Below are 230686 nucleotides of genomic sequence, written 5' to 3' on the forward strand. Positions count from 1 at the left end.
ACCAACTGAGTCCCGATTATTTCGGGAGCCCAAATATTATTACTTTCTAGTTTCAGCGACCTCCTGTCCCGATACTTCGGGAGAGTCAGAAGCTCTAACCAACTGAGTCCCGATTATTTCGGGAGCCCAAATATTAGTACTTTCTAGTTTTAGCGCCCTTCTGACCAGAGGCTTCGGGAGAGTCTTAAGCTCCAACCAACTGATTACCAGTTATTTGGGAGTCCAATTATTCTTATTTTCTAGTTTTAGCGACCTCCTAACCAGTGGCTTTGAGAGAGTCAGAAACTTTAACTAATTGAATTACGAAATTAATAGGCTACTCAAGTTTTCCATGAGCAGTAAAAAACATTCGTTAATGTTTAACTTGCCTTTGGGACTGCAATGTTACATATTTGAACTCAATATTACAAAAGAGCAAATCATGAAAAATTTAGAAAATATTGATTTTTTAATCTTTGACTTAGGAAATGTAATTATAGATATCGACTATGATTTCAGTATCAATGAGTTGAAAAAAATATTACCTGAGCAAAAGTTTGAGCTTACATCTCTATTTTTTCCTTCAGAGTTCCATAAAAATTATGAAAAGGGTCTTATCAATACTCAGGAGTTTAGAGATGAAATAAGAAAGCACTTTGATTTGGATATATCTGACCAGGATATCGACCATGTATGGAACTCTTTGTTGCGAGTTATTCCACAAACTAGGATCGATTTATTAAAAAATCTTAAAGAATATTTTGGCACAGCTATTTTAAGTAATACAAATAGCCTTCATATTGATGCCTTTGAAACAATGATTAAGGAACAAACCAATGAATCTTCCATTTTCAATTTATGCGACCACATTTTTTTGAGTCATGAAATGGGATTGGCCAAACCTAATCCCGCCATCTATCAAGTGGTAATTGAAAAAATAGCTATTAATCCTGAGCGAGTTTTATTCTTCGATGATTTAGAAGCAAATTTAAAAGGGGCTGAATCAATTGGTATTAAAACCCAATTGATATCTAAATCCTTTACTATTGAAGACTTTTTTAAAAATAAGATTTCCTAAAATATTCCCCACCCTCAATCGTTATATATCCGATTGATTGGTTCTTATAAAACAAAAATCCCTGCTTGATAGGAGCAGGGATTTTTTTTCTTACCAATACTTAGCTGGTTTATCTGGCGCCACCATGGTATCTAGGATAAACTGGCGTACATCCTCATTGGAGTTAGCCAGGTCTTCTGCTCTCAGGTACATCATGTGACCACTTCTATAGCCTTTGAAAGACATTCTATCTTGGATTTTCCCCGCAGGATCCATTTGCCACATATTATATTTAGCGTTGAAATAGTCTGTCCCACCATCGTAATAACCCGATTGGGTCATTACATGTAAGTATGGGTTTTGCAACATGGCCTGTGCGAGTTGATTTCCTGTATTGTCATTACTTCTATCCCAAGGGTTGACAGGACCAAATAAGTTGTAAGTCAAGTCCGTGTTGTACTTCAAGATATTCTTTGCATAATAATTCATCGCTGGAGAAAATGCATGATTCCAAGCTGTCAAGGCAGGATCATAATCATAACGATCACCTGCGTCAGTCTGATCGATTCCTCTGTAGCGGCTATCCAATCGGCCTACTGTCAACCCTTTGTCCCGCATCAATTCTTTCCAGAAGAAACTGGTAGGCACAGCCAATGCGTGCTGTAAAAAGACTTCCTCTTTGATTCCAGAGTAATATGCCATCTTTTTGGCAATGGACTTGCGCTCGGCAGGATCCAAAGCCCCTCCTCTTGCGATGGCAGGAAGTACCACATCCAGGGTATATTTTTCCACTTCAGGAAGAATTTCATATAAATCCTTGGCTTGCAAATCAGCTGGTAACACTTTGTGATACCATGCAGTAGCTGCATAATAAGGTAAGTAATTTGCTTTTGCTACAGGTCCAGATCGATCCAAACCCAAGCCTGTTGGAGATACTAAAATCACACCATTCAAGTACATCCAATGCGCATTTTGTAACTCGTATGCCATCCCAGATACTCTAGTAGTACCATAACTCTCCCCTATCAGATACTTAGGTGAGGCCCATCTATTTTGTCTGGTAACAAAGGTTTTCACCCAATCAGATAAGTATTTTACATCAGAGTTGATTCCAAAGAAGGTACTTCTAGGTACATCTTTATTGACAATTCGGGAATACCCTGTATTCACCGGGTCAACATATACAATGTCTGCCACATCTAGGATTGTATGAGGGTTCTGCTTCACCCCGTAAGGTTGCAAAGGATATCCCTCGTCATCAATGTTTAGTACATATGGCCCTGTATAGGCTAAGTGCATCCATAAAGACCCAGAACCTGGGCCTCCATTGAAAGAAAATACCAGGGGTCTTTTATTTTTGTCACTTACATCGGTACGTTCATAATAAGTATAGAAAAGGGTGGCAATAGGTTCACCATCTTCTCCCCACACCGGCATAGTTCCGGCAGTAGCTTTGTAAGGCACACGCTTGCCTTTGACAGTGACTTCTCCATTGGTCACAGAAGAAGATTCAATTTTTACTTCTCTTTTTTCCTGTGCGAAAGTCCAAGCCAAGCAAAGAAAAAGCATGGCGAATGACAGTAATGATTTTTTCATAGGGTTTGCTGTTTACGATTTCTAAAATACATCAAATTCCAATAGTGCATACGATTATTTATGTGAATCATTTTTATGGTGGATGAGTGGAGCTAGATGCCAAACAATGGAATGCCAACACTTTCATACCAAAGATTGACCACTAATGGAGAAAGCTCCGTCATTAGATGAATTCAACTAGGTACAGCCAATGAATTACACTAGTTTTCAAAATAGAATAAACAATCCTATGAAAAAAGTTTACGTACTCCTCCTCTTGTTATGCTGGGCTGGTTTTATACATGCCCAAGACATGCATACCAAAGGCAACTATGAACTCGCCTCTAAATTTTCTCCCGAAAAGTTGAGAAAGATGATTTTTACCACCGATGTGGATGCACACTGGTTGAAGAAATCGGATCGCTTTTGGTATATGTATGAGACCTCCAATGGTAAGAAATGGTACATCGTCAATCCAGCGAACCGTACCAAAAGCCCATTATTTGACAATGACCGATTAGCAGCCGAAATTACCAAGGTGGTCAAAGATCCTTTTGATGGGCAAAACTTGGGAATTACAAACCTGAAATTTTTGGAAGATGAAAATACCATTGAGTTTAAAATTAAAAGTACCCAAGATGTGGTGAAAAAAGATTGGGAAGAAATCAAGGCCAAAAACAGGAATGCCCGTGACTCCATAGAAAAGAAAACCTTTGTCTTTCGTTACAACATCAACAATCAGACATTGACTGAGATTGCAGATCCAGAAGAAGAAGCAAAGCGTTTAGCTTGGGCAAATATTTCTCCTGACTCTTCAAAAGTGGTATTCAGCAAGCATGAAAACCTATTTTGGATGGATAAGGAAAACTTCCTAAAAGCCGTCAAAGATGAAAAAGATAGCACCATCGTAGAACATCAATTGACTACTGATGGAGAAAAAGATTACAGCTATGGTGGCTGGGGTCGTGGTGAGGATAATGTGGAAGAAGAAAAAAACAAAGATAACCGCAAAAGAGCTGGTGTATTGTGGTCAGCAGACTCCAAGCAATTTGTATTAACCCGAAGTGATGCCCGTCATGTGAAAGATTTATGGGTGCTCCATAATACCCGTAATCCAAGACCTACCTTGGAGACCTATAAGTATGCCATGCCAGGAGAAAAAGAGCAACCCACTGCTGAACTGTATCACTACTCTTTTGATACCAAAGAAATGAGCAAATTGGATGTAGCTACCTTCAAGGATCAAACGATTGGCCTTTGGTCTGAAAGTTTGCCAGCATCTTCCAGAGACGACGATTTCAAACCTGTAAAATGGTTAGGCGATCCCAACTTTTTCTATTTTTCCATCACCTCCAGAGATCTTAAAAGAATTGATATCGCTCGTTGGAACATCAAGGAAGGTAAAAAAGAAGTCATCATCGAAGAGCGTAGCAATACCTACATTGACATCAATAAGCCTGAGATCATCAACAATGGTAGAGAAATCATCCATTGGTCTGAAAGAGATGGCTGGGCTCATTTTTACTTATATGGCACAGATGGTACATTCAAAAGACAGTTGACCTCAGGTCCATTCCATAGTGAATCGATTGTACGTGTAGACGAACGTAGCCGCATCTTGTACTTTACGGCAAATGGCAAAGAAGCCGGCGAGGATCCTTATTATGAGCATTTGTATAAAGTAAGCCTAAATGGAGGACCAATCACCTTATTAAATCCAGGCGATTTCAACCATTCCGTTTCTATGAATGATCGGGCGACGTTCTTTGTCAACAATTATTCAAGAGTCAATACCATCCCTGCTTCTGCATTGTACGATGCCAATGGCAGAAAAGTGATGGATTTGGAAGAGGCTGATCTTAGCAACTTATTTGCTGCTGGCTACCAATTCCCTGAGCCATTTAAGGTAAAAGCCGACGATGGAATCACCGATTTATATGGTGTCATGTACAAGCCTTTTGACTTTGACTCAACTAAAAAATACCCTATAATCGAATACGTATATCCGGGACCACAAACTGAAGCGGTGAATAAGTCTTTTGGCAGAGGAATGGATAGAGTGGACCGTTTGGCTCAATTTGGGTTTATTGTTGTTACCATAGGCAATAGAGGTGGACACCCCGCCCGATCGAAATGGTATCATAATTATGGTTATGGCAATTTGAGAGATTATGGCTTGGCCGACAAAAAAGTGACTGTGGAGCAATTAGCTGATCGTCATAGCTTCATTGACAAATCCCGTGTAGGTATTCATGGACACTCTGGAGGAGGCTTTATGTCTACTGCTGCCATGTTGGTTTACCCTGACTTCTTCAAAGTGGCGGTTTCCTCAGCAGGTAACCATGAAAACAACATTTATAACCGTTGGTGGTCTGAGAAGCATCATGGTGTCAAAGAAGTCATTACACCAAAAGGTGATACGACCTTTATCTACCAAATTGAGAAAAACCCTGATTTGGCGAAAAATCTTAAAGGTCGTTTATTATTGGTGACAGGTGATGTAGATAATAATGTGCATCCCGCACATACGATCCGTATGGCAGATGCTTTAATTAAGGCAAACAAACGATTTGATTTCATCATTCTCCCAGGGCAAAGACATGGGTTTGGAAATATGACCGAATACTTCTTCTGGAGAATGGGTGATTATTTTGTACAGCATTTATTGGGTGACAATACCCCTCCTCCCGTGGATATGATGGAAGTCCAACGGGAGAAAGCACAAACGAAATAAACGTTTTAAACACTCATACCAACCCTCACTGACACCCGTTAGTGAGGGTTATTTATATTAAAATCACTTGGGCTTAATTTCATGGGTGTAACTTTTCCAAAAATATCATAGGGTTCTCCGACAACTCTGGCTCCCAATCCAAGGAATAAATTAACCGTCACATCCCTCGCCTCGATCATCAATTCTTCAGAAACTTCCTGAAAAAAGCTTTGTAAAGAAAAATAAGCCAACTTTTTCCCCCATCCCATTCCCCTAAGTTGTGGGTGGACTGCAAATCTTCCCCAATGCCATATGGCACCATCAAACCAAATAATGGCAACTCCAACAAGCTGAGGCCCTATCCACAATCCATACCCTTTTTGAACAGGAAATGGAACTGGCAAATATTCTACTGGAATCGCTTGCTCTTTTTCGAATACTTCCGCAAGTAAGGAAAGAACTTTTTCACTGTCTTGAGGGTTCAAAGGAATAAGTTGATGATCGTTGGAATCCATCTTTCAAGATAATCATCTATTGTTCCATATTAAAATTATTTTCCATAAACTAACTACTAAAACCAAATGAAAAGAAAAGCAACCGCTGTGTGGAACGGCACAGGTAAAGAAGGTAAAGGGCACTTAACCACTCAAACTGGCGTACTAAGCCAAACACAATATTCATTCAGTTCACGTTTTGAAGACGGTATAGGAACCAATCCAGAGGAATTGATAGCTGCGGCACATGCTGGCTGTTTTGCAATGAAATTGAGCTTCAATCTATCTGGAGCAGGATTTACACCAGAAGAGTTGCATGCTGAGTGCACCATCACTTTTGAAGATGGAACTGTGAAATCCTCTGCAATTGCTTTAAAAGCACAGGTACCATCCATTTCAGATGATAAGTTTGCCGAATTGGTAAAAGATGCCGAGTTGAATTGCCCTATTTCCAAGGCATTGAATACAGAAATCTCTGTAAGCTATGAATTGAACTAAATGAACGAGAGGCTGTCACTTAGAAAGACTGCTTTTGAGACAGCCTCATTTTTTTAACCCGAATAGCTTGCGAATACATATTTTTTATCGAATTTAGGTGGGGATTACAGTTAAATTCCTCCTTTATGCTGCGTACGTTTTTAAGAGTTCTAGTTTATTTTTCAATCATCTGCTGTTGTTTATTTTTAATCAATATATCCAATGCCCAAGCGAAGCAATCTGACTTACCTGACTCGCTTAAATCACGTTTTTACGCCGAAAAAGATGTAGAAAAACGATTTGATCAGGTATTAGAAGCAGCTTCGCAGGAATTGAGTGCTACTGTTAGTAATGCTATTTCAGCTTATGGCGTTTTTTTAGCGGATTCTTTGCAGGACAGAAAAAAGCTTGCGAAAGCCTATGAAGACTATGGAGTCAGCTTCCATAAAAAAGGAGACTATATCAGCGGAATCGAAAACCTTGGGCAGGCCTTGCAGTTGTTTGAGCTTCTGAATTCTCCGGAAGATGTGGCCAAAATAAAGTGAACCATGGGAGAGACTTTCCGAGCAAGCAAAAACTACGAGCTCGCTATGGAATACCTTCAACAATCCCTGGGTTATTTCAAGAAACATCCGGACCCTGTCATGTTGGCAAGGATTCACAATAGAATTGCCGCCACTTTACTTGAAATGTGGTACATCGCGGAAGGAAGCCTTTTCGGAAATCTCATCACTTCTAACCCCGAACTTTCTTACCTTGCTAAATTGGAATTGTCACCTGATTTAAAAATCAAAGATGATTCGCTGCTCAGTTCCATTCAGGAAAGTAAGCTGCAAGCACTCCAATCGAATCGATTTGACCTGATTACCTCTACCAATATCATCGAAGGGAGTTATTTGGTGACAACCAAACAATATGAAAAAGCAGTCATTTTATTTGAAGAAACCGAGCAAATCATTGAGCGGGAAAAGGTCTATGAGGATTTACCCCTCATTTACCTCAATTGGTCCCGACTCTATTCCATTGGCTACTTGGATAAGCCTGAACAGGCCATAGAATTAGCCAAAAAAGCTTTAGAAATTGCTCAGGCACAAGATATACCCGTGTACGAATTCATGGCTAACAATACGATTCAAGGCAATTATGCTTATTTGGGAGATTTTGAAAATGCCTATACCTATCTATTGAAGCAGGTTCCATTGATACAGGAATATGGGGAAAAAGACTTACTCACCCAATTGAAAACCTTGAAGTTCCAGTATGAATTCCAGGAAAGTGAACGAGAACTTCAGGTGAAGCAGGAGCAATTACGATTAATTTTAATGAGTATAGGCATAGTAGTTCTTTTTACATCCATATTCATCTATTCCCTTTCCAGAAATAACAATAAACAGCGGGAACTTTTATCTGCATTAAGCAAAAAAAACCAAATTATTTCTCAACAAAACCAAGAACTCGAGCAGACGAATGCTGAAAAAGATCGTTTTTTTGCCATACTTGCCCATGACCTGAAGGGACCTATCAAGGCAGTGGCCACATCCCTGAATTTGATCAATGAAAACTTAAAAAATGGTCAGGTTGAAAATACAATAATCATGACTTCTGCTGTCACCACTGCCGCTCAGCGTGCATCTGATTTATTGATGAATCTCGTGGAATGGGCCAAGTCACAGCAGGGAAAACTTCATGTGAAGCTTCAGAAAGTAAATCTTGCGGCAATCATTCAGGAAAACCTCAACCTTTTTGAAGAAAATCTTATCCTAAAAGAGTTAAAAGTCCACAACGATTTGCCCGAATCACTGGAGCTTATCAGTGATAAAGATATTCTCAACACGGTCATCCGAAATGTCTTATCGAATGCCATTAAATTTTCGAATAAAAGCGGTGCTATTCAAATTCATGTGGAAAAAGAAGAGGAAGAGGTGACGCTTTCAATTATGGATGAGGGAATAGGAATGGATGAAGAAATGGTACGGACTATTTTTAAAATTGATTCCTATAACAGCAGGCCTGGAACTGCCGGAGAAGTCAGTAGTGGATTAGGTTTGATCCTGTGTAAGGACTTTTTATCCCATGTGAATGGTGAAATTCATCTGATATCCGAGGAAAACAAAGGAACCAAAGTTTCTATTACCCTCCCATTTCATACTTAATCTCTCTTCGTGCTGATGCTGACCAATTTTGCTATAACTATGGCAGGGTACAATATTCCAAAAACAGACACAAAAGAAGAAATCATTTTTGCCTGTATATTATCTGGATGCACGTCTCCGAAGCCTACAGTACTGATACTCACTAAGCTGAAATACATAAACTCTGCAAAATCAGAGTCATCCCCTCTCAATTCCAAATTACCAGCTATGGAGGTCCCGAAGTGCAAATGAACCAATTCGAAAGCAAAAGTAGCCATCAAGGCAACGGATAAGTACACATTTACAGCACCCACAATTCGATACACATTGGCTTCCTGATCTCTAAAAAGCAATTTGAAATTGATCAAAATAAAAATACCTAAATTGAGTATAATGACTGCACGTTCCAATTCTAAAAATTGAAAAGGATTATCTGTAAACCTGATAATTCTTAAAAATACATGAATACTGACCAATACGATAGAAAGCCAAAAATGAACTTTTTCTTTAGCGGAAAATACACCAACAATAAACAGTACCACTAAAAATATATTTTGCAGCATATCCGTATCACTCTCACGGGACACAATGATCGGCAAAATAAACACGATGAATAACAGCATCAGCATGAGTGAAATGAAGCTGTTATCGGAAGTCCAATATTGTTTTACTTTCTTTAAATAAGCTGGAACAGGACTCATGATAGTTGGATTACAGATGACATGAAATGTATGCGATTGCTCTAAGGTATCAAATAATTGAATAATCGACAATTCGGCGAGACTAACTCAAAAAAGTCCTCATACACTTTAAATCTTTTCAACGATGAACAAAAATCTTGAGCAGAATAAAAGCCGGGATAAATCATAAGATTTAAATTCAAATTCTATATTTTTGAATCATCACCATGTATTTTCCAAATCTCTATTTTGAATTGGCCTAAAATTATCCGGTATATTTTCTTAAAGTTTTACTCGGCTTTGATTGACCTCTTGCCAATCATTGTGGTTATCTTGTTTTTTCAATTTATAATTCTTCAAAAACCTTTACCAAATTATCAGGATTTAATTTTTGGAAGTTTACTGGTATGGATTGGATTGATACTCTTTATGGAGGGTTTGGAATGGGCTTTATTTCCCTTGGGCAATTCCATGGCATTTGCACTAACCAATAAAGGAAATGTGTTCCTGATTATTTTGTTTGCCTTTACCTTGGGGTTTTCTACAACTATTGCGGAACCAGCTTTAATTGCCGTTTCAAAAGAAGCCGCAAGAGTGTCATCCGTGGCAGGATTCATTGGTACAGAAGATGCTGCGCTTGATTCCTTTGCCAGAGGGTTACGTTTTTCTGTGGCTGCATCTGTTGGTTTTGCTATCTTGATTGGAGTACTTAGGATTTTCAAAGGATGGCCATTGCAATACATTATCATCAGTGGCTATGCGGCAGTTGTTGGCTTAACCTTTATCGCCCCTGAAGAAATTATTGGAATTGCCTATGATACCGGAGGAGTCGCAACTTCTACGATTACAGTACCCTTGGTCACTGCTCTAGGAGTTGGATTGGCATCCAGTATCAAAGGGAGAAATCCATTGACTGATGGGTTTGGATTGATCGCAATCGCTGTAATGATGCCGATGATTTTTGTGATGATTTATGGACTAATTATTTTGTAGCATGGGTGTTTTCGATTTTTCCGTTAACTTTTTTCAAGTTTTGTGGACCACCCTGTTGGATGTTACTCCCGTGGTTTCTCTATTTGCAATTTTTCAATACCTAATTCTTCGTAGACCTTTAGAAGATTTTAGGAAAGTGGTGGCAGGACTATTCATGGTAATCATAGGTCTTACGTTCTTTTTGTTAGGATTGGAAAAAGCCTTATTCCCTCTAGGCGAGATGATGGCCATACAACTTTCTGATAAAGAATTTATTACTCGATTTGGAGTCAATTTGGATAGTTGGACAGCTTTTTATTGGGTGTATATCTTTGCGGCTTGCATCGGCTTCGCTACCACCATAGCCGAACCTTCACTTATTGCTGTTGCGATCAAAGCTAACTCCGCATCTGGTGGTACTATCAGTACTTGGGGGCTCAGAATTGTGGTGGCCATTGGAGTTGCCTTAGCCTTGACATTGGGCACTATTCGTATTGTGGTTGGGATTCCCCTTTATATTTTCATCATCATTGGTTATGTTATCGTTATGATACAAACCATCTTCGCACCTAAATCTATTATTGCACTCGCGTATGATTCAGGTGGTGTGACTACCTCTACTGTCACTGTTCCCATAGTAGCCGCCTTGGGTATTGGCCTAGCGAGTGTAGTTCCTGGAAGAAACCCTGCTATCGACGGGTTTGGTTTGATAGCATTTGCAAGTCTTTTTCCAATCATTGCCGTATTGGCTTATGCACAATTATTACAGTTTGTTCAATTGTTAAAAACTAAAAAACATGAAGTTTAAAGTCATTATGGCTTTGATCAAGCCTGAATTTTCTCAAAAAGTAGCAGAAGCGGCGAGAAAAGCCGGAGCTACGGGTGATGTCTCCCTAACTGGCCGAGGCAGCGGATCTAAAGAATCCAAGTCCTTTTTTGGTTTAGCTATCATGGACCAAACAGAGGTTTTGATGTTTTTGGTAGAAGAACATGCCACAGATGGTATTCTGAAAGCTATAAAAAAGGAAGGTAAATTAGATGAACCGGGGCACGGAATAGCCTTTGCTCTAAATGTAGAAAAAGTAGTAGGATTAGAAAGTCAAATGGAACAATTCAAAGAAAACCTAAAAAATAGTTACCTCTAGCATATGGGACATACTAACCAAACAGCCAAAGACATCATGAATGCCTCAATTGTATTCATCGACGGACTTGCGACAGTTTATGAAGCAGTCGAATTACTAAAGAAAAACCAAATCGAGGTTTTGATCATATCTAAAAGAAATGAGCAAGATGCATTTGGAATACTTACAAGTAAAGATGTGGTAACAAAAGTACTTATGAAAGAATTGGATCTGAAAGAAACAAATGTTTATGAAATCATGAGTAAACCCGTCATTAGCATTTCCTCGACTATGAATGTGCGTTATATTCCAAGGTTTTTCAAGCGAGCAGGTATCCAAACCGCTCCAGTTGAAGAAAATGGAAAACTTATAGGTTTAGTGAACTATCAGTCATTACTTTAATCAAACTTTACAATAAAAAACAGTCTTTTGAAGGAATCAATTATTTATTATCCCTCAAAAGACGGTTTATCTATTTATGCAGCATTCCTCGCAGCATTGATAATTCCGAACATGGTCCTTAATATCAATTTTTGAAGAGAAGGATCATCCTCTCCCCTTTCCAGCATGCTTTGGATGGCATATTGCTGAATGGTAATCAAAGGCAGGACAATTTTTTCACGGATGGCAATGGATTGCTTGGAAGTTGGATTATCCTGCAGTAAAGAATCCATGCCTGAAATTTCCAACAAGAGCTCCACTGTACGCTGATATTCTTCAAACATCAGATTCCACAGGTCAGCATAAGATGGATTGTCTTTTAGATATGCGGTACCTTGAAAGAAAGACTTGGCCAAAGACTGCATGGAATTACCCAATAAGGATCTGAAAAATAAAGAATCATTGTACAATTGCTTAGCCGCTTCAAATTTCCCCTCCTTTTTCAACTGCCCCAAAGCAGCCCCTACTCCAAAGAATCCGGGGATATTTTGCTTCATCTGGGCCCAAGAGCCCACAAAAGGAATGGCACGCAAATCCTCAAACTTCAAGCCTGAATCTTTGCCTCTTTTCAGCGGTCTTGAGCCTATATTAACTTTACCAAAATATTTTAATGGGGTAACATGCTCCAGGTAAGATAAAAAGGCAGGATGGGCCTTAAAATCCTTGTAAAACTGATAAGACACTGTAGCCATTTGATCGATCAAGGCACGCTGATAAGGATTAAGATTTTTATCAGAGGATGGATACAATTCATTTTCTATTCCCGCACAAAGCAATTGTTCGAAATTGTAGCTACAAGAAACAGGTTTACCATAATTGGCGGATATGGTTTGTCCCTGAATCGTGACCTGTATTTCTGCATTTTCCACCTGCTGTCCATGGGATGCATAAAAGTTGTGCATATTGCCACCACCTCTAGCCGGAGGTCCTCCCCTCCCATCGAAAAAGACTACTTTAATACCATAGTTCTTAGAAACTTTACTCAACTCTTCTTTGGCCCTCAAAATGGACCAATTGGCGCGTATATAACCTCCATCTTTGGTTCCATCGGAGAAACCCAACATGATGGTCTGCTTTTGATTACGAACATTTAAATGAGCTTGATAAATCGGGTTTTGATACAATTGCTCCATAATCTGAGGAGCTTGGGCCAAATCATCAATGGTTTCAAACAAAGGTACAATATCCAATGGAAGTGCCTTTGTGTCTCCTCCCCAAGACAAGCGAGCCAGCTGAAAGACTTCCAATACATGCAGCGCAGATTGACAATTCGAAATGATGTAGCGATGTAAACCATCTTCTCCATTGGATTGCTGCACATATTGAATGGCATCAAAGCTCTTCAACATTTCTTTATGGAAAGGCTCTTTAAATCCTACCGTAGAAAGCTCCGGCTCAAAATTTAGAATATAAGCGATTTTCTCCGCTTCTGTTTTCGCCAAAAATTCAGCCAAAGCCTCTGCTCCTGCCGTTTCTTCTATAATCTCTTCCCATAGGGCATCATGCTTCCGACTGTCCTGACGCACATCCATGTTGGCAAAGTGGAATCCAAAAATCCTTATTTTTAGAATAAACTCATCCAACTGATCTAAAAACAACCCATCATGCTGACTCAGCAAAGCCTCTCTAGCTTCCAATAGATCCGTTAACAGTTCATCTTTACTCTGGTAGTAGTTTTGATTATCAAATAAAGAATTGAAAAGCCCATTTTCTACCTTCAGCATGATAGGCTCTACATTTTTGAAGGTCAAGCGCTTTCTTATTTTCCTTACATCTCGATAGTAGCATCTTAAAATCCACTTCTGAAGCTTTTCTGCCACTTGAATAGTCGTATCATGTGTGACAAATGGATTGCCATCTCGGTCACCTCCCGGCCAAAATCCTACTTTTAGCAAGCCTGGGTTTTCCCATTCATGCAAAGGAATATCCAACATGCGTAGTAAGCGAACCAAGATGTCAGGAATAGAAATATAAAACACGTTCACCAAAAACCAGATTAAGCTGACGGCTTCATCCAAAGGAGTTGGCTTTTCTTTGTTGATAAAGGGAGTCTTTCCTAATTGTTGCAATAGAAGATTAATATTTCCCAAATCATTGGTTTTAATTGCCTCTTCCAAGTCAGTAATAATCCCCAGTACATTTCCTGGATAAAACTGCGTAGGATGGGCAGTAAGCGTCAATCTAACGGAGAAGTTTTTCAATTTTTCGATCAAAGCTTCACGCTTACGGTCATTATCTACCCGTGCTACGAGAGCCTGAACACTCCCCTTGCCCTTCAAGTCATGGATTTTATCAAAAGCAGCATCCTCTATCGAGTCAAATAAAACTACCTGTCGCTCCACATACTGCACCATTTTAAATAAAAATGCATTTCTTTCTTCCGTAGAATCATTTGCCATTAGTTCATCAAAAAAACCGTTGATGATCTCTTTGGGTGTTTTATTCGCTTGAAATCCTTCCTGGCATTTATTAGCTAATATTGGCAATAAAGTCCCTGTATGGTGGATACCTTGAAAAGGTAAATCCAAAAATAAACTGTTGTAGATAGTGAATCGCTTAGATACTTCTGTTTGATAGTTGTTTTTAAGCATGGTTAGGTTTGAGTGTTGTTTTTATCATGTCAAATATACAGATTTTAACCAACCTAAGCGAAAAAAATATATTTGGCAATAAACCATATATTAATTTACAATTTTTGCAACCGATACTTGTCTGATTACAAATACAATCACAAACTTAACAAGTATTGTATTTACCATCTCCCTCTAATTTGGGAAATAAGAAATCATAGGCTGTTTGGCTACCCTTGTACCAAATAAATAAAGATATTTTGTATTTTGCCATCTAATTCAATACTCCATGATGCTTTTAATTGTATTGTCAGGCTTTTTATTTGCAGCGCTTACACGGCCCATTGGGTCGATTTCCAAACAGACTTTATTACCATGGGTTTTCACTGCTTTACCGCTGACACTCTTCATCTTCTTTTGTAGCCAAATTGGTGCTGTAAGTGGGGGGAAGTCATTAATATGGACCTACAACTGGGTGCCAAGTTTGGGCTTGAATTTGGTCTTTGAATTGAATGGTTTGTCCTTGCTTTTTGCTTTGTTGATTACGGGTATAGGCACCTTGGTCTTTTTCTACTCAACCTATTACCTCAAAGGTCATGCATACATAGACCGCTTCTATGGGTATTTGTCCATGTTTATGGCTTCCATGCTTGGAGTAGTGCTTTCAGATAACTTATTGGCTTTATTTATTTTCTGGGAACTCACCAGTATCAGTTCTTTCTTTTTGATTGGCTTTAATAACGATGATCCAAAATCCAGAAAATCAGCCCTTACAGCGCTTTCCATCACAGGTTTAGGTGGTTTGGTATTATTGGGAGGGATTATCTTATTGTATAGTATTGGTGGAACCTACAGCTTCACAGAACTCCTTAACCAACGAACAACGATCCTTTCTTCCTCCTCCTATTCTTGGATACTCGTATTTGTATTTATTGGTTCTTTTACTAAGTCGGCGCAGTTCCCATTTCATTTTTGGTTGCCAGGTGCCATGAAGGCTCCCACGCCCGTGAGTACTTACCTGCATTCAGCGACAATGGTAAAAGCCGGAATTTTCTTATTGGCAAAAATGACTCCTTTATTGGGAGGCACACCTGCTTGGAACAATACGCTGATGATTATTGGTGGTATTACTATGATTTATGCTGCGGTTCATTCATTATTTAGAGTGGATTTAAAAGGAATTTTAGCATATTCCACAATTTCAGCCTTGGGGATTTTGGTGTTTTTGCTTGGTGTAGGTACAGAAAAAGCGCTGCTTGCTGTTGGGATCTTTATTTTGACGCATGCTTTGTACAAAGCCGCACTTTTCCTGATTACTGGCATCATAGACCATCAAACAGGCAGTCGGGATGTCAGCCAATTGAAAGGTTTGCAACATGTCATGAAACCAGTTGCCATTGCAGGTTTTATTGCCGCCCTTTCAAGTGCCGGTTTTCCATTGTTTTTGGGTTTTTTGAGCAAGGAAATCATGTATGAGGCTACCTTTAAATACGCAGAAATCGGCATTCTTTTAACAGCAGCCATCGTGTTGACCAAGATTTTCTTGCTAGTAGCAGGTTTTTGGGCCGGTATCAGTCCTTTTACAGGTGAACTACCCACCGCATTGAAAGCGACCAAAAAACCTTCAGCTATTTTATGGGTTCCACCACTCCTTTTAGGTGTTGGTTCCCTTTTGTTTGGGATTTTCCCTAGCCTAATTGAGCAAAGCTTAATTCAGCCTGTCTTTGCCAGTATATCCGGATTGGATACTTCCATTTATTTGGCACTGTGGCATGGCTTCAATGTTGTTTTAATATTGAGTATCTTGACATTGATAATCGGAACGGCTATTTATTTCAAATGGAAACCTTCCGAAGCTAAATTTGAACGCACACTCAAATTTGAAAAGTTATCTCCCCAATACTTATTGGAAGGATTCGCCTCGGCCTTTTATCATTTTGCTGGAGTTTGGACAAGAGCTGTACAAAATGGTTACCTAAGAAACTATGTGCTTAGTATTTTAGCATTCTTAACAGTCATTATGGGTTACCGATTCTATGAAGGTGTCAGCATTTATTTGGATTGGGAGCAATTGACTGTGATTACCCCTTCCGAAGTGATAGTTGTTACCCTGATGGTTATTTCTATCATTTTTGCGATCATATCAACATCCAGAACAGCTTCCATTGTAGCCTTGGGAGTGATTGGATTTGCAAACTGTTTATTTTTCCTTTTCTATTCTGCGCCTGATTTAGCTATGACGCAGTTTTCTATCGATACACTGACAGTCTTATTGTTTATGTTGGTGTTATTTAAACTTCCTAAAAACAAAATCTTTTCCAGCACTAAAATCCGGGTAAGGGATGCCGTACTTTCAGTTTTATTTGGGTTGTTAATCGCAATATTGACATTAGAGGTATTTGAGGAACCGTCAGTTACAGATATATCCAAGTATTACGCAGACAATGCTTATCTCTTAGCCAAAGGTCGAAATGTAGTGAATGTGATCTTGGTGGATTATAGAGGTATGGATACCCTTGTAGAAACTACTGTACTCATCATCGCCGCGATTGGTGTATTCAGCTTAATAAAGTTAAACTTGAACCCTTCTAAAGAGCAATGAAATCACTCATCTTTCGAACGGCATCCATTTATTTACTGCCATTATTATTACTGTTTTCCATCTTTATCCTGCTAAGAGGGCATTACCTCCCTGGAGGTGGATTTGTGGGTGGACTGATGGCAGGAGTTGCTTTTCTGATTCATTCCTTTGCATTTGGATTGAAAGAGACGCGCAACATCATTAGAATCAATCCTGGTTTTTTGATGCCAATAGGACTAAGCATTTGCATTTTGGCAGCACTTTCACCTTGGATAGTTAATTTACCTTTAATGACTGGACTATGGTTTGAGGAACCCTTCAAGTTTGTGGGAATGGTAGGTTCTGCCTTGTTTTTCGATATAGGAGTATATCTCGTGGTCGTAGGTTCCACGCTCATCATTATGTTTACTATAGCCGAAACTGTTTGATATGGAAATACTGTTAGTTTTTATCATTGGATTGTTACATGCCGGAGGTTTATATATGCTCCTTCGCCGTAGTATGTTTAAGATGATCATCGGTTTGATTTTATTGGGAAATGGCGCCAATTTATTGATATTCTTGATCGGCCGCTTGGTCAAAGGGAAGCCGCCAGTAATTGACGAAGGTTTGAAAGTTTTTGTAGATGCTTATGCAGATCCTTTACCGCAGGCATTGGTCTTGACAGCAATTGTCATCGGTTTTGGTTTGCAGTCATTTGCCATTATCCTAATCAAGCGTGTATACAATGTATTGGAAACAGATGATTTGGACGAATTAAATTCTACAGACGAAGAGCTATGAGCAATCCATATATCATCTTACCCATCGTTTTTCACATGGCAGCTGCTGTGATTCTGATGTTCTGTTGGTTTCAGCCACGGCTTCAAAAAGTCCTCAGCATGCTTTTCTCTTTAGTTGGACTTGGAATCAGTATTTGGCTATTTCGCTTGGTTTGGCATGAAGGCTTTCAGGTCACGCAAGCCGGAAACTGGAATGCTCCATTTGGTATCAGTTTTATTGCTGATACGTTAGGAAGCACGCTAGGGCTGTTATCATCAATTTCCTTGTTGGCAGTTTCAATTTTCTCATCTGTGAGTATGCGGGAAGAGCGAATTAAGTTTGGCTACTTTCCTATCCTTCATTTCTTGATCATGGGATTACAAGGTGCATTCCTAACAGCTGATATTTTCAATCTGTATGTATGGTTTGAAGTGGTGATCATTTCTTCTTTTGTGTTGCTGACTCTTGGAGGAAAGAAGTCACAGTTGGAAGGTGCTTTGAAATATGTTTCTCTCAATCTGCTAGCTTCCACCTTTTTCCTCATTGGAATTGCTTTGGTGTATGGATTGACTGGAAGTTTAAACTTAGCAGATATAGCCATAAAAATCGGCGATGTTGAAAACCGTGGATTGGTCAATATGACTGCAGGATTATTTTTGGTAGCTTTTGGTATTAAATCAGCTCTTTTCCCGATGTACTTTTGGCTACCTGCCTCTTATCACACCCCACCGGCTGCTATTTCAGCCATATTTGCTGGCTTATTGACAAAAGTTGGTGTATATGCCATGGTCCGTATGTTTACCATGGTTTTCATTGGTGACACCTTCATGAGCATTACCTTATCCGGTTTGGCAGCCTTGACGATCATATCAGGGGGATTGGGAGCCATCAGACAACAGCATTTAGGGAAGATCTTTGGCTACCTCATTATCTGTCATATCGGTTTTCTATTTGCTGGCTTGGGAATTTTTACCGAATTAGCCTTGGTTGGAACTATTTTCTACTTGATCCATGATATTGTAGTCAAAACCAATCTATTTATCGTAGCTGGCCTGATGAATAAACTTAGTGGAAGTCCATTTATTAAGGATCAGGGCGGCTTATATGCCAAGTACCCTATGCTTTCATTGCTTTTTGCTATACCGCTATTTTCATTGGTAGGTATTCCACCATTATCAGGATTTTGGGCAAAATTATACTTGATACAGGCAAGTTTTGAAACAAGGGAATTTCTGTTGGTAGCTGCCATTATCTTTGGGAGCTTTATGACCTTATGGGTCATTGCTAAAGTTTGGGCTGAGAGTTTTTGGAAAGATAGACCTACTACTTCGTCCTCCGGGAAATCATGGAGTGAATTTTCAAACAAAGAAAAATGGGGAATCTTGGTCCCAATCATCTTCCTTTCCATCGTTTCTCTGTATATTGGTCTTGCAGCGGAAAATATCATTTCCTTGTCAAGTAGAATTGCCGCTGAGCTTATGGATCCTTCAGCATATATCAACAGTATTTTGGGCATAAACTAACGAAACTATGACAAAATCCCTGTTTTTAAGTAATTTGATGTTGACCCTTATTTGGGTGTTAGCAACGGGAGTGTTGACCGAGGAAAACCTGCTTTTCGGATTTTTCCTCGGCTTTGGTGTGCTATGGATTGTGACTACGGGCAAAGCTGATAGGAAGTACTTCTACATTGTTCCAACTTTAATTGGATTCATAGGTACACTTTTGTGGGAAATCATCAAAGCTAACTTTATGACGGTTAAGGAATCCATCTTCCAAGATCAATTGGAACCGGCTATTATCAAATATCCATTAAAAGTCCAAACAGATGGAGAAATCAGTTTGCTGGCAAATATTGTGGCACTGACTCCAGGTACTGTTGTGATTGATGTTTCAGATGATAAAAAAGTAATGTTCATCCATGTGATGCATTTGAAAGACAAGGAAAGTTTTATCCAAGAGATTCAAACCAAGTTTGAAAACAAGCTATTAAAAATCATTCGATGAGTCTGAGCGAGTTTTACTATATGATTATTATCCCCATGTTGGGAATTTCGGTAATTCTGGTATTTATCCGATTTATCAAAGGCCCTAGTTTAGCAGATAGGGTGATTGCACTGGATATGCTGATTTTGATTTCAATCGGAATTATTGCGGTATATAGTGTGGTATTCAACCAAAGTACCTTTTTGGATATTGCCATGCTATTTTCACTCATCGCATTTTTGAGTACGGCTGCATATGCTTATTACATCGAACAAAGACAACGAAAATGAAAGAATACATCATCATGGTATTGAGCTTTTTGGGCGCCCTGTTTATCCTATCTTCCTCTATCGGGATTTTAAGAAAACCGGATGTATACCTTCGCATCAATATAACAGGTAAAGCATCTACGCTTGGAATAGGACTGCTTCTCCTTTCTTCGGGCTTGTTCTTTAATGAAGTTTCTGTGGGAACTCGGATTACAGCCACCATCATTTTTGTCTTTTTGACAATTTCGATCGGTGGACACATGTTGGCTAGAGCAGCATATTTCACCAAAACACCTACCTGGGAGAAAACAAAAATCGATGAATTAGCAGGCCACTATGATTATGAATCTCATGAACTCAGAAGCGAAATCCCATCCAAATCACCTGACAAAAAAGATGAAGCAACAAGTTAAGTGGATTTCTATATTACTAATGATTATGAGCTGTTTATCATCATGCGATGAAACACCACAAGAAGGGACCTTAAAGCCAACCTACTCTTTTTTGGTTGGATCCTATACTGATGGTATTGCCAAAGGAATAAGTTTTTTATCCTTTAATTTTGAAGAAGGGATTTTGGGGCTAAATCCGCTTGAAATAGACTTAGAAAATCCATCTTTTGTAATCGCTAACCGTGCGCAGGATTTAGTCTTTGCTGTAGAAGAAACGAATGAAGGAAAAATCAAATCATACGCATTTGACAGAGCTACCAATACACTGACATTTATAGATGAGCAAGCGACTTTTGGTGCCCATCCATGCTACGCATCTCTTAGTCCTGATGAAAACTTTTTGGTCGTGGGGAATTATTCGGGAGGAAACTTTTCAACATATAAAGTTGATGAAGGCAAATTAACTCATGTGCAAACAGTGCAACATGAAGGCAGTAGCATCAATTCCGCTAGGCAAAATCAAAGCCATGTGCATAGTATGTTTTTCCATCCTAATGGAAAATTTTTATTTGTTGCTGATCTTGGGGCTGATAAGGTATTTGTGTATAACTATAGACCGGATTATGCTATTCCTTTTCAACCATCTACTCAAGCTTATTTTGAAGTTGAGGCTGGTGTTGGCCCTAGGCATCTGATCATGCATCCTAATGGGAAATATATGTACCTCGTACATGAATTGAGTGCAGAAATAGGCGTTTATGAGTTTCAAAATGGCAGATTAAGTCATCTAGAATCCTACCCACTTACAGCTTCTACTTTTGTAGGAGCAATTAGTGCTGCCGAGGTCCGGATGTCTCCTGATGCTCAATATCTCTATGTCTCCAATAGAGGAGATGCAAATGAACTGACGTCTTTTCACATACAAAATGATGGAACATTAACGTTTGTCGAACGGGTTTCTACCGGAGGAATCACTCCTAGAAATTTTACGCTTACTAAAGATGGAAATTACCTTTTAGTAGCACATCAAGATTCAGGTGACATACAAGTTTTTGAACGAAATATAAAAACAGGGAAGCTCACCAAAACAAGTATGGAAATAAAATCAAATAAGCCCGTTTATTTGTTTTCCTTAGATGGATAGTCAGAATAATTTTTTAATTTTTCAACGAGATGAAGTAGAATTTAAAATATTTTTAAGGTGATTCGAACAATTCCCAAAAAATAATTTTAAAAAAGCTTTGAACCTGAGAAACTATGCTTACCTTTGGATCATAATAAAATATAATTACAATTTATCATGAACACAGGAAAAGTAAAATTTTTTAATGAATCTAAAGGATTCGGTTTTATCGTAGACAGCGAATCATCTAAAGAGTATTTCGTTCACGTTACAGGTCTGATTGACGAAATCAGAGAAGATGATGATGTTACTTTCGACCTTAAAGAAGGAAGAAAAGGCCTAAATGCAGTGAATGTAAAAGTAGTTTAATCTACCTCTATATACAACATTGACATCTAGTAAGAAGCCCCATGAAAATGGGGCTTTTTTTTATGATGGCATCTTCCCCCATTTTTTATCCTTTTTATAAGCTATTAAGCCATTTTCCACAAGCAAAGGAGAATCAATGTTATTGATGAATAATTGTCCGGTACCGAGTCCCTGATGCGATAAATCTTTATAGGTCGAGGTAAATTGAGCGATCGCATTTAGACCAACATTACTTTCCAAGGCCGAAGTCATCCACCAAGCGATATTCTGAGCTTCTGCTACCTGTATCCACTCTTGCGTATCTCGTAAACCACCCAATAAGGTTGGTTTTAAAATAATGTATTGCGGCTGAATTCTTTTCAATAATTGTTTTCTGTTTTCAAAACCATAAACACCAATCAACTCTTCATCTAGGGCAATCGGTAGAGGAGTAACTTGACAAAGCTCGGCCATTTCTTTCCACTGCTTGACCGCTATAGGTTGCTCAATGGAATGCAAATCAAATGCTGCAAGTCGTTTTAACTTTTCTAGAGCCTCGGAAGGATGAAAAGCACCATTGGCATCAACTCGGAGGGTTATTGTTGCTGCTGAAAATTTGGATCGAATATACTCCAGTAGCCTACATTCTTGATCAAAATCTATTGCACCAATCTTCATTTTTATACAAGAAAAGCCTTTGGCTAATTTTTCGTTGATCTGATCCAACATAAATTCCTTATCACCCATCCAAATCAAGCCATTGATGGGAATTGCTTGCTCCTTGTGAAAGAAGTCGGTATCAAAAATCATGCGCTGACCTCCATTGAAAAAGTCTAAGATTGCGGATTCAAAGGCAAATCGTATGCTAGGAAAATCATTGGAAATGACATCTGCACACCATTGAAAAATTTCATTGCTATCCAACTTTTCTTTTGAATCATATTCAAAAACTAGCTCTTCACAATAACTTTGAAGATATTGTTCAAAATCAGGTCTATCATCTATACTTAATTTAACCAAGGGAGCAGCTTCACCCCACCCAACAGTCGAGTTCTCAGAGGTACATGCTTGAATGAAATAGGTTGTTTTTTCTCGTAACACCCCACGAGAAGTACCTGCATCAAAATTAAACTTTAGCTGATGAGGAACGTATGAAAATCGAATTGCATGAATTGAAGACATTCGTTTTATATTTGCGTTCTAAATTTAACTGAGGACCTATCCCCTATGTTTCAACAAGCTGAATCCATCAAGTTATCCGATTACGATTACATTTTACCAATTGAGCGCATTGCTAAATTTCCTTTGGAAAAGCGGGATCATTCCAAGCTATTACATTTCAAAGATGGCAAGATAACACATCAAGTCTTTTATGAATTGCCTTCCTTGGTACCTGCCGGAAGCATGATGGTCTTCAACAACACCAAAGTTATACCAGCACGTATGATTTTTCAACGGGCTTCAGGCGCAAAGGTAGAATTGTTTTTGCTCAAACCACTTGGGCCTAGCGCAAATATCAATGAAGTCATGCAAACCAGGCATTCTGTGATTTGGGAATGTATGATTGGTAATTTGAAGAAATGGAAAGATGGAGAAGTTTTAAAAGGTGAAATTCAACTTGGAAATGAAGCATTGATTATATCTGCATTCCTTTTGGATAGGGAATCAAAAACAGTTCAGTTTGAGTGGGACTCTACGCATGCCTTTGTGGATATTGTAGAGGCTACCGGAGAAGTTCCACTTCCTCCCTATTTGAATAGAAAAGCTACAGCTGAAGATAAACCCCGGTATCAAACAGTTTATTCCAAAAAAGAAGGTGCGGTCGCTGCACCTACTGCTGGATTACATTTTACGGATGAGGTCTTGGCTAGTTTGAAGGCCAATGGAGTAAAAGAAGAATTTCTAACCCTGCATGTGTCAGCGGGAACCTTTCAGCCGATCAAAGTGTCCAATGTAATGGAACATGATATGCATAGCGAACAGGTGGTGGTAGATTTACCAACTATTCGAGCCTTGGCAAATCATCAAGAGATCATGATAGCTGTGGGGACTACTTCTATGCGATCGTTGGAATCTCTGTATTGGTATGGGGTAATGCTTATCCAAGATTCAAACGCAAGTTTTGCCATACCCAAATTGTATCCTTATGAATACGTTGGGCCAAAAATTTCACGGAATGATGCATTTGCAGCTATCCAAGCTTTAATGGAAAAACAAGATTTAGAAGAAATCACTGGTACCACGGAAATATTTATATTCCCAAGCTATGAATTTCGAGTATGTGATGCATTGGTGACTAATTTTCATCAGCCATCTTCTACCTTGATACTATTGGTCGCAGCCTTTACCAATCAACAGTGGAGAAAAATTTATGAGGAGGCATTAGCTAAGGATTACAGATTCCTTAGCTATGGAGATAGCAGCTTACTTTGGAGACACGATTTAATCTAGGTTAGATGAACCCAGTTTTTGAATACAATTCAATAGACTTTGATAATATGTTCTTCCTACGGGAACGGTATCTTTTGAGACTACTAGTTCTCGTGGGTTGATGCAGGTAATTTCATCCAATCGTACCACGTAACTTTTATGAATTCTTATAAACTCATCCGCCGGCAGTACTGCTTCCAACTCCTTCAGAATGTTTCTCAAAGAGTACACCTCATGACGGGTAACTAAGGTAGTATAGTTCCCATCTCCCTTCATCCACAAAATATCTTTGAACTTGACTTTGACCAAGTTGCCTTTATGCCTTACAAAAATTGCATCCTTTACTAGGATACTGCTTTCCTCAGTTTCATAATCATTGTAAACCGTTCCATTCCCGTTCAAACTATATTCTTTCATCTCCGCTAAGTTTATTCCTATTTATACGCTTGGAACAGAGTGTCTAAGAAAAATGTTTGATTTGTGGTAAAGAAAAAATTGAGTTCGCTATTGAATACTTGTTCAATTGAAAGTAAAGCATGTTGCAAATTGACCAACACATTAGTCCAAATCACTGGCCCTTTTTGAATTAGTACGGATGATATCATCCAAGTTGGCTGCTAAAGTTTTAAGATAACTCAGGTATTTCAGATTTTCCTTATCCAACAAGCTTTTATCCATCAATTCTAATAATCCCAAAATTGAAGATAATGGAGTACGCATCTGAAAAGTTTGGTCATAAACAACCTCTCTTAATACAGCATTTCTCTGGGTGATTTTCTGCACACTTTTTTTCTCAAAATTGGTACTTTTGTTGACATAAATAAAGCCTACAACATTGCCATGAAAATCCTTGAAAGGGAGAAATTTAAAGTCAAACCAATGCGTATTAGATGTTCGGTTATTAGGGACTTCTAGTTCAAAGGAGACAGTACTTCCTTCAAAAATATTTTCTATTTCACCTAACAATTTGTCATCCACTCCATCCATTAGAAAATTCAAGAACTTGTCTCCTACTTTTAATGATTTGTTGAAATATGTACGGGCGTGTTGACTAGCTTTTTCATTAAAATCTAAAATCCGTAAGTCTCTGCTTACAAAAAAGACCGTCTCTTCCATCCCTTCAATCAAGGTTTTTACAAAAATGTCTTTTTCAATCAACTCTTTAGAAAGTACATTGATTTCAGTTTTATCCTGTATAATAAGGTCGAGATAGGATTTCTGAGGGATTATAAAGAATTTCAAATGCTTTCCTAAACTTGGGAAAACAGCCTCAAAAATCCGCATCATCTTTGTTTCTTTGGCAGATTTGAATTCATGTGCATACTTAAAAATCTGTTGATCGGGAAAGGCATACCAGATTTTTTGACCTTCTACACTTGCTGTATCTATGAAATAGGGCTTGGATAGCTCATTATAGGAGATAATTTCCCAACTCAAATTCAATCGAATTACTGCATCTGACTGTTGATTGACAAGATCTACTGCAGCGGGTATATCTGGTGAATTTTTGGAAGTAGAAACGGGGAAGCCAACGCCTAGAATCCCCACATAATCTTCTCCTTGTTTGATGGCTTTAAACTCCCAGCTAACTATCGCATACTTGTGAGAAAAAGTATATTTAGAGGATATGGTGGGTTTTTCAATCACTTCCATCAACATTTCCTGAAAAGAACCCTGTTCGTCGGGTCCGATCAATTGAGAAAACAGGAATTTTTTAGAAATCGCTAATTGCGCATCTTCAAAAACTTGTTGGAGTAGATGTCCTGATTGGACGATATATCCATCAAAATCTAGAAAAACAGAAAATAATGAATTAGAAGCTTCTAAGAAATCTGGAATATATGTTTCAGAAGTTTTGAATTGGGTCATGCTGGAAATTCTTTGGGTACCAAAAAAGAATACATGCCCTAAAATAAATTTATTATTTTAAAAAAGTATGCCCGAGACCATTTATTTCGGCTACACCCCGATTATAATACTAAGCTCTAGCAAATACGGTAGATTTTTCTAACTTCAATTCACTTACTACTTGATCGAAATCTTCGTAGTCAATTTGTTTAACCAGTTTAATGAGCACACTCGAAAGCTCTTCCTTGCAAATAGTAACACAAAAAGAATATCCTTGATCACAGTCAGCCTTTACTCTTTTCCTGTCAAACAGTCGGCATAGGCTATTTAAGTCATTGGAGCGAATTACTAATTTTTCTTGATTTTCTGGAGCAGTTGAAACAGAAAAAACACCTTGTAGAGATTGAATTACCATAGGAATAAAATTATGAATTGATTAACTAACTACCATTTTTCGAACACTAAATTAAGAAAGAAACCACCATAAAAAAATACCCATTTCGGGGTATTTTTTACCATTGAAACGTCAATCAAATACCTCCAAAGTACAACATTCTTCAAAAGCTCCTATATTCTACATGAAATCTAGTATAAAGCTAAAAGTAAGCCCTTATGATACGCTCTAAATGATTATTTTTTTCAAACTGAAATTCAATTCATTATAGATCAAAATCATGATTTTGATGAAAAATATCTCTAAGGAGGGTTCCAGGCTTTGTTTATTCCAACATTTATGAATTATATTTGCACTGTTCTAAGGAAAATATGCTATTCCTAGATAAAGAGAGTTGGGTGAGTGGCTTAAACCAGCAGTTTGCTAAACTGTCGTACGGGTAATGCCGTACCGGGGGTTCGAATCCCCCACTCTCTGCCAAAAAAGCACCTTCATTCAATTTGATGGTGCTTTTTTTATGCGCAGCTCTTTAACATACGCTAATAAATGAGAGAATCAGCAAATTCAACCAATGCAACTCTCAAACTATCAATTTATTTTTATCTTTAATGAAGCAAGGCATCAGTACTTATCAATTTGACTATACTTGATTTTTTTCATTTAAAATTTTAGGAACGGCAACCTCAAATTATGGTTTAATTTATACCTTTAAGAGCATTTGAAAGTACAACAAAGCAATCTCATATACTTATCCCCTTTCCTCTATCCCCATGCTAATTCTTTTGATTTTCCTACTATTTCAGCAAGCGCCTACGTTGTCAGATAGTTTGAAAAAGGAAATTTATACTACCAAAGATCCAATAGTCAAAGCTGACATCTATTACCAAGTAGCCAAGGCCAACTATGCTATTGATCAGGACTTGTCTATAGCTTATGCTGACTCCGCTATCCGCTTGGCTGAAAAGCATGGGCTAGCTAAGGTAAAAGCAAATTCCTTGAATATAAAAGGTGTCTCATTTTTGATCAAATCTTCCTTTGACTCAGCCATGCAAACGCATATCAATGCGTTGAAAATACGGGAAAGCATACAGGACACCATTGGGCTTATGGAATCCCATCTCAATATCGGCAATATCCTGTACCGGACAGGTAACGGAAAAGATGCGGCACAACGCTATAAAAAATCTTTAGAGTATGCTTTGTTATCCGATAATCAACGAGCACTAGGCCTGCTTTACAATAATTTGGGGAGTTATTTTAAAGATTTATGGGCTGAAACAAATAATATTGAGGATTTAGACTCCGCAAAATATTACCTCGAAAAATCCATTTCTATTAAAACTTCATTACAGGATATTAGAGGGAGTATTAATACCATCAACCTGCTTGCAGAAGTTGCCCGAGAAAATAAAGATTATGTAACTGCTCAAAAACTGTTGACACAAGCACTAGAGTATTCAAATGGATTACAGAATTCCGAAATTCAAATTTCCCTGTTATATGAATTGGCTAGTTTCAATTTAGAAATAAATAATACAACACTAGCTCTGAGATACGCTCAACAAGCCATGGAATTGGCTAATAACATGAACTCACCTTATCAAATAGGTTCAGCTGCCGGAATTCTTTCCAGCGTCTACGAAAGCTTAGGGGATTACAAAAATGCAAATGAATATACCAAATTGAAATTGAATTCAGAGCAGAAACTCAATAATGAACAAACAAAGAAAATACGTGAGGAATTATTGATCAAATATGAGGCTGAGAAGAAAGAAGAACAGAATAAACGATTACTCCAAGAACAGCAACTTCTGGACATTAAAGTTGAGCGAAAAAATGAACTACTTCTGAGTGCAACAATTCTCTTTGTAATTCTGATTTTCGGTTGGGTTTTTCAAAAAAGAAAAAATAATCAACTGGCAGCAGCACATACGCAGACCACTGAGATTCTAAAAAAATTAGAAGCTAAAAACCTAGAAATTGCAGAAAAAACGCGGGAATTGGAACATTCAAATAACGCCTTGGTCCAGTCCAATAGAAGTAGACAATTACTGTTTTCTGTTCTGTCCCATGACCTCAAATCTCCTATTGCTTCCTTACAATCCCTTTTGGAATTGGAGAGTGGCCAACACATTTCACAAGAAGAATTCCATATAATCCTTCCTAAAATATCAGAGCAAATCAAAAGCGTAAGGGGATTAATGGAAAGTATACTCGAATGGGCGCATAGAGAACTGCATGAGTACTCAATGCCATATGTGGATGTGGCAGTACGGCCGTTGGTGCAGGAGATCATTGGTCAGTTTTCCATGAAAGCCCAAGAAAAAAATCTTCACCTAATCAATGATATTCCTGTAGATGTGATAATCTATACTGAAAAGGATAGATTGAATTTTATTATCAGGAATTTAATTTCAAATGCGATAAAATACACTCCTACAGGTGGAAGTATCCGTATACACTACGACAAGGAAGCTGGAGATAAAATCAAGATTACAGACACTGGATTAGGAATGGAAAAAGATAAGCTAGAGTCACTTTTTGCAGGACGGATCGTGTCCAAACTTGGTACGATTGGAGAAAAAGGTTCTGGTATAGGCTTATTACTTTGTAAGGAGTTTGCATACAATCTAGGGGCAATGCTTGAAGTCATCAGTCAGGTCAACAAAGGCACCACTTTCTCTATCCAATGGAAAAAATAAACCCCTCCAATAACTAACAAAATAGCTATATTATACCATATCAGAGAGGCCAAATAAATTCTTCTGTAGGTATTGAGTTCCGAGAGTGTAATGTGTGAATCCTAAGAGAAATCAGGGTAGTCCTTCTTTCTAGACATTTTCCTTCATTCAACTAAAATCGTTTATAGAAATATAAATATCAACTTCCGCATCATTCCAATTCACATTTCTTTCATCATAAATTTCAAAATCAAATCCAAATTTTCTAGGAATGGCTGAATTCCAAATCTGATTCCAAACTTCTGAAATGCAAGTTGGTAGTTGTCCTTTTGCTACTTCTTGATGATACTTTTGATTAGGAATGATTAACTCATCCAATCCCTCAGGTTTATTGGCATGAAATTCTACCGGACAACCGATAAAATAAGAAAATTTTCCTTGCTCGTCGTGTTCATAATCGTAATAAACAGCATAAATAGCCTCAGAAATTTTATCAGGGATTAAAGAGCTTACTTTATTTTCTTCAAAATACTGCCATAAATCACCACAATCCTTTGAAGATTGACCTTGCTCATTGCTTGTTTTTTTGCTGAGTTTGAGCCCAATTAATCGGAAACTTTCCATCACTTATGATTTTTACTTGATAAGAACTGCTTCAATAATCGCTCCTCTTTGACTATTCCATAGATGATCAATACTATAATCCCGCCTATAGAAACAGCTCCTGAAACCTGAATATAGGTATAAAATCCGTGTGAGAAATATTCTTTGAAGTAAGGCAATAGTAAACTGTACCCGATGATATAAGTAATCACACATACAGGAGTGATCAGATAGTTGACAATCCGCCGAGTACCATAATATTTTTTAAGATAGGCATGATAGGATTTGTAGTCCATGGATACAAGTCGACGTTCTTTTCTATAGATAGAAAGTAATTCAATGATCACTCTAAGTACCAAACTCGAAATCATCATAAACAAACCTAAATTAAAGCTGTTCCATTGCTTGAAGGCATATAACCATGCATACATGCTTAATACCAGCACCGTAAACACCAACACTGTAATGCTGATGTATTGTCCTGTTCGCTGTTTTTTAGCTTTTAGCAGGATATCGGTGGGCGTAAATGATAACATTTTCCCACCTTGCTGATTCCACAATTCTTGTAATTTATCGGATTCCATTTGTGATACAGTTTAGTAATGATTTTCGAATTCGGCTTAATCGGGTGCGCAATGTTCCATGCGCTAGCCCCACAGTTGAAGCGATGGTTTCTTGAGGTATATTTTCCAATTCCAATAAAATGAGCGTTTTGTTTTGCTCGCTCAATTGATCTATACAGGCATACATTTTTTCGATGGTTTCTGCTTCATCATTGACTGGCTCATCTATGATGGATTCAGTCATAAGCTCACCTTTGATCCTCACCTGCTTTTTAAACCTTCGGATGTCACCCAAACAAATATTTGTCGCAATCCTATAAATCCATGTGTCCATAGAAGCGTCTCCTCTGAATGAATTGCTGTGATTCCAGACTTTGATGAATGTTTCCTGAAGCCACTCATTGGCAAGCGCTACATCTCCAGAAGAATAACCTAAGCATAATCGGTGGACTTTAGGTGCATAGGTGTAGTAAAGCTGGTTAAAGTCCTGTTCTGTCATTTCCTTGATGCTAAAATCTGCTGGATTTGATCTAAAAACCAATCGGGTTTATCTAACATGACAAAATGTGCACTATCTTCAGCGATCACAAGACTGTATTCTTTTAAGTTTGCATACTGATTGGTGTTTGTTTGTCTGACCATAGCTTCCCCATACGGGTTTGTTGCAGCAATAATAGTGACGGGAATTGATATGTCTTTCAATCCTTCTCTCATATCCATTTTCAAGTAATCAGTGTATCCGTAAACATAGGTTTTGCGGTCTGATTCTAATATCCATTTTTTAATTCTCTTTTGAGCATCTTCCTTAGTACTCATCCCTTTAGCCATAAAACTAGCCATTTGTTCAAAAGAGGCATCATCCATAGACAATTGTTGCTGATTATAAGGACTTTCGTAAGCTAAATTATCTGGATTAAAGTCAGGAAACATCAATGCGCCAGCTGCTGGCAAGGCATCAACCAAAATAAGTTGACCGAGGTTTAATTTTTGTTGAGTTGCAAGCCAAGTAGCTACGGTCCCCCCTAAACTATGCCCAATAATCGTGGCTCCTTGCAGGTCTTTGGATAGGATATATTCCTTAATGGACTCATTTATTTGGGGAAGCCAGGGAAATCCGATAGGCTCCTTACCGCCAAATCCTGCCAAAGTAATTACATGACATTCGTAGCTGCTTTCCAAAGCATTGACAACAGGCTCCCAAACCTCTCCCGGAACGGTAAATCCTGGAATAAATAAAATGGGTTGTCCATTCCCTGAAACCTCCACATGTATAGCTTGGGCATACAAATTGGCATAAGTGGAGAATTGATAAATAATACATGCAATTAAAATTACTGCGATCTTTTTCATGGCTTTTAAAGTTTAATTTGCCTTTTGATGCAGAAAAACAAAAATGTTACATGTAATGGGGATATTTTTTTCTAGGATTGGCGTTTTTAATTTTTAACCTCAAAATTCAACTGCCGGCCTTCCTGCAATGCTTTTTTATCCATATTGTAGCCAACAGCCATCCCAATGACCATACCGAATGGTAACCCTATCCCTAAAAAAGCAAGATTTCCAAGACTTAAGCCAATCGAAACCCCAAATGGTAATCCAAATGTGGTCATCCCTAAAACAAGCCATAAATTCCGGTAATAATTGATGGGAACAACTTTCATTTCTTTTTCAAGTTGCTTAAGGATAAGGCTCTGCTCCTGTTTGATAAGCTTTTTGAGTTGATTGCCTACAACTGTGGAAGCATTAATTTTATCTATACTCAGATTTACTAAACCAATGATGCTGGTAGGCAAATCTCTTGTCTTTAACTCGTTGAGAAGTTCTGAAAATTGGGTATAAACTTTTGCAAGCTTTTCATCCGGCGTACTATTTGAAATACCATTTAATTCTTTAAGATTCATGAATTCTAAGTTTTGTTCTTGGTTAGGTTTTTAAAGATACTAAACTTTGTATTTACTCTGCACCGCCTGCTGACCTCCAAGGTGCTGTTACCTGACGCTTTGTTAAAATCATAAATAGTCTATTAGATGTTTGTGGGAAAGGTACCAATAATTGCATTACTCCGATCAGAGTATTCTCGGAAGTAGAGAGAAAGTTGCTGATTTTAGAAACTGGTTGAATTCTTGACTATACTGCCTTTTTTAAAGAAAATTAAGGATCTAATTAACGTTTTTTAGGATTGCTAATTTCACTTTTTTAAATGAATTAAGGAAATTTATCCTATTAAATATTAACTTAATGATAGCTAAACCAACTTTTACCGAAAAACAAAAAATAAACCAAGTTTTCAGCTGTGGAATTCATCAGAGCTATAAAATTGGTTTTGAACAGAGTTTAAAGGCATTAAACAGTCTTCAGAAAAAAAGAAGACCTCTCCAAAAAAAATAATTTTATTTCAATAGTCTCAATGCTTCTTTTCTTACCTCTTCACTCGAATCATAGATAGCAATATTGGATAGTACAGATTGATTGGTTACTTTTCTGACAGCCTGTCTACGTATATCAGCATTTCTGTCTTGCAATGCTACAGTGGCTAAGGTGGACTGATTAGAAAGTTTTTCTACGGCTAATTTTCTTACCTCTTGATCCTTATCTTGTAGGGCAGCTGTAGCAATAACTGACTCATTGGAAACCTTTCTCAATGCTTTTCTACGGATATCCGCGTCTCGATCTTGTAAAGTCACTTGGGCAAGTACAGATTCATTAGAAATCAACTCTACTGCCAACTTTCTTACATCATCACTACGGTCATTTAAAGCGGCAGAGGCAATGACTGATTCATTGGTAATTCTTCGCAAAGCTAATTTCCTGACATCTGCATCTTTGTCATTCATAGCTACCGTACAAAGTGCATTTTCATTATCCAAACGCTCCACTGCTAATTTTCGAACTTCCTGATTTTTATCATTAAGGGCCACCGCTGCCAATACAGTCTCATTGCTTAATCTCCTCACCGCTGCCATCCGCACATTTGCATCCTTATCATTTAAAGCAACTGCGGCAAGAACAGATTGATTACTTATCTGATCAACTGCCATTAAACGAACCTCAGCATTTTTATCGTCCAATGCAACTTTGGACAACACAGCTTCATTGGCTTCCATGCTAGATTCATCAGCAGGATTATAGGCATAAATCTTCTTAGGTTTGGCGTTCATACACGAACCTAAAACCAACAGACACAAAAGATAAATAGGTAGCTTCTTCATAAAACAGTAGATAATCGTTTGAAAACAAGTTTTGATAAAAATAACGAAAAGACAAATAGGATAGTTGCAGAAAAATGGTGTATACAGGAATATGAAGTAAGAAGCGAGAGAAGAGAGTTCAAAAATAAAAGTGTGAAATATGCTAGCGCATAATAAATTGATATATACCTACACCTACAAGCCTAGCACAAGTATTTGTAAAATATTAGAGAAGTGTTGAATAGAAGATTATTCCATAAAAAAAGAGATGATCTACCTACATTAACAATTTAAGCCACTCGACCTGGTAATTTGAATCATCTCAGACATTATAATTTCTTCATTCCCAATTTCACATTTCCCCGCTGTTCATTGTTCATTGTGACAACTGTTCCCTTTCAACTTCTCCCACATATAGGTAAACTCTCCCAACATCATGGCTGTGGCTCCCCAGACGGTTTCTTGAGCAAGGTCGAAATAAGGGGCTTTCAGCAGGCCGGTAGAACTTCTCACAGTACCTACTTTTCGATTATTTTTATCGAGTAATTGATGGAAAGAACACTCAATAACCCGCTCAACTTCCAATGGATCTGGCTTAAACTCAGGAAGGCTTTCAGTAATCCCTATGTAAGGATAAACCATAAAATTACTCGGGGGTATATAAACTTCAGTTAAACTGCCCAATAATTGCACTTGAGAGCTATCTATACCTATCTCCTCCTCTGTTTCTCTGAGTGCTGTTTTGGCTAAGCTCCCATCACCTTCTTCAAATTTACCACCTGGAAATGCGATCTGCCCTGAATGTACTCCTTCATAAGTTGGTCGCTTGATAAATGGAACATAAGTACCATTGGGATGTGGATAAAAAAGCATTAAAACAGCCCCTTTGCGGTGATCTGAACGAATAGATGCTCTGTACTGCTCCTCATTCATCCTGCTTTGAGGTGCCATAGCCACTTGCCCTTCCCTTCCGGGCAACGGCATCGCCATCATTCGCTCTAATGTTTTTACTAACTCTTTAAATTCCATCATTCAAGATGCCTTAAGCTAAAAGAAGAAACCCGATTAAACGTCTATAGTTCAATCTCCAAAGAATAAAAATTACTACAAATCAATTCCTGGTAACTTCTTTTTCAGATACGCATCTTTTACGTATTGGTTGGTATGAAAGGGATTTGTAAACACTTTATAGCTATTATTCTCAGGTTCAATCATCCATATCACAGGACTAACCCCCTCTTCATCTTCAAACCATCCAGCTACCATCAAAATTTCAGGACTGACCCAAGCCGCATCTTCAAACCCACCAGAAGGACCTATAAACAAAAGTCGCTGACGCATGCCATTGGACTTAAAAAAGATCACTTCTGAATCAGGATTTAAACCAGGCTTGCCCTCTGCGGGGATGGCAACTTTATAGCTGTAAATATCCACGATACCCTCCCCTTCCGGATGCGGAATCAAATATGGATGAAAAGGATTCCCAGGGTTAATAAAATTTTCTTCTGGCCACTCCAACTCTTCAAAGGATTCCTCTCTATCCAATACAAATTGGTTGGCTTTGAAGTTGGAATATCGATTACTCCAAAATTGCTCCCAAGGGGCCATCAATTGCATACCGGTATCAAATAACTGCTGCAATTCTTCCTTCTCTAAAACCTTTCCTGCAATTACTTCTTCGGAAGTATTGGAGTCATTGCTGCATCCCGAGAGAGTGGCTAACAAAAGAAAAACAGGTATAACACTGGATTTCAAGTAAAAACGCATAGGTATGGACTTTCTGAACCACTAATCAAGCTAAAAATTGAGCAAAAAACAAAAAAGGTCGGAACAATGTGCCGACCTTTTTCTATCTCTCAAACCTATTAAACCTATTGTAGATATTCAGTGATTGAATAACATGCACGAAAGGTATAAAATCTTTTTTTTCTGCGCAAGCAATCGATTGCGAAAATTTTATTCGGTTAAAATTGTGCTTCTTCTGTACTGCCTTTCAAGGCAACTGTTGAAGATGTTCCAGACGTAACCACTTCTTGCACAGCATCAAAATAACCTGTTCCAACAAATGCCTGATGCTTGATTGCTTTGAAACCTGCTGACTGCAAGGCAAACTCTCTTTCCTGCAATTCGGAATATCCTGCCATACCCCTCTCTTTGTAGGCTTTGGATAGTTCAAACATAGAAGTATTCAATGCATGGAAACCTGCTAAGGTGATAAACTGGAATCGGTATCCCATCTCTGCCAAACTTTCTCTAAAAGTCAACATTTCAGACTTAGATAGGTGCGCAGCCCAGTTGAAAGAAGGAGAACAATTGTAAGCCAACATTTTACCCGGGTACTTCGCATGAATTGCTTCTGCAAATTCTCTCGCATATCCCAAATCTGGATTGGAAGTTTCCATCCAAATCAAATCACAGTAAGGGGCATACGAAAGTCCTCTATCAATTCCTTGTTCAATTCCATGATTTACTTCATAGAAACCTTCGGAAGTTCGCTTACCCGAGATAAATTTATGATCTCTCTCATCGATATCAGAAGTAATCAAGGTAGCAGCATCTGCATCCGTACGGGCAATCAATACTGTTGGTACCCCCATCACATCAGTTGCCAATCGAGCTGCAATCAATTTGTTGATCGCTTCCTGTGTGGGCACTAATACCTTGCCGCCTAGGTGTCCACATTTTTTGGCAGAAGAAAGCTGATCCTCAAAGTGAACCCCCGAAGCACCTGCCTCTATCATCATCTTCATCAATTCAAATGCATTCAAATTTCCTCCAAATCCAGCTTCTGCATCTGCCACAATTGGAACCAGGTAATGCAAGTCCTCCTTGTCCGTCAAGCCTTGAATCTGATCCGCTCTCAACAAAGCATTGTTGATACGCTTGACTACCGCCGGAACAGAGTCCGCAGGGTATAAACTTTGGTCAGGATACATTTGCCCTGCTAAGTTGGCATCGGCAGCCACTTGCCAACCTGATAGATAGATGGCTTCTAAGCCAGCTTGAACTTCCTGTACAGCCTGATTTCCTGTCAAAGCACCGAGACCAGCAATAAATGGCTGCGTGGTCAACTTATTCCATAACCTTTCAGCTCCCATACGGGCAATGGAATATTCTAACTGATAATTGCCTGCCAGGTTCACCACATCCATACCTGAATATGTTCTTGTAATTCCAGCCCAGCGTGGGTTTTCTGCCCAATCTTTTTCAATGGCAAGTGCGCGTTCGATTTTGTTCGTTTTCATTTGTTTTATGGTTGTATTGTTTGGTTGTTGTTTTAAACTTTTAGATGCGAGAAGCGAGAGTTTAGAAACGAGAAGCGAGAAATGAGATGTGATATTGCCTGCCGGTAGTTAGGAGTTTAAAAACAAGAAACAAGAGACAAAGCTTATCCCAAGAATCAGAGAATCAGGAGAATTCAATCTTTCAATCCTCATTCTTCATTCCTCACTCCTAATTCTTCATTCCTAATTCTTCATTCTTCATTCTTCATTCCCATCTGTTTACTCGAGCAACTGATACGCCGGCAGTGTCAGAAAGTCGATGAAGGTCTTGCCGAGCACTAGTTTGTCCATCAGCATAGCAGCTTTTTGGAGGTTTTCGGAGCTGGCTCTTGGTTCGCCTAGAAGCTCTTTGATCTTTTCGATCTCATGATGCTTCAATTCTTGATATAATTCATCAGTGATGCGCTGTCCATTACTCATTTTTGCACGGTGGCGGATCCATTGCCACAATTGGGCACGACTAATCTCGGCGGTAGCTGCATCTTCCATCAAATTGTACAAGGCTGCTGCGCCTACTCCATTTAGCCAACTTTCTATGTAAAGAATTCCTACATTGATATTGGTGCGCACCCCTTCCTCGGTGATGCTGCTTTCCGGAATCCGAACATCCAACAAATCCTTGTTTTCCAAGCCAGAATCCATCAAAGGCTTGTTTTTTTGATTGCAATGTCCTGGATCGAAGGCCCGGGTAAACACATCCTTAGCAATATCAACCAAGAACGGATGTGCTACCCAGGTACCGTCGTAACCCAAACCTGCTTCTCTTTCTTTATCTATCTTAACTTTTTCTCTTGCAATGGTATTTATAGATTCATCTTTGGCAGGAATAAAGGCTGACATACCACCAATGGCATGTGCACCTCTCTTATGACAGATTTCTACCAACAGGGTGGCATAAGCCTTCATAAAAGGCACTCCCATAGTAATCTGACTTCTATCCGGTAAGACAAAATCTTCGTGATTCCTGAATTTTTTGATCACACTGAAAATGTAATCCCATCTACCGGCATTTAATGCTACAATATGATCCTTCAATTCGAAAAGGATTTGATCCATCTCTAAGGCTCCGAAAATTGTTTCAATTAAAACGGTACTTTTGATAGTTTTTTGAGGAATACCCAAATAATCCTGAGCAGCAACGAACACTTCATTCCACAACCGTGCCTCCAAATGACTTTCCAACTTAGGAAGGTAGAAGTATGGACCTGAACCACGATTAATCAATTCCTCCGCATTGTGGAAAAAGAATAATCCAAAATCCACCAACGACGCACTCAGCGGCTCTCCATTGATTTGTAAATGCTTCTCTTCCAAATGCCATCCTCTTGGTCTTACTTTCAAAACTGCATGATCTTCGTTCAATTGGTAGGTTTTTCCATTATCGGCAGTAAAATCAATTTGACTTCTGACAGCATCATACAAATTCGCCTGACCTTCAATCATATTGATCCATGTTGGAGATGATGCATCTTCAAAATCAGCCATAAACACCTTGGAACCAGAATTCAAGGCATTGATTACCATCTTTCGATCTACCGGACCTGTTATTTCCACCCTTCTATCCTCTAGATCGGCTGGCACAGCGGCTATTTTCCAATCCCCATTCGTAGATGGAATTTCCTCTAGAATCTGGTTTAACTCTCCCCTGTCCAACCGCTCTTGAATACGCTGCCTCTTTACCAAAATAGAGTAGCGTTTTTCCCGAAACTTCAATTCTAAATAGGCTAAAAACTCCAAGGCTTCCGGCGATAGGATGTGCTCGCAACTAGCAGGTATTTCTCCCAATACTTCTAGCTTTAAATTATCGGTTACTGCAATGGTCATGTTGATCTTGGTTAAAATGTTTCGATGATGTAAACCTACAAAAACGAATTTAAATATAAAAGCGAAATTTCGCTTTTTTTATTTTTTATTTTATTCACCTTTTTTCGTCAAAAGAAAAAACACGCTAAAACAGCTGTTATTTCAAGAAATCAACCTATATTCATTTATTGATAGGAAAACCCGATTTAACATCACCCACTAAAACCCATGAAAGAAGAAAATATACGTATCATATTTGGACTCAAGCTCAAACAGTTACGAAAAGAAAAGAATATGTCCCTTCAAGATCTATCTGACAAAAGTGGGATTTCTATTTCTTACCTAAATGAGATTGAAAAATCCAAAAAATATCCAAAAGCAGACAAAGTATTTAAACTTGCAGCCGCCTTAGATGTGGAGTACGACTACCTTGTTTCCCTGCAATTGGAGGACAAAATGAAGCCAATATCGGATCTCTTACACTCCAATATTTTGTCGGAATTACCTTTAGACATCTTTGGGATTGACCCTAGTACCCTGATCGAATTGCTTTCCGATACCCCCACCAAGCTAAACGCATTTATCATTACGATGATGGACATTAGCCGGGCATATGATGTGAGTTTGGAAGAGTTTTTCCTTTCTTCCTTACGAGCCTATCAAGAAATGCATGACAATTATTTCCCAGAGATCGAACAGCAAGTCAAGGCTTGTAAATCCCAATTCAATTTACCCCTTCATCCAAATACTCAGCAGCTCACTGAGATATTGGAAAAAGAATTCGGATATAAAGTTGTCTTCTATGATTTTGAAAAAGAAGTAGGATTGGCCAAGACAAGGAGCTTATTGCTTCCGGGTAAAGCGCCTAAATTTCTATTGAACCCCAACCTGACTGAAAACCAACAGATTTTTGCCTTGGGAAGGGAATTAGGGTATGCATATCTTAATCTTAAAAACCGACCTTACTCATCCTCTTGGATTACGGTCAATTCCTTCGAAGAAGTGTTACAGCACTTTCAAGCAAGCTATTTTAGCTGTGCAATTCTATTGGATGAAAAGGAATTCACCAAGGACTTGGAAAAATTCTTTAGCCACCCAGAGTTGGACCATGAACTGCTCTTGAGTTTGATTGAAAAATATAATGTGACCCCAGAAACACTTGTATATAGAATAACGAATCTACTTCCAAAACACTTCGGTTTGAAAGAACTCTTTTTCCTTCGAATCAGTAAAAACCTGCCAACTGGAAATTTTTCCTTGGATAAAGAGTTGCATCTTTCTGGTATTCACCATCCCCATGCTTCCAAACAGAAAGAGGATTATTGCAGAAGATGGGTTTCTGCCACGATATTCGACGATTTTGCCAAAAGCCGTGCACCAAGAATTGGAAAGGCACAATATTCTTTTTACCCAGATGGACAATCCTACTTTGTTTTTGCTTTGGCCTACCAATCAGGGCTGAAGCGTCAGGAACAAATCAGTATTTCCTTCGGTCTGAAGGTCAACAGTACATTTAAGCGCAAAGCAAAATTCCACAATGATCCCGATATACAACTCAAACATGTGGGAACTACCTGTCAGACTTGTCCGGTAGAAAATTGTGAAGTGCGTGTTTCCCCTCCTATCAAATTGCAGAAAATGCAATCCAAATTGGAGAAAGAACGAAAACTTGCCCGGGTAAAAGAACAATTTCAATGAACCGAGATCAAATCAAACTTGCAGCAGAGCGCATTGCCGAGTGCTATCACACCTACATCACTACCTTCAACGAACTGACTGCACTTGCACGCCAGTTCTTTGTAGATAAGGATTGGTTAAGCATGCAGCAAAACCATAAACGTAGGCTACGCCTTTACAAAGACCAAGTGGAAGCGACCAAACTACTATTGCAAGGTTTTGTCAAAGATGTTGCGCTGGAAAGGGATTTTTGGAAAGAAACTAAATCCTATTATTCCTGGATTATTACCGAACGTAAAGACAAAGAACTTGCCGAAACCTTTTTCAATTCGGTGATCCGGAAAATCTACCCCATGCAAGGCATTGAAAAAGATTTGATGTTTGTTTTTGAAGGTTACGATACCTGTGATTTCCATTCCAGTGAAAAACTCTTTTACACCTATCCACCAGAATGGGGACTACAAAAAATCATCCGAAGCATCATCCAGGATTTTGATTTTGGTGTGCGCTACATGGACAAAGAAGGTGACATTCAATTGCTGGTTAGAGCAGTTCGAGAAGTGATTCTCACCCGATATCAAGCCAACAAAGATACCATCACACAGGTTTGGAAAAATGTATTTTACCGTAATAAAGCTGCTTACTTGATCGGAAGAACCAAGGTTGGTGGTAAGTGGATGCCTTTTATCATTCCATTTTTGAATGGACCCAAAGGCATCTATGTGGACACCTTGATTTTTGATCCGCTGACCATGTCTTCCCTTTTTGGGTTTACACGTTCTTATTTTATGGTAGAGGCAAATATTCCCTCTCAGTTAGTGGCTTTCTTGAATTCTGTTATTTCTCAAAAGAAAATTCACGAACTCTACAATTCCATCGGATTCAATAAACATGGTAAAACAGAGTTTTACCGAGATTTTCTGATCCATTTGGAGCGTAGCAATGATATGTTGGTCGAAGCAGAGGGGATTAAGGGGATGGTTATGGAAGTATTCACGCTCCCATCCTACAACATCGTGTTTAAGATGGTCAAAGACTATTTTGAGCCACCCAAAACTATGACCCGTCAAGAAGTACGTGAAAAATATAAATTGGTCAGTGTACATGACCGGGTGGGACGAATGGCAGATACGCATGAATTTGAATATTTTCATTTTCCACTTAATCGGGTAGATCCAACACTCCTCAAAACCCTAAGAGCAACAGTCAACTCTCTGCTAACGATAACCGATACAGAAATCATTATCAAGCACTTGTATACAGAGCGAAGAATGATTCCTTTAAATATTTACCTTGAAAACTGTAGTTACGAAGAAGCAAAAGTTGCCGTAGAAGAATATGGGTATTCGATCTTACAATTAGCGCAAGCCAATATTTTCCCTGGAGATATGATGACCAAAAACTTTGGCGTCACCCGTCAAAAACGCGTGGTATTTTATGATTATGATGAAATAGAGTTTTTGACGGAGATGAATTTTCGATGGAAACCAAAGCCAGAAACTTACGAGCAAATTTATGCTGCTGCACCATGGTACACCATTGCTCCCAACGATGTTTTTCCCGAAGACTTCAAGCGTTTTATGATAGGCAGAGAGGATGTGAAACAGCATTTTTGGGAATATCATAAAAATCTTTTTAATCCTGATTACTGGAAGGGAATTCAAGAAAAAATAAAAAAAGGGGAGCTGCTACACGCATTCCCCTATCCAAAAGAAATTCGATTCAGGCCTGATGAAGATGCTTAATTCAAATTTGTTAAATTACCCTTGCAGAATAGAAGAAGAACTATCGTGGTAAAAAACTTACTAGAAGCATTCCTCACATGATATTACTGTATATTTATCACTTAGCTACCCAAATATCCTTCATGGACTTCCCATTGATTTGAAGAACGAAGCGGGTAGGATTTGGGACTAGCACTAAACGCACATCCATTTTGTCAAATTGTTCTGATTCCAAAGGGACTCCTTGAGCACCTTTCACCTCATAAGTCACCTGACCTTTCGCATCGGCCTTCATAGGCTCGTAGCTATTAGCCAAATAAGCTGAAGGAAGTAAAACTTCATTATCAGATTTTAATTGCGCGTAGATTTTATCTAAAGCTTCTTCCAATTCATCTCCATAATCATCATTGAAGTCATCCTCCAAATCATGTAATTCCTCTTCAATATCATCATACGCTTCATCTGCATAGGACAATTTGCTCAATTCTATTCTCTTCTCAACGATCGTAGTTAAATCTTGGTCAAGTTTTTTAAAATCCATCTGTATAGGTGCTAATTCTGTCACGAAGGTAAATATTCTGATAAGTCAAACCAAGATTCTTTCAAATATTCCTCAATCGCTATCCTTTTCATAAAAGTAAGTTTTGGATATCGGTTTTCATATGTAATTTGGCATCCGCTATGTTAGCTTCACCAAAATAACTCATTATAGCATGCAGAATTATGCCAATCACACCCGATATTACCCATTCCATCATTTCATTGTGACCCCATTAACCCTACTCTATCTTGGGTGGAGTGTGCATGGCCTAGTGGATGTCTGGGGAACCGATGCTCAATCTCATGCACTATTCCATGTGTTGGGTGCTTTCATTATTCTGCTACTCCCCTTGCTAGCGAGAATCTATGCCTTAAAGAACCAAGACCGCATCATCCGGTTGGAAATGCGTCAACAATATTTCGAATTGACTGGAAAAAGTTTCCAAGAATACGAACGTAAATTACGCATGAGTCAGATTGTGGCGCTGAGATTTGCGGGAAATGGGGAGCTCATTACATTGCTTGAAAAAACTGTAAAAGAAGATCTTCGAAGCAAAGAAATCAAAAAACACATTAAACAATGGAAGGAGGACACCAAACGTGTATAAGATTATTCTATCCATAGGTATATTCATGGTGGCTTTTTCTATGGCATCAGCCCAAAACGATTTAGAAAAACTAGCTGAGCAATTGGCTCAGGCCCAATTGGATGCTTACAACAACAGGGACTTGGATGCTTTTCTTATCCCCTATGCGGATGATGTAAAAGTCTTTGAATTCCCCGACCAATTACAATACATAGGTAAGGAACGCATGGCAGAAATCTACGGACGCATGTTTGTACGGACTCCTGATTTGCACTGCCATCTAGTTCACCGAATGGTCATGGGAAATACCGTAATCGATCAGGAATTAGTCACTATAGATAAAAACCAACCACCTATGCGCGCTATTGCGATTTACAAAATCGCCAATAAAAAGATTGCAGAAGTGTACTTTATTTATGATAGAAATTAAGTCAGCAACTGTTACGGATATCTCTATAATCCAGTCCATTGCGGAGGAAACTTGGCCAATCACATTTGGAGAAATTCTCAGTAGTGAACAAATTCGGTACATGCTGGATTGGATGTATAGCACCGAAATGCTCCAAAGGCAACTGGAACAAGAAGGGCATGTGTTTTTACTTGCTTGGGATAGTGAATTAGGCGAAGCTCTTGGCTTTGCTGGAGTTCAACATGGTCTTAAAAATCAACTAACAAAAATCCATAAATTATATATCCGTCCTAGCCAACAAGGAAGGGGAATTGGTAAAAAACTTATTCAATCCATACAGAAAATGGCTTGTATGGCCTGTGACCGATCTCTTGTTCTAAACGTAAATAAGTACAATTTGCAGGCAATTAAATTTTATGAGTATATTGGTTTTAAAGAAATCGACCAAGAAGTGATCAACATAGGAAATGGCTATGTCATGGATGACTTTGTTTTGGAATTGCCACTCGTTTGCTAAGATGAAATTATTTAATCATGAAAAAACCTAACCCTAACAATATTCCAGGTATCTTTAATTACTGCAACCGCTGGTGTGAGCGTTGCACGTTTTCGGATAGGTGTACACTCTATCAGCAAGAGCAAGAAGAATGGCCCGATGAAAATGCCGATATGAATGAGGATGCATTTTGGGATAAGCTTAAAGGGAATCTGGAAAACTCCATTGAAATGCTTCAAGAATTGGCTGAGGAGCAAGGAATAGATCTAAACGAGGTCACTGAAGAAGAACAAGAAGAAGCCTACCATGATATGCAGGTGAATGAATTAAAGGTCAACATGAATCCATTGACTGAATTGGCAGGATCGTATTTGGATCTTTGTTTAGCATGGGGTAAAAATGAAGAAATTTGGGATTCTTTGCACATGCACATACAGCTTCAAGAATCCAAGAAAATCAATGAGTTAGAAGCCATTCGGGATGAAAGTATGGAAGTTATCCAATGGTATATGACCATGATTTCGGCCAAAACCTATACTGCGCTTAGCTCCAAGGAAGAAGCAGACTTTTGGGATCAGTACCCTGTAGAAGAGCGCCACTATAATGGGGTAGGAAAATTATTATTGGTTTGTATCAAAGACTCTCTGGAAGCATGGGAAAACTTGTCTGGATTATTCCCCCAAAAGCCTGATGCATTAGTGCAAGCCATGGATATTTTACATACTATGGAAAAACAAATCCGAGAACAATTTCCTGATGCAGAGCTTTTTAAAAGACCTGGATTCGATTGGTAAAAAATTAATTTCAAGTCTTTAGAAGACTTGTTTTAGTGTTTCTTGAATCGGTTTAACCGAACCAAATGCTTACTTAGTCCTAATTTTGTATGCTACTGAGCAAACTTGAGATAAAAGGTTTTAAAAGTTTTGGAGACCGCATGGTCATCCATTTTGATAAGGGAATTACTGGTGTGGTTGGGCCAAATGGTTGCGGTAAATCCAATGTGGTAGATGCCATTCGCTGGGTGTTAGGGGAGCAAAAAACCCGAATGCTTCGTTCGGATAAGATGGAAAATGTAATTTTCAATGGTACCAAAAACCGTAAGCCCACCAATATGGCGGAGGTTTCACTGACCTTTGAAAACACCAAAAACCTTCTCCCTACAGAATACACTCATGTTACCATCACAAGAAGGTATTACCGAAGTGGTGAAAGCGAATATCTACTGAACGGTGTGGCATGTCGCTTGAAGGATATCACCAATCTCTTTATGGATACCGGTATCAATTCCAACAGTTATGCCATCATTGAATTAAAAATGATTGATGAGTTGTTGAATGACAAAAATAACTCCAGAAGAGATCTTTTTGAAGAAGCTGCGGGAATCTCTAAATTCAAAACTCGCAAAAAAGAAACCTTGCGAAAATTGGAAGACACCGATGCAGACTTAGACCGGGTTGAAGACATTTTGTATGAAATCGAAAAAAACCTCAAAAGTTTAGAAAAACAGGCTAAACAAACTGCTAAGTACTTCGAAATCAAGGCTGAATACAAAGAAGCAAGCATTAATCTTGCAAAAAAATCGGTACAAAAATATCAAGAGCAGTTGATCGAACTCCACGGAAAAATCGTTGGGGAAAATGACCGGAAATTGGGTATTCAATCTCAAATTGTGTCTTTAGAGGCCAGGTTGGAGCAATTGAAGGCTGATTTAATCCTTAAAGAAAAACTACTTTCCAGCAGACAAAAAACACTCAACGAGCACGTGAATAAAATCCGGCAGTTTGAGAGTGATAAGAAAATCAAAAATGAACGCTTGCGATTCCTCGAAGACCGTGCACAGAAACTTCGGGAACAAATCGATGCAGACCGTAAGTCAAACGATCGGGCAGGATTTAGTATCCGTTCTCTAGAGCAAGAGCGGGAATCTTCTGAAAAACAGCTAGCTGAAAAAACACTTATCATCAAGGAACTTAAGCAAAATTACGAAGAGCAGAAAAGCATACAGCAGCAAATCCAAGAGCAACAACGAGAAAGTTCGAGAGTGCATAGCACCAAAAAAGAGCGCGTGTATCAGCTCTCCAAAGAACAGGAAATCAAACAAATACAGCTATCAACCCTCAAACAGGAATTAGAAAAAACAGCTGTAGATGATAATACCCAAGAAAGTAGCTTATTGGAATTTGAAGATAAAATCCAATACCTTAAAGAGCAATTGGATGCAGGCCTGGAGAAGCTTCAGGGCCTTAAGTCAAAGGAAGAAGAACAACTTCAGAAGATTGAAGAAGGCAATCGGGTGATGGACATGATACGGGAAGAAGTCACACAGATTTCTCGTAAGCTTGATGCCAAACAAAATGAGTTTAACCTCACCAAGTCTTTGGTTGAGAATCTAGAAGGTTTCCCTGAAGCCATCAAATTCCTTAAGAAAAACTCCAATTGGGCCAAGGAAACTCCCCTACTCTCTGATGTATTAACCACAGATGAGCGGTATCGAGTGACTGTTGAAAACTACTTGGAAACCTACATGAATTACTATGTAGTCGACACCGAGGAGCAGGCAATTGCAGCGGTCAACTTGCTCAGTGATGCTGCCAAAGGAAAAGCCAATTTCTTTGTGCTGGAGCATTTCAAAAACTTTCATCCATCTCAAACAAAGCTTTTTGCCAATGCGATTCCAGCCACCGAAATCATCGAATATGATGAGAAATATGCGAAGCTGATCGCCTTTATTTTGGATGATGTGTATATCGTCAAAGGTGATCATAAGGATTTTCCTGTAGGGCAAGAGGCCGTATTCATTTCTGAAAGCGGAAAATACACCAAGCGCAAATTCAGTATCAGTGGCGGATCCGTTGGACTATTCGAGGGGAAACGTATCGGGCGTGTCAAGAATTTGGAAAAACTTGAAAAAGAAATCAAGGAGCTTAACAAAAAGTTGAGTTCTGTACGTGCAAATCTCGACGATAAGGTAAGTGACATGATCAAGATCAAAGAGATTTCCTACAGAGTAAGTATAGAAACGCTCCAAACAGAAATCAACGAGATCAATCAACAATACATCTCCGTCCGAACCAAAAAGGAGCAGTTAGCAGAATTGCTCAATTCCAATGCAAATAAGCGCGAAGACATCTTGGAGAGAATCGAAAACTTGGAAATCAGCTTGGCGACGATTACTCCTGATTTGGTAGATGAACAGGCGGCCTTGGAGGAGTTGACTTATACATTAGAAGAGTTGGAAATTCAATTAACCGAAGAATCAGCAAGATTATCCGAAAAGTCCAACAACTTCAACCAAGAAAATATTCTCTACCATCAGCAACTCAATAAGGTCAACAGCTTAACTCAGGAAATTGAGTTTAAGCAAACTGCTTTTGAATACAGTAAAGAGCGTATAGAAAAGTCACAGATGGAGTTGAGTCAAATAGATTCCGAAATCAAAGGGCTTTTGGATAACAATGAGGTCAAAGATGATGAATTGATCGAATTATATGCTGAAAAAGAAAGCATAGAACAAGGGGTAGTCGAAGCGGAAAAAGATTATTATGCATGTAGAGGCGATATAGACTTAGTGGATAAGCAAATCCGTGAGCTACAAAAAAGTAAAGAAAACTTCGATTCACTCATTCACCAGTTGGAGCAAAGCATGAATGAGGTCAAGCTTAAATTGGCAAGCATGAAAGAACGGTTGGAGGTGGAATTTGAAATTGATCTCGAAAAACTTATGGAAGAAAATCCTGAGGTTTCAGAGGCTTTTCTGGAGATTTCTGAAGGTGATCTTCGCCAATTGGTCAGCAAAAACAGGGAGCGATTGGAAAAAATCGGCCCTATTAACCCAATGGCCATGGAAGCTTACGACGAAATCAAGGAACGGCACACATTTATCACAGCACAACGGGATGATTTATTGGTAGCAAAAGCATCCTTGGTGGAGACTATCGAAGAAATTGAGCAAGTCGCCCAAGAAACCTTTTTAAATGCCTTCGCAGCCATCAAAGAAAACTTTATAAAAGTCTTCAGATCCTTATTCACAGAAGAAGATCAATGCGATTTGATTTTGGTGGATCCCGATAGGCCTTTGGATAGCAGCATAGAGATTATTGCCAAGCCAAAAGGGAAACGTCCTCTGACGATCAATCAATTATCAGGAGGTGAAAAAACTTTGACTGCAACTTCTTTATTATTTGCTATTTACCTTTTAAAACCTGCCCCATTCTGTATTTTCGATGAGGTCGATGCACCTTTGGATGATGCCAATATTGACAAGTTCAATAACATTATTCAAAACTTCTCCAAAGAATCCCAATTCATCATCGTTACTCACAATAAACGGACAATGGCGAGTACGGATATCATTTATGGCATCACGATGATTGAAGCAGGCGTATCTCGGGTAGTCCCTGTTGATTTGAGAGAATTAACTTAAACTAACAATTCATTTACTGAAATCTTTGAAATGTAATAAAAGTTAAGTAGATTAAAAAAATTATAAGATGTTCATCTTAAAGTTATTTTTATGAACTTAACATCTTCAAAGGATTCTGACTACAAGCGCTTACAGTTAGAAAACAAATTATTAAAAGTATGGATGGAGCACAGCCAGAAAGCTCCAGATCAAGGTTTTAATAATTGGTGGGAATCGACAATTCCTGAGGTTTGCAAATATTTAGGCTTAGCGGCCTTTTGCATATTAGATTGTGATCTTGAGGCACACATATGTGAACATTTGATAGGCTGGTTTCCCGATAGAGTATTTGACAGCCAAAAATTTTTAACCAATAGGCCGGCAGAACCATTACTGTTTGATGTAGAGAAAGACACCTTGACTTTCGATCAGTTAATCCAACTAGAAGATAAAAGTTTATTTGTAGCAATGCTTCAAAGCATGGGGATGACCCATGTGATCATAAAAAAAATAGATAACCATAGAATCACGCTTCTTGGACTCGCATTTGAAGCTACTATTCCAAGCGATGAAAACCTTAAATTAATTGAAATACTTAATAGTACCTATCGTAACCTCCATGATAAAATAAGCAAAGAGTTGGTAAAACATGAACAATTAATTGGACTTCAATGTCTCAATAAATTGGCAAGTATTGGCGAAGAAACATCCCTTACAATTGACGGATATCTTGAAAAAATCATTAATCTAATACCGTCTGGATTTACCAACTCTGATAATATACATGTAACTGTAGAGTTTGAAGGAAATAAATACCATACTGATAAAGAACATGATTGTAATTTTTTCATTCAAGAAAAATTCACATCAGTGTTTATTGGAGAATTAACTATTAAGATCAGTCGAAACTTCTCCTTTCAGGAAGATGAACGTTTTTTTCTTGATACCCTTACCAAGAATATTGGGCATAGACTTATTAAGAAAAAAAGTATTCAAGCGCTTCAGCAAAGCGAACTGAGGCTTAAAAATCTTCTAAACTCTCAAACAAATTATTTCCTGCGAACTAATTTAGAGGGAAGACATATTTATTGGAATAAAACCTTTGAAGATGCTTTTGGTTGGATCTACGAAGGTATTCCTTTTGATAAGCATTATGCATTAACATCTATTGCTGAATATCATCATCAGCGAACGATTGATACAGTTGAAAAATGCATCAAACATCCTCAAGAAATTTTCCAAGTCGAATTGGATAAGCCTAAGTATACGGGGGGTACACGCACCACGCTATGGGAATTTGTTTGTCTATTGGATGAGTTTGGAAATCCTTATGAAATCCAATGCATGGGGATTGATATTACCAATAGGAAACAAGCTGAAATTGAGTTAGCAACGAGTGAATTTAAATACCGGTTTCTTTTTGACCACTCGCCTAATGGAGTATTGCTGATAAAAGACGGGAAGTTCATCGAATGTAATTTGGCTACCTTACAAATGCTTGGGGCAGAAAAAGATTATGTCATTGGAAAAACTCCTGCTGAAATTTCTCCAGAATATCAACCTAATGGAAATAGATCCAGTGATTTAGAACAAGTACTGCTGAATCTAACCAATAAAGGAGAAGAGCAATCCTTTGAATGGATTCATTTAAGAAAAGATGGAGATTCTTTAATTGTGAACATTTTCATCTCTAAACTTTCGATTGAAAGTGAGGAGATGATTTTTGTTGTTTGGGATGATATCACAGAAAAGAAAGCTTCTGAAGAGAAGTTAAGAAAGCTTTCCTTGGCCGTTGAGCAGAACCCTTTAAGTATTATCATAACAAATTTGGAAGGTAATATTGAATACGCCAATACGTCCACATTTAGTGTAACTGGCTATTCACCGGAAGAACTAATAGGGAAAAACCCTCGCATCCTAAAATCGGGTTTGACTCCTAATGATCAACATGAACAACTTTGGAGCAATATCACTCAAGGTGACTTATGGCAGGGACTGCTATATAACCGAAAGAAATCTGGAGAGATTTATACAGAAAAAGCTACTATTAGTCCCATCAAAGATGAAAAGGGGAAAATAACACATTACATAGCCATTAAAGAAGATATCACTGAAAAACTCAAAACTGAACATGATCTTGCTTTAAGTGAGGAGCGGTTTCGGCAGATTGCTGAATATAGCCAAACTGTAATCTGGGAAGTGGATTTAAATGGCTTATATACCTACATTTCTCCAGTTGCTAAAACAGTATTTGGTTATGAACCTGAGGAGCTGACCGGTAAAAAGCATTTTTTTGATTTACATCCAGAAAATTTACAAGAAGACTTCAAAGAATTAGCACTACAGTTAGTGGAATCAGGTTCGATTATCAAAGATTTTGAAAATCCAATTCAAAAAAAAGACGGAGAGGTTATTTGGGTTTCTACCAATGCCACTCCAATATTGGGTCAAAATAAAGAAATTATTGGGTACAGGGGTTCTGACAGTAATATTACCGAGAGAAAAATTGCAGAAGAGCAATTGAAGGAGCAAAATGATCGGTTAAATGCAATTATCTCTGCTAATCCGGACTTGATTTTCATTTTGGACCATAATGAAAAGATTATATCCTACTATGCAAATAGTGAAGAAGATCTTTTGATTCCAGCAGATCAAATCATAAATTCTGACCTTTTGACAATTTTCGGTGAAGAGGGAAGATTGATTCATGCTATACCCTTAAAGAAATGCATTCAAAGTCAAAGACGAGTCACATACGAATATGATTTGCAGTTTAATGATAAACCAGAGTTTTACGAATCCAGGATGGTTCCACTATCTAACAATAGGGTTCTTGCATTCATCAGAAATATCTCAGATCGCGTAAAGGCAGAAAAAGGGCTGATCGAATTGAACATGCTGTTGGAAGAACGAGTAATTGAGCGTACGCAGGAACTGGATGAAGCTAGGAAAGAAGCTGAAAATGCCAATTTAGCTAAAAGTGAGTTCCTATCACGAATGAGTCATGAGCTCAGAACTCCCATGAACTCCATATTAGGTTTTGCTCAGCTGATGGAAATGGGAGAACTGTCCGAAAAACAATCTAAAAGCATTTCACAAATCCTAAAAAGTGGCAGGCATCTACTCGATCTAATCAATGAAATATTGGACATTGCAAAAATAGATGCTGGCAAGATTTCTCTCTCTTTAGAGCCGGTTCAGATCCGTCCGGTATTAGTCGAAATGATGGATACCGTATCGCCACTTGCCATGAAAAATCAAATAGATGTTGAGTTTATGGAATGCGGGGAATTTGACTCTTACATCTATGCAGATAAACAGCGATTGAAACAGATCTTACTTAATTTAATCAATAATGCCATTAAATATAACCATCCTAATGGAAAAGTTTGGGTAGGTTGCCAAAAACTCATAGATGAGTTTGGAAAAGAACGGATAAAGATAAGTATAAAAGATAATGGCTTTGGAATCGCCAGAGAAGATTTTGAACGTATTTTTAATCCTTTTGAGCGGGCAAATACAGGAAATGTAGATATTGAAGGTACAGGTCTAGGACTTGCTGTGGTTAAAAAACTTACTGAAGTCATGAATGGTACTATAGGTATTGAGAGTGAATTGGGAAGTGGAAGCGTTTTTACCATAGAGTTTGAGAAAGTCAAATGTCAAGAAATGCATCAACAATTAATCTCCAACCCTGAGGATGTTGAAAAATTTAAGAAAGAAACACCACCTGCAACAGTCTTATACATAGAAGATAACTCAGCTAATCTGGAATTGATAGACACTATCCTTCAATCAACCAGGCCATCCCTTCAACTCATTTCCACCATTTATGGTAAGCATGCGGTACAGTTGGCAAAAGAATATAGACCTCAATTGATTTTATTAGACCTAAATCTTCCCGATATTCATGGTAGGGAAGTCATCAAAGAATTAAAATCCGACATGGCAACTATGGGAGTCCCTGTCATTATCGTCAGTGCAGATGCCACCGATGCGCAAATTCAACAGCTTCTTTCACTTGGCGCTCTTGCTTATTTAACAAAACCAATAGATATTCAACTTTTGTTACTACACATAGATCAAGTTATCAACTTTTAAGCAATGGAAGAGGAAATTAAAAGCTGTAAAATTCTCATTATTGATGATAAAGCATCCAATGTAGATCTTTTACTTCAACTGATGGACAATCTGGGATATCAATCAGTAACATCCATTACAGATTCAAGAATAGCTATGGAAACTATTGATTCCTTCCAACCTGATATTCTGTTATTGGATTTAATGATGCCTGTTGTTTCCGGTTTCGATATTTTGAAATTGATACAAAGTGATCCTGCAAAATATTCCAATTTGAAAGTGTTGGTATTAACAGCAGATATAACGCTGCCTACCAAACAAAAAGCATTAGCATTAGGTGCACATGACTTCCTAACCAAGCCTTTTGACTTGATAGAAGCCTCCTTGCGTATCAAAAATTTATTATGGAGTGCATATCTTTATAAACAACTAGAAAATCAAAACCAACTCCTAGAAATAAAGGTTGCCGAACGGACCAAACAGTTACAAAAAAGCAATGAAGCAATAAAAGTACAAATGGAAGCGCTCAAAGAAATTGCTTGGATGCAATCCCATATCGTAAGGGCGCCTGTGGCCAGAATATTGGGTCTTGTAAGTATCTTGACCGAGCCTGATACTTCTTTGGAATTAATAAAAGAAACGTTAACCAAGCTCGAAATGTCTGCCAAGGAGTTAGACAATGTGGTCAAAGAAATTACAGAAAAAACATACATACGTGGAATGTTTGATTAAGCCCACGAAATCCCTACATTTATTTACAAAATTAAGTAACCTTACACCCTCTTTATGAACTTTTCGCTACTGATTATCGACGATGATGATGTATTTCTGCATCTCCACGAACAATTATTACTTAAACATGGCTTGGTGCGTCCACCAAAAAAATTTGAAACTTGCTATGAAGCACTACAGCACATCGAGCAGAACCGAGGATCTGATATAATTTTTTTTATACTTTTAGATATTTATATGGATGGGATGAATGGATGGGAGTTTATGGATGAATTGTATGCTAAAGACCTTGATAACCAAACCAGAGTAGTGATTGTCAGTTCCTCTATCAATCTTCATGACCATAAAAAAAGTGAGGAGTATCCAAATATATTGGCTTACATAGAAAAACCATTTACCAATGAGCACTTAGTGCAATTGTTAGAGGAAACAGATTTGAAAGACTTTCTGTAATGATTGAGCAACTTGATTCCAGTCTACTCAATTTTAATCAGGACTCTCTATTCCTGTTAAACCTTTCTTTAGCAATCATTATGTTTGGAGTTGCCTTGGATTTGAAAGTACAGGATTTCAGGTATATAGGAAAAAATCCTAAAGCCTTTTTAGCAGGTATCCTTTCACAATTTCTGGTTTTACCGTTTCTAACACTTGTACTTGTTATCATTATACAAGTTCCTCCTTCTGTAGCGTTGGGGATGTTTTTAGTGGCAGCATGCCCTGGGGGTAATGTTTCCAACTTTATGACGCATTTAGCCAAAGGCAATACGGCTCTATCAGTGTCATTAACGGCTTTTTCAACTGCATTCTCCATATTTCTTACACCCTTAAACTTTGCACTTTGGGCGTCCTTCTATAGTCCCTCAGCAGATTTACTTCAAAGTATTTCATTATCATATTTTGAAGTTTTTCAGACGGTTGCCTTAATTTTGGGTATTCCGTTGATGACAGGTATGTATATCAATAGTCATTATCCCATTTGGGCAACAAAGGCCACAAAAATCCTTAAACCTTTGAGTATTCTGATTTTCGCTGGATTTGTGATTATCGCTTTCACAGGTAATTATAATTTGTTTATTCAGTTTATAGGATTGATTTTCTTTTGGGTATTAGGACATAATTTTATTGCATTGCTAGCTGGATTCAGTTTGGCGAAAGTCTTTAGACTACCTCTAGCAGACACCAAAACGCTCACGATTGAAACAGGGATTCAAAATTCAGGCTTAGCTTTAGTCCTAATTTTTACGTATTTTGATGGTTTAGGGGGCATGGCCATCATCGCAGCTTGGTGGGGAATCTGGCACATCATCTCCGGAATGGGCTTGGCTATTGTTTGGAAGGGATATCAAGAAAAAGTCTTACAGACTTCCGAAAATTAAAGAACCATGAAAAACCTTTTTAATTGGCTACTTCGACTGGCAGTTAAATTTGCTTTGTTTCTATTTTACAGGAACATATCACTTTTCGGAAAAGAAAATCTTCCCAAAAACAAAGCTATTATCATCGTTTCGAATCATCAAAATGCTCTGATTGACCCGTTGATTGTAGCAACACAAACACATCTAAAACCTCACTTCCTCACGAGAGCCTCTGCTTTCAAAAACCCTATTGCAAATAAACTCTTGCGATTTATCCGGATGATTCCTGTTTATCGTGTTCGGGATGGAAAGGAAAACATGGAGAAAAACAACCAAACGTTTGATCAGTCAGTATCCATACTTTCCAATCATGGTTCTATTTTGATTTTTGCCGAAGGCGGACATAGTCATGAACGCAGCCAAAGGCCCTTGAAGAAAGGTTTTACCCGAATTGCTTTTCAAACCTTAGAAAGGTTCCCAGAACTGGACTTAGTTATCCTACCATTGGGCATCAATTATACAAATCAGACACAGTCTGGCGGAAAGGTAAAGGTTTTTGTGGGTCCCGAGATAGCTGTTAAGCCATTTTTAAACAAACACGAAGAATTAATGGCAAAAACAAGTCAAGCGTTACAGCCATTGATTACACAGGTTCCATTGTGGAACTATCAAAATTGCCTCAATTATCTGATTCATCAAAAAACTGATCTGAGTGATCCAGCTCTTGTGAAAGAGGTTCTTGGAAATCAAGAAATCACCTATGCCCCTACTCCAACTAGCACTCCTTACCTAAGTAAAAAACTTTTTCGTCTCGTCCATTGGCCTTTGCTCTTGTTATGGAAACAAGTACGACCAACAATAAACGATCCGGTCTTTCAAGCTACTTTTAAATTTATCATTGGACTTGTAGGATATCCTTTAATGTTTGGTATACTCATTTACTTGCTTCCTTCCATAGGCTTTCAAATGCTTGGCTACACTTGGGCTTTGTTAAGTATTCTTACTGTTCTGAGCAATAAAAGTATGTTAGAATGATCTTTAAATGAAGGATGGTAGATGCTAATTCAGAGTCTACCTATGGGGGTCCTAAGAAATTTTACGTATAAAATTATAGGTTAAAGGTAAAAGTCCCATAGGCAGGACTAATATATTAACCTTAGGCTACAAACCAATATAAGGAATTAAGTATGAAGATTAATTACATCCAACAGGGTAAGGAATTATTTTATATCCTATTTTTAACCTTTGCGTAAAGAGATTGGATATGATAGCGGAGTTTCGTTTTTTTTGGGCGTTTTTTTTTATGGGCTTTTTAAGCCTTAGTAAAGTTGTAGCAACTACAGAGCTCCATATTTCAGAGGTTGATTGGCAATATTTTTCGGAAGATACCATTAAAAAACCCTTGCCAACTTATAGGAAGGATTTCTCTGTTTTAATGGAAAGAGGACCACTGATTCATGCCAATACCGATTGGGGCCAAGCAGTGAACAATACCTTTGATTATAAAGCTGTTGATATCCGGTTGGGCTTTAAGCGTACAGAACCTACCTTGTACAATCACATTTATAGAAACCCTACTTTTGGAATTGGATTTTATAGTGCTACTTTCCAAAGTGAATTTTTGGGGCAGCCACATGCCCTCTATGCCTTTGCAGATATTCCCTTTAAGCGTCGATATTTCAACAATCTGTTAAGCTTTCGCTACTTTACTTCTGTTGGTATTGGTTTTAATTTCAGACCTTTTGATGAGGAAGAAAATCCTTTAAATCAGTTTATTGGATCCTATGAAAACATTTATACCCATTTTGGATTCACCAGTTCTTATCAAGTCAATGCAGGTTTATTCATTGATGCGTCTGTTGGACTTAAACACTTCTCGAACGGTTCACTGAGAAAACCCAATACAGGGTTAAATATCATCCCATTCACAATAGGACTAAGAAGTGTCTTGAACGAACGATACCATACAGCTACTTACAAGAAAGCCATTCCAGGTTACATAATGCAGCCACAATGGAATTTTTTGATGAGTGTTGGTGGAAAAAATTACACAACAGGGGAAGGCCAATATCCAAAACTAGCCTTAGGTGTACAACGGGTTTGGCAACTTAATTATAGGTATCGATTAGGTATAGGCACTGATATGTTTTACTCTGGTGCAGCAGAACGAAGATTGGATCGGGAAAAAGTCTCCTTTACTGATAGAGCTTCTTTTGGTATGGTGGGTATATGGGAATGGGTGCTAACTCCAAACCTTTACGTTCCCATTGGAGTTGGCGCCTATCTCCATAGAAACCTTCACAATGAAGAAATCACTTGGTACTATTCCCGCCTTGGAGTGAGGTACCGACTAAACAACGGACTCTCTGCTGGGCTATCCATCAAAGCCCACCGGCTAAAAGCGGATTTCTTTGAATGGACAGTGGCATATAGTGTGTTTAAGTGAACCGCCAGGAAAGAAGTAAATCATTAGCAATAGTATACCTTGATAGATAAATCTACCTAACCCTACACTAAGTCCCTATGACCATTGAGCACAAAAAAACCCGACCACTCTAGTCGGGTTTTCAAATTATTACCAAGCAATAATATCATTGCTCACTATGCTATGTTAACTGTGCACTGTTAACTGCTCACTATGAACATTCTTATCTCTCCATCCAGCCTTCGCCAAGAATAGCAATCAATTTCTGATTGTATTTTTCAGCTTCAGCAGAATTCTTCAAGCGTGAGTGGATTTGGAAAAGAATCTCAAGGATTTCAGTATTATCAGGTCTCAATTCAGATGCTTTAGTGAAATAAGGTACTGCATCTTTATACAGACCATCCGCCTCAGCACTCATGGAAGAAGCTCTTTTCTCCCACTCCTCATCAGATAAGTTATTTACTTCAGCCAAGATTGCCCTAGCTCTATCCAAGTAAATAGCACCTGTATAATAATTTCCCTCAAAGAAATCCGGGTCTGCTTCTGTTGCTTTTCTATATTGCTCTAATGCACCATCCATATCACCAGACTGCTCTAGTAAGTAACCATATCTCAACAATAAACCGGAATTTTCAGGATCATCTTTCAAGGCATTTTGAACTGACACCATAGCTTCTTCCATTTTATCCATCTGAAGCAACAACTGAACTTCAAATTCCGATAAAGTTTTGTCTTCAGGGAAGTCCTTTTTCGCCATTGTCACATACTTGTAAGCTACCTCAGGATCTTTTTCTTCCGCAGAGGCTATTTGAATCAAGAAATAATAGGTGTTCAATTTGTCATACTCAGGAACCTCCAATAATCTGTAGAAGTGTTTCTTAGCAGCCTCTACATTTCCCATTTCTGCGTAAGCAAGGTAACCTGCATTGAAATTGGCTGTAGTATCTGTTGGATCAATATCGGAAACCAAATTGAAGAATTCGTAAGACATTGGATAATCTTCATCTTCATAGGCCATAATAGCCTTGTCAAATGATGCCATTCTAAGAGAAACCATTGAATATGGTCTTAAATTTTCTGGCATTCCTGGGATTTCTTCCTTCCAAACTTCCTTACCGATTTTACTGCTGACGTCACCATCAACCATTTCCATCGTTTTATTAAACGAATTGAAAGCTGCTCTACCGATTGCAATGGTTGAAGCTGTAAAATCTTCGTCTTGAACGTACATCTTGGTTTCAATTTGACCTTTCAAGAGCATAGTGGCTGGGTCATCCTTGGTATCTGCGCTTGTAAGCGCTTCATTAACCTCTTCTAAGGCCACTTCAAGATTTCCCTTCTTAAAGTTAGAACTAGCAGATCTAACTACTTTCTTTTGGGCAAAGGCAGCTGTAGCGAAAACCACAAGCGCCAATGATAAGATTAACTTTTTCATTTGATTACTGATTTGCTAAATTGTTTGGTTCTGATTAAGTTCAAATTATTCCGTTGGTTGCTGTTCTGTTGGAGCAGTAGTTTCTCCCCCATCTGTTTCCTCCTCTTCTTCTTTCTTGATTTTCTCAACAGAAGAAATGGCATCACCCTCACTCAGTTTGATTAAACGCACACCTTGTGTAGCTCTACCCATAACCCTTAATTCTGAAACAGGCGTTCGGATGGTGATTCCTGATTTATTGATAATCATCAAATCATCAGTATCTACCACTTCTTTGATTGCTACTAACAAACCTGTCTTTTCCGTTACATTCATGGCACGGACACCTTTACCACCGCGATTGGTAATTCTATACTCATCTATCGGAGAACGTTTGCCATAACCATTTTCTGAAACTACCAGTAGGTTTGCATCTTCTCTGGAGGCACATACCATGCCAATTACTTCATCATTAACATCTGTTAACGTAATGGCTTTTACACCAGTAGCCGTTCTACCCATCGGCCTTACTGTAGATTCTGGAAAATGTATGGCTCTTCCGGATTTAGCAGCAATGATAATATGCGAATTGCCATCGGTCATATCTACTGCCAGCAACTGATCATCTTCTCTGATATTCAAGGCAATGATACCATTTGTTCGAGGTCTTGAATATTGTTCAAGAGTAGTTTTTTTGATGATACCTTGTTTGGTTACCATCACTAAGAAATTGTTATTAATATAATCTTCGTCACCTAGATCAGCCACTTGAATAATGGATCTGATTTTATCATCTGCCTCTATGTTAATCAAGTTTTGGATAGGTCTGCCTTTGGAGGTTTTTGATCCCTCTGGGATTGCATAGGTTTTCAACCAAAACAACTTCCCATGATCAGTAAAGATCAACAAGTAATTGTGAGTAGAAGCCGTAAATAAATACTCAGTCCAATCATCTTCTTTGGTGGTAGCACCTCTACTACCTACTCCTCCTCTTCCTTGTGATCGGTATTCATTTAATAAGGTTCGTTTGATATAGCCCTGATGAGAAACCGTAATAATTACTTCTTCATTAGGAATCATATCCTCGTAGCTAAAGTCCTCCGCATTATGCTCAATGACCGTTCTTCTTGAATCATTGTAGCGAGTTTTCATTTCTGTTAGCTCATCTTTGATGATTTGCATCCGCTTCTCCTCACTTCCCAGGATAAACTTCAGCTCTTCAATCAAGGCCATGATTTCTTTGTATTCCTCTTGGATCTTATCGCGCTCCATTCCTGTCAATCGCTGCAAACGCATATCCAAGATAGCACGTGCCTGAATCTCACTTAAGCCAAAACGCTCCATCAAACCATTTCTCGCGGTCTCAGGGTCTCTTGAACTTCTAATCAAAGAAATTACCTCATCCAGATTATCTAAAGCAATTAGATAACCTTCTAAAATATGTGCTCGCTTCTGTGCTTCTTGCAACTCATACTCAGTCCTACGAATCACCACTTCATGTCTATGATTGACGTAATGCACAATCATATCTTTCAAATTAAGTGTCTGAGGACGGCCTTTGACCAAAGCGACGTTATTGACTGAGAATGAAGTTTGTAACTGCGTCTGCTTGTAGAGGTTATTCAAAACAACATTGGCAACAGCATCCCGCTTCAACTCATAGACTACTCGCATTCCTTGTCTATCAGACTCGTCGCGGATTGCCGATATCCCATCGATCTTTTTTTCGTTGATGAGCTGAGCTGTTTTCTCAATCATACTGGCCTTATTGACCTGGTATGGAATTTCAGAAATAATGATCGACTCTCTACCATTATCTCTTGTCTCAATATCCGCTTTTCCCCGGATAATGATTCTTCCTCTACCAGTTTCAAATGCTGCTTTCACACCATTGTATCCATAGATAATGGCACCCGTTGGGAAATCTGGAGCTATGATATGTTCCATCAATTCACTGATGGTGATTTCATTATTATCTATATAAGCAATTATTCCATCTACTACTTCACCCAAATTGTGAGGGGCCATATTAGTAGCCATCCCGACGGCAATGCCTGAGGCACCATTCAGCAATAATGCAGGAATTTTTGCGGGCAGTACAATCGGCTCTTTTAAGGAATCGTCAAAGTTCAGCTGGAAGTCAACCGTATTCTTATTGATGTCCACCAATAATTCTTCAGCAATTCTTTTCAATCTTGCTTCGGTATAACGCATCGCAGCAGGATTATCTCCATCGATGGAACCAAAGTTACCCTGGCCATCAACTAAAGGATAGCGTAAAGACCAAGGCTGTGCCATACGAACCATGGTCTCATACACTGCTGAATCTCCGTGTGGGTGATACTTACCGAGCACCTCCCCTACGATTCTGGCTGACTTTTTATACGGTTTGTTGTGCAAGACACCAAGTTCCTGCATTCCAAACAAAATTCTCCTATGTACAGGTTTAAGACCATCCCTTACATCTGGAAGTGCTCTGGAAACAATAACCGACATTGAATAATCAATGTAGGCTCCGCGCATTTCGTCTTCAATGTTGATAGGGATTATATTCTCGTTCTCTCCTCGAGCCATAAATTTATATTATCTCAATAAGCTTGCAAGTTAATAAAAAACCTGATGCTTTAAAAAGAATATTTGGCAAAGGAATAGTGAAATTGGACATGATTTAATACCATTGACCTACCTTTCTATTTTGTAATTGAAAGATCGAACTACCCCTATACTCGACCCCATCATGTAAGTGCTTCATTACCACACCGCATCCCGGCACTTTACATCGTTTTGTCCCTGGAAGGCTTAAAGACAAACCCACTTGAACAGGATAGAGTACTTGCCTGAAACTTTGAAAATCTACAGGGTTTTCTGCTTGGTAGACAAAACTCCTCGTTTCATAACCAGCTTTGATAAAAAATCTGGCATACTCCGAGAAGTCACGCTCAAGCCTAAAGGACACATTGAAAAATGGATCAGCACCAACCTGAACAGCAGGATCTATAGGTTGTCTGACAAGGATATTTCCAAACTGTCCTTCAATCATAAATCTCCAAGGATAGTTTTGGCGAATTCTTTGATTCTTCTGAGACTGCATATAAAAGTTTTGAGAAGAATACTTTCTGTAACGCCAATTCAAATACTTTGCTCTTTTACGTGCATCGTACAAAACAAGTCCAACCGTTCCAAAAACTTTATCAAAGGTGTATTGGGTATTATCAAACACGAATTCATACGGGGAAGCTTCCATTGGAGCCATACTTCCAAACTCCCTTCCGTAGCCTCCTCCAAGGGTGATGGTATTAAACATGCTTATTTTCGCGGCAAAGTGAAGAGGCAAAGCCATCTGACCTATGCTCCGAAAGTTGAGTGTGTCCTCAGAAGAAATTGTTCGAAGATTATCCAAATCACGGGTTTGGATAATAGGATATTGGGAAGGGTTTTCAGAAGTAAACGTCATTAAATTTTGATGATAAGCAGTACCTGCCCCAAACTCTATCGATACTAAAGACACCAAGTTGCGGGTAGCATTACCAATGTTACTTTGGCTTTTCCTTCCTTTTTCTCTTGCACGAGTATCCAATCCAAAAATATCTTCTTGGGCAGAAACATGACCTGTGATCATCAAAACTGTTGCCCCAAGCAACAACAAATACTTTTTCATCCGAATCATAGTCTACGAAAGTAACTAATTGTACCTTTCAATGTTAGAAAAACGTTCAATTTTTACCCAAAACATAAATCCAGACAATTATTTCATACTACAAAGGCCATACTAGGAAGTTTTTCAAAAATGAAATATCATTCCATAACCCTTTACAACAAAAAGGCCCTCAGTTACCTGAAGACCTTTTATCAAACAAACCAAATTAAAAGGGTTTATTGTTCTGTGTCTGCATCAGAAGAACCTTGCGTCTTCAAATCAGCAATCATAGAATCAATTTGAGATTTTACAGAAGGATCTGCCATGGCTCTTTTTACCTTGTTGTAAGTAGCTGCACCAAGCACTTCAGGATCCTTAATTAACTCAATCATATACTCCTTAACTTCTTCTCCAATAGAATCAATGTAAGACTGAATCTCAGAATAAGCTTCCTTCTCCTCCTCTGTCACGTTGATTTCTGCCATTTTATCTTCCTTACCCCAAGCAGCTTTGATCTCATTGTAACGTGCGCCACCGCCTAATACTTCGTTTTCACGGATCATCTCCACAAGCTTCTCCTGTTTTTCTTGAGTGAAAGCTGATACCATAACCTCCATTGTGGCATACTTTTTCATTTCCTCCTCTGTTACTTCATCGGAATCGTCTTGAGCAACCACTTGGAAACTCATCAATCCTGCTAATAGGAAAACGAAAACAAATAATTTCTTCATACAATAATTGGTTTAATGTGAGATTTCAAACTTTTGCTCAATAAAATTCAAAAAGTACTGTTTTCCAAAAATTCTTCAAAAATATAGCACTTAAAAAATGTTAAATGGTGAATATTTTGGACCAAAGGATAAAGGATATGTCTGAAGATTAAGCTCCATGAGGCAAGCCCACAGGCAAAATGATTTGAAGTAGTCACCAAATTTCTACAAGATAACTCAATAAAAAAGCATGATTATTTTTTTCCCCTGAGTTAAGAAAAATCTTTATAGAAAATTGTTTTTCAATCACTTATAAATTTTTCAAATCCTTTATAGTCTGAATTGGATTAGATGAATTGAACACGAAACTACCTGCAACCAATACATCTGCCCCAGCTTCCATCAACAATGGAGCATTAGCCAAATTCACACCTCCATCAATTTCAATCAAGGTTTGGGCGTTTTTGCTAAGAATCAAATCTTTTAATCGTCTAACTTTATCATACGTATTTTCAATAAACTTCTGCCCACCAAATCCAGGATTAACAGACATCAGGCAAACTAGATCAATATCCTGAATGACTTCTTCGAAAGAACTTAAAGGCGTATGAGGGTTCACAGCAATACCAGCTTTACAGCCCAAAGCTTTAATTGCTTGAAGACTTCGGTGCAAATGATTGCAAGCTTCCACATGAACTGAGATAATCGAAGCCCCTGCTTTAGCAAATGCTTCGAGATAGTTATCCGGATTGACAATCATCAAATGAACATCCAAAGGCTTTTTTGCATGCTTGTGCATAGCCTCTGTCACAGGAATTCCAAAAGAAATATTAGGCACGAAAACACCATCCATGATGTCTACGTGAATGTAATCACAGGCAGAGGCATTTAACATTTCGATCTCAGATTGAAGATTGGCAAAATCTGAGGCTAATACAGATGGAGCGATTTGAACAGGCATGTTTGGGATTTTTCTTGCAAAAGAAATAAAATTCGGTCAAGAGGCCTATTTTTTAATCAGTTTTGTGCTATAAACCTTCCCTCCTGCCAAAGCTCGCACTATATAAAGTCCAGATTTCAATTGAGGAACAGCTATTGAAAAAGGTTCAAAGCTTTCTTTTCTGCTAAAATCTCCATAGTGCACAAGTCTTCCCTGTACATCCAATAACTGAATCTGCACATTCAACTCTTGATCAAAGTCCAAAAAGAAAATATTGCCCATTAATGGATTTGGGAAAAGCTTTCGCTGTATACGCTCGGGATTAATATTCAATACCTCACCCAAATACGCTTTTCGAAAGTCGGGTATACCATAACCAAATTGATTATCCGGATTCTCCGCTTGAGTTGCTGATTGAAGCATCACTCCTATAAGTTCATCCTTCGTAAGTTCTGGTTTGGCCTGCCAAATACCTGCTGCCAAGGCTGCAATCTGAGGTGAAGAAAAAGAAGTTCCATTTGATCTACCCGCCGTTCCATTGGATCGCAACAACCAAACTTGGCTTCCCAAGGTGGTGAGATCCGGTTTGATCCTTCCATCTGCCGTGGGCCCTTGAGAACTAAAAGACGATCTACTTAGATCCTGAACAACGGAACCAACAGCCAATATGCCTTTCGCATCAGCCGGCATAGTAATGGAACTAGGACCTCTAAAACCATAATTTCCAGCAGAAGTAACTACCAAAATCCCTCTTTCTCCCGCTACAGTAGCTCCCTTGGTAATTACCGAAGTTTCTCCGTTTAAATCACTGAATGTGTAATCCATTGTAGAATCATCGAAATCCCAATAACCTAAAGAACTGTTGATGATGTCCACCCCTAAGCTATCGGCATACTCTGCTGCTTTGACCCAATTATATTCTTCAATCCTGTATTCGGTAGGCACATCCTCTGTGATACACAAAATATAATTAGCTTCAGGCGCTCCAGCCACCAATACATCTGCATCATTGGCTGCTATCAGGGATAATACATTCGATCCATGCTGGTTTTTGCGAAATACACTAGCGCTCCAAGGCTCTACAAAATCTTTTGTTCCGATAATTCTATTATTGGTGATTAAATGATTGAGGGCGGGGATGGTATTAACTCCAGGAAACCCGGCATCAAATACTGCAATGGTCATCCCTTGTCCTTTATAACCTTCCTCATGCATAAAAGGAATACCCAATAATCCGTTTTGAAAAGCAAATTCCGATGAATTGTTCAATCGGGAGTTCAAAGACTCTTCTGAAGTTATTGCTTCAAATTTTTTATGAGACTGTGTGGGCTGAATCCTTCCCTGAGGAAGAAATCCAGGAGCGACCAAAACCACTTTTTCAACAAAATCCAATGCTTCCAAAGCGACTATTACTTCTGCATCAGCTATGGCAACTGAAGCATTCAACCATTTGGAATGATATAAAAAGTTATTAACCAATGGTTTAACCGCATCTATATATTTGATAGATACAGGTAAGTCCAAACTATCTAAATTGATTTGCTGTCTTGACCGTCTCAATAGGGAGGCATCTGTTAAAAAATTTTGGGGCGTATTCAGTGAAAAATCAGTCTGTGGCTTGTATTTATAATGGATGGCATATCTGTTTTGCGCCTGCACTGATTCCCCCAACAAGATCAACAAGATACTTATCCATATCAGCCTATAACCTACCATAATCAAATAACTTCATATGTGTTTTTCTTCCTCCATTGATCAATTGCTGACCGAGACAATCATTTCTTGAACAATAAGTAAACACCTCATAGTATTGCTCCACCATTCCTATCCCCCTAGCAAAGACCTCGTAACGGTTATCCCGAAAGGTAATCAAATCATCATCTTCCTCTTGAACGACCAAAATCGCTCTTGGATACATCACGCCACCTGATTCAACAACACCTGCACGGACAATTGTAAAATCATCTCTTTCTAAAGAATTAAATACGTTTCCATCCCATGTCACCTCTTGTCTTGGAGGAAAAACTAATGGAATGATATTTCTGTTTTCGATGAATCGAATTAATGAGTTTCGTCTGACAAATTGAGCATAATTGGTAATAGTTACCCAATTGTTGCGATTTGATGATTCTTCTCTTTTTATAACATAAACCAATTCATTTTGGGCATTGACATAGGTATAGTCTACCACGTCACGGATAAAATAGGATCGTTCTTCCTGATCATTTTCACCAAAAACAATCACTTCATCAACTTCGTATATCCAGAATCTACCCACTTGCAGCGGTTGATAGTCTTTACCCATATCAACAATCGGGTTTTCTGTCTCACAAGAAAGCAGGAGAACACTGAAGAAAATGAGTAAGAATCTGTAACGCATATAAGCTATACTAGTACCGTGGCTTAAAAATACATTTTTCGGATGAAATCATGTACCTTCGTACCGATAAATTCAAACATACAAGAAAAATGGCACTGAAAACCTTTGTGAAAATCTCTCAAGTCAACAATCTAACCGATGCCCGTTACTGCGCAGGCATGTATGTCAATTGGATGGGTTTTAGCTTGGAAGAGAATAATGCAAACTATCTTTCTCCTGAAAAATACAAAGAAATCACCGATTGGCTTTCTGGTGTTTCTTATGTAGCTGAATTTGATCATTCCCATCCTGAAAATATCCTTCAAACCCTCCAAGCATACGAGGGAATAGATGCCGTCGAAATTTCCGAAGAAGTACATATACCGATGTTACTAAATACAGGGAAAGCCCTGATTTTTAGAGCAAGTATACAATCTGAGGAGGACATCCGTGCATTGATTTCTAAAGCAATTGGATTCAAAGAAAATCAGGTGACGATACTACTTGATTCTACTTTAGAAACCCTGTCTGATGAAATGATTTCCCTAATTGCAAAACTTTCAGAGCAAACCCAAGTGTTGCTGGGTTTCGGATTAGATGCTAGCACACTGGAAACCACTTTAGCTCAAACTGGCGTGTATGGAATTTCACTGAAAGGTGGAAAAGAAATTAGCCCCGGTTTGAAAGACTTTGATGAGTTGGCGGAAATTTTGGAATTATTGGAAGTGGAAGATTAATCAAACCAAAGATGAGATTGGACAAGCAAGCAATTGCCCAAGACTTTATGCAGATACAAGACCATATCTGCCAAGAGTTGGAATTGGGTGATGGTCAGGGAAAATTTAAGGAAGATCAATGGACAAGGCCCGAAGGAGGGGGAGGCAGGACCCGAATATTTGACAATGGAAAAATCATTGCAAAAGGAGGTGTTGCTTTTTCTGCTGTGGAAGGCCCTACTCCCGATAAAATTTTGCAGAAATTACAGTTGGAGCAGGCGGATTTCTTTGCTACCGGTGTATCTATTGTCATACACCCTGAAAGCCCAATGGTACCCATCATCCACATGAATATCCGATATTTTGAGATGAGCTCAGGGGTTCGTTGGTTTGGTGGTGGGATAGATTTAACCCCCCATTACATTGATGTGGAAGATGCTAAATTCTTTCACCAACAAGTAAAGGATACCTGCGATAGTTTCAACACTTCCTATTATCCAAAATTTAAAAAGTGGGCAGATGACTATTTTTACATCAAACATCGTCAGGAAACCCGTGGAATAGGTGGAATCTTTTTTGATAGATTGGTAAGTGAGGATGAGGATGAGATGAAGCAGATCTTTGAATTTGTTAAGTCTGTGGGGTATTTATTCCCTAAAATTTACAGACATTATATGGCTAAAAATTCACAACTGCCTTATGGAGCACAAGAGCAAAAGTGGCAATCCCTTCGCAGAGGCCGCTATGTAGAATTTAATTTGGTTTGGGATGCAGGTACTAAGTTTGGACTAGACACCAATGGACGCACAGAAAGTATCCTCATGAGTATGCCTCCTGCGGCTAATTGGGAATACATGCATCAACCTGAAGTTGGAAGTAAGGAATCCTTCACCTTAGAACATTTGAAAAAAGATATTGACTGGATAAGTTACTAGGCAATGCTCGAATCAATCAAATCACTGGATGAATCTGTTTTGCTTTTCTTCAATGGACTGCATCATCCTTTCATGGATCCAATCATGTACACGGCTACCCAAACTTGGCCTTGGGTCCCCATGTATGCGTTTTTATTGTATTTGATTTGGAAGACACATGGGATACAGGGTTGGTGGACCTTGATTGGTATTTTCTTGGCAGTTTTGTTTGCTGACCAGTTTACCTCTTCTTTCATGAAGCCGTTTTTCGGAAGATTGAGGCCATGCCAAAATCCTGATTTAGCAGAAGTTTTGCATACATACAGAACCTGCGGAGGGAAATTTGGATTTGCTTCTTCCCATGCGGCCAACAGCTTTGCTATCGCGACATTGATGTGGCAGCTGATTGGTAAAAAATACCCTGCTGTTAAATGGTTATTTGCTTGGGCGGTGTTCTTCTCCTATACCCGAGTGTATCTAGGCGTTCATTACCCAGGAGATATCCTGGTAGGTGGTATCGTGGGTGCTTGCTGCGGTTACCTTGCTTACTTGATCAGTCATCAAATTTATCTTTGGACATCTACAAGTAAACCAACACTTCCATAAACATTAATCCTGTCAGGGTTTTCATGGGGATCTAATTTCCTTGATTAACTAAAATCCTGACAGGCTCTTTCCTGGATATGAACCAAATACTTCACTCTTATTGCTGATACCCTCTGATTATTCGTTGGATATACTTCCCGACAATATCAAATTCCAGATTCACCTCATCTCCAACCTGCAACTGATGGAAATTGGTAAACTCATACGTATAAGGAATAATAGCTACGGTGAATCCGCCATTTTTTGAATTGAAGCAGGTTAGACTGGTACCATTGATAGTAATGGAGCCTTTTTCAACAGTTACATTCCCAGTCGAAGGGTCAAATGAAAAATCAAATAACCAAGAGCCATCTCTTTCTTCAATATTGACCACCTTCCCTATCTGATCCACATGCCCTTGTACAATGTGCCCATCAAAACGTCCATTCGCAGGCATACAGCGTTCAATATTGACTTTTTTACCAGCCTCCCAAGATTTCAAATTAGTTTTTTGTAAGGTTTCATCGATCGCTGTTACACGATAGGTTTCCCCTGCTATAGCCACAACTGTTAAGCAAACCCCGTTATGGGCAACTGATTGATCAATTTTTAATTCATGTGTTATTGGTGAACTGATGTCAAAATGAATATTGGTGCCTTCAACCGTTTTTGCTTTGACTGTTCCGAGTGTTTCAATGATTCCTGTAAACATTTGTAGAATGTAAGCTTTTGGATTTCAAAAGAGAGCCGTCTTTGGATGATTTTCTCTTCAAAATAAGTGAATAATTCCTTTAACTTCGCAAAGTCGAATCATGTTTTGAAGAATTAATCCACCCAATGATTAAACTGGAAGATACCTACAAGCACAAAGGTCAACGAAAAGCTCTAGTCAAACTACTGCGAGAGAAAGGCATACAATCGGAAGCTGTCCTGCAAGCCATCGATACGCTCCCACGGCATTTTTTTTTCGATTCGGCCCTCGCCTCACATGCCTATGAAGATAAAGCATTCCCAATCGGAGAAGGTCAGACCATCTCTCAGCCCTACACAGTTGCTTTTCAAACAGAGCTATTGAATGTAAAGCCGGGAGATAAAATTTTGGAAATTGGTACAGGTTCGGGATATCAAGGAAGCATTTTACATTTATTGGGAGCGGAGGTACACTCTATCGAATACCAAGCAAAGCTATTTGAGCGTACCAAAAAATTTTTAGGCAAACTGGGTATTCCTTTAAAGTTCTATTTTGGAGATGGCAGTCAAGGAATCCCACAACAAGCCCCATTTGATAAAATAATTGTTACTGCTGGTGCACCTATAGTACCAAACTCTTTATTGAATCAATTGAAAATAGGTGGAATTTTAGTCATCCCGGTAGGTGACCGAAAAACCCAAAAAATGCTCAAATTGACCAAACAGAGTGCTACCAAAATCATCAAAGAGGAGTTCAATAATTTTGCATTTGTCCCTTTATTGGGGAAAGAAGGATGGGTTTGACAAAATTTTATATGGTTTTTGAAAACCAAAAACACTTTCATTGAGTTAAAATTTTGTATATTTGAAAAAAAATTACTTTTATGGCAAAGAAAAAAGCAGCTTCCTTATCTCAAGTCATTATGACGGAGATGGTTCTCCCTAATGACACCAACACCTTAAACAACCTCATGGGTGGAAAATTGATGCATTGGATGGACATTGTAGCAGCAATTGCCGCTCAAAAACATTCCAATAGAATCGTAGTAACTGCTTCAGCCGATAGCATTTCCTTCAAGCATCCGATAGCTTTGGGTAATGTAGTAACGTTAAAAGCCTTTGTTACCAGAGCATTCAACTCTTCTATGGAGGTGTACATCGAAGTATTTGCCGAGGATATTCCTGCTAACAAGAAAATCACTACTCACCGTGCATTTTTTACCTTCGTAGCGGTAGACCAAAATGGACGGCCAATTGAAGTACCTGAGGTAGAGCCTTCTACTCCGGAAGAAATAGAATTATTCGAAGGTGCCTTGCGGAGAAGACAGCTTCGCTTGATTCTCTCCAAAAAAATGGACCCAAATGATGCTTCTGAATTAAAAGCAATTTTCGATTTGAACGAACCTAAGTAAATTATTTCTAACCCGGCTTTTTGAGTCGGGTTTTCTTTTTGCTTCTTTGGAAAGCCCCCTTTTTTTACGGAATTTAGGCCCATGGAAAATTTGAGTTTACATCACTTAAGTTTATTTATCACCGAAGAAGTATATGTAATTCCCGGTGATGATTTCAAACCCGTCCCACAAGTATCAAATTCTATATCTCAAGACACGAAAGAGAAAGCTGATGCTTCTCTAGAGGAAGCCATAGAGGCGATAGAAAGTATTCCCGCTCTTAGCTATGATGGGAATTTTGAAAAGGGTGTAATGGTAATCGTAGATGAAGCAGAAATAAAGGCAGAGTTGCAAGAGCTCTTATTTAAAATCCTTGGAGCTGTTGGATGCAGTCTTAAAGATATCGCTTTGATTAAAAGTAACGCTTTAGAAGGAACAAGTATGGAATCTATTCAGCAGCTCAATCCTTCGAAAATCATCCTTTTTGGCAAAGTTGCCCATGATATTATGCATTACAGAGAAGAATTATACAAAATTCACGCAGAGGACAGTATTGAGTTTCTATTTGCGGATGATCTGCATGCTATCGCTACTACTGTGGCTCTTAAAAAATCCTTGTGGAACCAATTACAAATCCTTTTTGGAATTCAAAAATAACCTATGAGCAATTCAGCAACAGTATGGCTTAATCGATTCAGATGGATCAGCATTATCGAAGGCTTGTCCTTCTTGATCCTCCTATTCATAGCCATGCCCTTAAAATATGTATTTGACTACCCTTTGGCAGTTACCTATGTAGGCTGGGCCCATGGGGTTTTATTTGTGATCTATATTTATGTGGTCTTCCCTACTGCTTACAAAGCAAGTTGGGATTTCAAAAAGACCTTTCTGGCTTTGGTAGCTTCTATCCTACCCTTCGGACCCTTTGTGTTTGATAAATACATTCTGAATAATCCCTGAAAATTTTATACAATACCATTTAAATGACCGGAATCCATGGCACTAATCAGTAAAAAGAAACTCATTTACCCAATTAGCCCTGGATTGAGAGCATTTTTGGTAAAATATGGAAGAGAGGTGAATTTTCCTATCCATTATGGTGATTTGCTTCGCTACAATGGTTCCATTCCTTTGTATGATTTCAAGGGAAATGATACCCTTTGGGAAACCGTCTTTTTTGCCGAATCCGACCGAGAGGAAATTCACTACAGTGTAAAAAAAATCTATGCGATTCTTAAGGCCGAAGGTGATATGAGTGTCATGGACCACCTCTATATTGACCGAATAGATCTATGCGTATACGGTAATACTCAACCTTTTCGGGTTAGAATTGTCAACCGTATCAATGATAACTTTGACTATTTCTACATCAAAAATGCTGATGCATCACGTGTATACGGCTTAGAATTAGAGCACCTTCTATCCCCTAACCGCATTAGCTATTTAGTTCATCAAAACACTTTGATTGAGGAACATATTGCAGGTATTCCTGGAGAGCAATTCATGCGTCAACATATCAATGATCCAAATCTTAACCCCATCCGGTTGGCTAAAGAATTCGTCAAATTCAATGAGCGTTGTTTTGTTCGGCTTCTCGGGGATATGCATTCCTCCAATTTCGTGATTGATGTGACACCTGATTTTGAGGAAACCCACTACAGAATACGGGCAATTGATTTTGATCAGCAGTCTTATGAAGGAAAGAAATCCATTTATCTGCCACAATATTTTAAGGAAAACAATGCCTTGATCCAATTGGGCATCAAACATATCACGCCTGAATCTATGCGTCAATATCAACGGGAAGAACGAGCACTCATTGCTACTCGACTTAAAAGTGCCACTCAGGAAATTGAGGATGTGTTAAGTACTATGGAAAATGATGTGGTTTCTATACCTAAAAACATAGAAAATCTTAAAAAGGAATTAGCTAAACATTACGGAAATCCTAATTTTTTGAACTGTAAAAATATGGGACAAATCGTTCGGGAAAGTTTGGCCCAAGTACTACACCGATAAAGTGTAGAACTTGGACCAGTAGTTTTAATAAAACTTCACTTGACACTCTGGATTAACTTTTAAGAAAGCATCCACAGCTCGCTTATTCATTCGGGTATTAAATGCTGATAAACGTTTGAGGTTTCGCAAGCCAAAGATTGGTCTCAAGGAACGCACATTGGTACTCGCTATATTTAACTCTTCTAATTGTTGAAGCGTCTCTAAGCCACGTAACACTTTTATATTCGTTCCTGATAGATCCAAATAGGTCAAATTCTGTAAGGTTGCCAAAGGCCTAAGCTCTTGAACTCCAGTATTTGAAAGATCCAAGCTCTTTAAACCTATCAAAGACCCTAATACTGACAGATCATTGATGGGTGCTTGTGAAATCTTCAATTCCTCTACCAAATTTAATTTGCCTACTGCCTCAATATCTTTAAGAAATACGTCGAAAATAGCAACTTTTCGAAGGTTATTGAAAGCCAACAATGGTTCCAAATTCTCAATAGATACCTTTTCTATGGAAAATTCAGGAGTGGACGTCCATTGATGTAATTGTTCAGAATCAGGCCTGAAGGAATTGTCTACAAAGTATTTTTGAATGACACTTTTCCAATCACTATCCAAATAATCCCACCAAGCTTCCAGCCACTCCGTTCGATAAATAATGGTAATGGATTCATTTTTGGCTAAAAACTCAGAAACCTGATCTCTATCAAACTCAGCTCCATCTATATTCAGATACTCCAACTGCATCATACCATTGAGAGAATTAATTTCTTGAATAGGAGCTCTAGCAAAATCTATACGCTTTAATCCATTCAGATTTGCTAATGGACGCAAAGAACGTACACTAGTCTCTTTACCGATTACAGCCTGAAGCATACGCATTTCTGAAAGTGGCGTGATATCCGCTACTGCCGTATTGCTAAAATCCAAATAATTTAGTTTCCTAAACTTCAATACCGGTGCAAGATTAGTAATCGCACTTCCGGCTAATTGAAGACTATCAATTCCTACAGTAGCAGTCAAATCTTCTATACTTGGGTTAGGTTTTTGTAAGCTTGGGTTATTGAGCGCAAGCACTTCTCTCCAAGCAACAGATAAACCATCGTACCAAGTCTGCAAGTTTTCAACATGATGAACTAGTAGCACTCTCCTATTTTGTCTTGCAAAATCATCAGCACTTTCCTCGGACACCCGAGTGAGATCAGCATATACTCTTCTAAGACTGGCTTTATTTTGAAGCGGAGTCAATTCTGCAACCTCTGTTTGATTAAAGTTGACCATACTCAAGCTTTTCATAGCTGTCAATGGCTGAAGACTAGAGATATTGGTCTCTGAAACATTTAATTCAATCAAGCTTGTGAGATTTTCCAATAAATCAAAGTTTATTACAAAGTTTTTACTGATATCCAAATGAGTCAAATTGGAAAGTTCAGCAATATTTTCCATGTTATTGAAACCGCTTTCACGCACATTCAGAACCCTTAAGGCTTCGAAAGAATTTAATACTTCAAAACTGATAATTGGTGTATTGACCGCTTTGAGGGTGTGTAATTGCTTCAAATTTCCCAATTCACTGATATCTGAAATTTGGGTATTGGATATATTGAGATAAGCCAATCTATCTGAATACTTAATAAATTGAATGTCTTGCGTAGGTGTATTGGCAATATTGAGATAAGTCAGGAAAGTAACATTGCTAATTGGATTCAATTCTTTGATTTGTGTAGAACTGATATCAATATACTTTAAATCTCTTAAGGCCTCAATTGGCTCTAAATCTACTACGAAAGTATTCCCGGATAGATTGATTGAATCGATGGCTGAAATTTTGTACAAATGCTCAATAGTTACTGAATCTGCATCATCAAGCCCTACTTTTTTCCTGAAGTAATTCTCCCAAGTGTAGGAAAGATTAGACCACCATGTTTGTAACTCCTGATCTCTGCTTAGCTTGGTTGTATAGATACTAGCAATTTTCAGCTCATTTGATTTTTTATCCACGTTTATCTCTAAAAAGCGCGGCTTCGTATTGCTGATTTTCTCTTTGTTTAGCCCTGTGGCAGAGAGTGTTCTATCCATAGAAACCAAGAAAGACAACTCCTCATTATCTCTTAAAAATGGCTTTATCTCTCTGATTTTAAACTTGAAATTAGCATCCTTAAAGAAAAACTCAATATCCTTTAAATAGGCAGTAATATCCTTATTGGTAATGACCTTACGATCTCCCAATAAGTCGTCTTCTACCTGAACTTTGCCGTCTCTGAAAATCTTCGTGTAACTTTCACGGATAATAACATCCTTATCACGTGCAGGTGTATCCTGACTACCTACCGTATTCAAAAAGTACTCCAAGAAGCGGATTTGATCCTCCACTTGGCTGCTTAACTCCTTAATTTCTTGCTTCGTATAGCCCTTGATTTCCTGGGCAAATGAAAGTTGGGAAATGAGAAGAAAGCTTAATAGACACGCTATGTGAAATTTATTTTTGGTCATAGATGTAGCGTAAGATTGACTCTTTATCACCTGGATTTAATTTCACCAGATTACTAATCAACCACCCCGTATTAAACCCTGGTCTATTGAATTGATTTAACTCAAAGTACCAATTATTAATTTGAAAGAAATGAAACTTGACATCTCGAATATTATCAAATTTCAAGTTACCTCTTTTCATTTCGTATAAAAACAGGGTCAGATAATCCGGTTGAAAATCGGTGGATGTGAATGACTCTGGTAAGTTCGTATCCTGAAAAGCCTTTCTTAGGTTCATAAAACCTAATTCATGACTCAAAGGATGAAGAAAACTTTTATTGCTTCCTTCAGGCTTTTTGAAAATATCTTTAAATGGAGCAAAGACAACTTTATCAATGACCCATTCATACCCCAACCCTTCTGGTTGTAATTTTAAAAACAAGGTGGCTTTTTCAATTTTACCACGGTAGTTAAATGTTGCTTCCACCTCTGAAAACCATCCTTCACGGTGAAAATTGATATACTGAGGAAGTGTTTCCGACAGCACCTCTCTCATAAAGCTTGTTTTCAGGTCTGAAGAGATACCAGAAGTTTCATTATCGAAAAGAATGGAAATGAATTTTCCTCTCAATTCTCTATTTCGGTATAACTCATCATCTGGATAATACCGTTGATTGCCATCTACGCTCTCTTCAGCATTGAACCTTCTAAAAAATTGATTGACTTGTTTGGTGGAGGCTGCAAACCTCCCATCATCCTTGATGGTACCAGGACTGCCGAAGCCTTGTCCTGATACCAATTCAATAGATGATAGTATTACTAAGATTACTATTACTAATTTTCTCATGCGGAGGTTTCAGTCACTCGAATATCACCCAACATTACATCCCAGAACTCAATAGTTCTACCTGCAATCTGAGTTTGTTTTTTCTCCACATAGATGGTGATATCTTTCTTCGTAGTATCTCTGTAGTTCATACCACTTTCAATAGAAGTACCTTCGAATCTTTGGTAGATTGTAATAACGCCAACAAATCTTCCATCAGGCTGTCTTTCCAAATCAGAGATATATTGGATATCATACCATGTGATATTCACTCGGTCATAGTTCAAAGCCATCAAACGCTCAAAGTATCTTCTTACTTTATAGTAAGCGATTTCTTTTCTATTGATAGAAGAAACACCCATTTCAGCACCTGGAGCGAAGAGCTCTTCAGCTCTATCCATTACACGGTTGGCTTCAGAAAATTGCGTTTCTTTGCTACCGATAATACTGATGTATTTACTTAAATCTTTTACCTTTTCAAGGGCAAGTGAATCGATTGCCTGCTTTCTTGCAGGGCTGATGTTGTCAGACTGAGCTACAGAAACAGATGCCGCAGCTAGAAATACCAACAAAAATAGTGAGATGTATTTTTTCATTGTTTAATAGTTTTTCTTTGGTGGAGATTATTTTCTACGACGTAGTTCAAGCTCAGAAACTCTACCGGAGTTATCCAAACGGATATCACTTACGAAGTTTAGATTCTTCTTAGTGTCCTTCAAGTAGTGAAGGTACTTTTCGATGGTCGTTGGCTCATCGTAATCTTTGATACCGCTTTCCTCATGGATTACAATCAACACAGGAGTTTCTTTGTTGGTAAACATGTTCAAAGCCTCATTGATTGTTCTGTTGGCAGCATCTACATTGGATGCATTGGCGATGCTGCTAAAATAGTTTTCCAACTTACCTACGGCAACTTCTTCAGCAGATGGCTGGGCTGGCGCTGGCGCTGGTGCCGGTGGAGGAGGTGCTTGCTCAGTAACAGGCGCAGGCTCAGGAGCGACTACCTTCTTTTTACTCTTACAAGCTCCCATGGAGAGCAACACGAACAAAGCAAGAAATGCAATCTTGCTCACGGGTGACAGAATGGTTCTTTTTTTCATTAGTAGGTTTGGATTAATTTTATTTTTCTTATCAAATATCAGACCACACAAGTTACACAAACTTATTTTTAAGACCTTTTAAAGTTTATTATACCATGAGGTTTTGATATTAACGTGCAAATCTAAATGAAATTTTCTGGATTTTTTACAAGCGGTTTCTCAGCTAAATAAGAATATTTTTTTTCATAAAAAAAGCTGCCCAAAATAAGAGCAGCTTTCTTCTATCCGATCATAAAATTTAGCCAAATATTTCCTTTAATTTATTTTCTAAACTAGCTCCTCTCAGGTCTTTAGCTACGATGGTTCCATCAGGACCAATCAAGTAAGTAGCCGGGATGGCATTGATTTGATAAGTGGCTGCAGCTACAGAATTAAAGTATTTTAAATCAGAAACATGTGTCCAAGTCAGTTTATCGTCTTCAATTGCCTTCACCCATGCATCTTTGGTCCTATCTAAAGACACTCCAAATACTTCAAATCCTTTGGCATTATATTCATTGTACATGCGGACAACATTTGGATTCTCTTCTCTACAAGGCCTGCACCATGCCGCCCAAAAATCAATCAATACATACTTCCCTCTTAAATCAGACAACTTCACTATCTCTCCATCTGGATTTGGAAGTTCGATTTCAGGGGCCATCTGACCAATGGCTAAAGCTCGCATATCATCCAATTGAGCCAAAACGGTCTGAATCATTTTGGTATTTGGATATTTTTTATCCAGTGATTGGATCAATTCATCTACAAACAAGAATTCATTTCTGATATTGATCATACCCAAAGCCGCCATGGCTGCAAAACTATTATCCATGGACGCAATCAATTCTTTTACCTTTTGACCATGATTTGTTTCCATAGACATCGCAATATCCTGGATCTCTTTGATTCTATCGGTATCGCGGTTATTCATAGCCTCCATGTAAGCATTATTCAATTGATTAATCTGATCTTGATAGTCTTCTGTCAATCGCTCAATAGCTAACATATGCTTGGAATCTTCAGAACCTTCAAATTCCAGAGAATTCTCATCATTAAAGTCAAAGATAATTTTTACATCTTGGTCATATAAAGCCAATCGTACAGATTTACGGCCCATCAAATCCACCTCATAAAAACCTGGTTCAGTTAAGGTTAGAGTATAAGTAAACTTCCCATCACTGCCTACTTCCAAGGCAGTAATCAATTCAGCACTATCATCTACAAACTTAGAAATCTTTACCTGACCGGCATCGGCATTTTTCAAGGCTGCTTTGATTACCACTTCTCCATCAAACTCACGGTCACTTCCAGATCCACAAGCTATAACAGACAAATAGAGCAGCGCAAAGAATATTTTACTTAGCTGTTTCATATATCAATTGTCTAGTAATTCCATCAAAATTTTAGTAGCCACTTTTGGATCTGCTTTGCCTTGTGACTTTTTCATCACCTGCCCCATAAACATGCCCATCAACCCTTTCTTACCAGATTTATATTCAGCTACCTTGGCTTCATTTTCCGCCAAAACACTTTCCACAATAGGTTTTAAAGAACCTTCATTGGATTCTTGGATTAAATTCAATTCCTGTGCTATCTCTAATGGGGATTTCTCAGGATTTGTCAATAATACAGGATAAATCTTTTGAGAAGCAACCGAAAAATTCACCTTGCCCTCATCGATAATCTGAATCAAGCTTGCAAGGACTGCTGGCTTGATTGGAAATTGCTCAATATGTAAGGTCAATTCATTCAGATAGGATTTGACAGGACCCATCATCCAATTGGAAGCAGCTTTGTAATTACCAGTCAAGCCACACAACTCCTCAAAATAAAGCGCAATCTCTTTGGAATCGGTCAAAACGCCTGCATCATAATCCGGTAGGCCAAATTCCTGCGTAAACTTTCTAAATAGCTCTCGTGGCAAAGAAGGCATGGCTACTTTTACAGAGTTTAACCACTCTTCGGAGATGATTACTGGACTTAAATCAGGCTCTGGGAAATAGCGGTAATCATTCAAGTCCTCCTTGGTACGCATACTTGCTGTGGTACCTGTGGTTGCATCAAAGGTTCTGGTTTCAGAGATGATGGTCTCCCCTGCCTCTACCTGCTGAATTTGACGCTCAAATTCATGCTCAATAGCCCTAGCCACATTACGGAAAGAGTTCATGTTTTTCACTTCCACCTTTTTCCCATACTCCGTTGCGCCTTTAAGCATCACAGAAATATTGGCATCGCATCGCAATGAACCCTCTTCCATGTTACCATCACAAATATCCAAGTACTTAACTAATCTCTTGATCTCCACTAAATAATTATAAGCTTCTTCGGAACTTCTGATATCCGGCTCCGATACAATCTCTATCAAAGGTACTCCTGCACGGTTGAAATCTACCAAGGTATCTACCTCTTCTGCTAAGTGCATAGACTTACCGGCATCTTCTTCCATGTGAATCCTATTCAGACGAATATTCTTTTCTTCCCCATTGGACAATATTACTGGAACAAATCCGCCAACGCAGATAGGGCCTTTGTCTTGGGTAATTTGATACCCCTTTGGAAGATCTGGATAGAAGTAGTTTTTACGGGAAAAAATATTGTATTGGGTGATTTCCGAATTACAGGCTAAGCCCATTTTAATCGCAAATTCTACCGCTCTCATATTCACCTTTGGTAAAGTGCCAGGATGCCCCAACGTGATAGGAGAAATCTGGGTATTAGGTAAATTCCCGAATTCAGTACTGTCAGATGCGTACATTTTACTTTTGGTTAGTAATTGTGCGTGAACTTCCAAGCCTACTACCAAGGTGTATTTATCTTTAATTTCTTGTGAAATCATTCTTGCAAATTTTATACATAGAACTCAAAAATGAGTCCAAAATTAAGTAAAACCAAATTATTAAGCTGAAAGATTGGCAAAATAGCCTTTCGCCTTTTCCAATACCTTTGGAAGACCGCTAATGTCTTTCCCACCTGCTGTGGCAAAGAAAGGTTGTCCTCCACCTCCACCTTGGATTTCTTTCGCTAATTCTCTTACTATTGCTCCCGCATTCAGGCCTTTACTTTCTATCAATGCTTCATGTACGGCTACAGCCACCTGAGGTTTTCCTTCGATATCCGCAGCTAGTACGATAAATGGCTGTTCAAGCTCATTTTTGAGCTCAAATGTCAGTTTCTTCAAGGCGTCTGCATTAGGTAACTTTACCTGCCCAAAAACCACATGAATATCTCCTGCTTTCAATACATTGGCTAAAAGTTCTGCTTTTACATTACTGGCTTTTTCGGCGTGTAATTGTTCCAGCTCCTTTTTTAGCTCATTGCGCTCAGCTAATAAAGCCTCAATGGATTTTTTCAAATCCCGAGGATTTTTCATTAGGTCCTGTAATTCCTTTACCATGGCAACATGCTCGCGATAATAGGTTTCCGCAGCTTGAGAGGTTATTGCTTCTATTCTTCGCACACCAGCTGAAATTGATCCTTCTGATACAATTTTACACAAACCAATCAATCCAGTACTTTTCACATGAATTCCTCCACAAAGCTCTACAGAGAAATTTGGATCAAAAGTGATTACACGCACAAAGTCTCCATATTTTTCACCAAACAATGCAGTAGCACCCTGATTCCTTGCTTCCTCAATCGGCACATTTCTTTGCTCGTTCAAAACAATGTTTGCACGGATTTTCTCATTAACAATCTGCTCTACCTGCTCCAACTCTTCATCAGTCAGTTTTGCAAAGTGTGAAAAGTCAAATCTCAGGATTTCGTCATTGACCAAAGAACCTTTTTGTTGTACGTGATCGCCCAATACCTGCTTCAATGCTGCATGAAGCAAGTGTGTAGCCGAGTGGTTATTCATAATCAATCCTCTTCTTTGCACATCCACTTTGGCGACAAATGTAGCGGATGGATTGGATGGGATTTTATCCACGAAATGAACAATTAAGTCATTTTCCTTTTTGGTATCCAATACCTTAATTACTTCTTGACCGTCGGTCAAAGTCCCTTGATCTCCAACCTGACCTCCGCTTTCTGCATAGAAAGGTGTTTTGTCCAAGACAACTTGGTATCGATCACCTTTTTTATCAGTAATCTTTCTATACTTTACAATAGAAGAACTAGCCTCTGTATAATCATAACCAACAAACTCCACTCCTTCTTCTTCACCAACAAGCACCCAATCGCCTGTTTCCTGTTCTGCTGCTGCTCTTGAGCGGGTTTTCTGGATTTCCATCTCTTGAGTGAATCCAGCTTGATCTACAGACAGCCCGTTTTCACGGGCAATCAAGGAAGTCAAATCCAACGGAAACCCATATGTATCGTATAATTCAAAAGCTGTTTTTCCAGGAATAACTGCATCACCCTTCGCCTGCAAATCTGCCTTGATCTGATCCAACATTTTTAGTCCATTATCCAAGGTACGTAAGAATGAAGCCTCTTCTTCTTTGATCACCCGAGCGATAAATTCCTGTTGTTGGGCAACCTCAGGAAAAATATCACCAAAATTAGCAGACAACAAAGGTAAAAGCTCATGTAAAAATGGGGTTTGGAAACCTAAAAAAGTATAGCCATAACGGACAGCCCTTCTTAAAATTCTTCTGATTACGTATCCAGCTTTATTATTGGAGGGGAGTTGTCCATCGGCAATGGTGAAGGATATTGCCCGAATATGATCCACTATCACACGCATGGCAATGTCTATTTTTTCATCGAGGCCATAAGATTTGCCTGACTTTTCTTCTAAATAATCGAGAAAAGGAACAAAAACATCGGTATCATAATTGGAAGATTTTCCTTGAATGGCTCTCACGAGACGCTCAAAACCCATCCCTGTATCCACATGCTTGGCAGGCAATTCTTTCAAACTTCCATCAGAAAGTCTATTGAATTGCATAAATACTAAGTTCCAGATTTCAATCACCTGTGGATGGTCATTGTTGACCAAAGCATATCCATCTACAAGGGAGCGCTCCTCATCTGTACGTAGGTCGATATGGATCTCCGAACAAGGCCCACAAGGCCCCGTATCGCCCATCTCCCAGAAATTGTCTTTTTTGCTTCCGAAGATGATTCTATTCTCTGGAACGATCGCTTTCCAAAGATCAAAGGCTTCGATATCCTTCTCTAATTGATCACCGGCATCTCCTCCAAATACGGACACAAATAATCTATCTTTTGGTAACTTGTAAACCTCTGTCAACAATTCCCAAGCCCATTCGATAGCATCTTTCTTAAAGTAATCTCCAAACGACCAGTTGCCCAACATCTCAAACATGGTATGATGGTAGGTATCAACACCCACTTCCTCCAAGTCATTGTGTTTACCTGACACACGCAAACACTTTTGGCTGTTGGCCACTCTAGTGGATTTGGGTGTATCATTACCTAGGAAATAATCTTTGAACTGATTCATTCCTGCATTGGTAAACATCAGGGTGGGATCATTCTTGACAACTATCGGCGAAGAAGGAACAAACTGATGCTGTTTTGATTGAAAAAATTCAATGAAGGTGCTTCTAATTTTTTTGGCTTCCATGTAAGCTTTTGACTATGTTCGGATTATAAGATTTACTTTGTATATTTACGGCCCTTGTCGATGAATCACCCCCAAAAGCCTTAAGGGCTACAAAATTAGAATATTTACCCCGCAAATTGTAATGAGTAGAATAAAATATTACTACGACCCAAAAACCTGCAAATATGAACGCTATACGCGGAGTAAATGGGATATTTTCCTAAACTCGCTGGGATTTCTGGCTCTTGCATCACTTTTATCTGCATTTATCCTACTAGTATTTACCTATTATTTTGACAGCCCAAAAGAACTCCTGCTAAAAAGAGAGAATCAAGAACTGAAGCGATATTTCCAATTGATGGAGGATGATTTGAGAAACATGAATGAAATGTTGGCAGATCTTCAGGAGCGAGATGATAATTTATATCGGGTAATTTTTGAATCTGAACCTATCCCCACAGAAGTGAGAAATGCGGGTATTGGTGGAACTGACCGCTACAGGGACATTAAAAATAAAGGGCTAGACCAAGAAAAATTGCTGATCAATTTGATGGAACGAATAGATTTACTCAAACGCAAGCTCTATGTTCAATCTTACAGCTTTGAGGAAGTCACTGAATTAGCATTAAAAAAAGAAGAATACTGGGCCTCTATTCCTGCGATTCAACCTATACTAAACGAAGAATTAGGCAAATTGGCTTCTGGTTTTGGCATGCGATTACACCCAATTCTGAAAGTTAGAAAAATGCATACAGGTGTTGATTTTACTGCCCCCATCGGAACTCCTATTTACGCCACAGGAGATGGAGTGGTTAAGGAAGTAAAAACAGAGTTTGGGGGCTACGGGAAATATATTGAAATCGACCATGGGTTTGGTTTTGTGACACGATATGGTCATATGAATGACTTTTCAGTTCGTAAAGGACAAAAGGTCAAACGAGGTGATCAAATTGGAACAGTAGGTAATACTGGAACATCTACTGCCCCACATATACACTATGAAGTTATCAAAGATGGCCGCTATGTGAATCCTGTCAACTACTTCTTCAAAGACCTTACGCCTGAGGAATATGATAAGATTTTGGAATTGGCGAATAAGGAAAATCAATCGTTGAGTTGATGGAGAAGCGAGCCCTTCGACAGGCTCAGGGACCATGGCGAGAATTTAAGAGACAAGAATCAAGACAATGCTATGACTACTAATAAGAAGGGCGGAAAGGAACTCAGATCTAGCGCCCCTCTTGTTTCATTTGTGCTTTTTTTCTACGAAGAACACAGGGCTAACGCCCATTGTCCTTCATTTGATGAAATGTTGAATGACGAATGTCAAATACCGAATAAAGAACTATGGAAACCCATAAATATCAACCAATATCCCGAAAATTATTTCAATTTATTTCAACCTTATTTCATTTCTCTACCCCCAAAATCTCTCCAACCCCAATATCGTAATATCTAATATCAATCAATATCCCCTATATCCTAGCCTGATAAGTGTACAATTGATAATACCTTCCCTGCTTCGCTATCAACTCCTCATGTTTGCCGGATTCTACGATGGTACCTTGTTCGATGACCAAAATCTGATCTGCTTGCCGTATCGTACTTAATCTGTGGGCAATCACAAAGGTGGTTCTGCCTTTCATTAATTCCTTTAAGGACTCCTGTATCAAGGATTCACTTTCGGTATCCAGATTGGAAGTAGCTTCATCCAATACCAAAATTTTTGGATCTGCTAAAATGGCCCTTGCGATGGCGATCCGTTGCCGCTGACCACCGGATAACTTCACCCCTCGCTCCCCTATCACTGTTTCAAGTCCTAATTCAAACCTATCGGTAAACTCCTGAACATGTGCAGCTTTTACTGCTTGAATTAAAGCATCTTCAGAAGCATTAGGTCTTGGAAATAGGATGTTTTCACGGATGGTTCCTTCAAATAAAAAGTCATCCTGCAAAACCACCCCCAACTGTGATCGATAACTTTCTAGCTTAATTTCTTGAATGTCCACACCATCCACCCAAATATGACCCGAATCGGGATTTAGAAAGGAAGCGGCCAATCCTGCGATGGTCGTTTTACCTGAACCAGATGTTCCAACCAATGCTGTAACCGAACCTGCTGGTGCATGGAAACTCACACCTTTTACTACCTCTTTTCCCTCTTCGTAAGCATACGAAACTTGGTCAAACCGGATATCGCCTCTGATGGCATCCAAAGATTTAGTACGATTGCCACTGGTATGTTCCAAAGGCATATTCATAATCTCCTCCGTTCTATCCAAGCCTGCAAATGCCTCTGTAAACTGGCTTCCAATATTGCTCATCTGAACAATCGGTGCAATCATAAATCCCAAATACAAGGTGAAGGCAAGAAAATCCCCAAAGGTCATTTGTCCATCCATGATCATATATCCACCAATCCCCATGATTCCGGCAGAGGCCAGGCCTAATAAAAATGTAGCCGCAGAGGTCACAAAACTCGTGGCCGTCAAGCTTGCCTTTACATTTAAAAACAAACGCTCAACTCCTTCTTCAAAGGTCTTGATCTCCTGTTGTTCGGCATTGAAGCCTTTAATCACTCGGATACCACCCATTGTTTCTGTCAAGCGACCTGTTACTTCTGCATTGATTTTGCCCCGCTCTCGGAAAATAGGCCTGATTTTACTAAAGGCTTTTAAAGATACGAATCCGAAAATAATTACCGGCACCAACACATAGAGTGTCATCAATGGACTGATATAAATCAGTAAGGCTAATGAGATAACAGCTGTCAGAATTCCTCCAATCATTTGTGCAAAACCTGTTCCTACCAAATTTCGCACACCTTCTACATCAGTCATGATGCGGGAGACTAATTCACCTGTCTTGGTATTGTCAAAAAAGCGAATCGGTAATTGAATGATATGACGCTGGACTTTGGAACGTAGTTTGGCAATCAAATGCTGGGCTTCCACAGATAAAATCTGAGTCAGTGCATAGGAAGTGACCGATTGAATGGTTATCGCTGCTACCACCACTATCACTAGCCATTGAAGCATGTTTAAGTCATTGGAAGGAATGACATCATCTATAAGAATCTTGCTGGCACCTGGTAAAACCAAGCCTGCCAATCGGGAAATAATGATTAAAAAAAGGCCTAAAAACAATTGATTTTTTCTTGGCCAAATGATGGTTTTGAAAACATGGGCCATTGTAACCCTGTTTTCGGTAGTTTGGGACTTTTTCATAGTTTACAAAAATCAAAACACCATAATAGCTTCTATTAGTTTCTTTTGAAGATCAAAATCTTTTTCAACTATTTCACAATTCGTAGGAATCTATCAATTGTCTATTCGGGTATTGTTTATTTGATTCCTATCTTTGAATTTCACTGGTGAATATTTTATTTGTATGAAACAATGGATTCAAGAGATCAATGCTATTTCTGAGGAAGTAGAAAGCCTATTTGGGGAAATCCCCCAAGAAAAGCTTCATGAAAGACCGAATCCTGAGTCTTGGAGTATTGCAGAAAATCTCCAACATCTCATTACATTGAACTCCAGTTACTTTCCCATTTTTAAGAAGCTCAAAGATGGCAGCATTAAAAGACCATTTGTTGGGAAATTTAAGTTTTTTACTACTTTGTTCGGAAGCATGATTTACAAATCGGTAACGGATGGTGGGAAGAAAAAAATCAAAACCTTTCCACTATGGGAACCTAAAATATTTGATCCCCAAGCATCCATTGTAAACGCCTTTATTGCCCATCAAACCCAATTAAAAGATCAGATTAAATCCCTTCAACTATTTATTGAAAAAGAAGCTGTTATCTATTCTCCCGCCAATCGATTGATTGTGTATACGTTGCCCCAAGCGCTGGATATCATTGTAGCTCATGAGCGTAGACATTTGGAACAAGCCAAAAAAATCCTTACCCAATAAACCTATGTTTTACTCCTCCAAAGATTTAAAGTTTCAACTATTTGAGCATATTAATGTAACCGAGCTATGCAAATTACCTTACTTCCAAGAGCATAGTGAAGAAACCTTTGAGTTGGTATTAGATGCAGCGGACAAGATTGCGGTGTATCAATTAAGACCCTTACTCACGGAAATGGATAGGCAGGAACCTAAACTGACGGCCGACGGCATCAAAGTACATCCAGGAATGAGAAAAATAATCCAGACTTTCGGAGACAATGGCTGGATCAATGCTACTTTTTCTTTTGAAGAAGGGGGACAACAACTACCCAATACCTTGCACATGGCAGCAGGCTTTATCTTTCAAGCGGCTAATTATTCCAGTTCAGTATATCCCTTTTTAACTACAGGTGCAGCTAACTTGATCCGTACATTTGGTTCACAGGAATTGATCGACAAGTTTACTCCCAACATGTATAATGGGATATGGCAGGGAACTATGGCACTGACAGAACCAGATGCAGGGAGTTCTTTATCAGATTTAAGTACAACCGCTTATCCCACTGAGCAAGAGGGAGTTTTCAAAATCAAAGGACAGAAGATATATATTTCCTGTGGAGACCATGACGCCTGTGAGAATATTATTCATTTGATGCTTGCCCGCATCGAAGGCGCCCCTGCGGGAGTGAAGGGTATTTCCCTTTTCGTAGTTCCCAAAATCAATGTAGATACAGGACTTCCTAATGATGTGCGTACGGAAGGTGTTTACCATAAAATGGGGTATAAGGGCGCACCGATTGCCCATTTGATGATGGGCTCAGAGGATTTATGTGAAGGTTACTTGGTTGGGGAGCCACATAAGGGACTCTCCTACATGTTTCAAATGATGAATGAAGCCCGGGTTGGTGTAGGGATGAATGCCGCAGCGATTGCCACAGCTGCTTATTACAGTTCATTGGCCTATGCCAAAGAGCGCCCTCAGGGTCGAAAAGTAGGAGAAAAAGATCCATCTCAACCTCAAATTTCTATCATTGAACATCCCGATGTGAAACGGATGCTACTCTTCCAAAAAGCAATCACTGAAGGCTCTTTATCACTCCTGCTGTATTGTAGCAAGCTAGGCGATTTGGCACATGCTGGTTCTGGGGAGATCAAAGCCAATGCGGCACTCCTGTTGGATTTGTTGACACCGATTGCAAAAAGTTATCCATCCGAAATGGGTTGCTTAAGTACCTCCGCCGCTGTACAGGTATTGGGTGGAGCAGGATATACAACAGATTTTCCTGTGGAGCAATATTATCGAGAAGCAAGAATTCACCCAATTCATGAGGGAACAACCGGTATTCATGGTATGGATTTGTTGGGAAGAAAAATAGTGATGTACGAAGGTAAAGCCATTCAATTACTGATTGTTGAAATGCTTCAATCCATTTCAAACGCAAAAACAGTTCAAAAAACAGAGTTTTTCGGAATTACTTTGGAAAAATACCTTCAAAAAGCACAGCAAGTGACAGGACACCTCCTACAAAAAGCAGGGAAAAATCCAGAAGTCTATCTTTCCGACGCTACTTTGTATTTGGAGTTTTTAGGGATTTTGGTGATTGCCTGGAGATGGTTGGAGCAAGGGATGGATGCCTCAAAGAAACTGAATATAAGCTCAGAGGATTCAGAATTTTACCTTGGCAAACTCATGACTATGGAATACTTTTTTGAGTATGAATTGGTCAAGATGGAGGCGCTAGAAAAGCGATTACTATCCGAAAGACTAACCACAATCGATATGCAGACAGAATGGTTTTAATCCAAATTTGCACATAATCCCTTACATGGATTATTCTATAGGCAGGCTAACAGTGATTATGGTACCTTTATCCAACTCAGAAGAGAGCTTGATATTACCTTTAAGTTTATGAACTATGGCATTTACTATGGCTAATCCAATCCCACTGCCTTTATTATCCCTTACATTACTTGCCCTATAAAACTCCTTGAAAATGGATTTTTGTTCAGTCTCGGGGATCCCGATTCCAAAATCCTGAACAGTCACAACAATAGAAGATGCAGTTTGAGTAACAGAACAAACGGGTGCAGGTTTACCTACAGAGTACTTATAGGCATTTCCTAAAATATTTGTAAATAGATGATGAATAAGAACCTGATCCTCGTTTACTAAAATAGAAGTTGGATTTGAATCTAGTGTGGCTAATCGTTTATCTGGATCAAAATCCTGACAATCCTCTATAATTTCTTTGATGAAAGAAACCAATTCAAACTCTCGGTTATTTACAACATAAGTATTCATAAATAAGGATTCAAAAATCATCAAGTCATCAACCAAGCCATTCAACCGTTTTTCTTGCCGGTCTATTTTTTTGATCTGATTATCGATTTTTTGTTTGATGGTAGGGTTTTCCAACTGTTCTTGATAAATTTTCAATAAGTCTGAAGCAGTTGAGATTACACCAATAGGATTTTTAAACTCATGTACTGCCATCGCAATAAATCGAGACTTTAGTTGCTGAAGTTCCTTTGATTTTTTAAAAAGTCGGAAGTAAAAAAATACCAAAGCAAATAGCAATAAACCGATTAAGATCATCAAAACAGAACCAATGGTCAACCAAAGAATCCTATCTTCTTTTGCTTGATTTTCTGCTTTCAATTGAAGAGCTTCCCTTTCAACATTTCGCAATTCTAGTATGTCTTGTATCAAATTTTGCGCATTCTGATTTTTAACTTGATTGGATGTGATATAAAATGATCGAAATCTATTGGGTATCCTAATTGACTCATCAATATCTTTTGATTTCAACGCTAACTCACCCAAAGCAAAAAGTGCTTCTCCAATAGTAATATTAAGATTATATTTTTCTGCAAACTCCAAAGATTTTTCAAATTGAATCTTAGCATCCTGAGATTGATTCAAAAACATATAATTTAAACCTAACAAATAGTGTGATTCTATTATCACCTCTTTATTGGACTTAGATTCTTCAAGCTGCCCGTTGATATCCAAAGCCATGGTCAAAAAGTCAATGGATTGATAATAGGCTTCTTGTTTATTTCTAATTTTTCCCAAATACATGTAAGAGGAAGCTAATAAAGGGATGTTTTTAACAGTTTCATTCACTGAAATACTTTCATGCATGTATTCCTCTGCCTCTTCCAAATAATCATTTAAGAAATGACTTTCTGCAAGATTATAAGCTGCGATTGCTAAGCGATCTTCTGGACCAAAAGCCTTGAAATATTCATAAGCAAGGGTATGATATTTTAGCGAAGATTCATTTTCACCGAGGCGATAGAAAAAAGTACCCAAACTAATATGACAATCTGCAATTCCTCTCAAATCATTTAATTCTTCAAAAATACCCAAAGATTTAAAGATGTAATCCAAGGAATAGGATAAGTTATCACTAAAATAGCTAAGAATGGCTAAGTTTCGATAAGCATAGGCCAATCCTTTGCCGTAGTTATTTTGAAAAGACAATTCTAACGCTTCTTGTGCAGCTATGGTGCTTGCGTTAAAATCAATTCTAAAATTATCCCTTGCATGGTTATTTAAAGAATCAATTCTATTTTGAATAACAATTTCACTTGTTGACTGAGCAAAAACGGCATCGCTACAACACAATACGCTTATCAATAACACCGCTTTGAAAAACCTCACTGATCTCTTTTTTTAAGTCATTTTGGGAATGTAATTTATCAAAATGTAATCCAACAAGATGTAAAATAAAAATATAAAGACAAGTTTTGTCAATAAACGGCATATTATCAAATGATAGCACGAAGATTTTTTTTTGCAACCGATCGGTAGGCACTATTTGAAAAATCTAAAGAAGGTAGTTTAATGATATTATCAAAACCATCTTGTAAACCCTCATCACCTGAAGTAATCAACCAACAAGGTTTCTGATACTTTTTCGCTAACTGTAAGAGTTCGTAACTTCCTTTCCCTCCCGCTGATTGGGAATCATAGCGGCCTTCACCTGTGATAATAAGGTCTGCTTGAGCCACTTCCTCCTCCAACTTTACCAATTGAAAGAAATATTGAGCTCCTTTATGTATTCTTACATCGAAAAAGAAAGACAATCCAAAGCCAATGCCTCCCGCTGCCCCGAAACTAGGTTGATCTGTCAAGTTCTTTTTTGACTTTTGTTCAAATAAAGAAATAATCCGCTTACTACAGTTTTCAAATCGTTCAATCTCTGTATCCAAAAGTCCTTTCTGTGGTCCAAAAACAGGTATAGCCCCCTGTGAACCAAAAAAGGAATTGTCAACATCACAGATTAACTCCAGTCGAATGTTTGGAAATGGGATTGGAGATTGAATAAAGGCTATTTTCTCAAAAAAAGTATCGGTAAAAAAGGCCAAGATCCTCCCCTTTTCATCCAAGAACTGAAAGCCCAGTCCTCCTAAAATCCCTAAACCTATATCTACGCTAGCGCTACCTCCTAATCCAAGATAAATCGTTTTTACTCCTTGATTTATAGCATGTTTTATTAAATCCCCAGTACCAAAGGAGCTTGCGATCCAAGGATTTAATTCTTCTTGAGAAAGATGCTTGATTCCAGAGACGGTTGAAACATCCAAATAAGCCGCTTGATTTATCTCATCCCAAAAATAAAATCCCTGAATTGTTCTGCCAATAGGGTCAACCGTCCAACATTGAATTTGCTTCAATTGCAATGCTTTTCCTAAAAGCCAGCAGGTTCCATCCCCCCCATCTGCAATAGGACAAGAAACAACCGTATCTTGCGGATATTTTTCAGACCAAGCCTTAACAAGAATTTCAGCAGCCTCATCTGCTTCTATAGATCCTTTGAAAGCATTGGGAGCTATCAAAATTGTTCTTGCTTGGGCTCTTGTCATCTGACTATCCTTTCAGCCTTTGGAAATAATCTTTCGTAGCTGCCTTAACTTTCGGAGCAAGGTAAATGGTCGAAATCATGGTCGGAATAGCCATTACCGCATACATACCGTCTATAAAACTCACCACCACTTCCAAGGATACCACAGCTCCTGCGACGATCGTTACTAGGTAGAAATAATTGTAGTAGTTGGCCTTATCAGCACCAAACAAGTAATTGATGCATTTATGTCCATAATAGGAATACGTAAACATAGTAGATAGCGCAAAAACCAATACAGCTACCATTAGCAAATACTTCCCAACTACAGGAATACCAGCTTCGAATGCAGCCAAAGTTAACCTAACCCCATCATTTTCTGTAGTTTCCCAAACTCCTGTGAGTAAAATTACTAGAGCAGTCAAGGTACAAACCACCACTGTATCGATAAAAGGCCCCAACATTGCGATCAAACCTTCCCGTACAGGTTCGCTATTTTTGGATGCTCCATGAACCATAGGTGCTGTCCCTATACCAGCTTCATTGGAAAAAGCAGCTCTACGCGCTCCTAAAATGATTACTGCACCTACTGCACCACCCATCACGGCATTTCCGGTAAAGGCATCCTCTAAAATCAACCATAACATGGAAGGCACAGCACCCAAGTTTTTAAATACAATAATAATAACTGTGATGAAATACAATATTACCATAAACGGAACTAGGCGGGAAGCCACCAAAGCAATCCTCTTGATACCGCCCAAGATCACAATACCAACAATGATCATCATGGAAATCCCAATGACCCATTTGGTAGACTGTCCATAATCCAAGTTGTAAGGTTCAAGCATAACAGAGCGGAATACAGCTGTCAATTGATTCGCTTGAAAAATTGCCAATAAGCCTAGAGCCCCTGCAACAGAAAATAAAATAGCCAATGGTTTCCATTTTTTACCCATCCCTTCTTCAATGACATACATGGGCCCACCTTGTATTTGACCGGATGTGTCGGTTCCTCTATACATGATGGCTAGTGAACAAGTGAAATATTTTGTGGCCATTCCAACAAAAGCAGACATCCACATCCAAAAAATCGCACCTGGACCACCCATATTGATTGCAATCGCCACACCTGAAATATTTCCTAAACCAACTGTTGCTGCAATTGCGGCGGACAAGGCCTGACGGGAAGAAATCTGACCGGGAGCATTTTTATCATCGTACTTCCCACTGACCACTTTCAAAGCATGGCCAAAGTATCGGAATGGCAAAAATCCCGAATAGACAAACAAAATCAATCCACCTCCCATCAAGAGAAGCAGCATAGGTGTATCCCAAATCCAATTACTAAAGTCAATAATGAATTGTCCCATAAATCATTTTTCAAATGAAACAGCATATTAAGGGCAATTTCTCAAAATGCAAAAAAGTATGGAAGGAAAAGTGGATGAAGAATGAAGAATGAAGAATGAGGAATGATTGAAAGGATGAAGGATGAAGGATGAAGGATGAAATTGGTTTACATAAGATGCTCATTTTTTTATACTCCATTTCCGTACTTGGTACTTGGTACATTGTACTTGGTACTTGGTACTTGTTACAGTGGATAGTAAGATGTGTTTTTTATGTTCCGTTAAAATATCTTTACTTTGGAATTCTCAAACATGACCCTTATGCTCGATACTATCTCCTCTCCTACGCTTCTGATCGATGAAGCTATATGTAGAAACAACATTAAGCGCATGACTGCTAAGGCAAGTAAGCATGGGATGCAGTTGATTCCACACATGAAAACAGCACAATCTCATATAGTCGGAGAATGGGCTAAGGAATATGGCATTCGAGAAATTACTGTTTCTTCCCTAAAAATGGCTAAGTACTTTACCGGACAAGGTTGGGAAAACATTCACATTGCATTTCCATTCAATCCAAGGGAAATACAGCAATTCAATCATTTGGCTAAACAGCAAGCGCTTTCCATTCAACTGGTTAATCCAGTTGTTACGGAAATAGTAGCTGGAAATTTGGAGTCTGAAGCAGGTTTTTTTATAGAAATCGATGCGGGATACGGTAGAACCGGAGTACCTTATCAGGACCTTGACAAAATTGAAGAGATATTATCGGTAGCCAAAAAAAATCCATTATTGACATTCAAGGGCTTTTATATACATCCTGGACATAGCTACTACACCAAAGATATAGCCGGAATCTATGAAGAAAGTAAGCGTGCACTATCACTTTTAAAAAATCAATTTATCGCACAATATCCAGAACTAAAAACCAGAATTGGGGATACACCCGGCTGTTCCTTAATGGATGATTTTGGTGATATCGATCAGCTCGGACCAGGTAATTTCATGTTTTATGATGTTACGCAAGTAGGTATCGGAAGTTGCGGCTTGGAGGATATTGCTGTTGCTTTGGCTGTACCTGTGGTAGACATCCGAGCAGACAAAGGGGAAATCCTGGTACATGGAGGGGGAGTACATTTGTCCAAGGATGTTTTGTATGAGCCGGATGGTAGTAAAAACTTTGGAGAAGTTGTCTACCTCCAAGAAGGTGCTGCGTGGGAAATACCTCAGCATCGATCTTATGTGAAGAGTGTTTCACAAGAACATGGCATCATCAAAGCTTCAACTGAGCTACTGGAGCGAGTCAGTGTAGGTGATTTATTGGGTATCCTTCCCATCCATAGCTGTATGACTGCCGATTGTATGAAATCTTATCGTACCATCAATGGTACTCTTATAGACCATGCGGAGGGCATTAATTTATAAAGTAAACAACACCTAGTTTGAACACAAGAGCATTTCTACCAAAAGCCTGAAAACGCACTTCGGGGTTAATACCGATCTCATCTGAAAATTTAATCATTCCCCCAGCACCTAAATTAAGGGAATTAAAATCAAATCTACCTTGAGGATTAAACTCGAATACCCTTCTGTAAAATCCATAGCCAGCGGTTACATACCATTCGCGTTCCTTTTCTGTTAGATAGTAACGTGCATTGATATCAAAACCACGGGCGTTCCCTGTAGCAGGAGTAAAAAAGGTAAATCCTGGTACTATGGAGAAGTAATTGCTTGGAAAGTATTCTGCAGTAAAGTTCATACCCAAAAATGGGGTATCTCCCGGAATTTCGTAAGCATGTATAGCCCTCCATTGACCTTTATATTGAGCTTCGGCCGTGGTAAAAACCAATAGCAATACTAATACTGTTAAGATTTTTTTCATGATCATCTCTTAGAAGGCAAAATCTCTAGTGATTGGTTTTCTTCCACCTCTAAAGTCTATGGTGTACATCACGTTCAAACGAATAATATGTCTATTTCTATAAGTTCCGGGTATGTTGGTTGGCCCATAAGTCCACATATGACCTCCGAAAAACATGTAATTATTAAGCGTATAGCCAATCGCTGTATACACTCGGTTTTCTTCGAAAATATTCCAAGTTTGACGATTGGATTGGAAGAAAAATTCATTGGATGGCGCTATAAAGAAAGTCCTGTTTTCCATTTTAGGCTTATTCAAAGGAATATATCCTGTGATTTTGTATCGCCATCGATTTTTAAACTCGTATTCAGATCCAACTTCATTTCCCCTTTGGAATCGATGTTCAAAACGGAACTGATGCAATACTTTTACTGGACCCACACTTTGCGTAAACAACCATTGATGCCAAAATCGAGTATCCAAAACTGAATCTACAAATTCCGGATTACCCCTGTCTGGAGAAAACTGCCAAACAATGGTTGGTCCAAATGTGACTTCGAAATTATCTGTAAAGAGATAGGTAAAACCAAAGCGATTATAAAACTGGCTCATTCTTCCTACAAAATCCCATGGATTATCCATACTATTTCTCCTCCGATAATGATTTTCCTGGTACCACCACCATTTTTCTGTCATTCGAAGTTTAAGGTATAGTCCATTCCAGTTTTCAGTAGTTGTTTGGACATTTGTACGCTCTGTTGGTACTACTACATCTTGCGCTTGGGATTTTTGAAAGAATCCAACGCACAATAATAAAATAGCTGACAGCAGAAGATTGTTTTTTTGTAACATGGTATTGATGGATTACAGCTCCAATGCTGACTCTATTTTACTTGGTGATGTTCTTCGGTTAAGTTTTCTTTCGATAGTTCTAGTATCCTCATTTCTTAAGTCTGCCATTCTTAAAATGAGATCCTGTACTTTTCTAGACCAAACTTTTATTTGCGTATAGTCCTGCTCATCTCTTATAGACTGTAAATAGTATTTATACAAACGCTCAGCACTTTCGAATAATCGCTGTTTGGCACGCTGATCATATCTTGTATATACATAAGGATTGAACACATTTTCCATATACATTTCATCTAGCTTTTCCCAATTCTTCGTCAATCGAGAAACCGCATCAAACTGTTCTTCCATTTCTCCAATCAAGTCCAACATGACATCTGCTTCAGCTTTTTTCTCTGAAAATTTGTTGGCCTTGGCGTATCTTTCGTTAATCCTGTCGAAATTGGCACCAAGTATATTTCGTTTGATCGCCTCCAAAAGACTTATTGTAACTTCATCTTTCTCCTCCAAATCACTAAACCTTTCCACAAGACTTTCTTTGGAGGATTTGATCCTGTTTTCAATATCCTTCAAATCTGCATCTTGTTCTATCAATGACAATTGACTATCCACATATCTTTTATATTCATTGACATGATTACCCATTTCTGAAATATAATTGTCCAATGCATTATAAAAGTCATCTTTGAAACCATTCGTTTTGTAGGTCAAAACCTTGTTTTTGTTTTCTTCATTGAAAGTATAAAAAACAGTATCCTCTTCAGAAAGGAATGAAAGTCCTTCTTCTGCCATATTCACTACATCATAAAACTGAATATCTTTTGTTCTGAATAAATTGATCAGCTCATCAAATTCTCTCAATTTGTTAAACTGAAAATCAAAGAAACTATACGCGAATGAAAGACTATCAGAACGCTGTCTATTTAATCTTAAGGCATTTCTATCTTTATAAGATTCCGTTGAGCGCTTCAATTGATCAAACTTACCTGGTAAATCCTCTATAATTTTTTGCTGAGACCTGCTAAGTTCAAATACAAACTTCCGAGTATGTATAGGATATTCAATTAGTTTCTTTTCCGCATTAACGTATTTTTCATCGTACCTCAGAATCTTAACCAGAAAATCTTCCATAAAAGCATTTCCGTGTTTTTGAGCTTTAAAAGCTATATTTGTCGACAAAAACCCGTCGTTAAAAAAGATTCCAAAACTTTTATCTGCTATTCTAAATCCTTTATTGTCTCCAGCATTTATTTGCTTGAGTTTATTAATGGTTTCAAAAAATACTACCTCCTCCAAAACTTCATTGGTAACCAAATTACGCTGCACTAATCCAATTAAAAACCCATTTTCATAATTTCTAACTTCACTTATCAAAACTCCATCCTGATCATAAGTAAAAGTCCATTCACCATGCATAATACCCCCATCTCTTAACTCTCCTCTTATAAAATGTGTATTTCGTCCAACAAATGATTTGAATTGAAACCTTCCTTTTAAGTCTCCATTACTAAACAAAAATTCATCCGCTTGGGCTTTCTTTTTTAACTCACCTCCTTTAAATTCATTTTCTTCAAAAATCCACTTACCGTCGGGGACACCTTGGGAATAATTTGCTTTTATTTTGATTTGAGTACTGAAAAGGTCATATATGAGCTGAAAATCAATAACATCTTGAGGTTCAATTTGATGATCTTCATCCAAATAATCCCATAATCCTGACTTTGCATCCCGCTCGTAGATACCTTCTACTTCTGTTTTGTAATAGCGCGTTTTATCATCAGGGTCTCTTTCCTTCCTAATAAATTGGAAAGGGCCTTGTTTGATTACTGCACCCTCTGAACCAGGGTTAAATTGAAAAGTAGCAGTACCATTAATTCCGTTGAACTTATACTCACCCTTATATTCTTGTTGTGCATGTGAATGCCAAAATAATGATAAAAAGAGTATGAATGATAAGACGTGTATATTGGGGATTAGCTTCATAAAGATTATTTGAAAAACACAATTTCAATTCATAAATTATTTACAATTATAGGACCAAAACAGTTCAAATCAAGAACAAATTATCATTTTTTAACAGATCATAAAACTTTGAATATGATGAAAAAAATATTTTTTTGAATTATATTTCATTAATCAAGATTATACAAGATACTCACCTTACCTATTCTTCCAAACTGGCTTTCTGTCTGAATTTGCGGCCTTATTTGTTCAACCACATAAATTGTAACAACTTCCTTTGACTGTTCCTTGGCTAATTTCTTCAATACCTTTTCTAACCGGAGCATTATTGATTCACAAGCTTCTAATTGATCTAAACCCTTCATTTCCACATAAGTCATGAGGGAAACGTCTTCAGGCTTGTCATCTAAGTATACTAGCTTAACATCTCCAGGATGAGTGAAAGAGGTAATGAGAATAAATATGAGTAGTTGTAGCATACAAGTTTGGCTTGAGTATGCTAACTATACCCAAAAAAAGTAAAAAAAGTTTAAAAAAAGCGGAATAAAATTCCGCTTTCTGATAATTTACTTATAACCCAAGACTTTCATCATAGATTCTGGGCTTTGCTCTGGAGCAAATAACCAATGCTTGATGCTACCATCTGGATTGCGATCAATGATGACATGTTTTGGAGCAGGAATCAAGCAATGCTGAATACCTCCATAGCCACCCAGGGACTCTTGGTAGGCTCCTGTATGAAAAAAACCTATGTATTGCTTTTGCCCCTCCTGAATCTTTGGCAAATAAATATTGAATTGATGGGCTTCTGAATTGTAGTAATCCATACTATCACATGTTAAGCCACCCAAACTGATATTGTGATACTCTCCATCCCAATTATTGACGGCCAACATGATATACTTTTGATTTAAGCCCCAGCTGTCCGGTAGCTGAGTGATAAATGAGCCATCAATCATGTACCAAAGCTCTTTGTCATTTTGGAGTTTTTCATCCAATACTGAGTAAATCGCAGCTCCACTCTCGCCAACAGTGTAGGACCCAAATTCAGTAAAGATATGTGGCTCATCCGTGTGGTTTTTAGCACACATCCACTTGATATTCTTGACAATCTGCTCAGCCATGTACTGATAGTCGTAATCAAAGAATACATTGTACTTGATTGGCCAACCTCCACCGATATCCATCGTGTCCAAGGAAGGTGCAATTTTCTTTAAATCCACATATTTCTGAATAAAACGAGTCAATTCAGACCAATAATAGGCTGTATCTTTAATACCGGAGTTGATGAAAAAGTGCAGCATCTTCAAGCTAACCTGAGGATTATTCTTGATTTTTTCTTCATATAGGCTGATGATATCATTGTATCGCACACCTAGTCTGGAAGTATAAAAACCAAACTTCGGTTCTTCATCAGAAGCAATTCTAATACCTACCTGGAACGGAACGTTGACATGCTCTAAATAGTAATCAATCTCAGTCAAGTTGTCCAATACCGGAATACAGTTCACAAAACCATCATTCAAAAGCTCTGTGATGTATTGACGATACAACTCGCGCTTAAATCCATTACAGACAATATAAGTTTGTTTATTAATCTTTCCTTGAGCATATAAGGAACGAACCAAATGAATATCAAACGTACTCGAAGTCTCGATGTGAATATCATTTTTCAATGCCTCATCCAAGACAAAGCTGAAATGAGAAGACTTCGTACAGTAGCAATAGGTATATTTACCTTTGTAGTCATGTTTTTCTATCGCATTTCCAAAGTAGGTCTTCGCATTCTGAATATTTTCAGAAATTTTTGGAAGATAGGTAAGTTTCAAAGGGGTTCCGTATGTGTTGATGATCTCCATCAAATTCACTCCGTTGAAATGTAATTCATTGTTTTCAACATGAAACTCCTTTGTAGGGAAATCAAATGTCTGTTGGATCAGATCGATGTATTGATTCATTATGAAATGGGATAGAATGAGTTAAATCAGCTACAAAATTTGTTTATTAATTCGGTAATTCAAATGAAAAAAGGGGAAAATCCGCAGATTATTCCCCTTTTATACAAACTTAAACACCAATTAATCAAAATAGTTCTGTGCGGAGCAATCGCTCCTCTGCTTGATATCTTTTTTCGTTGGTAATCAGCTTAGTTAATATCTGCTTAAACCGAAGCTCCTTGGCAATGTAACGCTCCATCCATTGGAGTTTGGCTAGTAAAGTTGCCTCTTGACTCTTATATAGACGGAAAACAAACTGGTTTTGTTCTTTTTGATATTCTATCAACATTCCAGGAAGCCCACCTAAAGTCAATAAAGTTTTGAACAGATTTTTTACAGGCACATGTTCGATGGAACAGTAAAATGCATTGAACACTTCTTTTTTCTCTGGAAAATTCGGAAAATTGTAGGTGGCGTAATCTTCCAATCGTATCCATTCCGCACTGGCAAACCAATCCGTAAGCGTGAGGTATTCGTCATTTTTTGAAGTTGAGCGAACACTTACCTGAAGTGATTCGCTTGCGATATACTGATTTTCTACTGCTTGTGCCATCGATAAACTGATTTAATCAACACTTCAAAAGTACAGGGAAAAATTTTAAAATCCTAATTACCCTATTATTTTTATAGGTTTTATAAAAACATCAAATTAATAAATTTGTTTGATCTCATTCCTTACCTTAGTGAAAGTTTAGATTATAAATTATTCACTAAGGTTTTTCATGTTTATACGAAATATCCAATCTGAAAAGTCCAGATTTGTAGCACTTCAAGGCCAAAGTTTTCCCATAGGTCCTACACTCACAGAAGACGGTGTCAATTTTTGCATTTTCTCCAAAAACGCCACCTTAGTTGAGCTTCTAATTTTTAATCATATCAATGAGGTCTATCCTGCGGAAGTTTTCACGCTCAATCCCAAATACAATAAAACTTATCACTACTGGCATATTTTTCTGGAGGGAGCTTATGAAGGGTTGATTTATGCCTTTAGAATTCATGGTCCATACGAACCACATAAGGGACATTTATTTGATTCGAGCAAGGTAATCTTAGATCCCTATGCAAAAGCAGTGGTTATTCCAGAGAAATACGATAGAAAAGAGCATACAAAGCTAGGAAAAGGTGGACTGCACAGCATGAAAAACGTAGTGGTAGACATCACCAACTATGATTGGGAGGGTGATACACATCCACGTACACCATTTTCCAGAACAGTCATTTATGAAATGCATGTTGGGGGATTTACAAAAAATCCCAATTCAGGTGTTTCCCCAGAAAAGCGCGGAACATTTGCTGGCTTGATTGAAAAAATCCCCTATTTGAAAGAACTGGGAGTCACCGCCGTGGAGTTATTACCGATTTTCCAATTTGACAAACAGGATGCACCGCCTGGCATGATAAATTACTGGGGCTATAGTCCAATATCTTTTTTTGCACCTCATCAAGACTTCTCTACCGAACCCAATAGCTTAAAGGTTTTGGATGAATTTAGAGATATGGTAAAGGCTTTACATAATGAAGGCATAGAAGTCATTTTAGATGTGGTATTTAATCATACAGGAGAAAATAAGGAAGATGGTCCAACTTATTCCTTCAAAGGAATTGACAATAGCATCTACTATATATTGGAGAAGGATAAATCCAAGTATAAAAACTATTCAGGTACTGGCAATACCTTGAATGCCAATCAATCCATCGTGAGAAGAATGATAATATCAGCTTTACATTTTTGGGTACGGGACATGCATGTAGATGGATTTCGATTTGACCTAGCCTCTATACTTTCGCGGGATGAAAACGGAAATCCCATTGAAAATCCACCAATTTTGTGGGACATTGAATCAGATCCAATTTTGGCAGGCACCAAATTAATTGCAGAAGCATGGGATGCAGCAGGTTTGTATCAGGTGGGCTCATTTGTGGGAGACAGCTGGAAAGAATGGAACGGTAAATTCCGTGATGATGTACGAGCATTCCTAAGAGGAGATCAGGGTAAAATCAGTGATTTTGTAACTCGAGTTATCGGAAGCCCTGATATTTATGCAGCAAAAAATAGAGAAGCGGAACAAAGTATCAATTTTGTTTCCTGCCATGATGGTTTTACATTGATGGATGTAGTTTCCTATAATCATAAGCATAACTTAGCCAATAACGAAGGGAATAGAGATGGCAATAATGAAAATTACAGTTACAATTTTGGAGTTGAAGGCCCCACGACCAACAAGTACATCAATAAACTTCGGAAAAGACAAATCAAAAATCTGCATGTAATCAATATTCTTTCGTTAGGTGCACCGATGATTTTAATGGGAGATGAAGTTTGCCGTACACAACAAGGGAATAATAACGCCTATTGTCAGGACAACGAAATCTCATGGTTTGATTGGGATTTAGTAGAGCAAAACCAGGAAATGTTCCGTTTTGTGAAAATTTTGATTCAGAAAAGGTTACTTCGAGAAACTTCCCAGCGGGGCTTTAATTTAAGCTTACTGGAATTTCTTCAAAAACCATTAATTGAATGGCATGGAGTAGATCTTGGAAAGCCTGATTGGAGAAAGAATTCTCATGCGATCGCTGCAACCTTCTCTTCCATGAGTGGGCTGGTTTCTATGCATTACATGGTCAATGCCTATATTGAGGATTTAAGCTTTGAGTTACCTCAACTAATCAACGGACAAGCCATACAATGGAAACGATGGATAGACACTGCCAAGGAAAGCCCTGATGATATCCAACAATGGAAGGATTCCCCTTGGATTAAAGGAGATCGCTACACAGTGAAAGCGCACAGCATTGTGATTGCCATAGGGAACATCAAAAAATAAAGCCCAAAACATCTTTTGCCGATGCTTTGGGCTGTTACATCAATTACAAACTTACAGCTCTAAATTTCCGATCAAATCGAAGGGAATCGGTTAGGATCTACTTCGTTGAACATTGCATATACTTTTTCTACCACATCATCCACTGATGGCTTGGAGAAGTAATCTCCATCCGAAGAGTACGCAGGCCTATGTGCTTTTGCTGCTATGGTAGCTGGCTCTGAATCCAAATGGAAATATGCTTTTTGCTCTTCTACTACCTTTTGCATCATGTATGCAGAAGCACCTCCCGGTACATCTTCATCTGCGAATAGGACTCTATTAGTCTTTTTAATGGAATCCACAATAGTATGATGCACATCGAATGGCAACAAGGTTTGTACATCAATTACCTCCAACTCAATACCCATCGCACTCAATTCTTCGGCAGCATCCAACACAATTCTACACATAGAACCATAAGTCACCACTGTTAAATCAGTACCGGATCTCAAGATTTCAGGCTCGCCAAGTGCTACTTTAAACTCACCAATGTTTGAAGGCATGCGCTCTTTTAGACGGTATCCATTTAAACATTCAATAACTAAGGCAGGCTCGTCAGCTTCCATCAAGGTATTATACATACCAGCTGCCTGAGTCATATCTCTTGGTACACAAAGCAACATCCCTCTCAAGGAATGCAACAACATTCCAATTGGGGAACCCGCATGCCACACACCTTCTAAACGGTGTCCTCTCGTACGTACAATCAATGGAGCCTTCTGACCACCTTTGGTACGGTAAGTCAAGGAAGCCAAATCATCAGAAAGCGTCATCAAAGCATAGTGGATATAATCCAAATATTGAATTTCAGCCATCGGACGCAAGCCTCTCAAGGCAGCTCCGATTCCCTGACCGATAATCGTCACCTCTCGGATGGAAGTATCAAATACGCGCAAATCACTATACTTGGCCTGTAAGCCTGAAAACGCCTGATTCACATCCCCGATTTTTCCCACATCCTCACCAAAAGCTAAGAATCGAGGATCTCTTTCCAAAATCTTATCAAAGCAGGCCTGCAATACCTCCCTTCCATCCACCAAAGGAGCTCCCTCCTCGTAATGAACAGGGACTGGGGTAATATTTGCAAACTGTTCTGCTGACTGAGAATATAAGTGAGAATTGTAACGATCTTCATTGATTACTGACAATTGGTTAAACCAATTTCTCAACTCAGCCTTCACAGATTCCTGATCCTTTCTTAGCATCCACAAAGCTCTTCTAACAGTAGATACCACATCCTTTCGGATAGGATTCAAGGTCTTTTGTAAGTCTTCTGCCACTTGTAATAAAGCAGCTTTTTCGAATGAATTTGCAGCAGCTTCTTTGATTAGCTGTACTGCCTCTTGCAATTCATTTTTAATTTCAGAGCTAAATGCCGCCCATGCTGCATCTTTTTCTTTTTTCGCGATAGCCTTTGCTTCCGCTTCAATTTTATCTAATTCTTCAGGAGAAGCTACTTGGTTATCTTCCAAATATTCTCTGAACTTCAAGATGCAATCATGATTTTTTTCCCAGTCTAAGCGCTCTTTGGATTTATAGCGCTCATGAGAACCAGAAGTAGAGTGGCCTTGTGGCTGAGTCACTTCAATGACGTGAATCAAAACAGGTACATGTTCTTCTCTGGCAATTCTGGAAGCATTTTCAAATGCTTTGTCCAAGGCTTCATAATCCCAACCTTTGACTACGAAAATCTCAAAGCCTTTTTGATCATCATTTCGCTGAAGCCCCTTAAGAATTTCTGAAATACTTCCTTTGGTAGTATGGTATTCGTTTGGTACAGAGATTCCATAACCATCATCCCAAACTGACACTACCATCGGAACTTGCATTACCCCTGCGGCATTGATTGCCTCAAAAAACATCCCCTCAGAGGTAGAGGCGTTGCCAATAGTTCCCCAAGCAACTTCGTTTCCTTTATTGGAAAATTGAGTCATGCCATGAAGCGCTTCATTTTTTCTATATAGCTTAGAAGCCATTGCCAAACCTAATAATTTCGGCATTTGACCGGCAGTAGGAGAAATATCAGAAGATGAGTTTTTCATCTCCATCAGGTTTTTCCACTGACCTTTGTCATCCAACAAACGTGTTGCAAAGTGGCCGTTCATCAAGCGACCAGCGGAGGCAGGCTCTGCTTCCACAGAGGTGTGTGCATACAACTGTGCAAAATACTCCCGAATGGTCAACTGACCAATAGCAAACATAAAAGTCTGATCTCTATAGTAACCAGCGCGGAAGTCACCATTCTGAAAATGCCTGGCCATAGCTAATTGGGCGAGCTCTTTACCGTCTCCAAAAATGCCAAACTTGGCTTTCCCCATAAATACTTCTTTCCTCCCCATCAATGAAGCCTGACGGCTTTCATTGGCAAGTCTATACTCCTTTAACAAAAGTTCTTTGTCCAAAACTTTTGACTTTTTGTTTGTTGAAATTGAAGCCACTGAAGTCATGATTAACGAATCTCTAAATTATTTTGGGTTTTCATGCCATACGCAAGTATGTCAAAAATAGATAAATTTGTTAGGTTTACAAACAGTTGAATCCATTTCTTTTTCCTCAAAATCGGTAATTTATTTCGCCAAAAATAGGTAATTTTACCAATATCAAAATTTTATAAGGTTAAAATTAGAATCACCAATTTTATAATATTGACAATACCTTGATTTACCATACAATAAAATATGGCCAAGTTTTTAAAAAATCTCCAAATTTTAAATTATTTTAAGCGTGTTTTTGAAATTTTATGGCGAAAAAGGTTTTTAAAAAAAATTAAATTTCTTTTTTAAACGAATTTCATACCTCAATCAAAATATCTGATAGGTTTTGAATTTTCTATTGTATTCCCATATTATCTTTGCAGCATTATTATTTAAACCCAAATGTTAGTAAGATGATAATAGGCGTTCCAAAGGAGATTAAAAACAACGAAAACAGAGTGGCTTTGACCCCTGCAGGTGCAAAAGAACTTGTGAAGAGAGGTCATCAAGTCTATGTACAACATACAGCTGGATTAGGCAGTGGTTTTTCTGACGAGGAGTATGTGCAAGCTGGTGCAGTGGTATTACCTACCATTGAAGATGTATATGCTATTGCAGAGATGATCATCAAGGTAAAGGAGCCAATCGAACCTGAATACAAATTGATCAAAGAAGATCAATTGTTGTTTACCTATTTCCATTTTGCTTCCTATGAGCCTTTGACCAAAGCGATGGTTGAAAGCAAAGCAGTTTGCTTAGCATATGAAACCGTAGAAAAAGCAGACAGAAGCTTACCACTTTTGGTACCAATGTCTGAGGTAGCTGGAAGAATGTCTGTTCAGAAAGGTGCTAACTACCTAGAAAAACCATTGAAAGGTAGAGGTATTTTATTAGGTGGCGTGCCGGGTGTGTTGCCTGCTAAAGTGGTAATTTTAGGAGGAGGTGTAGTAGGTACACAAGCTGCTTGGATGGCCGCTGGTTTGGGTGCAGATGTAACCATTATGGACGTATCCTTAGCTAGAATGAGGTATTTAGCTGATGTAATGCCTGCCAATGTAAAGACTATGATGTCTAACGAATACAATATCCGTGCAATGATCAAAGACGCAGATTTGATTGTAGGTGCGGTATTGATACCTGGTGCGAAAGCTCCACACTTGATCACCCGTGACATGTTGAAAGACATGAAGCCTGGTACAGTTTTGGTTGATGTAGCAGTAGACCAAGGAGGTTGTATCGAAACATGTACTCCAACTACGCACGAAAATCCAACGTACATTATTGATGATGTGGTTCACTACTGCGTGGCAAATATGCCAGGTGCTGTTCCTTATACTTCTACCCTAGCATTGACCAATGCAACATTACCTTATGCCATCCAACTCGCGGATAAGGGCTGGAAAAAAGCTGCTCAAGAAAATCCTGAGTTAGTTCCAGGTCTGAACGTGATCAATGGTGAGATTGTCTACAAAGCAGTTGCAGATGCATTCGACATGAGCTATGTTCCAGTTGAAAAATATTTAGCTGATTAAAACATCCTCATTTATAAAAATAGAAACTCGGTCCTACAAAGGCCGAGTTTTTTTATTTTAGGTATATCAAGTAATAAAAAAAACAGTGCTCCTGATGGAACACTGTTTCTAGTGTGGTTTAATAGGCTAGATTTTTATAATCTTTGGAAAACTCTCACATAATCAACAACCATTTGCTGAGGGAATACTGTCGTATCATCGGGATTACCAGGCCAATTCCCTCCTACTGCGATGTTGAACAAAAAGAAGAAAGATTCTCTTAATTCTGACAATGCTGCTGGTGTGATATCTACGGTGTGAAATGGTCTATTATCTAGCAACCAAACGATTTGACGCTCATCCCATATAATGGAAAATACATGGAAGTTATCATTGAAAATACCTTGAGGCAAAGTGGTAAATCCACCTGTTTCTGCATGCGAACCGTTATTGTCCCAGTGTACAGTTCCATGAACAGTATTATTACGTGCTGTAGAAGGACCACCTATCATTTCCATGATATCTATCTCCCCGCAGGCAGGCCATCCAACTTGACGAATATTATCACCAAGCATCCATAGTGCAGGCCAAATTCCCTGACCTTTTGGAAGTACGGCACGGATATCAATTCTTCCAAACTGAAAAGATTGACGACCTTCTGTTTTAATTCGTGCAGATGTAAACTGTCTGCCTGACATAGGTTCTCTACGAGCTGTGATAATCAAGTTACCATTTTCAACACGAACATTCTCACGTCGATTGGTGTACCATTGAAGTTCATTGTTACCCCAACCACACAAGTTATTGGAGCAACCATCACCCAAGTCGAAGGTCCAGTCTTGAGTCAATGCATTTCCGTTGAACTCATCTCTCCAAACCAAGCGATAGCCATCATAACTTTCAGGGCTTACGAAACCTGTTGTAGGAATTCCTAAACCAAGAACAGCATCTGAAATCTCTACTTGGCGGGTTTCTGCAATAAAATCATTCTCCGTGGTATGTGCCTGAACAGTTATGGTAAAAGTACCTGCTTGCCTATACGTAAAAGATGCAGAATTACCTTGTGCCAACTCAGGCAAACTAGCATCTACACCAAAACTAACCCTAAAGAAGTTAGCGTTTGTTGCAGAAAAATTCACCGTTACATTCCCTCGATCACCTTGTACAACATTCACTTGTAAATTGGTAGGCAACTCCACTTTCGCAGTCACTTCATCTTCTTGGCAGCCCTGAAATAGGACTGCCGTAAGAAGAATAATTAGGATTTGTTTAATTCGAATAAACATAGGTCATTATTAATTTTTAATCTGCTGGTATCAACACAAACGTCCACCATACGGCACCATTTGGGGTGATATCAATTGTAAGCGTCAACTCCTGAGTTTCCGCATTGTAATCTAACACATCGTAAGTTACAGACTCATTGGCTCTTGGAGGACCAATGGTGTACTCACCACCATTAAAAGCTTTAGGCAATGCAATAAAAGCCCCTGTTCCAGTAACGGTTAATTTGGCCCGAGTGTTACCAGAAGCAGGCGTCAGACTAAATTGATGCGTACCAGAGGCCCATGCGGCTCCAACAGTACCTGCAAGATTAGCCTCAGGTTGACAACCTCCTCCACTAAGACCCATATAATCTTCTGCATAGATATCACCTTGAGCATCGTATTCATATACTCCATTTTCTTTGAAAATGAATAGGTCATTGAATAAACAAGGACGATCGCCCGCAATACTTGGCCCATTAGGGAAAAAGGCATCGCTACCCGGTGAAGGGCCTACTCCGAAGGATTGGGCTGCTGGTCTCAATTTCCATGCCTTCTCACCACTGCCAATTAGGTCTTGAAGGGAAATCCCTACAGCAGGAACTTCAGGTTCAGGATCTGGTTCAGGATCTGGAGTTCCTGAAAAACCAGCAGGAATCAATCGCACGTACCATGCTAAAGCATCGTTGGCACCATCTCTAAATCTCAAGAACATTTCATTTTCTTCCAAGACCACCAGCTGATATGTTCGTACTCCAGTGAAATAGCCAATGAATCCGGGGTTTGTAACGGTCAATACTGGGAATGGGCTCTCTTCTTCTAAGATATTCCAATTCAATCCTCCTGGCGAGTTAAATGGTGCTGATAAATCACCTACCCCTGGATCAAATGCACCAGGGAAAGCTGACCCTTGCGCTCCATTTAAGTACACCAACCCATTGGTATTCCAATCGAATTCAAAGCCTGATAATTTGAATGTATAACGAGTATTATACATGCCACTACCTACCTTTTCATTCGGACGTGCTTGATAGAATTCAGGGAAGAAGCTAGTGATCGGCCCTACTCCTAAGTGACCTGCTCTAGCAGAGTCAATCACCCATGTTTTGCCTTCCACAGCATCAATACCTCCGGTCAATAAATTGAATAAAGGTCTATCCAATAAGGTAGGATCTGTTTCTTCAATAATTACTTCCTGACTGAAAGAAGAACTACCTCCCCTGTCATATACAGTCAAAGTTACAGTATACGTACCTGCTAGAGGATAAAAACCTCTTACACGTCTACCTTCCGTTCGAACTCCATTACCTAAATCCCAAACCATCAAGAAGAAATCTCCATCTCCGATAAAGTCGAGAATATTATCACTCTCTGTCGAAGGAACAAAGCTAAAACCTGCATCCTGTACAGTAGGTGGATCTGCATCCAATCTAAATTCCTCCACGCATGACCAAACGATCAAAATAGGTAAGAGAAACGCTGCTATTTTTAAATATTTTTTCATCATTGCTTGAATTAATAACCTGGGTTTTGTCTCCATCTACCGCCTGCTAAATCAATCTCAAATTGAGGGATGGGAAACAGCTCATGCTTACCAACTTGGAAACCCTGAATAGCATCTACTGCCTTTCCTGTTCTCACCAAATCCCAGAATCTATACCCTTCACCTGAAAGCTCCAATCTACGCTCTCTGTAGATATCCTCTAACAACTGTGCTCCAGAACTTGTAATATCTGGCACACCTGCTCTTTGTCTTACCTTGTTCAATTCAATTCTTGCGCGCGCGTCATTACCTGTCTGAGCAAATGCCTCGGCAGCCATCAATAGGACATCCGCAAATCGAATAGCTCTGTAATTCAACGGACTAGTCAAATCATCATCCGGCAAGCCTCTTTCAAAGTCTCTCTTGATATACTTGTTATTGAAGTAGCCTGTGTGACCACCTGCTCCGATAGCATATGAAATTTGCCCTGGATTTGGTTGCTGAGCTATCCATGCATCCAAATTTAAAATCGTAACTTCTCTCCTGGGATCATTTCCAAAGAAATCGTACAGATTTTGTGTTGGAAGATTGTAGCTATTGCCATCTCCATAAAAAGGACCGACAAAATTACGAATAGCATGGAAGCCAGGAGCTGGGTTACCCTGCAGACATACCAGACAGCCGTAGTCACCACCTTGCAATCCAGAATGTTGGATAGTAAATACATCCTCTGGCCCATTCTGATTGGTAACTAGCCACATGGTGGACATATCATTTACCAGTGCATATCCTGCTTGATTGGTCGTAATCAACTCATCGAATACCTGAGCAGCTTGGGCAAATTTGTTCTGATATAACAAAACCTTGCCTTTCAGAGCCATAGCAGCACCCTTAGTGATTCTACCCGTTTCTTGGGTAGTCCAACTCAACACGTTGATTGCTCTGTCTAGGTCTCTCTCTATCTGTGCATAGATTTCCTCTTTTGGAGTTCTATCAATTTCACGAACCTCATTAATGGAAGCCCTCCTATCGATGATTAAAGGCATATCTCCAAAATACTTCACAAGTGTGAAATAATAATAGGCTCTTATAAATGAGATTTCAGCCATCAAACGCTCCTTTGCTGGAAAGTCGATATTATTCTCATTTTCAAACACAAAATTTGCTCTAGCAATCCCTGCATAATTGAATCGCATGACATCCCTCAATTCAGCATTAATCCCTCCATGGCGCATGCCATCTATTTCATGCAAGCCTTGGGTGTCAAACACACTCTCTCCACCTGCTATAGAGTTATCAGATGCAATTTCTCCGATCCAAACATGTAAGTAATTTGCTTGCATCAAATCATACACCCCAATAACAGCACGCTCATAATCCTCTGGTGTGAGGAAAAAGTTTTCAGCATCTTGAACAAACTCCGGTTCAAGATCTAACCAAGCATCGCATGAAAATAAACTCATGCTGGCTGCTAGTAGAAATATTTTTATTTTTTTCATGTCTCTTAGAATCTAAAGTTTAAACCGCCCATGATTACTCTTGCTTGCGGGAAGATCCCGTTATCAACACCTGCAAACAATGGATTACCAGATCCCACATCCGGATCAAAACCCATGTATCTTGTGAGGGTAAACAAGTTATTTGCAGCTATGTAGAATCTCATCGAACGAATACCTACCTTACCAGTCATGCTGTCAGGCAAAGTATATCCAATTTGCACATTTCTCAGTCTTGCAAATGATCCGTCTTCAACAAAGAAGTCAGAGAATACCGTATTTCTAGTTTGTCCAGTAGTTAATCGAGGAATCTCATTGGTAGTACCTGGACCTGTCCAACGATTGACATTGTACGCCATTTTATTGGCAAATGGTTGCTGTCTTTCATAGTTACGAATGATTTCCTGACCTAAGGCAGCATAGATATTTGCAGAGAAATCAAATCCTTTATAATCAACCGAAAGGTTCAAACCCATGATAAAATCAGGAATAGGAGAACCTAAGAAGGTCAAATCAGACTCATCACTGAAATTGATCACACCGTCTCCATTGACATCAACAAAACGAAGATCACCAGGTCTTGCATCTGGCTGTCTAACTGGGCTGGAGTTGATTTCTTCCTGAGTCTGGAAAATTCCATCAGTCTTGAAACCTACAAAATAGCCAATAGGAAAACCTTCTTGAAATCTTGTCGCAATATTGCCCCCTACTCCAAATGCAGCACCTGGGATAAAATCCAATCCTTCAGGAACTTTGGTAACTCTGTTTCTCAGATAGGTGAAGTTATAATCCACTCTGAAGTTAACACCACTTGGTCTTTTGGTTGCATAAGCGACTTCCAATTCAATACCACGATTGGTTACGTTACCTGCATTGATAAATGGAGGAAAACTCCCAGGTCCATAAGAACCTAGCAAAGCAGACACTTCTGGCTGGAACAATAAATCTCTCGTATCCTTGATGAAATAATTAGCAGTAAAGTCCACATCTCTGAACAGAGTGAAATCCAAACCGATATTGGTTTGAAGGGTGGTCTCCCATTTCAAATCAGGGTTACTGAATGTTCCAATGGCTGCACCATTCACAATAAAATCATTGAATACATAACGAGCTAGACCATTCATCAATCCTCGGAATCTGAACAAACCAATTTGGTCATTACCTGATACCCCGAAACTCGCTCTTAACTTCATGAAATCAATCGCTTTTGAGCTAAAGAAATCCTCATCTGAAATGATCCAACCACCAGAAATAGTAGGGAAATAACCAATTCTGTTGTTTGGTCCAAAGTTAGAGGATCCATCTCTTCTCAAGATACCAGATACAGAATACCTTCCTTTGTATTCATACTCACCTCGAATGAATGCGGAAACCAATTTTTGCATACTTTGAAAAGATCCTGTTTGGTTCAAGAATCCTCCTGGAGCTTGGTTGGCAGAGATATCAGCAAAACGCACATCATTATTAGGAATATTGAATGCAGTACCATTTAAACCCATATTTCTATTACCGAAATAACTGACACCTGCGGTACCTTTTACACGGTTATCACTATCAAATGAACGATCATAATTTAAGAAAGCCTCAAAGTTATAATCCAAGAAGGAATCTCTTGCTTCAAATACAGATGCACCTCTTTCAATCAAGGTACCACCTACATCCACCAATACTGGATCTAAATTTTCATTTCTTGCGGAGTTAGCAAATTTTCCTGGACCAAACCAAGCTAAAGGGTTGAATGCTTTTACGTCTACCAATGCAAAGTTGTAACCTGCTCTACCATTGATGCTAAAGTGGTCATTGATCTCATAAGACAATTCTTGCTTACCTACAATTTTATTTACCCAAGCATCATTGAAGGTATTTTCAATCTGCGCGATTGGGTTGATGATATCCTGTACATTTTCCAAGAATGAAAATCTATTACCCACACGAACAGGCTCTGTTGGATAAGCATTAATGGTATTAAATAATACAGACCCTATACCACCTTGAGGAATACCGCTAGTACGTTCATGAGAATAGAGAAATACAGATGTCAATTTTAGCTTTGGAGCAATTTCTGTAATGAAATTAATTCTAGCATTGTAACGCTCAAAATTAGAACGATCACCACCTACAATACCCTGCTGACCAAAGTACCCCCCACCTATAGAGTAAGAAGTTTTTTCAGAACCCCCATTGACAGTAACCATATGCTCTTGGATAGGTGCAGTCTGGAACACTTCACTTTGCCAATCTGTACCTACACCTAAATTAGTGTTTGCAAAAGGTGGTAAATTTCCACCAGCAGCAAATGCCTCATTCACTAAGACAGCATACTCACGAGCATTTAAGAGATTCAACTTTCTTTCTGCTTGTTGCACTCCGTAGTAGCTACTGAATTCAAGAGATGGTTTTTGGTTCTTAGAACCTTTCTTGGTCTCTACGATAATTACACCATTTGCAGCTCGAACACCATAGATACCTGCAGTTGCATCTTTCAATACGTTGATGGATTCAATATCATTGGGGTTAAGGGAGTTTAGACCTGCTGCATCAAAAATAACCCCATCTACCAATATTAACGGATTGTTATTCCCAAAAGTACCCAAACCACGAATACGGATGTTGGATGTACCTCCTGGCGCACCGGAGTTGGTAGTAATTGTCACACCCGAAAGCTTACCTTGCAATGCCTGATCTAATCTGGGCATATTCATGTCTGCTACTGCTTCACCTTTAATCTGAGAAACGGCACCAGTCAGCTCCTTTTTTGTTGCAGTACCATAACCAACAACAATTACTTCGTTTAATGAGGAAATTTCATCCCCCAAGCGAATAATGATCTGGGCTTGACTTCCTACAGTAATTGTTTGAGTTTGATAACCTATAAAACTAACTCTTAACTGGTCCCCAGGTACAGCGGCCAAGGTGAAATTACCATCTAAGTCAGTAACGGTTCCGGTAGTCGTCCCTACCTTCAAAATACTCGCACCTGGAATGGGATCACCCCTTTCATCAAGTACTTGGCCTCTGATGGACCCTGTTTGAGCAAACAATGATAGTTGCACGCCCAAAAACAAAAGTAATGTAAATAATTGTTTCATGTATTTTGGATTTATAATACTATCACAAGGACCGAAAGAATGTACATCAATCAAAAACTATAAGTACATCAATACTACATCATTCAAAAAATAGCCCTATCACAAAAACACATCAACAACAAAAAAAGCAGTAATTTCAATCGATTTCAAGCTATCAATGGATTATTCGATGAGAAAATGAGGTTTGAATTCCTATACATCAAAAAAAACTGTATTTTCGAAAGTGTAAAAAAAAAGCGTTTTGTATGAGATCGTTTACCAGTATTTTAGTTAGCTTAATGTTAAGCTTTCCGATATCTGCGCAGGAGTTGGGGCTTCCCTTTTACCATTATTTTTCAAGTAAGGAATATGATGGTGGGATGCAGAATTACGCTATAGGTCAAAACAAATATGGCATCATTTATTCAGCAAATAATTTTGGTTTACTAGAATACGATGGCGGGACTTGGGAAAGATATGCTTTACCCAATAGCACCAAAATCCGAGATTTTTTCATTGAAAATAATGGACGAATTTACGTTGCCGGTCAAGGGCAATTAGGCTATTTTAGACCTAATCAAAAAGGCCTTCTCGAATTCATTTCTTGGACAGCCAATCTTCCATTGGAGTATCAAAACATAGAAGAAGTTTGGAAAGTATTTAAATTCAACGATGATTATGTCTTCTGTTCTTTTAACGCCGTGTTTATTTTTGATCATAACGGAGTTTTGAAAAAAACTATTGAAGCAGAAGGAAATTTCCAAAGCTTTCACCAAAACAATAATCAACTCTATTTTCAAGATAATATCGGAGGTTTTTTAAAACTAAACAGTGATGGTTCTACCATAAAATTATCCGACCCGAGCATTTTCAAAAATGAAGTCATTACCGGTGTACTCGAATCTGGTACTGGTCAGATTAATTTATATCTCGCCAATGGTAAAATATTTTCTCAAACTTCTCAGCGCACACAGGAAGTTAGGCTTCCCCAGTCGGAATTGGTTAAATCAATCAATTCCATCATACGGCTTAAAAATGGGAATATTGCTATTGGTACTCAATATCAAGGATTATTTATTTTTGAGGAAAATGGGGATTTGATTCTCCATATGGATAAAGAGAATGGTTTAAGAAATAACACGATTTTATCACTTTTTGAAGATGTGATTGGTAACCTCTGGATTGGTCATAATAACGGGATCAGCTTCTTGGAATTAAGACTGCCATTTAGGGTTTTAGGAAGAGATTCAGGTATTAATGGTACGGGATATACAGCGGCTCAAGTGGGAAGCGACATTTTTATGGGTACCAATATCCATGTAAAGAAAATTGGAAGAAGAACACAAGAAATGAAGGAAATCCTTAGTTCAGAAGGTCAATCTTACAGTTTCTCAATCATTAATGATGACTTATTATTGGCTCATAATAACGGAGGATTCCTCATCAATGAAAATACTGCTATTCCATTTAATGGTCTGGATGGAATCTGGAATTTTCTACCATTAGCTAAGGATCCAACGTATTTGCTGGCAGGAACTTATAGTGGACTAGCTATTTTTCAAAAAATAAATGGGACTTATCAATTTGTTAGGAGACTCGATGGCTTTAATGAATCTTCCCGATTGATCCAACAAGACGACCAAGGGAATATATGGATGTCACATGGTTATAAGGGCATTTACCGTCTTCAAATATCCGATGATTTACGTGAGGTAACTGCAAAGTTTTATGGTAATAAGGAAGGATTACCCACTAATTTGTTAAACTCCGTTTGGAAAATTGGAGGAAAATTGGTGTTTACAACTGAATATGGATTATATCTATATAATTCTCAAACTGACCGCTTTGAAAAAGAAACACTCCTGAACAGCTACTTTCCTGATGATCTATTAATAACTAGTCTGGTGGAAGATCCTATTGGAAACATATTCTTTATTGGTTCCACAGAAATAGGGGTCTTAGAAAAGCAACAAGATGGTTCTTACAAAAAACACAACCAACTGTTCAATAGATTACTACCTCTTTTAAACGACGATCTTCAGAACGTTTCTTTACTCAAAAGTAATGAGGTTTTATTTGCTGCCAAAGAAGGTTTTATTTGGTACAAAAAAAATCTGAATGAGACTATACCTGCTGCTTATCCAACCTTTATCCGCTCAGTTTATATAACCGGCACTAGTGACTCACTTGTCGCAATCGGTAAAAATATTGAATTAATGGAGGAAAGATTTGGGCTAGAAACAAACGGGAAAAACCTTATTTTACCATTTAAACGTTCTGCTATTCGATTCGAGTTTTCCAACAGTATACCAAATAGCTGGCTGAGCACACAATTTAGAGTAAGACTGGAGGGTTTAGAAAATGAATTTGGAGAGTGGGCCAGTAAAAGTGATAAAGAATACACCAATCTAAGAGAGGGAGTTTATACTTTCTATGTTCAAAGTAAAGATGTATATGGACAAATTGGCGAGGCTGTTCCGTTTACCTTCACCGTTCTACCTCCTTGGTACCGAACGAGTATTGCATATTTCATATATGTGATTAGTTCACTTATACTTTTGGTCGTTGTATTCAAACGAATTGATAAACAGTATCAGAAAAAAACCAAAATCATCACTGCCAAGCAACAGGAAGAACTCGATAAAAAATCAATAGACCTAGAACAATCCAAACAAGAATTAGCTCGCTTACAAACAGAACGCTTGGAAGCAGAAATCCAAAGCAAAAACAAAGAGCTTGCTTCTGCTACCATGCATTTGCTCAACAAAAATGGATTTATTGACCAAACCAAAAACCATCTAGGCCAGATTATCAAAAAGAGTAAAAATCAGGAAGTAAAAAACGAACTTCAGAAGGTTATCAACAGCATTGATAAAAATATTGCAGAAGACAATGATTGGGAACAGTTTGAAATGCATTTTGATCAAGTACATGGTGACTTTATGGAACGATTTAAAAAAGCACATCCTAATCTTAGCCCTCAAGAAATTAAATTAACAGCCTATCTACGTATGAATCTTTCTACCAAAGAAATAGCATATTTGATGAATATCAGTGCTCGTGGCGTCGAGATTTCCAGGTATAGATTACGAAAGAAACTCAATTTGGAACGTAGTGAAAATCTACAGGAATTCATCCTGAAATTCTAACTGTATGCACATGAAAAGCAAGTTTGAAAAAAGGGCTATTTTTACAGCATGAATTCCAAAAGGGTATTGATCATCACCTATTACTGGCCACCTTCTGCAGGTTCAGGTGTTCAACGTTGGTTGAAGTTTGCTAAGTACCTGCCTGAGTATGGTTGGGAACCGGTGATTTTCACCCCTGAAAATCCGGATTTTGAACTTCAAGATCAATCCTTAACCAAGGAAATTGATCCGACTCTTGAAGTGATTAAATTCCCAATATGGGAACCATACGGAATATTCAGAAAAATAAAAGGGCAACAATCTGGAGATCCCTCCAAAGTATTAGAAAAGAAAAATCCTTCCATTTTTGAGCGATTCAGTATTTGGCTACGAGCAAATGTGTTGATTCCTGATCCAAGAGTTTTCTGGGTGAAGCCTTCTGTTAGCTTTTTGGAGGAATCGATTTTAAAAGGGCGGTATCAGGCCATCATTACAACGGGACCACCGCATAGCATGCACCTAATTGGGATGAAGTTGCATGAAAAAACAGGTATTCCATGGTTAGCTGACTTTAGAGACCCTTGGAGTCAGTGGGAGTTTTTGGATACCTTACCTATGCTGCCATGGGTTCGCCGCCGTCATCACAACTTAGAAAAAAAGGTACTTTCTCAAGCAAATGTCATCACAACCATTAGCCCGACCTTTCAGAGGGATTTGGAAAAAATCGCCAATAAACCTATTCATTTATTAACGAATGGGTATGATTCAGCAGATTTCCCAAACACATTGGGGGAAAAAAAACAAAAAGAAAAAGACCTTGAAATTGTATATTCAGGTGTAATCGACGCTATTCGTAACCCTATTCCATTCTTGGATGCCATGCAAAAAGCTTTTGAAAACCATTCAAAAACAGTTCGATTGCGCTTTGTTGGAAGGGTTTCTACCACAGTTGAAGACTATGTAAAAGCAAATGAATGGCTTGCAATACATGTGGAACTTGTAGGCTATGTCTCCCATCAGCAAGTGTTTGAATATTATCAAGCGGCCGATATACTCTTGTTGATTTTAACTACCACTAAAAACGCTCAAGGGAATATTCCTGGGAAATTGTTTGAATATATGGCTAGTGGAAAAACCATTATTGGGTTAGGTGATCCGGAGGGAGATTCAGCTAAGATTATTGAACAAGCCAAGGCAGGAAAAGTCTTTCATCCTAGCAATGAGAAGGAAATAATGGAGGCACTAGTCAATTTTGACCCAATAAAAGGAACTTCGGACCTGAAATCTATAGAGATATTTTCGAGAAGGAGTTTGACTGAGGAACTTGCAGGGATACTCAATAATTTCTAAACCTCTGATTTTTAGAGATTTTTTAAATCGATTGTTTCTTATTGAGAAGTAAAAAGACAACTTGATATCCTGGATAAAACAATAGAATATTTCAATCAGGTGACAAAAGTCATACATCCTATCAATAATAAAATCTACATTTAGACAGTATTTTAACCTAAGTCTTATCAAGTATTTCTGAATCCTAAATAGCAATGGGACCTGATAAAAAAACCACTATATACATCCCCTATGAAAATTAAATCAGCTTCTATTGTAGTCTTAATTTTATTATTATCACTATGCTCTATTTCATCAGCGGTCGCACAAACTATCACTGTATCGGGTACCGTTCGAAATACCAAGGATAAGGAAGCACTTCCATTTGTCAATGTTCTGGTAAAAAATACTGCGGACAGTTCTTTTGTCACAGGAACAGTAACCAACGAAATAGGCCAATTTACCTTAGCACCCCTCAAATCAGGAAAATACCTAATCTCATATTCCTACATTGGGTTCAAAGCTATCACCCAAACCCTAGAAATCGGAAGATTAAGTAATTTCTTAGACCTAGGGATAATTTATCTAGATGAGTTTACCAATCAGTTGCCTGAAGTAACTGTCTTAGGAGAAAGAGAAGCCGTAGAAACAGCACTGGATAGAAAAGTATTTACCCTGGATGATAATATCAGCCAATTAGGGGGCTCCGTCTTACAAGCGATGCAAAATCTGCCTGGAATAACCATAGATCAAAACGGGACGGTATTTCTTAGGGGAAGTAACAAAGTAGCTATCCTGCTCGATGGAAAACAAACGGCAATCACTGGAATAGGCGCCCAATCAGGTTTGGAAAATTTCCCTGCATCCTCCATCGAACGTATAGAAATCATCAACAATCCTTCCTCCAAATACGATGCCACTGGAAATGCCGGTATCATCAACATCATCTTCAAAAAAGAAAAAGAATCTGGCTGGAACGGAAAAGTAGGAATGATTGCAGGCGTAGGAAACTTACTGGAGAAAAAGGCATCACTGCCAGGCATACGGGATCAATATCGATTTACCCCAAAGCTAAATCCATCCTTTTCTCTTAACTACAAGGAAGATAAAATCAATGTCTTTTTTCAAGGGGATGTACTATGGCATCAGCAGCTGATGAAAAGTGAGTTTACCGACAGGATTTTCAATGATGGTACACACATAAGACAGCAATACATCGAAAACAGAACTCAGCCGATTTACAATTTTAGAACTGGGGTGGACTGGAATCCGAATGACCGACATTCCTTCACCTTTTCCGGCTTGTTCAATTACAGGGAATATACTGATTTAGGAGACATCATCTACCTAGACGCCTTGACAGATCAACGATTGAGATTGTGGCAATACTTTGAAAATGAAGTCAATCAAACCCTCTTTGCAACAGTTACCCACCGCTATAATTTTAGACAACCGGGACATAGCCTGACGACTTCATTCAATTATTCCTTCCGTAGAAAAGATGAAATGTTCTATTTCGACAACCAAACGCTAGAGTTGACAGGGACAGATACTACTGCATTGATTGCGGATGAAAATATTTTCGATTTCACGATGGATTATGTCAAGCCCTTAAGAAGCGGTCGCATGGAATTAGGAACCAAACAACGGTCCAGAGTATTTCCAAACCTGATAACATTCAATCCTGGAGACAATTCCATTTTGGACCTACGACTTGCCGGAAGTGCTGAATATCAGGAATGGTTATCCGCAGTCTATGGTAATTACATTTTTGAAAAAAATAAATGGGAGTTGGAAGCGGGATTGAGGCTGGAGTATGTGAAAGTAGATTACTTGGTAGACCCGAATCATGCAGTCTATGAAAGTGCGGGATTTGATTACTTCGAACCATTTCCTAGCCTCAGAGCATCCTACTATATTTCTGACAAAAGTAATTTCAGTTTCTTCTACAACAGAAGAGTGGATAGACCTGAAGAAAAAAATCTGCGCGCCTTTCCAAGTTATGCTGACCCCGAAATATTGAGCATTGGTAACCCAACACTCATTCCCCAATTTACCCAATCGTTGGAAGCGGGGTATAAGCAATCTTTTGACAAAGGTTATTTCTACGGTGCATTTTATCATCGTGCTTCACAAAATATTCTCACGCGCATCATTACGGAAGTTCCTGGCAGTAATCGCTTGGTTGCCATTGATCAAAATGCTGATCGTGGTTGGAATACAGGTGTAGAATTGGTTTGGTCCCAAAAATTCGGAAATCGAACCACCATCAATGCCAACTCCAATCTCTATCAAAATAGAATCGGGGCTTTCGATTTGATCAATGCTTATCCTTCCGGCATCAACTTTTCCAGAGCAGAAGAACAGGCATTTACAGGAAATGTAAAAATCAATGGGGTATTCAAACTTGCAAAAAATTATGATCTCCAATTGACTGCGATCTACTTGGCACCGGACATTGTTCCTCAAGGAAGAATTCTAGCAAGGTATCACATGGATGGAGGGGTGACCAAGAAGATTCAATCTGGTAAAGGTGAACTCTTTTTAAACGCTTCAGATATTTTCAATACACTGATCATTCGGTACAAATTGGAAGGAAATGACTTTACCCTCAATTCAAGCGATTACTTTGAGACCCAAGTCTTTCGATTAGGCTATAGTTATAGATTTTAATAGAAGAAAATAGCACCATGAAAAAATATCTCATTTACCTCATTCTCCTATGGAATTTCCAAGTACAAGCACAGGAGGAAACCTTTGATTATACCGTCGAAATCAATCCCATTTCCATTCCTGGACTTCCGGGCCTTCATTCATTCGCTTTTGCTCAGCATGAAAATTACTGGTTAATTCTTGGAGGCAGAACGGATGGTTTGCATGCCAGACAGCCAAATCGCTCGTTTCCAGCCGAAGCTAATAATACAGAAATGTATGTAGTTGATATTAACGCAAGAAAAGTATGGTCTAGGTCACTGGATAACCTTCCCGTTTCCTTACAAGAACAATTGCAGGCCACCAATATGAACTTTATTCAAGATGGGGAAACGCTGTATTTCATTGGTGGCTATGCTTTTGCACCTTCTGTTCAAAATCACATCACATTTCCATACGTAACAGCCATACATATCCCCAAGCTCATAGAAGCAATTATCAACCAAGAAACTGGAATCAATAATTACTTCGTACAACTAGAGGACCAACGATTTGCCGTTACAGGCGGCCAAATGGGGAAAATAGGTGATACTTTTCACCTTATTGGCGGTCATAGATTTGATGGTAGGTATAATCCCATGGGCAACCCATCCTACATCCAAAGCTACACCAATCAAATCAAGAAGTTTAAGCTCATTCACAGTGAAACAAACCTTCAAATCGAATCATATGAAAGCATTGTTGATCCAGTCCATCTGAGAAGAAGAGATTATAACTTGGTCCCTCAAGTATTTGGTTCAGGTGAACTTGGCTACATGATTTCTTCTGGTGTTTTCCAGATCAATGCGGATTTACCTTTCCTTTACCCTGTTGACATCCGAGCATCAGGCTACGAACCAAGAACTGAGTTTAATCAATACCTCAGTAATTATCATGGTGCCAAGGTCGCTTTATATGATGCGGAAAATCAACAAAACCATGCACTCTTTTTTGGAGGAATTAGTCAATACTATTATGAAAATGGTAGCCTGATAAAGGATGATTTAGTCCCTTTCACAAAAACTATTAGCAGAGTCACTCGCTATGCTAATGATACGTTGCGTGAGTTCTTAATCCCTACAGAAATGCCAGGACTACTGGGAGCCAGTTCAGAATTCATCGTAAATAAATCCCTTCCCGCCTATAGCAATAAAGTGATCAAACTTCATGAGCTAAAGGAGGATTCTTTTATAGTAGGCCATATTGTTGGGGGATTATCAAGTCCTATAAAAAATCCTTTTTCAAGCAATCAAACTACCCTTACAAGTGCGGAACCAACCATTTATGAAGTAGTCCTAAAAAAATCTGTAATTACTTCAATCCCGCCAGTTGACGGGAGAAATCCTTTCGACATTACAATATACCCTAATCCCTTTCACAACTCCTTTACGGTTTCTGTATTTCTAGAAAAAGCTACGAAAACCGACTTATTCATTACAAATGCACATGGTCAACTGATACAAAAAGAGAATTTGTCAACCCAAATAGGTGCTAACAATCTACCGATTGTTTTGGAGCAAAAAGAAACGACTATTCCTCTCTTTGTCACGCTCGTTTTCGACGATAAATTCTATGTCAGTAAAAAATTAGTAAAAGCAAGGTAACATTCGAGATTACTTTGCTAACTAAAAAACAATAAACCTCAAATCCTCAAACTTAAAAATCCGATTATCACTCAAGGTTAATTCCAAGGTGATATCAAAAGTAGTTTCTTTCTCAGGTTGTTCTTTTAGGCGAATATCCAAAGGCATAGCTTCCAAAAAATTAAACCTATATCGAATCAAGGATTCAAAGGATGTATCAGAACCGAATCCAGCCACGCGAAATAGTTCTGTAATCTCTTCTCCTGAGGAAATCGCTTGGTCTTTCCATTCCAAAGCGCTATTACTTAAGATTTTTATCGCTTTCAAGGGATGAGCCGAACCAGGAGGAATTGGATCACAAGCAAAAGCTGCTGAAAAAAAGGAAAAAGATTTAGTATGGGTTGAGGCATTCGCATAGGTGACTTCATCTACCAAAATCCGGATGATTAAATCATCCACAGCATACGGTTGGGTAGGATCGACTACTTGATTATTTGCTAAAACACCTGCTGTCATCGTATCAATTACAAAATTTCGAGGCGTGGGCAAGCGTCCACAGGCACACTCATCAAAGCAAAATAAATCACAGGATAAGGGAAGAAAACCCATTAAAATGAGCAGGAAAAAGAAAAAAGGTTTATTGGCTTTCATAAGGCAGATCTCATAATTATTTCCTTAACGACCAGGTTAGTCCAATATGAATAGATATGACTATCAACTAGTTTAGTCTAAAGCTAATACGAATCAACTAAAAAAACAATCGGAGTCGGGAGAACTTTTCCAAAGTTTTATAGGCATGATTAATTATAGGAGCTTTCATCTCAACTTTGGAAAAGTTTGTAAACGTCCGAAAGAGAACTTTTCCAAAGTTTTTCGGGATGATTTTGACCCACTGCTTGATGTTTCAACTTTGGAAAAGTTTACCTCTCTTAGAACACCTCTTTCGCAATCTGATAGGTAGCCTCAGCTTTACTCATCGTGTAGTAATGTAAAACCTTCACACCGTTTTTGATTAAATCCTTACTTTGATAAATGGCCCAGTCTATCCCCACTTTTTTTACATCTGCATTGGTTTTGCACTTTTCCAGTTCATCCATCAAGGCATCCGGCATATCGATAAAGAAGGTTCGTGGAAGCATACTGATTTGTCCCAACGTGGTTATAGGTTTTAATCCTGGAATAATCGGCACATCAATACCCATCTCCCGTACCTTTCGTACAAATTCGTAGTATTTCTCGTTGTCGAAAAACATCTGGGTTACGATATATTCTGCACCAGCATCAATTTTTTCTTTCAAATACTTAAGGTCCGTACGCAAGCTGGGGGCTTCAAAATGCTTCTCAGGATACCCTCCCACTCCTACACAGAAATCCGTATGATAACTTGTCTCCGTTTCTTCGTGCAAATACTTGCCATGGTTCATCCCTACAATCTGTTTGACCAAATCTTTGGTAAATTCATGACCTCCTTCTTCCGGAACAAATTTATTGGCTGTCTTCGGAGCATCTCCACGCAAGGCAAGGATATTTTGTACACCAATAAAATTCAAGTCAATCAAGGCATTTTCCGTCTCCTCCTTGGTAAATCCTCCACAAAGCAAATGCGGTACTGCATCTACATGAAAGCGGTTCATGATAGCAGCACAGATTCCCACCGTACCTGGACGCTTTTTAGTAGCTACACGCTCCAATAAACCATTGGGATGCTTTTTGTAAATAAATTCTTCCCGATGATAGGTCACATCCACAAAAGGTGGTTTGAATTCCATCAAAGGAGCTATTCCATCACATAAATCCTGCATACTCTGCCCTTTCAATGGCGGGAGGATTTCAAATGAAAAAAGTGTTTGTTCTGCTTGCGTGATATATTCAGTAATTTTCATACGCTCTTAATTAACTTTCAATAGGTTGTTGAGATGGATTATAAGCTAAATTTGGAGATAACCACTTTTCTGCTTGAGCCATGGAAACCCCTTTTCTTCTGGCATAATCTGCTACTTGATCTTCTCCGATTTTTCCGAGCCCAAAGTACTTACTTTCAGGGTGTCCAAAATAAAAGCCAGAAACAGAAGAAGTAGGATACATAGCAAAGGAATCAGTTAAGGTGATCCCAGTGTGTTTTTCTACTTCCAATAAATCAAATAATGTTCGCTTCTCCGAGTGTTCCGGACAGGCAGGATATCCAGGTGCAGGCCTGATACCTGTATAGGCTTCTTTAATCAGAGATTCATTATCCAGATTTTCTGTCTGCGCATATCCCCACAATTCTTTTCGAACTAATTCATGCAAATATTCAGCACCTGCTTCGGCTAATCTGTCTGCCAAGGCCTTCAGCATGATGTCGTGGTAATCGTCGTGGGCTGCTTGAAACTCTTCCAATTTTTGTTCGATTCCCCAGCCTGCTGTCACCGCAAAACCTCCAAGGTAATCTTCCTTTTCCGGATGTAGGTAGTCGGCAAGCGATCGATTGGGCACTCCTTTACCTTTTTTACCTTGCTGACGCAGGAAATGGAAACTCACTTCTTTATCGGCGTCAATAATCGAGACATCATCTCCACTCCTTTTTACAAGAAATAAGCCGACTACTGCTTTTGCACTGAGCCAATTTTCAGCAATAATCTGATCTAGCATGGTATTCGCTTCCTGATACAATTTGGTGGCTTCTGTCCCCACTATGGGATCTTCTAAAATTTTTGGATACTTACCAGACAACATCCATGTACTGAAGAATGGTGTCCAATCAATGTACCTCCTTAAAATATTCAGATCTAAATCTTCCAAGACCGTAATCCCTGTTTGAATTGGCTTCACAGGAACATAATGATCCCAGTCAATAAACACAGGATTGGCTTTGGACTCCTCATAAGACACCAATTGCTTGATCTGTTGCTTGGCTTCATGTTCTATCCGTAATTGTCGGTAAGTCTCTTTGATTTGCACATGATAAGCTTCTCTGGTTTCCTCAGAAATGGATTCCCCCGCAATCGGAACTGATTTGGAAGCATCTGTCACGTGGATCACTGTGCCTGAGTAGACAGGATCAATTTTAACCGCTGTGTGGATTCTTGATGTTGTCGCCCCTCCTATCAATAAAGGAATCTTCAAGCCCTGACGCTCCATCTCAGAAGCCACATTGACCATTTCGTCTAAAGAAGGTGTAATCAAGCCGGAAAGCCCAATGATATCTACTTTGTTTTTGATGGCCTCGTCAATGATTTTTTGGGCTTCCACCATCACGCCCAAATCAATAATTTGGTAGCTATTACAAGCCAAAACCACCCCAACGATATTTTTACCAATATCATGCACATCTCCTTTGACAGTTGCCAACAGTATTTTCTTCACACTGCTTTGCTCCGCATTGAAGTCAGCATCCCCAACTTTGGGCATAAATGGCTCTAAATAAGCCACGGCCTTTTTCATAACACGGGCAGACTTGACTACTTGGGGCAAAAACATTTTGCCTTCACCAAACAAGTCTCCCACCACATTCATCCCATCCATCAAAGGACCCTCGATGACTTTCAAAGGATTTTGATAGTTCAATCGGGCTTCTTCCGTGTCCTCAATGACAAAGTCTATAATCCCTTTCACAAGTGCATGCTCAATCCTCTTTTCAACAGCATCCGATCGCCAAGCTTCGTTGATTACCTCTTTTTTACCCGAAGACTTGACGGTCTCGGCAAATTCCAGCAAAGCCTCTGTCGCTCCTTCGTGCCTGTCGAACAATACATCCTCCACTTTATCCAAGAGATCTTTCGGAATATCATCATATACTTCCAACATGGTAGGATTGACAATCCCCATATCCATTCCATGCTTGATGGCATGGTACAAAAATGCCGCATGCATAGCTTCTCGTACGCGGTCATTTCCACGGAAAGAAAAACTGACATTACTCACCCCTCCACTTACTTTAGCTCCAGGAAGGTTTTGTTTGATCCATTGGGTAGCCAAAAAGAAATCCAACGCATTTCTGCGATGCTCTTCCATCCCAGTAGCAACAGGAAAGATATTCGGGTCGAAAATAATGTCATGTGGATTGAATTTTACCACATCTACCAAGATGTCATAACTACGCTTGCAGATCTCTATCCTTCGCTCATAGGTATCTGCCTGACCTTGCTCATCGAAGGCCATTATCACCACCGCTGCTCCAAATTTTTTAATGGTTTTAGCCTGATGAATAAACTCCTCTTCCCCATTCTTCAAACTGATGGAATTGACGATGCTTTTACCCTGCACGCATTTCAATCCAGCCACGATAATCTCCCAACGGGAAGAGTCTATCATGATTGGAATCCGGCTAATCTCTGGTTCTGAAGCTATCAAATTCAAAAATCTTGTCATGGCAGCCACTCCATCCAACATCCCTTCATCCATGCACACATCCAAGACCTGTGCTCCTCCCCTTACCTGATCCAAAGCCACATCGAGTGCTTCATCGTATTGACCATTTAAGATCAATCGTGCAAATTTTTTCGATCCTGTCACATTGGTCCGTTCTCCAACATTGACAAAATTGATTTCTGGAGTGAAAACCAAAGGCTCCAAACCAGATAACTTCAACACTTCACTATGACGTATTTTACTCATCGCTACTCACTTCAAATTCTTTAATTCTTGGGGTATATTTCCCGGCAATTTCAGCAATTGCACGAATATGGTCAGGTGTGGTACCACAACAACCGCCCAATATATTGACATATCCTTCCTTTAAGAAAACTTCTATTTGATCAGCCATCTCTGAGGCTCCTTGGTCATATTGACCAAATTCATTGGGCAAACCTGCATTCGGATAAGCGGACACTAAGAAAGGCGCATTTTCAGCCAAAACTTTCAAGTACGGCCTCAACTCTTTAGCTCCCAAAGCGCAATTTAATCCTACTGAGAAAAGCGGTACGTGGGAAACGGAGATCAAGAAAGCCTCTGTGGTTTGCCCTGAAAGGGTTCTACCAGATGCATCTGTAATCGTCCCTGAAATCATTACAGGAACACCTCCTTCTTCTGGATTCAAAGGAATATTCCTTTGTTCAAAAACCTCTTGTATAGCAAAAAGAGCTGCTTTAGCATTCAAAGTATCAAAAATTGTCTCAACCAATAAAATATCAGCACCTCCATCCAACAAGCCTTTCACTTGCTCTTCATAAGCAGCCACTAACTGATCAAAGTTTATCGCTCTATAACCAGGGTCATTCACATCGGGGGAAATTGAAGCAGTCCGATTGGTTGGGCCTAAAGCACCCGCCACAAATCTAGTTCTTTCCGGGTTTTTTGCCGTAAACTCATCTGCTACTTCTCGTGCAATTTTGGCTGAGAAGAAATTGATATCATAAGCCAAATGCTGCAATCCATAATCTTCCTGAGCAATAGAAGTCCCCGAGAATGTATTGGTTTCAATAATGTCAGCACCCGCTTCAAAATAAGCAGCATGAATAGCCTTAATGATGTCCGGACGCGAAAGCGACAGTAAGTCATTATTCCCTTTTAAAGGTCTCGGGTGATTGGCTAGCTCTGCAGTCCTGAAGTCTTCTTCTGAAAGTTTATACCGCTGAATCATGGTGCCCATGGCTCCATCCAAAATTAAAACTTTTTGCTGTGCGAGTGCTATTAATTGTTCCGTTCTATTTTTCATAATCGTTATTAAAAAGCTTATACGAGCAGAACCGGAAGATAAAAGTTGAATCAACCGCTCATCTTTTTCCGGCATTTCCGGAAGGGGAATTAGCACCTTGCATTCAGGTTGCTAAGACGTCGTAGGGCCCATCCCTCGGTCTTTCTCGATAAGCAAGCTCAAATTTACAGACAAAAGGTGGAATTATTGGGCTTTTTTGCAAAATATTCGCTCTTTATCATCAAAAACATCAAAATCAAGGATGAAACTTGTGTAAATTGTAAACAAAAAAACCTGTATGAATTATCGATCCCTTCTGCTTTTACTCATTTTTGCTTGCCAGCCTGTTAAGGAACACTCAAGCAATGGATCTGAACTTCAACAACAAGAAATCACTGCTTGGGATGCAGATGCAAGACTTGAAGAATTAGGAATTGCGCTTCCCGAAATCTCCAATCCAATTGCCAATTATGTCCATGTAGTCCGCTCGGGGAATCTCTTGTTCTTGGCGGGTAAAGGACCACAACTTCCAGAAGGAGGATATATACTTGGAAAAGTTGGAAAAGACCTGAGCATAGACGAAGGCAAAGAAGCCGCAAGATTAACAGCTATCGCACAATTAGCAGTGCTCAAAGCAGAACTTGGTAGTCTCAATAAGGTCAAACAAATCGTTAAAGTCTTGGGAATGGTTCATTGTGAGGATGATTTTACCCAACATCCACAAGTGATCAATGGATTTTCTGATTTGATGGTAGGAGTTTTTGGTGAAAAGGGAAAACACGCAAGGTCGGCTGTAGGTATGAACTCCCTTCCATTAGGCTTTGCAGTAGAAATCGAACTGATCGTAGAAATTGAAGATTAAGGCCGAATACCCAAACTCACTTGCACATACGGGTTGCTCATGTAAGATGCCATTCCCAAGTCTCCTAACCTGTAAGCTCCCAGCGGCTGTTCATAGCCTGCATGTACTGCTGTGAAAACTTTGAAGAATTTACCCAAGGCAAGAGGAAGACCATAGCCCACATAAACCTCAGGCTTGACCATCAAACCTCGTCCTGTTAGGCGGCCATCAAAATCGGGCTCTTCAAATAAGGCTGGAAAATCAGGCTTGTTGGGATTATACAAAGTATATCTCAAATTCCCATATCCGAGACCTCCAAGTACGCCCATCTCAAGATTTTTAAACTCGAAAAATTTCTTCCCTAAATTAGCATATAATCGAACAGAATTGAGCGTATGCTCCAACTGCTCAGAGGCCTGCCCACTCATTCCAAGGTTATACAAATCAATACCGTAAAGCCAATCCTTACTATATCCCATGATTTTCAACCCCCAGTTATTTGGCCTTCCTGAAAAGGTATTGTATCCTTTCTCAGCTAATCGTTCATTTAATGCTGTCGGTGATGTAAAATTCATGCTCCCAAAAAAATGAACCCCAATATCAGCGTCTTTGTAAAAGTAATTGTGATCTGGTATGGAGATACCTGCTCCTAACCTTAGGAAAGCTCCACTTTGAATAGAGCTGAAACTTATGCCATTCAACTTCCAAGAATCTTCAAACGGTGAAAAAGAATAACCAAATTTAGCAATCAATTCCAATGCTTCACTCCGTCCCGGGATAGGCAAATCATACGCCATCTGAAATCCAAACTCCGTCAAAAATCCAGTCATATTGAGACTGTTTTGCTGTACGTTTCCATCTCGCAAAATATATCCTTGACGAGGATTGTCCATAAATTGACTAAATGTTGCAGGTTCATCCGGACGTAACATCTGAAAGTTCAAATATCCGGCCCCTACTGCCATGTAGTGTATCAACTGAAATCTACCTTCTTCTGTAAATGCAAAGCCAACATTCAACATGGCTCGAGATGTACGGTAACCAATCCTGTAATCATCGAAATCTGATCGAGGACCAGAACTTTGGATCAGTTCCATTCCCAAAATAAAATCATTAAAACGGGCCATATATCCAAGGGTAAAATTGGTGTACCCTTTTCGCATTGGACTTAATCCTTTGTCTGCCAATAAATTGTTAAACTCCCGCAAATTTGCTCCTGTGGTACCAATAGTACCATAAAAAGTAGATCTATTCGTCATTGAAGACTGCGCATGTAAGTCTTGGAAAAATAAAAGGCTAATCAGAAGTCCAGCTATTTTTTTCATTAGTGAGAATTTGATGTCAAAAATACAGCTAATGTGATGCAATCATCAAAAATTACTCAAATTATGTTGTAACAACTTGATAAGCTTTGCATACATATGATCTGGATTAAACGGTTTGGGTACGTATTCATTCATCTTCAACTCCTCAAATTTTTCCTGAATTTCTTCCCATGGTGAAGCAGTCATGGCAATGAGTGGCAAGTCCTTTATATGCTGATCTTCATGAGAACGAATAAAACGGGCAACATCTAAGCCATCCTTTCGAGGCATTTGAAGATCTAAAATCAATAAATCAAATTTTTCATCCGCCAAAACTTCGATAGCTTCCTGCCCGTCATTGACAATGGTGAAATTTCTTACACCCCATTTTTGCATAAATTTTCGAATCATTAACTGATTGACCACATTATCCTCCGCAATCAACACACGGGCCTCCCTTAAATTATCCTTTAATTCCTGAATAGGGGTTTGCGAGGTGTTACTTTCAGCTTGGGATGTTGCAAATTTGATGGCAAAATTAATCGTGGTTCCTTTATTTACTTGGCTATGGACGTGAATTTCACTACCAAACAACTGGATTAGTTTTTTAACAATAGCGAGTCCCAAACCTGTACCTCCAAACTTCCGGGTAGTCTCTGTGCTAGCTTGGGTAAATGCATTGAATATATCTTGAATTTTATCTTCCGGAATACCGATCCCTGTATCTTGTATAGTAAAATCCAGTAGGACACCGTTTATATGTTGTCTTTTACGCTTTACAACCACTTTTATAAAACCAGATTCTGTAAATTTAATAGCATTGGACAATAAGTTATTGATAATCTGAGTGAACCTAACTGGATCTCCAAGTAAATTATTGGGTATCTGTTGGTCAAAATCAAATATGATCTGAATGTCTTTTTCTCTTGCCTGAAATTTATAGGAGGAAATCAATCGATTGATTAAATTTTTGATATCAATGGGAATGCTCTCAATTTCCAACTTACCGGACTCCATTTTATTGAAATCCAAAATATCATTAATCAGACCCAGTAAATTTTCTGCCGAAAACTGTAAGGTTTTGAGATTCTCCAGTTGGTCTGGTCTAGGATTTTCTTCTATCAACAAGTGAGTCAATCCAATCACTGCATTCATTGGGGTGCGGATTTCATGACTCATGATAGAAAGAAACTGTGTTTTGGCGTTGGCCGCCATTTCGGCACGCTCTTTTGCCAAAATCAATTCCTTTTGTGCTTCCCGTAGCTTGGTGACATCCCGTGCAATGCCATTGTACAAAAAAACCCCATCACTACTGTAAATCAATTTACCATTTGAAGCAAAAGTCTTATAAGAATCATCTTTCGTTCTTAACTTAAACTCCAAAAACTGATTTTTAGACAAAAAATGTTCATCTAGTCTCAAAAACTCCTCAAATGCCTCAAGATCGTTAGGATGCATGTACTCTGTCAATTTGGAGCCAATCACTTTAGCTGCTTCAAAACCTAAGTACTGTTCTATATTGGGTGATAGATAAGTAATGGTTAGATCAGGCTTCAATGAGAAAATGATTTCTGTACTATCCTCTACCAAGGTTCTAAACTTCTCCTCACTTTTCATCAACTGCTCACGAGCGGTGTACTCATCTTCAATATCCCGTACAATACCAAAAGCATATTCTACTTTTTCTCCATATATGATCGGCCGAATGATGATTTGATGATGTCTCTTTTTGAAAACTAACACAGACTCGACAATTTCTCCGTGATAGATGACTGTCTCAACCAAAGGTTTGATTTGGTTAAGATTGCGGGTATGTACTTGCGATAATAACTTTCCCTCAAAATCTTTCGCTTTCACCTTCCAATTTTCAAAGAGTGTTCCTTCTGATACCACATACCTAAAATTCCTATCAATTAAAAAAACGTTTGTATTGGGAATATTAGAGGCAAGTAATCGGTAACGCTCTTGACTCCTAATAATCTCTTCCCTACTCTTTTTCATATCGGTCACATCCGTCATGTAACCATATAGTTCGGGACCTTTGTATTCCATATCAGACTTGGTCTGAATACTAAAGAATATAAATTTTTTATTCCCCTGATCTGTTTGAATAAGCAATTCTCCCGCTTCTCTGCTACCAGTTTGAAGTGTTTTTCTGATTTTCTGAATTAAGATACTGCGATCTTGAGCTTGGATCAACTTTAAAGCCTCTTTAAGCGATAGGGCTAAATCAGGAGTACTGATCTCAAAGAGCTCACAAAAACCCGGGGTAACAATGATTTTATTCTGGTTGAAACTATAGCGCCAAGAGCCTGATTTTGCGATTTTTTCTGTATTTAGCAACAAATTTTCATTCCTATCCAACCGCTTTTTAATGGCACGGTTGACAAAAGCACCAGAAAAAATATCCCCTAACTGCTTAAGGGCTGATAAATCTTTCGCTGTCCATAATTCTTGATTATTGAAACTACTTACCCCAAAAAAACCTGCGAAATCATTCCCCGCATAAAAAGGAAGAAACAAGCAATTGCGAGCATTGGCACTGCCAAATATATAGGGGAAAATTATTTCCAAAGTATCGGTACTTTGACCAGCTTCTATAAACACCAATCCATCTGAATCATGCGTTTTAAAAAAATCCTTAACAGTATTTATACAAAGGTTTTGCTGAAGTTGTCCTAAACTTATTTCCCATTGATACACGAGTTCCAACTGTTCATCCCGAAACCTCGAACGATAAATAAACCCCTTCTCAGCACCAAAGAAAGTGGTAAGTTTTTCGAGCGCTTCATGAAAAGCCCCATCTAAATTTTCATAAACTGAATTCACAAACTTAGCTGAAAGATCCGCCAGTAAGGTTTCTACTTTATACTTCTTCTCTAGGGATTTCTTCGCAGAAAATAAATCCGTAATATCTCGACCATTGAAAAGAATACCTTGGATATTGGGGTCATCCAATAAATTAATCACTAGGTTTTCGAGCAAAATTTTGCGACCATCCGCCTTTCGCATCCAAAAATCAACAGTCATTTGCTCTTTGGATGCTAACAAAAGGTCAAATACTTCTTCATCGATCTCGATGGAGCCTTTGGATACAAATTCCCGGAAAGATTTGCCGATTATTTGACTTGGCTGATAGCCTAAAATATCTATCACGGCAGGACTAATGTATTTGTACACACCATCTTTATCCAAAATGGCAATCATATCCAAACTTCTTCTCATCACTCCTCTTAAGAATGAAAGTTCTGCTTCACTAGATAAAAAATACGACTCTGTCGGATCGGTTTTTTTAAATACGGTCATATCCTTGGCATAAAGGGGGCTGAATCACGGTGATTTAGCAGTAATTTAGCAAAATATTGCCGAATAACTATTCAATTATTTAAATAAATTCATGCATGAATTATTCAAATCTTCGTAAATCTCTGATTCTCTACCTGTGGGTCTGTTTGGTACACATAGCTACAGGACAAGTGAACGATAAGGTGCTGATTACAGATCTTACAAACATTATCTCCACGAGTAATCATCAAATCAGCCCCGATGGAAACTTGGTTTATTTTGTAAAAAACTATATAGAAATCACAGGTGAGGATACGTATCAGTACAAATCCCAACTATGGAAAACGGAATTAAAGGCTCCATTTTCCAGCAGTCCAGTTACTTCTTCGGATTACAACGTATCATCCTTTAAATTATCCCCTGATGGGAAAAATTTAGCCTTCACTCGGGTAAAAGATGGAAAGGCCCAAATCTACTTACTCCCTACCGCTGGAGGAGAAAGTCAACAATTGACTAAGGAAAAAAATGGAGCTTCCAATCCAATTTGGTCTCCTGATTCAAAAAAAATATTGTTTTCGGTGACGCTTCCCATTTGGGCTATAGAAGGAACTCCGGATTGGGAACAACCAAGACCTGGAAGAAGGTACGGTGACGAACCTAACTACAAGGCCATACAGGCTGGCCTGTCAAAAGAAGAAATCAAACCAAATCCCGATGGAAGTCTCGAAGAAATGCGTGCTTTCTTGGCGAAGAACAATGCCAAAAATGACCCAAAAGTCATAGACCGTTTGAATTTTCTTGGTGAATTGGATTTAAGTCCTGAATTAAGTTTCTCTCATTTAGGAATCGTGGATGTACAATCTGGACAATCAGAAATAATCACCAAAGGCTTTCAAAGCTTTTTCGGAGCTACTTGGAGTCCTGATATGCAACATATTTTTGCTTCCTCACTTTTTAACGATATTCATCCCGATGAAACCAACCATACGGAAGTTTGGAAAGTCAACCTTACCACCAAAGAAGCAAGTAAATTCTTCGGATTAGAAAATCATCGCGTGGGAAATCCTTCATTCTCACCAGATGGCCGATGGATCGCAGTAGGAGGCCAAAATGTAGAAGAGCCCTCCTACAATCAATCCATGATTGGGGTTATGAGAGCAGATGGCACGGGCTTTAAGTGGATTACAGAAGCACTTGATCGCTCCGTTTCTTCTCCAACTTGGACAGCAGATTCTCAAAGCCTTTACTTTACAGGGGCTAGTAATGGTGGATTCTATTTGTGGAAAGCAGCTGTGAATACTGGTAAAATTGATCCCGTAATCAGTGGGCAAATCGGTGTAAGCAGCTTTGATATCGTGGGACAACGACTGGTATACGCATTGACCAAGATTGAACATATCTCTGAAATGTTTGTCGCCGACCTTAATAACCGAAATCCACAGCAAATCAGCACTTGGAATCAAGGGTGGTTGGCAGGCAAAAAACTATCCAAACCTAGTTTCCATACCTTGCAGACAGCAGATGGTTTTGAAATTGAGTATTGGGTAATGCCTCCTGCGGAAGTTAAAGAGGGAGTAAAGTATCCTACCATTTTAAATATGCACGGCGGGCCTTCTGCCATGTGGGGTCCGGGAGAAGGCTCTATGTGGCATGAATTCCAAGTGATGGCAGCCAAGGGCTATGGAGTGGTTTATGCAAACCCTAGAGGTAGTGGTGGTTACGGCAAGGCATTTCAAAAAGGAAATTTCCAAGATTGGGGAGATGGTCCGGCGGCAGATGTGTTGGCTGCCTTGGATAAAGCAACAGAACAATATGCTTGGATAGACAAAGACCAGTATTTCCTAACTGGCGGATCCTATGCAGGTTATTTGACTGCTTGGATTGTGGGACATGACCATCGATTTAAAGCTGCTTTTGCGCAACGAGGGGTGTATGAATTGACTTTCTTCCTGGGAGAAGGCAATGCTTGGAGATTAGTACCCAATCACTTTGGCTATCCTTGGGAAGAGGGGGTAAAAGAAATAATGGATTATAATAGCCCACAAACCTATGTTCAGAATATTCAAACTCCCCTATTGATAAAGCATGGAGATCAGGATTTAAGAACAGGTGTAAGACAATCAGAACTCCTTTACAAAAGTTTGAAAATACTAGGTAAGCCTGTGGAATATGTACGCTACCCAGGTGAAGGTCATGAACTTTCCCGCTCAGGTGCGATTCATAGAAGAATCGACCGAATGGCTAGAATCATTGAATTCTTTGAGCGCTATGTTGAACACCCATAACTGATTTATAAAAAAATGAGAAAAATATCCTTAGTATTCATTTGCATTGCTTGGATTGCAAGCAATGCGATTGCACAAAATGCAAGTAAAGAACCAAGGCCTATTTCATGGCAAGACATTCCTGCATGGAAATCCATTAATATGGGCACCGTGCAGCTATCTCCTGACGGGCAATGGATGACCCATGTGATGGGTATGGTAGAAGGAGATAGCGAACTAATCCTTCAAAAAACCAATGACCCAGAGGAAAAGAAAACATTCAAAATTGGTTCGAGTAATTTTCCTTCTGTGAGCTTTTCAGAAAATGGAAAATGGTTAGCATTCAAAGAATATCCTACCGATAAAGAAAGAAAAGCTGCTGCCAAGTCAGGAGGCAGAGGGTTGAAAGAAAAATTGATTTTGGTTGATCTCTCTAATGACTTCAAGCAAACAACCTTTGAAAATGTAGGTTCTTTCAATTTCAACGGCAAGGCATCCACCCATCTAGCCATCAATCTCAACAGAGAAGGGTCTAATGGAGATGCTAAAGGTTCTGATTTGGTACTACTTCATCTAGTATCCGGTAAAAAACAAAATATTGGAAATGTAAGTGATTTCGGTTTCAATAAATCAGGAGAGTATTTAGCGTATGCAGTAGATGCCGCCAATCAAGTGGGTAATGGAATTTATTTATTGACGATAAACTCTGGGAAAACAGAAGTTTTGGATTCCGATGCTGCTACTTATCGTTCCATCGCTTGGACAGAAAAAGGGGATGCTTTTGCCCTTTTGAAGATGGTCAAAGACAAACAGTACAAGCAAGACCATGGAAAAGTATTGGGTGTAAAAAATCTAACCGCCCCACAACTGACCATATATGACCCTCAGAAAGACAGTGTCAACTTCCTCAAGGAATCTACCATCAGTCCTAACAGAAGGCCTATGTGGTCAGATGATTTGAATCGCCTGTTTTTCGGCATTCATGCACTTATTCCTGAGAAAAAAGAAAGCAAAAGAGAAGAAGAACCGATAACCAATAAGGATTCGCTTGAAAAAGCACAGCTTCAGAAAATCCTTGCTGATACCACTGTCAAATCCCTGGATGATTTGAGAAAAGCTGTTGCAAAGACCTCTTCTACTTCTGAAAAAACAAATGGGACTAACGATGCCACCAAACCAGACATGACCATTTGGCATTGGCAAGATAGTCGCTTACAATCGAGGCAGCAGGTGTTGGAGAACCAAGATAAGATGTACAATACCTATGGAATGTATGATGTAGCTAAGAAACAGTTTGTCTCTTTACAGGATAGCAGTTTCCGTGAAATGACCATCCTTCCTAAACATAGGTTTGGTTTGGGACTTGACTTGCAAGCGTATGAGTTAGATATCAATTTAGATGGTCAGAATTACAGGGATATTTATACCATTGACCTGCTGACGGGTGAAAAGACACTAGTATTTAAGAAATTCTATGTTCCTAGCCCAGCTTCTTTGCCAAGGCCTTCACCAGATGGAACAAAACTCCTTTTGGCTAAGGATGGACATTTCCATGTCTACGATATTCCAAGCAAGCAATTAAGAAACCTGACAGAAACCTTACCCGTCAGCTTTGTCGATGAGTCAAACGATCGAAATGTAGAACTACCGATGTACAGCGCAATGGGATGGTCTTCAGACAGCCGTTTTGTTTTACTGAGAGATGGATGGGATATCTGGCAAGTGCCAGTAGTCGCAGGGAGAGAACGTGCTCAAAACATTACACAAAATGGACGTAAGGAACAAATTCGCTATCAAAGCCGATATGTATTAGATTCTGAAGAGAAAGGCGTTGATCTAAGCAAGGCACAGTATTTCGGAACTTATGGGGAGTGGACCAAAAAGAGTGGTATCGCGAGAGTTAACGGAGGAAAAGCAGGATTGACTCCAGGGGCAACAGCACTGATTTGGGAAGATGCAACTATCAACCGCTTTACCAAAGCTAAAAATGCAGAAGTTTACTACTTCACCAAAGAGAAATTTAATGAACCTACCAACGTATACCTAACTGATGCTACTATTGGGAAGCAGGAACAAGTTACCCAAAATGCGCCTGATGCAGGAAAGTATGTATGGTCTTCAGGAGCTCAATTGGTTGATTATGTTTCCGATAAAGGTGATACTCTCCAAGCAGCACTTTTTTTACCAGCGAATTATGAAGCAGGTAAAAAGTACCCAACCATCATTTATTACTACGAAAAACTATCCCAAACCCTTCATAACTACAGTAACCCAGGATTCTCAGGAACCGGATGGAATCCTGCCGTCTACACCTCCAATGGATATGCTGTTTTAGTCCCAGATATTGTTTATCAATTGGATGACCCAGGGATGTCAGCTGTTTGGTGTGTTTTGCCAGCGGTAAAAGAAGCCTTGAAGACGGGAATTATTGATGAACAAAATATGGGGTTACATGGACATTCATGGGGAGGTTACCAAACTTCTTTTTTGATTACCCAGACGAAGCAATTCAAGGCTGCTGCTGCCGGAGCTCCATTGACCAATATGATTTCCATGTATGATTTGATTTATTGGAATACAGGAGGTGGAAATATGGCCATTTTTGAATCCTCTCAGGGAAGATTCAGAGGTGGACCTTGGGAGAATTGGGATTCGTACCAAAGAAACTCACCGGTTTACCATGTGAAAAATGTAGAAACACCCTTACTAATGCTTCATAATGATAAAGACGGTGCGGTAGATTTCACCCAAGGAATTGAGTATTACAATGCGTTGAGAAGATTAAAAAAACCTGTAATCATGGCTCAATACAAAGGTGAAAACCATGGATTATCCAAGTTGGAAAACAGAAAGGATTACAGTGTTCGTATGTTGGAATTCTTTGATTATCATCTCAAAGGCAAAAAAGACATCGATTGGATAGACTCAGGAGTGTCAAAGTTAAGCTTAGATGAACACCTTTCTGGCCGCACATTTAGTGCAAATTCATATTAAAAACATCCTACTAAATGATTATTCATGCAATAATCCAAAAAATAATAACTGAACTCGACAAAAAATACCCAAAATTGGGTATTTTTTTGTAACTTTTATTTCGTACTTTTGAATCGGTAGATTAACTCTATCAAGTGTTTAAGTTCAAATAAGGGTTTTCCAACGAAAAAGTCTCTGAGGCATATTAGAGAGTTTTTAAAATAAAAAAGCTGCTCATCCCTGAGCAGCTTTTTTTTACTTATTGAGCTTATTCAACTTCTGTTGAATCTGCTTCAATCTCCAAAATTTCCTCTTCAACTTCAGGAGCAACTTCTTCGATTACTATTTCTTCAACTTCAACTTCTTCAGTTGTTTTGTTGCCGCAAGATGCTAGCATAATTCCTGCTGCAAACATCATTGCAAAGATCATTTTCTTCATGATTGTATTTGTTTGATTGGTACTTTTGTACAACTACATATGTATAAATCTCATGCCAAAACATCTATTTTTCAGCAGTTTATACAGATTTATTTTTCGAAATCGATTGAATCAACTTATTGGCATAATTGCTCATTCGGACCATCCTCCACCTAATGCTCTATACAACCTGACATTGGCCTGAAGTTGTTGTTTTTTCAAGTCAATCAGTTCGATTTCTGCCTGCAAGGCATTCACCTGAGCATTCAAAACTTCCAAGTATCCTGCATATCCTACACGGAACATGATGTTGGAATTTTCTACAGAACGCTTCTGCACTTCAACCTCATATGTTTTCAACTGCAATTGCTCATCAAAAGCATTGAACTCATTGACCAAATTCAATACTTCCAGATAACTTTTGAAGATGGTTTGCTCATAATCTAAATAGGCGATCTTTTGATTGGCTCTGGCAGCTTCAAAATCCATCCGGATTTGGTTTCTATTGAATACAGGTGCAACCAAACCAGCTCCTAGTTGGTACACAGTAGAAGCTGGACTGAAAAACAAGCGAGAGAAATCAAAGGCATTGAAGCCGGTCATTCCTCCCAACTGAATACTTGGAAAGAAAGCAGCCCGTGCAACATATACTTCTGCTTTGGTTGCCAACAATTCACGCTCGGCCCTACGGATATCCGGCCTATATGCAAGCAAATCAGCCGGTAATCCTATATTCACTAAGTCTGGAACACCGAATACCTCATCCATACCATTGCGGTTATGCTGAAAATCATAGACCCCAAGCAATTGGGCCATTTGCAGTTCTGCTGTCCTGAGTTCTCGCTTTTTATCGATCAATTGAGCTTTGGAATTCAGCATCAAGGCTTCAAACTGATCTACGGCTAATTGATTTTCTTTCCCTGATTCTTTCAAATCCTTGGAAAGATTGACAGCAAACTCCTGCAACTGGATGTTAGCTTCCAAAATCCGGATTTCCTCGTCCAAAGCAACCAACTCAAAGTACTGTTGAGAGACTTCCCCGACCAACCAGGTTTTAATGGCATTGACCATTTCTTCAGAAGCCAAGTATCTGGAAAAAGCTGCTTTTTTACGATTGCGAAGCTTGGACCAAACGTCAATTTCCCAGCTAAATTGGGCACCAACAATAAAATCGCGGTAAGGATCTGGAATAAGTTTATCTTCGGGCACTGTTGGAGAAAGGTTGGAGTCGGCATTACCGACTCCATCCATGGTGTACTCTCCAAACCTCCTTACGGAAGCACCCGCAAGTGCATTGACCTCTGGAAGTAATCCACCTTTAGCTATCCTGTAGTTAGCTCGGGCTATCCGGATTCTTTCCAGTGTTTTCAAATGATCCTGATTATTGTCCAAGGCTACTTGGATCAACTCTTTGAGATACTCATCCTCAAAGAAATTTTGCCATTGAAGTAATGCAGCAGAAGACTGATCTTCCCTTTGAGCTGCTTCTTCAAAATCCCCAGGCAATTGTGTGTGAGTATCTTCTATGACCAATTCTGCAGATTTACAAGAAACGAGCAAAAGCCCCAGCAGAAATACTCCCAGTAGGGTATTTAATGATACTAAATTTTTCATGATGCTACTACTTGCTCTTGTTTGATCTCAACAATTTTCTTTTTCTTGAATTTGGTATCAAGCGTTTCAAATACCACATAAAGGCCAGGAATCAAAAATACCCCTACTAAGGTACCAATAAGCATTCCACCAGCAGCGGCCGTACCAATCGTACGGTTACCGATAGCTCCCGCCCCACTCGCAATGGTCAAAGGAATCAAACCGGCAATAAATGCAAAGGAAGTCATCAAAATCGGTCTCAACCGTTCTACACCACCTTTGATGGCACTTTGTAAAATGGAAAGTCCCCTATCCCTATTTTGGATAGCAATCTCCACGATCAGAATGGCGTTTTTACCTAAGAGACCGATCAACATCACCAAGGAAACCTGTGCATAAATGTTGTTTTCTAAACCTGTCAACTTCAAAAACAAGAAGGAACCAAAAATCCCCGCAGGAAGTGAAAGGATTACAGGCAAAGGCAAGAAATAGCTCTCATATTGAGCTGCCAATAACAAATACACGAAAATCAAACAGACTGCGAAAATGTAGATGGCCTGATTTCCAGACTCAATCTGCTCCCGTGTAATTCCTGACCAATCGATATCAAAGCCTCTTGGCAAGACCTTTAAAGCTACTTCTTCCACTGCCTTGATGGCATCTCCGGAAGAATAGCCAGGCGCTGCATCACCCGTAATCAAAGCAGAATTAAACATATTGTATCGGGTCAACTGCTCCGGGCCATACACCTTTTCCAAGGTGAGAAAATTGGAATAAGGCACCATTTGTCCTCGATCATTCTTTGCGTACATGCGAAGTAAGGACTCCGGTGAGGTCCTGTATTCAGGGGATGCTTGAATCATCACTTTATACATCTGACCATAGCGAATAAAGTTGGAAGAATAGAAGCTACCAATGTAAGACTGTAGCGTTTCCATGGCTTCATTAACAGATACCCCAAGTTTGGCGGCCTTGTCATGATCCACGTTCAACACGTATTGAGGGAAGTTAGGCTCAAAGTTGGTAGTCACCTCTTTCAATTCAGGCCGGGCATTCAATTCATCTAAGAAGTCCTTTGTGACCTGTGCCATCACATCCAAGGAACCGCCCGTTTTGTCCTGCATCCGCAATTCAAAACCAGAAGCATTACCAAAGCCCGGCACCGGAGGTGGTGAGAAGAATTGGATTTCCGCACCCTTGATATGAGCCACTCGCTCTTGATACTCTGCAATGAGCTCATTTACATTTTTATCCCGTTCACCCCAACCTACCAAGTTGACCATTCCCATTCCGTAAGATGCTCCGGCAGTTTCTGTCATCAAACTATAGCCTGCCAAGGTGGAAACCGTTTCTACTTCATCTAAAGGAAGTAAGCTGGCTTGTACCAAATCCATCACTTCAGAAGTCCGCTCCACCGTAGCACCCGGAGGTGTGGTCACATTCACATATACCATCCCTTGATCTTCATTAGGGATAAATCCAGTAGGCAACAAAGCCAATCCTCCATAGGTCAAAGCAAAAAATAACACCAAAGCACCAAAAGTGACCACTCTCCTACCCGCAATTGCATTTACCACGCCACTATATTTAGCGGCTAATGCATCATATCGCTTGTTGAAACCATAGAAGAACTTTTGGAGCCTTCCATTTTTTGGACTATGGTCCACATCTACCGGCTTCAATAACATCGCACAAAGTGCGGGTGAGAGTGTCAAGGCATTGATCCCCGAGATCACAATCGCAATGGCCAAGGTCAACGAAAACTGTCTATAGAAAATTCCTACAGGCCCAGAAAGGAAACTTACCGGAACAAAAACTGCCGACATTACCAAAGTAATCGCTACAATTGCTCCTCCGATTTCTTTCATGGCTGCCAAGGTCGCATCCATGGCATTCAGTTTAAGATCATGCATTTTCACGTGCACTGCTTCCACCACCACAATGGCATTATCCACCACAATCCCAATGGCAAGCACCAATGCGAATAAGGTTAACAAGTTGATGGAAAAACCAAATAGCTGCATGAAGAAGAAGGTACCAATCAAAGAAACTGGCACAGCAATGGCAGGAATCAAGGTAGATCTGAAATCCTGAAGGAAAATAAATACTACCAAGGAAACCAACAGGAAAGCTTCCACAAGCGTTTTGAGTACTTCAAAAATGGATGCATTTAAGAACCTCGAAACATCATAGGACACATTATATTCCATACCCGGAGGAAATGAATCCTCTTGGAGTTCATCCATTTTGTCTTTGATATTTTGGATAACCTCCCTCGCATTGGAACCCGGTCTTTGCTTAATCATGATAGAAGCAGAAGGCTTACCATCTGTCATCGATACCATGCTGTATTCCTGCGAGTCAAAAACCACATCGGCCACATCTCTCAACTTGAGTAGAGAACCATCTGGCAAGGCCTTTAACGTGATATTTTCAAACTGTTCTTCTTGGTTAAATTTACCCGTGTACTTCAATACATATTGTAAGGCCTGAGGATCTCTGTCGGAAGAAATCCCTGATTTACCGGGAGCAGCTTCCACATTTTGCTGCCGAATGGCTTCTGTGACATCTTGGGGAGAAAGGTTATAGGCCACCAATCGGTCAGGTTTTAGCCACACGCGCATGGCATAATCTTTAAAGCCCATAATTTGGGCAAAACCTACCCCATCAATCCGCTTCAATTCGGGAAGGATATTGATATCGGCAAAGTTGTACACAAACTTCTCATCTTGCGTAGAATCCGAGGTAACCAAATTGAGGTACAACAACATGGAATTCACCTCTTTTTCAGTTTGCACACCTGCTCGGATTACCTCTTCAGGAAGTTCATCCAATACCGTAGTCACCCTGTTCTGTACGTTTACAGCCGCTTGGTCTGGGTCAGTTCCAACTTCAAATACAATATTGATCAGGGTTACACCATCATTGGTGTTCACCGAAGTCATGTAACTCATACCCGGTACCCCATTGATGGCACGTTCCAAAGGTGTTGCCACTGCCTTAGAAAGAACCTCCGCATTAGCTCCCGTATATTTGGCCGTCACTACCACTGAAGGTGGAACAATCTCTGGGAACTGTGTAATTGGCAGAGAAGTCAATGATAATATACCCAAGAGGGTAATAAAGATCGAAATTACCGTGGATAAGATCGGTCGTTTAATAAATAACTCTAACATGATTTAGGACTTTACCAAGGTGTCATAAACTTCATTTTCAGGAGTCAATTCAGGCATGATTTCCATGCCGTCCTTTACTTGCTGAATTCCCTCATAGATGATGCGATCACCCGGTTCAAAACCATCGGCTATGTAGAATAAACCAAAACGCTGTCTAGGCTTAAAGCTTCGTACCCTCACCTTATTATTTTTATCCACGATGTACACATAATTGTAATCCTGGATTTCAAACGTGGATTTTTGGGGAATCAAAAAGATATCCTCTATGGTTTCACTCATTTCCACCTTTCCTGTAGAGCCGTGTTTGATCAACTGATCAGGATTAGGGAAACGTACCCGAAAGGCAATCGAGCCTGTACCCCGTTCAAAGTCAGCCTCCATGGTTTCCAATCTTCCTTTGTGATCATAATAGCCCCCATCGGATAAAATCAAGGATATTTCCTGATCATCCAAGGTTTCATTTTCGATTTTTGCACGCATGTATTGCAAGTACTCATTTTCGGTCACTTTGTAGTAGGCAAAGATCTCCGAGATATCCGTAATATTGGTCAATAAGTCACCTGCGGTCACCAAGCTCCCAGTTTTGTAGGGAATACGGTCAACAATCCCATCGAAAGGCGCTTTGATAGTTGTATAAGACAAGCCTGTTTTGGCATTTTTCAGCATGGACTCAGCCTCTGAAATGGCAGATTCCGCTACTGCTTTTTTGGAAATGGCCAATTGATATTCTGACCTGGCAATGATGTTTTTATCCACCAAGACTTTGAGACGGTCCACTTCGAGCTGAGCTGCCTGAGCCTCCGCCCGAGCCTGGAATAGACGAGCATTGGCAGAATTGACCAGTTCATTGTATTCATTGGAAGTCAATTGAAATAGATTTTGGCCTTTTTTGACAAATTGACCTTCATCTACATAAATTCGGTCCACAAAGCCTTCCACTTTAGCCCGCACTTCTACAAACTGTACGGCCTGAATGTCGCTGACATAAGTTTTAGGAAGGGTTATACTCATCGGTTGGAGTTCCACGATAGGCACCTGAATGAGCACTTGGTTTTGATTTTTGCTGTTACCGTTGCTACAGGCAACAAGATTCAATAGGGCCACAAAAAGGACCGCGTAACTCAACATAGGAAGCATAGAAGCCCCTATTCGAGTGTTCAATGAATTGGTTTTCATAAATAAATGAATAGTGAATAATCTTTCAGAGAAAGTTATTAGAGGGTTTATCGCAAATAAAAGAAGAGGAAGATCTCCCTAATCAGGGAGCATTGGCAGCAATGGATTTGCCAATCAAAAAATCAAGACCAGTAAATATCTCAAGTGGAATGTATGCAGCTTCCGGCAAAGAAGGCTTAATCAGTCTCAATGCCTCTGAAACAAAATCAAAAACACTTAGCACAACAATCCGCTGTATTTTCAATGTTTGTGTTTGGGATGATCTGGATATGGATGTAGGGAAATCTACATAGTCAAAGTCTGATTCATTCAAAAACTCCCCTACATATTCTATATCCTGCTCTTCCTCAAACCCATCAAAAACGGCCAATACCACAAAAAACAATGCCATCGCAAGAGCAATCATGCGAAGAATTGGAAGCGTGTATGGGACTGTTTGTTTCACGATACAAAAGTAGTCAAATTTTGAACCAAAAAATCTTTTTTCAACAATCTACAGAAAATAATATTTCGATTTTTTCCAAAGCTGATAGACTCAACTATATACTTGATAAAAACGCTTGTTGAGTCTATCAGCTTTGTGAATTATTTCATACTCAAATCCCAGCCAAAGAAGTTAAGTTCGATCACCAAGCCTGATGGCTTATCATTCCCTTCGTTGGGCAGCAAGATACCTGCACAAAACTGAAATCGTTTGGTAACATTGTACATAGCTCCAATGACGGCAGCTGAAGATTCATTATCCCCACTGATCCAATCCCCCATCAGATATGTTCGTGGAGCTACCTTTAACTCATAACCAACAAGAAAACCCACCTGAGTGCCATCACCTACAAAGTTTCTGTTGGTATGATACATTCCACCAATAATGCGGCTTTTCTTGTTCATGAAATGAAATACGCCAATGCCATAATTGAAATAAGCCAATTCCTTTTCATCCCATTGGTCAGCTAAATTAATCCCAGTCTGCGTGCCAAAATTGACATCAAAGGTTTCTGATATCCGAAACTGTTTTTGAATAGATGGCATCAAATGTGGGGATAATGCTCCCTGTGAGGGATTATCATTAGTGATAAATTCTAGCGTAGGATTAAAGCCAATGCCTTTACCTACCAAATTTACACCTATATCCCAACCCTTGCCCAAACCGTAAACAAAATGGCCTTTGGATTCAAACATTGGCTGATAAATATTGAATTGATGCTGGTAAAACACTTTGTTTTTTTCTGTGATATCTCCTGAGGGTATATTAAATAGATTTTGCTGAGCCATACCGATATTGCAGACCAATACCAAGGCCACTAACATGAATAGTCGCATGTGATAGTTGATTTTTTAAAAGAAAATAGATAGTAAACTAGTAAAAAGCATTGCCCAAAAGCTGATATCCAGCCTTTTCCTTACATAGACTGTTTACTTAAGTTGACTTACTAAAGTCACTTTTACTGTAATGAAAAGGTTTAGAAGCAATGCACTGTTGGAAACAGCACTAGGGGGCATTTCTAAAAATACTGGAACCTACAAAAAACTCATATACTATTTGGACTTTAGGAGGCTGTATAAAAAAATCATCCTTGTACACCTTGAACGGCACTATAACTGACAATAGAAAATCAACAACCTTGATTTGTTCCGTTCTTTCAAACAATACCAAAGGAGACTCAATGGCTCGGGATATTTTGACAGGAAAATCAAAATCATCAAAATCTTGCTCGGTAATGATTTCAATTTCCTGATACAAAACATCTTCCAAATCTTCAAAATGATCGCAAACAGCCAAAAAAGTAAAAACAGCCACCAACAAAACAGGTAGTGTTTTAGCTAAACTTTTTTTACTTCGGATCAATTGAAGAAACATACAAATAACCTTTTCCGCTTATTTTTAAATTGATTCATACGGTCAGCCATCATTTTTGGTTTCAATAACCAAGAATACTAGCCCGATTTCAGTAAATTTTTGCAATTTTTGTTCTTTCAATGAAGAGTTTGACATAATGAAAAAAGATTTACGCATCATATATATGGGAACGCCTGAATTTGCGGTTCCTTCCTTACAAAAATTAGTAGCAGCAGGTTGGAATGTTGTAGCGGTTATCACAGCACCCGACAAACCTAAAGGCAGAGGTCAGAAACTTATTCCTTCACCGGTAAAAGAAGCTGCCTTGGAATTGAATATCCCTGTACTCCAACCTACCAACTTGAAATCTCCACATTTTTTAGAGGAACTTGCTTCCTACAAAGCTAACCTACAAATCGTAGTAGCTTTCCGCATGCTTCCTGAAGTTGTTTGGGGCATGCCATCCTTAGGCACCTTCAACCTGCATGCATCTCTCCTCCCCAACTATCGTGGCGCTGCACCAATCAATTGGGCCATCATCAATGGTGAGACGGAAACAGGCATGACAACCTTTTTCCTCAAACACGAGATAGATACTGGAAATATTATTTTGCAAGAAAAAGAACCGATCCATCCTGAAGACAATGTAGGTAGTCTATATGCCCGAATGATGGAAAAGGGATCGAGGTTAGTAGTCAAAACTGTGGAGTTGATTGCAAATGGAACAGTGACAACCTACCCTCAGGATGAGAGGGAATTTGAGCATCATGCACCCAAAATATTCAAAGAAACCTGTCAGATAGATTGGTTAAAGGATGCGACGAGTATCCATAATTTGGTAAGAGGACTTTCACCCTATCCTGCTGCATGGACTCTTTTACAAGACAAAACTTGCAAAATTTTTCTTACAGAGCCTTCCCCATCTGAAGATCCAAACTTAAAAGCGGGTGAATGGTCATCTGATGGAAAAACTTATCTCTATTTTCAGACCGGCCAAGGTAAAATTTACATCAAAGAGCTCCAACTGGAGGGTAAAAAAAGAATGGGTATTGAGGAGTTTTTGAGGGGGTTTAAATTGTAACATCGAATTTAAAAATAAGAACTCAGATTTTTGATTTGTTTTCAAAATACTTAACTTTCAATGTATTAACCTAAATGTTTTTATTATGAAATCATGTGTTTTAGTAGTTTTTGCATTTTTATTTACCCTATCTGTCGAGGCTCAATTGATGCGACAGTTAAAAAATGCAGCAGAAAGAGGTGTAGGCAAAGCTGTAGAAAGACGTGTAGAAGCTGAAGCCGAGAAGTTAGCCCAAAAACAATTGGAAAAAGCCTTTGGTGAACTTTATGGTTCCGAGGGAATGAAAGGATTTGATATGAGTAAAATCCTTAAAGGACTCGGAGAAGATGTTGACATTGCGGACACCTATAGTTTTGCTGGCTATAAAGTCATGGAAATCACAGGTCAGGACGAGAAAGGAAAAAAGAATGAGCCACTTACCATGAAAATTTTTTTTCCTGAAGATCCAAATGTGATGGGTTTTGAAGCTACTCCTGAAGGCAAAAACAAACAGGAAGGTAACTTTTTCATGATCTATGATTTATCTAAAAACGCCTCCATAGTACTGATGGAAACAGATGGACAAAAAAGCAGGATGGCCTATGGAATTGACTTGATGGCCATAGCAGAGTCCGTAGATGAATCAGATGAAGTGGCGGATTCAGGATCCTATTCAGTCTCTAAAACAGGAAAAACAAAAATGATCATGGGACATACCTGCGAAGAATACCTGCTCGATACAGATGAAGGAAATGCGCATTACTGGATAAGTACAGAGAAAATCGGCGCTAATCAAACATTTTTCGGTTCAGGCAATCCATTTTTGCAGGCAAGAGTCCAAAATTCACAGACTACTTTTCAAAACCTCCCTCAAGGAAACTTGTTTGAAATGGAATATATCAGCAAAACTGACAAAAGCACCATGATGATGACCACCATAGCTATTGAAAACAATAAATCTACAACATTTAAAATGGCCGATTATCCAAGTATTTTTGAGAGTATGAAAGCTGAAAAATAAGCTTTTTCAGTAGTATATCTTTCAAACATCAAACATTTTCCCCAAGTTACACTTCTTGAAAGTGAAAGCTTGGGGAATTTTGTTTTCCGAATCACGAATCCTTGGTAACTTGTCAAAAAAATCGCCTTGAAAATCTCAATCATAGTCGCAACAGCCAAAAATCAAGTCATTGGAAGAAATAATGAATTGATTTGGAGATTGTCCGCAGATCTTAAGTTCTTCAAAAACACTACCTCCGGACATCATATCATCATGGGTAGAAAAACCTATGAGTCTGTAGGTCGTCCCCTACCTAATCGAACCTCTGTGGTAATCAGCAGAAATTCGAATTTTGAAGTACCGGAAGGTCATCATGTGGTTAGCTCTTTTGAACAAGCGTTGCAGCTATGTATTGGAAAAAAATTAGAGCACGTTTTTGTTATAGGTGGAGCTGAAATTTACAAACTGGCGATGGCCTACGCCGATGAATTATTAGTAACCGAAGTTCAGGCAAACCCAGAAGGTGATGCCTTTTTCCCTTTAATCTCCCCAGAAGAATGGCAAGAGGTTAGAAGAGAAAGCTTCCAAAAAGATGAAAAGAATGAATTTGATTATGCTTTTGTCACCTACAAAAGAAAAGCACCATGAAGAAAAAAACCATTTGGATTACAGGAGCTTCTTCTGGTATCGGTGAAGCTGTCACTGAAAAATTCCTAAGAGAGGGCCACCAAGTGATTATTTCAGCAAGAAATATCGAAAAACTGGAAGAGATAAAAACCCAAAGCCCATTCAAGGAGTCTATAGCTATCCTACCGCTTGACTTACTCAAGAGTGAAGAGTTTGAATCAATCGTGGAAAAAGCGATCAATGCTTTTGGTAAAATAGATGTTTTGCTCAACAATGGCGGTATCAGTCAACGTTCGCTTGTAAAAGAGACTACCCTCGATGTTGATCGAAAAATCATGGAAGTAAATTACTTTGGTACAATAGCATTGACAAAAGCACTTTTACCTCACTTTTTGGAAAATAAAAATGGACATTTTGCTGTAGTAAGCAGTTTGGTTGGAAAGTTTGGCTCTCCCTATCGCTCCTCTTATGCTGCTTCCAAGCATGCCTTGCATGGTTTCTTTGACTCCTTAAGAGCAGAACATGTTGCTGACCACATTTATGTGACCATGATTTGTCCAGGCTTTATCCGAACCAATGTTTCCATCAATGCATTAACAGGCGACGGTTCTCCTTTAGGATCCATGGATGATGCACAAGCTAAAGGCATGAGCGCGGAAGCTTGCGCAAAAACCATTTACAAAGCCATTATCAATCAAAAAGAAGAGGTCCTGATTGGAGGAAAGGAAACCTATGCTGTCTATCTCAAACGCTTCTTCCCCACCATCTTTTCCAAAATTCTAGCAAAAGCTAAAGTCCGTTAAAGAATTGCATTACCGACTTAATTAAACCCATGTCTCAATACCAAGAAGTCAAAGCAGAAATACTAGCCATAGGTGATGAACTCCTCTATGGTCAAATAATAGATACCAATTCGCATTGGATCAGCCAAGAACTGGATAAAATTGGAGTTCGTGTAGTAAGAAGAACGACTGTAGGTGATAGCAGAGAAGCCATTTTAGAAGCTTTTGCTGCGGCCGAAAAGCGTGCCGATATCATTTTAATGACAGGTGGACTAGGTCCCACCAATGACGATCTGACCAAACCTCTACTTGCAGAATATTTTAATTGTGAAATAGAGTTGGTTCCGGAAGCTTTGGAAGCTGTCCGTACATTTTTCGAAAAACGGGGAAGGGTATTAACTGACTTAAACCGTCTGCAAGCCCACCTTCCCACCAAGTGTACTTATATCCCCAATATACTCGGGACTGCTCCGGGCATGTGGTTTGAAGAAAATCAAAAAATTTGGATGTCTATGCCAGGAGTACCCTATGAAATGAAAAAACTCATGGAAGATCATGTCATCCCACGCATCAAGTCTAACTTCAATTTACCTATCATCTACCATCAAGTAGTAAAAACAGTGGGTATTGGTGAAAGTTGGTTGGCAGATGTAATCAAAGATTGGGAAAAAGCACTTCCATCCCATATTAAATTAGCTTATTTACCTTCTTTAGGACAAGTAAGGTTACGATTGACTGCCTTTGGAGACAACTACCAAAGTTTAGAAAATGAGGTTTCCATGCAATTGCAATCATTGCTTCCTTTAATTGAAAAGTATGTTTATGGTTACAATCAAGATACTTTGGAGGAAACCGTGGGCCGCTTATTAAAAAACCAAGGAAAAACAGTTGCTTTGGCAGAAAGCTGTTCTGGTGGCTTCATTTCCCATATGATTACTTCTATCCCAGGAAGTAGTGCTTATTTCCAAGGAAGCATGATTCCCTACCATAATCAATTCAAACATGCATTATTAGATGTAGATGAGTTAACTTTGCAGACCAAAGGGGCTGTCAGTGAAGAAACTATCATTCAAATGGCTGAACATATTCGGAATAAATTTAATGCTGATTATGGCTTAGCCAGCAGTGGCATTGCTGGACCAGGAGGTGGTTGGGCAGAAAAGCCTGTGGGTACCGTTTGGATTGCTTGCAGTGATGGGCACTCCACCGTCACCAAAAAACTTCAATTGACTCAAGACCGTACCTTAAATATACAATTGACAGCTATTGCGGGACTAAATTTGCTTCGAACATGCATAATCGGACAAACAGAATAAAAATTTTGTAAATTGATTTTGCAATAGAGAAAATAAAATTTAATTTTAAAACTCAGAAATAAACCCAATTAAATAATTTAACTATGGCAACAGTAGAGATGTTGATGCCCAAAATGGGTGAAAGTATCATAGAGGGTACGATCCTTACTTGGCTCAAAAAAGAGGGTGATACCATTGAGCAAGATGAGTCTGTTTTGGAAGTAGCAACGGATAAAGTAGATACAGAAGTACCCGCTATTCACGGAGGTATTTTGAAACAAATATTGGCAAAGGAAGGTGATGTTGTGGCGGTGGGTGCTCCAATTGCCATTATTGAAACTTCCGCAGAAGTAGCTGCAAGTACACCGGCCGTATCTGTTCAAGAAGAAGCTAAAGAAGAACTAATTGCTGCAGCTCCTGCTCAGACCTCCACTTTAGTAGCAACGCCTAGTGCGCCACTTGCTACTGTAAATGATGATCGCTTTTATTCTCCTTTGGTATTAAGCATCTGTAAAGAAGAAAATATCAGCAAAGCTGAATTAGCAACTATCCCAGGTACTGGTAAAGAAGGTAGAGTGACCAAACAGGATATGCTCAACTACCTAGCCAATAGAAATGCCGCTCCAGCTGTAGCTGCTCCTACGACGCCAAGTCCTAAACCTGCTTCAGCTCCTGCTTATGTAGCACCAAAAGTGGATGTTAGCATATCAGCGCAGGATGAAATCATGGAGATGGACAGAATGCGTAAAATGATAGCGCAACGTATGGTGGACTCCAAGCGTATTTCACCTCACGTAACCTCTTTTGTGGAAGCTGATGTGACAAATATTGTTTTATGGAGAAATAAGGTGAAGGACGCCTACAAGAAAAAAGAAGGTGAAGCATTGACTTTTACTCCATTTTTTGTTCAAGCAGTAGCACGTGCCATCAAGGACTTTCCAATGATCAACATCTCTGTGGACGGTGAAAACATCATTAAAAAAAGAGATATCAATATTGGTGTAGCGGTAGCACTTCCATCAGGTAATTTGATTGTACCTGTCATCAGAAATGCAGATCAGTACAACCTGACAGGTTTATCCAAAAAAATCAATGATCTAGCGAATAGAGCAAGAATCAACAAACTTTCCCCAGATGAATTAAGTGGCGGTACGTACACTGTATCTAATGTGGGTTCGTTTGGAAACGTCATGGGTACTCCCATCATCATGCAGCCTCAAGTTGCTATCTTGGCTGTAGGGGCCATTCAAAAGAAGCCAGCCGTAGTGGAAACTCCAACGGGGGATGTGATAGCTATCCGCCATAAAATGTTCCTTTCTCACTCTTATGATCACCGAGTAGTCGATGGTTCTTTGGGAGGAATGTTTGTCAAGCGTGTTTCTGACTATTTGGAAGCCTTTGATCTAGACACAACACTTTAAAGGATTCGCGATCGAACGAATTCGCCATCCAGCTTCAGTAATGACACCTACCTGTCTTCTCTGAAATTGGATGGCTTTTAATTTTTATAGATACTCAAATAAATTTGCTGGAGGGTTTTAGCAATGATATCAATATCTACAGGTTTTGCCAAATAGCCAGTCATTCCTGTTTGGATGGCTTTTTCCCGGTCCTCATTAAATGCATTGGCTGAAAGACCCCAGATCTGTGGTGGGTGAGGCAGTCCAAGTTTAAGAATTTCTTGGGTGGCTTCCAAGCCATTCAATTTGGGCATTTGTATATCCATAAAGACCATATCATACTGTTTCTTTTGCACAGCTTCAACAGCTTCCCGGCCATTCAGTACAAAATCTACCTGATAGCCCAATTGATCCATCAGCATACCCATAAATACAATATTGGTGGTGTTATCCTCAGCTATCAATATGCGTAATGGGTATTTTTCGCCAAATGATGGTATCAAATCACTTTTTTGAATAGTACTTTTCGGTATGGCATGGTCAGCTTGGGATTCGACCGCTATTGCTTTTGCAAATACAGAAAATGAAAAAACCGAACCTTCTCCTACCTGACTTTCAATCAATAAGTCACCACCCATCAGCTCCAAAATCTTTTTAGAAATGGCAAGCCCCAAACCTGTACCCTGATACTCGCGTGTATTACTTCCATCCAATTGGAAAAAAGGCTCTGTGAGATACTTGATTTTTTCTTGCGGAATTCCTATCCCAGTGTCTTTTATTTCAAACAAAAGCATTACCGTATCATCTATGATATCCTCACAGGACAAAGACACGCTAACCTTACCTCCAATTGGTGTAAATTTGATGGAGTTGCTCAGAATATTTGAGATTACTTGCACAAGCTTCTCCCGATCTACTTCTACAAAGACAGGAATATCTCCATTGTAATTAAGCGTAAAGTCAATTTGCTTTTCTTTCAATAGACCTTCAAAAACCTGAAAAGTCCGATCCATTTCATGTTTAAATCGAAACACGGATGGCTTGAGAAACATTGCCCCTGATTCGATTTTGGAATAATCTAAAATATCATTGATAATCCCGGATAAGTTTTTGCCAGAAGACTTCAGTAGCTGTAAGTATTGTAACTGTTGAGAATTTAGAGAGGTGGTTTCAAGTAAGCTAACAATTCCCAAGAGTGCATTCATGAGGGTTCGGATTTCATGAGACATGTTGGCGAGAAACTCAGATTTAGCCTTATTCGCTTGTTCGGCGGCTTCCATCGCTTCCTTCAATCCTTTTTCCCATACCTTTTGAGCAGTAACGTCCCTAGCAATCGAAATCAGTCGGTTTTCGTCCAACTGAAAGATCCTAGTTTCAAAAATTCGAGTACCAATAGGCACCTGAAGCTCTAGATCTATCCGTTGCATCTTTCCCGTTTCTTTTGCTTTCATAAACAAATCATACACTCGTTGACCTAAGTCACCCGGAATGACTTCCAATACATTTTTACCAATCGTGTCCGCAGGTGGGTATAACAACATGCTACTGTCCTGTACATAATAATCAATAAAGTTTGCATCATTATCATAGGTGAAAATCAAGTCTGGCAAGGATTGCAGGACTAAACGAAACCGCTCCTCCGAACGGATACGCTCTTGCTCTGTACGGTACTGTTCATCAATATCTGTGAAAATACCTACTGTACCTTTATAAACTCCCACATCATCAAAAAGCAATTTTTCAAAAACCTTCACCCGGATTTTATCACCATTTTTTTTGTATATAAAAAAATCAGTTTTAAATATTTCATCCTTTCGTGCTATACTTTCTGACACTTTTTGATGAAGCTCTGGAATAATTGATTGATCTATATATGATCGGAAATTTATTAAAAAATCATCTTTTTCATAGCCCAGCACGTTTTTCACCTCGTCACCAACACTAATCATATCATTTTTTTCATTTTGAAAATAAATGAAACCATTAGATTCTTGCAGTAATAGAGACTGCCTATTAAAAAGCTCTTCTATCTCTTGCGCACTTTTGGCCAGTGATTGATTGGATTCCGTGATCGATTTATTGAATTGATAAAGAATGAAGAAAACAATCAACACTAGCGCCAAGAGTCCAATAATCAAATAAACATAGGTTGTAAAAGCACTCGATGCTTTCCAATCCAAAGCCTGTACAAAAATAAGAGAGGCATCTTGTTTCAAAGGATTTAAGCGAATAGGATAAAAATGAATCCACACATCCAAGGTAGCTCCATCTCTGGTTGACATCTGCCCGCTGGTCAAACCTTTAAGTCCTTTTTTCAATTGCTCATTTACATAAGAAAGACTTTTGAGATCCATTTTATACTCTAAAAAGTAAGAGTCATCCACCAAATCGAAAATATCCTCATCCACAGTCATAAATTTGGAAGATTTCGGACCTAGGTAGTAGTTAGACAACTGATTATCAGCAAACCTTTGCAAGTTCAAATGAACGTGAAAAATAAGCTTTTTTTCTGCATTTCTCAGAATGAACGAATTGTCTTTATTATCAAGAAAAAGTGGTGTTTTTTCTCGAAACTTTCGGATGAAAGTATTTTTATCGTCAAAGTGAAAAGAAACCCGGTGATTGGGGAAATCAACTATGATCGTATCAATCAAATCTCTGTGATTATTGAAGATTCTTTTAGCCCTTCCCTCAAATGCTAATTGTTCATTTCCCGTCCTTTCGTAAGTCCAATTTTCAAGATTATTGATAAAAAACAGCATATCATCATGCATGAAATTAAAGGACTTCTCAGTTTCCTTACCAGCTAATTCAATTTGTTTGGACAGTGTTTGATTATAAGACCTAATCTGATTTTCATTGAGAGCTATGTAAAAATAAAAGGCGAGGAAAAGGATAGAAAATACCAAAAATACACCCAATAACACTAGGCCTCTTGTGGCTTTGTCAAGCTTAAATATATCTCTGAGTTGCTTCATTACCAGTTCAAATCGATTAAATACCAATCCATGCGGTCAAATTTTTTCACCACTCCAGAAAATCTATCATACTCATTGGATAAATCAAATTCCAATTTATTTGCCAATAAAACATCTGAAATCATGTTTCTGACCAAACTGTTTTTACTTTTAAATAAGTTAAACTCCTCAGGCCTGAAACTGTCAGAAGTGATGGTGTGGCTGTAGGTGTGGTCCTTCAATGGAGGCAAAGATAAGGCCTCTATGGCTCTAGATTTACCCGCAACTATGGTTCCTGTGGCATCCACAATAATCAATTGCTTGGAATACTGATTAACATATGTTTCTATGATATCTTTCAAGGTTATATCAAATCCAATAACATATAAGAGCTCCTCTTGGACATATACCGGATACAAAAGCGAAACCATCCACCCTTTTCCAACTGGGTCCAAGTAAATATCAGGAACCCAAACTGTTGACTTATTAGGATTATATTCCAAAGTGGCTTCATAGAAAAAATTAAATTCCCTCAAATCCAAATCAGGCTCCAACATAGCCTTAGCAGGATATGGAGGATATAATTTATTGACCTGCAATGGAGAATTAAAATATACCTGTGAGATGGTAGGATTGTCTTCAATGAGCTTCTTGAATTTTCGCTCTAATGGCCAGGTCCATTTTAGCAGATCTAGCGCGGCATCATTATCCTGACCTCTTTCTGAATAATAGATGGTGCAAAAGTTAGGGTCTGCATCTGGTTCTGAATTGATAATCCTTTTAGATAAATCCAGAGAATAATAGGGGTTTGATTGAGTTATTGTATCTTTTGAAGCATAAATACTCAAAGAATACTCACCCAGCTTTTTAATTTCTGATTCCAACTGATCAAAATCATACTCCATTAAGGCCATGATGGCCTCAAGTTCTAGCACCCTTTCCGAGGTATAATTACTACTCCGGGTACAACTAAATCCAAGAAAAATTGCAACAAAAAACAGCAGTGTTTTCAAAATCTCTAGCTTTTGAGTAAAGCTAAAGATTTTCTAACTCTTTTCGAAAAATTTCTCCCATTTCTTCAAATCGTGCTAAAACGGCTTGAAAAAATTCACCCTGATAAAAGTTTGACAGATCTGCCTCGTCCAAAACATCCATTTCAGGAATCTTGAACGTCTGCTCCATGGGCCCTAATTCAAATTTGATAAGGTACTTGTTATTCCAAGAAAAAACAGAAATCCTGACCTCCTGTTTTACAAACTCAGTAACAACTCTCATGGCCTGCGAACTTCAGAAGTGTAAGAAATTTCAGATTTAATTGAGGAAGCCACAGAACAATACTTGTCTACCGAAAGTGCTACAACTTTCGCAAACTCTTCCTCTTTCGCATCTGGCGAAACCAAAACAAAATTCATTTGGATATGGGTATAAAATGCTGGAACACCATCATTTCTTGTGCCTTCTACCTCCACAAAAAAATCTACAATCGTTTTCCTTTTTTTCTTCATCATCAACACCGCATCAATGGAGCTACAGCCTCCTAAAGCTGACAATAGCAAGTCCATAGGAGATTGGGCCTTTTTATTTGGCGCATCGTACATGTCGATGTCCACCTTATTTCCTTGTTGATTGATTGCTTCGTATTCATAGTCCGACTTCATGCGAACTACCGATTTTCTTACACTCATTTTAATTCAATTATCTAGTTATAGAAACCAAAACAGGCTGAAGGAAAGTTCAGCCTGCTTCTTATTCTTACATATTTCTTCGGTACTGACCTCCTACCTCGTAAAGCGCATTGGTGATTTGCCCCAATGAACAAACTTTGGTTGCTTCCATCAATCGCTCGAAGATGTTTCCATTTTGAACGGCAACCTGTTGAAGTTGTCTCAATTCCTCAGCAATTTTATCCGGATTACGCTGATGCAGGGACTGAAGCGTCCGGATTTGATCTTCTTTTTCATCAATTGTAGCTCTTATAACCTCTCCAGGAATCACAGTTGGAGAACCTTCTGAAGAAAGGAAAGTATTCACACCAATGATCGGATATTCTCCAGTATGCTTCAACATCTCGTAATGCAAACTTTCTTCCTGAATTTTTCCTCGTTGGTACATAGTTTCCATTGCACCTAATACTCCACCACGCTCGGTGATACGGTCAAACTCCGTATAAACTGCCTCTTCTACCAAATCAGTCAACTCCTCGATGATAAAGGAACCTTGGATTGGGTTTTCATTTTTAGCCAAACCAAGCTCTTTATTGATGATCAACTGAATCGCCATCGCTCTTCTCACAGATGCCTCTGTTGGCGTGGTGATGGCCTCATCATATGCATTGGTGTGGAGGGAATTACAGTTATCATAAATCGCATACAGTGCCTGAAGGGTAGTTCGGATATCGTTAAAATCAATCTCTTGGGCATGCAGGGATCGACCAGATGTCTGAATATGATATTTCAACATCTGTGAACGCTCGTTTGCACCATACTTTAGTTTCATGGCTTTCGCCCAAATTCTTCTAGCTACCCTTCCAATGACAGAATACTCTGGGTCAATCCCATTGGAGAAGAAGAAAGAAAGGTTTGGAGCAAACTTGTTGATATCCATTCCTCTGGAAACATAATACTCAACATAAGTAAAGCCATTGGAAAGGGTCAAAGCCAACTGTGTGATTGGATTCGCACCTGCTTCTGCAATGTGATAGCCTGAAATCGACACAGAATAGAAGTTTCTAACTTGACGGTTGATAAAGTACTGCTGTACATCCCCCATCAATCTCAAGGAAAATTCCGTGGAGAAAATACAAGTATTTTGTGCCTGATCTTCTTTCAAAATATCTGCTTGAACAGTTCCTCTGACGGTTGCCAAGGTATATGCTTTGATTTCTTCATATACGTCTGCAGGTAATACCTGATCTCCTGTCACACCCAAAAGCATCAAACCTAAGCCATCATTTCCATCAGGGATAGATGCATTGTACACAGGTCTTGGTACTCCTTTTTCTTTATAAATGGCTTCAATTTTGGCATTTACTTCTGCTTCCAAGCCATGCTTTTTGATATACAATTCACATTGCTGATCAATTGCAGCATTCATAAAGAAAGCCGTCATGGTCGCCGCAGGACCATTGATGGTCATGGAAACAGATGTTTTTGGGTCAGCCAAGTTAAAGCCTGAATACAACTTCTTAGCATCATCCAAGCAGCAAACGTTCACACCAGAGTTACCTATCTTACCATAGATATCAGGCCTGTAATCAGGATCCTCTCCATATAAAGTCACAGAATCAAATGCCGTAGATAAACGCTTGGCAGGCATGTCTTGAGACACATAGTGGAAACGTTTATTGGTACGCTCTGGACCACCTTCACCGGCAAACATACGTGTTGGGTCCTCTCCTTCCCGCTTGAACGGAAATACACCAGATGTATAAGGGAATTCTCCGGGCACGTTTTCCTTTAAGCCCCATTTCAATAAATCACCCCATGCTTCATACTTCGGTAAGGCAACTTTTGGTATTTTGGTATTGGATAAGGAAGAATGATACGTTTGAACTTTGATTTCTTTATCACGAACCTTAAACACGTAGAAATCACTGGAATATTTTTCAACTTTTTCAGGCCATTCCTCCAACCATTTCTTGTTTTTAGGATCCAGATTCAATTCCACTTCAGCATATACTTCTTGAAGTTCCTTCACCAAACGATCTTTATCTGCTACAGAAGTTCCTTGAATGGCTTGGATAGATTTTTGGATTGAAAAGAGTTGTTGGGCAACTTCTTTTTGCTCCTCCACCCATTTGTCATAGCCACGATTATTTTCTGAAATTTCAGATAAGTAACGGGTACGTGCGGGTGGAATAATGTATATTTTTTCAGACATTTCTTTGGTTACCTCAAAGGAAGTATCCAAATCAGCACCTGTTTTTTCCACCAATTTATGGATGATAGCCTTGTACAGATTATTCATTCCCGGGTCATTGAACTGTGAGGCAATTGTTCCAAAAACAGGAATTTCCTCATCTGCAATATCCCAAAGGTTATGGTTACGTTTATATTGCTTTTTGACATCTCTCAGAGCATCTTGCGCACCACGCTTGTCAAACTTATTGAGTGCGATGATATCTGCAAAGTCCAACATGTCAATTTTCTCCAATTGAGTAGCAGCTCCGTACTCTGGAGTCATGACATATAGGGACATGTCCGAGTGTTCGATAATTTCGGTATCAGACTGTCCAATTCCAGATGTCTCCAAAATAATCAAATCAAAATCAGCAGACTTCACGATATCTACCGCATCCTGCACATACTTGGATAATGCCAAATTGGATTGACGAGTAGCCAATGAGCGCATATACACTCGGGGATGATTGATTGCATTCATACGAATTCTATCCCCCAACAAAGCCCCTCCTGTTTTTCGCTTGGAAGGATCAACGGAGATGATGGCAATATTTTTATCTGAAAAATCCAGCAAGAACCTTCTGACTAACTCATCCACTAAAGATGATTTACCGGCACCACCTGTACCAGTGATTCCCAAAACAGGGGTTTTACTTGTTGAGGCTGTTTGCTTGTAACCTGCAAGCATTTCTTTACTTTCTTCCGGGAAGTTTTCAGCTGCTGAAATGATTTTTGCAATGCTGGATTTATCTGTCATGCTAGGAATAATGCCTGCAACATCCTTACCTACCGGAAAATCAGCTTGTTGAACCAAATCATTGATCATTCCCTGCAGACCCATAGCTCGACCATCATCAGGAGAGTAAATTCTGGTGATGCCATACTCATGTAGTTCTTTGATTTCTTCTGGAAGGATGGTTCCTCCTCCTCCACCAAAGATTTTAATATGACCTGAGCCTTTTTCTCTCAACAGGTCATGCATGTACTTAAAAAACTCTACATGACCTCCTTGGTAAGAAGTGATGGCGATGGCCTGTACATCCTCTTGAATCGCACAATCAACAATCTCCTGTACCGAACGGTTATGGCCTAAATGAATCACCTCACAACCCGTAGACTGAATAATTCTACGCATAATATTGATTGCCGCATCATGCCCGTCAAATAGGGAGGCTGCTGTTACAATCCGGATGTGGTTTTGAGGCTTGTAAATCTCTTGTGTAAAAGACATTTCAATTTGGGTTTATTTCGCTGAATACTTGTCAAATAATAACGTGGTAAATTGAATTCTACCAACTTGCGAATATAAACAAAAAACAGGACTACCGGTTTCCGTTGGGATAAATTTCAAAAGAATCTTCTGAAATCACTCACACAACTCTTTTACACCATCTAAAAATTCATCAATTCAAGAAAAACGTAATGTTATTTTGTTTTCAATAAAAAAAGCAGAACAAATTTCCGCAATTTTTAAGCCGCTTTAACTGTCCTGCCATTAATCCTTACATGCTTGATGCATGTAAGCCTCTATAACCCTAAACCTAACAAATTAACCACTATTTTATTCCTCTCATTATTTTGACATCATTTCTATTACCTGGTTTATCCGTGTACCACTCTCTTGCATTGCTTCCACCTGAGTTAGCCCACTCCCTTAATTTTAAAAAACCATCTGTAACTCTCTCTCTTTCTATCATGTACGGTACGGATTCATTAACCCAAATAGCCCAAGGTAAACCTCCTTCTTTTGACATGTAAGTATTGGAGGTGCCTAAAGCGGAGTTATCAGCTCCAGTTCGAAATAACGCAGGATTCGCGAGGGACGTAGGCTGCTTCCCGGGTAAGTGAACTTCTCTTCCCCTATCCTGATTCACTATCAAGAAAGGATTGAGCATATCCATTGTCAATAACCTTGAACTTACGGCATTGGGCACAAAGGTTATTGTGATAGTCTGTGTTTTGATTTCACTCATAGGTCTATCGGGCTCTACATTGATTCCTGTACCGCCACCAACTCTCGGAAGTACTTTAAATGCATCATCATATAAAATAACCGTTGCATGGGTTTGATTGGACTCAAGACCATTGGGATTTACCCTGATTAAATCTCCATCAAGTATGGTACCAGTAACGGAAGCAACTTGATTAGGTTGAATACCCGTCAATTCAATCCCAAGTGCATTTCTAAAGCCTGCGCCGATAGCGCGTGTCCTTGATTCAATGATCATTTCTACTAATTCATTATTAGCATTGGTGATTTTGGTGATTCTCAAATCATTTACCAAGTCATTGAAATCATAGTCTCCTAAGGCAGGCCACAAATCTTCAAATTTCAATGTGGAGTATTCTGCATTCGTAATAAAGGATCTATATGCTCGTGTAGGATCATCCGGAAAATCATCTTCTTCGTCTGGAATACCATCACCATCTCTATCACTTCGATTAAGGGCAGGCAAGCAACCAAAAGTAGGATCAGCAGCAAAAATTCCTGGGATAACAATATCATCCACAATGGCACGGTTGTTACCACCATTCCCATTAAATGAAATTCTAAATCGAACAGTCTGATTAAATAGCTCCTCAGGAATATCAAATTCATAGGTACTGAATGCTGTGGTGTTTGTTGGTAAATCTACTGTTTCCATTAACACCGCTTCTCCTTGGAGGTTAGAAACACTTTCATCAATAGGTATATAAAACAAACGCATAAATCGTGTTTGTGCACCATTCACATCAAACCTCATTTTAAATGAAATTTTCCCGTTGACAGGTTGAATCCAAGGGGTAGTAATTGCGGCAGAATTTGGACTTACGTTATTGCTCAATGAAGAAGACCGAAAAGATACATTTCCCGAAATTACTGGTTGAGTCCCTGATGTGGTGCTAAAGCCTTGGAAAACCCAACAAGTATAAAATGCTCGATCTCCTAATTCAGCATCAGCCTCTACTGTCGGAAGACCAATGGCTAGATGCTGGTTTTTTAAATTACTTGTACTTATCGTAAAGTTTTGAGCCTGCAGACCTCCACCGATAAGTAAACATGCAAGAATGAATAGATTTTTCATGGTATAAACGTCTAATCGTTGGAAGGTTCAATCACGGGAAAAGAAAAAGCAACACTACTTCCCGAAATACTCTTTTCTAGGAGCACTTCACCAATCTCTATTACTATTTTATCCACATGATTGGGAACAGTAACGGTTAAGGAGAAATCTTGGGTTAAATCATGTGACCCTCTGAATAATTGGGTACCATCTCCATCTTTCAACACGAGTGTCCTTACCAAAGAACTAGGGAGAAATATTTTATTTAGAGTGACGGAGATACTTTTTGTCGTTGTCCAAGTAAAACCCATTGGAGCACTTATCTCAAGCGGATTGTTAACGACCGGATTTTGCGGGCTGTTTGTCTCCTCAGGAATACAGGCAAGTACTGCTAAACCGATGAAGAAACTAAGAATTACTTTTCTCATATAGTTGGGAAGTTAAGTTCCAATATTTGGCTGTAAACCTGCTTTCATTTTCGACTAAACCTAATCTATTAATCGTACTTTTTTTCAACTTATTTTAAGCCTGTAAATACAGATGGTTTACAAATAAATATTCTTTATTTACACGAATATATCAATTAAATTCAGGGTATTTCAAGCAGGTTCAACACCAACTAAAAACATTTTTTTTACATTTTTCACCAAATACAATTTTGTTCGTTCAAACAATTTTTTATATTTTACGACATATGATTTTTATCAGGATTTTTTTAAAAAAAAAATTGAAAATTTAGCTACTTAAACATTCGGACATAGCAAAATGAAACTTTCTCTCCCACTCGGCACTTACAAAAACATCAAAGTCTTTATCCATTGGACCTTCTCCTTACTGCTCTTATGGATCATTATTTCCAACTACAGGCAAGGAATGCCAACCGTAGACATTGCCTGGATTATTTTTTTGGTACTTGCGCTATTCTTTTGTGTGGTCTTACATGAATTTGGTCATGCATTGGCAGCACAAAAATATGGCATACAAACCAAAGACATCGTACTCTATCCAATCGGAGGAGTAGCACGATTGGAAAAACTCCCGGAAGACCCCAAACAAGAATTATGGGTAGCCATCGCAGGACCACTAGTGAATATCACCATTTTTATAGGGCTTTCAATTATACTTTCTTTCCAAGGTTTTGATGTAGAAGCTTTAGAGGAAATCAACATTGGTCCTGACACCTTTCTTCTCTATTTAGCATCTGCCAATTTGATTTTAGCGATATTTAATCTGATTCCTGCATTTCCAATGGATGGGGGTAGAATTTTGCGAGCATTTTTGGCAATCAAACTCCCAAGAGCTAAAGCTACCGCGATCGCAGGAGGTATAGGGCAATTTTTGGCCATTTTCTTTATCTTCTTTGGCTTGTTTAATAATCCTGTCTTAGTGTTGATTGGTATATTCATCTTTCTGGGAGCTGGTGCAGAAGTCAGTCATACCCAACAGGAAAGTATGCTAAAGGGCTTCAAGGTAAAAGACGCCATGATGATGAAGTTTCAGATCATCGCTTTCGATGCACCACTTCAAAAAGCAGTAGAAAAATTGCTCAATTCTCAAGCCACTCACTTTGTCGTGGTCAAAGACGATGTTGCAGTAGGAACACTAAGCCGTAACGAGATCATCAAAGGTCTTCAAGACCATGGTAATCAAGCACCTATAGAGCATGTAGCCAACTTCAATCCTTTAAAACTGGAAACCGAAGAAGACCTCAATGATGCTTGGAGAAATATGCTGACACAACAGCAAAAAGTCGCCTTTGTAATCGAAAACGGACATTTTCTTGGTATTCTAGACCAAGAAAATATCAGTGAATTTATTTTGGTCAAAAAAGCAATTGGACCAGCTTTCAACAACTAATTCCAAACCTATGAACATCCAAGACCCCAAACACTGGCATGTCCTATCTTCGGAACAGCTATTGAACGATTTAAAAACTTCAGCATCAGGACTATCTCAAAAAGAAGTTGATGTTCGAATGGAGGTTTTTGGTCCAAACAAACTCCCCGATAAATCACAGATTAGCGTTCTGAAAATGATAATCGGGCAATTAATCAACCCATTAATCTTTATTTTGATTGCTGCAGCCATTGCTTCAGTAGCTATCGGAGAAGGAAAAGACGCAATTTTCATTTTTCTGGTAATTCTTATCAATACAGTAATTGGAGTTTATCAGGAATACAATGCAGAGAAGAGTGCCTCCAATCTCACAAAGCTACTTCGGATAAGAGCAAAAGTTAAACGGGATGCCGAAGTGTTGGAAATTGATTCGGAAGATTTAGTCCCCGGAGATTTGGTAATTTTGGAATCGGGCAATAAAGTTCCTGCTGACCTACGCCTTATCCAAACCGCGGGATTGGAAGTGGATGAAAGTTTCCTTACTGGAGAATCCCAAGCTATCAAGAAAAATACAGAAGTGCTTGACAAGAGTACCCCAATAGCAGATCGGAAAAATACGGCTCATGCAGGCGCTACAGTCATGTCAGGGAGAGCTCAGGGAATTGTCATAGCTACAGGTTTAAACACAGAGGTTGGGAAAATTGCTCAAAATGTCCAAGAAGGTGAATCTGCCAAACCACCTCTGATTCAACGGATGGAGAGTTTTACAAAGAAAATCGCCAACATTATCATTGTACTTTCTGTGATTCTTGCAGTTTTACTGAGGTTTCAAGGCATGGATTTTTCAGCTATTTTCTTTTTTGTGGTAGCATTGGCTGTATCTGCTATTCCCGAAGGTTTACCTGTTTCCTTAACAGTAGCTTTGGCAGTGGCCACTCGAAGAATGGCCAAAAGAAATGTGATAGTACGAAAGTTGACCTCGGTGGAAAGCTTGGGTAGCTGTACGGTAATTGCTTCTGATAAAACGGGAACGCTGACGGTCAACCAACAAACAGTCAAAAAAATCTATACCGCTGATGGTACTCACTACGATGTAAGTGGTGAGGGATACAACGGCATCGGTGAAGTGTCTACGGATGGAAAAAAAGTAGCTGCCCAAGATAGTGCATCACTGCTAGGAATTTGCAAAACGGCCATATTGGCCAATGAGTCTAAGCTACTTCGAAAAGATGGAGTTTGGGATCACTATGGCGATGCTATGGATGTTGCCTTATTGGGAATGGCTTATAAAACTGACATCGATCCTGAAACGGTTCAGGATGAATTCCCTATTCAGTCTTTGATTCCCTACGAATCAGAACGCAAATTTTCAGGAGCCTTCTATAAGGATAAAGCACATATTCACCTTGCTGTAAAAGGAGCAGTCGAAACGATTTTAGGCTTTTGTAAATCAGATGATCAACAAACCGAAGAAGTAACCGAATTAGCAACTCAATTTGCATCAGAAGGGTATCGGGTGTTGGCATTTGCTTCGGGAATGGTGGATGACTTCAAAGCGAAAGATTTTTACCACCTTTCAGATATTCCTCCCTTGACCTTTCAAGGGTTGATATGTTTTATTGATCCACTTCGTTCGGAAGCTATAGAAGCTGTAGGCAAATGTAAAAAAGCAGGCATTCAAGTAATGATGATTACAGGTGACCACCCTGCCACTGCTTCTACCATTGCAAAAGAATTAGGAATCAAAGAGAAAACACGTACAGTCGTAACAGGTGCCGAATTAGAGAAAGCTGGCGGTCCAGCAGATGCAGCATTTCAAGACTTAGTAGCTTCCACCAATGTATTTGCACGGGTCTCCCCTACACAAAAACTCGAAATTGTTGATGTATTAATCCAAAAAGGAGAATTTGTGGCCGTCACAGGTGATGGAGTCAATGATGCCCCGGCACTTAAAAGAGCAAATATTGGAGTTGCCATGGGCTCTGGTACCGATGTTGCCAAAGATGTAGGTGCTATGATTGTAGTGGATGATAATTTCTCCTCCATTGTAGCAGGTGTAGAAGAAGGTAGATTTGCCTATGACAATGTTCGAAAAGTAATCTATCTATTGGTTTCTACGGGAGCCGCTGAAGTAGTCATGTTTATCCTGTCAATTTTTGCAGGTCTCCCTCTCCCCCTACTCGCCGTACAGCTTTTATGGTTAAACTTGGTTACTAATGGCATTCAGGATAAAGCTTTGGCATTTGAAGCAGGTGAAGCTGAGACCATGAGTAGAAAGCCTAGAGATCCCAAAGAAGGAATCTTCAATAAAATCATGAGCCAGCAGATTTTAATTTCAGGCTTAATCATGGGCATCATCGCTTTTGGATTATGGCTCTATTTGAATAAGTTCACTGAAATCTCAGAATTTCATGCTCGAAATATGGTTTTGCTATTGATGGTATTGATGCAAAACCTCCATATCTTCAATTGTAGATCCGAGCGAAGATCCACTTTCAACATTCCAATTTCCCGCAATTACTTATTGATTTTATTCGTGATTTTGACACAAGCAATCCATATTGCAAGTATGCATATCCCTTTCATGCAATCCATCCTTCGGGTTGAACCCATCACTTTAAAAGAATGGGGATATGTGTTAGTATTGGCATTTCCCTTACTCTTATTGATGGAATTGTTTAAATGGTGGAGCAGGAGGAGTGAGAAATTAGGAATGAGGAATTAGAAAAAGAAGTAAGATCATTTTCAAACAAGACTCCGCCCAAGAAGTAAAGACAATATCCATCGGCTTCCATTTTTTTACTTTCTCTTTAAGACTTTTGAATAAAGATATCTCAAATTTTTGCTTTTCCATCGGGCATTCTTCATTTTTAGTTTTTATTCCAATAGAAACATGAATGTAACTTACATCAGCGGACAGGAAGCTGTACAACTAATTCAATCAGGTCAACGGGTGTTTTTACATGGCAGCGCGGCCACTCCTACTCACCTCATCAATTGCCTTGCTGAAAGAGCTTCTGAACTTCGGCAGGTGGAATTAGTATCCATTTCCAGTTTTGGTCCCATGCCATTAGCTACCATTGAAAATAGAGATAGTTTCTTTTTCAATTCTCTGTTTGTGTCACAAAATATCAGGCACGCCGCCAACTCTCGTTATGGAGGCTATATCCCCATTTTTCTCAGTGAAATCGGCCAAATGTTTAAGAAAAAAGTACTTCCGTTGGATGTGGCTATTGTACATGTTTCTCCACCGGATGCCCATGGTTTTTGCTCCTTAGGTGTTTCTGTTGACATCGCTAAAGCCGCTGTAGAAGCTGCCACAATTGTCATCGCACAAGTCAATCACCAAATGCCTCGAACTCATGGAGACGGACACCTTCATATGAGTCAGTTTGCTGCCATGGTTGAAGTTGATGAACCGCTACATGAAGTCAATTACGCTGAAAAAATCTCAGACGCAGAATTAACCATTGGCAAGTACATCGCCGAATTAATTGAGGACAAATCCTGCCTACAGTTGGGTATTGGCGCTATTCCAGATGCCGTTTTACAGTCCTTAACCAATCATCAGGATTTAGGAATTCATACGGAAATGTTTTCCAATGGCTTACTTCCTTTGTTGGAATCAGGAGCAATCACCAATGCTTACAAAAAAAAGCATAAGGGTAAAGTGCTCACATCCTTTGCAGCTGGAAATCAAGAACTCTATCGATACATTCACGACAACCCCCTTTTCACTTTCCAAGAAGCAGAGTATGTGAACGATTCTGCGGTTATTCGCAAAAATCCTCGGATGATTTCGATCAACTCCTGCATAGAAATCGATCTGACTGGACAGGTATGTGCGGATTCTATTGGTACTTATCAATTTTCCGGTGTAGGTGGTCAGATGGACTTCATCAGGGGAGCTTCTTTATCAGATGGAGGAAAGCCTATCATGGCTTTGAGCTCCGTGACCAATAAAAATGTAAGTAAAATCGTACCAACACTAAAAGAAGGTGCAGGCGTAGTTACCACAAGGGCCCATGTGCATTATGTAGTAACTGAATACGGAGTTGCCTATCTTTATGGAAAGAATCTAAAACAGCGAGCAAAAGCACTCCAATACATTGCACATCCTGATCATCAAGAAATGCTGGATGTGGCAATTTTTGAACGATTTGGAAAGACCTATTATTAACCCAATTTACTATGAAAAAAAATTATTGGATCTCATTATTGATTTTGCTGTGGGCGATACAGCTACAAGCCCAAGAAATCAAGTCACCGAACGGAACTATCTCACTCAATTTCTCCATTGAAAATGGTCAGGCTGTGTATGCATTGACATACAAAGGAAAACCGGTAATCAAGCCTAGCAGCTTAGGCTTTGAAATAAAAAATCAAGAAACGCTGGCAGGAGGGTTTACGCTTGTTTCCTCCCGAACTTCCTCTTTTGATGAAACCTGGACTCCGGTATGGGGTGAAGAAGCGGAAATTCGAAATCACTACAATGAGCTGTTTGTTTCCTTGAATCAGGCTAGTACTGACCGATCGCTGAATATTCGATTTCGCGTCTTTGACGAAGGCGTAGGATTTCGCTATGAATTCCCTTCACAACCTACACTTGGTCATTTTGTAATCAAAGAAGAATTGACCCAATTTGCCATGGCCGGTGACCATACGGCTTTTTGGATACCGGGCGATTATGACACACAAGAATATGATTATACAGAGTCCAAGCTCTCAGAAATTAGGGAGCTGATGGAAAAAGCCATAACTGGAAACCTCTCTCAAAAACCTTTTTCAACAACTGGTGTGCAAACATCGCTGATGATGAAAAGTGATGATGGCCTTTACATTAATCTGCATGAGGCAGCATTGATTGATTATGCTACCATGCATCTAAATTTGGACGATCAACGCATGATTTTTCAGTCTTGGTTGACTCCTGATGCCATTGGAGATAAAGGCTATTTGCAATCACCCTTTCATACACCTTGGAGAACTGTCATTGTATCGGATGATGCACGTGATATTTTGACTTCCCGAATGACTTACAACCTAAATGAGCCAAGTAAAATAGAAGATACTTCTTGGATCAAGCCTATGAAATACATCGGTGTTTGGTGGGAAATGATTACAGGTAAAAGCTCCTGGGCTTATACAGACGAATTACCAGCCGTTCAATTAGGGATTACGGACTACTCCAAAGTATTGCCCAATGGACGTCATGGCGCAAATACTAACAATGTGGTGCGCCATATTGATTTTGCGGCAGCACATGGATTTAGAGGTGTACTCGTAGAAGGGTGGAACATTGGATGGGAAGACTGGTTTGGTAATTCCAAGGACTATGTGTTTGATTTTTTGACTCCTTACCCTGATTTCGACCTACCCTATTTGAGAGATTACGCCAAATCCAAAGGTGTGGAGCTTGTGATGCACCATGAAACATCCTCCTCAGTCCGCAATTATGAGCGTCATTTGGATAGAGCCTATCAATTCATGAAAGACAATGGTTATAACTCCGTTAAGTCTGGTTATGTGGGAGATATACTTCCCCGAGGAGAAAACCATTATAGTCAGTGGTTGGTCAATCATTACCAATTTGCCATAGAAAAAGCTGCGGAATACCAAATCATGGTCAATGCGCATGAAGCTGTCAGACCTACAGGAGTAGCCCGAACATGGCCTAACTTGATAGCCAATGAATCTGCCCGAGGGCAAGAATATCAAGCCTTTGGCGGGAGCAAACCCAATCACCATACCGTCTTACCATTTACCCGTCAAATCGGGGGACCGATGGATTACACGCCAGGCATCTTTGAAATGGATATCAGCAAAATCAATCCCGAAAATGATTCCTGGGTGAATAGCACAATTGCCAATCAGTTGGGCTTATATGTAACCCTTTACAGTCCTTTACAGATGGCAGCTGATTTACCAGAGAACTACGAGCGCTTCATGGATGCTTTTCAGTTTATCAAAGATGTACCGGTGGAGTGGGAAACAAGCAAGTATCTTGAGGCAGAACCAGGATATTATGTAACTATAGCAAGAAAAGAAAAAGGTAGCAATAATTGGTTTGTGGGAAATGTGAATGGGGTTCCTGTCAGAACTTCCACTATCAGCTTTGACTTTCTTGATCCGGACAAAACCTATATAGCCACCATCTATGCGGATGCAAAAGATGCGCATTATAGAAACAATGCTCAGGCTTACAACATCCGTAAAGTAATCCTCACTAACAAGTCCAAGTTGATGCAGCAAACTGCTTCAGGAGGTGGATATGCTATCAGCATCATGGAAGCTAGCAAAGAAGAAACCAAAGGATTGAAACAATTGAAATAAACATAAAAAAAGAGGTAGCGCCGACATGAATCTATGTTTTGGCCCTACCTCTTAATTTTTCTACCTTATTTTTTGAAAGGCAGGTTATTGAAAACAACAAACTGTAATTGTGTTCGGGAGAACTCTCTGTTATTAAGCGTTTGATGCATCAAACCTACTTCAAATCGTAACCCTTTATTTACTTGATAACCCAGCGCACCGAATAATCGATTTCTATCAAATAGCGCAACACTGCTATCATCCGTTACATTCAAGAAGACTTCATTGTAGAAAGACAAATAATAGGTCTTTTCCATCATGAGTTGATTATTTAACGGAATATTTGCACTTAAGAAATACCTACCTCGCAAGCGAAAATCCCCATCATTGAAGAAACGCTGTTCAAATCTATATCTGTGAGTCAACAATACCTTACCAATAGGCTGTCTTGTCAGGTATTGCTGCCAAAGCCTGTGTTCCTGAAAGGCATTGGCATCATCGATTATTACCAGTCCATCTTCCAAACTTTGAGGCCGGGTGCTGATAAAGGCATACCCTCCTGAGACGATATTATTATTCTCTGTCAGGTACCTACCAACGCCTGTGCGAAGTAGCAACTGTTCTTTTGAACCCAATAAGCTGTAATCCCTGTATTGGATTTCATTGTGCCAGACCCATTTATTGTTAGCAAAATTCTGATTGCCAAAATAAATCAACCAATTGCCCGGTTCGGAAATTTGGCCAAATGCAGGGCTTACCGTCCACAGTAATCCTCCAAGTATAATTGCAGCTATCTTTTTTAGCATAACCTTAATTTCTAAAAAGCTGTCCCACGAACAAACTCTTGTATTTGCGCACGAAATTAATAGAAACCCTCTTCCTTAATTGGTGACTTTTGTCCTCTTCAAGCCATTCATTCAGGCTTGCTTAGGATCAAATAGTTCCAATAGTTCAGATTAGAAAATTATTGAATTCATGAATTTGTGAATTTGTGAGATGGGTATGGCAGCTTTTTTTGATGAATTGGCTTACATTCCCATGATGTCTTTTTTGGAGTATTTGGTTGCAGGTAAGTCAACCATCGTTTCTTCCAAAAACTCTACTTGACCAGTAGCTAAATCATAGACACCTCCGACAATCAGAATTTCTCCTCTTTGGTACATTCTGGACAATACAGGTTCCAATTCTCTCAATTCATTGACCTGATTGATTACGTTTTGACGAACAGCGAACTCTAACAAGTTATCACTTACACCAAAATAACGTTTGGTGGCTGGCTTGATACTGTTGATCAATGTTGAGATATGACCTGGAGGATTTTCAGGAAGACTGATGGCAGCTTCCACTGCACCACACTTGGAATGTCCCAAAACCAAAATTAGTTTTGTTCCCAAAGCCGCAGATGCAAATTCAATCGTACCATAGGAAGCCTGGGCCATTACTTGACCTGCTGTACGCGTGACGAAGAGGTCACCAAAACCTTGGTCAAATAAGATTTCTGCAGATACTCTTGAGTCACTACATCCAACAATCGTTGCAAATGGTTGCTGACCTTTAGCAAGTTCATTGATAACCTCTGCATCCTGTCTTGGGTGAATACTTCTCCCTTCTGTAAACCGCTGATTTCCCCAACGCAATTTTTGCAATGCATAGTACGGGTTGGCATAAGCCGAATCTCTGTTGATAATGTAGTTTTCCTTTCTCCACTTGGGATCATCATACAAGGCTTTCTTAGCGTCTTTTACCTGTGTACCGGAACGTTGTGCAAAAGATGCTGTTGCTACTAATAGTAGCATACAAGCGCTGAATACCGCTTTTTTGAACGAAATGTGAGTTAACATAGATTAATAATTTTTATATGAGCTATTAGACGCATTAATGAAATCAAAAAGTTTTTTGCCAATTACGAGCATCTCAGAATTGTAAATAAGGTAATAAAAATCGAGTACCAACAGCCAATAATATTTAGGATAGTAAATATTAGTTTGGCACACCTATTTACTATTCTAAATATAAAAATTCAACTAACTTACAGCATCAAACACGGTTCAATCTGGCGACAGAGACAAAAAAATCTTGAACCTGCAATAGCGAAAGCTCTTAACCTTTCCTAACAGCATCTATATCTGAAAGACTATAACGAGGAGTTCCTCCTGTTTGAGTAGCCACATAAGCACCCAAAGCACAGGCGAAATCCAATACTTCCATCGGCATCTTTCCTTCTAAATAGCTCTTGACAAATCCACTCAAAAAAGCATCTCCTGACCCAACTGTATCCCGCACTTTCACTTGGTAGCCTTGATGCCTGTAAATTTTTCCTCCCTGGTAAATCATTGCCCCGTTTGCACCTAAGGTGACACAGATGAGATCTATTGGAAAGTGTTCAGTCAAATACGAACATACTTCTGTTGCAATAGAAATCACATTATCTTTTGAATCCAGTTTAATGTTGAAATAATCCGCCACAATCAGTAGTTCATCCTCATTTATTTTGAGAATGTCTGTATAGCCCAAGATGATCTCAATCTGCTCGAAATCGTAAAAAGGAGCTCTCAAATTGATGTCAAACACTTTCAATACCGGGCTATGTAGCAAGTGATACAGACTTTCCCAACTTACCTGATTCCTGACGGCTAAACTTCCAAAAATAAAGGCGTCAGATTGATTGACAGCTTGCTGCAATGGCTCATCCCACTGAATGAAGTCCCATGCTACCGGTGCAACAATGGTGTATTTGACATTTTGGGGATCATCATGATTGACTTGAACAGTACCCGTTGGATGAGACTCATCCCACTGAATTAGGGATTTATCCAAACTATAATTTTCTATAAAATTTTGAAGTCCTTCACCATAAGCATCTCTTCCCAATCGGGAAATCAACGCAACATCCAAACCCAATTGAGAAAGGTGTAAAGCTACATTCATCGGTGCTCCACCGGGAATTTCGTGTTCTGGAAAACAATCCCACAACATCTCACCAAAACAAATAACGCGTTTAGCCATGGTTTTTCTGTAAATCTTGTTGAATCTCTTCTAAGGATCTTCCTTTGGTCTCCGGCATTCGGAAAGCCACCCAAAGTAGCTGTAATACCATCATACCGGCGAAGAAGGCAAAAATATAGCCTGCTCCGAAATTGGAAGCAAAATAGGGAAATAAATTAGCAATTACCGCTGCCAATATCCAATGGGTAAATGAGCCGAGGGATTGCCCATAGGCTCGGAGTTCATTAGGAAATATTTCAGATATAAATACCCAGATAACAGAACCTTGTCCTATGGCGTGTGCCGCAATGAAGATAAACACAAAGTATGGCAACAAATGCGGACCTACGGCCCCTCCAAAGTAACTGTAGGCCATCAAAGAAAGGGAAATGATGTAACCTACCGAACCAATATACATCAACTTTTTTCTCCCCAACTTATCTATGAAGTAAAGCCCTGCCATAGTTGCCACTAAATTGATAAAGCCAATTCCTATCGTAGACAATAGCGCATCCTCTGTGGCAATACCCGCTGATTCGAAAATCCTGGGGGCAAAGTAAATGATCGCATTAATCCCCGAAACCTGATTGAAAAAAGCTATCAAAAAAGCGAAAAAGGTGATTTTTCTATACTTAGATTGAAACAAACTGGTAAACGAAACTTTTCCTTTAATCTCCTTACTTTCAGCTATTGACAATTGCATGGCTTCCTCCACTCCTGCTGGATCTGTTTTAGTCAAAATCAGTCGTGCGTTTTCAAAATCCTGCTTTTTAGCGATCAACCAACGAGGACTTCTCGGTACTCTCAAAATCAGGATACTGTAAATCAAGGCCGGTATCGCTTCTACTCCCAACATCCAGCGCCAAGCTTCTGCCAAGTTGGCTGTGCCAATCAAATAATTGGAAAAGTAGGCCATCAAAATCCCAAAGACAATATTAAACTGATACAGCGCTACCAATTGACCTCTCCTCGCTGCAGGAGCTATCTCAGAAATATACATAGGTGCCACCACCGAAGAAGCCCCCACCCCTAAGCCGCCTAAGAAGCGGAAAAACATAAAGGTATTGACATCGGGAGCTATCGCCGAACCAATGGCAGAAACTAAATACAATACTCCAATCCAGAATAAAGAGACCTTTCTTCCAAATTTATCCGCAGGAATGCCTCCGAAAAGCGCACCAATGACTGTTCCGTAAAGTGCCATTGCTACTGCCAATCCGTGACTCCAATCTGAAAGCTGCCAAATCACTTGTATATCCCGCTCTGCACCTGAAATTACAGCTGTATCAAAACCAAACAAAAAACCTCCTAGAGCAGCAGTGATGGATAAAAAGAGGACATAATTTTTATTTTGTCGCATATCGAAATGATTCTAGTGCTTCCAAATAGAAGCTAAATGATACAATCTTCCCTGAGGTTTAATTCCTGTAATTTCTAAATGCGTATAGGCTCTTTTGGGGAAAACAAGATTTGTAATCACTAACGCTCCATCATTGAGGAAAACTTCTATAGAAGATTGATCAATGAATACTTGAATAGATTCCAGCTGAACGGAAGTCAATGGAATGCTTTGAGCATCCCCAAATCTTTCTTCAAATGAGGTAAGGCCAGATTTACTTCGGTCGAATACAAACTGAGTATGAATACGTGATAATACAAGCTCCTCCCCGCTATCATTAAAAAAACGCATGGAAAAATCCTGCTCATCTTGCAGAGAAAGTAGCAACTCAATTGTATTTGAACCTAATTCAATTAGATTGTCGCTGATTGGAAACTCCTTTATTCGTAGCTTCTCCAACTCTGTAACTGGCTGAGAAACTAGCGATAAAGCCCCTTCCTTTTCCACTAATGAAAGTGATCTAGGTACGGTCATAGCCGATCGCCACAGCGTGGTAGGTACCACCTGTGCATAATTCCAATTACTCATCCAAGCAATAAACAGCCTTCTTCCATCCCTCTCAGGAATATTGGACCAAGTTACACCTGCATAATTATCTGCACCCCAGTCTATCCATGCTACCTCTTCTTGACTTGGGCTAAAATTAACCCCATCAAAATCACCTATAAAATACTGGGTTGCAGAGCCCCCTTGGGGACCTCCGGGATTGATGCTGACCAGCAATACCCATTTTTCTAGTCCGTCTTCGGTTGTTAAAGGAAATAGATCAGGACATTCCCAGACACCCCCGTAGGCAGCCCAATCAGGTTGAAAATCACTGGCAAAAGTCCAATCCAAGAGATTTGGGGAAGAATAAAAACTGATCTTATCCAAAACCGCCAATGACATGATCCAACGTTGGGACTCTTCATGCCAAAACACCTTAGGATCTCTAAAATCCTTGATACCGGGATTGGCTAAAACTGGGTTGCCTTCAAAAACTGTCCAAGTTCTCCCCTTATCCAAACTGTAAGCAATGCCCTGGGTTTGGAAATCATCCCTACCTCCTGCTTCTCCAACCGGGTCATGATAGGTGAAAATTGCTACCATTGGAGGCTTTCCATCCTTTCCCAATCCAGAGGTATTATCATGATCAATCACTGCTGAACCAGAAAAGATATACCCCAATGAATCTGGATATAAAGCTATCGGCAAATGCTCCCAATGAACCAAATCTTCCGAAATGGCATGCCCCCAATGCATAGGACCCCATACGTTTCCATCCGGATAATATTGGTAAAACAAATGATATTCCCCTTCATAGTAAACCATCCCATTCGGATCATTCATCCAATTGGCTTCCGGAGAAAAATGGAATTGTGGTCTATAGTGCTCTTGATAATATCCAGAATCTTCTTCTTTGACTTCTTGAGCACAGGCCCATAGCAATCCCCCAATGGAAGTCATCAAAACAACTTTTGAACAATAGTCAATTACCTTCATTCTACCAGAAAATAATGTAAAGCGCCGCAATGATCGCTGAAATCGCAATTGCACCAATTTTGAACGTCATGCTGGTTTGGAACAATTCTCGATTAACCTCGATACTGTTTGGATGATCCTTTCCTTTACCTTCATACAAGCTGATGGCAATGATTAGTCCTGCAATAATCAAGAAAACTACCCCCATTCTATCAATAAATGGAAGTGTAGGCATCCCGAATTTGAGCGCAGTAGATAATGGAATAGTCAATACTGCGGCAGTTAAGGCAGCATTGGAGGTAGTCTTCTTCCAAAATACCCCAAAGAAGAAAATGGCAAATACACCTGGAGAAACGAAACCAGTATATTCCTGGATAAATTGGAAAGCCTGATCGAGTGTACCGAGTGCAGGAGCAATTAAAGCTGCTACTACAAATGCCACAATCGCCGCCAATCTTCCCACCTTCACCTGCTTCGTTTCAGAAGCATCTTTATCGATGTATTGGCGATAGATATCCATGGTAAAAATCGTAGAAGTACTATTGGCCATAGATGCTAAGGAAGAAACAATTGCCGCTGTCAAGGCCGCAAAAGCCAATCCTTTGAGACCAACAGGAAGCAATTGTAGTAAGGTAGGATAGGCACGATCAGATTTAATTATTCCCGAAGCAGGGTCTGTCATGGATTGGATGAAACCAAGATCTGTTCCATTATTAACGATCACCAAAGCTGCAATCCCAGGAATAACTACGATCAATGGCATCAATAATTTCAAAAAACCTGCAAAAATAATCCCTAATTGGGCTTGATTCAGATCTTTGGCTGCTAGTGCACGCTGGGTAATGTACTGATTGAATCCCCAGTAACTGAGATTCACAATCCACATCCCTCCTACCAAAACAGATAATCCTGGCAGGTCCAAATAAGCGTCTTTTGTACCGCCCTGTCCATCTGGAATCATCATTTCTCCTTTATCCAAAATCATGGAAAAATGCCCTGGCACTTCCTTTCTTAACAAATTCAACCCTGCCCAAGCATCACCTGAACCTACAATATTCAATGCCAAATAAGTGGTGGCCAAGCCACCGGCAATCAAGAACACTACTTGCACCACATCAGTCCATGCCACTGCTTTCAAGCCTCCATAAATGGAATACACCATGGCAAACAAAGCCAATCCAGCTATCCCATATTCCAATTTTACATCCAAGATGGTATTCAAACTTAAGGCTCCGAGATATAACACCGACGTGAGATTGACCAACACATACAGCAACAACCAGAAAACAGCCATAGTAGTCCGCACACGGGCATCGTATCTATCAAGCAAAAATCCTGGCATGGTGTAAATGCCTTTTTTGATGTAGACTGGCAAGAAGAAAATGGCTACCACCAATAAAGTCGCAGCTGCCATCCACTCGTAGGTCGCAATTGCCAAACCCATGGCAAAACCCGAACCGGACATCCCGATAAACTGCTCAGCAGAAATATTGGATGCGATTAATGACGCTCCAACCGCCCACCAAGGGAGCGCTTTAGAGGCAAGAAAGTAATCTTTGGAATCTTTGACATGACCTTTCTTTTCGCGGGAAACAAAAAGGCCCATGCCCACAATCAGGCAACAGTAACCGATGAAAACGATCAGGTCTAATGGTTCGAGTAACATAGTTTGGAGTTATTGTAATGTATTTGAGTTCTGCACGTTATCGTCCTTGGAACTTTTTTCGCAAGACAATAACTCCAAATATAGTACTTTCAGGGAATCCTGAAACAGTTTTTTATGACCATCATTAGAATACCGGCCAAATAAATCCTCAGAGGATTGAATACTTAAAAGGAGATACTAGGAAAAACGAAGTTCTTCCGCTGATTCGTCGCGTCCTTAAATAGTGTAATTGTGAAGTTATCTTTTACCGAATAATTTATAGAACCACCTTGCACATCAAAATTAAAAGATTCCGTCGACATAGTTCTTAGATGATAGAAAATGGAGGCTTCAAAATTTTCTGGAAAGAGCAAATCCCCTTCTCCATTTCCCTTGGTATAATATCTCAAGGAGTACATGACACTCGCTTGATCGGAATTAGCATAACGAGCATTAATAGTCTGAATAACTTTAGAACTTTCTACAAATTTTTGATGGTAGTACTCGTGGGTAATCAACTTAATTTCGTACTCGGGCTTCTTTAAAAATTTTTTGGAGGCTGTTTCCCTTACCTCAAACAAAGCAAAATCAACCGTATTAAAATTATCCAAAACCTCTATAGACTGTTCTTGATCATCAATCCATAATCCCACATTTTTTGTCTTTTTCCAGTTTTCGTACGTCTCAGTTTTGATGACCTTTTTTTCAGGTGGATGGCGAAACACAAAAGTTGTGACCACCCGAGGATATGCTTCTTGTAAAAGTAGAAGTTCTCTAAAAGCTGATTCTTCGAAAAATGGAAATTGAGATATTTGCTTACGTTCCTCGCTAGTGAGGGTTAGATACACATTTCTCAAGCTCTCTAAATCCACTTTTTCAAGCTCACATATATAAGGATTTTCATCCGAGAAACCTTTAGCCAAGATTGCTTCAAATTGCTCTACCCCACTGTTTCCATGTAAATTCAAACCATCAGAGTTCACAGATAACTGATTGGAAGAAAGCATCAGCGTGAGAAGGACAGACAAGGCAGCAGCAGTTCCTTTCAACCCTATTTTTTTCAGAGTTTGAGTTCTTTTTCCCATCATCAGTAATCGCCGCTTAGTAACTTGAAAATTGAATGCAGAACTTAGCCGTTGATGGGAAGCATATCCAGAAACTTTCTGCAGGAGTAAATACTGATAGCTGGCTTTGTTGATCGGTTGACGAAGTACACCTGCATCCGCCAAAAATTCATGATTAAGTTGTACAGATTTTTTGTATAAGTTGATCAATGGATTAAACCAATATACAATTTTGACCAGCTCCAACAAAATCACATCCCAAGAATGCTTTTCCCTAATATGAACCAACTCATGATCCAAAATGGCCTTTTCTATACTGCTAGAAAGAAACTCTTCCTTGTTAACAAATAGGTAATTCAGAAAAGTAAAGGGCAACTCTATATCTTCCAATAGCACATATGTGACACCATTTTGGAGAATTAGTTCTCCCTTCCGAATCATTCTTTTTAATTGAATCAGTTGCCATGAAAATCTCGCCAAGAAGAAGACGATACCTAAGCCATAAACCACCCACAAAATGGATTGCCAAGGGATGGATGATTGATTTGAAGTAGGTGTCACCACTACATCAATAGTGCCTATTTCTGTGGTGTTTTCTGAAAGCATATCAGAAGATACTTCAGGTAATGCGTTCGAGAAAACAAGTTCATTGGACAGGATTTCAAAACTTGGTTTTTCAATAAATGTAGGCAATGAAATGAATGGAATCGAAAGTGAAAAAACCACCGAAAAAATCAAATAAAAGCGATTGAATGTAAACATGCGTTCACGAATCAGAAACAGCTGATACAAAGCAAGTAATAGTGCAAGAGCTATGGTAGATTTGAGGATGAAAAGAATCATGGCTGTTGGGATTTTAGTTGGTCATCAATAATCTTTTTGAGGGCTTCAAGCTCTCCTGTATCTAAGTCCGTCTCTTGTGTGAAAAAAGACGCAAATTGTGCCGGTGAATCGTTAAAAAAGTCCTTGATCATCACCTGTACTTTTTTGGAGAAATAGGTGTTTTTTTCAATCAATGGGTAATATTCTCGGGAGTTCCCAAATACCTCAAAGGCAATAGCCCCCTTATCCTGCAATCGCTTTAATAAAGTAGCAATGGTAGTACTCGCTGGCTTCGGTTCGGGATAGGCTTCCAAGATGTCTTTCATAAACACCTTTTGCTTTTCCCAAATCAGATTCATTAACTGTTCTTCGGCATTGGATAGGCTCATACTCTATGTTTGTGTATTTTGTTCTACAAATATAGAATTAAAAATCAGTCAACAAAATAATTAGGTGAAAATTGTCAGAATTTTTCCTGATACCCTGTAATAGAGCAAGGCTTCGATAAAAGTGCAGTTGATACCTAGGCAATGAAAAGTATATAAAAAAGCCTTCCAGGAAATCCCGAAAGGCTTTTTGCTCTAATGCATTCCATAATTTTTACACTGTCAACTCTAACTATACACTGCTCATCCAATGCCGCGGCTTAAAAGCCACGGCTATTGATAAGTGTATTCTGTGCAAATTCGGATAAATTTTGTCTCCAAATTTCGATGACTATCGTGGGTTAAAACCCACAAAACAGTATTTCTGACAGATAGGTGGCACTTGAACTCCTAATCCACATGTTAACAATTAACATCTGAAAACGCCTCCACAAATTCACAGAACCACCGAACCATTCTTAATTATTCATTCCTTGCTTCGACTATGCTCAGCACAAGCATTCCTAATTTGTTTGCACTGTTCACTGCTCACTATGCACTGCTCACTGCTCACCCCCATCCCCTAACTCATACTTCAAAGTCCTTCCTTTTTCCACTGCAGGAAGTCCCTCTGTCATCCAAAGCGGCGCTGGAGCTCCTTTGAGGTAATGATCGAAAAATTGAGATAAGCGTATAGAAAGATCTTTCCTATTTTTTCTTTGTACCAAGTTATGATCTTCTCCATTGTATTGCAGCAACCAAGCTGGTTTATTCAATCGTTTCAAGGCCATAAACATCTCAATACCCTGATACCATGGAACAGCACCATCTGCATCGTTGTGCATAATCAACACGGGAGTATTTACTCGATCCATGTAAAATAGAGGCGAGTTTTCTAAATAGTACATGGGCTTTTCCCATAAAGTACCACCTATTCTACTCTGAGTCTGCTCGTATTGAAACATTCTACTCATCCCTGTTCCCCATCGGATTCCACCATAAGCAGAAGTCATATTGACTACCGGAGCACCTGCGCCAGCTGCTTTGAACATATTGGTTCTTGTGATCAAATGGGCCACCTGATATCCTCCCCAGCTTTGTCCTTGAATCGCCATATTATCGGCATCTACAAAACCTTTAGCAATGACAGCCTGCACACTTGGGATAATGCAATTGTAGGCGCTTGGTCCCGGAAGGCCTAGGTCATATTTGATATCCGGAACAAACACCAAATACTCATTACTTACAAAATAAGGAATATTGATAGTAGATGCACTTGGAGCAGGAGCTCTGTAGTTATGCAATCCATCAGAGTTTCTTTCGTAGAAATACACCATCATGGGGTATTTCTTTGTTGGATCAAAATTTTCTGGTTTGAATAGTAACCCTTGAAGCGGAACATTGTCATTGGTCAAATAATCCACCAACTCTACCGTTCCCCAATTGACTTCTGCTTGCTGCGGGTTCGCAAAAGATAACTGAGTCAAATTTGACATCCTCATATCTGTAGCATATACATCCGCATTTTCCTGATACGTTGATCTTCTAACAATCAACAGGTCTGCGTTTTCTGCTTTTCTTAAACCCAAATATCTATTATCAGTAAATATGATTTCAGCAGGCGCTTTCTTACCTGTGATATCCCCTTTAAAAAAGCCGTTTTTCTTGTTAAATTCATGAAAAGCCGTCAGAACAAATGGCAAAGAAGGGTCAATTCCTTCTCTTTCTTCTGTTTCTAATCGTTGTCTTCGAAACTCAATATTTTGAGCTCTACCAACTCCTAATGTAAGGTTTTGAGGAGCTACTTTACCACTTGGATCTACTTTCCAGATATCATATTTATCATAAAGAAGAAATCCTTTATCGTCTTTCAACCAACCAGCAGCTCCGTAGCTTCCCGGAAGTGAAGGCGAATCATGTTGTTCATTGTACACATTCACATCCAAGTTTTTACTGAGGTTTTTGAATGTCTTGCTTGCAATATCAAAAGCAACCCACGCACTATCGCTGCCATCATACCAATAGACATATTTCCCAGCAGGTGAAAGCTGTGGATTTCCTGACAATTCCTTTTTGATCAGGGTTTTGGTACCTGTTTCCAAATTCACCAAGTAGGTATCTCTACCGATTTGAATATTCCAGCTGTACTCCCTTCTGTAAGGGGAATCATCCGTAGCAATAGCTAATTTTATTTTTGATTTTGGATCATAATTGATACTGTATATCTGCTCATCGCCGATTTGAATCACCTTCTTATCCTTGATCGAATACGCAGCAAGGAAGCTCCTGTTTTCTTCTCTGCTTTTATTTCTCAGCTGCATGGGCTGAATTTCAGCATCCTGCCAGCCCCAAATATCCAATTTTACTCTATCCTCATCCAAGATGGTGGTATCGGATTCATAATCATAATCTTTATAATCCAAAGTAGTCCCGAAATAGACTTGACCATCATCCGCTGAAAAATTAATTCTTCCAGACTTGCTGATCATTCCACCGGCTAGAATTCCTTGTGTATTTTTATCTGCTATTTTCTGATTGGTCCCTTTTGAGATATCATAAAGATAAAGGTCGTAGTAGGGCTTTTTCGCTTTCAAAGAATCTTCCGTTGTAATAAATGCCAAGAATTTATTGGAATCAGAGATTTGAGGAGACATGTAATCGGTCTTTCCTGTATCGATGGTTTGTGAAACACCGGTTTTTAAATCCAAAAGGTATATCCCTGCATTTTTCAGCGTATCTTCGGTGGCTTTCACGTAATGCAAATACCCTCCATTTTCAGAAAAGCCATAAGCCTTCACTCGATCAAATTCATAGCTAATGTTGCCATCAAATGATCGTACGAGTAGCCTTGTTCCATCTGTTTTTTTAGGCTTTTCAGGTGCTGCTACCTTGGTAGTATCCCCTTCTTCTCTTTTAACTGGTTTTTGAGGCAATTCTTTTTCAAAATGCACCGCTAACCAATTGCCCTCTTTATCGGGTGTGGTAAAGGATTTTACTCTAGCCAACTTCTCCACGTCACCTGAAGCAAGGTTGATGATAAAAAGACTGTCTTTCGGCATATCATCTGGCTTCGTCTTTTTAAGTTTCAGCACTTTGATGGTATCCTTTTGAGCAACAATTCTACCTACCGCAAAATTGTTATCATGTGAAAAAGACATTCTATTTGCTCTGTGAATGATATATCTTCTTTGAGCATTTCCATGATTGACAATTTCAAGTCTCCCATCTCCATCTTGCGGATTGACTTCAAAGCCTACCCACTGCCCATTGGCGGAGATTTTATCGGAAGAAACGGATTCCCAGCCATCGTAATCGGCATGAGTTAAGGGTCTTTTTTGCTGTGCTTGGGTACTCAAGACTGCGAAAAAGAAAATTAAGCCTAACAGGTATTTTTTTCTAAGCATGATGAATCTTTTAAAATTTAGGTACAAGTAAACAAAGAATGTATTGAAATACGCTCAAATTTATACCAAAGGAAGATTATGTAAATAAATCTGCCTTCTATGGACATTACTTTTGATTGATCGAATTCTGTAGAAGCTTATCCAAAATGGCAAGACGCTCCTGATTTCAGGTGGGCTTCACTTAAGATAACAATCAAAAATATGCTACTTGACCAATTGGCTTCATTTCCTGATTTTTTTCTAAAACCTGTCAAAAATCAGGAAATGTATACGGGGTTTCCGGTAACTTTATGCCAATCAATCAATCACCCCATGAATCTAACCGACCTTCAGATAGCGAAAGCTACCCAGATGAAACCCATTACCCAGATTGCTGCCAAACTGGGAATCCTCGAGCAAGACTTAAGACCCTACGGAAAATACACTGCCAAACTTCCTTTAAAATTGATTAATCCTGATCAGATGAAAGGCAAGAAACTGATTTTGGTTACTGCCATTACTCCGACTGCTGCGGGGGAAGGAAAAACAACCGTATCGATTGGACTATCTGAGGGGCTCAACAAAATAGGCGCTAAAACCACCGTGGTATTGAGAGAACCTTCACTAGGTCCCGTTTTTGGGATGAAAGGTGGTGCTGCCGGAGGTGGGTACTCGCAAGTGCTGCCTATGGAATCTATTAATTTACACTTTACAGGTGATTTTTCAGCCATAGAAAAAGCACACAATCTGTTAGCCGCACTATTGGATAATCATATCCATAGTCAAAAGAACACCCTGAATATTGACCCTAGAAAAATAATCTGGAAACGGGTGATGGATATGAATGAGCGTGCTCTACGTGACATTGTCATCGGTTTGGGTGGTTCTGCGCAAGGCGTCCCAAGGGAATCGGGCTTCGATATTACAGCTGCTTCCGAGGTAATGGCCGCACTTTGTTTAGCCAATAGTTTGATGGATCTGAAAGAAAAGCTTGGGAATATCATTGTCGCATACTCCTATCAGGATGAACCCATTCGGGCCAAACAACTCAAAGCCCATGGCGCGATGACCGCCCTTCTTAAACATGCCATCATGCCTAATTTGGTACAAACCATCGAAGGAAATCCAGCCATTATTCATGGGGGGCCTTTTGCCAACATTGCCCAAGGTTCTAATTCTATTTTGGCTACTAAAATGGGGTTGAGTTTGTCTGAATATGTCGTCACAGAAGCTGGATTTGCTTCGGATTTGGGAGGCGAAAAGTTTTTGGATTTAAAATGCCAATATGGAGGACTCAAACCAGATGCAGCTGTAATTGTCGCAACCATTCGTGCGTTGAAATCACATGCCGGAATTCCATTGACGTCACTCAAAACACCCAACCCTGAGGCGGTCTCTAAGGGTATAGCAAATTTGGACAAACATATTGAAAACATGCGGCATTTTACACTCGAGCCAGTAGTCGCCATCAATCAATTTATCACAGACAGTCCTGAGGAGATAGCAATCATCCGTAATCATTGTAATCGACTTGGGGTACGTGTAGAAGTATGTGAAGCATGGGCCAAAGGTGGTGAGGGTTGCCTTGATCTTGCACAGACGGTCAAAGCGGTTGCAGATGGAGGACTGAGTAACTTTACACCTCTCTATCATTTTGACTGGAGCATTGAACAAAAAATCGAAACCATTGCCCGCAAAATCTATGGAGCTGCGGAAGTAGAATACAGCGTTAAGGCGAGACAACAAATGCGCATGTTTAACAAAATTGGATTGGATAAGCTTCCTGTTTGCATTGCTAAAACCCAGTATTCCTTATCTGACGATCCCAAATTAATCAACAAACCAACTGGATTTACCATAAAGATAAGAGAGTTTGATATAGCTGCCGGTGCAGGATTTATTGTTCCTCTTGCGGGCACAATCATGCGGATGCCTGGGCTCCCTTCCTCTCCTGCTGCAGAATTAATAGATATTGACGAAAATGGTAACATTACAGGATTATTTTAGCCAATAATTCTTATAAAAGTCATTTGGTTGGTAGTGTCATTCTTTTTCGTTTAAATGATCGAATAGACCGGTAAAAAAATTAATTCGGATAAATCACTCCGCAATAGTATATTTAAGATGAAAACCCTGAACATTAATTTTATACCATGAGCTCTACCCCACTTTCTTCTTTAGAGAAGAAACGCTTAGAAGTTCTGTACTCCTATGGAATACTTGATTCAGAAGATGATGAGGATTACAGGAGTATTACAGAACTAGCATCCGAGATTTGTGAAACACCTATTTCATTGATTACTTTCGTAGATGAATCACGTCAATGGTTTAAGTCGAATACCGGTTTAACTATCAAGGAAACTCCTAGAGAGTATTCTTTTTGTAGCCATGCCATCTTAACACCCGATCAAGTCTCAATTTTTAGAGATTTAAAAAATGATCCGCGTTTTGCTGATAATCCTTATGTGAAAAAAGACGGGGGATTTGCTTTTTACACGGGTGTTCCCATCATTTCTGAAGAAAAACAGCCGCTTGGGACACTATGTGTACTGGATTACCAACCAAGGAAGCTTACCGAAAAGCAAGTTACCCAACTGAAAAAATTATCAAGGCAAGTTGAAAAACTGTTAAAGTTACGAAAAGCGAAACGCGAGTTATCTATATATCAGGAAAGTCTAGAAAAACAGTTAGCCTATAACAAATCACTATTTGAGACCATTCCGGATGTTTTGATGATTTTTGATTACGATGGAAATATTCTGGAAATAAAATCTGGGAAAAATGAGGATTTACTTTTAAATCCTCAAGAGCTTACTTCCAAGAATATTAGAGAGGTATTGCCAGTCAATGTTCTTGAACTTTTTATAAAAAAATTACAAAAAATTAAAAAAGGTCTGCCGTTTAATTTATTAGAATATAAACTAAAAACCATCAAAGGTATTCAAACTTTTGAAGCTAATTTTGCTCGTTTTGAAGAGGATAAAGTCTTGGCTTTGATCCGAAACATTACCAAATCGAAGGCTTTGGAAGAAGAACTTTTTAGAACCAAAGACATTTTGTTAGAAGCAGGTAAGATGGCGAAGGTTGGTGCTTGGGAGGTTGATTTTGTGAATAATAGACATTTATGGTCCGAGGTAACTAAAGAGATTTTAGAATTGGGAGATGGTCCAATCCCTTCTGTAGAAGATGGCATCAAACTTTATAAAAACGACCCAGAGGGCTTGGAAAGACTCACCAAAGCTTTTAACAAGGCGATTTATGAAGGCATATCCTATGACTTGGAATTAAAAGTCGAAACCATAAGGGGAAATGAGAAATGGGTTCGAACTATCGGCAAACCAATTTTTGATAATGGTAACTGTGTTGGGGTTTTTGGCACTTTCCAAGACATCACGGAAATCAAATTCAAAGAAGAAGAGCTAATCCATAAATCAGCCGAATACGAACACCTCTTTGATAACATGAACCAAGGAGTAGTCTATCAAGATGAGTCCGGTCATATTTTTAGAGCAAATAGTGCAGCTGAAAACATTCTTGGCCTAAGTATGGATCAAATGATTGGACGAACGTCCATAGACCCCAGATGGCATGCAATCCGGTGGGATGGCAGTGCTTATCCAGGAGATCAACATCCTGCTATGGTTGCATTAGCTACTGGAGAATCTGTAATTGGAGAAATTATGGGTGTTTACTCACCTGAGAAGAATACTTATAAATGGATCCTGATCGATTCATTACCTGAATATAAAAGGAATAGCTCCGAAAAGCCATATCGTGTGTTATCCACCTTCACAGACATTACCCAATTGATTCAAATTGAATCAAAACTCAAAGAAAACGAAGCTAATCTCACCTCAATCATTGAAAGCACAAATGAGTCCATCTGGTCAATTGATAGAGATTATACTATAGTCTATGCCAACAAAACGTTTAAAGAGCTATTTAAGCTTACATTTGATAAGGAAGTAAAGGAAAAAGTCAATGTATTGGACCTTCTTCCGGCTGAGGTCTCCCAATTTTGGACATCTCAATACCAACAGGCCTTTGAAGGGAATACCTGTAGCTTCGATTTTGATATCCAACAAGGTGAGCAAATAAGAAATTACGAAGTAAATATCAGGCCAATCAAAGTTGATGATACTATCATTGGTGCTTCTATATTTGCCAAAGACAATACCAACACAAAGGCATACATCTTAGAAATTGAGGAACAAAACCGTAAACTAAGAGAGATCGCATGGAAGCAATCCCATTTGGTACGGGCCCCATTAGCACGAATCATAGGTTTATCTTCCATCATTCATGAGTTGATCATACAAGAAAAGAATGGATTGAATGAACAAGATGAATTTCAAACCTTACTTACTCATTTAAATACTTCTACTAAAGAATTGGATGATATCATCCGCTCTATTGTAGAGATTTCCAGTCCATTTAAATATGAGTTTTGAAAAATTATCAATCCTAGCTATATTTACTAACATCTTAACAATTTTTGACGGATACAACTATGAAAAAACAATTTGTTTCACTGCTTTCATTGATATTACTGTTTTCTTGTCAATCAGAAAAATCTACTGTGGAATCATCTGCTGACATGCCTTATGTCTTGGGTGATAATAGCCGAACGAGTTTGGACTGGAACGGAACGTATAAAGGAATCCTTCCTTGCGCAGACTGTGAAGGAATCGAAACAAAAATTACCATTAAATCCGATGGAGCATTTGAACGTTCCTTGAATTATTTGGGAAAAGAAGACGGGATCTTTTTTGACAGAGGAACCTTTGAATGGGATGAACTTGGAAGATCCATATTACTTGTAAGTGAAAATGGAGACAGTCAAGCCTATCAAGTTGGAGAAAATGTATTGTTTCATTTAGATCAAGAAGGAAACAAAATAACGGGAGATCTTGCATCCATGTATCGCTTGGAAAAAAGCTTTGCAGATTTTGCCCTCGAAAATAAAAGGTGGGTACTGATTGAATTGAGAGGAAATCCAGTTCAACAAAGCAATGATCAAAAAGAAGCATTTTTGTTTTTTGAAAATGAAACTAACCGCTTTTATGGTAATACAGGCTGTAATTCTATCAATGGAGGCTATGAAATTGAGGAAGGTAACCGTATGACCTTCGGTAATGTCGCAAGCACCATGATGGCTTGCCCAAACATGGAAAATGACCGAATTATAGGTGAAATTTTAAAAGAAGTAGACAATTACAGCATTGGGGACAATCAACTATCTCTCAATAAAGCAAAAATGGCACCCTTAGCCCGTTTTAAGCTTATTGAGGAGGATTAAATTCCTCAGTGAAATTAGTAATTAATTTAAAGAGCTAGTCATATCGATGGCTAGCTTTTTTTATAGGATAAATACACTGATTTTTTTCACAAATTCTTTGACCTGTAAAGGCTTTACCACATAATCTTTTGCACCACTGTCCAATAGATTTTTTACTTGGTCTGGCATCGCATCTGCACTCACAATCATCACGGGAATATTTTTAATTTTCGGATTGGCTAAAAGCTGACTCAATACTTCAGCACCATTGATATCAGGGAGGTCCAAATCCAACAATATGACTTTTGGCTGATGCAAAATGGCTAAGGCCTCTGCCTCCTGTCCAAACTTTGAATGAATCAATTCAACATCAGGCAACGATATTTCCAAAATCTCTTTTACCAATTCAACATTTGATAAATTATCTTCAATATATACCACTTTTTGGTTTTTTGATTTGGTTAAAGCAAGTGAAGATTCTTTTTCAGATGATTGATTATCAGATATTTCTAATTTTTCTGCAATGGGAAAATACATAGTAAAAATGGTTCCTTTTTCCAACTCACTAACCACCTCAACCTCTCCATTCATTACCTCCACTAGTTGTTTGACAATGGTCAAGCCTAGACCCGAACCCTCGATGGATGAACTTTCTGCTCCAAGTCTTTGAAATGGATCAAAAAGTTTGGATAAATCTTCTTTAGCTATTCCTTTTCCGGTATCCATTATAACGATCATGATCCTTTGATTATTCTTTGGATCTACTCCTCCATTAATCCAAACCTTTCCATTTTCATGATTATACTTAATGGCATTATCAATGACATTCAATACAATTTGCTTAAATCTCAACTTATCGAGTAGTCCGGTTAAATCGGAAGGAAAATCTGTAGAGACTTTAACACTGATTCCTCTCTTTTCAAAAGCGGGCTTGGATAAATCTATTACTTTTTTAATAACTGGTTTGACTGCCACTGGCTCTATGAACATTTTGTAATTACCCGATTCTATGGCTGTAATATCTAATACCTCATTAATTAATTGCAAAAGATGTCTTCCATTGGATAGTATGAAATCCAGTGATTTTTTATGGGAAGGCGAGAGCTCTCCTAACTCCATTAATTGTGCAAATCCTAAAATAGAATTGAGTGGTGTCCGCAGTTCATGACTCATACGCGAAAGAAATTTACTTTTGGACTGATTGGCAATCTCAGCCTCTTCTTTTGCCTGTACAATCTCTTTTTCTGCTTTTTTCCTGTCGGTAATATCATAGGTGTGCCCGTACCAGTGGATGCTTTCATCCTTATCCCTATAAGTCAAAGCATTGGTAAACAACCATTTAACTCTACCATTCTCCTCCAAAATCCTATATTCATAACTCAAAGCTCTAGGGTCGAGAAGTGAAGACTTCAATAAATCCATCACCTTATCAAAATCATCCGGATGGATTTTATCTAGAATCGAAGATGCATCAAGGGCTACATTTTCTGGATTAAGTCCCCATAACTCCTTGATTCCCGGGCTGACATATGGGAAAGTTAACTTTCCCTCTTTAGTACGTTTCAACTGAAATATCATTCCGGGAACTCTACTGGAGGTATTATTCAATATCTCCAAAGAATCATTCAATTGCTTAGTCCGTTCTTCTACTAACTGCTCTAAATTAAGGTTGAGGCTTTTAATTTCTTCTTCTGCACGTTTCCTTTCGGTAATATCCTGACCTTGAGCGATTGTTCCCACTGTTTGCTTTTCTTCAAAATCCACAATAGGAGCCGAATTCCAAATGAACGTAAAAATACTTCCAGAAATATGTTGAATGGGAATTTCTACAGTTTCTAAGCGCTCCCCATCACTGGTCTGTTGAATTAAATTCATACAAGATTCTATTGCATCTGGAGGAAATAAAATTTCCAACCCCTTGCCAATGACATCTTTTTCTATTCTACCTGTATAGTTTTCAAATGCTTTATTGAATTTGGTGATTTTATTGTCCTTGTCCCATACAATAATTGGAGCATTGGCGTATGTAAATAAATTATTCAGGTATTGATTACTTTTCTTTAATTCCTCTTCCGTCTTCACCGTTTCGGTGATATCTTGCATGGTACCAGTCGCTTTTAAAGGGTTATCAAAATCATCATAAGTTATCTCACTTTTTTCTTGCACCACTTTGATCTGACCACTTTTATCTAAGAGTCTGTGAACAATTTCATAAGGTTTTTTTTGGAAGAGTGCATCATTAAATGCTTGATCTACTTTCAATCTATCCTCTGGATGAACTGCTTTCAAAAAGTCATCGTAGGTAATTGGAGTCTTTTTTTTCTCAATTCCCAATAACTCATACACTTGATCTGACCAGAAGAGCTCCTGCGTTTGAAGATTGAGTTCCCAACTGCCTAATTTCGCTATTCTCTGGGCCTCTTTAAGTTTTTCTTGCCTACTCTCAAGTTCCTGTTCTAATCGAACCCTTGATGTGATATCTTCTATATATACCACATAACCTCCTACAGTCCCATCGGCTTCAAACCAAGGGATACAGCTCCATTTATTGTATTGAGTTTGATCAGGTAAGATTATTTTATCTTTTTCACTTCTAGAAGCAATACCTAGAAGGGCTAGCCTGTGGGCATTGAGGATATTTTCAGGAAGATTGGGGAATATATCGTATGAATATTCCCCAATAACTTTTCGGTCTTGAATTCCAAAGTCCCGCAAATATTTTTGACTCGTATAAATAAATCGATGGTTTTTATCGACCATGGCCACTGTACTATCCATGTTTTCGACAATGTATTTGAGTAAATTCCTAAAATGTTCCTCTCGGATTTCTGCTTGTTTTTGTTCACTGATATCTGTTAAAATACCAGTATATACAAGGTCACCATTGTCTCGAAGCCGGGGTGTGGACCGAAATTGTATCCAAAAATACGCTCCTCCATTCGCTTTACGCATCCTTCCTTCCCAAAAAAAAGGCGTTAGATTTTGTACGCAGTATTGATTTTCTTGTGCAAAATCATCTTGCTCATCGGGATGAATCAATTGAGTAATCAAATAAATATCTTGCTTTAGCCCGGTTAAATCATACCCTGTTAATTCTTCCATCCGATGATTTAAAATTTCTATATCAAGTGATTTATTGATCGTTAACCAATCCTTTCCTTGGAGCTCTTTATAGTTTTTATATACTATTCTGTAGACGCCTGAAGGCTGTGCGTTTACCAAGTCTTCAAATTGTTTTTTCTCTTCAATTATGGAAAGTTCACTTCTTTTCCGCTCTGTGATATCCAATAAAAAGCCTTCCAAAAACAGCAATTGACCAAATTGGTCAATTACCGCCTGACCACGTTCAAAAATCCAGCGGATTTCACCGGATCTATGGGTTATTCTATACTCAATTTCCCAGGCTGATTTTCTTTCAATGGCTTCGCTAACCTGTGCAGCAACCAATGCTCTGTCTTTTTCAAAAATGAGTTGATCAAAGCCTTGAAAGTTAGTACTCGTTAGTTCCTCGGCCGTATACCCGCAAACATGAAAAATATTACGTGTCGCATATATCATTGTCCAATATTGATCATTCTTACAACGATAAATGGCCCCGGGAAGGGTTTTATTATTGTGCCTGTTTTCCTCCTTATCAGAACTAACCTCCTGCATGGATTCAAGAAAACTCTCCTTTCTTAATATGATATGTACTTCTTCCAGCGAAAAAGGATAAAGAATGACCTCGTACCAATCCCCTTTAATCCAAATATGTTTGCTCAATTCCTTTTCTAAATGCTTGATTTCTGGTAAGTGCTCTTTAAAAAAATGAATGATAGATAATTGTTGGTCAAGTTCTTGCAAAGATTCACCCAAAATCATTTCCTCCCCATTTTTAAATAAGTTTAAAAATTTATCATTTGCCTCTCGAATAGTTAGTGTTGGAGTAGTCCGAATACTCGCAAAGGCAATAAGCTGACTGTGTTTAAAAATGTTCATAATGAGGGAGGATGGGTTTTATCAACACTTCGGTTACTAGCAAGTGTTAATGCTTACGAATCTACCCAAAAAACAGACAAAAAAAAAGTTGGCGAACTAGTTATCGCCAACCTTTACAATACTTGAATTTTAAACTTAAAATGCGTTTTTAAAGCCTTCCATTTTTTGATCCACTTGCGTATCGACCATAAAAGAAACTTTCACATTCTCCCATTTCATCGTGATTTTTGCAACTTTATTATCTTCAGCTGAGATAGCATACTGCAATCGCTCATAAGTAGAAGTTGTCGGCTCCGCCTTTACATTTACGGTGACCACATCATCCTTAGCTAAGGCTTCTTCATCAATTTTACCATCTTTCATGTAAGCAAATACAGAATTACCTTTAGAGTTTAAGCGAACAGTCCACTCACCATTCGCACGAGGTGTCATAAACAACGTGTATTTTCCAGGACGGATATTCTTTCCACCTATATTAACCATGGTGCTGAATTCTATTGTGGTAGCAGCATTGGCACCTGCTCTCCAAGTGACATCATACTTTTCGATCTCACCAAAAATTTTTCTTCCTTTGACAGCTGGTGATGAATAATCAATGCTAATCTTTGTAAAGCCTACATTTTGACTGATAGATGCTGCCGGGCTGGCAACTGGGCTCACCATCTGAGCAGACGCATCTTGCGCATACACAAAGAAAATCATCGCAATAGCTGCGAAAAACATGTTAAATTTAGTCATAGTTGTGTTATTTATTGGGGTTTAAATTTAGGTGTATAAACACGAAATTAGAAAACTTGTTGCATTTGACATGCATTTCTTTTCCAAATACGATCTGATCTTTTAGAAATTCTTTAAAAATTCAGCCATCAAAAATCCCAGATAATTCCCCAGTGCATACCCAATCACCCCAATGGTAATACCAGGCATGATAATATTTCTGTTTTTCAAAGCACCTGCCAATACAGGAACAAAAGGTGGTGAGCAAATAAATGCTACCGAAGTAATCATCAAGGTATCAGCATCGATTTTTATCAACTTACTCAATACCATTTGAATCACAAGAGAACCAAATACTACCCAAGCCAAGTAAGCAAATATTCCAGGTGTTATCCCTACTAGTGAATGAATATCAACCATGGATGCTACAACTAAGCTAAAAATCAAAATCAAATACATCCCCGTTTCAAAACTGAATGTAAGCTTCCTGATTTTTTGATTTAAAGACGCTAGCAACGAAAGTGAAGTAATCATTAGAATTATGGTAACCATCAAAGAAGAAGGAGGGACCTGCAAAGCAATAAGAGCACTTACCCCAACTACCCCTACTGCCACTATTAGTCCTTTACTAATTGAAATAATTGATTCCTTGGATGATAATGAGTATTGGGACCCTTTCATTTCTTCTACTTGTGGTATCATTCCTCCTTCATTAGGACTGTTAAAAGAAGGCAAAATCCATCGGAAAACCCCTTTGCCAATACTTAGCAAAAAAACCAAATAGATAAAAGAGATTACTAAATCGTAACTATGGATCAAAATATAAGTAGCAGGTGCCACATCTAACATCAATTTTAAAGAGGCTAGGTTTGGCGTACCTCCGGTGTAGACTCCGACAAGCATTCCACTAATCTTCCATAACTGATCGCCGTAAACTCCCTTGAAAACGAAAAAACCTGAAACTACCATAACGCTAACTGCGAATACTGCTATGGCAAGAGAAAAAATAATAGACTTCGCTGAACCCAAAAATGCTTTTAAATTAGTTGAAAACAACAGCAGAGGCAATGCTAACAAAATACTCACACTCATCAAGGTGTCTTGAAGCTGATAGATAGAAAAAGCAGTGTAGTCATTTGAAGTCCATGTACCAGATTCTAAATAGAAAGAAGCTGCCTCTTTGACTTGTTGTGCATCAAGGGTCAGTAATTCATGAATCTCAGAACTCAAGGTTGGAAAAAAACCCACGTTACCGATCAATACACCTGCTGCATAGGCTAACATGACCGAACCGATTTTATCCAACCAAGAAAATTTCCTGCAGCCATAAAGTATAACTGCAGGGAAAAACAAGTAAAACAGAAGCAAGGCAGTCATCCTGTGTGCTCTGGATTACATGGACAAGTCGGAAACCTTACTCATCATCTGTGTGGCATGTACCAAAGAAGCACCACCTCTGATAGCTGCGGCTACATGAACTGCCTCCATCAATTGCACCTCATCACAACCCTTTTCCATAGTATCTACTGTATAAGCATCTATGCAATAAGGACACTGAATGGCATGAGCAACAGCTAGTGCAATCAATGATTTTTCTCGTGCAGTCAAGGCTCCTTCTTGAAAAACCTCCCCGTAATACGCAAAAAATTTGTCTGCCATTTCTTTTTGGAAATCCCCGATTTTACCAAACTTTTTTAAGTCTTCTGGATTGTAATACGTTTTCATTTGTACGTTTATTTTTATTTTATGGTGGTGAAATTAGTAATTGAAGGTTGAGAAGCTAGTACATTTTTTAGATTTCTATGAAAATTATGGAACTCGATCGATTCTTTCCTAGTTTTGCAATCAAAATTTGAACAGGTATATGAGAAATTCAGAGATAAAGTTCAACGTGCAGTTGGATGACAAAAATCTTCCCAAATCTATTCAATGGGATGCCACGGATAAAGAAGGGGGAGAATTAGAAAGTACTAAAAGTATTTCCTTAAATGTATGGGATAACTTAAACCATAGCACCCTCCGCATAGACTTGTGGACTGATGATATGTCTGTGGCTGAAATGAAGCGATTTTACATTGACATTATTGGAGGTATGGCGCAAACTATTCTTAACAGCACTGGAGATGAATTTATGGCTGAGGAAATGAAAGATCTTTGCGATCGCTTGGTACAACATGTGAATGAAGAAAATAAAAAGAACGCACAATAATATTTTGAAAATATCAAATCAACCTCAGCGATTTTTGGAACGCTGAGGTTTTTTTACATCCTTTTTTAGTTGACAATGAGAGGGTTTCCAGTTTGGATGAAAATTTCTTAAAAATTCTTAAAAATAAATTTTGGGTTTTACTTTTTAAATGATGAATTTCATCTAAATTTCAAGGCAAATTCACCATATTCATTGGAAATTTTACTTAGTTAAACCAATAACCCAAATACCTTATGCAAAAATTTACAAGAAGTACGTGGCGTATAGTTTCCTTGCTATTCGTCATAGTTTCCTTGAGTGCAGCCCAGGTTATCGCTCAGACTACTACCATTTCTGGTACAGTGACTGAAGAAAGAACCAAAGAGACACTCGTTGGAGTTAACATCGTAGTAAAGGGCCGTGTGGTAGGTACGATCACCGACCTCAATGGTAAATTTAACCTACGTGTTAATCAAGCTCCCCCATTCACCTTGGTATTCTCCATGGTAGGCTTCTCCAGTAAAGAAGTGGAAATCACCTCTGAGAACATCACCAATCTTAATGTCACCCTAGCAGAATCTTCCATCTTAGGCCAAGAAGTGGTGGTTTCTGCATCAAGGGTAGAAGAAAATGTGCTTAAGTCTCCAGTGACAGTCGAGCGAATGGATATCATCTCCATTCGAGAGGCTCCACAAGCCAGTTTCTATGATGGTTTGAAAAATTTGAAAGGTGTAGAAATGTCTACACAGTCTCTAACCTTCCAGTCATTCAACACCAGAGGGTTCAATGCAAATGGTAACGTACGTACCGTACAAATGATTGATGGTATGGATAACCAAGCTCCAGGTTTGAACTTCTCTGTTGGTAATATTGCTGGTATTTCCGAGTTGGATTTAGAATCTGTAGAATTGCTTCCAGGTGCAGCATCTGCATTATATGGACCTAATGCTTTGAACGGTATCTTATTAATGAACAGTAAGAACCCATTCCAGTATCAAGGTTTCTCAGCTCAAGTGAAAACAGGTATCATGGATCAGGGAGATCGCTCCAATCCAACTACTGGTTTTTATGATTTTGCAGCCCGTTACGCAACTGCTTTCAATGATAAGTTAGCTTTAAAAGTAAATGTTAACTATTTAAGAGCCGATGACTGGCAGGCAAATGACTTTAGAGATCAATCATTATTGAATGGTTCTACCATTGAAGGCGGTACAAGAGAAAACAACCCAGGTTTTAATGGTGTAAACATTTACGGAGATGAGACGAATGTCAACATGTTTAGTGTGGCGCAGACGCTTGTAAATAACGGTCTGTTACCACAACAAGCATTGGCTTTGGTTCCTCAGACCTTCGTTTCCAGAACAGGTTACTTGGAAAGAGATCTGGCAGATTACAATACCCAATCCTTGAAACTGAATGCTGCCTTACACTACCGAATCAACGATAATGTAGAGGCAATCCTTCAAGGGAATTTCGGTACCGGTACCACCGTATATACAGGTGCTGACAGGTACTCCATTACAGGCTTTAGCATAGGTCAATACAAAGCAGAACTTAAAGGCTCCAATTGGTTTTTAAGAGCGTATACTACGCAAGAAAGATCCGGAGATTCTTATGCAATTGGTATTGCTGGCCAAGGAATCAATGAAGCTTGGAAACCAAGTCAACAGTGGTTTGGTGAATACGTAGGTGCGTTTGTGCAAGGAAGAGGCGCTGGCTTAACAGAAGCTCAAGCTCATAATGCAGCTCGGGGATTTGCAGACCAAGGTAGATTTATGCCTGGCACGCCACAATTCAACCAAGCTTTAGCAGATGTAACCTCTAGACCAATCCCAGGCAATGCACAAGGTGTAGGTGCTCGATTTGTTGACAAAACCAATCTTTACCATTTAGAAGGTTCTTATGCTTTCGAAAACTTCAAATTTGCAGATGTAGTGGTAGGTGCCAACTATCGTTTGTTTGAATTAAACTCTGAGAGAACACTATTCGCAACGGATGATGCTGGTAACGAATTTACCATTCAAGAATTCGGCGGTTATGCCCAAGCAGCCAAATCATTACTAAACGAAAACTTAAGAATAACAGCATCCCTTCGTTACGACAAAAACGAAAACTTTGAAGGTCAGTGGTCTCCAAGAGTTGCGGCTGTTTACACAGCAGGTAAGCATAACTTCAGGGCTTCTTATCAGACAGGTTTCCGTATCCCAACGACACAAGATCAATACATTGACTTATTAACGCCACAGGCACGTTTGATCGGTGGTCTTCCCCTGTTGAGACAGCGCTATAACTTCGCAAATAATCCAGTTTATTCATTGGCTAATGTTACTGCTTTTGGAAATGCCGTATTGGCTGATACACAACCAACTTCTCCGGTATTCCAAGCAAGTATTCAGCAGGCAACGCAGCAGGCTACTGCAATCGTCATGCAGCAGGTTCAGGCTGGTTTAATCCCACCTGACCAAGCGCCAGCTGCTATTGCTGCATTAGTTCCTCAAATTGCTGCACAATTGGTCCCTGGCAACGCAGCAGCTGCCAATCAGGGTTTGAGAGAAGAGTTTGAATTAACTGATTTCAGACCTGAAGTAGTACGTTCTTATGAGATTGGTTACAAAAGTTTGTTGGCTAAGAACAAATTGTTGATTGATGGTTATTTCTACTATAACAGATTCGAAAACTTTATCGGTGGACAGGTATTGATTCAAGATGCTAACTTCAATCCTCAAAATCCTGCATCTGCTCTTGGCTTGAACTTATTATCAGCCAATACCAGAAACGTATTCTCCATGCCTGTAAATAGAAAAGAAATCATCCAGTCCTATGGATGGGCATTAGGTGCTGATTATCAGTTACCAAAAGGATATACGATTGGTGGTAATATTTCCTCGGATGTGTTGGCAAATATCGAAGACTTGGATGGCTTCCAACCTGCATTCAACGCGCCGAGATATAGAACCAATTTTACCTTTGGAAATAGAAATATTAACAATAAAAATATTGGATTTAATATTGCCTACAGATGGCAGGATGAGTTTGTATGGCAGTCTTCTTTCGTAGGACCTGCTGTATCAAGTCAGCAACTTTCTGTAATGCCAGCATTTGGTACTTTAGATGCTCAAGTGAGCTACAAGATCAAATCAATGAAGTCCATTGTGAAATTAGGCGGTCAAAACCTATTTAACAGTTCAGGATATCGTCAGGCTTGGGGTAACCCAACTGTGGGTACCATGTACTTTGTATCCATCACATTTGATGAATTCTTGAATTAAGAAATATAGGCTCCGATTAAAAAGCCATTTACATGAAAAATACCCCCAAAAAGTTAGCTGCTTCTTGGGGGTATTTTTTTTGAAATCAGAGTTCCGATTGATATGCTATGTTGACACAAGTGATGCATTTAATTTTTCTTAGTTAAATTCCGCGTTGTTTGCATAGATATTTCGGGGTCCCATGTTTTTCCACCTTCCTTGCCATTTACCAAAACGGTTTCTCTATTGGTTACTTCAAGTTCTCCTGTAAAAGGTGTTGACTTTTGCAACTTTAAATAAAGATAGATTCTTTTATCTTTTGGTATATCATATCACCAAAACTTAAATACTAGATATTCATTCTGATCACTATCCTCCACTCCATCAATCCGAATGACTTTTTGATCATTTAGAAATCCCTCTCCTATTAATTGGTCCATAATTACATTGATTTACCAAGATTACAAATTTTAATCTATTTTTACTTGAGTGAATAAATTACCAATTCCCACTTAAAACTCCTGACAACTATGCTTCATCCTTCGGAAATCAGTTACCATGGTAGAATTTCAACAAATCAAGAATACTGGCATGAACGTATCAGGCAGACGAACATAAGCACCCTTGATAAAATATCAGGAGAAAAAAAACCAGCACTTTTAGGTTTCTGCTCAGATACAGGAGTCCACAGAAATCAAGGGAGGATTGGAGCAAAAAGTGGACCTGACGCCATTCGTCAAGCGCTTGGTCCCCTTGCCTATCATGCTCGATTTGACCAAATCCAAGACTTCGGAAATTATTGGGATCATAATGGGAATTTAGAGGAAGGTCATGATGAACTTTATGGACATATCCGTTCCTTACTAGAGAATAATTACTTTCCTGTGATTTTTGGGGGAGGTCACGATTTGGCTTATCCACACGGGAGAGCTGTCATTGACCATTGTTTGGTAAAAAATGAAAAGGTTGGCATCATTAATTTGGATGCTCATTTGGACTTACGCACTTTAGCAAACGGCCTAGGTCATTCTGGCTCTCCCTTCTTCCAATTGGCAGAAGCTTATGGTAAAGACTTTCATTATTGCTGCTTGGGAATGCAAACTGCTTCTAATCCAATCACATTACTTGCTTATGCTAAAAAAATAGGTGCACATCTTATTGATATCATGGATTTTCAGCTCGAAAACTGGAATCGAATCCAAGATCACTTGGAACATTTTTGTTTTGATAAAAATAAACTCTATTTGAGCATTGATTTAGATGGTTTTTCATCGGCTTATGCACCAGGCGTAAGTGCGCCCTCTCCACTTGGTTTCACTCCTGTCCTTGCAATGAAAGTAATTGATTGGGTACTAGCAAGTAAAAAAATGATTTCTATGGATCTCGTGGAATTAAACCCCACGTTTGATCAAGACAATTGTACTGCCAAATTAGCCGCTCGATTGGTAGAATATATCATCCGTAAAATATAACAAAGCCCTGACGATAATCATCTTTGAACGTGACCTTGGTCAACAGCTATCTCAATCTTAATATCTACTTTTAAGTATTGAAAATGAACACATTGATATACTTAACAGAGGATACCCAGTGAATGGGTTTAAGTAGGTTGATTGAATTTTTTTCATAGGGAAGACCCCAAGTTTTTGACTTGGGGTCTTTTAATATTCACTTATAAAATATCATCGATGTACTCCCGGAAAGGATGGAGTTTTTCAGAATCGGGAGATAACTCCGTAATTAGAATATCTACTGCATTCAAATCACAGGTTTTGTACCGTTGAACAGAAAACAACTTATTGGATACAGTAAGCAACACCAGTTTTTTGGTAGCGGCGATCATTGCACGCTTCACTTGCACCACCTCCCAGTCAAACTCAGTTAGCCCACTACTTGGATCCAAATAACCGGTACCTAAGAAACAAAGATCTACCTTGATTTGGGAAAGCACATTAGTCACCATCCCTCCTACTGCAAATTTGGCTTCGTGCAACAATTTCCCTCCTAAAAAAATAACCTCCACATTCGGAAAATTCATCAACTCTGATGCAACCTGTAAACTCGGTGTAAACACGGTTAAGGGAATTTTTCTAGGGAAAAACTTCACTACTTCCAAGTTTGTGGTACCTCCACTCATCAAGATTACTTGATCTTCTTTCAGGAGCTTGACAGCTTTGGCGGCAATTTGCTGTTTTTCATTTTGCAAATAGATGGGTTCATCTAAATTAGGGGTAAGAAAACTTCGGGAAATAGCACCTCCATGAACCTTCCTTAATTTTTTCAACTGATCTAATTCCTTCACATCTCTTCGCACGGTGTCTATAGACACATCCAGCTGTTCGGAAAGATCTGTTAACAAAACGCGATTATGGAGATGAACTTGCTCCATAATCAGCCGCTGTCGTTCTTCTTTTAACATGTTTTGGGACTAAGCATTAAATAGACCTGACAAAATTCTTCAATGAATTGTCGACAGAGCCATACAATTTCAATAAATGAGTTGCCTCTAGTGCTGTAATATGCAATTCATTCATTAAAATATCAACTCCTCGATTAAAAAGCTTTTCATTTGCTAGTTTCATGTGCACCATTTTATTGTCTTTGACCCTTCCAATCTTTATCATCAGGCTGGTGCTAATCATATTCAGTATCATTTTTTGAGATGTACCGCTTTTCATTCGTGTGCTTCCTGTGACGACCTCAGGCCCCACAATAACTTCGATGGGAAATTCAGCTGCCGCAGCCAAGGGTGTATCAGGGTTATTGGTGATACAGGCTGTTAAACAACCAAAATCTCTTGCTTTTTTTATAGCTCCGATAACATAGGGCGTATATCCTGAAGCTGCAATTCCAATAACTGTATCGGATTCCCGAATAGACATTGCTTCTAAAGTCCTCCAAGCAGCAGTAGTATCATCCTCTGCGTTCTCCACAGATGTTTGAATTGCTGTAGTTCCTCCTGCAATAATACCAACAACCCTATCAGCTTCCATGCCATAGGTTGGAGGAATCTCTGAAGCATCTAAAATCCCCAGTCTACCACTCGTTCCCGCTCCTATGTAGATGAGTCGCCCACCTCGTTCAAATCTAGGTATCAATTTTTCCAAGAACACTTCAATCTGAGGCAGAACAGTAGTAACTGCATCTGCTACCTTTCTATCCTCTTGATTGATGCTTGAAAGCAGCTCCTTCAAACTCATCTGCTCTAAGTTGGAATAATAAGAACTTTGTTCGGTTATTTTCTTCATGGATATAGGAGTTTTGTACGCAAATGAAAAATTAACAAAAACAGCAAAAAACAGCAAATAAAAAGACGTTTATTTTTATAAATTAACTTAATAATTCTATCGGACAGTATTTTTGCATTTTTTTCTTGCATTAATGTGCAGTTTTTACTTTTTTTAACAAACAAATACATAAACCAAAAAACCTTAACATTCCTTTCACTAAACTAAATCAGCATGAAAAGACACTTACTTGCAGTGATGTTGCTGTTTTTGGGGTTTACCTCCCAAGGTTTTGCCCAAATAGCAATAACAGGTACGGTGGTAGCCTCAGACAATCAAGAGGAACTCCCCGGAGTAAACGTGGTCTTGAGAGGCACCAACAGGGTGGTGGTAACCGACATCAATGGACGGTTCAGCATCACGGTCCCATCTCAGGAAAGTATTTTACAATTTTCCTTCATTGGTTTCAAATCCAGAGAACTAAGAGTAGGCAATCAAACAGACATCACGGTTAGTTTAGATCCCTCTACCGAAGCTTTAAATGAAGTAGTAGTTACGGCATTCGGTATCGAACGCGAGCGAAAATCCTTGGGTTATGCCGTGCAGGAAGTAGATCGCAAATTAATTACTGAAACTAATCAGCCTAACTTAGTGAATGCACTCAGAGGGCAGATTGCAGGGGTAAATATTACCAGTAGCTCCGGAGCTCCAGGTGCTGGTACAAATATCATCATCCGCGGTATAAACTCTCTAAACCCCAATGCTGATAACCAACCATTGTTTGTTATAGACGGAATTCCAATTTCAAACGAAACAAATATTACTGGCGGAAGAGGTGGTTCTAACTTTACAAATACCAATAGAGCTGCTGACATCAACCCGGATGATGTAGAATCTATCAGCATTTTGAAGGGTCCTGCTGCATCTGTTCTTTATGGTCTAAGAGCAGCCAATGGAGCTGTAATTATCACCACAAAGTCAGGCAAAGCAGGAAAAACCACCTTCAACTACCGTACAAGTGCCAGTATAGATCAGGTAGGCCGTACCCCGCCAATGCAGCAACGCTATTTAAGAGGTTTTAACGGTCTTTTCAACCCAAATGATTACAGGGCAGATGGTCCTCCAATTCCAGCTGGTACACCGGTTTTCAACCAATGGGATGAAACCTTTAATACAGGCAACACTTTCCAAAACAACTTTTCCTTTTCAGGAGGAAATGACAATGCTACATTTTTTGGATCCTTGGGCAGGTTGGATCAAACAGGTATTCTCCCTAATTCCAAATTTGACAGAACCAATATAAGAATCGCAGGTTCGCTCAAAGCTTCTGATAAAATCACCATCAATGGTTCTGCTACCTTTATTAATTCCAATGGTGTCAATCCACGAATGGGCGTGGGTGGCGCTGGGGTGATTTCTTATGCAGCTAGATATGCTCCTGAAATTAATATCAGTGACTTCATCAACCCTGATGGTTCACAAATCAGATATTCGCCAATCTTGGACAACCCTCTTTACTTCGCTCAGAATGCATTTCAAGAAGAAAGTGTCAATCGTATTTTAGGAAATATAGGAGCTACCTACATTATCAATGATTGGCTAACAGCAAATTACCAGGTAGGTATAGATCAATATACAGACAAGCGATTTATTCTAACCTCTCCTACTACCTTGATTGGGGCAGGATCCAATGGAAGTATATCTGAGCAGGTTGTAGGTTATCAGGAAATCAACTCTAATTTCTTATTGACTGCCAACAGGAGCTTAACAGATGATATTAATATGACGGTTACCGTAGGTAATCAGGTGACGGCCATCAACACCACAAACATTACCGCCAGTGGTTCTAATTTTGTGATTCCTGATTTTTGGTCCATCAATAACTTGAGCCAATATCAGGCAAGATCTTTTCCCACTAGCCGATCAATAATCGGTGTATTTGCTGATGCAAAGTTTGACTACAAACAAACCCTCTTTTTGAATCTTACTGGAAGAAATGACTGGTCCTCTACCCTACCGGTGGAAAACAGATCATTCTTTTACCCTTCTGTCAATATGTCCTACATCTTCACGGAAACACTTAATTTAAATTCATCCCGAATCTTAAGCTATGGTAAAATCAGAGGTTCATTTGCAGAGGTTGGTAAGGATGCTGCTCCCTTTTTGATCGGTAACTACTACAGCACCATGGTTCCTTTTAGAGGGGTGGTAGGTGTTGTAAGAGACAATATCATCGGTGCTAATGACCTGAGACCTGAGAGAACCAGAGGTTGGGAAATCGGTTTGGATGTAGGACTCTTCAAAAATAGGTTACGATTAGATGCGGTGTATGCCATCCAAAGCTCCTTTGACCAGATTATCCCGATTCCTGTATCAAGAGCAACAGGCTTTACAAACTTCGTCACCAATGCCGGTGAAATGCGCAACAATATTTGGGAATTAACGGCAAATATTACAGTAGTTGAAAACAATAACTTCTCTTGGAACTCCACACTCAATTGGTCGAGATTGAGAGGAAAGGTGATTTCACTCCCAGAAGGTTTGGAACAAATCACATTTCAGCCGGAATCACCATGGGTTAAACAACGGGTGACAGTTGGTGGAGCACCAGGTGATTGGTACGGATGGCCTCTTAGCCGTGTGGAAGATCCAAATTCCCCCTTCTTTGGACAATTGGTAATCGTCAATGGATATCCTGATGTAAATAATAACTGGAGAGGAGTTCCTTTAGCAGAAGATAGCTTCATAGGAAACGCATTCCCAGACTGGGAAGGTGGTTGGAACAACTCCATACGATACAAAAACCTGGAACTTTCCTTCCTGTTTACATTCAGAAAAGGCGGATATGTCTTTGATATCAATAGAAGAATGCGCTTTGGACAGGCGGGTGGTGAGGCGCCAACAGGTGCAGAGACAGAGCTTCGCAATAGATTAGTAGTATTTAATGGTGTTCGAAATACGGGAACCATTGAAAACCCTAACTGGGTTCCAAATGATCAACCTGTTCCAATTGGTGTGAGCACCCTTTACGGGAATGCTTTTAGATACAGATTGGCTTCCGAATTCAATGGATTCCAAGAGGCTAGCTGGTTAAGACTTCAAAATGTGGCTTTGAATTATACGCTTCCTGCTCGATTGATCAGTAGAACGCCATTTACTTCCATAACTGCTACGGTAACTGGAAACAACCTATGGTTGACTACTCCTTTTGTCGGATTTGACCCTGAGCAAAGTGCCTACGGCCCAGGAAGTAACGTGTTTGGATACGTAGGTACCAATGTACCTGCCACACGAAGTGTGTTCTTTGGCTTCAACTTTAATTTCTAATCCGTCATGAAAAGATTATTCAGAAATATAAGTCTCGCAGTAGTAGCAATGTTTACAGTTACTTCTTGCGAAAATATGTTAGATGTAAATGTGGATCCTGGGAGAATTTCAGCTGAGCAGGTAACCGTTCAGAATTTACTACCTGCTGCTATTCGATTTACAGCGAGTGCACAATTTGGTGCAGCACAATTTGGATCTCAGTATCCGCAATATTTAGGCGGACAAGCCATCAGTCAATACACTCCATATGGTTTTGACCAATTGTGGAGACCCCTGTACACAGATGCATTGCCGAGTTTACAGGAAATCATCACAAGATCCGAAGCACAAGGTGCCTTTAATTATAGTGGTATTGCTAAGGTACTTTTGGCGATGAATATGCTGACAGCCTCAGCAATTTATGGTGACTTGCCTTATACACAAGCCAATCAAGGCCCTGCTATTCTCAACCCTTGTTATGATCCTATGCAGGAACTGTATGAAATACACATTCCACAATTGATCAATTCTGCGATTGAGGATCTGCAAAGACCACTGCCTAATTTGCCTACCCTGAGAACTGTAAGAAATGACTATATCTACAATGGTAATTTAGAAAATTGGAGAAGAGCAGCTTTTGCATTAAGGGCACGCTATAATCTTCAAATGTCCGTAAAAAACCAAACATTATTAGCTGCTGCGGCTGCGGACGTTGACCAAGCATTTACCGGACCTACGCAGGATCTTGACCTTGTCTACGAGGCAAATATTCAAAATCCATGGTGGAGTTTCTTGGGCAATCCAGTCAATAAAACACAGCAACCTTCTTCTTATATTACCAATATGATGAACGGTACTGCTCAATATGCTGGTTTGGTAGATCCAAGGCTTCCATTATTCATGAGTTCAACTAATCCTGACCAATTTATTGGAGTTGTACCAGGAAGATTAGTGGGTGATGACCCGGCTGTTAATGTAAACTTAACCGCTAATACTTGGCACAGCAGAAACATCGCTCCTCTTCAAATGCTCACGTACGCAGAAGCACAATTTATCAAAGCAGAAGCCCTATTCAGCACAAATAGAGCTGCAGCCTATGATGCCTACCTTAATGGAATCAGAGGAAGTATGACCAAACATGGGGTTGGTATGGAGGCTATGAATGCTTATATCAACGACCCTCAAATCTCTAAAGGTTCGGCTAATTTGGAACTGAAAGACATCATGCTTCAAAAATACATTGCCTTGTTTTTGCAAATCGAAACATGGAATGACATGAGAAGGTATCAGTATGACACCAATGTATATCCTGGTCTTGCCAAGCCTGTGATCAATCAGATCCCTGGTGAACCTTGGATTCAGCGTTCTAATATTGCTGATGATGAACCAGGAACTAATACCTGTATCCCAGTAATCCCTAATCAGGGAATCAAATTATGGTTGTTTGACAATTAAAATTAATCGGCTATGAAAAAGTTAAAAATATATGTTAGCAGCTTATTGATTGCATTTGGACTAGGCTCCATGTACGCTTGCGACGTGGCTCCAACGGATGCCTTGATGGAAATTATCCGTGAGGATTTGGGCTACATCCCAGTGATCGCAAATTTTACCTTGGCCAGTCCAACAGCCTCCGCGACAGCACCTATTGCAGGTACTAACTGTACCTTTGATCTGAGGTTTTGGTCTGAAGGAGAAATCGAACGCATTCAGTTTTGGGTAAAAGTTGGAACTGCAGACCCGGTCATGGTAGAAGAGAGACCTTATACTCCTGCTTTCTCCAATATCACAAAAACAGATTCTCTATTGCTAAACTACACTATTCCAGCTTCTGTTCCTGTCGGAACAGTACTGGGTATGGAAGCTAGGGTAACTAATAGAAATGTTCCAAATTTCCCAGTTACCAGAACTGTAAATGTGACTGTGAGGTAATGACAAAACGAAGATCATTTCTTAAAAAATTGGCCATTTCAGGAGTTGGACTTAGTCTGACATCCAAAGGAATGGCCAATTCCTTTACAGAAGCGGACTTTTCATTTCTTCACCTAACTGATGCCCATGTACGCAGAAAGCGGAAAGGAGACCTTGGATTTGAGGCCTGTGTGAACAAGGTCAATAGCCTGCGCCCCTCTCCTGCTTTTGTCCTGTATGGAGGTGATCAAGTGTTTGATGGTATGTACACTGAAAAGGAAGAGTATCTAGATCAATTGCAAGTATTCTCGGCTATTTCAAACAAACTTTCCATGCCGGCTTATCACTGCATCGGAAACCACGATATCTTTGGAAGAAGCAGTAGGAGAAAAACCAACCCTGAGGATCCCGACATAGGAAAAAAACTGTATATGGATACTTTTGGAATGGACCAAAGTTATTATTCATTCAATCATCAAGGTTGGCACTTTATCATCATGGACTCTTTACTAGAAGTTGAGGCTGACCATGGTCCAAGCCAAACACATGCCTTCGGTAAAGAGCAACTGGAGTGGTTACGCTTTGATTTGGGAAAACACCACGGCATGCCCACAGTCATCGTAACCCATATAGCGGCCTTCAACAATATCGGTCAAATCAATGCCAGTCCTGAATTATTGGCCATGAATCATATGGTGGTATCGGATACCAAAGAATTCAGGGAAATCATTGAAAGGCATACTGTCAAAGCTGTACTCCAAGGACATAGCCATATACCGGAAGATTATCGCTTCAATGATATTTGGTACATCACCAGCCAATCAGTAAGTGCTGCATGGTGGGGTGGTAATTGGAAAGGATATCAACCTGGATTTACTGTATTTCAAGTTAACGGTGATGAATTAACTTGGAAACGTCTGTCTTTTGAGTGGGAAGCTTACTTGGAGCCTGAAGACAACTTAGAGCGCGAACGAATTCAAGACTATGAAAACTTCTTGGAAGATCAACGTCGCTTAAGAAAAGAAGAAATCGGCCGATAAAAGGGCCGATTTTCCTTTTATCTTTGATACCAAAATCCTGCATTTATGAAAAATAAACACTACATACTTCTTGGATTCCTGTTTTTTACTTACCAAACCCTCGTTGGGCAAACCTTTCGGATATTCGAAAAACCCATCATTTTCAATGAAGAACGGGAACGATTATCCTTGGAGTACTTAGAGAAAAGACATGGAATCATCCAAGATAAGGCAATTATCCAACCAAAAATGGTGGTAGTGCACTGGACTGCTGTTCCTACATTAGAAGCTACCTTTGATGTTTTTAATCCAGTGCAGTTGGGCGGAAGACCTGAACTCACTACTGCCAGCAATTTGAATGTTTCAGCTCAATTTTTGGTAGATCGGGATGGAGTTATTTTCAGATTACTTCCAGATACCACTTTTGCCAGGCATACGATTGGGTTGAATTATATGGCGATCGGGATTGAAAATATTGGTGGTCCAGATGCTCCTCTGACCAAAGCACAGGTCAAAGCCAATGCGGCATTAATCAAGTATTTACATAAAAAATACTCCCTTGAATATGTTATTGGGCATCATGAATACTATGCATTTCAAGGCAGTGAATTATGGAAGGAAACCGATCCTGATTACTTAACTCAAAAAGTAGATCCCGGAGATCGATTTATGAAAAAATTACGTAAGAAGCTCCAACCTTACAACTTCAAAAGTATACCCTAATTTAGCTACTCTATCGGATGAAAAACCGTCAGCTTACAGCCAGACTCTTTTATTGGCTAATCTTATTACTCTTTGTTCAGGCTTGTAAAACTTCACAAGCCCCAACTACGCAACCTTCGAGACCTGTTGGTCCTCAAGGGCAGCCACAGACGCAAACACCCCTTCCTCCCAAAACTGTGACACCTCCTCAGCCTAGAGAGTTTTATAGACAATTGCCTATATCCATTTCTGAAAGTCCGCGCGAAATGCGGGCCGTATGGATTGCTACGGTTGCTAATATTGATTGGCCAACCTCCTCCACCGCTTCCTTTGCTGTTCAAAAAGAAGAATTCATTAAGCTATTGGATTATTACAAATCGCTTAATTTCAACACTGTAATCGTTCAAATCAGAACTTCTGGTGATGCCTTTTATCCTTCTCGCTTAGCTCCATGGTCCCGCTATCTGACAGGCAAGGAAGGCCAAAAACCGAATACAACGGAAGACCCACTATCATGGATGATTCTGGAAGCGCATAACAGAGGATTGGAATTTCATGCTTGGTTAAATCCTTACCGAGCCACCATGAATTTGGATACAAAATTATTGAGTCCTGAACACGACTTTTTTAAGCATAAAGATTGGATGATCAAATACGACACCAAGTACTATTATGATCCGGGAAGACCGGAAGTGCGTGCGCATTTGACAGAGGTCATTCGGGAAGTAGTCAAAAATTACAACATAGATGCCATTCACTTCGATGATTACTTCTATCCGTATCAGGTTCCGAGATTAAAATTTGAAGATCAAGCAAGTTTTAAAAAATATGGCCAAAAAGGCCAAAAACTGGAAGACTGGAGACGAGAAAATGTCAATATACTGATCCGGGATATCAGCCAAATGATCAAGCAGGAAAAACCATGGGTTCAATTTGGTATCAGCCCATTTGGGGTTTGGAGAAATAAGGACAAAGATCCCAAAGGTTCCAATACCCGTGCTGGTCAGACCAACTATGACGAATTATTTGCTGATGTCTTGCTTTGGATGAAAAACGGCTGGATTGATTACTTAATCCCGCAATTATATTGGAGCATGGATTACAGTTTGGCTTCCCACAGAATCTTAGTAGACTGGTGGAATGAAAACCATTACAATACACATATTTATGTAGGCAATGGTCCCTACAAAATTAGAGACAATGCAGATAAGGCATGGGAAAACCCTATGGAAGTTCCCAATCAACTCGCTTATTCACGATTGGCAACCAATATTCAGGGAAATGCCTTTTTCTCAGCAAAGTCTATGTACACCAAAAATCGGGATGTAGCCGAACTCATCAAGCGAAATCACTACCAAAGACCTACATTACCCGCAGCTCCTTTATCCGCTAAATCTACCAGTACCCAGCCCAATAAAGTTCAAATGGTTCCTCATGGTGATGGCTTTGCCTTTGAATTCCCCGAAATGCTAGGGCCTGATATTCGCTTTGCAATTATCCAAACCGCTGCAAATTTATCAGACCTAGAAAACCATACAGAGCGTGTAGAATGGAGAAAAATCCATGTGGATATGACCAATAGAAAAACCATTCCTGTACTCGGTTCAGTGCATTCAAAATATGTTTCTCTAAGCTTCATTGACAGATTTGGCAAGGAAAGTAAACCGATGGTGTTTGAGCTAAACCCTGTAACCCCTTAAGACTATGAAAGACATGCTCGTACGGTTATTGGAACTGCCTGATATTCGTGACTCGGAGGAAAAGCTTCAGGCCAAGGGAGTAGTTTTCAGAAGACCTATTCCACCTGAAAAATCTTTTGTGGTAGATTGGGTATTTGATCACTTTGGGCAATACTGGAAAAATGAGGTTGAAACAGCTTTTTCTTTCCTTCCGGTAAACTGCTTCATCGCACAGCAGGGAAATGAAATTCTTGGATTCGCATGTTTTGAAACTTCTTCCAAAAACTTCTTTGGCCCCACAGGAACCAAAGAATCCGAACGGGGAAAAGGAATCGGAAAGGTTCTTTTAATCAAAAGCTTGGAAGCCATGCGAGAAATGGGCTACACTTATGCCATTATTGGAGGTGTGGGTCCCGCAGCATTTTATGAAAGTACCGTTGGTGCACAATTGATTCCTGGCTCGGAAGTCAGTATCTACCAGCATTTGATCCGTAAAAAATCATGAAAACCCAACAAACCCGAAATAACCCTTGGTACTGGGTACCACCCTTGTACATGACCGAAGGATTACCTTACGTGATCATCATTGTGGTATCTGTGATTATGTACAAAAACCTTGGAATTGATAACGCTGATATCGGACTTTATACGAGTTTACTGTATTTGCCATGGGTAATCAAACCATTTTGGTCACCTATAGTAGATCTTTATTCCACCAAACGCAAATGGTTTTTGGGAATGCAGTTGGTGTTAGCAGCCTGTTTTTTGGGTGTGGGCTTAGCGATTCCTACCAATCAGTTTTTTGTCATCAGTTTGGCTTTCTTTTGGATGGGCGCCTTTGCTTCGGCTACCAATGATATCGCATCAGATGGATTTTACCTTTTAGCGCTCAAAGAAGACCAACAATCCTTTTTTATCGGGTTGAGAAGTACTTTTTATCGGGTTGCATCCGTCACAGGACAAGGGTTAATTGTAGTCTTGGCGGGTTACTTGGAAACGCACTACGGAGATAATTCAAAGGCTTGGTCAATTACCATGTTATTGGTGGCAGGCTTGATTTTCTTGCTAACACTCATCAACTTTTTGACTACACCCAATGTAGAAAAGCAAGTAGGTTATCAAAAGCAGGAATCACTAACATTCTTGGAGGTTTTTGCCAGTTTTTTCCAAAAAAAGGAAATTGGGCTAGCATTGGCATTTATTCTCTTATACCGCTTGGGCGAATCCCAATTAGTCAAGATGGTTTCCCCTTTTCTATTGGATGGCAGAGAAGTAGGTGGACTAGCTATGAGCACTTCAGATGTTGGATGGATTTATGGAACCTTTGGGGTTATAGCACTGACCTTGGGAGGAATTATCGGGGGAATTGTCATTTCCAGAGATGGTCTAAAAAAATGGATACTTCCCATGATTTTGGCCTTGAATGTTCCCAACACATTCTACTATATACTAGCATTCGCACAGCCGGAATCCATGTTTTATGCCGGCGCAGTAGTCGTCATTGAGCAATTAGGGTATGGATTTGGCTTTGCAGCTTTTATGATGTATTTGATCTATGTTTCAGATGGACCTGCCAAAACTTCCCATTATGCCATCGCCACAGGTTTTATGGCTTTGGGAATGATGCTCCCAGGAATGGCCTCGGGTTACATTCAGGAGTGGTTGGGCTATGAGCATTTTTTCCTATGGGTAGTGATTTCTGCTATTCCGGGGATTTACTTGGTTAAATACATTCGAATACCAGCTGATTTTGGTAAAAAGCAGGCATTGAAGGAATAAAATACAAAACTTACACATGCATTTACTTGAAAAAATAGGGCAGTTATTCACCCCTGCTGCCTACATACACGATACCGAAGAAAACATACAAGCCATGGAAAGGCTCATCCAAACACATGGCATTGGTGGAATTACTTTTTTCCATAGCAGACATTCCGCAGCTGCTAATTTTGAGCAGCGGCAGGAAAAATTGAGCTATGAATACACCTTAGAAAAATTGATAGCCTTGATTAACCGCTATCAAAGCGTCTCAAAAATACCCCTGCTCATCAGTATTGATGCAGAGTTTGGACTGGCTATGCGGATTGAGGACACTCCCCACTATCCTTTTGCCATCGCTATGGGAGCGCTGTCCTTGGATAAGCTTGCTTGGCTGAAAGAGTATGGAGAACGTATGGGCAGGGACTTAAAGGCCTGCGGAATTCACTTAAACTTTGCACCCGTCGCTGATATCAATACCAATGCCAACAATCCAGTCATCGGATACCGTTCTTTTGGAGCTGATCGAGAAAAAGTGAGTGCTTTTGCCTTGGCAACATATCAGGGAATGAAAAAAGCAGGTATTACAGCCTGCTACAAACACTTCCCCGGACATGGAGATACCGCAGTGGATTCCCATTTGGGACTTCCAGTCATTCACAAAAGCAAAGAAGAGCTAAAGAGAGAAGAACTACTTCCCTTTGCTGATGGAATCCAGGCGGGTGTGGAAATGATCATGGTTGGTCACTTGGCTGTTCCTGCTCTTACACAAGGAAAAAACACTCCAGCTACCATCTCCAAGGAAATCATTACCGGTCTCTTAAGGGGAGAAATGGGATTTGATGGCATCATCGTTTCTGATGCATTGAATATGAAGGCGGTCGCCGACATGTTTTCGGAACCCGGTCGATTGGAATTGGAGGCATTTGCAGCCGGTACAGATTTATTGTGCTTCTCAGAAAACATTGCCGAAGGTATTCAACTGATAGCCAAGCATGGGGATGTGGATCAAATCGAACGAAGTTTTCAACGCATACAGTCTTTGAAGCAATCCTTGGGAATCACCAAGGAAGAAACTGTCACTGTTCCTAACTTTGAGTTTGATACTATCAGGCAATTCAACAAAACCTTGGCGGGAAGTTACACACAACTTATTCACCAACGAGACGAATTAGGAAGGCAACTCGCCAATGTGGGTTTAAGCATAGGATCGCCGAAAATAAACAGGTTTGTTTCAGGTGCTAATTTTCCTGTTTATAAATCTGTTGAAGTACTTATACCCAAGCTGAACAAGGAATCGATCATTGCAGTGGCACTTTTTGTTCCCTCAGCAAAGCCAGTGAATCATTTTGGTTTGGACTTATCTGCATTGGAACATCTTAGTCAACTGGGTGAAACATATCCCGTGGATTTGTATGTATTTGGGAATCCCTTAGCGATTCCACATATCCGGGCTTGGGAAAATTTCCGATCAATTACCGTTGCCTATCATGATTTTGAAGTCAATCAAGAGATTATCTTGGAGAAGTTGGAGGGATAAAGAACGAAACAAGCTATCCCGTTTCTAATTTTCTCTTAATTTTGCGCCTTGAGTTTTACACAATCCTCTTTCAAATGTCATTAGCTACAAAATATACACCTGAAGCCGTTGAGGCAAAATGGTATCAATACTGGATGGAGCACAAATTTTTCTCCTCCCAAGTGGATCACAGTAAAGAAGCATACACTATCGTCATTCCTCCTCCAAATGTCACGGGGGTATTGCACATGGGACATATGCTCAACAATACCATTCAGGATGTATTGGTCCGTAAGGCCCGTATGGAAGGCAAAAACGCCTGCTGGGTACCTGGAACTGACCATGCCTCTATTGCAACAGAAGCAAAAGTAGTAGCCATGCTCAAAGACATGGGAATTGATAAAAAATCCCTATCCAGAGAAGACTTCTTGAAATATGCTTGGGAATGGAAAGAGAAGTATGGAGGCATTATCCTGGAGCAATTGAAAAAACTGGGGGCTTCCTGCGATTGGGATAGAACCAAGTTCACCATGGATGTTGACCTGAGCGATGCAGTCCTTTCCGTATTTGTGGACCTTCACAAAAAAGGAAAGATCTATCGAGGTATCCGCATGGTCAATTGGGACCCTCAAGGTAAAACTGCCCTTTCGGATGATGAAGTAATCATGAAGGAGATACAGTCCAAACTGTACTACATCCGCTATCAAATCGAAGGAACGGAGGATTTCTTGACTATTGCTACTACACGACCAGAAACCATCATGGCGGACGTAGCGATCTGTATTAATCCAAATGACCCGAGGTTTACTCATCTGAAAGGAAAAAAAGCCATTATCCCATTGATCAACCGAGCCATCCCAATTATTGAAGATGACTATGTGGATATGGAATTCGGTACCGGCTGTCTGAAAGTAACCCCTGCCCACGATGTGAATGATTATGAGCTGGGTATTAAACATAAATTGGAGGTAATCGACATTCTGAATGACGATGGAACCTTGAATGCAAAAGCCCAGATTTTGGTAGGTGAAGACCGATTCATTGCTCGTAAAAAAATCGGCAAACTCTTGGATGAAGCTGGTCAGTTGGACAAAATCGAGGAGTATAAGTCCAATGTAGGACACTCTGAGCGAACCAATGCCGTGGTAGAACCGAAGCTATCTTTGCAGTGGTTTTTGAAGATGGAAGACATCACCAAGCCTGCTTTGAGCTCAGTGATGGATGACATTATCCAATTGCATCCACCGAAGTTTAAAAACATGTACCGTTCTTGGATGGAAAATGTGCGTGATTGGTGTATCTCCCGTCAATTGTGGTGGGGCCATCAGATTCCAGCCTACTATCTACCTAACGGGGAATATGTAGTTGCCAAAACCAAGGAAGAAGCTTTGGCGCAAGCAAATGCTCAGTTTGAAGCTAGCTACAGCCTAGAAGATCTGATCCAAGACGAAGATGTATTGGACACTTGGTTTTCCTCTTGGTTATGGCCAATATCTGTCTTTGATTCAGAGGTCTTCACCTCGGGCAAGCCCAATGAAGATTTAAAATACTACTATCCTACCAATGACTTGGTGACAGCGCCTGAGATTCTATTCTTCTGGGTTGCCCGAATGATCATTGCAGGCTATGAATACCTAGGTGAAAAGCCTTTTAAAAATGTGTACCTCACGGGAATTGTACGGGATAAATTGGGTAGAAAAATGTCCAAGTCTTTAGGTAATTCCCCTGATCCATTGGAATTGATTCAGAACTATGGCGCGGATGGAGTACGTGTAGGAATGCTATTCTCCTCTCCTGCCGGAAATGACCTTCCATTCGATGAGAAACTGGTGGAGCAAGGTAGAAACTTTGCGAACAAAATCTGGAATGCTTACCGATTGGTTCAAGGTTGGGAAATCGATCCTTCATTGAGTGGAGAAGCTAACCTAGCCTCTATTACGTGGTTTGAAAATCGCTTCAATCAGGCTTTAGCCGAGATTGAAGATCATTTCAACAAGTTCAGAATTTCTGATGCTTTGATGGCAACCTATAAGCTGATTTGGGATGATTTCTGTTCTTGGTATTTGGAGATGATTAAGCCTGCCTATCAGGCACCGATTGATCCTGCAACGCATGCAAAGACTATCGAGTTTTTCGAACATATCCTAAAGGTCTTGCATCCATTTATGCCTTTCTTGACAGAGGAACTTTGGCATCAAATCAAGGAGCGTTTGGTAGAAGATTCCCTGATCGTGGCTACTTGGCCAAGACCTGCGAGTTTCAATGAATTAACTATTACCGAAGCATCCCAAATATTCGAGGTTGTTTCCCAAATCAGAAACATCCGAGCTTCCAAAGGGATCTCTCCAAAAGAGGCATTTGACCTCACCATCAAAACTGAACAAGCGGAGTTATACCATCGATTTGAAGCGGTCTTGAAGAAGTTGGCCAATCTGAACTCGGTATCTTTTGGCTCCTCCTTGGAAAATGCCGTCAGCTTTGTTGTTAAGGCTGATGAATGCTTTATTCCGATGGCAGGTCAGGTTAATGTGGAAGAAGAACGTGAAAACATCACTAAGGAGTTAGCGTACACGAAAGGATTCCTTCAGTCTGTCATCAAAAAACTAAGTAATGAGCGCTTTGTAGCTGGAGCCCCTGAAGCGGTAGTTGCCAATGAAAAGAAAAAACAGGCAGACGCAGAGGCGAAGATAAAGGCTTTGGAGGAGGCGTTGAGTAAGTTGTCCTGAGGGATATTAATGGATATTAGTAGATGTTGATTGATATTGGATATTAATGGATATTAGAATTGACTGATAGACCTGATTTGGTGGAGAAGTTGAAAAAAATGAACTAAGGTAGGTTATATAGTCCTCTTGAATCTATGGGTAGACACCTTAAGGGGCGTTAGCCCCGATATCTTCGTAGCGTAAATTAAACTCGATATCAATACAAGCGACTATCGGTGAAGTCTTGACTACGTCGTAAGGCATATGATTAGCCAATTGTTGTAGCATATTTAAAATGACAAGACCATTAACTATATTATTCAAGTTGACTGCGGAACTCTTATCTTGTTAAATTAATAACATAGAAAGTATGACAGCAGTACAAGATAAATTTACATGGAACGTACAGTTGACAGGTTACGATTTTAGTCAAGCTGACCAAAAAGGACAGATAGAATATAATGATTTCATTAACGAGTTTGAGAAATTTCCATGGATGGAGCAACTTGATAGTTTTCAAAAAATTCAATCAGGCTGTTCTCCGACAATGTCCGTTAAAGACTTGAAATCTGGTAAAGACTTTTGGGTTTCAATGGGTGGTGATAGAAATAGCTATGGGTATTTAGTCGGCTACATTTATCCAAAAGAAAAAAAAGGATTTTTCGGACTAGGAAACCCTAAAACCATTAGATGGCTTGAGATTTACCTGACTGAAGACAAGAATTTAGTGAAGGATTGTTTCAAACTCTTCTTTGACCGCAACCATGACCAACTTGAAAATAAGATTAGAAAGCTTGAAGAACATGGACAAATGGAATCTAGAGACTTGGCAGAATAAATAATAAAAACATCCTAAATAGCACCTAAGAAAAATTGAAAGGTTAGTGGTTTCCGAAAGCTTGGTTTTTCATGTCCACATTTGTCGTAAACTAACAGCGAAAAGCTTTGAAAAGCCCCATGTCTATTAGCCTCTGACCGTCTAACGATTAGCCATTATATTTCAGAACTCCCGCCCCTTAAGAGACTAACAATGCTTGATTTTTCTACGAAGAATGCAGGACTATCGCCCCTAAAGGAAATTCGCATAAATTAAAAGAATCTGATTTCGATTGAAAATTAGATTCAATAAAACAAATAAGTGTCAGGGGCAAAGTTACTATGATTTAAAATGCAAACATAGGGCCAGTAGGCCCAGTATCTTCGAGGCATAGATAATACACGATATCAGCAGAGGTGTGTGGCGCTGAGGTTTGAGAAAGGCATATAGGCTCGGAGAAATTGTAAAGGATACGTCAGATTAAACGATCTTGTCCTTTACTTTTTCTTTTTTGGGAAGATGGGGTGAAATCTTTAACTTGTCATTATTCAAGGTAAATACGATGGAATCAAAAGATATTCGCTGGATTCACCGATTAAGTAATTATAAAAAGGCTTTAGCTAAACTTGATGAAGCAGTTTCGAGGATTAAAGAAGACTACCATACCAGTGATGACGGAAGTATAGCCAAAGACTCATTTTTAGACCATATTTAAAAAGGAGGACTTATCCAACGTTTTGAGTATACGCACGAATTAACTTGGAATGTTATGAAGGATTTTTTAGTAGCTGCTGGAAATACCAACATCTTTGGTTCCAAAGATGCTACAAGAGCTGCCTTTTCAGCAGGATTGATTACCAACGGAGACATTTGGATGGATATGATCAAAAGTCGAAGTAAGACTTCTCATACCTACAATGAGGAAACAGCTGATGCTATTTTTTTTAAGATCATCGAAGATTATATTCAGGAATTTCAAGGATTTAATTCGAAAATGGACACCTTAAACCATGAAAACTAAAGAGCTTGAAAAATTTGGCCTCTCCCATACAACACTGGAAAAGATTAATTCGGTGTTTGGAAAATATCTCGAAGTAGAAAAAGTGATAGCTTATGGCTCTAGAGCCATGGGTAATTATAGAACTGGTTCTGATATTGACCTAACGTTGATCGGTTCTGATGTTACATTAGATACACTTTTCGCTATTGAAGAAGACCTCGATGAACTATTTCTTCCCTACACATTTGATATTTCAATTTTTTCACACTTGAGGAACCCTGATTTTCTAGACCATATTAAAAGGGTTGGAAATGTCTTTTTTGAAAAGTAAGTTTTTGAATAAAATCGCGGAAGATTCTTTTTTTGATGATAATTTTTTTATATAGCAAAATTGTTGTACATTGGTAGCAAATAGACTGCTATGAAAACCATTGCATTTAAGCCAAGTCAGGATACCCTCAAAGCAGCTAAGCTTAGCTCCAATCCTTCCTATACAATGGATCTATCCGAAAAAAAGATCGAATGGAAGTCCAATGCTGAGCGTGTGGAGTTGATTAGAGAAGGTTTGCCCTTTGATGCTATTGAAAAAGTAGCTGTCACCTACAAAATGCCTATCAAGAATGTCCTAATGGTCATGGATATTCCACAGACCACTTACAATAAAAAGAAAAAAGACCAAGAAAAGTTGAGCAGTCGAGACAGCGAATTGATTCTAGTTCTTTCAGAATTGATGGACTTGGGGGTGGATACTTTTAATGGTGAAGTGAATGATTTTTTATCTTGGCTCAAAAAGCCGAATATATCTTTGGGAGGCGTAAGCCCTGAGAGTCTTTTCGATTCTGTTACCGGCATAGAAGAAGTTCGTAATTGTTTGCATCGCTTAGAATATGGGAATCTTGCCTGATGTTGGTATTTAGGATAGAGCGGAGAAAGTATCTCCCTGACACCCTTAAAGGTATCGGCGCTTCCAAATCAAAAGGTTTCCGCTGGAACAGTCTGAATACTTTTATGGTGTACACTTCAGAATCACGAGCGCTTGCATCTTTGGAAGTGGCTGTTCATATGGATTTAGCAACTGATTTCCCAAAAGACCGTGTGTTAGTTACCATAGAAATTCCTGATTCAGTGGTTATCAGCACACTTTCACCGGAGTACCTCCCCTATGATTGGGATGCCAAGCCACCTCAATTACTTACCCAGCTCATTGGAGATGATTTTATCCAAAGCCAAGCAAGTGCAGTATTGCGGGTTCCATCCAGCATCATCCCGGAGGAATTCAATTACCTCCTCAACCCCTCCCATCCAGATGCAAAATTGATCTCAGTAGTTACTTCAAGAGCATTTGGGTTTGATGAGCGATTAAGGTAGAAGTATTGGTTCACGCAAGGGTACAAAGTCGCAATTTTATAAGTGAAGGAATGTTCAGCAAATTTCAGTATTTTGAATTGTACCATGTACCATGTACCAAGTACCAAGTATGGCGTCGTCGTAAGGTAAAAAGACTACTGAAATTTTTCACTGCCTAAAAGAGAACACACGATTTTTAGGTAGCTTATTATAAAAACTGTAATCTATTCAGTCTCGAACCGCCACTAATTACCAATTGCGCCAACGGTCGACTGCAGAGTGTGGACTGTTATCTTGAAAATTTTTATCCATTTCAATATTTTTTTATTGTTTTTCAATAAATTTTTATTGATGTTTGCAATACTAAACATCAACATCATGAACACTTCAAATACATGGAAAGAAAAATGGGTAAATCAACCGAAGTTGATGCTCACAACGGTAATTATCTGGTCGGTATTTATTGGATTATGCATAAAGGCTGGAACATTAACATTTTTGGCAATCTCGAGCTTGTTCAAAGCAGATATCGCTCAGGATCTTTACGAAGGATTTAATTTATATAGTTTGATGCAGGAAAATATGTGGTATTATGTAGGATTACTCAGCCTAATCATCAGCATCGCATGTTTGAAAGCTTACCTTTTCTACCTTATGATCAGGGTATTTATGACCATTGATCTTCAACATCCATTCAGTATTAAAGTGGTTAACCTTATTACAAACATGGGAGCTGTTGCTATTCAGATTGGATTTCTTATCATTATTACCTCTGGAACTGTTAGCTGGCTTCTTAAAAGAGGCTTTGTTGTACATCCCATAGCTGCTCAAAACGGAGGTCCTTTGGAATTTATCTTTATGGGGCTTTTAATTCTTGCCATTGCCCAAGTTTTCAAGCGAGGTGTTGAAATCCAAACCGAAAACGAGCTAACCGTCTAACCCATGCCAATAATCGTAAATTTAGATGTGATGATGGCCAAGCGAAAGATGTCCCTTAACGAGCTTTCCGAAAAAGTAGACCTTACGCTCTCCAACCTATCAATCTTAAAAACAGGTAAAGCCAAAGCTGTTCGCTTCAGCACCTTAGAAGCTATCTGCAAGGCATTAGATTGTCAACCAGGAGATATTTTAGAGTTTAGGGATGAAGAATAAAAATAAGCGATGCTCTTTTTCCACACAAAGAAAGTAGCTTGTTCCAAAATTTAATCTTTGGTTTGAAAACACCCAAAAGATGTCATCCAAAGAATTATCTTTCATAAAATAACCCCTCTTAAAAAAACTTTCCTCAGGCAACCAAACATAATTTTGCCTCTTCTTGGTAGCTACCATGGGACTAATAAAGACAATCCTCATAGGGCTACAACTTAATAGTTACCAGTATCATTACCCTATCAGAACATAAAGATGACAACAGACAAAAATACATCTTCAATTAGCACACCTATCAAACTTATAATTCGTGTAAATTCGTACCATTAGTGGCGAAAAAAACTCCCTTGCGTGGCTTCTGCGCTTTCCGCGAGCAATTACCTTTTGATTAGTCGAAACATATACCTACCTTTGAATCCCATAAGAATTCCAGCAAAAAAACACTACCCACCCTTCTTATGGCGTCATCCACCAAATACATCTTTATTACCGGAGGTGTTACATCTTCACTAGGAAAAGGTATCATTGCCGCTTCTTTGGCTAAATTACTACAGTCAAGAGGCTTCCGAGTGACTATCCAGAAATTTGATCCTTACCTTAACATTGATCCAGGTACGCTCAATCCCTACGAACATGGGGAATGTTATGTGACCGAAGACGGTGCGGAAACAGACCTAGACTTAGGGCATTATGAGCGATTCCTCAATCACCCAACTTCCCAAGCAAACAATGTGACGACGGGAAGAATCTACAACAACGTCATCACCAAGGAGCGTAAAGGAGAATATTTAGGAAAAACCGTACAGGTAATCCCACATATCACCGACGAAATCAAGCGAAACTTTTTCAAACTCGGACATGATGATGCATTTGATGTGATCATTACAGAAATTGGCGGTTGTGTAGGTGATATCGAATCTCTTCCATTTATTGAGGCTGTGAGACAAGCCAAATGGGACTTAGGCGCAAACAACTTCTTGGTGATCCATTTGACTCTTATCCCTTATTTGGCAGCAGCCAAAGAGTTAAAGACCAAGCCAACCCAACATTCGGTAAAGCAATTACTGGAAGCGGGTATTCAGCCAGATATCTTGGTTTGTAGAACGGAGCATCCCCTACCGATGGATGTAAAGAAAAAATTGGCTCTCTTTTGCAATGTACAGTTGAATAGTGTCATCGAGGCCATGGATGCAGAGACCATCTACGATGTTCCTTTGTTGATGAAAAAAGAGAAGTTGGACGAGCGGGTGATGACCAAACTAAAATTAAGCTCCAAAACCAATACGGACTTAGATCAGTGGAAGGCGTTTTTAGGCAAACTCAAAAACCCTACTCAGGAAGTCAATATTGGACTGATAGGAAAATATGTCAGCCTTCCAGATGCTTATAAATCCATTATTGAAGCCTTTATACATGCAGGTGCAGCGGCTGAGTGCAAGGTGCGTTTAAAGTTGATTTCCTCCGAAGAATTACAACCTGAAACCGTGCGTGAACGGCTGCATGACTTAGATGGAATCTTGGTTGCACCAGGATTTGGTGAAAGAGGGCTTGAAGGTAAGATAGAAACTGTTAAATTTGCACGCGAAAACAAGCTACCTTTCTTCGGAATATGCTTGGGTATGCAAGTTGCCGTGATTGAATTTGCACGTAATGTATTGGGATTGTCCCAAGCAAACAGTACAGAAATGGACGCTGCAACCCCTCATCCAGTCATCGATATGATGCAGGATCAGAAAAACATCCAACAAATGGGTGGTACCATGCGTTTGGGTTCGTATCCTTGTGAATTGAAAAAAGGAAGCAAGGCTGCGCAAGCTTACGGAAAAACAAAAATTTCCGAAAGACACAGACATAGATATGAGTTTAACAACACTTATCTAAAAACCATGCAGGAAAAAGGAATGATTCCTTCTGGTATCAATCCAGAAACCCAATTGGTGGAAATTGTAGAATTGAAAGACCATCCTTGGTTTGTAGGTACACAGTTTCACCCAGAATATAAAAGCACGGTATTAAACCCTCACCCTTTATTTGTGAGATTTATCAATGCCGCTATTGAGAACAAAAAGTTGAAATAAGAGTCATTAACATATTCCTTCTATTGAAAGGTAATGCTCGCCAAATTTGGGCATTACCTATTCTTTTGATTAAGGAGTTAACTTTAAAATTATGGATAAAAATCAAGCGACAGGACTGATCCTATTCGCGGCCGTGTTGTTGGTCTATTCGTTTTTCTTTGCGCAAGGACCAGAATCTCTTGTGGAAGAAGCAGTAACTACCGAACAGCAGGTAGCTATAGTAGAAGAAACTGCTTCCCTGGAAGTTGCTCCAATTGCACAGCCTGACAGCATTCAGGACATGTTGGCCATTCAGCAATTTGGGATTTTCGGCCCTATGACTAAAGGTACAGCAGAAACTGTCATCATGGAGAACGAACACTTAATCGTAGAATTCACTACTCAAGGTGCAGAGATTGCCAAAGTCACGTTGAAAGAATTTAAAACCTGGGATCAGCGTCCCTTGGTGATTTTAGATGAAGAAAGTTCTGACCTTAGCTTTAATTTGGAAACGGATAAAGGTACCATCAGCTTAAATCAGCTTTTCTTCTCTCCTATTTCAGCCACTTCGCAATTAGAAGATGGATCACAGGCGCAAGTGATGACCTTTATCGCACAGTCTGGTTCTGCCCAAATCGTACGTACCTATACCTTACCGGCTTCCGGTTATGTCTTGGAGAAGAATTTGGAATTAAAAGGTTTGGGTAATGCATTGCGCAACAATGAAGTACAGATATTATGGGATGATCGTCTTATCCGTCAGGAAGCGGATATCGAGGAATCCAGAAGAAAAACTAATGTAAACTTCTTCACTGCTGCAGGTAGTCATGATTACTTGAGTTTGACCTCGGAAAGAGCAGAGGATAGTATAGAGGAGCCTTTGAAATGGGTGAGTTTCTCCCAACGTTTCTTTACTTCTGCCATCATTGCTGACAATGCTTTCACCAGAGGAAGCGTATTACAGGTGACTCCTAAAGACACGCTTTCCATTAAAAATGTGAAGGCTGATATCTTATTGCCTTTGGCAGATGGCAAAGCCTCAATGAGCTATTTCTTTGGGCCAAATAATTACAACTTATTGAAGACCATTACTCCTGGTTTTGAGAAAAACGTGGATATGGGTTACTTTTTCGTGAGCTGGGTCAATAAATACATTATTGTGAACTTGTTCCAGTTTTTGGAGAAATACTTCAGCAATTACGGGATTATCATTGTTTTGATTGTATTGATTATCAAACTAGTCCTTTTCCCATTGACCTATAAATCATACGTGGGGATGGCAAAAATGCGCTTAATCAAGCCTGAGATTGATGAACTGAAGGAAAAGTATGGTGACGATCCTACAAAAATGCAACAAGAGCAAATGAAGCTGTTCAGTCAGCTCGGTGTAAGCCCGATTTCAGGTTGTTTGCCGATGTTGCTTCAGATGCCATTCTTGTTTGCCATGTTCTTCTTCTTCCCTAATTCTATTGAATTGAGACAGGAGTCGTTTTTATGGGCCAATGACCTTTCTACTTACGACGCAATTTTCTACTTACCGTTCACCATTCCTTTCTATGGTGCACATGTGAGTTTGTTTACTATCTTGATGACCATCTCGCAGATTGCTTACACGCATTTCAATAATCAATTGACTGCGCAGACAGGCCCTATGAAAAATATTGGATATATCATGCCTGTGGTCTTCATGTTTGTGTTGAACTCTTTCCCTGCAGCGTTAAGTTTCTACTACTTTGTTTCCAATATGGTAACTTTCGGTCAGCAGGCTTTGATCAAAGCTTTTGTGGATGATACTAAAATCAGACAGAAAATTGATGAGTACAGCAAAAACAATGTCAATAAGAAGAAGTCCAAGTTCCAACAGCGTTTGGAAGATGCCATGAAGGCAGCGGAAGCGAAAAAGAAGAAGTAATAGAATTAGTTTCTATTGGTTGCTTTAATGGAAATAGTTGTAATTGTAGCCGATAGATGACCAAAGTCGACGGTCAACTGTGGATTTGAGGTACTAGTGAGATTGTCTTGCATGGCAGCTGGTCTATTAACTTGATTTCCACAAAAATTAACTGAAATGCGGTGGGATATCCTACCGCATTTTTTTTGACTCCTCTTACTTCTTTGAAAGAATAAATTCCCAACGATTCATTACAGGATTCGTACTTTAAAGAGTTCATAATAACTATTTTAAAAGCTATCCACATTTTACTGTGGAAAACAATTCAATTGAACCAACGATAATATTGATATATTTGTATTACGAAAACTGTTAACACCTCAAGCCATGATTGAATTAACCTTTTTAGGACATTCTTCCTTTTTGGTAGGAATTCAGGACAAAAAAATTCTCTTCGACCCATTTATAAGCCCCAATGCCAAAGCATCGCATATCAATGTGGATGAACTCCGTGCTGATTACGTGTTGCTCAGCCATGGTCACGAAGATCATGTGGCAGATGCAGAAAAAATCACTAAAGCAAACAATGCTACCCTTGTATCCAATTATGAGATAGCAGTATGGTTTGCACAAAAAGGTGTTGAGAAGTATCATCCTATGAATCATGGAGGTAGCAAGACCTTTGACTTTGGTACGGTAAAATATGTCACTGCTGTACATAGCAGTACCTTGCCAGATGGAGCTTCCGGAGGAAATCCTGGCGGATTTGTCGTCAAACATGAAGGAGGTGCTTTCTATTATGCAGGAGACACAGCCTTGACCTATGATATGAAATTGATTGGAGAGTCATTCAAATTGGACTTTGCCATACTACCTATTGGTGATAATTTTACCATGGGAATAGAGGATGCTATCATCGCAGCTGATTTCGTTGGCGTTAAAAAGATCGTGGGAATGCACTTTGACACTTTCCCTTATATCGAGATTGACCTAGAAAAAGCAAAAAAAACAGCAGCAAAAGCAGGTAAAGAATTGATTTTGCTTAATATTGGAGAAACTATCAAGCTTTAAATAAGCCTCATGGGAAAAGTTATTGCGATTGCAAACCAAAAAGGTGGTGTAGGAAAGACAACTACTGCGATGAACCTAGCAGCAAGTTTGGCTGTCTTAGAATTCAAAACGCTAGTGATTGACGCTGACCCTCAGGCCAACACCACCTCTGGTCTAGGACATGATCCTAAAAGTATAGAAAACAGTATTTACGAATGCATGGTGGACGGTGTGGACATACATTCCATCATTCTTAAAACTGAAATTGAGCATCTAGAACTTGTCCCTTCCCACATAGACTTGGTAGGTGCTGAGATCGAAATGATCAATTTAGAAAGCCGGGAAGAAAAAATGAAGTCAGTGATTGCTTCCGTCAGGGATCAATACGATTTTGTGATTATCGATTGTAGTCCTTCCTTGGGTTTAATTACAATCAATGCACTAACAGCAGCTAATTCAGTCATCATACCCGTTCAGTGCGAGTACTTCGCATTGGAAGGTTTGGGAAAATTGCTCAACACCATCAAGATCATTCAAACTCGTCTCAACCCAGACCTGGAAATTGAAGGGATTTTGCTGACCATGTATGATGTACGCCTTCGCTTATCCAATCAAGTGGTTGACGAAGTAAGAATCCACTTCAAGAATTTAGTATTTGACACCATCATTCCACGAAATGTAAGACTCAGTGAGTCCCCAAGTTTTGGATTACCGGTAATTGCCTTCGATGCAGATGGGAAAGGGGCTGTAGCCTATCTAAACCTTGCACAGGAAATTGCTACCAAAAACGGAATGGAAAAAGTAAATTAAAGTAACGCATGGCTGATAAAAAACCATTACCAAAGAAAAATGCTTTAGGCCGAGGACTCGGCGCTTTATTAGAAGACTCCCCGCAAAAGAGTAAAAGCCAGGACTTGATACCGGCTACTCCTTCCGCAGGGATTTATGAGATTTCTTTGGATGAAATATTTGTAAACCCCTATCAGCCGCGAACACATTTCGATAAAGATGCCCTGCAAGAATTGGCAGAATCTATCAAAGTTCAAGGCATCATTCAGCCCATTACCGTTCGTAAACTGGGAGATGGAGAGTTTCAACTGATCTCAGGTGAACGGAGATTCCAAGCCTCTAAAATTGCCGGTTTGGAAAGGGTACCTGCCTATGTCCGCACGGCCAATGATCAGCAAATGCTTGAAATGGCTTTGATTGAAAACATTCAGCGGGAAAACCTCAATGCCTTGGAAATTGCACACTCTTATCAACGTTTACTGACTGAGTGTGACCTAAAGCAGGAAGAACTGGGGGACCGTGTAGGAAAAAACAGGACAACTGTCAACAACTACCTTCGCCTACTGAAGCTTCCACCGGATATTCAGGCAGGTTTAAGAGACAATAGAATTTCCATGGGTCATGCGCGGGCTTTGATCAATGTAGAAGATGTAGAAAAGCAGTTGGCAATCTACAAAAAGACAATAGAAGAAGAATTGAGTGTTCGTGCGGTAGAAGCTTTGGTTAAATCCCTGAATGAAAATAAAGCCGATAAAGCTTCTACGGGCAAACCGGATTTAGACCCTGTTAGAAAGTACGAAATCAATAAAATCCAACAGCGATTGGCATCTCATTTCGGTAGCAAAGTACAATTGAAAGCCGATGCCAAAAACAAGGGGGAAATAAAAATACCCTTCACCTCAACATCGGATTTGAACCGAATATTGGAAATATTAGAGATCATCTAAGTAGACTCACCAACCGGAGATGCTGACAAGGACACAGTTCAGCTGGGAAAATCACCTTTCAAAGGTCTTTCAAAGCCTAATTTTTGTTAAAAACACTGCTAATTCTCGTGCTAATAGAGGATGCTTGGTGTTTTTTTTCCTTTTTTTATTCTCTTTTGTAGAGAGCTATGCACAGGAGATTGTCGTCAATGATACCCTAAGCATAAAACTCTTTGATCGGGATGTCAAAGACCCCAAAACAGCTACCATCTTATCTGCCTTAATACCGGGTTCGGGACAGGTGTATAACAACAAAGCTTGGAAAGTACCCATTATCTATGGAGGATTTGCTACCAACATTTTCTTCATTGATTTCAACAATAGAAGATATCAGTTGTTTTTGGACAATCTTAGGAGACTAGATCGACAGGAACCTACGGATTTCCCAAACCTTAATCGGGACGGTTTGGTGAGAAACGTGAATTTCTGGAGGAGAAATAGGGATTTGAATTATTTCCTATTCATAGGAATCTATGCATTGAATATTTTAGATGCGCATATCGATGCACATTTATCGTCATTTGATGTGAGTGAGGATTTGAGTTTTAGATTTGAACCCAATTTTGAAATGCTGACAGCCGGAGGTTCGGTAGTTGGCTTAAGTTTAAAAATTAATTTCTGACATGAACATACTCTTATTAGGTTACGGGAAAATGGGAAAGATCATAGCTGAGCTAGCAGAATCCCGTGGCCATAGCATTGCAGGTAGAATTAACATTGATAACAGATCTGAATTAGACAATTTAGACATCAAAACGATTGATGTAGCGATTGAATTCTCCCAACCCGAAGCAGCGGTAGAAAATATTTCTTGGGCCATCAGTAGAGGAATACCTGTTGTTTCAGGCACAACCGGTTGGCTACATGAAAAGCCCCTCATTGAACAATTAACAAAAGAAAAAAATACAGCTTTTTTCTACGCTTCCAACTTCAGTGTGGGAGTAAACATCTTTTTCAAAGTAAACAGGTTTCTTGCCAGCTTGATGAAGGATCAAGTTGATTATAAAATCAGCATGGAAGAAATTCATCATACCGAGAAAAAAGACGCTCCTTCCGGAACGGCAATCACGCTGGCGGAAGGAATCCTGGCAGAACAGTCACGCTTACACAATTGGACTTTAGATGAGGGACAGCCTATACCAACAGACTCCCTTCCTATCACAGCCAAACGAATTGACCCAGCCCCTGGCACACACACTATTACTTATAGTTCTGAAATCGACGATATCGAAATTACCCATACAGCTCATAGCCGAAAAGGTTTTGCCATGGGTGCAGTATTGGTATCTGAATGGATTCAGAATAAAAAAGGTGTGTTGTCCATGGATGATTTCCTATCTTTCTAATATTTTTGAAAATCATGCAAGAAGAACAAAAGAAAAAAAAGTCAGCAACCAGAGAGTGGATTGACGCGCTTGTATTTGCAGTCATTGCCGCGAGCTTAATCCGTTGGTTGCTCCTTGAACCCTTTACGATCCCCACAGGATCCATGGAAAAATCACTATTAGTAGGTGATTTTCTTTTCGTAAGCAAAATGCATTACGGAACCAGAGTGCCCAAAACCGTAATTCAAATGCCTTTGACGCATCAGAAGATATGGGGAACAGATATCAATTCTTATAAGGAATGGATCCAATTACCATATATGCGTCTTCCTGGATTTACCAAAGTGAAACGAAACGATGTAGTAGTTTTCAATTTTCCAGAAGAATTAGATATTCCTGTAGACTTACGAACCAATTATATCAAACGGGCTGTAGCAGTCCCTGGTGATATCTTAGAAATTCGAGAAACTGATATTTACATTAATGGAGAGAGGGGTGACGACCCAGCTAAAGTTCAATTCTCGTATGATGTTTTAACGGATAAATCTCTCAATGAAGAATTCTTTGATGAATATGGCATCAATAAAGATGATTATATGCCATTTAGTAATGGTGTAGGATATATGATACGAGGTGCTACAGAAGAGAATATCGAGCGTTTAAAGAAATCACCTGCCATTGGAAATGTTATGTTACGTGCAGACCGGGTAAATACTGGTGATCCTCGAGTTTTCCCTGATGGAGCTTACTTTGGTTGGAACAAAGATAATTTTGGACCATTGGAAGTGCCTGGAAAAGGTTGGACCATAGAAATCAATGATGAAACCATGGCTAAATACGCCAGCACCATTCAGAATTACGAGCGACTAAAGGACGTACAGGTTCAGAATAACCGCCTTATCATTGATGGACAAGAAGTAAGTTCATACACCTTCAAGCAAAATTATTACTTTATGATGGGAGACAATCGTCATGATTCTTATGATTCACGCTATTGGGGATTTGTTCCGGAAGACCATATCGTAGGAAAAGCTTGGTTCTTATGGCTTTCCTTGGACAAGCATAAATCCATGTTTAGCAAAATCCGATGGAACCGATTCTTTAATGGAATCAAGTAAATTAAAATAGAGAAAGGGGCCAAGCGCCCCTTTTTTTATGAACTTAATTCTTTGCTAACTTTTTGTCTGATAGCCTCGGCTACAAAATTGTTTAAAAAAGTTTCTCCTTCTTGAGCTAAAAGTGCAGCTTGTTGGTGTAATTCTGCTGGAATCCTTACATTAAAACTTCCTTTATATGTAAGATATTTCATAGCCCTAAAACCTCTTTAATTTGTTTCAACTGGTAGTTTTTCATTATGCCGGAAGGATGTGGTTTGTGAAGAAATATTGGAACTCCATCTTGATTTTCAA

182 protein-coding genes, 1 tRNA gene and 1 riboswitch (1 of these 184 cut by a window edge) are annotated in these 230686 nt (G+C 39.2%); of the genes, 97 read left to right on the forward strand and 86 right to left on the reverse strand.

From position 1 onward, the window contains the following. The first annotated feature begins 421 nt into the window (after nt 1-421). Nucleotides 422-1057 (forward strand): HAD family hydrolase, encoded by a 636-nt coding sequence (locus ACXIUD_RS02245; protein WP_458050985.1) that lies wholly within the window; start codon nt 422-424, stop codon nt 1055-1057. 90 nt (nt 1058-1147) lie between these two features. Here the strand turns inward: ACXIUD_RS02245 and ACXIUD_RS02250 are convergent, their stop codons facing one another. Next, nucleotides 1148-2632 (reverse strand): S10 family peptidase, encoded by a 1485-nt coding sequence (locus tag ACXIUD_RS02250; protein WP_458050986.1) that lies wholly within the window; start codon nt 2630-2632, stop codon nt 1148-1150. Between the two features lie 229 nt (nt 2633-2861). On the opposite strand from ACXIUD_RS02250, the gene ACXIUD_RS02255 reads away from it, so the two are divergent. Continuing rightward, a complete protein-coding gene (locus ACXIUD_RS02255; RefSeq protein ID WP_458050987.1) occupies nt 2862-5345 on the forward strand; it encodes a DPP IV N-terminal domain-containing protein in 2484 nt (827 codons plus the stop codon). 38 nt (nt 5346-5383) lie between these two features. On the opposite strand, the gene ACXIUD_RS02260 is transcribed toward ACXIUD_RS02255, so the two are convergent. Next, complete coding sequence (locus ACXIUD_RS02260) at nt 5384-5839, reverse strand: GNAT family N-acetyltransferase (RefSeq protein ID WP_458050988.1); 456 nt, start codon at nt 5837-5839, stop codon at nt 5384-5386. A 66-nt stretch (nt 5840-5905) separates the two neighbouring features. On the opposite strand from ACXIUD_RS02260, the gene ACXIUD_RS02265 reads away from it, so the two are divergent. From ACXIUD_RS02265 to ACXIUD_RS02275, 3 genes are all read left to right on the forward strand, one after another. Next, nucleotides 5906-6316 (forward strand): OsmC family protein, encoded by a 411-nt coding sequence (locus tag ACXIUD_RS02265; RefSeq protein WP_458050989.1) that lies wholly within the window; start codon nt 5906-5908, stop codon nt 6314-6316. Between the two features lie 125 nt (nt 6317-6441). After that, nucleotides 6442-6840: a hypothetical protein gene (locus ACXIUD_RS02270; RefSeq protein ID WP_458050990.1), complete on the forward strand. Its 399-nt coding sequence runs from the start codon at nt 6442-6444 to the stop codon at nt 6838-6840. Nucleotides 6841-6843: 3 nt separating this feature from the next. Continuing rightward, entirely contained in the window at nt 6844-8448 is a 1605-nt protein-coding gene (locus tag ACXIUD_RS02275) for an ATP-binding protein (RefSeq protein WP_458050991.1), read from the forward strand. Here ACXIUD_RS02275 and ACXIUD_RS02280 read toward each other — a convergent pair. Continuing rightward, nucleotides 8445-9200, reverse strand: coding sequence for a potassium channel family protein (locus ACXIUD_RS02280; protein ID WP_458050992.1), 756 nt, complete (start codon nt 9198-9200; stop codon nt 8445-8447). The genes ACXIUD_RS02275 and ACXIUD_RS02280 overlap by 4 nt on opposite strands. A gap of 156 nt (nt 9201-9356) precedes the next feature. On the opposite strand from ACXIUD_RS02280, the gene ACXIUD_RS02285 reads away from it, so the two are divergent. From ACXIUD_RS02285 to ACXIUD_RS02300, 4 genes are read left to right on the forward strand one after another with little or no spacing between them, the layout of a single operon-like run. Beyond that, complete coding sequence (locus ACXIUD_RS02285; protein WP_458050993.1) at nt 9357-10100, forward strand: DUF1538 family protein; 744 nt, start codon at nt 9357-9359, stop codon at nt 10098-10100. Nucleotide 10101: 1 nt separating this feature from the next. Beyond that, nucleotides 10102-10887: a DUF1538 domain-containing protein gene (locus ACXIUD_RS02290; RefSeq protein WP_458050994.1), complete on the forward strand. Its 786-nt coding sequence runs from the start codon at nt 10102-10104 to the stop codon at nt 10885-10887. Beyond that, the gene (locus tag ACXIUD_RS02295; RefSeq protein ID WP_458050995.1) at nt 10877-11224 is read left to right on the forward strand and encodes a P-II family nitrogen regulator; all 348 of its coding nucleotides are present in this window, start codon (nt 10877-10879) and stop codon (nt 11222-11224) included. The genes ACXIUD_RS02290 and ACXIUD_RS02295 overlap by 11 nt, the downstream gene beginning before the upstream one ends. A 3-nt stretch (nt 11225-11227) precedes the next feature. Further along, on the forward strand, nt 11228-11605 hold the full coding sequence (locus ACXIUD_RS02300; protein WP_458050996.1) for a CBS domain-containing protein: 378 nt from the start codon (nt 11228-11230) through the stop codon (nt 11603-11605). 74 nt (nt 11606-11679) lie between these two features. Here ACXIUD_RS02300 and ACXIUD_RS02305 read toward each other — a convergent pair whose 3' ends face one another. Further along, entirely contained in the window at nt 11680-14235 is a 2556-nt protein-coding gene (locus tag ACXIUD_RS02305; RefSeq protein ID WP_458050997.1) for a phosphoenolpyruvate carboxylase, read from the reverse strand. Between the two features lie 268 nt (nt 14236-14503). Here ACXIUD_RS02305 and mbhE point away from each other — a divergent pair, with 268 nt between their 5' ends. From mbhE to ACXIUD_RS02350, 9 genes are all read left to right on the forward strand, one after another. After that, nucleotides 14504-16816 carry a hydrogen gas-evolving membrane-bound hydrogenase subunit E gene (mbhE, locus tag ACXIUD_RS02310; RefSeq protein WP_458050998.1) on the forward strand — a complete coding sequence of 771 codons (2313 nt, stop codon included), beginning with the start codon at nt 14504-14506 and terminating at the stop codon, nt 16814-16816. Continuing rightward, complete coding sequence (locus ACXIUD_RS02315; protein ID WP_458050999.1) at nt 16813-17223, forward strand: Na+/H+ antiporter subunit B; 411 nt, start codon at nt 16813-16815, stop codon at nt 17221-17223. Before mbhE ends, ACXIUD_RS02315 begins: the two co-directional genes overlap by 4 nt. 1 nt (nt 17224) lies before the next feature. Further along, nucleotides 17225-17578 (forward strand): Na+/H+ antiporter subunit C, encoded by a 354-nt coding sequence (locus ACXIUD_RS02320; RefSeq protein ID WP_458051000.1) that lies wholly within the window; start codon nt 17225-17227, stop codon nt 17576-17578. Next, on the forward strand, nt 17575-19080 hold the full coding sequence (locus ACXIUD_RS02325; RefSeq protein WP_458051001.1) for a proton-conducting transporter transmembrane domain-containing protein: 1506 nt from the start codon (nt 17575-17577) through the stop codon (nt 19078-19080). The genes ACXIUD_RS02320 and ACXIUD_RS02325 overlap by 4 nt, the downstream gene beginning before the upstream one ends. Nucleotides 19081-19087: 7 nt before the next feature. Continuing rightward, a complete protein-coding gene (locus tag ACXIUD_RS02330; protein WP_458051002.1) occupies nt 19088-19564 on the forward strand; it encodes a Na+/H+ antiporter subunit E in 477 nt (158 codons plus the stop codon). Further along, nucleotides 19561-19833, forward strand: a complete 273-nt coding sequence (locus ACXIUD_RS02335) for a cation:proton antiporter (protein WP_189579108.1) — start codon at nt 19561-19563, stop codon at nt 19831-19833. The genes ACXIUD_RS02330 and ACXIUD_RS02335 overlap by 4 nt, the downstream gene beginning before the upstream one ends. Then, on the forward strand, nt 19830-20225 hold the full coding sequence (mnhG, locus tag ACXIUD_RS02340; RefSeq protein ID WP_458051003.1) for a monovalent cation/H(+) antiporter subunit G: 396 nt from the start codon (nt 19830-19832) through the stop codon (nt 20223-20225). The genes ACXIUD_RS02335 and mnhG overlap by 4 nt, the downstream gene beginning before the upstream one ends. Nucleotides 20226-20250: 25 nt before the next feature. Further along, nucleotides 20251-21348 (forward strand): lactonase family protein, encoded by a 1098-nt coding sequence (locus ACXIUD_RS02345; protein ID WP_458051004.1) that lies wholly within the window; start codon nt 20251-20253, stop codon nt 21346-21348. Nucleotides 21349-21504: 156 nt separating this feature from the next. Then, nucleotides 21505-21696, forward strand: coding sequence for a cold-shock protein (locus ACXIUD_RS02350; protein WP_458051005.1), 192 nt, complete (start codon nt 21505-21507; stop codon nt 21694-21696). Nucleotides 21697-21756: 60 nt separating this feature from the next. Here ACXIUD_RS02350 and ACXIUD_RS02355 read toward each other — a convergent pair whose 3' ends face one another. After that, nucleotides 21757-22857 carry an o-succinylbenzoate synthase gene (locus ACXIUD_RS02355; RefSeq protein ID WP_458051006.1) on the reverse strand — a complete coding sequence of 367 codons (1101 nt, stop codon included), beginning with the start codon at nt 22855-22857 and terminating at the stop codon, nt 21757-21759. 45 nt (nt 22858-22902) lie between these two features. On the opposite strand from ACXIUD_RS02355, the gene ACXIUD_RS02360 reads away from it, so the two are divergent. After that, a complete protein-coding gene (locus ACXIUD_RS02360) occupies nt 22903-24126 on the forward strand; it encodes an S-adenosylmethionine:tRNA ribosyltransferase-isomerase (protein WP_458051007.1) in 1224 nt (407 codons plus the stop codon). On the opposite strand, the gene ACXIUD_RS02365 is transcribed toward ACXIUD_RS02360, so the two are convergent. The 3 genes from ACXIUD_RS02365 to ACXIUD_RS02375 form a co-directional block, all read right to left on the reverse strand. Beyond that, nucleotides 24118-24522, reverse strand: coding sequence for a LytR/AlgR family response regulator transcription factor (locus ACXIUD_RS02365; protein WP_458051008.1), 405 nt, complete (start codon nt 24520-24522; stop codon nt 24118-24120). The genes ACXIUD_RS02360 and ACXIUD_RS02365 overlap by 9 nt on opposite strands. A 141-nt stretch (nt 24523-24663) precedes the next feature. Then, entirely contained in the window at nt 24664-25974 is a 1311-nt protein-coding gene (locus tag ACXIUD_RS02370) for a hypothetical protein (RefSeq protein WP_458051009.1), read from the reverse strand. Nucleotides 25975-26083: 109 nt separating this feature from the next. Further along, on the reverse strand, nt 26084-26368 hold the full coding sequence (locus ACXIUD_RS02375; protein ID WP_458051010.1) for a hypothetical protein: 285 nt from the start codon (nt 26366-26368) through the stop codon (nt 26084-26086). A gap of 367 nt (nt 26369-26735) precedes the next feature. Between ACXIUD_RS02375 and ACXIUD_RS02380 the strand changes: the two genes are divergently transcribed. Both ACXIUD_RS02380 and ACXIUD_RS02385 read left to right on the forward strand, forming a co-directional pair. Next, nucleotides 26736-26827, forward strand: a tRNA-Ser gene (locus tag ACXIUD_RS02380). Between the two features lie 290 nt (nt 26828-27117). After that, a complete protein-coding gene (locus ACXIUD_RS02385) occupies nt 27118-29049 on the forward strand; it encodes a tetratricopeptide repeat-containing sensor histidine kinase (protein WP_458051011.1) in 1932 nt (643 codons plus the stop codon). Between the two features lie 147 nt (nt 29050-29196). Here ACXIUD_RS02385 and ACXIUD_RS02390 read toward each other — a convergent pair whose 3' ends face one another. The 10 genes from ACXIUD_RS02390 to aceB all read right to left on the reverse strand — a co-directional run bounded on the left by ACXIUD_RS02390 (nt 29197) and on the right by aceB (nt 38490). Then, nucleotides 29197-29652, reverse strand: coding sequence for a GyrI-like domain-containing protein (locus tag ACXIUD_RS02390; protein WP_458051012.1), 456 nt, complete (start codon nt 29650-29652; stop codon nt 29197-29199). Then, nucleotides 29652-30215, reverse strand: coding sequence for a hypothetical protein (locus ACXIUD_RS02395; RefSeq protein ID WP_458051013.1), 564 nt, complete (start codon nt 30213-30215; stop codon nt 29652-29654). The genes ACXIUD_RS02390 and ACXIUD_RS02395 overlap by 1 nt, the downstream gene beginning before the upstream one ends. Next, nucleotides 30202-30693, reverse strand: coding sequence for an RNA polymerase sigma factor (locus tag ACXIUD_RS02400; protein ID WP_458051014.1), 492 nt, complete (start codon nt 30691-30693; stop codon nt 30202-30204). Before ACXIUD_RS02400 ends, ACXIUD_RS02395 begins: the two co-directional genes overlap by 14 nt. Then, nucleotides 30690-31544 (reverse strand): alpha/beta fold hydrolase, encoded by an 855-nt coding sequence (locus ACXIUD_RS02405; RefSeq protein ID WP_458051015.1) that lies wholly within the window; start codon nt 31542-31544, stop codon nt 30690-30692. The genes ACXIUD_RS02400 and ACXIUD_RS02405 overlap by 4 nt, the downstream gene beginning before the upstream one ends. 86 nt (nt 31545-31630) lie before the next feature. Then, nucleotides 31631-32095 carry a hypothetical protein gene (locus ACXIUD_RS02410; RefSeq protein WP_458051016.1) on the reverse strand — a complete coding sequence of 155 codons (465 nt, stop codon included), beginning with the start codon at nt 32093-32095 and terminating at the stop codon, nt 31631-31633. Nucleotides 32096-32584: 489 nt separating this feature from the next. After that, complete coding sequence (locus tag ACXIUD_RS02415; RefSeq protein ID WP_458051017.1) at nt 32585-33403, reverse strand: hypothetical protein; 819 nt, start codon at nt 33401-33403, stop codon at nt 32585-32587. Between the two features lie 348 nt (nt 33404-33751). Continuing rightward, nucleotides 33752-34414 carry an NUDIX hydrolase gene (locus ACXIUD_RS02420; protein WP_458051018.1) on the reverse strand — a complete coding sequence of 221 codons (663 nt, stop codon included), beginning with the start codon at nt 34412-34414 and terminating at the stop codon, nt 33752-33754. 72 nt (nt 34415-34486) lie between these two features. Then, on the reverse strand, nt 34487-35149 hold the full coding sequence (locus ACXIUD_RS02425) for a bifunctional isocitrate dehydrogenase kinase/phosphatase (protein ID WP_458051019.1): 663 nt from the start codon (nt 35147-35149) through the stop codon (nt 34487-34489). 197 nt (nt 35150-35346) lie between these two features. After that, nucleotides 35347-36627, reverse strand: coding sequence for an isocitrate lyase (gene aceA / locus ACXIUD_RS02430; protein ID WP_458051020.1), 1281 nt, complete (start codon nt 36625-36627; stop codon nt 35347-35349). Between the two features lie 258 nt (nt 36628-36885). Further along, complete coding sequence (aceB, locus tag ACXIUD_RS02435; protein WP_458051021.1) at nt 36886-38490, reverse strand: malate synthase A; 1605 nt, start codon at nt 38488-38490, stop codon at nt 36886-36888. A 207-nt stretch (nt 38491-38697) separates the two neighbouring features. Between aceB and ACXIUD_RS02440 the strand changes: the two genes are divergently transcribed. Next, complete coding sequence (locus ACXIUD_RS02440) at nt 38698-40167, forward strand: helix-turn-helix domain-containing protein (RefSeq protein WP_458051022.1); 1470 nt, start codon at nt 38698-38700, stop codon at nt 40165-40167. Continuing rightward, complete coding sequence (gene aceK, locus ACXIUD_RS02445; RefSeq protein WP_458051023.1) at nt 40164-41891, forward strand: bifunctional isocitrate dehydrogenase kinase/phosphatase; 1728 nt, start codon at nt 40164-40166, stop codon at nt 41889-41891. The genes ACXIUD_RS02440 and aceK overlap by 4 nt, the downstream gene beginning before the upstream one ends. Before the next feature lie 97 nt (nt 41892-41988). Here the strand turns inward: aceK and ACXIUD_RS02450 are convergent, their stop codons facing one another. Next, nucleotides 41989-42411 carry a hypothetical protein gene (locus tag ACXIUD_RS02450; RefSeq protein WP_458051191.1) on the reverse strand — a complete coding sequence of 141 codons (423 nt, stop codon included), beginning with the start codon at nt 42409-42411 and terminating at the stop codon, nt 41989-41991. A gap of 172 nt (nt 42412-42583) precedes the next feature. On the opposite strand from ACXIUD_RS02450, the gene ACXIUD_RS02455 reads away from it, so the two are divergent. The 11 genes from ACXIUD_RS02455 (at nt 42584) to ACXIUD_RS02505 (ending at nt 56917) form a co-directional block, all read left to right on the forward strand. Then, nucleotides 42584-43018, forward strand: coding sequence for a DUF6526 family protein (locus ACXIUD_RS02455; RefSeq protein WP_458051024.1), 435 nt, complete (start codon nt 42584-42586; stop codon nt 43016-43018). Continuing rightward, complete coding sequence (locus ACXIUD_RS02460) at nt 43011-43427, forward strand: nuclear transport factor 2 family protein (protein WP_458051025.1); 417 nt, start codon at nt 43011-43013, stop codon at nt 43425-43427. Before ACXIUD_RS02455 ends, ACXIUD_RS02460 begins: the two co-directional genes overlap by 8 nt. Next, entirely contained in the window at nt 43414-43923 is a 510-nt protein-coding gene (locus ACXIUD_RS02465) for an N-acetyltransferase family protein (RefSeq protein ID WP_458051026.1), read from the forward strand. Before ACXIUD_RS02460 ends, ACXIUD_RS02465 begins: the two co-directional genes overlap by 14 nt. 17 nt (nt 43924-43940) lie before the next feature. Beyond that, nucleotides 43941-44696 carry a hypothetical protein gene (locus ACXIUD_RS02470; protein ID WP_458051027.1) on the forward strand — a complete coding sequence of 252 codons (756 nt, stop codon included), beginning with the start codon at nt 43941-43943 and terminating at the stop codon, nt 44694-44696. An 89-nt stretch (nt 44697-44785) separates the two neighbouring features. After that, nucleotides 44786-48325, forward strand: coding sequence for a chromosome segregation protein SMC (gene smc / locus ACXIUD_RS02475; RefSeq protein WP_458051028.1), 3540 nt, complete (start codon nt 44786-44788; stop codon nt 48323-48325). 90 nt (nt 48326-48415) lie between these two features. Next, nucleotides 48416-52405, forward strand: coding sequence for a PAS domain S-box protein (locus ACXIUD_RS02480; protein ID WP_458051029.1), 3990 nt, complete (start codon nt 48416-48418; stop codon nt 52403-52405). A 3-nt stretch (nt 52406-52408) separates the two neighbouring features. Beyond that, a complete protein-coding gene (locus ACXIUD_RS02485; protein ID WP_458051030.1) occupies nt 52409-53116 on the forward strand; it encodes a response regulator in 708 nt (235 codons plus the stop codon). A gap of 54 nt (nt 53117-53170) precedes the next feature. After that, nucleotides 53171-53569 carry a response regulator gene (locus ACXIUD_RS02490; RefSeq protein ID WP_458051031.1) on the forward strand — a complete coding sequence of 133 codons (399 nt, stop codon included), beginning with the start codon at nt 53171-53173 and terminating at the stop codon, nt 53567-53569. Next, entirely contained in the window at nt 53569-54492 is a 924-nt protein-coding gene (locus tag ACXIUD_RS02495; RefSeq protein ID WP_458051032.1) for a bile acid:sodium symporter family protein, read from the forward strand. The genes ACXIUD_RS02490 and ACXIUD_RS02495 overlap by 1 nt, the downstream gene beginning before the upstream one ends. Before the next feature lie 6 nt (nt 54493-54498). After that, nucleotides 54499-55506, forward strand: a complete 1008-nt coding sequence (locus ACXIUD_RS02500) for a 1-acyl-sn-glycerol-3-phosphate acyltransferase (RefSeq protein WP_458051033.1) — start codon at nt 54499-54501, stop codon at nt 55504-55506. A 229-nt stretch (nt 55507-55735) separates the two neighbouring features. Continuing rightward, nucleotides 55736-56917, forward strand: coding sequence for an acyloxyacyl hydrolase (locus ACXIUD_RS02505; RefSeq protein ID WP_458051034.1), 1182 nt, complete (start codon nt 55736-55738; stop codon nt 56915-56917). Nucleotides 56918-57119: 202 nt separating this feature from the next. On the opposite strand, the gene ACXIUD_RS02510 is transcribed toward ACXIUD_RS02505, so the two are convergent. The 7 genes from ACXIUD_RS02510 to ACXIUD_RS02540 all read right to left on the reverse strand — a co-directional run bounded on the left by ACXIUD_RS02510 (nt 57120) and on the right by ACXIUD_RS02540 (nt 65977). Continuing rightward, nucleotides 57120-58331, reverse strand: a complete 1212-nt coding sequence (locus ACXIUD_RS02510; RefSeq protein WP_458051035.1) for a tetratricopeptide repeat protein — start codon at nt 58329-58331, stop codon at nt 57120-57122. Between the two features lie 45 nt (nt 58332-58376). Next, a complete protein-coding gene (gene gyrA, locus ACXIUD_RS02515; RefSeq protein ID WP_458051036.1) occupies nt 58377-60884 on the reverse strand; it encodes a DNA gyrase subunit A in 2508 nt (835 codons plus the stop codon). A gap of 94 nt (nt 60885-60978) precedes the next feature. Next, a complete protein-coding gene (locus ACXIUD_RS02520) occupies nt 60979-61968 on the reverse strand; it encodes a hypothetical protein (protein ID WP_458051037.1) in 990 nt (329 codons plus the stop codon). Nucleotides 61969-62183: 215 nt separating this feature from the next. After that, entirely contained in the window at nt 62184-62678 is a 495-nt protein-coding gene (locus ACXIUD_RS02525; protein WP_458051038.1) for a hypothetical protein, read from the reverse strand. Nucleotides 62679-62967: 289 nt separating this feature from the next. Beyond that, nucleotides 62968-63618: a ribulose-phosphate 3-epimerase gene (gene rpe, locus ACXIUD_RS02530; protein WP_458051039.1), complete on the reverse strand. Its 651-nt coding sequence runs from the start codon at nt 63616-63618 to the stop codon at nt 62968-62970. Between the two features lie 45 nt (nt 63619-63663). Beyond that, nucleotides 63664-65313: a S8 family serine peptidase gene (locus ACXIUD_RS02535; protein ID WP_458051040.1), complete on the reverse strand. Its 1650-nt coding sequence runs from the start codon at nt 65311-65313 to the stop codon at nt 63664-63666. Then, on the reverse strand, nt 65300-65977 hold the full coding sequence (locus ACXIUD_RS02540) for a hypothetical protein (protein WP_458051041.1): 678 nt from the start codon (nt 65975-65977) through the stop codon (nt 65300-65302). Before ACXIUD_RS02540 ends, ACXIUD_RS02535 begins: the two co-directional genes overlap by 14 nt. An 89-nt stretch (nt 65978-66066) precedes the next feature. Here ACXIUD_RS02540 and ACXIUD_RS02545 point away from each other — a divergent pair, with 89 nt between their 5' ends. From ACXIUD_RS02545 to ACXIUD_RS02555, 3 genes are read left to right on the forward strand one after another with little or no spacing between them, the layout of a single operon-like run. Continuing rightward, nucleotides 66067-66693: a phosphoribosylanthranilate isomerase gene (locus ACXIUD_RS02545; protein ID WP_458051042.1), complete on the forward strand. Its 627-nt coding sequence runs from the start codon at nt 66067-66069 to the stop codon at nt 66691-66693. An 11-nt stretch (nt 66694-66704) separates the two neighbouring features. Next, entirely contained in the window at nt 66705-67607 is a 903-nt protein-coding gene (gene hemF / locus ACXIUD_RS02550; RefSeq protein WP_458051043.1) for an oxygen-dependent coproporphyrinogen oxidase, read from the forward strand. Nucleotides 67608-67610: 3 nt separating this feature from the next. Further along, a complete protein-coding gene (locus tag ACXIUD_RS02555; protein ID WP_458051044.1) occupies nt 67611-68192 on the forward strand; it encodes a phosphatase PAP2 family protein in 582 nt (193 codons plus the stop codon). 97 nt (nt 68193-68289) lie between these two features. Here ACXIUD_RS02555 and ACXIUD_RS02560 read toward each other — a convergent pair whose 3' ends face one another. After that, nucleotides 68290-68883 (reverse strand): riboflavin synthase, encoded by a 594-nt coding sequence (locus ACXIUD_RS02560; RefSeq protein ID WP_458051045.1) that lies wholly within the window; start codon nt 68881-68883, stop codon nt 68290-68292. Between the two features lie 125 nt (nt 68884-69008). Between ACXIUD_RS02560 and ACXIUD_RS02565 the strand changes: the two genes are divergently transcribed. The 5 genes from ACXIUD_RS02565 (at nt 69009) to ACXIUD_RS02585 (ending at nt 72271) form a co-directional block, all read left to right on the forward strand. Beyond that, the gene (locus ACXIUD_RS02565; RefSeq protein ID WP_458051046.1) at nt 69009-69665 is read left to right on the forward strand and encodes a protein-L-isoaspartate(D-aspartate) O-methyltransferase; all 657 of its coding nucleotides are present in this window, start codon (nt 69009-69011) and stop codon (nt 69663-69665) included. Between the two features lie 80 nt (nt 69666-69745). Beyond that, entirely contained in the window at nt 69746-70273 is a 528-nt protein-coding gene (locus ACXIUD_RS02570) for an acyl-CoA thioesterase (protein ID WP_458051047.1), read from the forward strand. Nucleotides 70274-70354: 81 nt separating this feature from the next. Beyond that, entirely contained in the window at nt 70355-70909 is a 555-nt protein-coding gene (locus ACXIUD_RS02575) for a hypothetical protein (protein WP_458051048.1), read from the forward strand. A gap of 3 nt (nt 70910-70912) precedes the next feature. Beyond that, a complete protein-coding gene (locus ACXIUD_RS02580; protein WP_458051049.1) occupies nt 70913-71212 on the forward strand; it encodes a DUF3817 domain-containing protein in 300 nt (99 codons plus the stop codon). A 36-nt stretch (nt 71213-71248) separates the two neighbouring features. Continuing rightward, entirely contained in the window at nt 71249-72271 is a 1023-nt protein-coding gene (locus ACXIUD_RS02585; protein WP_458051050.1) for a hypothetical protein, read from the forward strand. 24 nt (nt 72272-72295) lie between these two features. On the opposite strand, the gene ACXIUD_RS02590 is transcribed toward ACXIUD_RS02585, so the two are convergent. The 7 genes from ACXIUD_RS02590 to alaS form a co-directional block, all read right to left on the reverse strand. Further along, on the reverse strand, nt 72296-74752 hold the full coding sequence (locus ACXIUD_RS02590) for a leucine-rich repeat domain-containing protein (RefSeq protein WP_458051051.1): 2457 nt from the start codon (nt 74750-74752) through the stop codon (nt 72296-72298). Further along, nucleotides 74739-75578 carry a hypothetical protein gene (locus ACXIUD_RS02595; RefSeq protein WP_458051052.1) on the reverse strand — a complete coding sequence of 280 codons (840 nt, stop codon included), beginning with the start codon at nt 75576-75578 and terminating at the stop codon, nt 74739-74741. Before ACXIUD_RS02595 ends, ACXIUD_RS02590 begins: the two co-directional genes overlap by 14 nt. After that, a complete protein-coding gene (locus ACXIUD_RS02600; RefSeq protein WP_189578362.1) occupies nt 75575-76153 on the reverse strand; it encodes a hypothetical protein in 579 nt (192 codons plus the stop codon). The genes ACXIUD_RS02595 and ACXIUD_RS02600 overlap by 4 nt, the downstream gene beginning before the upstream one ends. Before the next feature lie 27 nt (nt 76154-76180). Next, on the reverse strand, nt 76181-76657 hold the full coding sequence (locus ACXIUD_RS02605; protein WP_458051053.1) for a nucleoid-structuring protein H-NS: 477 nt from the start codon (nt 76655-76657) through the stop codon (nt 76181-76183). 238 nt (nt 76658-76895) lie between these two features. Beyond that, the gene (locus ACXIUD_RS02610; protein ID WP_458051054.1) at nt 76896-78011 is read right to left on the reverse strand and encodes a peroxiredoxin family protein; all 1116 of its coding nucleotides are present in this window, start codon (nt 78009-78011) and stop codon (nt 76896-76898) included. Between the two features lie 3 nt (nt 78012-78014). Beyond that, complete coding sequence (gene gatB, locus ACXIUD_RS02615) at nt 78015-79475, reverse strand: Asp-tRNA(Asn)/Glu-tRNA(Gln) amidotransferase subunit GatB (protein WP_458051055.1); 1461 nt, start codon at nt 79473-79475, stop codon at nt 78015-78017. Between the two features lie 60 nt (nt 79476-79535). Continuing rightward, nucleotides 79536-82172 carry an alanine--tRNA ligase gene (alaS, locus tag ACXIUD_RS02620; protein ID WP_458051056.1) on the reverse strand — a complete coding sequence of 879 codons (2637 nt, stop codon included), beginning with the start codon at nt 82170-82172 and terminating at the stop codon, nt 79536-79538. Between the two features lie 121 nt (nt 82173-82293). Here alaS and ACXIUD_RS02625 point away from each other — a divergent pair, with 121 nt between their 5' ends. Beyond that, nucleotides 82294-83271, forward strand: a complete 978-nt coding sequence (locus ACXIUD_RS02625) for a M23 family metallopeptidase (protein WP_458051057.1) — start codon at nt 82294-82296, stop codon at nt 83269-83271. A 355-nt stretch (nt 83272-83626) separates the two neighbouring features. Here ACXIUD_RS02625 and ACXIUD_RS02630 read toward each other — a convergent pair whose 3' ends face one another. Next, nucleotides 83627-85378 (reverse strand): ABC transporter ATP-binding protein, encoded by a 1752-nt coding sequence (locus tag ACXIUD_RS02630; RefSeq protein ID WP_458051058.1) that lies wholly within the window; start codon nt 85376-85378, stop codon nt 83627-83629. Nucleotides 85379-85541: 163 nt separating this feature from the next. Here ACXIUD_RS02630 and ACXIUD_RS02635 point away from each other — a divergent pair, with 163 nt between their 5' ends. Both ACXIUD_RS02635 and ACXIUD_RS02640 read left to right on the forward strand, forming a co-directional pair. Next, nucleotides 85542-86072, forward strand: coding sequence for a DinB family protein (locus tag ACXIUD_RS02635; RefSeq protein WP_458051059.1), 531 nt, complete (start codon nt 85542-85544; stop codon nt 86070-86072). Next, nucleotides 86026-87852, forward strand: a complete 1827-nt coding sequence (locus ACXIUD_RS02640; RefSeq protein ID WP_458051060.1) for an acyl-CoA dehydrogenase — start codon at nt 86026-86028, stop codon at nt 87850-87852. The genes ACXIUD_RS02635 and ACXIUD_RS02640 overlap by 47 nt, the downstream gene beginning before the upstream one ends. Nucleotides 87853-87882: 30 nt before the next feature. On the opposite strand, the gene ACXIUD_RS02645 is transcribed toward ACXIUD_RS02640, so the two are convergent. The 3 genes from ACXIUD_RS02645 to ACXIUD_RS02655 form a co-directional block, all read right to left on the reverse strand. Then, entirely contained in the window at nt 87883-89718 is a 1836-nt protein-coding gene (locus tag ACXIUD_RS02645) for a tetratricopeptide repeat-containing sensor histidine kinase (RefSeq protein ID WP_458051061.1), read from the reverse strand. 107 nt (nt 89719-89825) lie between these two features. After that, nucleotides 89826-90923 (reverse strand): glycerate kinase family protein, encoded by a 1098-nt coding sequence (locus tag ACXIUD_RS02650; RefSeq protein WP_458051062.1) that lies wholly within the window; start codon nt 90921-90923, stop codon nt 89826-89828. A gap of 4 nt (nt 90924-90927) precedes the next feature. Further along, a complete protein-coding gene (locus tag ACXIUD_RS02655; RefSeq protein WP_458051063.1) occupies nt 90928-92274 on the reverse strand; it encodes an alanine/glycine:cation symporter family protein in 1347 nt (448 codons plus the stop codon). 300 nt (nt 92275-92574) lie between these two features. On the opposite strand from ACXIUD_RS02655, the gene ACXIUD_RS02660 reads away from it, so the two are divergent. After that, nucleotides 92575-93678: an alanine racemase gene (locus ACXIUD_RS02660; protein ID WP_458051064.1), complete on the forward strand. Its 1104-nt coding sequence runs from the start codon at nt 92575-92577 to the stop codon at nt 93676-93678. Here ACXIUD_RS02660 and ACXIUD_RS02665 read toward each other — a convergent pair. The 6 genes from ACXIUD_RS02665 to ACXIUD_RS02690 all read right to left on the reverse strand — a co-directional run bounded on the left by ACXIUD_RS02665 (nt 93668) and on the right by ACXIUD_RS02690 (nt 99475). Continuing rightward, entirely contained in the window at nt 93668-94135 is a 468-nt protein-coding gene (locus ACXIUD_RS02665) for a hypothetical protein (protein WP_458051065.1), read from the reverse strand. The two genes, ACXIUD_RS02660 and ACXIUD_RS02665, sit on opposite strands and share 11 nt — an antisense overlap. Before the next feature lie 9 nt (nt 94136-94144). Beyond that, nucleotides 94145-94966: a DUF2490 domain-containing protein gene (locus tag ACXIUD_RS02670; RefSeq protein WP_458051066.1), complete on the reverse strand. Its 822-nt coding sequence runs from the start codon at nt 94964-94966 to the stop codon at nt 94145-94147. Between the two features lie 12 nt (nt 94967-94978). Further along, entirely contained in the window at nt 94979-96946 is a 1968-nt protein-coding gene (locus ACXIUD_RS02675) for a hypothetical protein (RefSeq protein WP_458051067.1), read from the reverse strand. Nucleotides 96947-97095: 149 nt separating this feature from the next. Further along, complete coding sequence (locus ACXIUD_RS02680; RefSeq protein WP_458051068.1) at nt 97096-97404, reverse strand: hypothetical protein; 309 nt, start codon at nt 97402-97404, stop codon at nt 97096-97098. 87 nt (nt 97405-97491) lie between these two features. Continuing rightward, on the reverse strand, nt 97492-98883 hold the full coding sequence (locus ACXIUD_RS02685) for an arginine decarboxylase (RefSeq protein ID WP_458051069.1): 1392 nt from the start codon (nt 98881-98883) through the stop codon (nt 97492-97494). A 124-nt stretch (nt 98884-99007) separates the two neighbouring features. Then, nucleotides 99008-99475: a hypothetical protein gene (locus tag ACXIUD_RS02690; protein ID WP_458051070.1), complete on the reverse strand. Its 468-nt coding sequence runs from the start codon at nt 99473-99475 to the stop codon at nt 99008-99010. Between the two features lie 169 nt (nt 99476-99644). Between ACXIUD_RS02690 and glgX the strand changes: the two genes are divergently transcribed. Beyond that, nucleotides 99645-101747 (forward strand): glycogen debranching protein GlgX, encoded by a 2103-nt coding sequence (glgX, locus tag ACXIUD_RS02695; protein WP_458051071.1) that lies wholly within the window; start codon nt 99645-99647, stop codon nt 101745-101747. 71 nt (nt 101748-101818) lie between these two features. Here the strand turns inward: glgX and ACXIUD_RS02700 are convergent, their stop codons facing one another. Next, a complete protein-coding gene (locus tag ACXIUD_RS02700; protein ID WP_458051072.1) occupies nt 101819-104233 on the reverse strand; it encodes an alpha-ketoacid dehydrogenase subunit alpha/beta in 2415 nt (804 codons plus the stop codon). Nucleotides 104234-104673: 440 nt separating this feature from the next. On the opposite strand from ACXIUD_RS02700, the gene ald reads away from it, so the two are divergent. Then, nucleotides 104674-105792, forward strand: coding sequence for an alanine dehydrogenase (ald, locus tag ACXIUD_RS02705; RefSeq protein ID WP_458051073.1), 1119 nt, complete (start codon nt 104674-104676; stop codon nt 105790-105792). Nucleotides 105793-105926: 134 nt separating this feature from the next. Here the strand turns inward: ald and ACXIUD_RS02710 are convergent, their stop codons facing one another. Genes ACXIUD_RS02710 through ACXIUD_RS02725 form a run of 4 tightly spaced genes read right to left on the reverse strand, consistent with a single transcriptional unit; the run spans nt 105927 to nt 113104 of the window. Continuing rightward, on the reverse strand, nt 105927-107057 hold the full coding sequence (locus tag ACXIUD_RS02710) for a glycoside hydrolase family 16 protein (RefSeq protein ID WP_458051074.1): 1131 nt from the start codon (nt 107055-107057) through the stop codon (nt 105927-105929). A 16-nt stretch (nt 107058-107073) separates the two neighbouring features. Next, nucleotides 107074-108540: a PKD domain-containing protein gene (locus ACXIUD_RS02715; protein WP_458051075.1), complete on the reverse strand. Its 1467-nt coding sequence runs from the start codon at nt 108538-108540 to the stop codon at nt 107074-107076. 11 nt (nt 108541-108551) lie between these two features. After that, complete coding sequence (locus ACXIUD_RS02720) at nt 108552-110018, reverse strand: RagB/SusD family nutrient uptake outer membrane protein (RefSeq protein WP_458051076.1); 1467 nt, start codon at nt 110016-110018, stop codon at nt 108552-108554. A gap of 5 nt (nt 110019-110023) precedes the next feature. Beyond that, nucleotides 110024-113104 carry a SusC/RagA family TonB-linked outer membrane protein gene (locus ACXIUD_RS02725; RefSeq protein ID WP_458051077.1) on the reverse strand — a complete coding sequence of 1027 codons (3081 nt, stop codon included), beginning with the start codon at nt 113102-113104 and terminating at the stop codon, nt 110024-110026. 245 nt (nt 113105-113349) lie between these two features. On the opposite strand from ACXIUD_RS02725, the gene ACXIUD_RS02730 reads away from it, so the two are divergent. The 4 genes from ACXIUD_RS02730 to ACXIUD_RS02745 all read left to right on the forward strand — a co-directional run bounded on the left by ACXIUD_RS02730 (nt 113350) and on the right by ACXIUD_RS02745 (nt 121835). Beyond that, entirely contained in the window at nt 113350-116232 is a 2883-nt protein-coding gene (locus tag ACXIUD_RS02730; protein WP_458051078.1) for a two-component regulator propeller domain-containing protein, read from the forward strand. 48 nt (nt 116233-116280) lie between these two features. Continuing rightward, entirely contained in the window at nt 116281-117561 is a 1281-nt protein-coding gene (locus ACXIUD_RS02735; protein WP_458051079.1) for a glycosyltransferase family 4 protein, read from the forward strand. Between the two features lie 231 nt (nt 117562-117792). Next, entirely contained in the window at nt 117793-120213 is a 2421-nt protein-coding gene (locus ACXIUD_RS02740; RefSeq protein ID WP_458051080.1) for an outer membrane beta-barrel protein, read from the forward strand. 17 nt (nt 120214-120230) lie between these two features. After that, a complete protein-coding gene (locus tag ACXIUD_RS02745) occupies nt 120231-121835 on the forward strand; it encodes a hypothetical protein (protein ID WP_458051081.1) in 1605 nt (534 codons plus the stop codon). Between the two features lie 21 nt (nt 121836-121856). Here ACXIUD_RS02745 and ACXIUD_RS02750 read toward each other — a convergent pair whose 3' ends face one another. The 4 genes from ACXIUD_RS02750 to ACXIUD_RS02765 form a co-directional block, all read right to left on the reverse strand. Next, nucleotides 121857-122465 (reverse strand): hypothetical protein, encoded by a 609-nt coding sequence (locus ACXIUD_RS02750; protein ID WP_458051082.1) that lies wholly within the window; start codon nt 122463-122465, stop codon nt 121857-121859. 278 nt (nt 122466-122743) lie between these two features. Then, nucleotides 122744-123697, reverse strand: a complete 954-nt coding sequence (gene metF / locus ACXIUD_RS02755) for a methylenetetrahydrofolate reductase [NAD(P)H] (protein ID WP_458051083.1) — start codon at nt 123695-123697, stop codon at nt 122744-122746. Nucleotides 123698-123707: 10 nt separating this feature from the next. Then, nucleotides 123708-126410: a methionine synthase gene (gene metH / locus ACXIUD_RS02760; protein WP_458051084.1), complete on the reverse strand. Its 2703-nt coding sequence runs from the start codon at nt 126408-126410 to the stop codon at nt 123708-123710. Next, complete coding sequence (locus ACXIUD_RS02765) at nt 126403-127449, reverse strand: homocysteine S-methyltransferase family protein (RefSeq protein WP_458051085.1); 1047 nt, start codon at nt 127447-127449, stop codon at nt 126403-126405. The genes metH and ACXIUD_RS02765 overlap by 8 nt, the downstream gene beginning before the upstream one ends. 55 nt (nt 127450-127504) lie before the next feature. Next, a riboswitch (SAM riboswitch) is annotated at nt 127505-127604 on the reverse strand. 122 nt (nt 127605-127726) lie between these two features. Between ACXIUD_RS02765 and ACXIUD_RS02770 the strand changes: the two genes are divergently transcribed. Beyond that, nucleotides 127727-128290 (forward strand): RidA family protein, encoded by a 564-nt coding sequence (locus tag ACXIUD_RS02770; RefSeq protein ID WP_458051086.1) that lies wholly within the window; start codon nt 127727-127729, stop codon nt 128288-128290. Here the strand turns inward: ACXIUD_RS02770 and ACXIUD_RS02775 are convergent. Together ACXIUD_RS02775 and ACXIUD_RS02780 are read right to left on the reverse strand one after the other, a co-directional pair. Then, nucleotides 128287-129594 (reverse strand): hypothetical protein, encoded by a 1308-nt coding sequence (locus ACXIUD_RS02775; protein WP_458051087.1) that lies wholly within the window; start codon nt 129592-129594, stop codon nt 128287-128289. The two genes, ACXIUD_RS02770 and ACXIUD_RS02775, sit on opposite strands and share 4 nt — an antisense overlap. A 45-nt stretch (nt 129595-129639) precedes the next feature. Continuing rightward, nucleotides 129640-132879: a PAS domain S-box protein gene (locus ACXIUD_RS02780; protein ID WP_458051088.1), complete on the reverse strand. Its 3240-nt coding sequence runs from the start codon at nt 132877-132879 to the stop codon at nt 129640-129642. A 95-nt stretch (nt 132880-132974) separates the two neighbouring features. Between ACXIUD_RS02780 and ACXIUD_RS02785 the strand changes: the two genes are divergently transcribed. Together ACXIUD_RS02785 and ACXIUD_RS02790 are read left to right on the forward strand one after the other, a co-directional pair. Next, entirely contained in the window at nt 132975-135143 is a 2169-nt protein-coding gene (locus ACXIUD_RS02785; protein WP_458051089.1) for a prolyl oligopeptidase family serine peptidase, read from the forward strand. 15 nt (nt 135144-135158) lie between these two features. Further along, nucleotides 135159-138116 (forward strand): prolyl oligopeptidase family serine peptidase, encoded by a 2958-nt coding sequence (locus ACXIUD_RS02790; protein ID WP_458051090.1) that lies wholly within the window; start codon nt 135159-135161, stop codon nt 138114-138116. A 247-nt stretch (nt 138117-138363) separates the two neighbouring features. Here ACXIUD_RS02790 and ACXIUD_RS02795 read toward each other — a convergent pair whose 3' ends face one another. The 7 genes from ACXIUD_RS02795 to ACXIUD_RS02825 form a co-directional block, all read right to left on the reverse strand. After that, a complete protein-coding gene (locus ACXIUD_RS02795; protein WP_458051091.1) occupies nt 138364-138534 on the reverse strand; it encodes a hypothetical protein in 171 nt (56 codons plus the stop codon). A 132-nt stretch (nt 138535-138666) separates the two neighbouring features. Continuing rightward, nucleotides 138667-140127 carry an efflux transporter outer membrane subunit gene (locus ACXIUD_RS02800; protein WP_458051092.1) on the reverse strand — a complete coding sequence of 487 codons (1461 nt, stop codon included), beginning with the start codon at nt 140125-140127 and terminating at the stop codon, nt 138667-138669. Then, nucleotides 140124-143282 carry an efflux RND transporter permease subunit gene (locus tag ACXIUD_RS02805; RefSeq protein WP_458051093.1) on the reverse strand — a complete coding sequence of 1053 codons (3159 nt, stop codon included), beginning with the start codon at nt 143280-143282 and terminating at the stop codon, nt 140124-140126. Before ACXIUD_RS02805 ends, ACXIUD_RS02800 begins: the two co-directional genes overlap by 4 nt. A 3-nt stretch (nt 143283-143285) precedes the next feature. Further along, on the reverse strand, nt 143286-144410 hold the full coding sequence (locus ACXIUD_RS02810; RefSeq protein ID WP_458051192.1) for an efflux RND transporter periplasmic adaptor subunit: 1125 nt from the start codon (nt 144408-144410) through the stop codon (nt 143286-143288). A gap of 130 nt (nt 144411-144540) precedes the next feature. Then, entirely contained in the window at nt 144541-144903 is a 363-nt protein-coding gene (locus ACXIUD_RS02815) for a hypothetical protein (RefSeq protein WP_458051094.1), read from the reverse strand. Nucleotides 144904-145043: 140 nt separating this feature from the next. Then, the gene (locus ACXIUD_RS02820) at nt 145044-145778 is read right to left on the reverse strand and encodes a hypothetical protein (RefSeq protein WP_458051095.1); all 735 of its coding nucleotides are present in this window, start codon (nt 145776-145778) and stop codon (nt 145044-145046) included. Between the two features lie 169 nt (nt 145779-145947). Continuing rightward, the gene (locus ACXIUD_RS02825; protein WP_458051096.1) at nt 145948-146316 is read right to left on the reverse strand and encodes a hypothetical protein; all 369 of its coding nucleotides are present in this window, start codon (nt 146314-146316) and stop codon (nt 145948-145950) included. A 136-nt stretch (nt 146317-146452) separates the two neighbouring features. Between ACXIUD_RS02825 and fmt the strand changes: the two genes are divergently transcribed. The 6 genes from fmt (at nt 146453) to ACXIUD_RS02855 (ending at nt 152480) form a co-directional block, all read left to right on the forward strand. Continuing rightward, entirely contained in the window at nt 146453-147376 is a 924-nt protein-coding gene (gene fmt / locus ACXIUD_RS02830) for a methionyl-tRNA formyltransferase (RefSeq protein ID WP_458051097.1), read from the forward strand. An 85-nt stretch (nt 147377-147461) separates the two neighbouring features. Beyond that, nucleotides 147462-148376, forward strand: coding sequence for a DUF4412 domain-containing protein (locus tag ACXIUD_RS02835; protein ID WP_458051098.1), 915 nt, complete (start codon nt 147462-147464; stop codon nt 148374-148376). 126 nt (nt 148377-148502) lie between these two features. Further along, nucleotides 148503-149003 (forward strand): dihydrofolate reductase, encoded by a 501-nt coding sequence (locus ACXIUD_RS02840; RefSeq protein ID WP_458051099.1) that lies wholly within the window; start codon nt 148503-148505, stop codon nt 149001-149003. Next, complete coding sequence (locus ACXIUD_RS02845) at nt 149000-149785, forward strand: SDR family oxidoreductase (protein WP_458051100.1); 786 nt, start codon at nt 149000-149002, stop codon at nt 149783-149785. The genes ACXIUD_RS02840 and ACXIUD_RS02845 overlap by 4 nt, the downstream gene beginning before the upstream one ends. 29 nt (nt 149786-149814) lie before the next feature. After that, the gene (locus ACXIUD_RS02850) at nt 149815-151080 is read left to right on the forward strand and encodes a competence/damage-inducible protein A (RefSeq protein WP_458051101.1); all 1266 of its coding nucleotides are present in this window, start codon (nt 149815-149817) and stop codon (nt 151078-151080) included. A gap of 83 nt (nt 151081-151163) precedes the next feature. Beyond that, nucleotides 151164-152480: a dihydrolipoamide acetyltransferase family protein gene (locus ACXIUD_RS02855; protein WP_458051102.1), complete on the forward strand. Its 1317-nt coding sequence runs from the start codon at nt 151164-151166 to the stop codon at nt 152478-152480. A gap of 77 nt (nt 152481-152557) precedes the next feature. Here ACXIUD_RS02855 and ACXIUD_RS02860 read toward each other — a convergent pair whose 3' ends face one another. From ACXIUD_RS02860 to ACXIUD_RS02890, 7 genes are all read right to left on the reverse strand, one after another. Continuing rightward, a complete protein-coding gene (locus ACXIUD_RS02860; RefSeq protein WP_458051103.1) occupies nt 152558-155437 on the reverse strand; it encodes a PAS domain-containing hybrid sensor histidine kinase/response regulator in 2880 nt (959 codons plus the stop codon). Further along, complete coding sequence (locus ACXIUD_RS02865; RefSeq protein WP_458051104.1) at nt 155437-156351, reverse strand: Cache sensor protein; 915 nt, start codon at nt 156349-156351, stop codon at nt 155437-155439. The genes ACXIUD_RS02860 and ACXIUD_RS02865 overlap by 1 nt, the downstream gene beginning before the upstream one ends. Nucleotides 156352-156451: 100 nt before the next feature. After that, complete coding sequence (locus ACXIUD_RS02870) at nt 156452-156691, reverse strand: hypothetical protein (RefSeq protein ID WP_458051105.1); 240 nt, start codon at nt 156689-156691, stop codon at nt 156452-156454. After that, entirely contained in the window at nt 156688-157101 is a 414-nt protein-coding gene (locus ACXIUD_RS02875; protein WP_458051106.1) for an OsmC family protein, read from the reverse strand. The genes ACXIUD_RS02870 and ACXIUD_RS02875 overlap by 4 nt, the downstream gene beginning before the upstream one ends. Nucleotides 157102-157168: 67 nt before the next feature. Next, the gene (locus tag ACXIUD_RS02880; protein WP_458051107.1) at nt 157169-160546 is read right to left on the reverse strand and encodes a methylmalonyl-CoA mutase family protein; all 3378 of its coding nucleotides are present in this window, start codon (nt 160544-160546) and stop codon (nt 157169-157171) included. A 325-nt stretch (nt 160547-160871) separates the two neighbouring features. Continuing rightward, nucleotides 160872-162380, reverse strand: coding sequence for an LruC domain-containing protein (locus tag ACXIUD_RS02885; RefSeq protein WP_458051108.1), 1509 nt, complete (start codon nt 162378-162380; stop codon nt 160872-160874). 11 nt (nt 162381-162391) lie between these two features. Then, nucleotides 162392-162787: a hypothetical protein gene (locus ACXIUD_RS02890; protein WP_458051109.1), complete on the reverse strand. Its 396-nt coding sequence runs from the start codon at nt 162785-162787 to the stop codon at nt 162392-162394. Between the two features lie 337 nt (nt 162788-163124). Here ACXIUD_RS02890 and ACXIUD_RS02895 point away from each other — a divergent pair, with 337 nt between their 5' ends. The 4 genes from ACXIUD_RS02895 to ACXIUD_RS02910 all read left to right on the forward strand — a co-directional run bounded on the left by ACXIUD_RS02895 (nt 163125) and on the right by ACXIUD_RS02910 (nt 170528). Beyond that, nucleotides 163125-164216 (forward strand): site-2 protease family protein, encoded by a 1092-nt coding sequence (locus ACXIUD_RS02895; protein ID WP_458051110.1) that lies wholly within the window; start codon nt 163125-163127, stop codon nt 164214-164216. 10 nt (nt 164217-164226) lie between these two features. Then, nucleotides 164227-166920: a cation-translocating P-type ATPase gene (locus ACXIUD_RS02900; RefSeq protein ID WP_458051111.1), complete on the forward strand. Its 2694-nt coding sequence runs from the start codon at nt 164227-164229 to the stop codon at nt 166918-166920. A gap of 168 nt (nt 166921-167088) precedes the next feature. Next, entirely contained in the window at nt 167089-168375 is a 1287-nt protein-coding gene (locus tag ACXIUD_RS02905; RefSeq protein WP_458051112.1) for an acetyl-CoA hydrolase/transferase family protein, read from the forward strand. A gap of 11 nt (nt 168376-168386) precedes the next feature. Further along, nucleotides 168387-170528 carry a glycoside hydrolase family 97 protein gene (locus tag ACXIUD_RS02910; protein WP_458051113.1) on the forward strand — a complete coding sequence of 714 codons (2142 nt, stop codon included), beginning with the start codon at nt 168387-168389 and terminating at the stop codon, nt 170526-170528. A gap of 65 nt (nt 170529-170593) precedes the next feature. Here the strand turns inward: ACXIUD_RS02910 and ACXIUD_RS02915 are convergent, their stop codons facing one another. The 9 genes from ACXIUD_RS02915 to ACXIUD_RS02955 form a co-directional block, all read right to left on the reverse strand. Further along, a complete protein-coding gene (locus ACXIUD_RS02915; protein WP_458051114.1) occupies nt 170594-171313 on the reverse strand; it encodes a DUF2490 domain-containing protein in 720 nt (239 codons plus the stop codon). 222 nt (nt 171314-171535) lie between these two features. Continuing rightward, nucleotides 171536-172348, reverse strand: coding sequence for a carbonic anhydrase (locus ACXIUD_RS02920; protein WP_458051115.1), 813 nt, complete (start codon nt 172346-172348; stop codon nt 171536-171538). 259 nt (nt 172349-172607) lie between these two features. Beyond that, nucleotides 172608-173513 carry a carbohydrate kinase family protein gene (locus ACXIUD_RS02925; RefSeq protein WP_458051116.1) on the reverse strand — a complete coding sequence of 302 codons (906 nt, stop codon included), beginning with the start codon at nt 173511-173513 and terminating at the stop codon, nt 172608-172610. Next, nucleotides 173506-174852: a sugar porter family MFS transporter gene (locus ACXIUD_RS02930; protein ID WP_458051117.1), complete on the reverse strand. Its 1347-nt coding sequence runs from the start codon at nt 174850-174852 to the stop codon at nt 173506-173508. The genes ACXIUD_RS02925 and ACXIUD_RS02930 overlap by 8 nt, the downstream gene beginning before the upstream one ends. Nucleotides 174853-174864: 12 nt before the next feature. After that, nucleotides 174865-176337, reverse strand: coding sequence for a glycoside hydrolase family 32 protein (locus ACXIUD_RS02935; protein WP_458051118.1), 1473 nt, complete (start codon nt 176335-176337; stop codon nt 174865-174867). A gap of 37 nt (nt 176338-176374) precedes the next feature. Further along, nucleotides 176375-178018, reverse strand: a complete 1644-nt coding sequence (locus ACXIUD_RS02940) for a sodium/sugar symporter (protein WP_458051119.1) — start codon at nt 178016-178018, stop codon at nt 176375-176377. A gap of 164 nt (nt 178019-178182) precedes the next feature. After that, entirely contained in the window at nt 178183-179904 is a 1722-nt protein-coding gene (locus ACXIUD_RS02945; RefSeq protein WP_458051120.1) for a M56 family metallopeptidase, read from the reverse strand. Next, complete coding sequence (locus ACXIUD_RS02950) at nt 179901-180272, reverse strand: BlaI/MecI/CopY family transcriptional regulator (RefSeq protein ID WP_458051121.1); 372 nt, start codon at nt 180270-180272, stop codon at nt 179901-179903. Before ACXIUD_RS02950 ends, ACXIUD_RS02945 begins: the two co-directional genes overlap by 4 nt. Nucleotides 180273-180811: 539 nt before the next feature. Then, the gene (locus tag ACXIUD_RS02955; RefSeq protein ID WP_458051122.1) at nt 180812-183652 is read right to left on the reverse strand and encodes a prolyl oligopeptidase family serine peptidase; all 2841 of its coding nucleotides are present in this window, start codon (nt 183650-183652) and stop codon (nt 180812-180814) included. A gap of 201 nt (nt 183653-183853) precedes the next feature. On the opposite strand from ACXIUD_RS02955, the gene ACXIUD_RS02960 reads away from it, so the two are divergent. From ACXIUD_RS02960 to ACXIUD_RS02970, 3 genes are all read left to right on the forward strand, one after another. Continuing rightward, entirely contained in the window at nt 183854-185638 is a 1785-nt protein-coding gene (locus tag ACXIUD_RS02960) for a formate--tetrahydrofolate ligase (RefSeq protein WP_458051123.1), read from the forward strand. 146 nt (nt 185639-185784) lie between these two features. After that, entirely contained in the window at nt 185785-188082 is a 2298-nt protein-coding gene (locus tag ACXIUD_RS02965) for a PAS domain S-box protein (RefSeq protein WP_458051124.1), read from the forward strand. A 59-nt stretch (nt 188083-188141) separates the two neighbouring features. Beyond that, nucleotides 188142-188930, forward strand: coding sequence for a copper resistance protein NlpE N-terminal domain-containing protein (locus tag ACXIUD_RS02970; RefSeq protein ID WP_458051125.1), 789 nt, complete (start codon nt 188142-188144; stop codon nt 188928-188930). 60 nt (nt 188931-188990) lie between these two features. Here ACXIUD_RS02970 and ACXIUD_RS02975 read toward each other — a convergent pair whose 3' ends face one another. The 4 genes from ACXIUD_RS02975 to ACXIUD_RS02990 form a co-directional block, all read right to left on the reverse strand. After that, complete coding sequence (locus ACXIUD_RS02975; protein WP_458051126.1) at nt 188991-192887, reverse strand: PAS domain S-box protein; 3897 nt, start codon at nt 192885-192887, stop codon at nt 188991-188993. 135 nt (nt 192888-193022) lie between these two features. Further along, complete coding sequence (locus ACXIUD_RS02980) at nt 193023-193625, reverse strand: DUF2911 domain-containing protein (protein WP_458051127.1); 603 nt, start codon at nt 193623-193625, stop codon at nt 193023-193025. 102 nt (nt 193626-193727) lie between these two features. After that, the gene (locus ACXIUD_RS02985) at nt 193728-194888 is read right to left on the reverse strand and encodes a DUF819 family protein (RefSeq protein ID WP_458051128.1); all 1161 of its coding nucleotides are present in this window, start codon (nt 194886-194888) and stop codon (nt 193728-193730) included. A gap of 108 nt (nt 194889-194996) precedes the next feature. Next, nucleotides 194997-195329, reverse strand: a complete 333-nt coding sequence (locus ACXIUD_RS02990; protein ID WP_458051129.1) for an arsenosugar biosynthesis-associated peroxidase-like protein — start codon at nt 195327-195329, stop codon at nt 194997-194999. A gap of 139 nt (nt 195330-195468) precedes the next feature. Here ACXIUD_RS02990 and gldC point away from each other — a divergent pair, with 139 nt between their 5' ends. The 3 genes from gldC to hutG all read left to right on the forward strand — a co-directional run bounded on the left by gldC (nt 195469) and on the right by hutG (nt 200512). Further along, nucleotides 195469-195813 (forward strand): gliding motility protein GldC, encoded by a 345-nt coding sequence (gene gldC / locus ACXIUD_RS02995; RefSeq protein ID WP_458051130.1) that lies wholly within the window; start codon nt 195469-195471, stop codon nt 195811-195813. Between the two features lie 233 nt (nt 195814-196046). Next, a complete protein-coding gene (locus ACXIUD_RS03000; RefSeq protein ID WP_458051131.1) occupies nt 196047-199061 on the forward strand; it encodes a carboxypeptidase-like regulatory domain-containing protein in 3015 nt (1004 codons plus the stop codon). A gap of 509 nt (nt 199062-199570) precedes the next feature. Continuing rightward, nucleotides 199571-200512 (forward strand): formimidoylglutamase, encoded by a 942-nt coding sequence (gene hutG, locus ACXIUD_RS03005; protein WP_458051132.1) that lies wholly within the window; start codon nt 199571-199573, stop codon nt 200510-200512. Between the two features lie 200 nt (nt 200513-200712). On the opposite strand, the gene ACXIUD_RS03010 is transcribed toward hutG, so the two are convergent. Together ACXIUD_RS03010 and murQ are read right to left on the reverse strand one after the other, a co-directional pair. Next, nucleotides 200713-201459 carry a DeoR/GlpR family DNA-binding transcription regulator gene (locus tag ACXIUD_RS03010; protein ID WP_458051133.1) on the reverse strand — a complete coding sequence of 249 codons (747 nt, stop codon included), beginning with the start codon at nt 201457-201459 and terminating at the stop codon, nt 200713-200715. A gap of 16 nt (nt 201460-201475) precedes the next feature. Beyond that, nucleotides 201476-202288 (reverse strand): N-acetylmuramic acid 6-phosphate etherase, encoded by an 813-nt coding sequence (gene murQ / locus ACXIUD_RS03015; protein WP_458051134.1) that lies wholly within the window; start codon nt 202286-202288, stop codon nt 201476-201478. Between the two features lie 213 nt (nt 202289-202501). Between murQ and ACXIUD_RS03020 the strand changes: the two genes are divergently transcribed. From ACXIUD_RS03020 to lepB, 26 genes are all read left to right on the forward strand, one after another. Then, on the forward strand, nt 202502-205594 hold the full coding sequence (locus ACXIUD_RS03020; RefSeq protein WP_458051135.1) for a SusC/RagA family TonB-linked outer membrane protein: 3093 nt from the start codon (nt 202502-202504) through the stop codon (nt 205592-205594). Between the two features lie 6 nt (nt 205595-205600). Then, nucleotides 205601-207028 carry a SusD/RagB family nutrient-binding outer membrane lipoprotein gene (locus tag ACXIUD_RS03025; protein WP_458051136.1) on the forward strand — a complete coding sequence of 476 codons (1428 nt, stop codon included), beginning with the start codon at nt 205601-205603 and terminating at the stop codon, nt 207026-207028. Nucleotides 207029-207040: 12 nt separating this feature from the next. Beyond that, nucleotides 207041-207505, forward strand: coding sequence for a hypothetical protein (locus tag ACXIUD_RS03030; RefSeq protein ID WP_458051137.1), 465 nt, complete (start codon nt 207041-207043; stop codon nt 207503-207505). After that, nucleotides 207505-208524, forward strand: coding sequence for a metallophosphoesterase family protein (locus ACXIUD_RS03035; RefSeq protein WP_458051138.1), 1020 nt, complete (start codon nt 207505-207507; stop codon nt 208522-208524). The genes ACXIUD_RS03030 and ACXIUD_RS03035 overlap by 1 nt, the downstream gene beginning before the upstream one ends. Before the next feature lie 45 nt (nt 208525-208569). Beyond that, nucleotides 208570-209226, forward strand: a complete 657-nt coding sequence (locus ACXIUD_RS03040) for an N-acetylmuramoyl-L-alanine amidase (protein WP_458051139.1) — start codon at nt 208570-208572, stop codon at nt 209224-209226. Between the two features lie 17 nt (nt 209227-209243). Next, on the forward strand, nt 209244-210905 hold the full coding sequence (locus ACXIUD_RS03045; RefSeq protein WP_458051140.1) for a glycoside hydrolase family 10 protein: 1662 nt from the start codon (nt 209244-209246) through the stop codon (nt 210903-210905). 4 nt (nt 210906-210909) lie between these two features. Next, on the forward strand, nt 210910-211389 hold the full coding sequence (locus tag ACXIUD_RS03050) for a GNAT family N-acetyltransferase (protein WP_458051141.1): 480 nt from the start codon (nt 210910-210912) through the stop codon (nt 211387-211389). Further along, a complete protein-coding gene (locus tag ACXIUD_RS03055; protein ID WP_458051142.1) occupies nt 211386-212663 on the forward strand; it encodes an MFS transporter in 1278 nt (425 codons plus the stop codon). The genes ACXIUD_RS03050 and ACXIUD_RS03055 overlap by 4 nt, the downstream gene beginning before the upstream one ends. 16 nt (nt 212664-212679) lie before the next feature. Next, a complete protein-coding gene (locus tag ACXIUD_RS03060) occupies nt 212680-214182 on the forward strand; it encodes a glycoside hydrolase family 3 protein (RefSeq protein WP_458051143.1) in 1503 nt (500 codons plus the stop codon). A gap of 74 nt (nt 214183-214256) precedes the next feature. Beyond that, nucleotides 214257-216887: a valine--tRNA ligase gene (locus tag ACXIUD_RS03065; protein ID WP_458051144.1), complete on the forward strand. Its 2631-nt coding sequence runs from the start codon at nt 214257-214259 to the stop codon at nt 216885-216887. Nucleotides 216888-217236: 349 nt separating this feature from the next. Continuing rightward, entirely contained in the window at nt 217237-217704 is a 468-nt protein-coding gene (locus tag ACXIUD_RS03070; RefSeq protein ID WP_458051145.1) for a hypothetical protein, read from the forward strand. Between the two features lie 541 nt (nt 217705-218245). After that, nucleotides 218246-218398: a hypothetical protein gene (locus ACXIUD_RS03075; protein WP_458051146.1), complete on the forward strand. Its 153-nt coding sequence runs from the start codon at nt 218246-218248 to the stop codon at nt 218396-218398. A gap of 12 nt (nt 218399-218410) precedes the next feature. After that, complete coding sequence (locus tag ACXIUD_RS03080) at nt 218411-218704, forward strand: HI0074 family nucleotidyltransferase substrate-binding subunit (protein WP_458051193.1); 294 nt, start codon at nt 218411-218413, stop codon at nt 218702-218704. Then, the gene (locus tag ACXIUD_RS03085) at nt 218694-219014 is read left to right on the forward strand and encodes a nucleotidyltransferase domain-containing protein (protein ID WP_458051147.1); all 321 of its coding nucleotides are present in this window, start codon (nt 218694-218696) and stop codon (nt 219012-219014) included. The genes ACXIUD_RS03080 and ACXIUD_RS03085 overlap by 11 nt, the downstream gene beginning before the upstream one ends. 90 nt (nt 219015-219104) lie before the next feature. Further along, the gene (gene parS / locus ACXIUD_RS03090) at nt 219105-219587 is read left to right on the forward strand and encodes a type II RES/Xre toxin-antitoxin system antitoxin (protein ID WP_458051148.1); all 483 of its coding nucleotides are present in this window, start codon (nt 219105-219107) and stop codon (nt 219585-219587) included. After that, complete coding sequence (locus ACXIUD_RS03095) at nt 219587-220051, forward strand: RES family NAD+ phosphorylase (protein ID WP_458051149.1); 465 nt, start codon at nt 219587-219589, stop codon at nt 220049-220051. The genes parS and ACXIUD_RS03095 overlap by 1 nt, the downstream gene beginning before the upstream one ends. A gap of 357 nt (nt 220052-220408) precedes the next feature. After that, nucleotides 220409-220969 (forward strand): DUF2975 domain-containing protein, encoded by a 561-nt coding sequence (locus ACXIUD_RS03100; RefSeq protein WP_458051150.1) that lies wholly within the window; start codon nt 220409-220411, stop codon nt 220967-220969. A 3-nt stretch (nt 220970-220972) separates the two neighbouring features. Then, on the forward strand, nt 220973-221182 hold the full coding sequence (locus tag ACXIUD_RS03105; protein WP_458051151.1) for a helix-turn-helix domain-containing protein: 210 nt from the start codon (nt 220973-220975) through the stop codon (nt 221180-221182). 455 nt (nt 221183-221637) lie between these two features. Further along, the gene (locus ACXIUD_RS03110; protein ID WP_458051152.1) at nt 221638-223257 is read left to right on the forward strand and encodes a CTP synthase; all 1620 of its coding nucleotides are present in this window, start codon (nt 221638-221640) and stop codon (nt 223255-223257) included. Between the two features lie 91 nt (nt 223258-223348). Then, on the forward strand, nt 223349-225148 hold the full coding sequence (gene yidC, locus ACXIUD_RS03115; RefSeq protein ID WP_458051153.1) for a membrane protein insertase YidC: 1800 nt from the start codon (nt 223349-223351) through the stop codon (nt 225146-225148). Nucleotides 225149-225514: 366 nt separating this feature from the next. Beyond that, a complete protein-coding gene (locus ACXIUD_RS03120; RefSeq protein WP_458051154.1) occupies nt 225515-226198 on the forward strand; it encodes a metal-dependent hydrolase in 684 nt (227 codons plus the stop codon). A 9-nt stretch (nt 226199-226207) separates the two neighbouring features. Continuing rightward, on the forward strand, nt 226208-226987 hold the full coding sequence (locus ACXIUD_RS03125) for a ParA family protein (protein WP_458051155.1): 780 nt from the start codon (nt 226208-226210) through the stop codon (nt 226985-226987). An 8-nt stretch (nt 226988-226995) separates the two neighbouring features. Then, nucleotides 226996-227913 carry a ParB/RepB/Spo0J family partition protein gene (locus ACXIUD_RS03130; RefSeq protein WP_458051156.1) on the forward strand — a complete coding sequence of 306 codons (918 nt, stop codon included), beginning with the start codon at nt 226996-226998 and terminating at the stop codon, nt 227911-227913. A gap of 127 nt (nt 227914-228040) precedes the next feature. Next, nucleotides 228041-228574 carry a DUF5683 domain-containing protein gene (locus ACXIUD_RS03135; RefSeq protein WP_458051157.1) on the forward strand — a complete coding sequence of 178 codons (534 nt, stop codon included), beginning with the start codon at nt 228041-228043 and terminating at the stop codon, nt 228572-228574. Nucleotide 228575: 1 nt separating this feature from the next. Beyond that, nucleotides 228576-229298 carry a 4-hydroxy-tetrahydrodipicolinate reductase gene (gene dapB / locus ACXIUD_RS03140; RefSeq protein WP_458051158.1) on the forward strand — a complete coding sequence of 241 codons (723 nt, stop codon included), beginning with the start codon at nt 228576-228578 and terminating at the stop codon, nt 229296-229298. A 14-nt stretch (nt 229299-229312) separates the two neighbouring features. Then, the gene (gene lepB / locus ACXIUD_RS03145) at nt 229313-230395 is read left to right on the forward strand and encodes a signal peptidase I (protein ID WP_458051159.1); all 1083 of its coding nucleotides are present in this window, start codon (nt 229313-229315) and stop codon (nt 230393-230395) included. A gap of 35 nt (nt 230396-230430) precedes the next feature. Here lepB and ACXIUD_RS03150 read toward each other — a convergent pair whose 3' ends face one another. Together ACXIUD_RS03150 and ACXIUD_RS03155 are read right to left on the reverse strand one after the other, a co-directional pair. Then, nucleotides 230431-230586 carry a YlcI/YnfO family protein gene (locus tag ACXIUD_RS03150; protein ID WP_458051160.1) on the reverse strand — a complete coding sequence of 52 codons (156 nt, stop codon included), beginning with the start codon at nt 230584-230586 and terminating at the stop codon, nt 230431-230433. After that, nucleotides 230583-230686: the 3' portion of a type II toxin-antitoxin system HicA family toxin gene (locus tag ACXIUD_RS03155; protein ID WP_458051194.1), read on the reverse strand. It continues 73 nt past the right edge of the window; only the last 104 of its 177 coding nucleotides appear in the window; the start codon falls outside the window, past its right edge; it ends in the stop codon at nt 230583-230585. The genes ACXIUD_RS03150 and ACXIUD_RS03155 overlap by 4 nt, the downstream gene beginning before the upstream one ends.

This window comes from Mongoliitalea sp., from assembly GCF_054166905.1.

Coding starts and splice junctions, on each gene's coding strand:
- ACXIUD_RS02245 (WP_458050985.1), top strand. CDS start 422: ATGAAAAATTTAGAAAATATTGATTTTTTAATCTTTGACTTAGGAAAT.
- ACXIUD_RS02250 (WP_458050986.1), bottom strand. CDS start 2,632: ATGAAAAAATCATTACTGTCATTCGCCATGCTTTTTCTTTGCTTGGCT.
- ACXIUD_RS02255 (WP_458050987.1), top strand. CDS start 2,862: ATGAAAAAAGTTTACGTACTCCTCCTCTTGTTATGCTGGGCTGGTTTT.
- ACXIUD_RS02260 (WP_458050988.1), bottom strand. CDS start 5,839: ATGGATTCCAACGATCATCAACTTATTCCTTTGAACCCTCAAGACAGT.
- ACXIUD_RS02265 (WP_458050989.1), top strand. CDS start 5,906: ATGAAAAGAAAAGCAACCGCTGTGTGGAACGGCACAGGTAAAGAAGGT.
- ACXIUD_RS02270 (WP_458050990.1), top strand. CDS start 6,442: ATGCTGCGTACGTTTTTAAGAGTTCTAGTTTATTTTTCAATCATCTGC.
- ACXIUD_RS02275 (WP_458050991.1), top strand. CDS start 6,844: ATGGGAGAGACTTTCCGAGCAAGCAAAAACTACGAGCTCGCTATGGAA.
- ACXIUD_RS02290 (WP_458050994.1), top strand. CDS start 10,102: ATGGGTGTTTTCGATTTTTCCGTTAACTTTTTTCAAGTTTTGTGGACC.
- ACXIUD_RS02295 (WP_458050995.1), top strand. CDS start 10,877: ATGAAGTTTAAAGTCATTATGGCTTTGATCAAGCCTGAATTTTCTCAA.
- ACXIUD_RS02300 (WP_458050996.1), top strand. CDS start 11,228: ATGGGACATACTAACCAAACAGCCAAAGACATCATGAATGCCTCAATT.
- ACXIUD_RS02305 (WP_458050997.1), bottom strand. CDS start 14,235: ATGCTTAAAAACAACTATCAAACAGAAGTATCTAAGCGATTCACTATC.
- mbhE (WP_458050998.1), top strand. CDS start 14,504: ATGATGCTTTTAATTGTATTGTCAGGCTTTTTATTTGCAGCGCTTACA.
- ACXIUD_RS02315 (WP_458050999.1), top strand. CDS start 16,813: ATGAAATCACTCATCTTTCGAACGGCATCCATTTATTTACTGCCATTA.
- ACXIUD_RS02320 (WP_458051000.1), top strand. CDS start 17,225: ATGGAAATACTGTTAGTTTTTATCATTGGATTGTTACATGCCGGAGGT.
- ACXIUD_RS02325 (WP_458051001.1), top strand. CDS start 17,575: ATGAGCAATCCATATATCATCTTACCCATCGTTTTTCACATGGCAGCT.
- ACXIUD_RS02330 (WP_458051002.1), top strand. CDS start 19,088: ATGACAAAATCCCTGTTTTTAAGTAATTTGATGTTGACCCTTATTTGG.
- ACXIUD_RS02335 (WP_189579108.1), top strand. CDS start 19,561: ATGAGTCTGAGCGAGTTTTACTATATGATTATTATCCCCATGTTGGGA.
- mnhG (WP_458051003.1), top strand. CDS start 19,830: ATGAAAGAATACATCATCATGGTATTGAGCTTTTTGGGCGCCCTGTTT.
- ACXIUD_RS02345 (WP_458051004.1), top strand. CDS start 20,251: ATGAGCTGTTTATCATCATGCGATGAAACACCACAAGAAGGGACCTTA.
- ACXIUD_RS02350 (WP_458051005.1), top strand. CDS start 21,505: ATGAACACAGGAAAAGTAAAATTTTTTAATGAATCTAAAGGATTCGGT.
- ACXIUD_RS02355 (WP_458051006.1), bottom strand. CDS start 22,857: ATGTCTTCAATTCATGCAATTCGATTTTCATACGTTCCTCATCAGCTA.
- ACXIUD_RS02360 (WP_458051007.1), top strand. CDS start 22,903: ATGTTTCAACAAGCTGAATCCATCAAGTTATCCGATTACGATTACATT.
- ACXIUD_RS02365 (WP_458051008.1), bottom strand. CDS start 24,522: ATGAAAGAATATAGTTTGAACGGGAATGGAACGGTTTACAATGATTAT.
- ACXIUD_RS02370 (WP_458051009.1), bottom strand. CDS start 25,974: ATGACCCAATTCAAAACTTCTGAAACATATATTCCAGATTTCTTAGAA.
- ACXIUD_RS02375 (WP_458051010.1), bottom strand. CDS start 26,368: ATGGTAATTCAATCTCTACAAGGTGTTTTTTCTGTTTCAACTGCTCCA.
- ACXIUD_RS02385 (WP_458051011.1), top strand. CDS start 27,118: ATGCTAATTCTTTTGATTTTCCTACTATTTCAGCAAGCGCCTACGTTG.
- ACXIUD_RS02390 (WP_458051012.1), bottom strand. CDS start 29,652: ATGGAAAGTTTCCGATTAATTGGGCTCAAACTCAGCAAAAAAACAAGC.
- ACXIUD_RS02395 (WP_458051013.1), bottom strand. CDS start 30,215: ATGGAATCCGATAAATTACAAGAATTGTGGAATCAGCAAGGTGGGAAA.
- ACXIUD_RS02400 (WP_458051014.1), bottom strand. CDS start 30,693: ATGACAGAACAGGACTTTAACCAGCTTTACTACACCTATGCACCTAAA.
- ACXIUD_RS02405 (WP_458051015.1), bottom strand. CDS start 31,544: ATGAAAAAGATCGCAGTAATTTTAATTGCATGTATTATTTATCAATTC.
- ACXIUD_RS02410 (WP_458051016.1), bottom strand. CDS start 32,095: ATGAATCTTAAAGAATTAAATGGTATTTCAAATAGTACGCCGGATGAA.
- ACXIUD_RS02415 (WP_458051017.1), bottom strand. CDS start 33,403: ATGAAGAAGCTACCTATTTATCTTTTGTGTCTGTTGGTTTTAGGTTCG.
- ACXIUD_RS02420 (WP_458051018.1), bottom strand. CDS start 34,414: ATGATGGAATTTAAAGAGTTAGTAAAAACATTAGAGCGAATGATGGCG.
- ACXIUD_RS02425 (WP_458051019.1), bottom strand. CDS start 35,149: ATGCGTTTTTACTTGAAATCCAGTGTTATACCTGTTTTTCTTTTGTTA.
- aceA (WP_458051020.1), bottom strand. CDS start 36,627: ATGAAAACGAACAAAATCGAACGCGCACTTGCCATTGAAAAAGATTGG.
- aceB (WP_458051021.1), bottom strand. CDS start 38,490: ATGACCATTGCAGTAACCGATAATTTAAAGCTAGAAGTATTGGGAGAA.
- ACXIUD_RS02440 (WP_458051022.1), top strand. CDS start 38,698: ATGAAAGAAGAAAATATACGTATCATATTTGGACTCAAGCTCAAACAG.
- aceK (WP_458051023.1), top strand. CDS start 40,164: ATGAACCGAGATCAAATCAAACTTGCAGCAGAGCGCATTGCCGAGTGC.
- ACXIUD_RS02450 (WP_458051191.1), bottom strand. CDS start 42,411: ATGGATTTTAAAAAACTTGACCAAGATTTAACTACGATCGTTGAGAAG.
- ACXIUD_RS02455 (WP_458051024.1), top strand. CDS start 42,584: ATGCAGAATTATGCCAATCACACCCGATATTACCCATTCCATCATTTC.
- ACXIUD_RS02465 (WP_458051026.1), top strand. CDS start 43,414: ATGATAGAAATTAAGTCAGCAACTGTTACGGATATCTCTATAATCCAG.
- ACXIUD_RS02470 (WP_458051027.1), top strand. CDS start 43,941: ATGAAAAAACCTAACCCTAACAATATTCCAGGTATCTTTAATTACTGC.
- smc (WP_458051028.1), top strand. CDS start 44,786: ATGCTACTGAGCAAACTTGAGATAAAAGGTTTTAAAAGTTTTGGAGAC.
- ACXIUD_RS02480 (WP_458051029.1), top strand. CDS start 48,416: ATGAACTTAACATCTTCAAAGGATTCTGACTACAAGCGCTTACAGTTA.
- ACXIUD_RS02485 (WP_458051030.1), top strand. CDS start 52,409: ATGGAAGAGGAAATTAAAAGCTGTAAAATTCTCATTATTGATGATAAA.
- ACXIUD_RS02490 (WP_458051031.1), top strand. CDS start 53,171: ATGAACTTTTCGCTACTGATTATCGACGATGATGATGTATTTCTGCAT.
- ACXIUD_RS02495 (WP_458051032.1), top strand. CDS start 53,569: ATGATTGAGCAACTTGATTCCAGTCTACTCAATTTTAATCAGGACTCT.
- ACXIUD_RS02500 (WP_458051033.1), top strand. CDS start 54,499: ATGAAAAACCTTTTTAATTGGCTACTTCGACTGGCAGTTAAATTTGCT.
- ACXIUD_RS02505 (WP_458051034.1), top strand. CDS start 55,736: ATGATAGCGGAGTTTCGTTTTTTTTGGGCGTTTTTTTTTATGGGCTTT.
- ACXIUD_RS02510 (WP_458051035.1), bottom strand. CDS start 58,331: ATGAAAAAGTTAATCTTATCATTGGCGCTTGTGGTTTTCGCTACAGCT.
- gyrA (WP_458051036.1), bottom strand. CDS start 60,884: ATGGCTCGAGGAGAGAACGAGAATATAATCCCTATCAACATTGAAGAC.
- ACXIUD_RS02520 (WP_458051037.1), bottom strand. CDS start 61,968: ATGAAAAAGTATTTGTTGTTGCTTGGGGCAACAGTTTTGATGATCACA.
- ACXIUD_RS02525 (WP_458051038.1), bottom strand. CDS start 62,678: ATGAAGAAATTATTTGTTTTCGTTTTCCTATTAGCAGGATTGATGAGT.
- rpe (WP_458051039.1), bottom strand. CDS start 63,618: ATGCCTGTTCAAATCGCTCCATCTGTATTAGCCTCAGATTTTGCCAAT.
- ACXIUD_RS02535 (WP_458051040.1), bottom strand. CDS start 65,313: ATGGTAGGTTATAGGCTGATATGGATAAGTATCTTGTTGATCTTGTTG.
- ACXIUD_RS02540 (WP_458051041.1), bottom strand. CDS start 65,977: ATGCGTTACAGATTCTTACTCATTTTCTTCAGTGTTCTCCTGCTTTCT.
- ACXIUD_RS02545 (WP_458051042.1), top strand. CDS start 66,067: ATGGCACTGAAAACCTTTGTGAAAATCTCTCAAGTCAACAATCTAACC.
- hemF (WP_458051043.1), top strand. CDS start 66,705: ATGAGATTGGACAAGCAAGCAATTGCCCAAGACTTTATGCAGATACAA.
- ACXIUD_RS02555 (WP_458051044.1), top strand. CDS start 67,611: ATGCTCGAATCAATCAAATCACTGGATGAATCTGTTTTGCTTTTCTTC.
- ACXIUD_RS02560 (WP_458051045.1), bottom strand. CDS start 68,883: ATGTTTACAGGAATCATTGAAACACTCGGAACAGTCAAAGCAAAAACG.
- ACXIUD_RS02565 (WP_458051046.1), top strand. CDS start 69,009: ATGATTAAACTGGAAGATACCTACAAGCACAAAGGTCAACGAAAAGCT.
- ACXIUD_RS02570 (WP_458051047.1), top strand. CDS start 69,746: ATGGCAAAGAAAAAAGCAGCTTCCTTATCTCAAGTCATTATGACGGAG.
- ACXIUD_RS02575 (WP_458051048.1), top strand. CDS start 70,355: ATGGAAAATTTGAGTTTACATCACTTAAGTTTATTTATCACCGAAGAA.
- ACXIUD_RS02580 (WP_458051049.1), top strand. CDS start 70,913: ATGAGCAATTCAGCAACAGTATGGCTTAATCGATTCAGATGGATCAGC.
- ACXIUD_RS02585 (WP_458051050.1), top strand. CDS start 71,249: ATGGCACTAATCAGTAAAAAGAAACTCATTTACCCAATTAGCCCTGGA.
- ACXIUD_RS02590 (WP_458051051.1), bottom strand. CDS start 74,752: ATGACCAAAAATAAATTTCACATAGCGTGTCTATTAAGCTTTCTTCTC.
- ACXIUD_RS02595 (WP_458051052.1), bottom strand. CDS start 75,578: ATGAGAAAATTAGTAATAGTAATCTTAGTAATACTATCATCTATTGAA.
- ACXIUD_RS02600 (WP_189578362.1), bottom strand. CDS start 76,153: ATGAAAAAATACATCTCACTATTTTTGTTGGTATTTCTAGCTGCGGCA.
- ACXIUD_RS02605 (WP_458051053.1), bottom strand. CDS start 76,657: ATGAAAAAAAGAACCATTCTGTCACCCGTGAGCAAGATTGCATTTCTT.
- ACXIUD_RS02610 (WP_458051054.1), bottom strand. CDS start 78,011: ATGAAACAGCTAAGTAAAATATTCTTTGCGCTGCTCTATTTGTCTGTT.
- gatB (WP_458051055.1), bottom strand. CDS start 79,475: ATGATTTCACAAGAAATTAAAGATAAATACACCTTGGTAGTAGGCTTG.
- alaS (WP_458051056.1), bottom strand. CDS start 82,172: ATGGAAGCCAAAAAAATTAGAAGCACCTTCATTGAATTTTTTCAATCA.
- ACXIUD_RS02625 (WP_458051057.1), top strand. CDS start 82,294: ATGAGTAGAATAAAATATTACTACGACCCAAAAACCTGCAAATATGAA.
- ACXIUD_RS02630 (WP_458051058.1), bottom strand. CDS start 85,378: ATGAAAAAGTCCCAAACTACCGAAAACAGGGTTACAATGGCCCATGTT.
- ACXIUD_RS02635 (WP_458051059.1), top strand. CDS start 85,542: ATGAAACAATGGATTCAAGAGATCAATGCTATTTCTGAGGAAGTAGAA.
- ACXIUD_RS02640 (WP_458051060.1), top strand. CDS start 86,026: ATGAGCGTAGACATTTGGAACAAGCCAAAAAAATCCTTACCCAATAAA.
- ACXIUD_RS02650 (WP_458051062.1), bottom strand. CDS start 90,923: ATGACAAGAGCCCAAGCAAGAACAATTTTGATAGCTCCCAATGCTTTC.
- ACXIUD_RS02655 (WP_458051063.1), bottom strand. CDS start 92,274: ATGGGACAATTCATTATTGACTTTAGTAATTGGATTTGGGATACACCT.
- ACXIUD_RS02660 (WP_458051064.1), top strand. CDS start 92,575: ATGCTCGATACTATCTCCTCTCCTACGCTTCTGATCGATGAAGCTATA.
- ACXIUD_RS02665 (WP_458051065.1), bottom strand. CDS start 94,135: ATGAAAAAAATCTTAACAGTATTAGTATTGCTATTGGTTTTTACCACG.
- ACXIUD_RS02670 (WP_458051066.1), bottom strand. CDS start 94,966: ATGTTACAAAAAAACAATCTTCTGCTGTCAGCTATTTTATTATTGTGC.
- ACXIUD_RS02675 (WP_458051067.1), bottom strand. CDS start 96,946: ATGAAGCTAATCCCCAATATACACGTCTTATCATTCATACTCTTTTTA.
- ACXIUD_RS02680 (WP_458051068.1), bottom strand. CDS start 97,404: ATGCTACAACTACTCATATTTATTCTCATTACCTCTTTCACTCATCCT.
- ACXIUD_RS02685 (WP_458051069.1), bottom strand. CDS start 98,883: ATGAATCAATACATCGATCTGATCCAACAGACATTTGATTTCCCTACA.
- ACXIUD_RS02690 (WP_458051070.1), bottom strand. CDS start 99,475: ATGGCACAAGCAGTAGAAAATCAGTATATCGCAAGCGAATCACTTCAG.
- glgX (WP_458051071.1), top strand. CDS start 99,645: ATGTTTATACGAAATATCCAATCTGAAAAGTCCAGATTTGTAGCACTT.
- ACXIUD_RS02700 (WP_458051072.1), bottom strand. CDS start 104,233: ATGACTTCAGTGGCTTCAATTTCAACAAACAAAAAGTCAAAAGTTTTG.
- ald (WP_458051073.1), top strand. CDS start 104,674: ATGATAATAGGCGTTCCAAAGGAGATTAAAAACAACGAAAACAGAGTG.
- ACXIUD_RS02710 (WP_458051074.1), bottom strand. CDS start 107,057: ATGTTTATTCGAATTAAACAAATCCTAATTATTCTTCTTACGGCAGTC.
- ACXIUD_RS02715 (WP_458051075.1), bottom strand. CDS start 108,540: ATGAAAAAATATTTAAAAATAGCAGCGTTTCTCTTACCTATTTTGATC.
- ACXIUD_RS02720 (WP_458051076.1), bottom strand. CDS start 110,018: ATGAAAAAAATAAAAATATTTCTACTAGCAGCCAGCATGAGTTTATTT.
- ACXIUD_RS02725 (WP_458051077.1), bottom strand. CDS start 113,104: ATGAAACAATTATTTACATTACTTTTGTTTTTGGGCGTGCAACTATCA.
- ACXIUD_RS02730 (WP_458051078.1), top strand. CDS start 113,350: ATGAGATCGTTTACCAGTATTTTAGTTAGCTTAATGTTAAGCTTTCCG.
- ACXIUD_RS02735 (WP_458051079.1), top strand. CDS start 116,281: ATGAATTCCAAAAGGGTATTGATCATCACCTATTACTGGCCACCTTCT.
- ACXIUD_RS02740 (WP_458051080.1), top strand. CDS start 117,793: ATGAAAATTAAATCAGCTTCTATTGTAGTCTTAATTTTATTATTATCA.
- ACXIUD_RS02745 (WP_458051081.1), top strand. CDS start 120,231: ATGAAAAAATATCTCATTTACCTCATTCTCCTATGGAATTTCCAAGTA.
- ACXIUD_RS02750 (WP_458051082.1), bottom strand. CDS start 122,465: ATGAAAGCCAATAAACCTTTTTTCTTTTTCCTGCTCATTTTAATGGGT.
- metF (WP_458051083.1), bottom strand. CDS start 123,697: ATGAAAATTACTGAATATATCACGCAAGCAGAACAAACACTTTTTTCA.
- metH (WP_458051084.1), bottom strand. CDS start 126,410: ATGAGTAAAATACGTCATAGTGAAGTGTTGAAGTTATCTGGTTTGGAG.
- ACXIUD_RS02765 (WP_458051085.1), bottom strand. CDS start 127,449: ATGAAAAATAGAACGGAACAATTAATAGCACTCGCACAGCAAAAAGTT.
- ACXIUD_RS02770 (WP_458051086.1), top strand. CDS start 127,727: ATGAATTATCGATCCCTTCTGCTTTTACTCATTTTTGCTTGCCAGCCT.
- ACXIUD_RS02775 (WP_458051087.1), bottom strand. CDS start 129,594: ATGAAAAAAATAGCTGGACTTCTGATTAGCCTTTTATTTTTCCAAGAC.
- ACXIUD_RS02780 (WP_458051088.1), bottom strand. CDS start 132,879: ATGACCGTATTTAAAAAAACCGATCCGACAGAGTCGTATTTTTTATCT.
- ACXIUD_RS02785 (WP_458051089.1), top strand. CDS start 132,975: ATGAATTATTCAAATCTTCGTAAATCTCTGATTCTCTACCTGTGGGTC.
- ACXIUD_RS02790 (WP_458051090.1), top strand. CDS start 135,159: ATGAGAAAAATATCCTTAGTATTCATTTGCATTGCTTGGATTGCAAGC.
- ACXIUD_RS02795 (WP_458051091.1), bottom strand. CDS start 138,534: ATGAAGAAAATGATCTTTGCAATGATGTTTGCAGCAGGAATTATGCTA.
- ACXIUD_RS02800 (WP_458051092.1), bottom strand. CDS start 140,127: ATGAAAAATTTAGTATCATTAAATACCCTACTGGGAGTATTTCTGCTG.
- ACXIUD_RS02805 (WP_458051093.1), bottom strand. CDS start 143,282: ATGTTAGAGTTATTTATTAAACGACCGATCTTATCCACGGTAATTTCG.
- ACXIUD_RS02810 (WP_458051192.1), bottom strand. CDS start 144,410: ATGTTGAGTTACGCGGTCCTTTTTGTGGCCCTATTGAATCTTGTTGCC.
- ACXIUD_RS02820 (WP_458051095.1), bottom strand. CDS start 145,778: ATGCGACTATTCATGTTAGTGGCCTTGGTATTGGTCTGCAATATCGGT.
- ACXIUD_RS02825 (WP_458051096.1), bottom strand. CDS start 146,316: ATGTTTCTTCAATTGATCCGAAGTAAAAAAAGTTTAGCTAAAACACTA.
- fmt (WP_458051097.1), top strand. CDS start 146,453: ATGAAAAAAGATTTACGCATCATATATATGGGAACGCCTGAATTTGCG.
- ACXIUD_RS02835 (WP_458051098.1), top strand. CDS start 147,462: ATGAAATCATGTGTTTTAGTAGTTTTTGCATTTTTATTTACCCTATCT.
- ACXIUD_RS02845 (WP_458051100.1), top strand. CDS start 149,000: ATGAAGAAAAAAACCATTTGGATTACAGGAGCTTCTTCTGGTATCGGT.
- ACXIUD_RS02850 (WP_458051101.1), top strand. CDS start 149,815: ATGTCTCAATACCAAGAAGTCAAAGCAGAAATACTAGCCATAGGTGAT.
- ACXIUD_RS02855 (WP_458051102.1), top strand. CDS start 151,164: ATGGCAACAGTAGAGATGTTGATGCCCAAAATGGGTGAAAGTATCATA.
- ACXIUD_RS02860 (WP_458051103.1), bottom strand. CDS start 155,437: ATGAAGCAACTCAGAGATATATTTAAGCTTGACAAAGCCACAAGAGGC.
- ACXIUD_RS02870 (WP_458051105.1), bottom strand. CDS start 156,691: ATGAGAGTTGTTACTGAGTTTGTAAAACAGGAGGTCAGGATTTCTGTT.
- ACXIUD_RS02875 (WP_458051106.1), bottom strand. CDS start 157,101: ATGAGTGTAAGAAAATCGGTAGTTCGCATGAAGTCGGACTATGAATAC.
- ACXIUD_RS02880 (WP_458051107.1), bottom strand. CDS start 160,546: ATGTCTTTTACACAAGAGATTTACAAGCCTCAAAACCACATCCGGATT.
- ACXIUD_RS02885 (WP_458051108.1), bottom strand. CDS start 162,380: ATGAAAAATCTATTCATTCTTGCATGTTTACTTATCGGTGGAGGTCTG.
- ACXIUD_RS02890 (WP_458051109.1), bottom strand. CDS start 162,787: ATGAGAAAAGTAATTCTTAGTTTCTTCATCGGTTTAGCAGTACTTGCC.
- ACXIUD_RS02895 (WP_458051110.1), top strand. CDS start 163,125: ATGAAACTTTCTCTCCCACTCGGCACTTACAAAAACATCAAAGTCTTT.
- ACXIUD_RS02900 (WP_458051111.1), top strand. CDS start 164,227: ATGAACATCCAAGACCCCAAACACTGGCATGTCCTATCTTCGGAACAG.
- ACXIUD_RS02905 (WP_458051112.1), top strand. CDS start 167,089: ATGAATGTAACTTACATCAGCGGACAGGAAGCTGTACAACTAATTCAA.
- ACXIUD_RS02910 (WP_458051113.1), top strand. CDS start 168,387: ATGAAAAAAAATTATTGGATCTCATTATTGATTTTGCTGTGGGCGATA.
- ACXIUD_RS02915 (WP_458051114.1), bottom strand. CDS start 171,313: ATGCTAAAAAAGATAGCTGCAATTATACTTGGAGGATTACTGTGGACG.
- ACXIUD_RS02920 (WP_458051115.1), bottom strand. CDS start 172,348: ATGTTAACTCACATTTCGTTCAAAAAAGCGGTATTCAGCGCTTGTATG.
- ACXIUD_RS02925 (WP_458051116.1), bottom strand. CDS start 173,513: ATGGCTAAACGCGTTATTTGTTTTGGTGAGATGTTGTGGGATTGTTTT.
- ACXIUD_RS02930 (WP_458051117.1), bottom strand. CDS start 174,852: ATGCGACAAAATAAAAATTATGTCCTCTTTTTATCCATCACTGCTGCT.
- ACXIUD_RS02935 (WP_458051118.1), bottom strand. CDS start 176,337: ATGACTTCCATTGGGGGATTGCTATGGGCCTGTGCTCAAGAAGTCAAA.
- ACXIUD_RS02940 (WP_458051119.1), bottom strand. CDS start 178,018: ATGTTACTCGAACCATTAGACCTGATCGTTTTCATCGGTTACTGTTGC.
- ACXIUD_RS02945 (WP_458051120.1), bottom strand. CDS start 179,904: ATGATTCTTTTCATCCTCAAATCTACCATAGCTCTTGCACTATTACTT.
- ACXIUD_RS02950 (WP_458051121.1), bottom strand. CDS start 180,272: ATGAGCCTATCCAATGCCGAAGAACAGTTAATGAATCTGATTTGGGAA.
- ACXIUD_RS02955 (WP_458051122.1), bottom strand. CDS start 183,652: ATGCTTAGAAAAAAATACCTGTTAGGCTTAATTTTCTTTTTCGCAGTC.
- ACXIUD_RS02960 (WP_458051123.1), top strand. CDS start 183,854: ATGCTACTTGACCAATTGGCTTCATTTCCTGATTTTTTTCTAAAACCT.
- ACXIUD_RS02965 (WP_458051124.1), top strand. CDS start 185,785: ATGAGCTCTACCCCACTTTCTTCTTTAGAGAAGAAACGCTTAGAAGTT.
- ACXIUD_RS02970 (WP_458051125.1), top strand. CDS start 188,142: ATGAAAAAACAATTTGTTTCACTGCTTTCATTGATATTACTGTTTTCT.
- ACXIUD_RS02975 (WP_458051126.1), bottom strand. CDS start 192,887: ATGAACATTTTTAAACACAGTCAGCTTATTGCCTTTGCGAGTATTCGG.
- ACXIUD_RS02980 (WP_458051127.1), bottom strand. CDS start 193,625: ATGACTAAATTTAACATGTTTTTCGCAGCTATTGCGATGATTTTCTTT.
- ACXIUD_RS02985 (WP_458051128.1), bottom strand. CDS start 194,888: ATGTTAGCCTATGCAGCAGGTGTATTGATCGGTAACGTGGGTTTTTTT.
- ACXIUD_RS02990 (WP_458051129.1), bottom strand. CDS start 195,329: ATGAAAACGTATTACAATCCAGAAGACTTAAAAAAGTTTGGTAAAATC.
- gldC (WP_458051130.1), top strand. CDS start 195,469: ATGAGAAATTCAGAGATAAAGTTCAACGTGCAGTTGGATGACAAAAAT.
- ACXIUD_RS03000 (WP_458051131.1), top strand. CDS start 196,047: ATGCAAAAATTTACAAGAAGTACGTGGCGTATAGTTTCCTTGCTATTC.
- hutG (WP_458051132.1), top strand. CDS start 199,571: ATGCTTCATCCTTCGGAAATCAGTTACCATGGTAGAATTTCAACAAAT.
- ACXIUD_RS03010 (WP_458051133.1), bottom strand. CDS start 201,459: ATGTTAAAAGAAGAACGACAGCGGCTGATTATGGAGCAAGTTCATCTC.
- murQ (WP_458051134.1), bottom strand. CDS start 202,288: ATGAAGAAAATAACCGAACAAAGTTCTTATTATTCCAACTTAGAGCAG.
- ACXIUD_RS03020 (WP_458051135.1), top strand. CDS start 202,502: ATGAAAAGACACTTACTTGCAGTGATGTTGCTGTTTTTGGGGTTTACC.
- ACXIUD_RS03025 (WP_458051136.1), top strand. CDS start 205,601: ATGAAAAGATTATTCAGAAATATAAGTCTCGCAGTAGTAGCAATGTTT.
- ACXIUD_RS03030 (WP_458051137.1), top strand. CDS start 207,041: ATGAAAAAGTTAAAAATATATGTTAGCAGCTTATTGATTGCATTTGGA.
- ACXIUD_RS03035 (WP_458051138.1), top strand. CDS start 207,505: ATGACAAAACGAAGATCATTTCTTAAAAAATTGGCCATTTCAGGAGTT.
- ACXIUD_RS03040 (WP_458051139.1), top strand. CDS start 208,570: ATGAAAAATAAACACTACATACTTCTTGGATTCCTGTTTTTTACTTAC.
- ACXIUD_RS03045 (WP_458051140.1), top strand. CDS start 209,244: ATGAAAAACCGTCAGCTTACAGCCAGACTCTTTTATTGGCTAATCTTA.
- ACXIUD_RS03050 (WP_458051141.1), top strand. CDS start 210,910: ATGAAAGACATGCTCGTACGGTTATTGGAACTGCCTGATATTCGTGAC.
- ACXIUD_RS03055 (WP_458051142.1), top strand. CDS start 211,386: ATGAAAACCCAACAAACCCGAAATAACCCTTGGTACTGGGTACCACCC.
- ACXIUD_RS03060 (WP_458051143.1), top strand. CDS start 212,680: ATGCATTTACTTGAAAAAATAGGGCAGTTATTCACCCCTGCTGCCTAC.
- ACXIUD_RS03065 (WP_458051144.1), top strand. CDS start 214,257: ATGTCATTAGCTACAAAATATACACCTGAAGCCGTTGAGGCAAAATGG.
- ACXIUD_RS03070 (WP_458051145.1), top strand. CDS start 217,237: ATGACAGCAGTACAAGATAAATTTACATGGAACGTACAGTTGACAGGT.
- ACXIUD_RS03075 (WP_458051146.1), top strand. CDS start 218,246: ATGGAATCAAAAGATATTCGCTGGATTCACCGATTAAGTAATTATAAA.
- ACXIUD_RS03085 (WP_458051147.1), top strand. CDS start 218,694: ATGAAAACTAAAGAGCTTGAAAAATTTGGCCTCTCCCATACAACACTG.
- parS (WP_458051148.1), top strand. CDS start 219,105: ATGAAAACCATTGCATTTAAGCCAAGTCAGGATACCCTCAAAGCAGCT.
- ACXIUD_RS03095 (WP_458051149.1), top strand. CDS start 219,587: ATGTTGGTATTTAGGATAGAGCGGAGAAAGTATCTCCCTGACACCCTT.
- ACXIUD_RS03100 (WP_458051150.1), top strand. CDS start 220,409: ATGAACACTTCAAATACATGGAAAGAAAAATGGGTAAATCAACCGAAG.
- ACXIUD_RS03105 (WP_458051151.1), top strand. CDS start 220,973: ATGCCAATAATCGTAAATTTAGATGTGATGATGGCCAAGCGAAAGATG.
- ACXIUD_RS03110 (WP_458051152.1), top strand. CDS start 221,638: ATGGCGTCATCCACCAAATACATCTTTATTACCGGAGGTGTTACATCT.
- yidC (WP_458051153.1), top strand. CDS start 223,349: ATGGATAAAAATCAAGCGACAGGACTGATCCTATTCGCGGCCGTGTTG.
- ACXIUD_RS03120 (WP_458051154.1), top strand. CDS start 225,515: ATGATTGAATTAACCTTTTTAGGACATTCTTCCTTTTTGGTAGGAATT.
- ACXIUD_RS03125 (WP_458051155.1), top strand. CDS start 226,208: ATGGGAAAAGTTATTGCGATTGCAAACCAAAAAGGTGGTGTAGGAAAG.
- ACXIUD_RS03130 (WP_458051156.1), top strand. CDS start 226,996: ATGGCTGATAAAAAACCATTACCAAAGAAAAATGCTTTAGGCCGAGGA.
- dapB (WP_458051158.1), top strand. CDS start 228,576: ATGAACATACTCTTATTAGGTTACGGGAAAATGGGAAAGATCATAGCT.
- lepB (WP_458051159.1), top strand. CDS start 229,313: ATGCAAGAAGAACAAAAGAAAAAAAAGTCAGCAACCAGAGAGTGGATT.
- ACXIUD_RS03150 (WP_458051160.1), bottom strand. CDS start 230,586: ATGAAATATCTTACATATAAAGGAAGTTTTAATGTAAGGATTCCAGCA.